The following is a 230,686-nucleotide window of genomic DNA, read 5'->3' as shown; positions in this document are numbered from 1 at the left end:
GGTGTGGACGCGTTCGTCGAAAAGCGCCGGCCCGACTTCTCCTCGGTCCGCAACGCCTGAGCGGGCCCCGTCGCTGCCGGACCCGAGGCCGGCAGCGACGGCCACAGTCGTGGATCCCGCGCGGTCCCCCGCTTCTTCAGTCGCGGCACGTATCAGGGCAGACGCCAGTCGACGGGCTGAGCACCGAGTTCCGCGAGTAGCGAGTTGGCCCGACTGAAAGGCCGCGACCCGAAGAAGCCGCGCGACGCCGACAACGGCGACGGGTGAGCCGATTCGATCGTCGGGACGTCCCCCAACATCGGCTTCAGCGTGCCGGCATCGCGTCCCCACAGGATCGCCACCATCGGTGTCTCCCGCGCGACGAGCGCGCGAATCGCCTGCTCCGTCACGGCTTCCCAACCCTTGCGCCGATGCGAGCCGGCCTCACCCGGCGCAACGGTGAGCACCCTGTTGAGCAGCAGCACACCGTTCTCGCTCCACGGCGAAAGATCACCGTTGGACGGCGTCGGGTATCCGAGGTCCTGGCTGTACTCGGTGAAGATGTTGTCGAGACTCCGCGGCACAGGGCGGACGTCGGGTGCCACCGAGAAGCTCAGTCCTACAGCGTGGCCGGGTGTCGGATAGGGGTCCTGTCCGACGATCAACACCCGGACATCCTCGAATGGACGTGTGAAGGCCCGCAGCACGTTCTTTCCGGCCGGTAGATAGCGGCGCCCGGCCGCGATCTCTTCGCGCAGGAAGTCACCCATCGCGGTGATCCCGGCCTCGACGGGCGCGAGCGCCTTGGCCCAACCGGGATCGATCAGGTCGCCGAGGGGTTTGGCCGTCATCAGGCGAGCCTGCGTAGCGAGTCGCGGTAGTACGCGGCGTTCGCCTGGTACAGCTTGACGTTGAGGTCGAGATGGCCTTCCGGAACCTCGAACCCCTCACGGACCTTCGCCGGCACACCCAGCGCCATGCTGCGTGAGGGTACCTCGAACTTGAACGGCACCACGGCTCCCGCACCGACAACCGATCCCTCACCGACGACGGACCCGTTGAGCACGACCGCTCCGGACGCGATGAGGCAGTTGTCGCCGATCGTGGCGCCCTCGATGTGGGCATTGTGGCCGACGACACATCCGGCACCAATGTTCGTGGCATCGGTCGCCGTGCAGTGGATGATGGTGCCGTCTTGGATATTGGTGCCCGCGCCGACGCTGATGGTGCCGTAGTCGCCGCGCAGCACCGCGTGCGGCCAGATCGAAACACCCGCCCCGAGGGTGACGGCGCCGATCACAACGGCGTCCGGGTGGACGTAGACGTCCGGTGCGATGTTTGGTTCGCGATCGCCAAGTGCGTAGATTGCCATCCCTGCAACCTATCCCGCGTCGAAGCTCTGCCAGCCCCCGGACGCCGTCCAGGGGCGTCCATCGACGAGTACTGCCGCACCTCCGTTGCCAGGAGCGACCTCCCCGATCGCCGTCCATCCCGCCGGGAGATCCGCGACGGAGGCGAAGGTGGCCGCGAGGGCGTGGTCCTCACCGCCTGTGAGGATCCATGCCCACGGGTCGCGTTCGAGCCGTTCGGCAGCAGCGGCGAGGGCGGGATCGAGTCCGACCGAATCGCGGTCGATCCGGATCTGCACACCGGAAGCGTCCGCGACGTGGCTCAGGTCCGCGACGAGACCATCGGAGATGTCGGTCATGGCTCGCACGCCCGATCGAGCCGCGTCGAGACCGGCGGCGTACGGTGGCGCCGGAACCCGGTGCGAGTCGATCAGCGCCGTGAGCGAAGTAGCCGTGGTCGAAGTATCGGGCGGCCCCTCGACTCCGATCCCGGCCGACAGCAACGCCAGTCCAGCGGCGGAGCGGCCGAGCCGACCGGCGACCGCGACGACGTCACCGGCACGCGCCCCCGATCGGAGCACCGGTGCCCGTCCCTCGAGGTCGCCGAGCACCGTCACCGACACCACGATGTGGTCCGACTGCACCAGGTCTCCCCCAACCACGCCCGCGCCGAGCGCCTCCGCGGCGAGTCCGATGCCCTCGGAGATGCCGGCCGCCACGGACACCGGGGTTTCGGGCGGACAACCCAGCGAGACCAGGAAGGCCGTCGGCCGGGCCCCCATCGCCGCAATGTCCGCACCATTCTGTGCCACGGCTTTTCGCCCGACCTGCTCGGGCGTCGACCAGTCGAGCCGAAAATGTCGGCCCTCGATGAGCATGTCCGCCGATACCGCGACCCGTCCGTCCGTGGCCTGCACCAGCGCCGCGTCGTCGCCCGGCCCGACAAGCGTCGTCGTCGGCTGCCTGCGTCGTGCCACGACCTGCTCGATCACGGCGAACTCGCCCACTTGCGCCACGGTACGCTCGCCGTGGCCCCGCTGCGGTCGAGAGGTGTCGATGGTCGTCCTCCAAGTGTCTCTGCGGCGAGTCGTTCACGCGTACCACCTGAGGCCTCTACCACTCGAGTCGGTGGTGCCGGGCAACAGGTGCCGTGCGACGACTGCGGTACCTTTTAATTTGCGGCCGGCCGCCTGGTGCGGAACGCCGGCAGGAGTCTCGGGGGTGTCCCGATGGTCCCTCGGGACTCTACCGAGATGACGGCGCATTACGTCGATGACGGCGCATTACGTCGGGAAGGGATGGACCGGTGGTTCAGGCTTTCGTACTGATCCAGACAGAGGTCGGCAGGGCGGCCACGGTCGCGGCGACACTTGCCCGAATCTCCGGCGTCGACTCCGCCGAGGATGTGCTAGGACCCTACGACGTGATCGCGCGGGTCGGCGCACCCGCCGAGTCGGGACTGTCCGACGTCGTCGACGACATGAAGAAGGTTCAGGGCATTACCCGCATCCTGACCTGCCAGATCGCGGCACCAGCCGCACCGACCGAGAACTGAGATGTCCGAACCCCAGAACCCCTCGTCCGAACAGGACCCGACGGCCGAAGAGAACGCCACGGCCGAACAGAACGAGCACTCGACAGAGAGGCGTCACCCCGCACTGATCGCGACCGCGGTCGCGCTGCCCGTGGCTCTAGTCATCGGTGTGATCGTGGCCGCCGCCATCGCCAACAGGACCCCGGTCCAGCAGCCGGTGGGACTCGGTCCCGTCGAGGCCCCGGCCGCCGAGTCCAGCGAGTGCACCACACTGATGGCAGATCTCCCGGAGAAGCTGGGCGACTTCACCCGCGCGGAACTTCGGGATCCGGCGCCCGTGGCGGCCGCAGCCTGGCAGCAGACCGAAGGCGAACCGATCGTGATGCGATGCGGCCTGCCTCGGCCGCCAGAGTTCAACGAGGCGTCGCCACTCAGCATCGTCGACGGCGTGCAATGGTTCGAAATCTCCGGCGCCGCACAGGGCATGGACGCGAGCACGTGGTACGCCGTCGACCGCGGCGTGTACATTGCGCTCACCGCGCCGGGCGGGTCGGGTCCTACGCCATTGCAGGATGCTTCCGCCGCGGTGGCGAAGGCGCTGCCGGCGCAGCCGCCCGACCCTGCGCCGATCCCCTTCCCCTGAGTCCCAGAATCCCCTGAGAACCAGAATCCCCTGAGTCCCGGGTACGGGATCCCCTACCGGAGTCCGGTCCCGCGCGCCAACGCTGTTTCGACGAGCGTCGAGACCAGATCCGCGTACTCGATTCCCGCAGCCTGCCACATTCGGGGGAACATCGATATCGACGTGAACCCCGGCATCGTGTTGATCTCGTTGATCACGGGACCGTCGGCGGTGATGAAGAAGTCGACCCGCGCCAAACCCTGGCAGTCGAGCGCGCGGAACGCGCGGACCGCCAGTTCACGGATCTGCTTGCTGACGGCGTCGTCGAGCTTTGCCGGGACGTCGAACTCGCAGACGTCGTCGAGGTACTTGGTGTCGAAGTCGTAGAACGCGGACTCGTCACCACCGGTGTCGGGCATGCGGATCTCTGCCGCCACGCTCGCCCGCACATCGCCGTCGGGGAACTCGAGGACGCCGCACTCGACCTCCCGTCCCACGATGGCGGACTCGACGATCACTTTCGGGTCGTGTTTGCGTGCGAGAGCGATCGCCTCGTCGACGTGCGCCCAGTCCGCAACACGCGTGATGCCGATCGAAGAGCCACCGCGCGCGGGCTTGACGAAGACCGGCAGACCGAGTCGATCCATCTGATCCAGGGTGAGCGTCGGGGTGCCCGGACGCAGCACCACCTGATAGCCGACCGGAAGTCCCTCAGCGGCGAGGAGTTTCTTGGTGAACTCCTTGTCCATACCTGCCGCACTCGCCAGGACACCGGGACCGACATACGGGACCCCCGCCAACTCGAGCAGGCCCTGGATCGTGCCGTCCTCTCCGTAGGCGCCGTGCAGAACCGGGAACACTACGTCGACCGCGCCGAGTCCCTGGCCCGCCTGCGCCCCGTCGAGCACCACCAGCGCACCTGCACGGGTGGGGTCCACAGTGATCGCCACCGCCGTCCCATTCGCGTCGACAGTCGGCATCGAGCGGTCACCCATTGACAAGGCCGCCGGATCGGTCGACCCCAACACCCAGGCGCCATCCGTTGTGATCCCGATCGGCACCACCTCGTAGCGGTCCGGGTCGAGGTTCCTCAGGACGCTGCCGGCGGACACGCAGGACACCGAATGCTCGTTGCTTCGGCCGCCGAAGAGGACTGCGACCCTGGTACGCGGATTGCTCACGCCCCAAACCGTACCGTCGTGGTCACCGCCGGACCGAACCGATCGAATACCCGGACAGTCGCGGCATCGTGATGTTCGGGGTCACTCCGGTTCGAGGGTCATTCCGGTTTGACACGTCGCCCGAGCAAGATGCCGACCGCGTCGCGGACCGCCAACCCCTCATGGCAAACCTGATGGACGGCATCGGTCAGCGGCATCTCGACCCCGTGAGCAGCCGCGAGTGCCCGCACCGAGGTACAGGACTTGACGCCCTCGGCGACTTGCCCGTTCGTCGCGGCCTGCGCGCTCTCGAGAGAATCGCCGAGTCCCAGCCGCTCACCGAACGACCTGTTGCGTGACAGCGGAGAGTTACACGTTGCGACCAAATCGCCGACGCCGGCGAGACCCGCCAGTGTCGGCGCCTTGCCGCCCAGCGCGACACCGAGCCGGATGGTCTCGGCAAGGCCACGTGTGATCAGGGTCGCGATCGTGTTCTCGCCCAGCCCGATTCCGGAAGCCATACCGCACGCCAACGCGATGACGTTCTTGCACGCACCTCCGATCTCGCAACCGATCACATCGGTGTTCGTGTAGGGGCGGAAATAGCCTGTTGCACAAGACTTCTGGATGGCCATCGCGCGTGCCTCATCGGTACAGGCCACGACGGTCGCGGTCGGCTGTTCCAGCGCGATCTCACGAGCGAGATTCGGCCCGGACAGTACCGCGACCCGGGACGGGTCGACCGCGGCCACTTGGGAGATGACCTCGCTCATCCGCAGCAGGGTGACACTCTCGATACCTTTCGCGAGGCTCAACAGTGTCGCGTCGGCGCCGATCGCCCCGGCCCACCGCTCGAGGTTGCCGCGCAACGACTGTGACGGCACCGCGAGCACGACGATGTCGGCCCCGTCGAGCGCCTTCTGGTGGTCGGCCGTGGCGGACAACGCCGCCGGGAGCGTGATCCCGGGCAGATAATCAGGGTTCTCGTGACGCGTGACGATCGCGTCGGCTACCTCGCTCCGCCGCGTCCACAGGGTGACGTCGGTCCCCGCGTCCGCGAGCACCTTCGCGAACGTGGTCCCCCACGAGCCCGCACCCAGCACCACTGCCTTGGTCACACCGCCCCTCCGATCCGCTCACCACTCGCACCATTCACTGCCCACATCGTTTCGCCGCCGACCGGCCCTCTTCGTGGACTACCTCGAGTTTGTCGACTACCTCGACAACACGATATCCCGCCGGGGCGCGAGGGGCGCCGGTCGCAGGTAACCGCTGCTGCTGGCAAGATTGCGCGCATGCAGGCGCGGTACCGCTCGGAACCAGCGATGCACGTCCATGTCCTGGTTGCGGTCAAGGAACTTCGGATGGCGAAGTCACGGCTCGCCGAGTCCCTGTCGGCTGCTGATCGCACCGACCTCGTCGCCGCGATGCTGCACGACACGCTGGGCACCCTCGTGGAAGCGGGACTCGCCGCCGATCCGTCCTCCGGTATCACCGTCGTCACCCCGGATCCGGCGGTGGCCGCAATCGCGGAAGAGCACGGGGTGCAGCACTGGCCGGATCCGGACCCGACGCGTACCGGTGAGTCCGGTCTCAATGCCGCGCTCGTCGCAGCCGAAGCGGGACTCACCTCGGACCCCGACTCGACCGATCTCGTGGCGCTGCAAGCGGATCTGCCCGCGCTGCGGGCCGGCGAACTGCTCGATGCCCTCGCGGCAGCTCGACGCGTCGGTCGCGCGATCGTCGTGGACCACGCGGGCACCGGAACCGCAGCACTGTTCGCGTGCGGAACCGGGTGCTCGCTCGACCCCCGTTTCGGGTCGGACTCGGCCGCCCTTCACGTCGCGTCCGGTGCCCAAGCACTCGAAGGCGACTGGCCGGGTCTGCGGCAGGACGTGGACACCGTCGCCGATCTCGAGGCCGCCGCCCGACTCGGGCTCGGGCCGGCGACCTCCGCGGTCCTCGAACGTATTGCGTGTACGCCCGATCTCGGGCGGCCATTCTCACCGTGAACTCCCTATGCTCACCGTGAACTGCTCACGATCGACTGTCGCGCCCGCAATTCTCGAGGGAGGATCGAGGGGTGAGCAACGAGAATGCGCTCGAGCAACGCACCACTACCAAGCGATCGCGCGGGGACGGCTCCGGCGCCGACCGTAAGATTTCGGTCGGCGGACTCGACGGCGGGCACACCCCCGGCCTTCCCACGGCACCTCCGGCCGCGACCCCGACCGGGATCGCCAATGGGGGGCTGCCGTCCAACCGCTACCTCAATCGCGAACTGAGTTGGCTCGACTTCAACGCTCGAGTCCTCGTGCTGGCCGAGGACACCTCGATCCCGCTTCTCGAGCGGGCGAAGTTCCTCGCGATCTTCGCCTCCAACCTCGACGAGTTCTACATGGTGCGTGTCGCGGGCCTCAAACGCCGTGACGAAACCGGACTGTCCGTCCGATCCGCCGACGGACTGTCCCCGCGTGAGCAATTGGCGTTGATCGGGGCCCGCACCCAGGAGACTTCCGACAAGCACGCCCGGGTGTTCCTCGATTCGGTCCGTCCGGCGCTCGCCGAAGAGGGCATTTCCATCATCAGTTGGTCCGACCTCGACGCGGACGAACGTCGCCGACTGTCGGACTACTTCCATGAGCAGGTTTTTCCCGTCCTGACGCCACTCGCCGTCGACCCTGCACACCCGTTCCCGTACATCAGTGGCCTGAGTTTGAACCTCGCGGTGACGGTCAAGGACGCGACCACTGGCGGTGAGCACTTCGCGCGAGTGAAGGTCCCGGACAACGTCGATCGTTTCGTTCGAGTCAAGCGCACGGGGGACGCCCCCGGCGCCATCGCCGCGTTCCTGCCAACCGAGGACCTCATCGCGGCGCATCTCGACGTGCTCTTCCCAGGAATGGAAGTCGTCGAGCACCACGCCTTCCGAGTTACCCGGAACGCCGACTTCGAGGTCGAGGAGGACCGGGACGAGGATCTCCTGCAGGCGCTCGAACGTGAACTGGCCCGACGCCGGTTCGGATCCCCGGTCCGGCTCGAGGTGGCCGATGACATGACCGAGCACATGCTCGACTTGCTGCTACGGGAACTCGACGTCGATCCGGGTGACGTGATCCAAGTTCCTGGCCTCCTCGATCTTTCGTCCCTGTGGCAGGTGTACGGCGTCGACCGACCCGGTCTCAAGGACGCACCCTTCGTTCCTGCGACCCACCCCGCGTTCGGTGAGCGCGAGACCCCGAAGAGCGTGTTCTCGACGTTGCGCGACGGTGACATTCTGGTACAGCACCCATACGACTCGTTCTCGACGAGCGTGCAACGATTCATCGAACAGGCCGCAGCAGACCCCCAGGTGCTCGCGATCAAGCAGACCCTCTACCGCACCTCGGGCGACTCGCCAATCGTCAACGCACTGGTCGATGCCGCAGAGGCCGGCAAGCAGGTAGTGGCACTCGTCGAGATCAAGGCCCGGTTCGACGAGCAGGCGAACATCAAGTGGGCACGCAAGCTCGAACAAGCTGGCGTCCACGTCGTCTACGGCCTCGTCGGACTCAAGACGCATTGCAAGACATGCCTCGTGGTACGCCGGGAAGGCTCCACGATCCGCCGTTACTGCCACATCGGAACCGGGAACTACAACCCCAAGACCGCCCGGTTGTACGAGGACGTCGGCCTGTTGACGGCAGCGCCGGAACTCGGCGCCGACCTGACCGATCTGTTCAACTCGCTGACCGGATACTCGCGGAAATCGCAGTACCGCAACCTACTCGTCGCGCCGTACGGTATTCGCACCGGAATCATCAGCCGGATCGAGGCCGAGATCGAGCACAAGAATGCCGGTCGTGAGGCCGGAATTCGGCTCAAGGCCAACGCGCTCGTCGACGAGCAGGTGATCGACGCGCTGTACCGCGCATCTCTCGCAGGTGTCCCGGTCCGGGTCGTCGTGCGAGGCATCTGCGCGCTCAAGCCGGGAGTTCCGGGGTTGAGCGAGAACATCGAGGTCCGGTCTATCCTCGGCAGGTTCCTCGAGCACTCACGGATCCTGCACTTCAGAGGCGCGAACGAATTCTGGATCGGAAGTGCAGACATGATGCACCGCAACCTCGATCGGCGGGTCGAAGTGATGGCACAGGTCAAGGACCCCCGCCTGACCCTCCAACTCGACGAGATCTTCGAATCTGCACTCGATCCGACCACTCGGTGCTGGGTGCTGCAGGCGGACGGCAGCTGGCAAGCGTCGCCTGCCCGCGGCGAGGAGGTCCGCGAGCACCAGGAGGCTATGATGCAACGCCGTAGGGCCAAGGCTTGACCGCCACCTGCCCGACGCGGGCTGCCGAGGACCACAACACCGTGGCCGATGGAAGGAACGAAATCCCTTGAAGCCCGAGAATCAACGCGCCGACAAATCGACGAGCGACAAACCAGTCAAAGCAAACATTTTCGCGGCGGGAGCAGTTCTGTGGCGAAAGTCCTCGTCGAATCCCTATGAGATCGAAGTCGCTCTGATTCACCGGCAGCGTTATGACGACTGGTCATTTCCCAAGGGCAAAATCGACCCCGGCGAAACCTCGATCGTCGCCGCCGTGCGCGAGATCCACGAGGAAACGGGAATCAACGCGCGACTCGGTCGGTACCTGTCGGGCGTGACCTATCCGATACCCGGGCACCGCAAGCTCAAGCGGGTCGAATACTGGGCGGCCGAGGCAGTCTCGGGCGAGTTCGAACCCAATGACGAAGTCGACGAGCTGCTCTGGCTCGAGCCCCACCAGGTCGCCGAGCACCTCTCGTATCCGATGGATCGCACAATTCTCCGGCGGTTCACCCAGGTGCCGCCGGATACGACCACCGTACTGCTCGTCCGGCACGGCAAGGCTGGGAACAGCAAGAAGTACACAGGAGACGACATCGTGCGCCCCCTCGATGCCAAGGGGAAGGTCCAGGCGGAAGCCCTTGTCGCACAGCTGGAGGCTTTCGGGGCGACCGAGATCTCGTCAGCAGACCGTACACGGTGCATTCAGACCGTCGAGCCGCTCGCCGAGAAGCTCTCGGTTCCGATTCGGATCGAGCCGCTGCTGTCCGAGGAGGGATATGCCGCCGACCCGGCGGGGGCACGGGCCCGCGTGCGCAAGATCGCGGCGATGGGAGGCGTCCAGGTGATCTGTAGCCAAGGCGGGGTAATCCCGGATCTCACGCGGTGGTGGGCCGATCGTGACGGGATCCCCTTGCCTCCCGCACGAAACCGGAAGGCGAGTACCTGGGTTCTGTCGCTCTCCGGCGGCCGACTCATGGCGGCCGACCATCTTGACAGCCCACTCCCCATCATTCGCAACGCGAACTGATCCGAACGATCTACCGTCACCGCAACTCGGCGGCCCCGGGACAAGTCCCGTGGCCGCCGAGTCGATTACGGAGTGTTCCGGTCCAGTGACACCGGAGCGCTGCAGTACTACCTGCGGGCGCCGCGCTTCGCCGGAGCCTTCTTGGCTGCGGTCTTCTTGGCGGTCCTGGCCGGAGCCTTGGCCGCAGTCTTCTTGGCCGCAGTCTTCTTCGCCACGGTCTTCTTCGCCGCAGTCTTCTTCGCCACGGTCTTCTTCGCCACGGTCTTCTTCGCCGCAGTCTTCTTCGCGACGGTCTTCTTCGCCGCCACCTTCTTCGCAGGAGCCTTGGCCGCAGTCTTCTTCGCGACGGTCTTCTTCGCGGCAGTCTTCTTCGCGACGGTCTTCTTCGCCGCCGCCTTCTTCGCGGGAGCCTTAGCTGCAGTCTTCTTTGCCGCCGCCTTCTTAGCAGCCGCCTTCTTAGCAGCCGCCTTCTTAGCAGCGGTCTTCTTGGCCGCAGCCTTCTTCACAGGCTCTGCCGCACCACGCTTGACGGCCGGTCCAGCGGCAGGGAGCTTTTGGCCGCCGGCAATAAGGGCCTTGAACTGAGCTCCGGGACGGAAGGCCGGGACCGACGTCGGCTTGACCTTGACGGTCTCGCCGGTGCGCGGGTTACGTGCGACTCGTGCGGCGCGGCGGCGCTGCTCGAAAACGCCGAAGCCCGTGATGGTCACGCTCTGACCGGCGTAGACGGCACGCACGATTGTGTCGACGACATGCTCGACCGCCTCGGTGGCGGTGCGTCGATCCGTGCCCAGTTTCTCGGTCAGAACATCGATGAGCTCTGCCTTGTTCATGGAATTCCTCCGCAGACTAATGGTCCACCGTCGGACCGACTAGGAACTACGGTAAACCCGAAAACGGCAAGAGTCTATGTGGCACGCCAATTCTCATCCAAAACGGCCCCCCAATCTGCGATAGATGGGAGGCCGTGTCGGTGGTCATTTTGTGTCAATTGTCGTTCACGACCGAACTCGGAAGCGTCACAGGTTTCCATGAAGGCCTTGACTTTTCGAACTCAGAAATCGCCTCTACCTGGCGTAACGTGAGGCCGATATCGTCGAGACCCTCCAACAGACGCCATCGTGTGTAGTCGTCAATCTCGAAGCGCACCACCACCGTTCCGGCGGTCACCGTCTTGTCCTCCAAATCGACGACGAGGTTGAGTCCTGGCTGCTCCTCGAGGAGCTTCCACAGCATCTCGACATCGCTCTGGTCGACCTGCGCGGCCAACAGGCCAGCCTTGCCGGCGTTGCCGCGGAAGATGTCTGCGAAACGGGACGCAATTACGACTCGGAAGCCGTAGTCGGACAACGCCCAGACGGCGTGCTCCCTGGACGAACCGGTGCCGAAGTCCGGACCGGCCACGAGAACCGTGCCCTTGTCGTATGGTTCTACGTTCAGGATGAATTCGGGGTCGTTACGCCACGCAGCGAAGAGTCCGTCCTCGAATCCGCTGCGAGTCACCCGCTTCAGGTACACAGCGGGAATGATCTGATCGGTGTCCACGTTCGAGTGACGCATCGGAACGCCGATTCCCTTATGAGTGGTAAAGGCTTTCATCGTTTTCTCCTAGTTCCCCCGGTCGTTCCCTCGGTCCCCTTGGGACCTATGCCAGGTCTGCGGGTGCCGCAAGCGTGCCCCGAACCGCGGTCGCCGCCGCGACCGCGGGGGAGACCAGGTGCGTACGACCACCCTTGCCTTGGCGGCCTTCGAAATTCCGGTTGGAGGTCGAAGCCGAACGCTCACCGGGCGCCAACTGGTCCGGATTCATGCCGAGACACATCGAACAACCAGCCTGCCGCCATTCGGCACCTGCGCTGGTGAAGATCTCACCCAGACCTTCGTCCTCCGCCTGTGCACGCACGCGCATCGAGCCGGGAACGATGAGCATTCGGACCCCCTCGGCCACGTGGCGGCCCTTCAGAACCTCTGCGACAGCGCGCAGATCCTCGATACGCCCGTTGGTGCACGATCCCACGAACACGGTGTCCACGGAGATCTCACGCAGCGGAGTACCCGCGTCCAATCCCATGTACGCGAGGGCCTTCTCGGCGGCGAGGCGCTCGCTCTCGTTGGTGATATCTGCCGGGTTCGGAACCGAATCCCCCAGCGGAGCACCCTGGCCGGGGTTGGTTCCCCACGTCACAAACGGCGTCAGTGACGTGGCATCGATGTGGACCTCGGCATCGAAGACCGCGTCATCGTCAGTCTTCAGCTGCTCCCAGGCCGCGACGGCCGCATCCCAGTCCGCGCCCTGCGGTGCGTGCGGGCGGCCCTTGATGAACTCGTAGGTGGTCTCGTCAGGCGCAATCATTCCTGCGCGAGCACCGGCCTCGATCGACATGTTGCAGATCGTCATCCGGGCTTCCATCGACAGCTTCCGGATCGCCTCACCGCGGTACTCGATCACATACCCTTGTCCGCCACCGGTCCCGATCTTCGCGATCACCGCGAGAATGAGGTCCTTGCTCGTGACACCGTGCGGCAGCTCACCGTCGACCGTGATCGCCATGGTCTTGAACGGCCGCAGCGACAGGGTCTGCGTGGCCATCACGTGCTCGACCTCGCTGGTACCGATTCCCATTGCTAGAGCACCGAAAGCGCCGTGCGTGGACGTATGGCTGTCCCCACAGACGACAGTCATGCCGGGCTGCGTCAGACCCAACTGTGGACCGACCACATGCACAATGCCCTGATCCAGATCGCCCATAGGGTGCAGACGGACTCCGAACTCCTTACAGTTCTTCCGCAAGGTTTCGACCTGGGTTCGTGAGACCGGATCCGCGATCGGCTTGTCGATGTCGACCGTCGGGACATTGTGGTCCTCGGTGGCGATCGTCAGATCCGGCCGGCGCAGCTTGCGCCCAGCCAGTCGGAGCCCATCGAAGGCCTGTGGGCTGGTGACCTCGTGAACAAGGTGCAGGTCTATGTGGATCAGGTCCGGCTGCCGTGCCGCACCCTCTCCCTCTCCACGCACGACTACGTGCTCGTCCCACACCTTCTCGGCCAGAGTGCGTCCTCTGTGAACCATCTATTCCACCTCTGCAATCAGAATTTCGCGCCGCCGAGTTCGGGGCCGACCCGTGTCGCCTGACGCTTCGAACCATCCGCTCCACTTTTCGGTTATGATCCCACCATACGAGAACGGAGTATCGACCTATGAGACAGCATAGCGGCATCGGAGTGCTCGACAAAGCAGTGGGCGTACTTCATGCGGTGGCCGAACAGCCATGCAGCCTCACCGAACTCTGCAACCGCACCGGGCTCCCCCGCGCCACCGCGCACCGCCTCGCGGTCGGCCTCGAGGTCCACCGACTTCTGACCCGCGACACGGAAGGACTGTGGCGGCCCGGCCCCGGCCTCAGCGAGCTTGCCGCCGGGGCCACCGACACCCTCGTCGACGCCGCAGCCCTAGTCCTCCCCCGGCTGCGTGAGATCACTGGTGAGAGCGTCCAGTTGTACCGCCGCGAGGGCGTCCAACGTGTGTGTGTCGCTTCCATGGAACCGCCGACCGGCCTACGGGACACCGTTCTCGTGGGTGCCCGACTGCCGATGACGGCCGGGTCTGGGGCCAAGGTCCTTCTCGCATGGGCCGACCCGCAGACGCAGCGTGCCATCCTTCCCGAGGCGTCTTTCGGCGAGCGAGTGCTCGTCGAGGTCCGGCGTCGCGGCTGGGCGCAGAGCGCCGCCGAACGAGAACCCGGCGTCGCCAGCGTCGCAGCACCGGTGCGCGACGCGGCCGGCAACGTCGTGGCCGCGATATCGGTCTCGGGCCCGATCGACCGCATGGGCCGGCGCCCGGGTGCTCGTTGGGCGGCAGATCTGTTGGCCGCGGCCGAGGCCCTGCACAAGCGCCTCTGACGCAGCAGCCGACCCCCTTTGGGCGTGGACAGCGTGATTCGTGGCACAGTCGTTCGAGAGAACGAATTCCAGCCGAGTGGAGGTATTGCTGTGGGAGTCAATCAGCGCGGACAGATCACGATGACGGTTGAAGAAATCACCGAGTTCATCGAGCGCAGCCGCGTCGGCACGATGGCCACGATCGGACCGAACGGCATGCCTCACCTCGTCGCCATGTGGTACGCGGTGATCGACGGCGAGCTGTGGTTCGAGACCAAGGCGAAGTCCCAGAAGGCCGTCAACCTGCGCCGCGACGATCGCCTGACCGTGATGATCGAGGACGGCGACACCTACGACACGCTTCGCGGCGTCGCGATCGAGGGCCGCGGCGAGATCATCGACGACCCGGAGGCGCTGTTCAAAGTGGGAATCAACATCTGGGAGCGCTACACCGGCCCGTACTCCGAGGACGTCAAGCCCGCTGTCGAGATGATGCTGCACAAGCGAGTTGCCATCCGGGTCGTTCCCGATCGTGTCCGTTCATGGGACCACCGCAAGCTCGGCCTGCCGGCGATGCCCGTCGGCGGCTCGACGGCCGCCTACCTCTAGTCCCGAAACACCGAACCACCAAAGGGAAACACCCTCCGATCACATGATCGGAGGGTGTTTCCGTGGTAGCCCCGACGGGATTTGAACCCGCGCTACCGCCTTGAGAGGGCGGCGTCCTAGGCCGCTAGACGACGGGGCCAGGACTGTGTTGCTCTGCAAATCCACTTCGCAAGAAAGCCTCCGCTGATCGGAGGACATTTCCGTGGTAGCCCCGACGGGATTTGAACCCGCGCTACCGCCTTGAGAGGGCGGCGTCCTAGGCCGCTAGACGACGGGGCCGAGAACTTGCATCCAACACTGTATGACTGCGCAGCTCTGACGAACGATCACAGTGTATGTACCGAAACACCTTGCAAACGAGGCGTTGCAGTTGGAAGGTCCGATAAGCCGCAACTCACCGGAATCCCAGAGGCTTTCGCCTCTCGAACTTCCGCTGGGGTACCAGGACTCGAACCTAGAATGGCTGAACCAGAATCAGCTGTGTTGCCAATTACACCATACCCCAATGGCCTGTTCCGAACGCCTTACCCTTACGGGCCGTAGCGTCCGCTCCGAGCCGAGAGAAAGGTTATCAAACCCCTACCCAGTTTCCACAAATTACCTGGTCGACGGGCAAAAATCGGGCGATACCGGAATACTCGCGCACGGCCGCCGAGGTCCAATCCTGCCCTGCTCGACGGCCCTGCGTTCGCTCGGCGGCCCCGCGTTGCGGTGTCAGGCGATCGCAGCGCGCGCGGAGCGCAGGCGTGCGAGCGTCGTCTCCCGTCCCAGCAGTTCCATCGACTCGTAGAGCGGCGGGCTCACGTGTGAGCCTGTGAGTGCGACGCGCACCGGCGCGAACGCCTTGCGCGGCTTCAACCCGAGCTTCTCGATCAGCGCCGTCTTGAGCGCCTCCTCGAGATCCGCAGTCGCCCACACGGGCAGGGCGTCGAGGGCGGTGATGGTTTCGTCGAGCACCGGAGCGGCGTCGGCGCCGAGGTTCTTCGCCGCGGCCGCAGGGTCGATGGAGAATTCCGACTCGTCCACGAGCAGGAACTTCAGCAAATTCCACGCATCGGAGAGCACGACGATACGCGTCTGCACCAAGTCGGCTGCGACATCGAACTGCTCGGCGGAGAGCGCGTCGACCGGGTGACCGTGCGTGGTCAGGTAAGCACGCAGGCGGGCGGAGAAGTCCGCCGGCTCGAGAAGCCGAATGTGCTCGGCGTTGATCGCGTCGGCCTTCTTCTGATCGAAGCGGGCCGGATTCGAGTTCACCTTGGAGATGTCGAACGCACTGACCATCTCGTTGAGCGAGAACACATCGCGGTCGTCGGCGAGACCCCACCCCAGCAGGGCCAGGTAGTTGAGCAGGCCTTCCGGGATGAATCCACGGTCACGGTGGATGAAGAGGTTCGACTCGGGATCGCGCTTGGACAGCTTCTTGTTGCCCTGGCCCATCACGAACGGGAGGTGGCCGAACTCCGGTGTGAATTCAGCGACACCGATGCGCTGCAACGCCTCGTACAGTGCGATCTGACGCGGAGTCGACGACAGCAAATCCTCACCCCGGAGGACGTGTGTGATCTTCATCAAGGCATCGTCGACCGGGTTTACCAGCGTGTAGAGCGGAATCCCGTTCCCACGAGTGAGCGCGAAGTCCGGCACAGTGCCGGCCTTGAATGTCATCTCACCGCGCACGAGGTCGTTCCAGGTCAGATCATGGTCGGGCATCCGCAAACGCACAACGGGCTTGCGACCCTCGTCGAGGTAGGCCTGCCGCTGCTGCGCCGCCAGGTCTCGGTCGAAGTTGTCGTAGCCGAGCTTGGGATCGCGTCCAGCCGCCTTGTGCCGCTCCTCGACCTCCTCCGGGGTGGAGAAGGACTCGTACGCCTCGCCCGACTCGAGTAGGCGACGAACGACGTCGAGATGCAGCTCGCGCCGCTGCGACTGCCGGTACGGCTCGTGGGGCCCGCCCACCTCCGGTCCCTCGTCCCAGTTCAGACCCAGCCAGCGCAACGTATCGAGCAGCGCCTCGTACGACTCCTCCGTGTCACGGGCGGCGTCGGTGTCCTCGATGCGGAACACGAACGTGCCGCCGTGGTGACGTGCGAACGCCCAGTTGAACAGCGCGGTCCGGACGAGCCCGACGTGCGGGGTCCCGGTGGGTGACGGACAGAAACGAACGCGTACTTCGCTGGTGGTCATGGCTCACTTCGATAGGGGCTACTGGGCGCGGCTGGACGCTGGAAAGGACCTCTACAGGCTAGCTGTGTGCCGGTTCCGTGCACACCTGGAGCAGACACCGATCAGCGCTTGGCGGCAACCGGATTGGTCAGGGTTCCGATGCCGGCGACGGTGACGCTCACGGTCTGGCCGTCGACGATCGGGCCGACCCCCTCGGGCGTACCGGTGAGAATGACGTCCCCCGGCAGCAACGTCATGACCGTCGACACCCACTCGATGATCTTCGGAACATCGTGCAGCAGAAGCGAAGTGCGGCTGCGTTGCTTGAGCTCGCCGTCGACCTCGGTCTTGATCTCGACATCCGAGATGTCGAGGTTCGTCTCGATCCACGGACCCAACGGACAGAACGTGTCGTACCCTTTGCCGCGCGTCCACTGACCGTCCCGACGCTGCTGGTCACGCGCCGTGACATCGTTCGCGACGGTGTATCCGAGGATTACCTCGCGTGCCTTCGCTGCGGGAACATCCTTGCAGGGCCGACCTATGACGACCGCCAATTCACCCTCGTAGTGCACCTCATTCGACGAGGGTGGCAGCACTATCCCGGCGCCCGGACCCACGATTGCGGTGTTGGGCTTGATGAAGATGACCGGATCCTCGGGTGCCTCGCCACCCATCTCGGCCGCGTGTGCCGCGTAGTTCTTGCCGACGCAGATCACCTTGCTGGCGAGAATCGGGGCCAGCAGGCGCACGTCGGCGAGGGGCCAGCTGCGACCGGTGAAAGTCGGTTGCCCAAAGGGATGTTCGGCGATCTCCTTAGCAGTCTGCGCGTCGCCCTCCCCCTCGATCGACACGAAAGCAACTCCGTCCGGACTGGCGATTCGACCTAGGCGCATGGAGCCGAGTCTATCGAGTCGGGGCGGCCGACTCCGGACTACCCGTCGCGCTCGAGACGCTCGAGGGTCTACACTTCGTACGGATCCATATTCTAGGACCGCTATTTCATATATTGGGATTCTTATGGATGAGACCAGGCACCAGGACGTGCGCGTCAGTGCGACACAACGCTGGTCGATGCTGGGGCTGGGCGTGCTCGCACAGACCGCGGGCGCACTGTTCTCCAATGCCCCCGCTTTCCTGCTTCCCACATTGGTCGACGACCATGGAATGGGGCTCTCGCGCGCCGGTCTCCTGGTGTCCGCACCAACAGTCGGGATCCTGGTCAGCCTGATCGCCTGGGGTGTCGTGGTCGATCGGATAGGGGAACGAAAGGTCCTGGTCGTAGGCATGGCGATCACTGGGCTCGCGAGCGCCGGCGCCGCGCTCAGCTCGTCGTTCGCGATGCTGGGCGGGTTCCTGCTCATCGGCGGGATGGCGGCGTCGAGTGCGAACGCAGCCAGCGGGCGGGTCGTGGTCGGATGGTTCCCGCCGGCGCGACGCGGCCTTGCAATGGGCATCCGGCAGATGGCCATACCACTGGGCGTGGCTGTCGCCGCGCTGACGGTGCCACGGATCGCCGAATCTCACGGTGTCGGTTGGGCATTGGTACTACCGGCCGTTGTGACGTCGATCGCGGCGGTGACCTGTCTCTTCGTCGTAGACCCGCCCCGGCCTGCCCGCTCCGCAGCACAAGACTCCGGTCTGCTCGACAACCCGTACCGCGCATCGAGTGTTCTGTGGCGAATCCACGGCGTATCGGTCATTCTCGTCGTCCCGCAGTACCTGGTCTGGACGTTCGCGCTGCTGTGGCTCATAGCGGATCGCGGCTGGTCCGCTGGATCGGCCGGGGTCCTGATCACCGTGACCCAATTACTCGCCGCCGCAGGCCGGATCGCCGCCGGAGCACTGTCCGATCGGGTCGGCAGCAGGATGCGTCCGCTGCGCTGGGTCGCGATGGTAGCCGCGGCCACGATGGGCGCACTGGCGCTGACGGACTGGCTGAACTCCCCACTGGCCGTAACGCTGCTGGTGCTGGCATCGGTGATCACCGTGGCGGACAACGGGCTGGCGTTCACAGCCGTCGCCGAGATCGCCGGACCGTACTGGAGCGGCCGGGCGCTCGGCGCGCAGAACACAAGCCAGTACCTCGCCGCGTCGCTGGTGCCGCCGGTGTTCGGAGCGGTGATCGGCACCGTCGGCTTCCCACTGACATTCGCGATGACCGCGCTCTTCCCCCTCGTGGCCCTACCCCTGGTGCCGAAGGATCGGCCCGGACGGCAGTAGACCCGGAACCGGACCAGGACCCAGACCGGGAACCGACGGGGCCGCCGCCCGGATTTCGGGCGGCGGCCCCGTCGCCGTAGAAAACGTCGAAGTAGAAAGCGTCGCCGTCGAAAACGTCGCCGTCGAAGTCGAGTTCGCCTAGACGGCCGCGGCGATGCGGTCGCCGACCTCGGTGGTGACTATCGGGGCGCCACCGCGCGACTTCAGATCCGCCTCGACGGCACGCTCGACACGTGCCGCATCCTCCTCACGACCCAGGTGGCGCAGCAGCATCGCGGCCGACAGTATTGCGGCGGTCGGGTCCGCGACGCCCTGGCCGGCGATGTCCGGCGCCGACCCGTGGACCGGCTCGAACATCGACGGGCTCTTGCCCGACGCATCGATGTTGCCGCTGGCCGCCAGGCCGATACCGCCGGTGACCGCGCCCGCGAGGTCGGTGATGATGTCGCCGAACAGGTTGTCCGTGACGATCACGTCGAACCGCTCCGGGTCGGTAACCATGTAGATGGTCGCCGCGTCGATGTGGCAGTACGCCGTGTCGACGTCCGGGTACTCGGCGCCGACGGTCTCCATCGCACGGGTCCAGATGCGGCCCGCGTTGGAGAGCACGTTCGTCTTGTGGATCAGCGTCAGGTGCTTACGGCGGGTCCGCGCCAGCTCGTACGCGTAGCGGACGACGCGCTCGGCACCGAACCAGGTGTTGACCGAGACCTCGGTGGCAACTTCCTGCGGAGTGCCGACGCGGATCGAGCCACCGTTACCGGTGTACGGCCCCTCGGTGCCCTCCCGGACCACGACGAAGTCGATGTCCGGGGCGGCGGCCAGCGGCGACTTCGAGCCCGGATAGGTCCGGGCCGGTCGCAGGTTCACGTGATGATCGAGCAGGAACCGCATGTTCAGCAGCAGGCCGCGCTCGAGGATGCCCGGGGCGACCAGCCGAGGGTCGCCGATGGCACCGAGCAAAATCGCGTCGTGTCGACGGATCTCGTCGAGTTCGGCCTCCGGCAGCAGTTCGCCGGTTTCGTTGTAGCGCTTGGCACCGAGGTCGTACTCGGTGGTCTCCACGTCGGGAACCAGCTTCCGTAGCACCTTCAGTGCTTCCGCAGTTACCTCGACACCGATGCCGTCACCGGGGATGACCGCGATCTTCATGGACACACTCTCTTCCTGAGTTTGCGACTGAGAATCCGACGGTGGCCGCGACCGTCGTCGACGATCGCGGCCACCGGGTAGGGATGAGGGGAATCAGGACAGGTCGACCTGGGCGACGCGAGCGTCGAGCCGCTCCACGATCTGCGCGACCTCCTCGTCACCGACGACACGGTCGACCCGCAGGATCACCGTGGCACCCTGGCCGTCGATGTCCTGGCTCAGCGCGGCGGCCTGAATGTCGATGCCGGCGTTGCCCAGCACGGTGCCCAGGATGCCGAGCACGCCCGGACGATCGGTGTAGTGCGCGACGATGTTGTGACCCTCGGCGCGCAGATCGAAGCTGCGGCCGTTGATGCTGACGATCTTCTCGATCTGCTGCAGACCGGTCAACGCACCCGCGACGGTGGTGACGGTGCCGTCCGCGGCGACCGCGCGGACCTCGACGGCACTGCGGTGGGTCTGAGCCTCGCTTTGCTTTTCGACCTCGACGCTCACACCGCGCTGCTCGGCGAGCTGCGGGGCATTGACGAACGTGACGGCCTCGTCGCTGCTTGCCGAGAACAACCCCCGTAGTGCGGCCAGGCCGAGGATTTGGACGTTCTCGGCCGACAGCTCACCGCTCGCGATGACCTGGACGTTCTGGACGGCCTCGGGCGAGAGCGTGCCGGCCATCAGGCCCAGCTTGCGGACCAGCTCGAGCCACGGCGCGACCTCTTCACCGACCGGGCCTCCGGAGACGTTGACGGCGTCCGGCACGAACTCGCCGGCGAGGGCCAACAGAACGCTCTTCGCGACGTCGGTGCCGGCACGGTCCTGGGCCTCGGCGGTAGAGGCACCCAGGTGCGGGGTGACGACGACGTTGTCGAGGTCGAACAGCTTGGAGTCGGTGCAGGGCTCGGTGTTGAACACATCGAGGCCGGCAGCGCGAACCTTGCCCGACACGAGCGCGTCGTACAGCGCGTCCTCGTCGATCAGGCCACCGCGTGCGGCGTTGACGATGATGACGCCGTCCTTGGCCTTGGCCAGGCGTTCGGCGTTGATCAACCCCGCGGTCTCCTTGGTCTTGGGCAGGTGCACCGAGATGAAGTCGGCGCGCTCGACGAGCTCGTCGATGTCGACCAATTCGATGCCCAATTGCGCGGCGCGCGCGGCCGGTAGGTAGGGGTCGTAGGCGATGACGGTGGTCTCGAATGCCGCGAGACGCTGCGCGAACAGCTGGCCGATGCGGCCCAGGCCGACGACACCGACCGTCTTGCCGAGGATCTCGGTGCCGTTGAAGCTCGAACGCTTCCAGGTCTTCTCCCGCAGGGTGCGGTCCGCTGCGGGGATCTGACGGGCGGTCGACAGGAGCAGTGAGACGGCGTGCTCGGCCGCCGAGTGGATGTTGGAGGTAGGCGCGTTGACGACCATGACGCCACGTTCGGTGGCGGCCGGGATGTCGACGTTGTCGAGACCCACACCGGCTCGGCCGACGATCTTCAGCTTGCCGGCAGCTGCGAGCACCTCGGCGTCGACTGTGGTGGCCGAACGAACGAGCAGGGCCTCGGCCTCGGGGACAGCCGCGAGCAGCGCGGGGCGATCCGGGCCGTCGACCCAGCGCACCTCGACACCGTCTCCGAGCGCATCGACGGTCGATTGTGCGAGCTTGTCGGCGATCAAGACAACGGGGCGGCCATTCTGGCTCACGAGTGAACTCCCTGTGTTAGATGTCGGGCTTGCAGTGTCTTGGGATCCGCGGCCGGACGCCTCGTTGGGGGCGGGCAGAGGTGGTCGCGGTCGGGATCAGTCTAGTTGTCCGGAGGCGCCGATTCCGGGGCGGCATCTAATAGCACATGACAGATGCCCGAGTGAGGAGAATCGAAGATTCACACCGCCCGAACATGACTTCGGCCCGAGGGCAACGCATCCGTACGCGCCGTCCTCGGGCCGAGATTGATCAGACCAGCTCAGGCCGTCTCGGTGATCGGACGATCGACCCAGCTCATCAGGTCGCGCAGCTTCTTGCCGGTGACCTCGATCGGGTGCTCGGCGTTCGCCTTGCGCAGAGCCTCGAGCTCCTTGTTGCCACCCTCGACGTTGGCAACGAGCCTCTTGACGAAGGTGCCGTCCTGGATGTCCTTCAGGATGCCCTTCATGCGCTCCTTGGTGCCGGCATCGATCACGCGGGGACCGCTCAGGTATCCACCGAACTCGGCGGTGTCGGAGACCGAGTAGTTCATGCGGGCGATGCCACCCTCGTACATGAGGTCGACGATCAGCTTGAGCTCGTGCAGAACCTCGAAGTAGGCCATCTCCGGCGCATAGCCCGCCTCGACCATGACCTCGAAGCCGGTCTTGACGAGCTCTTCCGTACCACCGCACAGGACGGCCTGCTCACCGAACAGGTCGGTCTCGGTCTCTTCCTTGAAGGTGGTCTTGATGACGCCGGCGCGGGTACCACCGATGCCCTTCGCGTAGGACAGAGCCAGGGCCTGGCCCTCGCCCTTCGGATCCTGGTGAACGGCGATCAGGGCGGGAACACCCTTGCCGTCGACGAACTGACGGCGCACCAGGTGGCCGGGCCCCTTCGGGGCGACCATGCCGACGGTGACGTTCTCCGGTGCCGTGATCAGGTTGAAGTGGATGTTGAGGCCGTGACCGAAGAACAGCGCGTTGCCGTCCTTCAGGTTCGGCAGGATGTCGTTGGTGAAGATCGACGCCTGAGCGGTGTCGGGTGCGAGCACCATGATGACGTCGGCCCACTCGGCGACCTCGGCGGGCGTACCGACGGTCAGACCCTGCTCCTCGGCCTTGGCGCGGGACTTCGAACCCTCCTTGAGGCCGATGCGCACCTCGACACCGGAATCGCGCAGGCTCAGCGAGTGCGCGTGGCCCTGGCTGCCGTATCCGATGACCGCGACCTTGCGGCCCTGGATGATCGACAGGTCTGCATCGTCGTCGTAGAACATCTCGACTGCCACAGTTCTTACCTCTCCTCTGGGTTCTATGAACCTGTTGTTGTCAGTAGACGGCTGGACGGCTCTAGCGGGTCGCCGTGATGGACTTCGGCCCACGGCCGACCGCCACCACACCAGACTGCACGATCTCGCGGATGCCGAACGGGTCGAGCATGCGCAGGAGCGCGTCGAGCTTGGAACGCGTACCAGTCGCCTCGATCGTGACCGACTCGGGCGAGACGTCGATCACCTTGGCGCGGAACAGATTTACGGTCTCTATCACCTGTGTGCGGACACTCGCATCGGCACGAACCTTGATCAGGACCAACTCGCGCGCGACCGACGCCTCGGTGTCCTGTTCAACGATCTTGATGACGTTGACCAGCTTGTTGAGCTGCTTGGTCACCTGCTCGAGCGGGAACTCGTCGACGGTCACGACGATCGTCATGCGCGAGATTTCCGGGAGCTCGGTACCCCCCACGGCGAGCGACTCGATATTGAATCCGCGGCGGGAGAAGAGTGCAGCGACACGGGCCAGCACGCCCGGCTTGTCCTCTACGAGAACACTGAGGGTGTGGCTGGTGCTCACTGACGTTCCTCTCCGGCCGCGGCCTCGGAAGCGGCCTGCTCGCGCGCGGTCGCTTCCCGCATAGCTTCGTGAATGGTGGCGGGTTCGTCCGCCGACTCGTCTTCGTCGAACAGCGGCCGGATACCCCGGGCCGCCATGATCTCGTCGTTGCTGGTGCCGGCGGCGACCATCGGCCACACCTGGGCGTCCTTGCCGACGATGAAGTCGATGACGACGGGCTTGTCGTTGATCGACTGCGCGGTGCGGATCGCGTCCTCGACGTCCTCCTCACGCTCGACACGGATGCCGACACAACCGAGGGCCTCGGCGAGCTTGACGAAGTCCGGGATCCGCACGGCGCCGTGCGTTCCCAGGTTCGTGTTGGAGTAACGCTCGTCGTAGAACAGGGTCTGCCACTGGCGGACCATGCCGAGATTGCCGTTGTTGATGAGCGCGACCTTGATCGGCACGCCCTCGACGGCGCAGGTGGCCAGTTCCTGGTTGGTCATCTGGAAGCAGCCGTCGCCGTCGATGGCCCAGACCTCACGGTCGGGGACACCCATCTTGGCGCCCATCGCCGCCGGCACGGCGTAGCCCATCGTGCCCAGACCACCCGAGTTCAGCCACGTGCGCGGCTTCTCGTAGTTGACGAACTGTGCAGCCCACATCTGGTGCTGGCCGACACCGGCGCAGTAGATCGCATCCGGTCCCGCGATCCGGCCGATGGCCTGGATCACGAACTCGGGCGACAGCGCGCCGTCCGCCGGACGGTCGTACGACAGCGGGTAGGTGCGACGGATGCCGTCGAGGTAGGCCCACCACTCGGTGAGATCGAGCGTCGTTCCGGTCGCCTGGTCGGCGCGGATCGCCTCGATCAGCTCGGTGATGACCTCCTTGCAGTCGCCCACGATCGGGACGTCCGCATGACGGTTCTTGCCGATCTCCGCCGGATCGATATCGGCGTGAATGACCTTGGCATCGGGCGCGAACGACTCGAGGCGGCCGGTGACACGGTCGTCGAATCGCGCGCCGAGGGTGATCAGCAGATCGCTCTTCTGCAGCGCGGCGACGGCCGCGACCGTGCCGTGCATACCCGGCATACCGCAGTTGAGCTGGTGGCTGTCGGGGAAGGCGCCGCGGGCCATGAGGGTCGTGACGACCGGGATGCCGGTCAGCTCGGCCAGCTCGAGGAGCTCGGCGGACGCCTCGGCCTTGATCACGCCTCCGCCGACGTACAGGACAGGAGACTTGGCCTCGGCGATGAGCCGCGCGGCCTCGCGGACCTGCTTGCCGTGCGGCTTGGTGACCGGGCGGTAGCCGGGCAGATGCATCTCCGGCGGCCACGAGAACGTGGTCTGGGCCTGCAGGATGTCCTTCGGGATGTCGACGAGGACCGGACCCGGGCGACCACTCGCCGCCAGGTAGAACGCTTCGGCCAGAACGCGCGGGATGTCGGCGCCGTCCGTGATCAGGAAGTTGTGCTTGGTGATCGGCATCGTGATGCCTGAAATATCGGCTTCCTGGAACGCGTCGGTGCCGATCAGGCCGCGTCCGACCTGACCGGTGATCGCGACCACGGGGACCGAGTCCATCTGCGCGTCAGCGAGCGGGGTCACCAGGTTGGTAGCACCGGGACCGGACGTCGCCATGCACACACCGACCTTGCCGGTGGCCTGCGCGTAGCCCGTCGCGGCATGGCCGGCGCCCTGCTCATGGCGCACCAGCACGTGCCGAACGCCCTTCGAGTCGAAGAGCGGGTCGTACACCGGCAAGATGGCGCCACCTGGGATACCGAAGACGGTCTCGACCTCGAGCTCCTCGAGTGCACGAACCACGGACTGCGCGCCGGTAACCCGTTCGGGCGCGAGCTGACGGCGGTTGGCGGTCGATGTAGCTGCAGCCGCGGTTGTCGGGCTCGCTGCTCCCGACTTGCGCGGCGATGGTTGAGGCCGTGCGGTTGGTGCGCTCACTGATAGTCCTCTTTGATCTGGCTGTGCGGTTCTGAACCAAGGCAACAAAAAACCCTCGTCAGCATCAGCTGTACGAGGGTGGCGCGTCGTTATCTGGCGAGTTACAGCAACCGGCTCAGGCGACGACGCGCCGGCCGATTACGAGCAACCCATTCTGCTTCACGCGCTCGACGGTAGGCGCGCTCGTGGTGGACAGTCAACTTTGGTGAGTATGCCGTCCCAGAATGTAAGATGCCTCGGCTGCAATGCGAAGATGGTGAGGTGTCATCCTCCCAGCAGCCCGTGCCACCGCAGTCATCATCCCACACGCCCGGCGACGATCGACAGGTCATCCGGATTTCCCCCCTCGCCCTGATGGCGTGCTTTCTGCTGCTCTTCTGCATCAGCTTCCCGGTCCTCGGCTGGCCCGAGGTGTTCGGCTGGATGCTGGCCATCCCTTTCCTGATCGGCGCCTGGGTCCTGCGCGTCCGCACGACCGTCACGCCCGAGGGGCTCGAACTGCGACGCCCGTTCTCCTCGGTGTCCATTTCGTGGGATCAGATCAAGGGCTTCCGCTTCCCCAAGCGCGGCTGGGCCCGGGCCGACCTCGTCGACGGCTCCCAGGTGGCGTTGCCGGTCGTGACCTTCGGACGTCTCCCCCAGTTGGCGTCCGCGAGTGGTGGCCGGGTCACCGACCCGTATGCCGCGGCTCGTGCGGCGGCGAGTGACAAGAACCGCGAAGAGCACGAAGAGCCCGCCGCCCAATCCGCGACGACGAACACGGAGTCGGATACCGACTGACCTGTTCGTAGGAGTAGCGTCTCGCCAGGACGTCCACTGCTCCCACCGGAGAGGACGAGACGGCCACACAGCCGAAATCGGGTCCTGCCGGCCAACATCTTCACGGGCCCGCCTGTTTCACGAACTACGCCGCACTCGGTAGGCGGAGAGCCAGCCCCGCCGAGAACCGTTGATCGACGAAGGAATCGCCCATGCCCCCGCTGAGGTCACGCACCACCACCGTCGGACGCAACGCTGCCGGAGCCCGCTCGCTGTGGCGCGCCACCGGCATGACGGACTCCGACTTCGGTAAGCCGATCGTCGCGATCGCGAATTCCTACACGCAGTTCGTCCCCGGCCACGTCCACCTCAAGGAGGTGGGCGAGATCGTCGCAGAGGCCGTCCGTGCAGCCGGCGGTGTGCCGAGGGAGTTCCACACGATCGCAGTCGACGACGGCATCGCGATGGGGCATGGCGGTATGTTGTACTCGCTCCCGAGCCGCGAGATCATCGCCGACTCGGTCGAGTACATGGTCAACGCTCACACCGCCGATGCGCTGGTGTGTATCTCGAACTGTGACAAGATCACCCCCGGCATGCTCAATGCCGCAATGCGCCTGAACATCCCGACGGTGTTCGTCTCGGGCGGTCCGATGGAGGCCGGCAAGGCCGTCGTCGTCGATGGTGTGGCACAGGCCCCGACCGACCTGATCACCGCGATCTCCGCGAGCGCCAACGACTCGGTATCCGACGAGGGGCTCGACGAGGTCGAGCGCAGTGCCTGCCCGACGTGCGGTTCGTGCTCGGGCATGTTCACCGCGAACTCGATGAATTGCCTCACCGAGGCACTGGGCCTGGCTCTGCCCGGCAACGGATCGACGCTGGCCACCCACGAGGCGCGGAGGACTCTGTTCAGCCGGGCCGGCACCACGGTTGTCGAGGCCGCGCTGCGCTACTACCGCGACGACGATGAGTCGGTCCTGCCACGGAACATCGCCTCCCCAAAGGCCTTCCGCAATGCGATGGCACTCGATGTCGCGATGGGCGGCTCCACCAACACCGTCCTGCACACGCTCGCTGCGGCGCAGGAAGGCGAGGTCGACTTCGATCTGTCCACGATCGACGAGATCAGCCGTCGAGTGCCGTGCCTGTCCAAGGTCTCCCCCAACTCGGACTACCACATGGAGGACGTCCACCGCGCCGGCGGCATCCCCGCGATCCTCGGTGAACTACGCCGCGGGGGCCTACTGGAAACTGACGTCCACACGGTGCATTCAGCGAACCTCGAATCGTGGCTCGACACATGGGACATCCGCTCGGGCAAGGCTTCCCACGAGGCGATCGAGTTGTTCCATGCGGCCCCGGGTGGTGTGCGGACCACCGAGCCGTTCTCGACGAACAATCGTTGGTCGTCACTCGACACGGACGCCGAGGGGGGGTGCATCCGGGATGTCGAGCACGCCTACACGATCGAGGGTGGCCTGTGCGTGCTGCGCGGCAACGTCGCCGTCGACGGCGCGATCCTCAAGACCGCCGGCATCGACGAGGATCTGTTCTCATTCGAGGGCCCGGCGGTCGTCGTCGAGTCACAGGAGGAGGCAGTCTCGGTGATCCTCGAGAAGAAGATCAAGCCGGGCGACGTCATCGTGGTCCGCTACGAGGGGCCGAAGGGAGGGCCGGGCATGCAGGAGATGCTGCACCCCACCGCCTTCCTCAAGGGATCGGGTCTCGGCAAGGCGTGCGCCCTGATCACTGACGGCCGCTTCTCGGGCGGCACGTCGGGCCTGTCGATCGGCCACATCTCCCCCGAGGCCGCATCCGGAGGCGTGATCGGTCTGGTCGAGAACGGCGACCAGATCCGGATCGACGTCGCGACCCGCGCGCTCGAGGTCCTCGTCGACGAGGAGGTCCTTGCCGAGCGCCGCGCCAAGATGGACACCTCCGAGCGTCCCTGGCAGCCGGTGAACCGTCAACGCCCGGTCACCACCGCGTTGCGCGCCTACGCCGCACTGGCCTCCTCCGCCGACAAGGGCGCTGTTCGCCAGGTGCCGTAGCAGCCCACGACTGCGCGGCATGCGTGATGTGTCATGGGGTGCCGCGTACCCCATCGGGTACGCGGCACAGTCGTGTTCGCCCCGGAGCGCCGTCAGATGACGGGGTTGGCGCCGTTGAGGGCGAACCACACGCCCACCCCGGCGGCGATACCGACGATCAGGATCGCTACGGAGCCTGCGTGGGGGCGGGTCGCCCACCGACGCCGGCCGTCCAGCGCGATCCGACCGGGCCCGATCAGGATTATTGCTGCCGCCGCCGCACCGATGAGGGTCTCGTACTCGATCCCCTCGGGCTCGAAGTAGGCGAGGCCGGGGACCGTCGACTGCTGGATGCACCATGCGTTGATCATCACCGCGAGCACTCCAGCGGCGGCAACGGGCGTGAACAGACCCAAGATCAGCAGTGCCCCACCGGCCACCTCCCCGAGCGCGCCCGCAACTGCAAGGGCGCCTGCGTGGTCGAAGCCCGCGTCGGCCAGTTCGTCCCGGTAGCCGGCGAGACCGGGCCCGTCCCACCACCCCACCAGCTTCTGCAAGCCGTCGGCCAGCAGCGTGCCGCCGACCGCCAGACGCAGAATCAGCAGGCCCGCGTCCATGGTGCCGCGGCGCGACCCCGCCTCGTCGGGAGTCGGCGGCGGGACAACGACGGGTCCCGCGCCCGATGCGGCGGACGAGATCGGCTCAGACACGATCGGGTCGGACAAGAACGGGTCGGACGAGAAGGGCTCCGGCACGACCGCCCCGACGCGCTCGATCACCGGGCTGGATTGTTCTGACACCTCGAATGGTGGGACCGAAGACGGTGGCGGGACCGAAGATGATGAAGACGGCTGGTCGAGCGGACTCCCCCCGAACACCCCGCCGATGGACTCGGTGTGATCTTTCGGCTTGTCAGTCACGAGAAGCAGCCTAAGTGCGCCCACCCGCGTTGACCGGGCACCGAACCCCGGCGCGCCGGTCGCGATGCACCGCGTGGCAACCGGCGGCGGACCTTCCGTAACGTCTCCACTATGACCAAGGGTGGACAGGGCCGGACGGCTCGGCGGCTGGCGGCGACCGCGGTGTTGTCGATCGCCGTGCTCATCGCCGGATGCGCTCGGTTCGACGACTCCGCGTCGTCACCGTTCACCCCGGAGCCGACCTTCGGGTCCGGGGGCGAGGTAAGCCCTCGCCAGCCACCGCCCCCGACGTCGCCGATACCCGAGACGTCGGTACCGAACGACCCATGCTTCGACAACGATCCCAACGTGATCGCGACCTGCCTCGATGCCACCGGGGGAATGGTGATGTTGCCCGGAGGCGAGTCGGCTCTGGTCACAGAGAGGCGAACGGGCCGCATCATGCGTGTGGCACCTCGCGAGGAGCCCACCGAGGTTGCCCGTATCCCGGTCGATTCCAGTGCCGGCGGCGGACTGCTCGACATCGCCCTGTCCCCGACTTTCGAAGAGGACAACCTGATCTACGCCTACATCACGACACCGAGCGACAACCGAGTCGTGAGGATCGCGCCCGGCGACAGACCGAAGAACCTGCTCACCGGGATCCCGCGGGGCGCTGGCGGAAACACCGGCGCGCTGACCTTCTCGAAGCCCGGTGAACTGATGGTCCTGTCAGGCGACGCCGGAAACCCCTCGGCTGCAGCCGATCCCGCGTCACTCGCGGGAAAGCTGTTGCGTGTCACAGCACTCTCACCGACCCCGACTCCACCGCGCCCCTTGGTGGCGCTCTCGGGAGTCGGCCTGGCCGGCGACGTGTGCAGGGATCCGAGCGGCGCGGTGTGGGTGACCGACCGCACCGCAGTCGAGGATCGGCTGCAGCGGGTGGCGGCCGACGGCACGGTCGGCGCGCCCGCATGGACGTGGCCTGACAAGCCGGGTGTCGCAGGATGTTCCGCCGTTTTGGGTGCGGTCGCGGTCGCGCTGACCGACGGAGAGGCGATGGCGGTGCTGGCGACCGAGCCCGACACCGGCGCGGTCACAACGGCTCCGGCCCTCCTCGCACAAAACCTCTACGGTCGGCTCGGCGGGACGGCGATCAGCGCTGATGGGCAGATCTGGGCCGCCACGGTCAACAAGTCCGGCGGAACACCGGTTCCGACCGATGATCGAGTCGTCAAGCTGCCGTTGCCATCCGGCGGCGGCGGTATCGATTGACGGTCACGCGGGGAGCTGGTCACGTGGCGGGCCCGGGGTCTTCGCCGCCAGCATGCTTGCCAGCGACGGCAGCACGAGGACGGTGATGGCGCCGGCCGTCACAAGGATCGATGCGCTCGCGTTCGACATTCGCCCTGCCGAGACCGCCACGTCTGTAACCGCGACGATGAGTGGTAGCCCGGTCGTCGCATACAACGCGACCTGCAGTGGCTCCCCGGCGTCAAGGTTCGCGCCCGCCGGTCCGCGGTCGTAGCGCGACGCGACGAACACCGGCAGGCCGCGCACCACGAGCAACAGGCCGAGAAACGCGAGCAGGATCCCCGGCGCACTGACTACCGCGGAAACGTCGATCGCCATGCCCGAGGTGATGAAGAAGATCGGGATGAGCAGCCCGAATCCGATGCCGTCGAGCTTGGTCTCGAGCTGTTTGTTGCCCCGTGGGACCGCTCGCCGCAGGATGAATCCGGCAGCGAAGGCGCCCAGGATGATGTCGAGATTGAACACGGCCGCCACCGCGATGAGGGTGATCAGTAGCAACATCACCAACCGCACGGTGGTCTGGCCGGTGGTCTCCGATCCACGCTGTACCAGCGTCAGCATCCATGATCCCTCGCGCAGCCGAGCGGGCAACAAAGCCACCACGACCGCCACGACCGCGAATGCCGCCAGCACGACCGAGGACAGTACGGCGCTGCGGGTACCTAGCAGCACCGCCATCGCAATGACCGGCCCGATCTCCCCGATCGCCCCGTGATTGAGTACCGCCCGGCCTACCGGTGTGTCGACCAAGCCACGATCCTTGAGTATCGGCAGCAGGGCGGACAGTGCCGTCGACGTGAGTGCGATCGCGACCGCGATCTCGGAGTTGATGAGCCCGGCAGCACCGAAAGCGACGACGACAGCGAACGCGAGCGCGAGGCTGACCAGCCAGGTCACCGCCGCGCGACGACCTGCACGGCCGGTCAACTCGTTCCTGTCGATCTCGTAACCGGCGATCAGAAACAGCATGCCGAGCCCCAGCTCACGCAGTAATTCGATCTCGCCGCCGACGCTCGCGAGGTCGAGGGCGTGCGGCCCGATCACGATCCCGAACGTGAGCAGCAGCACGATCTCGGGGATTGGCCAGCGCCGCACCGATCCCGCGATGAGTGGGGCCAAAGCCGCAGCAACCGCGATCCAGAACAGGGATGTGGCGACGGCGGCGCTCATGCGCCGCTACATTAGCTGCACGCGGCGAGAACGAGTTCCTTGACACGCGCCGGGTCGGCTTGGCCGCGAGTGGCCTTCATGACGTCACCGACGATCTTGCCCGCCGCCGCCACTTTGCCGCCGCGGATCTTCTCGACGATGTCAGGGTTCGCAGCGAGCGCCTCGTCCACCGCTGCCTGCAGCTTGGTGTCGTCGCGCTCGACGACCAGGCCGCGCGCGTCGACGATCTGCTCGGGCTCGCCTTCGCCGTCGAGCACGAAGTCGACGACCTGGCGGGCGACCTTGTTGTTGAGCTTGCCGCCCTCGACCAGTTCGACGACCTTGGCAACCTGCGCCGGGGTGATCGGCAGGTCGGCAAGCTCGACTCCGCGGGTGTTGGCCTGCTGGGCAAGGTACGAGACCCACCAGGATCGGGCAGCGTCGGCAGGCGCGCCGGCCTCGGTGGTCGCGATGACCAGATCCAAGGCACCGGCGTTGACGAGGTCTCGCATCACCTCGTCGGAGACGCCCCACTCCTGCTGGATACGGGCACGGCGGAGCCACGGCAGCTCGGGCAGCGTGGCCCGCAGCTGCTCGACCCACTCGGCGCTCGGGGCGACCGGCTCGAGGTCGGGTTCGGGGAAGTAGCGGTAGTCCTCGGCGGTCTCCTTGCGGCGGCCGGGGGACGTGGTGCCGTCGGCCTCCTGAAAGTGCCGGGTCTCTTGAACGACTTCGTGGCCTCTCGTCAACACAGCGGCCTGGCGGCGCATCTCGTAGCGGACGGCCGTCTCGACACTCTTGAGCGAGTTGACGTTCTTGGTCTCGGTGCGGGTGCCGAACTCCTTGGAACCGATCGGCATCAGCGAGACGTTGGCATCACAGCGCAGCGAACCCTGGTCCATGCGGACGTCGGAGACGTCGAGTGCCTTCAGGAGATCACGGAGCGCGGTGACGTAGGCGCGGGCCACCTCGGGGGCACGCGCACCGGCGCCGGTGATGGGCTTGGTGACGATCTCGATCAGCGGTACGCCCGCCCGGTTGTAGTCGAGCAGCGAGTGGCTGGCACCGTGGATCCGTCCGGTGGCACCGCCGACGTGCAGCGACTTGCCGGTGTCCTCCTCCATGTGGGCGCGCTCGATCTCCACGCGCCACGTGGTGCCGTCGTCGAGGACGACATCGAGATGGCCGTTCTGCGCGATCGGCTCGTCGTACTGCGAGATCTGGTAGTTCTTCGGCTGGTCCGGGTAGAAGTAGTTCTTCCGCGCGAACCGACCCCACGGGGTGATCGAGCAGTTCAGTGCGAGGCCGATGCGGACGGCGGACTCGACGGCCGCCTGGTTGACCACCGGCAGTGCACCGGGAAGCCCCAGGCAGACCGGACAGACCTGCGTGTTCGGCTCGGCACCGAACGTCGTGGGGCAGCCACAGAACATCTTCGTGGCGGTGTGCAGCTCGACGTGCACTTCCATGCCCAGTACGGGCTCGAACTTCGCGAGGACGGCGTCATAGTCGAGAAGGTCAGCGGACACGGCGGCAGTCATGCCCACGAGTTTATGCGCCTCGTCACCCGAAGAACGCGGCCGCCTCCCGGTACCGCTCGAGCGGTACGGTCTTGAGTTGCTTGGTCGCCTCCGACAGCGGCACGAGGTCGATCTCGGTGCCGTGCAGCGCCACCATCTGGCCGAACTGTCCATCGTGCGCGGCGTCCGTGGCATGCACCCCGAAGCGGGTAGCCAGGATCCGGTCGTACGGCGTGGGAGTGCCGCCACGCTGCACGTGCCCGAGCACCGTCGTGCGAACCTCCTTGCCGATCCGCCGCTCGATCTCGACGGCGAGCTGCTGCGCGACGCCGGTGAAGATCTTGTGCCCGAACTCGTCGATACCGCCCTCCTTCAACGTCATGGACGCCGGGTCGGGTGCCGCGCCCTCTGCGACGACGCAGATGAAGTGCGAGTCGCCACGCTGAAAGCGCTTCTTGACCATGTCGCATACCTCGTCGACGTCGAACGGCTGCTCGGGCACGAGAATCAGGTGCGCGCCCGAGGCCATCCCGGACTGCAGCGCGATCCAGCCGGCGTGCCGGCCCATCACCTCGACGAGCATGACGCGCTGGTGCGATTCCGCGGTGGTGTGGAGTCGGTCGATCGCGTCGGTCGCGATGGTGAGGGCGGTGTCGAAGCCGAATGTGACGTCGGTGCAGTCGATGTCGTTGTCGATCGTCTTGGGGACTCCGACGACGGGCACTCCGCTGTCGGCAAGCCAACTGCCGGCGGTCAGCGTTCCCTCTCCCCCGATGGGAATGAGGACGTCGATGCCGTTGTCTTCGAGGGTCTGCTTGATCCGGTCGAGGCCGTCGTACAGCTTCTGGGGGTTTACCCGCGCGGTGCCGAGAATCGTCCCGCCGCGCGCGAGGATCCGGTCGATCCGGTCCTCGTTCCGCATCTCCACCTTGCGGTCCTCGAGCAGCCCCCGCCAACCGTCCCGGAACCCGACGATGGTGCTTCCGTACCGCCCTTCGGCTGTTCGTACGACCGCGCGGATCACGGCGTTGAGACCGGGACAATCGCCGCCACCGGTCAGAATTCCGATGCGCATCACGGCCCCCTCGACGTTCGGGTAGCAGAGCGGTCCCTTCTCATCTTGCCGTTCCTGCGCGGATCGGGCACCCTCGGTCGATCAACCAGGCGTGACCAGTCCCGTTTCGTACGCGAGCACGACGGCCTGTGCGCGGTCACGCAATGAGAGCTTCGCCAGGACCTTGCCCACGTGGGTCTTGACGGTTTGTTCCGCGAGGAACAGGCGTTCGGCAATCTCGGTGTTCGACAACCCGGCCGCGATGAGTTCGAGGACCTCCCGCTCGCGCGGGGTCAACGTCTCGAGTTGGCGCTGTCGGACGCGCGGGGTAGGGCGGCGACGGGTGACGTCTGCAATCAGCCGCCGTGTGACGCTCGGAGCGAGCAGCGCCTCCCCGGCTGCAACGACGCGCACCGCACGGATCAACTCCTCGGCGGGCGCGTCCTTGAGCATGAAACCGCTCGCACCGAGCCCGAGGGCCTCGTACACGTACTCGTCGATGTCGAACGTCGTCAGCATCAACACCCGGATGGGTGGATCTGTTGCTGCCGAGAGGATTTCGCGGGCGGCGTCGAGCCCGTTGAGTTCCGGCATGCGCACGTCCATCAGAACGACGTCGGGGCGTAGCCGCGCGACCTCCGACACAGCGACGCGACCGTTCGGCGCGTCGCCGATCACGCTGATATCGGGCTGCGCACCCAGCAGGGCACCGAAGCCCTGCCGCACCATCGCCTGATCGTCCGCAATGAAGACCGTGATCGCCACCCGGCACAGCCTAGTCTCGCGTCGACGAACAGCGAACACACTCGGAACAACGAACACACTCGGTTGTCGTGGATGAACATAGTCAAATTCTCAATCACCGTCGGGCGATCGGCGCACCGCTGACAGGCCTCGACGCGGTGAGGCCTCCCTGGCGGTGCTGCGAATGTGTGTGGCTCTGAGTTCATCTGGCCGTGTCCGCCGCGACGACTGTGAGGAGCGAGACAATTTCGTCGAATAGCGACCTTCCTCACAACCATCACATAGGGTCACCGCGTGGCTGAGATCAATCGACGATCATTCTTGACATTTGCCGGGCTCGGAGCCATCGGAGCGGTGGGACTCGGAGCGCGCCCCTGGGGTCTGCAATACGCGGGCGCAGCGCCGCTCCCCACCGGCACCACCCTCGAGGCGGTGGCCATGCCGCTCGGTAGCTCCGGGTACCGCAAACTCGGCGCCGGGCCTGGGTGGCCGACAGTGGTCCGCACCGAGCTCGCCGAGGCAAAGACCGGCCGTGAGGACCGGCGGACTGCCCTCGCCTCATTCGTTCAGATCACCGACGTCCACATCATTGATGCTCAGTCTCCGATGCGCTTCGAGTTCGTCGACTCCTTCAACGGCTCCGCCCACCGTCCCCAGGAGACAATGGCCGCCCAGGGCCTCACCGCCCTGGTCAGGCAGATCAACGCGATCGCATCCGGGCCGCACACCCAGCGCCGCTTCGATGCGGTCGTCACCACCGGTGACAACACCGACAACAAGGAATTCGCCGAACTGGACTGGTTCCTCACAGCCATGAACGGCGGCACCATCACCCCCAACACGGGTGCGCCCGACCGCTACGAAGGCGTGCAGGACTCAGATGTGGATATGTACTGGAACCCCGGCTCGTCGGTCCAGGACAAGTACAAGCAGGCCGGGTTCCCCGAGATTCCGGGACTGCTCGACGCCGCTATCGCCCCCTTCACCAGTCCCGGCCTGAACACCCCGTGGTACTGCGTGTTCGGCAATCACGACGACACGCCGATAGGCACCCTCCCCAACGGAATCCCGCTGCTGGAAAGGATGTACACGGGTTCGTTGAAGTTCATGGAACCGGGCTCACCGGAGCAGGTGGCGTCCGTGAGCTCCGCCGCCGTCTCCGGCAACGCCGAACTCGTGCTTGCCGCTCTGTCCTCGTTCACCAAACCGCCACGGAAGGTCACACCCGATCTCGCCCGCAGCCCATTCACAAAACGCGAGTTCGTTGCCGAACACCTCAAACCGGAGAACACCGGTCCGGGACCGGTCGGCCACGGTTTCACACCGGATGCCGGCGAGACCGGGATCGCGTACTACTCCTTCGAGATCGCCCCAGGCGTCGTCGGAATAGGCATGGACTCCACGAACCCCGTCGGCCTCGCCGAAGGCTCGCTGGGCGAAGCACAGCTCCAGTGGATCGAGGAGACTCTGATCGCCGGGAGCAGCCGGTACTACGACACCGACGGCTCACCGGTATCGCGACAGGGGACCGACACCTGGTTCGTGCTGTTCAGTCACCATACGAGCAGCATGGACGCCCTACTCCCGGACCCGGCGAACCCGTCCGAACGCCGGGTACCCGGTTCCGAGGTGGTGGATCTGCTGCACAGATTCCCGAACGTGCTCGCCTGGGTCAACGGCCACACCCATAGGAACAAGGTCCGCCCCCGGGAAGGGGCCACCCCGGAGCAGTCGTTCTGGGAGATCAACACGGCGTCGCACATCGACTTCCCCCAACTCGGGCGGATCATCGAGGTGACCGACAACGTCGACGGCACCGTCTCCCTCTTCACCACCCTGTTCGAGGCCGACAGCCCCTATTCCGTCGACTACACCGATCTCTCGCCGGTCGGCCTTGCGTCGTTGTACCGGGAGTTCGCCTTCAACGACGCCTCTCCCAGTTCCACCAGGTCGGGTACGGCCGAGGACCAGAACGTCGAACTGGTGCTCGCGTCAGGTCGCTGAGCCCAGACTCATCGAGGCTAGGCGAGCGGCACCACAGGTACCGAGGCCCGGACCTCGAAGCCGCCGTCGTCGAGGGCACGGGTCTCGACCGTGCCGCCGACGGCGGCGGCGCGCTCGCGCATGCCCCCGATACCGCTACCACCCGATGCTTCCGGCAGGGTCGACGCATCCACTTCGATCCGGGCAGGACCGTTGACCACGACGAGCGACGCGACGGACGTCCCGTAGTCGAGCGCCACGGTCACGTGTGCGCCCGGGCAGTGCCGCGCCGCGTTCGCTAGTGACTCCTGCAGAATCCGGTACACCGTCAGCCCCGACAACTCGGACAGGAAGGCCGGATCTCCGGTCACGCTCCACGACAACGAGATACCGGTCCTCCGGGTACCGTCGAGCAGTTCCTGGATCTGCGAGACGCCCGGCTGCGGTGCCCGCTCGACCGTATCGGCGTCGCTGCGCAGCACGCCGAGGAGTCCGCGGATCTCGTTGAGTGCCTCGCGCGCTGTGGATCCGATGGACTCGAACTCGGCCTTGGCCTCGTCGGACAACGACGTGAGCCGGTACTCCGCGCTCTGCGCCTGCACGACGACCATCGACATGTGGTGTGCGACGACGTCGTGCAGGTCACGTGCGATGCGCGCCTTCTCCTCGAGGATCGCCCGTCGTGCGCGTTCCAGTTCACTGGTCTGCTCCTCCGCAGCCAGCTGCCGACGCGAGAGCACCAGCCACCGCACCAACAGTCCGAAGACCACCATCGCGGTGAGCCCGACGGCCCAGCCCCGACCGTCCTCCCTCGGTGTTTCGGCGAGAAACAGCAGCACGGTCGAGATCCACGCCACTACCACGGTGGGCGGACCGGCGGTGAGACTCACCGACAGCAGCAGCGCCATGATCACGATGATGTGCACGACCTGCCACGGGTACGTGTACTCGGAGGCCGGGACGAGATCGAAGACGAACGGGATGACCAGCGCCGATACCGCCGAAATCGCCCATCCCAGAGCAGGGTTGGCGCGGATCAGCACGAACGGCCAAGCCGCGAGCGCCGCGACGATGGGCTGCACCGGGTTTGGCACCTGATGGGTCAAGTGCAGCGTCGGCCATGCCACCGCGTACAGAATCGCGGTGACGAGACCGACGAGGACGGCCGCGCGGTGCCCACGCAATCGCCCAGTCGCTCGGCGGACCAGTTCGTTGCCACTCACAGGTTTCGACTCTAGGAACTCTCGTGCCTTCGGGCGTCATACCCGGGAGCGAGATCGATCTGGTACCTCGGTACGAGAGAAACGTCGGGGACACCTCCGTCGAGGTGTGCGGTTTCGGCACTTCGGAGTGATGCCGCAGCGTACAGCCCGTTTCTAGCGTCCGATGTCATGCGAACGAACAGCTGGGCCGCCGCCATTCTCACCGGCGCCGCGATCGCGACCGTCCTGCTAGCGGTCCCGCCGGCCGACGCGGACACCCCGTTGCGGGAAAGCTCCACCGCGGCGCGCGCGGTGCAGCACCTGACGTCGCCGGCCTCGGCATCGGATTCGACAGCCGTACCTGCGGATTTCACCGCTCTACTCGGCTACCAGCCGAAGGAGGTCGACGGCGTGATGGTGAACCCGCACGGCGCTTGTTCGTCACCCGTGCCGCTGCCCGCCGAGTTCGACACCGCCTGCAAGGCCCACGACCTCGGATACGACCTGCTCCGCTATGCGCATCTGACTGGAGGCGAACTCGGTCCGTGGGCCCGAAACGCGCTCGACGCCCAGCTCGATCGCCGTATGCATGCGGCATGCGACACCCGAGAACGGGATCGTGCGTCCTGTTTCGCGCTGGCGAACATCGCGACGACCGCTGTCTCAGTGAACTCGCGGCGGCAGGGATACGGCGTGCCGATCGACGAACCATGGATCCGCTACGGCCTTGCCGGCGCACTCGGCGTGCTGGGGCTACTGGCCACCGCGATCACGGTCCAGCGGATCCGGCGGCTGGTGACCGCATGAGCGCGATCTCGAACAGCCGAATCACGGCACATCGCCTCTCGATCACCGACGCACTGCCCCGCGTCCGCACGTCACTGGCTATCTCCGTCGGGACCGTCGTGTCGCTCGCACCGTCCCTGCTCCCCCGCTCACCTGTAGTCCAGGGCGTCCTGACCGGGCTGGCGGTCGCAGCGCTCTGGGGACTGTCCTCGCTGCTCGGTCGGCTACAGCAGGGCCCGAGCACCGGGGCCTTGCCGCGCCTGGTGTCTGCGGTCGTGTCGCTCGCGGCGGTCACCTGGTCGGTGGCGAGCGCCGACCATTGGCAGAACGGGCTACGCGCGGCGATGGCGCTACCACCCGTCGGGCCGATGCATTGGGCACAGGTCGGATTCTGGTCGACCACGGTGTGCCTGACGGCGTTCGGCGTCGCTCGCGTCGTCGCCGCCGTCGCCCGCCGCCTGGGGCCGCTGGGATGCACCGCCCTGCTGAGTGCCACTCTCCCTTTCGTCTGGTTCGTGGCGGTTCCCGCGGTGGCTTCGGCTGCGACACAACACTTCCGTTCGATCAATACAACCGTCGATGCCAGTCTTTCTGCAGCCGAACACGATTCGCTGATTCCGTGGAGGACTTTGGGTGTCGAGGGTCGCCGATTCGTGGCCGATGCCTCCGGGAGCATTCGCACCTACGTCGGACTCGACTCCGCGCCGGACCACGACTCGCGTGCTGCACTAGCGGTACGCGAACTCGACCGTGCGGGCGGCTTCACCCGCGGTCACGTCGTGGTGGCGATTCCGACCGGTTCGGGATGGATCGACGGCGAGGCTGCACGCGGGATCGAGCAAAGGTTCGATGGCGACGTCGCCATCGTCGGCCAGCAGTACTCGTACGCGCCGAGCTGGGTCACGTTCCTGTTCGGTCGCTCGGACGCGGAACGGTCCGCGCAGGCACTGTTCGCGGCGGTCTCGGCCCACGTCGCAGCGATGCCCGCCGACACACGGCCGGCCATTCACGTCTTCGGGCAGAGTATGGGATCGGTTGGCGGCAGCGCGATCTTCGCGGACGACAGCGCCGCCAGGACGGCTACGTGCAGCGCCTTGTGGGCCGGTCCACCAGCCGGTGCGGTCGACACCAGGGGCGCGACGGTGCTCGCCAACAGTTCCGACCCCGTGGTGTGGTGGTCGGGTGCACTGCTCACGCGCCCGCCCGACCTGAGTCGAACTCGTGTCGATGCGCCTGTACCGCAATGGGTTCCGTTTGTGAGCTTCGTGCAGACGACGGTCGACCTGGTGTTCTCCCTCGACGCCCCCTCCGGGCACGGGCATCGGTACGGCGCCGACCAGGGCCTGCTCATGTCAGACTGCTGAGCGATCCGCTGCGCATTCGCCGAGGTCCTCCTACCGTGGAGACATGAGCGCAAACACGGACACGGAAGCCGCACGCGCAATCCTGCGGGACAACTTCGAACGGATCCGGGAGTTGGTGGTCGAGGCCACCGACGGTCTGACTCCCGAGATGTCCGATTATAGGGCCGGACCGAAGGCCAACTCGATCGCTTGGCTGCTCTGGCATCTCACCCGGGTTCAGGACGACCACGTGAGCGACGCGGCCGACGCGGAGCAGGCGTGGACGTCGCGGGGCTGGCAGGAGCGGTTCGGATTCTCCTTTCCCGCCACCGATATCGGCTACGGACACAACAGCACCCAGGTCGGCGAGGTACATGCCGACGCGCAACTGCTCGCCGACTATCACGGCGACGTCCACCTCGCGACCCTCGAGTACATCGACGAGTTGACCAACGAGGAACTCGACCGGATCGTCGATCGCTCGTGGGATCCACCGGTTTCCGTTTCGGTGCGGCTGGTCAGCGTGATCGGTGACTGTCTGCAGCACCTGGGGCAAGCGGCGTATCTGCGGGGCCTGTTGGACGAGCGGTGATCCGGTAGTCACGCCTGCGCGGGCGCCTGGTCCGACGCCGGTAGGCGGTCACCGTGCCGGGCCAGTTGTTGGTGATCTTGCCCGATGCGTTGCGGTACCAATTACCGCACAGACTCCACACCGAGTTGGCGAGTTTGCGTTGGATGCGATCGTTGAACCGCTGCTCGATATCGGCGTCGACCTCGATGGCGCAGCCGGGGCGCTCCGCGAGCCACCTTACGAGCCCGGCGATGTGCCGGGCCTGCGACTCGAGCACGTGGATGATCGACCCGGAGCCGAGGTTCGTGTTGGGCCCGTACAGCATGAACAGGTTGGGGAACCCGGCCGTGGTGATGCCGAGGTACGCGTGGGCGCCGTCGGACCACGCGTCGTCCAGACGTGTCCCGCCCCGGCCCCGTACGGTCATGGGGGCGAGGAAATCCGTAGCCGCGAAACCGGTTCCGTAGATGATGACGTCGGCCGGGTGCAGGGTCCCGTCGACGGTACGGACCCCGTCCGACTCGATCCGCTCGATGGAGTCGATGACGAGATCGACGTTGCTGCGGGTGAGTGTCGGGTAGTACTCGTCGGACAGCAGCATTCGCTTGCAGCCGGGTTCGTAGTCAGGAGTGAGCGCAGCTCGCAGCGTCGGATCCGACACCTGCCGTTCGAGGTGTTTCCGGGCGAGAACCCCGGCCAAGGCGCCCCGCCACCTGGTGTCGACGAGAGCGACCGTGAGGATCTCGAAGATCGCCCAGACGAGGAACCGTTCGCCCCGCAGCGTCGCCGGCACCGATCGGAACACCCGGTGGTGCCAGTCGCTGTAGACGCGGTCGGGTTTGGGCAGGATCCACGGCGCGGACCGCTGGAAGAGCGTCAGACGGCCCGCCTCCGGGGCGATCTCCGGCACGAACTGGATCGCGCTGGCCCCGGTTCCGATCACCGCGACCCGCTCGCCCGAGAGGTCCACGTCGTGGTTCCATTCGGCGGAGTGGAAGGCCGATCCGGCGAAGGTCTCCCGCCCCGGAATACTCGGCAGCGACGGCCGGGACAGCTGCCCCACCGCGGTCACGAGGACGTCCGACTCGATCACTTCGTCGTGGGCCGTGCGCACCGTCCATCGGTTGGTGCGTTCGTCGAACTCCGCTGTGGTGACCGTGACCCCGAACCGGACGAGCCGTAGCAGATCATGCCTACCGGCGACGTCACGCAGGTACGCGAGGATGTCGGGCTGCTCCGAGAACCGGCGCGACCAGTCCGGATTGGGATTCGTCGAGATCGAATACAACGGGGAAGGCACGTCACACGCCGCACCGGGGTACGTGTTGTCCCGCCATACGCCGCCGACGTCGTCACCCTGCTCGAGAATCGTGATGTCGGTGAATCCGGCCCGACGCAACTCGAGCGCCATCGTGATCCCGCCGAACCCGGCGCCGATGATGGTGATCGACGGCTGCCTCACTACGGGCCTCCTCGCGCGCCACCTGGTCCGATGTCCTGGGACAACTGCCCCGGTTGTAGCTGCCCCCGTGAAACGAAGCCTAGTCCGATCGGACAGAGGACGGCCCGGATCCGCACATTGCGGATCCGGGCCGTCCGGCTGACTCGCTTGGTAGCTCGGCCCGTCAGCTCACCGGCGAGGCGATCGGGCCACGTGCCGCCTCGTAGGCGGCACCCACGCGGTACAGACGCTCATCTGCCAGGGCTGGGGCCATAATCTGCAGGCCGACCGGCAGACCGTCGTCGACGGAGACGCCCGACGGGACCGACATCGCGCAGTGACCGGCCAGGTTGGTCGGCAGCGTGCACAGGTCGGACAGGTACATCGCCAGCGGGTCGTCGACCTTCTCGCCCAGCTTCCACGGAGTGAACGGACTGGTCGGAGAGACCAGGACATCGGCCTTCTCGTAGGCCGCATCGAAGTCACGCGCGATCAGGGTCCGAACCTTGAGCGCGGAGCCGTAGTAGGCGTCGTAGTAGCCCGCCGACAGCGCGTAGGTGCCGATCATGATGCGTCGCTTGACTTCCTTGCCGAAGCCGGCGGCGCGGGTCGCAGCCATGACCTGCTCGGCACTCATGTCGCCGTCGTCGACTCGCAGGCCGTAGCGCATGGCGTCGAAACGTGCCAGGTTCGAGGACACCTCGCTCGGCAGGATCAGGTAGTAGGACGCGAGGGCGTACTCGAAGTTGGGGCAGGAAACCTCGACCACTTCAGCGCCGAGCGCCGTCAACTGTTCGACGGCAGCGTCGAACGACGCAATGACGCCTGGCTGGTAGCTGTCCGATCGCAACTCTTTGACAACACCGACGCGCACACCCTTCAGGTCACCCGAAGCACCCTGGCGGGCCGCCTCGACGACCGGCCGGACCGGCTCGTCCACCGACGTGGAGTCACGCGGGTCGTATCCGGCGATCACCTCGTGCAGCAGCGCGGTGTCCAGGACGGTGCGCCCACACGGGCCGCCCTGGTCGAGCGACGACGCGCACGCGACCAGACCGAAACGCGACACGGTCCCATAGGTCGGCTTGGTGCCGACGGTCGCGGTCACGGCGGCGGGCTGGCGGATCGAACCACCGGTGTCGGTGCCGATCGCCAGCGGCGCTTGGTACGACGCGAGGGCAGCCGCGGAGCCACCACCCGAGCCGCCCGGGATGCGCGTGGTGTCCCACGGGTTCCGGGTGGGGCCGTACGCGGAGTTCTCGGTGGACGAACCCATCGCGAACTCGTCCATGTTGGTCTTGCCGAGGATCGGGATGCCGGCCTCACGCAGCTTGGTCGTGAGCGTCGCGTCGTACGGCGACACCCAGTCCTCGAGGATCTTCGAGGCACAGGTCGTCGGCATGTCCGTGGTCGCGAATATGTCCTTGAGGGCGATCGGCACGCCGGCGAGCGCAGAGACGGGCTTGTCCCCGGCTGCAATCGCCGAGTCGGCCTCCTTTGCGGCGACCAGAGCCTGCTCGCCCGCGACGTGCAAGAACGCGTTCAGTTCGCCATCGACCTGTCCGATCCGGTCGATGTGCGCCTGCGTGGCCTCGACCGAGGAGACCTCGCGGGAGTGAATCTTCGACGCGAGCTCCGACGCGTCGAGGCGGGTCAGATCGGTGCTCATTCGCCCTCTCCCAAGATCTGCGGAACGGAGAACCGATCTTCTTCGACGGCCGGGGCACCCGACAGTGCCTGCTCCGGCGTGAGGCCCGGCACGATGACGTCCGGCCGGGTCACGTTCGAGACCGGGTTGGGGTTCGCGGTGGGCGGGACATCATCTGCCGCGACCTCCGAGACCGCCTTCACGTGGCTGAGAATCGAATCCAGCTGACCGGCGAACTCGTCGAGTTCTGCCTCCGTCAGAGTGAGCCGGGACAGCCGGGCGAGGTGGGCGACCTCGTCACGGGAGATGGCAGGCACCTTCGATGACCCCTTTCAGGTCGAAGTGAACGTTCCCGACCAGCCTAGAGCGTGCCGAGATCGATCGTGCAGCCCGTCACCCCAGCAGGCACTGATACGGAATGGAAGGATGGAAGACGGCAGGGACCCGAGCGGTGTCCCTTCTCAGGTATCGGAGCCCTCGGGTGTCAGGGCTCTCGGGTGCCAGAGCTCTCGAGTGCCAGAGCTCGACTTCGACAGAACGGAAAAGCCTCTCGTGTCCTACCTGCTCCGCGTCCAGCTTCCCGATCGGCCCGGTAGCCTCGGCGCGCTCGCCGTCGCTCTCGGTTCTGTCGGGGCCGACATCCTCTCGCTGGACGTCGTCGAGCGTGGCTCGGGGTACGCCGTCGACGATCTCGTCGTCGACGTCGAGTCCGGCTCGCTGCCGGACACGCTCATCACGGCGGCGGAGAAGCTGCCCGAGGTTCACGTCGACTCGATCCGCCCGTACTCGGGGATCCTGGACACGCACCGAGAGCTCGAACTCATCGACCACGTCGCAACCGCGCACTCGGATCGCCTCCAGGTCCTCGTCGACAACGCGCCGAGGGTTCTGCGGGTCGGGTGGTGCACGGTCATGGACATGGGCCCGCACGGCGCGTACCGCGTGGCCGGAAGCCCGGGAGCACCGGAGACCCACGCCGGCGATGCACCGTGGATGCCGTTGAAGCGGGCCGCCGTCCTCCACGGCGACGAGGACTGGGTGCCGAAGTCGTGGCGCGATATGGACACCGCCCTCGCGGCTGCACCGCTCGGCAACACCGGCCGGGCGCTGTTGTTGGGGCGCCCTGGCGGACCCGAGTTCCGCCCCTCGGAGGTCGCGCGGCTCGGCTACCTCACCGGCATCGTCGCGACCGTCCTCGGGTGACCGAGGTCAGACGAGTTCGCGAACCAGCGCGGTGAGTTCGATACCTGGCACCGGTTCCCAGTTTCTTTCCGGCGCGGGCACGAAACCGTTGCGGTCGTAGATGCGACGGGCGTCGACCATGTCCGGCATGGTCGAGATGATCACGGCGTGGTCGCCGCGGTCGTAGGCGACGTCGAGTACGTACTGCACGAGAGCGGAGCCGACGCCCTTCCCGCGGGCCGACTTCGCCACGGCGAGCATCCGGAACTCGAGCTCACCCTTTTCGGCGACATCGGCGAAAGGCGATTCGGGTGTGGCAATGGTCACCGACCCCACGATCTGACCGTTGTACTCGGCCACCACGACCTCCGCCTTTTCGGCGCGGGTCGCAGTGTCGCGCAGGAGGTCGGAATAGGTGTCGGTCCCCGATACGAAGCCTTCACCGATGTAGACCTCGGCAGTGAGCTTGCCGACGGTCTCGTAGTCGGCAGGTGTGACGGCTCGGATATCGATCATGGCGCCATGATGTCAGCTAGGCTGGTTTGCCCGAAACTCGATCGGGACCTTGCACTGAGACTCACGTCACAATTCGAGCTAGGCCGGCACCGGACCACCACGCCCGCAGGGTGGCGGCGGCCATGCAGAGCGGAACGCGCCAGTACCGATTCCGACCAGCATCGACGGGCCACCAACTCGGACGAGAAGCCATTCGCGGCAAGTACCCGATTCCGACCGACTGAACCGCACGCCCAACGACGCGATGTCGTAGACGTGGCGTTAATCACGTGGAAGGCGCTGCCTGGCTCGGTGAATGCTGCTGTCGCACTGTCGTTCTCCCCGGGAGGTCAGACACCGTCGGGGCCACTGTCGAGCAGCCGCCGGAAGCCCGCCTCGTCGAGGATCGGCACTCCGAGCTCCTCGGCCTTGGCCGCCTTAGACCCAGGCGCATCACCGATCACGACGAACGCCGTCTTCTTCGAAACCGAGCCGGCCGCTTTGCCGCCGCGGACCAGGATCGCCTCCTTCGCCTCGTCTCGTGTGAAGCCCTCGAGTGAACCAGTCACGACGATCGACAGCCCCTCGAGGTTCCGGACGATCGACTCGTCACGTTCGTCCTGCATCGTCACTCCCGCGGCCCGCCATTTCGCCACGATGTCGCGGTGCCAGTCGACCGTGAACCACTCGGTCACCGCCGCCGCGATAGTGCCCCCGACGCCGTCCACCGCCGCGAGTTCCTCGATGCCCGCGTTCTCGATGCGCTCGAGGCTGCCGAACTCGCTTGCCAGCGCGCGTGCCGCGGTCGGTCCGACGTGCCGTATCGAGAGGGCTACGAGTACCCGCCACAGCGGCTGCCTCTTTGCCGAACCCAAATTGTCGAGTAACCGGCGGCCGTTGGCCGACAGCGTGCCGGCCTTGGTCCGGAACAATTGCGCCTCGAGCAGATCGTTCTCGGTGAGCGAGAAGAGGTCACCCTCGTCACGGATCACCCCGGCCTGCAGCAACGCGGTGGCCGCCTCGTAGCCGAGTACCTCGATATCGAAGGCGCCTCGGCCCGCGACGTGGAAGACCCGCTCGCGCAACTGTGCCGGGCAAGACCGGGTGTTTGGACAGCGGATGTCCGCATCGCCCTCCTTCGCCGGCGCGAGTGTGGTACCGCACTCGGGACATTCGGTGGGCATCACGAACTCGCGTTCGGTGCCGTCGCGGACGTCGACGACCGGCCCCAGCACCTCCGGGATCACCTCGCCGGCCTTGCGGATCACGACCGTATCGCCGATCAGCACACCCTTGCGCTTGACCTCCGACGCGTTGTGCAGCGTGGCGAGCGACACCGTCGAACCGGCCACCAGGACCGGTTCCATGTACGCGAACGGCGTCACCCGTCCGGTGCGGCCGACGCTGACGCGGATGTCGATCAGCTTGGTGGTGGCCTCCTCCGGCGGGTACTTGTAGGCGACCGCCCAGCGTGGGGCGCGGGACGTCGCGCCGAGTCGCCGGTGCAACGCCATTTCGTCGACCTTGACTACCAGACCGTCGATCTCGTGCTCGACGTCATGGCGGTGCTCGTCCCAGTACTTCACCCGCTCGATCACCGCGTCGACACCGACGACCAGCGAGGTGTGCGTCGAAACCGGCAGTCCCCACGCCGCGAGTGCGGTGTAGGCGTCGTGCTGCGAGACCGGATCGAACCCCTCGGTACGGCCGATCCCATGGCAGATCATGCCGAGCCGACGCCGAGCCGTGACGGCCGGATTCTTCTGCCGCAGAGAACCCGCCGCCGAGTTACGTGGGTTCGCGAACGGCGCCTTGCCGTCCTCGACGAGCGACGCGTTGAGTGCGGCGAAGTCCTCCAGCCGGAAGAACACCTCGCCGCGCACCTCGAGTAGCGTTGGGATCGGGTGTCCGTCAGTGGGTGTGAGAGTTTCGGGTATGTCGGCGATGGTGCGCGCATTCAACGTCACGTCCTCGCCGGTACGGCCGTCTCCACGCGTCGCGGCACGGACCAGCCTGCCGTTCTCGTACACCAGATTGAGCGCGACGCCGTCTATCTTGACCTCGCACAAGTACTCCAGGCCAGCGTTTTTCACGTCAGCCGAACCCGAGGATCGGTCGCCGGCTTCGGCTTCCACGCGGCTCGCCCAGGCGCGGAGTTCGTCGAAGTCGAAGACGTTGTCGAGACTGAGCATTCGCTCGAGATGGTCCACCGCGGTGAACTCGGTCGAGAACCCGCCACCGACGGTTTGCGTCGGCGAGTCCGGCGTCCGCAGGTCCGGATGCCGCTCCTCGAGTGCGTTCAGTTGACCGAACAGTTCGTCGAACTCACCGTCGGAGATGGTCGGCGCGTCCAGCACGTAGTAGCGGAACTGATGGTTCCGGACGACCTCGGCCAACTCCTGCCAGCTTTCGCGATCCTCGGCGCTCGCCGGCTCCGCCGCCGCATCGGCTGGGCTGATCATCGTGGTATCGACTTCGCTGTGGTCCACTTCGGCAGGTTATCGCAGCCGAGCGACATGTTCCGCGGACGCGGACAGGCTCGCCGAACTCGAGCTCGCGGCCCCGCCACGACCCGCGAGAGTGCCTCGAGCTCCGTTCACGGCATCCCGGACGGGTCGGCCCCGTCGGCGAAAGCACGGGTCACCTCGCCGGCCGCACGCAAGGCCGAGCGAGCCCACTCGGGGCTCGCCCCGGCCAGCCCACAGCTCGGCGTCACGACCACCCGCGAGGACAGCAGCGTGCGCGCGAATCCCAGCCGATCCAGCAGTCGTGTCGCCGGCTCCGCCAGCTCCCGCCAACTCGGCGTGTGCCCCGGCGCGGTCGCGGGCACGAGACCCAAGGCCAGATCGACGCCCCCGTCGAGCAGTTCGCCGACACCGTCGAGATCCGCGGTTCGCAGCGTCGACACGTCGAACCCGACCATCGCCGCACCGCTGCGACGCAGCATGCCCCACGGGACGTCGGCCGCGCAGCAGTGCACGAGGACGGGGGCTCCGATGCGCTCGATCGTCGACTGCAACAGCGCGAGTGCCTCCGGCTCCGGCAGCGCACGCGGCGCCTGCAGGATCGACACCCCGGGAAGCGTGCCGGCGAGGACGGCGTCCAGGGCGGGTTCGTCGAGCTGGACGACGATCGGCGACCCGAGGCGGCGGGCGGCTTCGGCGGCGTGCTCGGCGACGCCCTCGGCGAGCGATTCCGTGAGGTCCCGCAGGGCGCCGCGGTCGGTGAGCACCCGGTGTCCCCCGGACAACTCGACCTGCGACGCCAGCGTCAACGGGCCGACGGTCTGCACCTTGATCGGCTGCTCGGTACCGCGTCTGCCTGCCAGCTCCCACGCTTCCTCGAGCGCGTCGACGTCGCGGGCCAACAAGTCGCGAGCCGTGCGGGTGACCGTGCCGATCCGCTGCGCTAGACGGTACCCGGTCGTGGAGGCGTCGAAAGGCATGTCGACCACCAGCGCCGCGGCCCGGCCGATTATGTCGGCGCCGATTCCACGGGCCGGCAGTTCCACCAGGTGCGGGAGCGCGGGCAGCTCGCCGATGGCGATCTCCGCGGCCTCGCGCGGATCTGTACCCGGCCAGGATCCGACGCCCGTCGCGACGCCGACGGGGATCCGCACGTCCGTCACGGCCGGTCCGACGGCGAGCCCGTGCCCGAGATGGTGCCGCTGCCGATGACGACGTCGCCGGCCTGGTCCGGGCGGTACAGCACGACGGCCTGCCCCCGTGCGACGCCGGTCAGCGGCTCCGACAGCTGGACGACGATGCCGCCGTCGTCACTCTTCGGGCCGCCCGGTGTGCCCCCCGCCACCTCCACTACGGCGCGCGCAGTTCCGCCGTGCGCGCGCACCTGCACGACGCACTCGACCGGGCCCTCAGGAGCATGCCCTGACGTCCAGACCGCACGATCAGCGGTGATGGTCCACACGTCGAGTCGGGCAGCCGACCCCACCCGCACCGTACCGGTCTCGGGTTCGATCGCAGTCACGTACCGCGGCTTGCCATCGGCCGCGGGACCCTGGACGCCGAGCCCCTTCCGCTGGCCGATCGTGAAGCCGTGCACACCGTCGTGCCTCGCGAGTTCCTCACCGGTGTCGGCGTCGACCACTGCGCCGGGCCGGATCCCGATCTTCGCGCCCAGGAACGCGCGTGTGTCACCGGAGGGGATGAAGCAGATGTCGTGGCTGTCTGGCTTGTTCGCCACCGCGAGACCACGCTCGGCAGCTTCCGCCCGGATCTGCTCCTTCGGGGTATCGCCCACCGGGAACAGTGCGCGAGAAAGCTGCTCGGCGGTCAACACCGCGAGAACGTACGACTGGTCCTTGTCGGCGTCGACTGCACGGCGCAGCACGCCGTCCTCGAGCCGGGCGTAGTGCCCCGTCGCGACGGCGTCGAAGCCTAGAGCCATCGCCCGATCGGCCAGAGCCGAGAACTTGATCTTCTCGTTGCACCGCAGGCACGGGTTCGGGGTGTCACCCGCGGCATACGACTCGACGAAGTCGTCGATCACGTCTTCCTTGAAGCGCTCTGCGAAATCCCATACATAGAATGGGATTCCGAGTACGTCGGCGGCTCGCTTCGCGTCACCGGCGTCCTCCTTGGAGCAGCATCCACGCGAGCCCGTACGCAGGGTTCCCGGAGCCGAAGAGAGCGCGAGATGCACGCCCACCACATCGTGGCCGGCGGCCACTGCCCGCGCCGCCGCAACCGCGGAATCCACTCCGCCGCTCATCGCTGCCAGAACTCGCATCTAACGATTCCCTCCGTTTGTTCCCGAGGCACCGGCACCTGCCAGTCCAGCGGCACGGGCACGTTCGATCACCTGCGGCAGCGCGGACAGCAGCGTCTCGACGTCGCGATCGGTCGACGTGTGCCCCAACGAGAAGCGCAGCGAACCACGCGCCACGACGGGATCGACGCCCATTGCGGTCAGCACGTGACTCGCGCTCGCCACACCCGCCGTACACGCCGAACCGGTCGAGCACTCGACCCCTGCGACGTCGAGCAGCATGAGCAACGAATCACCCTCGCACCCAGGAAAAGTGAAGTGTGCGTTACCCGGAAGACGTCCGGTTCCGGCCGGGCCGTTGAGAACCGCATCCGGAGCGATCCCTTGCACACCGTCGATCAGCTTGTCCCGCAACATGATCAGCTCGCCGCTACGCGTGTGTATCTCGGATGTCGTGATCCGCACGGCCGAGGCCAGGGCGACGATCGACGCGGTGTCCTGGGTTCCGGATCGCAGGTCTCGCTCGTGCCCACCGCCGTGCGACAGTGGTACGCACGAAACCTGGCGCCCGAGCAACAGCGCGCCGACCCCCTGTGGGCCGCCGAGCTTGTGTCCGGTGACACTCAGCGCGGACAGGCCGCTGGCCGCGAAGTCGATGGGTAGGTGAGCCGCGGCCTGGACTGCGTCACTGTGGATCGGAACGTCGTATGCGGACGCAATCGCAGCTATGTCTTCGATCCGGTTGATCGTCCCGGTCTCGTTGTTGGCCCACATGACGGTCACGAGCGCCGCCTCCTCCGAGTGCACCTCCAACGCGGCCCGCACCACTTCAGGGGGCACCGCGCCGCGCTCGTCCACCGGCAGCCACGTCACCTGGGCGCCCTCGTGTTCGACGAGCCACTCGACGGCGTCGAGGACGGCGTGGTGCTCGACGGCGCTCGCGAGGATCCGGGTGCGCCGGGGATCGGCATCACGCCGCGCCCAGAAGATGCCCTTGACCGCGAGGTTGTCACTTTCTGTGCCACCGGAGGTGAAGATCACCTCGGATGGACGGGCTCCGAGGCCCGCCGCGACAGATTCGCGCGACTCCTCGATCCGACGTCGGGCCGACCGGCCCGATCCGTGGAGCGACGAGGCGTTGCCCACAGTCGCGAAGACCTCGGCCATCGCCTCGATCGCGGCCGGGTACATGGGTGTGGTCGCGGCGTGGTCGAGGTAGACGGCAGAGCTGTGAGCAGACGAGGACATAGCTCGTCAAGGATAGCGGTTCACCCGGAAGCGGCGTGTCCGCAGCGATCCGCCTCACGCAGCCGACTGGTGACGTTGTCCCTCCAGCTGAGCGAGGATCCGTCGGGTGCCGTCATCGGTGCGGCGCCGGACGTGCCGGTCGCACCGCCGCGCGAGTTCGCGTCGGGAGGATCCCGCGACCTGGGGGGCGCCCAAGACGACCTCCACCCTCAGGCCACGGCTGCGCAGGACCCGCCGGATCGAGACTCCGATGCCCTCGTCGCCGACGAAGCTCGGACCCGTCGTCCGTTCGCCCGACGCGGTGACGTAGTCGATCGACACCGGCAGCACGAGGCAATCGGCGTCGATCGCCGCCTGAAACAGCGCCGGCCGGAATCGGCCGAACGCCTGCCCGCACCATGTGGTCCCCTCCGGAAAGGCGATCACGGTCTCACCCGCACCGAGATATTCCCGCACCTGTGCGACCGTTCCCGGCAGTTCCCGCAGACGCGCCCGCTCGATCGGGATGATGCCCGCCCGCCGAGCCACCCCTCCCAGTAGCGGCCACGTGACCAGGTCGGCGCGTGCTACGAAGCGGCCGGGCACCACCGCGGCGAGCACCAGGACGTCCGCCCACGAGACGTGCCCCGCCACCACCAGCACCCCTCCCGTGCCGCTGCTCGCTCGGCCTTCGACGTCGAGCCGAATACCGATGCCACGCAACGCTGTCCGCGCAAGAAGTCGATGACCCGCCGTCCGTGCCGTGGGGGGCAACATGCGCACCAGAGGCAACAGCGCCGCACACGATACTGTCAGCGCCAGCGCCACCCAGCGCGCGCACACAGTCAGAGCCGACACCCGATCCGGGCGCCGTGGCAGACACCCGTCACCACATGGGCTCGTCGGAAACCACGGGTGGCTCACGTCACTACCTCGACCGCCGCCGACGCACGCTGCAACCGCTCGAGATAGCGGGTGTCGGCGTCGGCCAGTCTCTGCACCGCCACGAAGTCCGCGACCCCGAAGTCAGGATCGTGCGCGGGTTCGCCGCAGATCCGCGCCCCCAACCGCAGGTAGCCGCGCAGCAGCGGAGGCACGGCGGGACGCGCGGTCGACGCGATGTCGTCGAGCGGCCGCCCGTCCACCCGCACCGGGCGCAGCGGCCGCACCCACCGTGACCGATCGGCGGCGTGGCGATCTAGCAGGAAGTCGCGTACCCCTCGCACGTTCGCGCCGGCGACGGCATCGGGCTTGTCCTGCATTGGCACGGAGACACAGCCCATGACGGTGTGGTGACCGGTCAGTTGGAGGTATTGGAGGATGCCCGCCCACATCAGAACGAGGACGGAACCCGAGCGGTGCGCGGGATCCACGCACGCGCGCCCCATCTCGACGATCCGGTGCGCGGCCGGGTCCAGCGTGGACAGGTCGAACTCGGTGGCGGTGTAGTAGCCGCCAGCCGCGCCCGCCCGGTCGGGCGTGAGCATGCGGTAGCAGCCGACGAACTCGCCCGAGGCGTTGTCACGGACCAACAGATGGTCGCAGAACTCGTCGAACCTGTCGGCGTCGCGCCCATCGGGAGATCGGGAGATCACGAAGCCGGGTTCGGTGGAGAACACGCGGTGACGCAGGCGCTGCGCCGCCTCGCGGTGCTCACGGTCGGAGGAGACCAGCAGGGAGTAACGCGACCCGCTCGTGACAAGGCCGGGTTCCCGCGCAGAACAGACGGTTTCGACCAACGAAGTTGTCATGGCGCAGGTCTATCGCCGCCGACCGGCGGTAGGGCGTCAACCGCGTGTCGCGTCGGTGCAGCTTTGGTGAACGGACCGCGCGCCTACCTCCGCTCTCCGCCCTTCGGCGCGGAAGCCGGTACGTGCGCGCATGGTCTCGTCGAACCGATGGCCTCCGGCTCCCATCCCTACCGATTCGTCGGCATGGGAGCCGAGGTGGAGCACCCCTTCAACAGGGCGTACTGCTCGCTCAGGAGCCGAGAGACTTCAGACGGTTCACGCCAGGAATCCGCGGGCGGGTCGAAGCCTCCGAGTCTCCTTGGTCCCGGGTGGAACCGTGGTCACCAGTACCTGCCGAACTCGTTTCCGTAGCCGTGGTGTCCTCCTCCATAGCCGTGGTGTCCTCCTCCATAGCCGTGCCCTCCGTAGCCATGCTTGACGTCGTTGATTGGCGCCGAGATCGATCCGAAGTGCCAACGGGCGTCGTTGATCGGTGCCGAGATCGATCCGAAGCTGCCGCGTCCGTAGCCATGGCGATCCACACTGTTGGCGGGTGCCGAGATCGATCCGAAGCTGCCGCGTCCGTAGCCATGGCGATCGACATTGTTGGCGGGTGCCGAGATCGATCCGAAGCTACCGCGTCCGTAGCCATGGCGATCGACATTGTTGATGGGTGCCGAGATCGATCCGAAGCCGTGCCCGTACCCATGACGTACGTCGTTGATCGGTGCCGACACCGGCGCGCTGGGCGCTGCCATGGCCGGCGCGACTCCGAGCCCGAGGGGAAGCGCAGCAAGCGCTCCGACAATGGCGATCTTGGCGAGAGTACGACGTGGGGGGATGGTCTTTGTGTTCATCAAATACTCCTTGGTCCACATGCGGGTCCGTCGCCTTGGCTGCCGGCGTCGGATCCGACGGGACTCGTCCTCTACCTGACGGACGGGCCAAGACCCACCGTACGCCTGTCGAAGTTGGGGTTCAGTGGGACGGAATCCCGTGCCGCGCAAGAGTAATAGCCAATCGCGATCCCTTCTGATCGTCGGTTCCGGCCGCACCGCCATGATCAGCACAAACGCTCGCTATGCAAACGAACTGTTTCCATAATGCGACCCTTCAGTGCCCTCCGAACGTCACCGAACCAGCTCACGACCGTGACGAACGTCACCAGGTCATGCTCGCGACCTATCCCGTTCACGCCGGTCCCGTGCTTCGGCCGCCTGGGCTGACGCGCGACACCCAGCACACACAGCAGGTCCCCACAGCGCTGCGACCACTACGTCAACTGCCACAAGACCCGCGACAGCCTCCAAACGAGTGGCATAGGAGCGCCCCGCTCGACAAGAAGGCCGCGCTCCAGCCACAGGCTGGAGACGCGGTCCGGGTGAGTGCAGATTTCTATCGTGGTGCCGCTCGGGAACCCGATCAGGGTAGGACCGGTCTCGTGAGGTTGTCGGCCACCAACCTCCCATGCCTACCGATTAGGCGGCATGGGAGCGAGGTGGGCTGGACACACCCGACAGCAGGGCTCGCTCAGGAATCGAGAGACCCGTGACGGTTCAGGACAGGGATCCGAGCTGCCCGGGAGGGCCGGAGCCGAACGGCCCCCCGAAGGGGCCTCTGCTGAGCTCCGGACCGTAGCCATGTCGATCGGCATTGTTGGCTGGTGCCGAGATCGATCCGAAGCCGCCACCGAATCCGTGCCCGAAGCCACCGCCACGGAATCCGTGCCCGAAGCCATGCCCGCCATAGCCATGACGGACATCGTTGACTGGTGCCGAGATCGACCCGAAGCCGTGCCCGAAGCCATGGCGGACATCGTTGATCGGCGCCGAGATCGACCCGAAGCCGTGCCCGAAGCCATGACGGACATCGTTGATCGGCGCCGAGATCGACCCGAAGCTGCCGTGTCCACGGACATCATTGATCGGCGCCGACACAGGCGTGCTGGGCGCAGCCACGGCCGGGGCGACTCCGAGCCCGAGGGGCAGCGCAGCGAGCGCTCCGACAACAGCGATCTTGGCGAGAGTACGACGTCGGGAGATGGTCTTTGTGTTCATCATCAATACTCCTTGGTCCACATGCGGATCCGTCGCCTTTGCTGCCGGCGTCGGAACCGACGGGACTCGTCCTCTACGTGACGGACGGGCCAAAACCCAAGGTACGCCTGTCGGCGTGGGGCTTCAGCGGAGCTGAATCCCGTACTGCGCAAGCGGAATAACCGGTCCCGGCCCCTTCGATCATCGATTCCGGCCGCACCACGATGATCAGCGCAAACTACCACTCACAGAACCGAACGGTCCCCCGGAAACGGTCCTCCAGTACCCTGCCGAGGCCACTGAGCCACGCTCGCCTTCCATACGATTCCACCCACCTCGGCGGCGGCGAGGTGGGTGGAATCACCCGATAGCAGGACCGACTGGCCGCTCAGGAATCGGCAGAAGCGAGACGGTTCAGGACCCGAAACCCGGTCCCCCGAAACCCGGTCCCCCGAAACCCGGTCCCCCGAAACCCGGTCCCCCGAAACCCGGTCCCGGGCGGAACCCCGGTCCATAACCCGGACCTGGGTGGAACCCCGGCCCGCCGAACCCTGGCCCCGGCCCCGGGCGGAACCCCGGTCCCCCGAACCCTGGCCCCCGATACTGGGCGTGGTGCGGTCCATAGGCGACGTCGTTGACTGGTGCCGAGATCGATCCGAAGCCACCGCGACCGAAGCCATGCCCGCCATATCCATGACGGACGTCGTTCACTGGTGCCGAGATCGATCCGAAGCCATGCCCATACCCATGACGGACGTCGTTGATCGGTGCCGAGACCGGCGCGCTGGGCGTTGCCACGGCCGGGGCGACTCCGAGTCCGAGGGGCAGCGCAGCGAGCGCTCCGACAACAGCGATCTTGGCGAGAGTACGACGTCGGGAGATGGTCTTTGTGTTCATCATCAATACTCCTTGGTCCACATACGGATCCGTCGCCTTGGCGGGCTTCGGAAACGACGGGACTCGTCCTCTACGTGACGGACGGGCCAAAACCCAACGTACGCCCGTCGGCTTCGTGCATCAGCCGGGCGGAATCCCATGCGGCGCAGCCGCAATAGCCAGCTCCGCCCTCTTCTGATCGCACGTTCCGCACGCACGACGATGAGCAGCACAAACGATCGCTCAGCGAACCGAACAGTCCCCCGGAAACGACCGCCGCCGCCCTGCGAGCCACTCGCTGCCGTGACACATCTCACGTCCACGCCATCGTTGCCCCCACCCCCGACACGGGAGTTCGGCCATCACAGGCCTCCGAACCGACTCGAACGACGCCCGCCACTGACCGGCATGACGACCCCGCCAGGCGGAAGACCGCTCTCTGCCCGGTCACCCAGTCCGGCCGATACCCTTGCGTCAGTTCGATATCGACCCCGACCTCCGTACCGTCACAGCCGATACCGGTCAGTTGACAGCATTTCGAGAAGCTGCTCGATCACCACGGTGTTCGGGCGCATCGACTGGTCGAAGTCGCCTTGGACACAGTCGTGTTCGACCTTCTTCAGTAGCCGAAGAGATGGGAGGCCGTAGCGCAGAGCTGCGAGAGCCCGTAGACGAAGGGTACGGTCACCGTCAACCAGGCGAGGGCGATGAGCCCGCGATTGACGGGGTGGCCGGACCCGTGCTCTGGCTTTGCAGCTGTGGCCGGTTTGGTGTTTGTCACGTTTCCTGCCCCGCCTCTCTGCGATGTGAAGTCCAGTCCCCGACGGAGTCCTCCACCCTGGCCGGAACGGCTTCCTGGTACTTGGGGTCGACGTGCCGAATCAGCTCGTTCCAGACGAACCCCACGATCAACAGCACGATCATGACCCCGAACTTCAGCATGTAGAGATCCGGACCGCTCTTGCCGGCCACGTTCTGAGAGTCCGCGACAGCGTTCACGATAAGTGGTCCGAGCACGCCGGCCGCGGACCACGCCGTAACCAACCTGCCGTGGATCGCACCGACCTCCCGGCTGCCGAACAAGTCGCGCAAGTATGCCGGGACAGTCGCGAACCCTGCGCCGTAGAAGGACACGATCAGCATCGTGCAGACGAGGAACAACGCCTTGTTGGCGTTGGTGGTCAGAGCGAGCGTCAGGTACAGAAGAGCACCGCCACCGAGATAGAGCCGGAACATGTTCTTGCGGCCGATGACGTCGGACAACGTCGACCAGCCGAATCGACCCGCGATGTTGGCCAGCGAGACGACCGCCACGAATCCCGCAGCCGCCACTGCCAGAGCCGTGGCGCGCTGGACGCGGTGGGGAAGAAGTCCTGGAAGATCGGAGCTGCCCTCTCGAGAATGCCGATTCCCGCGGTGACGTTGAAGCACAGGGCAATCCAGAGCAGCCAGAACTGGGGTGTCTTGATCGCGCTTGTCGCTGAGACGCTCACCGTGCTGACAAGCGATTCGGCCCTGTGTGGCGTGGACTCCCAGCCGACAGGCCTCCAGTCGGGCGCCGGAACGCGGATCAGCAGCCAGCCCAACGACATGAATACCGCGTAGGCACAACCGATCACGAGAAGGGTCGCCGAAACTCCGGCCGTGTCTCGACCGAGGCCGTCGAGCAGGCTGTTGGCCAACGCCGAAGCCACCAAGGCGCCACCACCGAAGCCCATGATGGCCATGCCCGCCGCCATCCCGGGACGGTCAGGGAACCACTTCATCAGCGTGGACACCGGGGAGATGTACCCGATACCCAGACCGATACCGCCGACGAACCCGTAGCCGAACACGACAAGCCAGTACTGTTCGATGAATACCCCGAGGGCGGCGATCAGATAGCCGCTACAGAAGCATGAGGTGGCCACGACCATGGCCCATCGCGGGCCCCTGCGATCTACGCGGGTTCCGAACAGCGCGGCCGAGGCTCCGAGCATCACGATGCTGACGGTGAACGGCAGCGCACTGGCCGTTCCCGAGATGCCCATCGACGACTCGAGTGGAGACTTGAAGACGCTCCAGGCATAGGTCGATCCGATGGCGAGATGTATCGAGAGTGCGGCTGGCGGAACGAGCCAGCGGCTCCATCAGGGTCTGGCGACGATCCTCGAACGTTCGAGGAAGCTGGCTGTCACGATCGAATGCCCCTTCTGAAATGCCCGAACTCCGGGCGAGAAATCAGATTCGAATCAACGACGGTGGACCAAGGGCTGAAGCCGGATCCGGGTCTCGGGAACCGAGGACTCGAGACGGTTCAAGTGAGGAGTGGTCGCAATGTTCATCGCCGATTACTCCTTGCTCCACGTGCGGACCCGTCGCCTCGGCTGGGGCTTCGGAACCCGGCTGGGACTCGTCCTCGGTGGACCGAAATCCGATCGTTGTGCTTACTTAACAAGTGCGCCCCGACCGTCCCGGAAACGACACGGTCGCCGCAACCTCTCGCACAGAGAATGTTGCGGCGACCGTGTGAGCCCGCCGGACGGTGGCGGGATTTCAGCGAAGCGTCCGGCCCGGATTCAGCCCCGGTGAGCCTTGATGGCCTCCGTCAGCTGCGGGGCGACGTTGAACAGGTCGCCCACGACGCCGTAGTCCGCAATCTCGAAGATCGGGGCCTCTTCGTCCTTGTTGACCGCGACGATGGTCTTCGAGGTCTGCATGCCGGCCCGGTGCTGGATGGCTCCCGAGATGCCGAGTGCGATGTACAGCTGCGGCGAGACCGTCTTGCCGGTCTGGCCGACCTGGAACTGGCCCGGGTAGTAGCCGGAGTCGACGGCGGCACGCGAGGCACCGACGGCGGCACCGAGCGAATCGGCGAGCTCCTCGACGACCGAGAACTTGTCGGCCGACCCGACGCCGCGACCGCCGGAGACGACGACCGACGCCTCGGTGAGCTCGGGGCGGTCGCCACCGACGATCGGCTCACGCGAGACGATCTTGACGGCGCTCTCGTCCTGAGCCGGAACCTCGACCGCGACCTGCTCGCCGGCCGCGGCCTGCGGCTGGGCCTCGACGGCACCCGGGCGGACCGAGATGACCGGAACCTCGCCGTTGGCCTTGGCGTCGACGGTGAACGCGCCACCGAAGATCGAGTGGACGGCGCTGCCGTCGGACTTGATCTCGACTACGTCGGACAGCAGGCCGGAGCCGAGACGAGCTGCGAGGCGACCGGCGACCTCCTTGCCCTCGATGCTGGCCGCGGTGACCACGGCAGCCGGGCTCGCGGACTCGACCAGACCCGCGAGGACATCGACCTTCGGGGTCACCAGGTAGCCCTCGACGTCGTCGGACTCGGCGACGTAGATCTTCGCGGCACCGGCGGCCGCCAGTGCGTCAGCCAACTTGCCGGCCGTACCGACCGGGCCGGCGACGACGGCGGACGGCTCACCGAGCGCACGAGCGGCGGTGATGAGCTCGGTGCTGATCTTCTTCAGTGCACCCTCGGCGTGCTCGACGAGCACGAGTACTTCTGCCATTGCTTACTTCTCCCTGTCTTGTCTGCTGGTCTCGAGGGGGCTGGATCAGATGATCTTCTGGCCCACGAGGTACGCGGCGATCTTGGTGCCGCCGTCGCCCTCGTCGGTGACGCGCTCGCCAGCGGTACGCGGGGGCTTGGGGGTGGAGGCGGTGACGGTGGTGCCGGCGTTGGCGACGCCCACGGTCTCAGGATCGACACCCAGATCGGCCAGGGTGAGGACCTGAACCTCCTTCTTCTTCGCGGCCATGATGCCCTTGAAGGACGGGAACCGCGGCTCGTTGATCTTCTCGCTGACCGAGACGATGGCCGGCAGGCTGGCCTCGAGACCGAAGACACCCTCGTCGGTCTCACGCTCGCCGGTGACCTTGCCGTCGGCGACGGTCAGCTTGCGCAGCTGGGTCAGCTGCGGCAGGCCGAGGTACTCGGCAATGATGGCCGGGACGGCGCCGATACGGCCGTCGGTGGCCTCGTTGCCGGCGATGACCAGGTCGGCAGCCTCACCGTTGTCGAAGCTGATCTGGCCGAGAGCGGCCGCCAAGGTCCAGCCGGTCTGGATCGCATCGGAGCCGTGCAGAGCCGGGTCGTTGACGTGAACAGCCTTGTCGGCACCCATGGACAGGGCCTTGCGGATGGCTTCTTTGGCGCGGTCGGGGCCGGCGCACAGCACGATCACCTCACCGCCGTCGCGCTCCTTGATGAGGAGTGCTTCCTCGACGGCGCGCTCGTTGATCTCGTCGAGCACTGCGTCGGCGGCCTCGCGGTCAAGCGTGAAGTCCCCGTCCGTGAGCTTGCGCTCGGACCACGTGTCGGGGACCTGCTTGATCAAAACGACGATGTTCGTCATGGGTCTTCGTCGACCTCCTGGTTGTAGCTGGCTGATGATCGCGAGCAACTCCGCGACATGCCGAGCTCTCGTAGACAAGTTCTTTGCACGTTGGCTGTGCGACAGATTACCCCACAGCAAGTTACCGGCCGGTAACTTGGGTGAAATCCGGTCTCACAATAACCATCAACCGGCACCTTCACGGCTGTGATGTGGACCACCCGTACAACTCTCGGGGCCAGTGCCACTAACCTCGCTGAGGTGAGCGAATCCACTGTTGGTTGCACGACCGAGCGCGCAGACGCTACGCCCGACCCTGCTAGCGAGGCGTCCACACTGCCGCTGACCGGCGAACGCACGGTCCCCGGAATCCCCGAGGAGAACTACTGGTTCCGGCGCCATGAGGTCGTCTACCGTGACCTGCTCCCGCGCTGCTCCGGTCGCGAAGTACTCGAGGCGGGATCTGGAGAAGGCTACGGCGCCAACATGATTGCCGACGTGGCGACAAAGGTGACGGGGCTCGACTACGACATCTCGGCGGTCGAACACGTGCGTGCCCGCTACCCCCGTGTGGAGATGGTGCACGGCAACCTCGCGGAGCTACCGCTATCGGACGAGTCCGTCGACACCGTCGTCAACTTTCAGGTAATCGAACATTTGTGGGATCAGGCGCAGTTCCTGCGAGAGTGCCATCGGGTGCTGCGCCCAGGCGGTGAGCTGCTCGTGAGCACGCCCAACCGCATCACGTTCTCCCCGGGTCGCGATACGCCGCTCAATCCGTTCCACACCCGTGAGCTCAACGCCGCCGAGTTGACCGAACTATTGGTCGAGGCAGGCTTCAAGGTCGCGCTGATGACCGGCGTCCACCACGGCCCGCGCCTGCGCGAACTCGATGCCGAACACGGTGGATCGTTCATCGACGCCCAGATCGAGCGGGCCCTCGCGGGCGAGCCGTGGCCGGAGCAACTCTGCAGCGACGTCGAAGGCGTCACCGCCGACGACTTCGTCCTGCTCGAGGCGGATATCGACGACAGCCTCGATCTCGTCGCCGTCGCGATCAAGGACCCCGTGGCGTGACGGGGACAGCAGAGATGGGGACACAAGAGGTGGGGGCCTCGCGTGAGCCGGGCATGTTCTGCCTGGTCCTGCACTCGCACTTGCCGTGGCTCGCCAACCACGGGCGCTGGCCGGTCGGCGAGGAGTGGCTGTATCAATCGTGGGCGGCGACGTATCTACCGGTGACGGCGGTGTTGCGGCGACTCGCCGCCGAGGGGCGCACCCGCCTGCTCACACTCGGCGTCACGCCGGTGCTCGCGGCGCAGCTCGACGACCCGCACAGCCTCAACGGCATGCACCACTGGCTCGGCAACTGGCAACTCCGCGCCCACGAGGCCGCCGGGATGTCGTCGGCCTCGCACCGCGACCTGGGCGCCCGCGAGCACCGCGCATCCGCGACGGCCCTCCATGATTTCGAAACCCGTTGGCGCCATGGTGGTTCCGCAGTACTGCGCGAGCTGATCGACGCCGAAACGATCGAGCTCCTCGGCGGCCCGCTCGCGCATCCGTTCCAGCCGCTGCTCGATCCGCGACTACGGTCATTCTCGCTCTCCGAGGGTCTCGCCGACGCCGAGTCGCGGTGGGGCCACACCCCCTCCGGGATCTGGGCACCCGAGTGCGGGTACACGCCGGGGATGGAGAGGGGCTACGCAGCGGCGGGTGTGTCGCACTTCATGGTCGACGGCCCTGCGCTGCGCGGTGACACCACGGCCGGTCGGCCGGTGTGGGACTCCGACGTCATCGCCTTCGGCCGCGACCTCGAGGTCAGCTACCGCGTGTGGTCGCCGAAGACCGGCTACCCCGGCCACGCGGCCTACCGCGACTTCCACACCTACGACCACGACACCGGACTCAAGCCCGCACGCGTGACCGGTCGCACGGTGCCCTCGGAGAAGAAGGCGCCCTACGACCCGGAGCTCGCGGCGGTCGCCGTCGACAAGCACGTCGCCGATTTCGTCGAAACCGTCCGTCGGCGCCTGCGTAGCGAATCCGAACGAATCGGCCGCCCCGCACTCGTCGTCGCCGCTTTCGACACCGAACTGTTCGGGCACTGGTGGCATGAGGGACCTCAGTGGCTCGAACAGGTGCTCCGGGCGCTTCCCGAGGCTGGCATCGAGGTCGGGACCCTCGCCGACGCCCGCGATCGCGGCTACGTCGGTGCCCCCGTCGAACTGCAGGACTCGTCCTGGGGTTCGGGCAAGGACTGGCGGGTGTGGGCCGGCGACCAAGTACAGGACCTGGTCCAGCTCAACGCCGAGGTCGTGCAGACCGCGCTCGATACGATCGACAAGAACCGCGACGCGAATCTCCACGGATTCGGGGGCGCCCCGGAACTTCGCAATCGGGTCCACGACCAGATGTTGCGTGAGACGCTGTTGACCGTCTCGAGCGACTGGGCCTTCATGGTCAGCAAGGACTCCGCGGCCGGGTACGCTCGCGACCGAGCCCACAAGCACGCACATGCGCTGCGGGAGATCGCCGACGCCGTCGCGTCCGGACGGGACGAGGTCGCGCACCGCCTTGCCGACGGATGGAACGCCGCCGACGGCCTGTTCCCCGCACTCGACGCGCGGCGCCTGCCCGTTCGCTCGGCCGAAACAGCTGCATTCGCTGGGAGCATGCAATGAAAGTTCTGATCGTGTCGTGGGAATACCCGCCCGTGGTGGTGGGTGGGCTGGGGCGGCACGTCCACCACCTGGCAACCGAACTGGTCTCAGCCGGCCACGAGGTGGTCGTGCTGTCGCGACGGCCGTCGGGCACCGACCCGTCCACGCATCCGACGACGACGGAGATCGCCGAGGGCGTGCTCGTGGTCGCGGTCGCCGAGGATCCGCCGCACTTCATCTTCGGTGAGGACATGCTGGCGTGGACGCTGGCGATGGGACACGCGATGGTTCGTGCGGGCGTGGCCCTGTCGAAGGGTGGCATCGGTGATGGCTGGCAGCCCGACGTCGTGCACGCCCATGACTGGCTTGTGGCGCACCCGGCGATCGCACTCGCCGAGTTCTACGACGTCCCGTTGGTCTCGACGCTGCATGCCTCGGAGGCAGGTCGGCACAGCGGGTGGATCTCCGGCCGCGTCAACCGTCAGGTGCACTCGGTGGAGTGGTGGCTCGCCAACGAATCCGACTCCATCATCGCCTGTTCGAAGTCGATGGAGGACGAGGTCACCCAGCTGTACGGCCCGGAACTGCCGCCGATCACCGTGATCCGCAACGGCATCGACGTCACGACGTGGAGCTACCGTTCACGCTCGCCCCGGTCCGGACCGGCGGCCCTGCTGTATGTCGGACGCCTCGAGTACGAGAAGGGTGTGCAGGACGCGATCGCAGCGCTGCCGCGAATCCGACGCAGCCACCCAGGCACGACGTTGGCCGTCGCCGGTGAAGGCACTCAGTTCGAGTGGCTGCGCCAGCAGGCCCGCACACACCGGGTCGCGCGCTCGGTGACGTTCCTCGGCAACCTCGATCACGAGGAGCTACTCGGTTGGTTGCACGGTGCCGACGCGATCGTGTTGCCGAGTCGCTACGAGCCGTTCGGGATCATTGCGCTCGAGGCGGCCGCAGCGGGCACCCCGCTGATCGCTTCGACCGCGGGTGGGCTCGGCGAGGCCGTCGTCGACGGTGTGACCGGGCTGTCGTTCGCCCCGGGCGACGTGGACGGACTCACCTCCGCGGTGCGAGAGACCCTCGACGATCCGGACGCCGCCCAGGTTCGGGCACAGGCGGCACGCGATCGTCTGACCGCCGACTTCGATTGGCGCAAGGTGGCCGAGGAGACCGTGCAGGTGTATGCCGCGGCCAAGCGTCGCGTCCGCCACCCGTTGGCGCGTCCGGAGGTTCCCGAGCGCCCGCTGCCCGGTCGGTAGCGGGCACTCGGACCGCTCTACTGCTGGGTACCGGCTCCGTTCCCGTTCCCGTTCACGAGAGCCCCCTCACCACCACCGGTCGCGGCCTTCTTTCGGGCGATGTCCTCGAGGGCGGCTATGTACTTCGCCCGCTCCTCGGCGCCGGCCTCCCAGTCGGCGCGGCGGTTCTTGACCGGTTTCGCCGGTGATCCGACGGCGATGCTGAAGTCGGGGATGTCCCCCTTGACCACGGCGTGAGCACCGAGCACGCAGCCACGGCCGACACGCGTGTTGCGCAGGACCGAGACCTTGGCGGCAATCCACGTGTCCGGGCCGATACGAACTGGACCCTTGGCGATGCCCTGATCCTTGATCGGGACCGTGATGTCCTCGGTCCGGTGATCGAAGTCGCAGATGTAGCACCAGTCAGCGACGAGAGTCGATGCACCGATCTCGATGTCGAGGTAGGTGTTGACGACGTTGTCCTTGCCGAAGACGACCTTGTCGCCGATGCGCAGCGAACCCTCGTGGCACCGTAGGGCGTTGCCGTCGCCGATGTGGACCCACTTGCCGATCTCCATCCGCGACAGTCCCGGCGTCGAGTGGATCTCGACGTTCTTGCCGAGGAACACCATGCCGCGCGTGATGATGTGCGGGTTGGCGAGTTTGAACTTCGCCAACCGGTAGTAACGGACCAGGTACCACGGTGTGTACGCCTTGTTCGCGATGACCCACTTCAGCGAACCAAGCGTCAGAAAGCGGGCCTGCTCACTATCGCGACGTCGTGATCCGCGCCACCTCGTGCGCAACGGTGCGCCCCACATGCTCGTCATGAGATATAAGCCTACGGACCACGGCTGTGCGTCTGACCACGCGCCCTCGGTGGCGGCTAGGCGGCAGGACGTCCGGCGACGTCGTCCTCGCTCCAGTCCTCCGCGCGCCAAGACTCGCTCGTCGACCTCGACCCAGGCGTGACCGGGATGTGACGCCGAGCGCGGCGGCGGGCGCGGCGGCGTTGCTTCTGGCGCGTCCAACCGTCGTCGTGTGCGACCAGATACGCGGCGACGGCCCCGAGAGTGCCAATGACGACCATCTCGATGAACGACACCATGACAATGCCCACCATCACCGCTGTGCCGGCGACTAGCGCGACGGTGACGATCCGGCCGGCGAGCGGGGACGCGAGGAGGTGGTCTTCCTCGTCGCCGTCTGCGGACGACGGATCCTCCTGGGTTCCGGGCGCGGACGACGCATCAGCATCAGCCGTCCCGTGCGCAACAGTCTCCCCCGTCTGCACTTCGGATCCTGTCCGCTTTCCCGACCGCATGAAACCATTAGACACAATTTCCGGCGGCGTGTCGGAGTGGAAATCATAAATGATCCACAACGATCACGAAACTCGGGAATTGCATCGATGACGTTCACGCCTATCAGTCGAATCAGCCACGCAGGGCGTGGTCCACCGTTACGTACGACAGACCGTGCGCGAGCGCGACCGGGGCATGCGTCACCCGCCCTGACCAGGTGTTAAGACCCATCGCGAGAGAAGGATCGTCGCGCATCGCGGCGCGCCAGCCCTTTCCCGCAACCGCGGATACGAACGGTAGCGTGACATTTACGAGGGCACGGGTCGACGTATGAGGAACAATACTCGGCATATTCGGTACTGCGTAAATAACAGAATTGTGAACCATATATGTGGGTTCGTCATGGCTGGTGGGCCGAGAGTCCTCGAAACATCCGCCCTGGTCGATCGCGATGTCGACCAGCACGCTCCCCGGCAACATGCGGGAGACCAAATCGGACGAGACCAGATGCGGCGCACGAGCACCGGGAACCAGAACCGCACCGATCACCAGATCCGCGTCGATGAGCGTGCGCTCGAGTTCGGTCCGGGTGGACACGGCCGTCGAGATGCGCGACCCGAACCGTGTGTGCAACCACCGCAGCTTCGCGACGTCACGATCGAGCACAGTCACCCGCGCACCCATACCCGCCGCGACCGTCGTCGCATGTGTTCCGGCGTTGCCGCCGCCGATGACGACCACACGGGCCGGACCGACGCCCGGCACGCCGCCGAGCAGGATGCCGCGCCCCCGGCGCTCGCCCGACGCGCTCGCCTGCAATGCGTGCGCCCCCACCTGAGTTGCAAGCCTGCCGGCGACCTCGCTCATCGGCGCGAGCAACGGCAGTGATCCATCAGCCAGCTCGACCGTCTCGTATGCAATGGCGGTGACACCACTCGACAGCAGCGCCTCGGTGCAGTCGAGCGACGCCGCGAGGTGGAGATAGGTGAAGAGGATCTGCCCGCGCCGCATCAGCGCGTACTCCGGTTCCAGCGGCTCCTTCACCTTCACGATCAGGTCCGCCTCGGCCCACACCTCGTCCGCCCGATCGAGGATCCGGGCGCCGGCCGCAACGAACTCCTCGTCCGGCAGCGACGACCCGTCGCCCGCCCCACGCTCGACGAGCAGCTCGTGCCCCTGGGCCCGTAGCTCGTTGACGGCGAGCGGAGTCAAGGCGACCCGCAGCTCGCCGTTCTTGATCTCCTTCGGCACCCCGATTCTCATGATGTCTCTCCTCCGCCGAAGCAAGCGGTTCAACGCCACGTCGACCATCGCCGATAGGTCTTCGTCGAGGGTCCCACGAAATTCGCCGGGGAGGTTCGACGACGCCGAATCCCGGCCGGGATAGTCTCTGGTCCGAGCAAATTCCGACTCGAGGAGATGTAATGCGGCGTGCCCTCAGGTCGTCGGCGGCGGCACTGGCGACGATCTCGGCCCTCCTACTGGCAGCATGCGGCGGGGATTCCGGCACCGAGAACGTCTTCGGGGCGGGTGGCTGGCCAGGGATGCACGCCGACGCCCGCAACAGCGACACGAGCGCCGTCACCGGGTCGCGTTCGCTGGATTTCGCGTGGTCGCGACCGATCGGTGGTCCGACGCCCACCCGAGCGACGGTCGCGGCGAACGGTCAGATCTTCCTTACGTCTCAGACCGAGCAGGGCTGCAATCTGTCGTCCTTCCAGATGGACTCCGGCCGTAAGCGTTTCTGCAACGGGATCGGCCCGGGCGCCGCCACAGGGGCGCCGGTCGTGGACGCGGCGGCCAACGTGTACGTCGGCGAGGAAGGCGCAATGAGCTCGTTCAACGAGTACGGCCAGTTGCGCTGGCGCACGCCGGTGACAGGCACCCCGCAGTCGGCCCAGTTCACCGGTGACGGCAATCTTCTCTTCGTAACGCAACTCGGCCAGATCAACGTGCTCGACCCCCAGACCGGCTTCAAGGTGCTCCCGTCGTACGACCTGATCCCGCCGGCGTCGTACACGCAGGGGGTCAACGTCGCGCCCATCCCGAACGGGCAGGGCCTCGACGCGTGCTTCGACGGTACGTCCGCGTGCCCGGTAGCGAACTCCCCCGCGATCGACCTGGACAACGGCCGGTTCGTGCTCACGTTCTGGCGACCCGGTGCGGAACAGGCCGACCTGGTCGCGATGTGGTACCGGGGTGGGAACGATGCCCGGATCGACACCGACTGGTCCACGACGATCCTCGAGGACGGGGCCGGGTCCGCGCCAGTCCTGTCGGCGGACGGGAGAACCGTGTACACAGGCGACAACGCCGGCCAGCTGTGGGCGGTCGATGCCGCCACCGGGGAGACCAAGTGGAGTTACGACCTGGGGTACAGGCCCCTCGGTAGCCCATCCGTGTCGGCCGACGGGCTGATCATCCCGGCGGGCGGAGAGGAGGGCTACCTCCTGGCGCTCCAGGATCGGGGGGACGGGGCCGAATCGGTCTGGGAGCGGGGCGATCTCGCTCAGGTGGGCGCCGCAGCCCAGACTGCCGGCTCGACCGGCTACACGACGGTGCGTGACGGCGATGACGGTGTCGCACTGCTCACGTTCGACACCGCGACCGGCGAGACCCTCGACCAGGACGCGCTGCCCGGCGCCACCGGGTTCACAGCCGGCACGTCGATCGGACCGGACGGCGAAGTGCTCACCCCGACCCTGATCGGCGAGTTGTTCGTCCTGCAGTGACGACGCATTCAGTTCCGCACGACCTCAGTTCCGCACGACCTCAGTTCCGCTCGACCTCAGTTCCGTGCCGCCTCAGGTCCGTGCGGCGCACACGAACGCGACGGGAGCATGTCCGATCCGGGTGAGCACCACCGACAGGGGCGTGCTGCCCCGCAGCTTCAGACGCGGGCGTAGCACCGCCGGATCGATGTCGAGCCCCCGGACCAGGATCTCGGCCGAACCGCAGTCGCGGGCGGCCAACTCCCGCCGAAGGGCCTTCTCCGTGTACCCGAGCCGGGTCAGCACCCGGAACCCGCGCACCCCCTCGGGCACGCTGTCCCCGGTGAGATAGGCAATCCGCGGATCCAGTTGCCAGAGCCCGTGCCGGGCCGCGTAGTGGCGCACCAGTCCCGCGCGTACGACAGCACCGTCCGGCTCGACGATCCACTCCCCTGGTTCGCGTTCGGGGATGTCGTCCGGTTCGGTGTCGGTGATCTCCCACGCCGTCCCGTCCGAGCGCAGCACGCTCGCGCGCCGCCGAACACCCGGATCGGACAGTCCCGGCGACCACAGACAGGCCTCACGGACCCCGCCGTCGAGCGAGACGATCTCCACCTCGCCATCCCAGCCGAGACGATCGAAATCGAGTCCCGGGGCGCACTTGACCGCCAGATCGCGGCCGGCGTACACGTCGAGGAGATCGGGCAATGGTGGCATCGACGCGGCCGGATCGAACCTACGTTTGCCGTCAGAACGACGCGCGGGATCCGCTACCACGACGGTGTCGCGCGTGCACGGGTGCAGCGCGTCCGCGCGCAAAAGGGTCACCCCCGGCACGTTGTGCGCGGCCATGGCCAGCCGAACCGGGTCCAGGTCGCTGCCGATCACGGCATCCGTCAGCTCGATCAGCGCCGCCAGTTCCGTACCGATCGAGCACGTGACGTCGTGGACGCGCCGTCCCGTCAACCGTGTCGCTCGGTGCCGGGCAACCACGCGCGGTGTCGCCTGCTGCAGGGCGTCGCCGGTGAACAGCCACGAGTCCGCGTCGACCAGCTTGGTCTGCGCCTTGCGCCGCAGCAGGACCGTCTCGATCAGCGGACCCGCCCGCTCACCGAAACGCGCACGTGCCCGGCCGATATCGGCCAGACGCGTGCGCGTGGACAATTCCGACTCTGCAGTCTCCGCCAGCGCCGCGACGCCCTCGTCGCTGCGCAGGTAGTCGACGTCGTCGATCGTGAAGCGGTAACCCAACGGGTCGGGCGAGTGATCAGGTGGTGGCGCCGGGCTTCACGCCGGTGACCATGACGTTGTAGAAGAATCCGCGCGGTACGACGTGGTGCAGCACCTTCTCGTCAATCCAGCTGAGCGACTTCCAGCTACCGAACGCGAACCTGGCCCAGCCCCAGCCGAGCTTCTCCGGCGGGACGGCCGCCTCGAACGTGCGCACCGGCCAGCCGAGGAGGGCCGCAGCGAACTCCTCGGTCTTCGCCTTCACCTCGACCGCACCGGCGGACTTGGCGATGTTCTCGAGATCAGTGGGATCGAACGTGTGCAGGTCGACGACCGCCTCGAGCGCGGCAGCGCGGGAGGACTCGTCCAACTCGGCCTGCGGTCGACGCCAGCCCGACAGGAACGGGAGCTTGGTGATGTTCGTCGTCGCGGCCCACGTGGCGCGCCCGAGCCAGCGGGCGTAGAAGTTGCCGACCGTCGTCGGCTCACCGGCGAACACGAAGCGGCCACCCGGCTTGAGGACTCGCAGCACCTCCCGCAGCGACTGCTCGACGTCCGGGATGTGATGCAGCACCGCATGGCCGACGACGAGATCGAAGGTGTCGTCCTCGTAGGGAATCGTCTCGGCATCGGCGACTCGACCGTCGACCGGAAGCCCCAAGTTCTCGGCGTTTCGCGTCGCAACCTTGACCATGCCCGGCGACAGGTCTGTCACCGACCCCGTCTTCGCGACGCCGCCCTGCATCAAGTTGAGCAGGAAGAAGCCCGTACCGCACCCCAGTTCCAGCGCCCGCTCGTAGGGCAGCGGCTGATCGCCGGCCACAGCGTCGAACCGGCCGCGCGCGTAATCGATGCAGCGCTCGTCGTACGAGATCGACCACTTCTCGTCGTAGGTCTCGGCCTCCCAGTCGTGGTAGAGGACCTGGGCGAGCTTGGTGTCCTGCATCGCAGCCTCGACCTCTTCGGCGGTGGCGTGCGGGTTGGGAGTGGGATCTGTCGGGCTTGCACTCATGCGGGAAATCCTAGCGAAAGGTAACGGATGAACAAGTTCTACTTTTGGCCTTCTGGGCGCGGCTACTTGCCAGTGAACTTCGCCTTGCCCGGACCGTTCTCGATGAACGACTCCATACCGATGGTGCGGTCGGCGGTCGCGAACAGTGACGCGAACAGGTGCTGTTCGATTTTCAGGCCCGTCGCGAGGTCCGCATCGAGGCCCTGATCGATCGCGGCCTTCGCCGCGGCCAGCGCGCGACTGGCGGCGCCCGTGAACTGAGATGCCCACTTGCGAGCGGCGTTGTAGACCTCGTCGGGCGCGACCATCTCGTCGATCAGACCGATCTGCAGGGCCTCCTCGGCGCCGACGAAGCGTCCGGTGAAGACCATGTCCTTCGCCTTCGCCGGACCGACCAGGCGGGCCAGGCGCTGCGTTCCGCCCCCGCCGGGAATGATGCCGAGGAGGATTTCCGGGACGCCGAGCTTGGCATTGTCGCCCGCGACGCGGTAATCCGCGCCGAGCGCAACCTCGAGTCCCCCGCCGAGTGCGTAGCCGGTGATCGCGGCGACCGTCGGCTTCGGGATGTCGGCGATCGACCCCAGGGCCGACTGCAGTTCGGCGATGATGTCACTCATCTGGCCGAAATCCAGTTCTGCCATCTCCTTGACATCGGCGCCCGCAGCGAACACCTTCTCCCCGCCGTACACGATGACAGCCTTGACTTCCGGGTCGACGGTCGCATGACGGGCCGCCGCCCGAATCTCCTCCTGCACCTGACGGTTCAGGGCATTCATCGGGGGGCGCGCGAGACGAATCGTGCCGATGCCTTCGGAAACCTCGAGGGTCACAAACTCAGCCATGCGGCCCAGGCTACTGGGCGTCACCCCCAGGGCAGCGTCCCGGTGCCGTAGTAGCCTGCGTCGCCGGGAAACGACACCCACGGCTTGCCGTCGACGAAGCGCAACTCCGGCAGGATGGGTGAGATCTCCGGCTCGGCAGCGAGAATCGCGTCGACGTCGTCGAACTGCTCCAGCATCGCGAGCTGACTCCAGGTGGGCGGCAACAGGACACTGCGGCGGTCGCGCCAGTCGTCCACCGCGGCGGCCGGCGTCCGCCATGCGACCTCGGCCGCCTCCGACGTCTCGCCGTCGGCATTCTGCCCCGACGGCACGACTGCGACGAAGAAGTGCGTGTCGTAGCGGTGCCCCTCCTGGACCGGGGTGATCCAGTTGGCCCACGGGCGCAGCAGATCGGTTCGCATGACGAGGTTCTCGCGGGCAAGGAAGTCCGCGAACGACAACTCCCGCGACTCGAGTTGACGACGCGCCTCCGAATACCCCGCGGTGCTCGCGACGACACTGTCCTCGGTCGGACCGGCGAGCAGCACTCCGCACTCCTCGAACGTCTCCCTCACGGCCGCGCACACGAGGGCCTTGGCGCGGGGCTCTTCCACGCCGAATCGCTCGGCCCACCACGACACCGGTGGTCCCGCCCAGCGCACGTCGGCGACACCGTCGGAGGGGTCGACGCCGCCGCCCGGGAACACCGTCATGCCGCCTGCGAACGCCATCCCCGTGGCCCGCCTCACCAAGAAGACTTCGACGCCCGACCGCCCGTCACGCACAAGTATGACCGTGGACGCGTCCTTCGGGGTGGGTGCAGTGGACGCGGTCTGCGTCTCATCGAACATTCCGGACTGCGTGGCGTTCGAAGAGGTGGCGCCCGCGTCTCGACTGGTTCCCATACCCGGAACCTACGCCCCGTGTGATCGAGGCCTCACCACCAGCCCCATCGGGGAGGTACTCCGGCGTGTCTCGGCGGCTCAGGCGGGCCTCACGCGCGGTGCAGACCCGGACGGCGGGTGCGGCGGGCGAAGAACCGACCGCCGACACGATCGAGGCTGATCGACTGGCTGAACGCCTCGCTGAGATTCTGGGCGGTGATGACGTCGTCGAGCAGACCCTGAGAGACGACGCGTCCCTCCGACAGCAGCAGCGCGTGCGTGAAGCTGGGCGGGATCTCCTCGACGTGATGCGTGATCAGCACGGTCGCCGGCGAATCGGGGTCTTCCGCGAGGTCACTCAGGCGTGAAACGAGCTCCTCCCGGCCGCCCAGGTCGAGACCCGCGGCGGGCTCGTCGAGTAGCAGCAGCTCCGGATCGGTCATGAGTGCGCGGGCAATGAGCACGCGCTTGCGCTCACCCTCCGACAGGGTCCCGTAGGTGCGGTCGGCGAGGTGCTCGGCGCCGAGACTCTCGAGCATGTCGATCGCGCGGTGGGTGTCCATCTCTTCGTAGCGTTCCTGCCAACGGCCCAGGACCGCGTACCCAGCGGAGACCACCAGATCCTTCACGACCTCGTCGGCTGGGACCCGATTCGCGAGCGCGGACGACGACAGGCCGATGCGCGGACGCAACTCGGTGACGTCGACGCCTCCGAGCCGCTCGCCCAGCAGGCGCGCGACCCCGGCTGTCGGGTGGACCTCGGCGGCGGCTACGCGCATCAGGGATGTCTTACCCGCACCGTTGGGGCCGAGTATGACCCACTTCTCGTCGAGTTCAACCTTCCAGGAAACCGGACCGACGAGGGTCACACCGCCCCGGCGAATCAGAACATCTTCGAAATCGATGAGGAAATCAGGGTCTGGTTCCGACACAGCCACCACCTTCGTGTTCGACACGGTGATCATCTTCGCGTACCGCCCCCGGAGGCCTCCGACTGGATCGGACCTGCATACCGCTCCCCCGCTCAGCGGAGGGACGCGATGACCGTCATCGAACCGGGTGCTATCTCGGTGAACCCGGCGTCCCTTACCGCGATCGCCCGGCCAAGGGCGACCTCGTCACGGAGCGAGGCCCACGTCGTCTCGTCCGCGTCGCGGACGGCGCAATAGTAGCGGTCGGCCGCCCAATCGAGCGCCCGCGCGGTGGACATCGCGCCGGCAAGGATCATCGCCGCGTGACCGACCTGCGCGGCGGCCTTGCCCACGGTCATCCCGAGCGTGGCGTTCACCCAAAGCGTCGGCACACCCTCCGGGACCGGCCCCGGGTCGTCATGCGCGAGGTCCGTACCGCCGATTTGCAGCTTCTTGATCCGCGTGTCCAGGTCCCCGACCCTCCCCGGAACGAAAGCACGGGCCTGCGCCCCGTCCAGGTCGACGGTCACGCCGTCGACTTCCTGCGCGGCGACCCACTGCGCGCCGCGGGCACGTCGGGCGACCTTGCGGATGCGTGCGCCAGTCCACTCCCGGAAGGCGCCCTGCCACGGTCCGGGTATCCCGTGAGCATCGGGTCCCACCCGCGCGTCGAGGCACAACGCGACGGTGGCCGCGGCCGCCGCGGCCAGGACAGCGCTCCGCGCCGGCGGGTCGGCCTTGGGGATGTGCAGCACGATCGGCATGGCCAGCACCTGTGCCGGATCCGACGGGTCCGGCCGGCTGCCGTACCCAGCCTTCAGCACGGCGTGACGTGCCGTGAAGCCGCCCCGAGTCAGCGTCATGGGATGGGCACGCGCCGCACGCCCCCGTCGACCGCGTCGGCGGCCTCGACCTCGTTGCGGGTGACACCGAGCACGAACAGCACCGCGTCGAGGAAGGGGTGCGACAGGGCGGTGTCGGCGACCTCGCGCACCGCCGGCTTCGCGTTGAACGCGACACCGAGGCCGGCGGCGGTGAGCATGTCGATGTCGTTGGCGCCGTCGCCGACCGCGACGGTCTGCTCCATCGGGACGCCGACCTCGGCAGCGAACTTGCGCAGCGCGGTGGCCTTGGCGGCCCGGTCGACGACGTCACCGGTGACACGGCCGGTGAGCTTGCCGTCGACGATCTCGAGCGTGTTGGCCTGGACGAAGTCGAGTTCGAGTTCGTGAGCGAGGCCCTCGATCACTTGCCGGAAGCCGCCCGACACGACGCCGCAGTGGTAGCCGAGACGACGCAGGGTACGGATCGTCGTGCGCGCGCCCGGCGTCAGCTGCAGGTCGGCGGCGACCTCGTCGATGACGGACGCATCGAGCCCGGCGAGGGTGGCGACGCGCTGGTTCAGAGACTCGGTGAAGTCGATCTCGCCGCGCATCGCGGCCTCGGTGACGGCACGGACCTCGTCCTCGACGCCGGCGCGGGCCGCGAGCATCTCGATGACCTCACCCTGGACCAAGGTGGAGTCCACGTCGAAGACGATGAGCCGCTTGGCGCGCCTCGCGAGTCCCCCGCGCTCGACCGCGACGTCGACGTTCTCGCCGACCGCGACCTCGGCAAGGCCGGCACGCAGCTGCGCGTCCGCCTCGGCACTGGCGCCCGCGGCCGTGACCATCAGCTCGAGCCCGGTCAGCGGGTAGTCGGCGACGCCACGGATCGAGTCGATGTTGGCGCCCTGGCGGGCCAGTTCCCGCGAGAGCGAGCGGAACGCGCGTGCACTCACCGGGCTACCGAGGACGACGACGGCGTGCGTGGACACCTGCTGGCGAGCGTCCGGATCGGCGCCGATCTCGACGTCGACGGTCATGCCGACGGTGTCCATCGCCTCCTCGAGTTCCTCCTGCAGGGCCTCGGGGTCGGCCGGGCACTTCACCAGGACACCGAGGGTGAGCCGCCCTCGGATCACCACCTGTTCGACATCGAGCAAGCTCACCTGGTGACGTGAGAGCGCCCCGAAGAGCACCGAGGTGACGCCGGGCTTGTCCGGACCCGTAACCGTCACCAGAACCGTGGCGTCTGACGCACCCACCAAGAAACTCCGTTCGTTCAACTCGAACAACCCTGAACAACCCCGAACAACTCGGATTGAAATCCGTCCCCATTCTGCCAAGTCGTGCCGGGGACAACGGAAAGGCCCCGCCCGTCGGGCGGGGCCTTCCGATAGTGCGAAGACCTATCGGTCTCTTATGACTTGCTGTCCTCGAGGACCTCGGTGACCTGCTTGCCTCCGTGGCCGGGGCCGACGTGGGCCTCGGCCCGCATGCGCTCGACCATGTGCGGGTAGTGCAGCTCGAACGCCGGGCGCTCCGAACGGATCCGGGGCAGCTCGGTGAAGTTGTGCCGCGGCGGCGGGCAGCTGGTGGCCCACTCGAGCGAATTGCCGTAACCCCACGGGTCGTCGACGGTCACGACCTGGCCGAAGCGGTAGCTCTTGAAGACGTTCCACAGGAACGGCAGCGTCGAGGCGCCGAGGATGAACGAACCGACCGTCGAGATCGTGTTCAGCGTGGTGAACCCGTCAGAAGGCAGGTAATCCGCGTAACGGCGCGGCATGCCCTCGGCCCCGACCCAGTGCTGCACGAGGAAGGTGGCGTGGAAACCGATGAACGTGGTCCAGAAGTGCCACTTGGCCAGGCGCTCGTCCATCAAGCGACCGGTCATCTTCGGGAACCAGAAGTAGATGCCCGCGTAGGTGGCGAACACGATGGTGCCGAACAGGACGTAGTGGAAGTGCGCGACCACGAAGTACGAGTCGGTGACCTGGAAGTCGATCGGCGGGCTCGCCAGCAGGACACCCGACAGGCCACCGAACAGGAACGTCACGAGGAAGCCGACCGAGAACAGCATCGGCGACTCGAAGGTCAGATGGCCCTTCCACATCGTGCCGATCCAGTTGAAGAACTTCACGCCGGTCGGAACCGCGATCAGGAACGTCATGAACGAGAAGAACGGCAACAGCACCGCGCCGGTGGCGTACATGTGGTGCGCCCACACCGCGATCGACAGCGCCGCGATGCCGATGGTGGCGTAGACCAGGCCGCTGTAGCCGAAGATCGGCTTGCGTGAGAAGACCGGGAAGATCTCCGAGACGATGCCGAAGAACGGCAGCGCGATGATGTACACCTCGGGGTGGCCGAAGAACCAGAACAGGTGCTGCCACAGCAGGACACCGCCAGAGGCCGGATCGAAGATGTGTGCACCGAGGTGACGATCGGCGAGCAGCCCGAAGAACGCGGCCGTCAGGATCGGGAACGCCAGCAGGACGAGGAGGCTGGTAACGAGGATGTTCCACGTGAAGATCGGCATCCGGAACATGGTCATGCCGGGGGCACGCAGGCACACGATGGTGGTGATGAAGTTGACGCCACCGAGGATGGTGCCGAGGCCGGCGACGGTCAGACCCATGATCCACAGGTCAGCGCCGAGGCCCGGCGAGTACACGGCACTCGTCAGCGGGGCGTAGGCGGTCCAGCCGAAGTCCGCCGCACCACCGGGGGTGATGAAGCCGGCTGTGGTGATGAGGGCGCCGAACAGGTACAGCCAGTAGCTGAGCGCATTCAGGCGCGGGAACGCGACGTCCGGCGCACCGATTTGCAGCGGAACGATGTAGTTCGCGAAGCCGAACACGACCGGGGTCGCGTACAGCAGCAGCATGATCGTGCCGTGCATCGTGAACAGCTGGTTGAACTGCTCGTTCGACAGGAACTGCAGGCCGGGAACCGCGAGCTCGGAGCGCATCAGCAGCGCCATCAGGCCGCCGATGAGGAAGAACGCGAACGAGGTGACCAGGTACATGATCCCGAGGACCTTGGGATCGGTGGTCGTGACCATCTTGTAGATGAACGAGCCCTTGGGTCCCTGCCGCGGCGGGTACGGCCGCGTGGCTACCTCTCTGACTGGCTGGGGCGCTACGGCAGTCAATGATCCTCCTGAATGTGCCCTTGGTCGCTCCGCAGGCCCGCTGCGAACCCCCGGCCTCATTGCTCGAGGCAGACGTTCTCCCGGCTTGCGCTCATCGAATCGTAGACGGTCCTTTCGGACCTTTTGGACCGGGTCCTACTCCCCGTCGTATTAGAGCCCTTCCGCCCTCCGGTCAGGAGGGTCACGAGCAGGACTTCGGTCCCGACCGCGACGGGCGTGGCGCAGCCCATCCCGTGCGCACGACCGCCTCGACGATCGCGTCCCACGACCGCTCTGCGCGTGCGCGACGCGACAAGGTCCGCGGTGACCTCGCGCCGCGGTTCGTGGGAATCCGCACAACAGCTAGCCTGGATCGGTCCCGCAACAGTCAGAGTTCGCCGAACAGGAAGTCGACGCCTTGCCTAGTTCCCAGCCCGTCCGCACCGTCCGCCGCGCCGCCGTCGCCGTGGTCGCGGCAACCGCGGTCCTGGCCGGGCTCACCGCGTGCGCTGACTCTACGGATGACGATGCGAGCACCATCGTGCGGACGACAACCAAAATCGCGGGTGCAGGTGTGGTGAACGTCGAACGCGACACCGACGCCGCGTGTGCGACACCGACAGCACCTGATCCGGGCGCGCCGGATCCGCAGCGCATCGTCGTACTCGACAGCGCTGCAATGGATTCCGTTTGCGCTCTCGGTTTATGGGAACGCGTCGTGGGTGCGGCCACGGCACCCGGCGACGATCCGCACCCGTCGTACCTCGGAACCGGAATCGCGTTGCTGCCCAGTGTCGGCCCGGAGTCGGCACCGGACGTCGCCCGGATCTCGGAGGCGGCCCCGGATCTGATCCTCGGATCCGCGCCCGCCGCACCCGCGCTCGACGACCGACTCGACGCCATCGCACCTACCGTGTTCGTCGGCGACGATCCGGTCGAGTGGAAGTCACGGTTCCTCGCGGCCGGCAGGGCTCTCGGGCGCTCAGGTGCCGCACAGGAGGCGCTCGATGCGTACACCGCCGATGCGGCGCGGATCGGCACCGAGATCAACGCACGTCAGACCCAGGCGTCGGTCATCCGATTCAGTTCGAACGCGACCTCGATCGAGGGACCGGGCAGCTTCTCCGGCCAGGTGCTCGCCGACGCGGACGTCCAGCGTCCGGCCTACCAGCGAATCGAAGTGGCATCGAAGGATATCGACGACCTGGCCGACGCCGAGGGTGATCTGATCTACGTCAGCTTCGATGGGTCCGAAGGGCTCGCGCATGGAACGTCAGTGATGGAGTCCGACGGCTGGGACGACCTCGGAGCAGTCACCGACAACCGCGTCTTCGCCGTCGACGACGAACTGTGGAACGCCGGCAACGGTGTTGTCGCGGCTCGCGCGGTCCTCAGCGATCTGCAGCAGAGCCTCAACGCCTACGCCGGCTAGGAAGACCCTGCCAGCTGGGAACACTGTCAGCCAGGAATGCCCTGTCTGTCAGGAAGACCCTGCCAGTGTCGGAATTCGTTTCGCCCCTGCCGGACCACGCCGCGGCCGGTCAGCCCTGCGCGGACTCCCAGAGCCCCATGACGTTGCCCTCGGGGTCCCGGAAGTAGGCCGCAAACCCAAACTCGCCAACCGCTTGCTTCGCCGAGACGGTTGCCCCACCGAGCGACTCGATCTTCGCGAGCGCCGCGTCGACGTCGTCCACGCCGACCGTGATCACCGGTCCCTTCGGCAACTGCTCGACGCGTTCGAACATCCCGCCGCCGATGTACCCGGGCTCGGCCGCCATCCCTGACTCGGCGACCGGCCCAGTGGACACACCGGTGTACTTCACCTCGGGCATCTCGGTGAGCTGCCAACCGAAGGCCTGCTGATAAAAGTTGCGTGCGCGGTCACCGTTGTCGAACGGGACCTCGAAGTGCACTACTCGACCACTCATTGCCGTCTCCTCGATCATCGTCGGGTATTTCGGCTCGGTCCTACAGTTCGACAGTAGGCGCGGGTCACCCTTCCTGACAACGGCTGGATCGAATCTCCCCCCGCGCGAACGCCTTTCAGGGGCCGGTTGGTCGATCCGGCCCCAGCAGGGCGGAACTAGAAGTCCCAGTCCTCGTCCTCGGTGTTGACGGCCTTGCCGATGACGTAACTCGAACCCGACCCCGAGAAGAAGTCGTGGTTCTCGTCCGCGTTGGGCGACAGGGCCGACAGGATCGTCGGGTTGACGTCCGTCTCGTCCTTGGGGAAAAGGGCCTCGTAACCGAGGTTCATCAGCGCCTTGTTGGCGTTGTAGCGCAGGAACTTCTTCACGTCCTCGGTGAGCCCGACCTCGTCGTAAAGATCCTGCGTGTACTCGACCTCGTTGTCGTAGAGCTCGAACAACAACTCGAAGGTGTAGTTCTTGAGCTCTTCGCGCTCGGCTGCACTGACCCGCTCGAGACCTCGCTGGTACTTGTAGCCGATGTAGTAGCCGTGCACCGCCTCATCGCGGATGATCAGGCGGATCATGTCGGCCGTGTTGGTGAGCTTGGCGCGTGACGACCAGTACATCGGCAGGTAGAAGCCCGAGTAGAACAGGAACGACTCGAGCAGAGTCGACGCGACCTTACGCTTGAGCGGATCGTCGCCCCGGTAGTAGTCGAGGACGATCTGTGCCTTGCGCTGCAGGTTCGGGTTCTCCTCGGACCAGCGGAACGCGTCGTCGATCTCGCGCGTGGTGCACAGCGTCGAGAAGATCTGCGAGTAGCTCTTCGCGTGCACCGACTCCATGAACGCGATGTTGGTGAGCACGGCCTCCTCGTGCGGGGTGACGGCGTCCGGGATGAGGCTCACGGCGCCGACGGTGCCCTGAATGGTGTCGAGCAGCGTCAGTCCGGTGAACACCCGCATCGTGAGCTGCCTCTCGTGCGGGGTGAGGGTGGCCCACGACTGGATGTCGTTGGACACCGGTACCTTCTCCGGCAGCCAGAAGTTGCCGGTGAGGCGGTCCCACACCTCGGAGTCCTTGTCGTCGGGCACGCGATTCCAGTTGATCGCCGACACCCGATCAATCAGCTTGATCTTCTCGCTCACGATTCCCTCACTCCGTTCGAGCCTGACCCCGAAGTCTGTTTCGCCCCAAACCTTTTCGACACATCCTGTTTTGCCGTCACAGCATGCACGAGACGCAACCCTCGACCTCTGTGCCCTCGAGTGCCATCTGACGCAGGCGGATGTAGTACAGCGTCTTGATTCCCTTGCGCCACGCGTAGATCTGCGCCTTGTTGACGTCACGCGTGGTGGCGGTGTCCTTGAAGAACAGTGTCAGCGACAGGCCCTGATCGACGTGCTGCGTTGCCGCAGCGTATGTGTCGACGATCTTCTCGTATCCGATCTCGTACGCGTCCTGGTAATAGTCCAGGTTGTCGTTCGTCATGTAAGGCGCCGGGTAGTAGACGCGTCCGATCTTGCCTTCCTTGCGGATCTCGATCTTCGACGCCACCGGATGGATCGAGCTGGTGGAGTGGTTGATGTACGAGATCGACCCGGTCGGCGGGACAGCCTGCAGGTTCTGGTTGTAGATGCCGTACTTCTGCACCGAGGCCTTCAGCTCGCTCCAGTCATCCTGCGTGGGGATGTGCACGCCGGCGTCGGCGAAGAGAGCCTTGACTCGTACCGTCGCAGGTTCCCACACCTGGTCGGTGTACTTGTCGAAGAACTCGCCAGACGCGTACTTCGACTGCGGGAAGCCCTTGAAGTAGCTGCCGCGTTCCTTCGCGATCAGGTTCGACGCCCGGATCGCGTGGTAGACGACGGTGTAGAAGTAGATGTTCGTGAAGTCGATCCCCTCTTCGGAGCCGTAGTAGATCCGCTCGCGAGCAAGGTAGCCGTGCAGGTTCATCTGCCCGAGGCCGATCGCGTGAGAGTCGTTGTTGCCCTGCTCGATCGACGGCACCGAGTAGATGTGTGTCTGATCCGAGACGGCGGTCAGGGCGCGGATCGCGGTCTCGATGGTCTGCGCGAAGTCCGGCGAGTCCATCGTCTTGGCGATGTTGAGCGAACCCAGGTTGCACGAGATGTCCTTGCCGACATGGCTGTAGGACAGATCGTCGTTGAAGTACGACGGCGTCGAGACCTGCAGGATCTCCGAGCACAGGTTGGAGTGGGTGATCTTGCCTTCGATCGGGTTCGCCCGGTTCACCGTGTCCTCGAACATGATGTACGGGTAGCCCGATTCGAACTGCAGCTCGGCCAGCGTCTGGAAGAACTCGCGGGCTTTGATCTTCGATTTGCGGATCCGCTTGTCGTCGACCATCTCGTGGTACTTCTCGGTGACGTTGATGTCCGCGAACGGCACGCCGTAGATGCGCTCGACGTCGTACGGAGAGAACAGATACATGTCCTCGTTCTTCTTCGCGAGCTCGAACGTGATGTCCGGGATCACCACGCCCAGCGACAGCGTCTTGATGCGGATCTTCTCGTCGGCGTTCTCACGCTTGGTGTCGAGGAACCGGTAGATGTCCGGGTGGTGCGCGTGTAGGTAGACGGCGCCTGCGCCCTGACGGGCACCGAGCTGATTCGCGTAGGAGAAGGAGTCCTCGAGCAACTTCATGATCGGGATCACGCCCGAGCTCTGGTTCTCGATCTTCTTGATCGGCGCGCCGTGCTCACGAACGTTGGTGAGCAGCAGGGCAACTCCGCCACCGCGCTTGGACAGCTGCAACGCCGAGTTGACGGATCGGCCGATGGACTCCATGTTGTCCTCGATGCGCAGCAGGAAGCACGACACGGGTTCTCCGCGCTGCTTCTTGCCGGAGTTGAGGAACGTCGGGGTGGCCGGCTGAAAGCGTCCGGAGATGATCTCGTCGACGAGGTGGGTGGCAAGGTCCTCGTCGCCGGCAGCGAGGGTCAACGCGACCATGCAGACGCGGTCCTCGAACCGCTCGAGATAGCGCTTACCGTCAAACGTCTTGAGCGTGTAGGAGGTGTAGTACTTGAAGGCGCCGAGGAACGTCGGGAAGCGGAACTTCTTCGCATATGCCCGGTCGATCAGCGACTTCACGAACTCGCGCGAGTACTGGGCGAGAACCTCGGCCTCGTAGTAGTTCTCCTCGACTAGGTAGTCGAGCTTCTCGTCCAGGTTGTGGAAGAAGACGGTGTTCTGGTTGACGTGCTGGAGGAAGTACTGCCGTGCCGCGGCGACATCCTTGTCGAACTGGATCTCGCCGTTCGGACCGTACAGGTTCAGCATCGCGTTGAGCGCGTGGTAGTCCAGCTCGCTCTCGGACGCGTCGAGTAGTGCCACGGCGCGCTCTACACCCCCAGCCGGGGCTGAATCTGTGATGGTCGGTGCCACTGTTCACTCTCCATGAATTGTTCGAGGCCCTCGCGCACGGCGACGACGTCCTCTGCTGTTCCCATGAGTTCGAAGCGGTACAGGTACGGGACCCGACACTTCTGCGAGATCACGTTCCCGGCGAAGCAGTAGGATTCGCCGAAGTTCGTGTTGCCGGCAGCAATCACTCCCCGAATGAGAGAACGATTGTGCTGGTTGTTGAGAAATCGGATGACCTGCTTCGGCACGTAACTGGTGTCGCGTCCCGTCGCCGTCGTGCCGCCCCCGTAGGTGGGGACGATCAGGACGTACGGTTCGTCGACCTCGAACGTGCCGTCGCGGTCATGAAGCGGAATGCGCGTAGCGGGGACACCGAGTCGTTGGACGAATCGGTGTGTGTTCTCCGACGCGCTGGAGAAGTACACCAGCGATGCCATCGGTGTTCACCATTTTCGATCGAGCGTGGATCAGACCCCGCGGCCGCACTCCCCGCCGCTTCAGGCGGCGCTTGCGGCAAGGGATTTGATGCGGTCCGGACGGAAGCCCGACCAGTGATCGTCACCGGCCACCACGACGGGGGCCTGGAGGTACCCCAGGGCCATCACGTAGTCGCGGGCCTCAGGGTTCTCGGAGATGTCGACGACCTCGTAGTCGAGACCGACCTTGTCGAGAGCACGGTAGGTGGCATTGCACTGAACGCAGGCGGGCTTGGTGTAGACGGTGATGCTCATGATGGTCCCTCTTTCCAATGGCCTAGCGAGCGTGACGAGCTTGGGTTTGTGCAGTCTCTACGCCGTGAGCAGGGCCCGTTTTCAAGCCCGGGATCCAACTCGTTCCCGTGGTGCCCTCCCGGCTGTCTAGACACTACACCTTGTGGCCGACAGAAGCGCATAACCCGAGATCTTGTGAGTAACACGCTTGAAATTCCCAGGTCGGCACCCCTCTGAGAGCCACTCGCCAGCGTGTCGCAGGTCACATTTTCTTCGTGATTTACGCCACATCTGCATCTGCGCGCCGGCGACCAGCGCACCCGTGCGTCGGCGCCAATGCGCACCCGTGCGTCGGCGCCAATGCGCACCCGTACGTCTGTGTCTACGCCACCCCTGCGCCGCGGTACCGAGAGCGTCGCGGTCACCCGGCGTGTGCCAGGGTTGGACGTGCCCTCGAATGCGAACCCCTACTACTTCGCACCGGTGTCGCGTGTAGCGCGCATCACGCCCAACATGCTGCGAATCACACTGTCCGGCGGCGACCTCACCCGGTTCGTCTCGAGCGGGGATGCGGACGAGCGTCTGCTCGTGGTGTTCCCAGCCGACGGCGAGAGCCGCCCTCCCGCGCCGCAATCGATCGGAGGCACCTGGGACTACCCCGTCGACGGGCACCGGCCGGAGATGCGCAGTTTCACCGTGCGGCACTGGAACTCGGAAACCCGCGAGATGGACATCGACTTCGTGGTCCACGGCAGTGGCGCGGCCGTGCGGTGGGCACTACAGGCCCGGCCAGGCCAGGTCCTCGGGGTCACGACGGCGTCAGGCTGGTACCGGCCGCCCGACGACGCAGCCTGGCAACTCTTGATTGCCGACATGACCGCGCTGCCCGCGGTCGGCCGCATCGTCGAGGAACTCGCATCCGGAGTCCGCGTGCACGTCATCGCAGAGGTCACCACCGCCGACGACGAACAGTGCCCGGAGACCGCGGCCGACGTCACGTACACGTGGCTGCACGGCTCAGGTAACGGCGTGGGGCCGAGCGCCCTGGCCGACGCCGCCCGGGAGTGGACCTGTCCCGACGGTCCGGGCTACGTCTGGTTCGCGGGCGAGGCCGGACTGTCGCGCGAGGTGCGCCGCTGGCTTCGGCACAGTCTGGGCTGGTCGTCCGACCGGTACGACGTCATGGGCTACTGGCGCGCAGACAAGGAGGCGTGGACCGCACGGTACGAGAAAGTGCGGGGGCAGATCGAGGCGGCGCAGACGGCAGCCCTCGCCGCGGGCGGGGACTTCGACTCGCTGCGCGACGCCGTCGACGCGGCGATGGAGGACGCCGGCCTCTGAGCCGGAACCCGGCAGCGCTCACATTCGCGGATATCCACTGATCCGTGCGACGTCGGTACTACCGTGTGTCTTCACTGCTTCACGTCCTGACTGCTCTATGCCCTGACTGCTGTATGTCCGTGTGTCTTCACTTCGAAGTAGACGAGCGGGTATCACATGGGAGTACTCGTACCGGCGAGCCAGCGTCGAACACCCGAGGAACTGGCGGACGGACTCGACCTGGCGGTAGGTGATGCGTCCGCCAAGCGTTCCGCGTTCTGGACCAAGCTGGTGCTCTCCGGAGTCATCGCAGTCGCGGGCGTCATCGGCGACTCGACGGCGACCGTCATCGGCGCCATGATCGTCGCACCCCTGTCGACGCCCATCCTCGGCATCGGTCTGGGCATCACGACCGGCGCCGCCGGGCTCATCGGACGCTCCGTCTTGACCGTGGTGGCCGGGGTGGCGGTCGTGACCGCACTGGGCTTCGTATTCGCCCAGTTCTTACCGAATCCACTGAACGTGCTGACCAATTCACAGGTGTTGGGACGGACGTCGCCCACACTGATGGACCTGCTCGCCGCACTCGCCACCGGACTGGTCGGTGCTATCGCCGTCACCCGGCGTGACGTCGGCGACGTGCTGCCGGGGGTGGCTATTGCCATATCCCTCGTTCCGCCACTCGCCGTCATCGGGGTGTGCCTCGGGTCGGGCGCCCCCGGCCTCGCGATGGGCGCCGGTGTGCTGTTCGCGTCGAACGTCCTCGCGATGATCATCACCTCCACGCTGGTGTTCGTTTCCGCCGGCTACGCCCGGGCCGCCGGCAAGTTCCGAACGCGTCGCGGCTACGCATACCTGGTCCTCGCGGTGGCTCTGGTCGTCGTGGCCGTACCGATGATCGTCAACTCGATGTCCTCGATATGGACAGAGCAGATTTCGACCGCGGCTCGACAGTGGATCGGCGACGTTCCCGGTGCGGTGGTCACCGACGTGACCCTCCACGGAAACACCGCCACCGTGAGCATTCTCAGCCCCGAATTGCTTCCGCCTCTCACGGAGTTGCAGGACACGGTGGACGGTCTGCTTCCGTGGTCGCCCGACGTGGTCGTGCTCCACACAGTAGGCGGGAGAATCACAGGGACCGGCTGAGGACGATGCCGTACCTCGCCCGACGGGATCAGGCGTTGACGAGCTGCCCGGACGCCGCGACAAGGGCGCGGACGAGTTTGCCGACTTCCCGCGCGACCCCGGCGTTCTCCCGCGGGTGCTGCTCGCCGAGCTTGTGGCTGGTGCTGCCGATCGACAGCTCGGCATCCACAACCGTGCCGCCAGCGATGCGGAGCGACTTGCGGGCATCGTCGTGCGCCCACTTGGCCCCGTTTCGGCTCGGGGAAGCGCTGATCACGGCGACCGGCTTGTTCGCAACTGCACCGGAACCGTATGGGCGCGAAAGCCAGTCGATGGCGTTCTTCAGGACTGCGGGAATGGTGCCGTTGTACTCGGGTGTAACCAGAAGCAGGGCGTCGGCCTCGGAGGCAGCGGCACGGAGCTCGTCGGCACCGGCGATCGCGGCACCGGGGACGTCGATGTCCTCGTTGTAGAAGGGCACGTCGCCGAGGCCCTCGAAAATCGTGAGCTCAGCGCCCTCGGGTGCGACCGCCGCTGCGGTCTCTGCGATCTGACGGTTGACGGAGCCGGAGCGAAGGCTGCCGACGAGAACGAGTACGCGGGTCTGGGACATGATTCGAGGCTTCCTTCGTGGTGCGGTCGGTGACTCGGGAACAGATATAGCAAGAAAACGGACCGCGGTCCACTTGTATTCCCCTTGGGCTACGATTCCTCACGTGAACAGCCCGCTGCCGCAACTTCCGCTGGTGGATGCCGAGATCCCCGAGCGATGTGACGCTGCCCGCAACCGGAAGCTGCTCCTCGACGCGGCGGCCGATCTGGTCTCCGAGCTGGGCGCCGACGCGGTGACGATGGAGGCCGTCGCCGCGAGAGCCGGCGTCGGCAAGGGCACCGTGTTCCGGCGGTTCGGCAATCGCGCCGGCCTCATGAATGCGCTGCTCGACCGCACCGAACGCGCACTACAGCAGGCGTTCATGTTCGGCCCGCCGCCTCTCGGCCCGGACGCGGACGCAATCGTCCGGCTCGTCGCGTTCGGCCGGGCCCGCCTCGACATGGTCACGGTGCAGGGCGAAGTGCTGCGCGCGGCCGAGGACTCCCGCGAGTCCAGGTTCTCGAGTCCGGCGCGCGCGGTGAGTCTGCGGCACCTCGAGAAACTGCTCACCGACGCCGGGGTCGACGGAGATATAGAACTGCTCGCTAGCGCGCTGCTCGCCTCACTCGAGGCCAGTCTGGTCCTGCACCAGATGCGTGTCCTCGGGATGTCGCTCGCACGCATTGCCGACGGGTGGGAAGACCTCGTACGACGGATCGCCCGCGGCGCGTCCGGCTACTAGGGTGTGGCCATGCGCACGCTGCTGGTCGTTCTCGTCCTGCTGTCCGCTGCGGCGCTGAATGCATGCGGTGGCGCCGCGGAGAGTCCCCCGGGCACTGGCGAGACCACACCCACCGGCACCATGGTGCCGGTGGCCCCCGTGTCTCCGGCCGATGGGCTGTGGGGACGGACGTTCGTGTCCACCTCGGTGACCGGCACGACGATCCCTGGCAGTGGCCCGCTCGAGGTCGCATTCCCGGAACGGGGCCAGATCGCGATGTCCGCGGGATGCAACCGCGGCGTGAGCAGCGTCAACCTGTCCGGCGGGGTCGTCAGGACCGGTCCGATCGCGACGACGCAGATGGCGTGCGACGGGGAACTCGCCGACGCAGACACATGGATGATCGACCTGTTCGCCTCGGAACCCGAGTGGACGCTCACCGAGGACGGCGTCCTCATCCTGTCCTCACCCGGAGTGACCATAACCCTCGAGAACAAGGTTGCCGCCGACCCGGATCGGCCGGTCGTAGGTACGACGTGGGTGGTCGACACATTGATCAGCCCCGACGCGATCACGATGTCCGCCGCGCTCGAGACCGCGGCTCCGAACCTGACGATCACCCCGGATGACCGGGTGACGGGTTCGACCGGTTGCGGACGCCTCAGCGGTTCGGCCCACGTCGGTGACGACACGATCACTTTCGGTCGGCTGTCGACCACCCAGACGGCCTGCTCCGCCGACGTAGCCGAAGTCGCGCAGTCCGTAGTTCACGTGCTGCGCGGCGAGGTGGCGTACTCGGTGAACGGAGGCGCGATGAGACTGACGGGCCCCGACGGATACGGGCTGGGGCTGCGCGGCGAGTAATCCGGACTAGTCCCGCTCGAGTTCCTGCTCGAGCCAGGCCCCGAGCGCGCGTGCGCTGGCATCTACCTGCTGCAGCCAGTCCATCGCGGAGTCGTCGGCATGGTCGCTGACGTACTTGACCAGCCGGCACCGGGCGCCGAACTGCGCACACGCGAAGGCGATCGGAAAACCCTCCATATCGACCAGGTCGGCACGCGCAGCCAGGGCGTCCCGGGCCTTCTCGTCGGTGATATACGTGTCGCCGGTCGCGAGGACAGTGCCATCACCGCCATCGAGGTCGATGTCGTCGACGACCTTGTGGTGCAGGGCGCTCAGCAGGATCTCACTGCTGATGTCGTGGTTGAGCACCTTGGAGGGGACGAACAGACCGCTGTGGTGCGGGTGCAGCGCACCAGCGGTGCCGATGTTGATGACGAGGGGCAGGTTCTCCGGCGGATACTGCGCGAGTGCGCGGGTCACGGCGACCGCGGCCGCCACCTTGCCCATCCTGGTGACCACGATGTCGAGGCCGTCGGGGACGTACGCGGCTTCCCCCTCGGTGGCGCTCACGACAAGGACTCCGGTGCTGCTCATGACGGTCTCCCCGAGTCTGGTCCGGCGCCGGTCGTGCGCCCGGGTCACATTCTGCCGCGCAATCCACGCCTGTGCACCCCCGACTTGTGCTCGCTACAGTTCTGCCATGGCGATTCCACGAGCACAGATCATCGAGGAACTTGGCGTCGTGTCGGAGATCGACCCGGCCACCGAGATCCGCAGGCGCGTGCAGTTCCTCAAGGACTACCTGCGTTCGACCCCGGCGAGGGGCTTCGTGCTCGGAATCAGCGGCGGACAGGACAGCACCCTGACGGGCCGACTGACGCAGCTGGCCGCCGAGGAATTGCGTGCAGAAGGAGACACGGCCGAGTTCATCGCGGTGCGCCTGCCGTACGGTAGCCAGTTCGACGAGGACGACGCCCAGGTGTCGTTGAAGTTCATCGCCCCGGACCGGTCGCTGACAGTGAACGTGAAGCCGGGGGCGGACGCGACGATCGCCGAGGCGTCGGAGGCGATGCACGATCTACTCGAGGACGGGGATCGATTGCGAGACTTCGTGCGCGGCAACATCAAAGCGCGCGAACGGATGATGATCCAGTATGCGATCGCGGGCGAACTCGGATATCTCGTCGTCGGTACCGACCACGCGGCCGAGGCGCTCACCGGGTTCTTCACCAAGTACGGCGACGGCGGCGTCGACGTCACCCCACTCACTGGCCTTACCAAACGACAGGGAGCCACGCTGCTGCGCGAACTCGGGGCTCCCGAGAGCACATGGCAGAAGGTGCCGACCGCGGACCTCGAGGACAACCGTCCTTCGCTACCCGACGAGGTCGCGCTCGGTGTGACCTACCGGCAGATCGACGACTACCTCGAGGGCAAGGCGGTCGACTCGGAGGTCGCCGACAAGCTCGAATCGATGTACCGCAACACCCGCCACAAGCGGGCCGTACCGGTGACCCCGCTCGACACGTGGTGGCAGGCAACGCTGTAGCGCCCGCTACCCTCCAGCGCTGTAGCGCCCGCTACCCTCCGGCGAAGGGTGGCAACACGTCCACCTGGGCGCCGACGGCGCAGGTGAGGTCACGGGTGAGTTCGGAGTCGACCAGGTACGCCGAGACTGTGAGAATCTTCTCCATCCGTCGGCCGTAGCGCTCGATCAGCGCCGTTCGCAACTGGCCGAGATCGGCGTTCGCGGGCAGCGTGAGCGTCTCCTCGGTGCGGTCCGCGGCCTCCGCCGCCGCCGCGAAATACCGGACCTCGACCGCGCGGACCGTGACTGCTTCAGCCACCGATTGCTCCCATACTGCGTTGCGGGGGAACGAATCCCGCTGCGTTGATGCCGTGCCCGGCCGACTTGTTCCACATCGCGGCCCGCCACAACCCGGCGAGTTCCTCGTCGTCGGCGCCGGATCGCAGCGCGTCCCGCAAGTCCACCTCGCGATCGCTGAACAGGCAGGACCGCACAGTGCCCTGGGCGGTGATCCGGGTGCGGTCGCAGTCCCCGCAGAACGAACGGGTCACCGACGCGATGATCCCGACCGTGGCCGGTCCGCCGTTCACCAACCACTCCTCGGCTGGTGCAGAGGAATCCTCGCGGCCGACCTCGCGCAGGTCGAATCGTTCACCGAGCACATCCAGCAGGGTTCGTGCGTCGACCATGTTCGCACGTGCCCACACATGGTCTGCGTCGAGCGGCATCTGCTCGATAAACCGTAGTGCGCAGCCCGATTCGAGGCACCATTGCAGCAGATCGGCTGCCCCGTAAAGGGTTTCGGGCATCAGCACCGCATTGATCTTCACGGGCGTCAGCCCGGCCTCCTGCGCGGCGCGGATCCCGGCGAGCACCGAGTCCAAGCGATCCCGTCGGGTGAGTTCGGCGAAGTAGTGCCGGTCGATGGTGTCCAGCGACACATTGATCCGGGACAGGCCCGCCCGCGTGAGGGCGTCGGCCCGGTGTTCGAGCCCGACGGCGTTGGTGGTCATCGACAGCGGCACCTCGGGCACCGCCTCGGCGCATCCGGCGACGATGGCCTCGAGGTCGCGGCGCATCAACGGCTCGCCACCTGTGAACCGGACCTCCCGGATCCCGAGGCGGTGAACCGCAATCGTGACCAGTCGGACCACTTCGTCGGCGCTGAGCAACTGCTGCCGCGGTATCTCCGGCAAACCCTCAACCGGCATGCAGTACGTGCAACGCAGCGAACACTTCTCGGTGAGCGACACCCTCAGATCACGGGCAATCCTTCCGAACTGGTCCACCAGTTCGGGCACCGCTGGACGCCCCGTCGCCGTCTCTGCCGACGGCGACAACGCACGGACCGACGGAAGCCCTAGGTCCACCGGAGGCGTCTGTTGTGTCGCTGCTGTCACTACCCCAGTATGCAGTCGCCCGCGGGAACCTGCCTGCTACCTACCTGCATGCGGAACTCCGCAGCCTGATCAAGGTGCCGACACCGCCTAGGATTGGCACTCATGGCCCACCAGCAGCGGCACCCAGGCACCGCGAGGTCCGTCGAGGACCACGCCGCCGATGTGTCCGACCTGCTCGGATCGCTTCTGACCAGGCCGTCCGAGACGATCCGGCTCGACGACGCGCTCGGCCGGGTCCTGTCCGACGACATCTCCTCCCCCATCGACCTGCCGCTGTTCCGGAACTCACAGATGGACGGGTTCGCGGTCGATTCGGCGTCGATCGCGACCGTCCCGGCAACGCTGCCGATCGTCGCTACGGTGCCGGCCGGGCCGGCAGAACCCGCCGCACACCTAGCGGCGACCGCGGTCCGCATCATGACCGGAGCGGTGATGCCGAGTGGCGCGGATGCCGTTGTGCCGGTGGAAGATACAGAAGTCTCCGACGACAAGGTCACGGTGTACCGTTCCCGGTCGGCGGGCGAGTTCGTTCGCGAGCGCGGCAGCGACGTCCGCACCGGGGCGCTCCTGCTGACATCGGGCACCCTGCTCGCGCCACGACACATCAGCGTGCTCGCGGCGGTCGGTCTGCCTTCGGTGGCGGTGCGGACCCGGCCCAAAGTGGCGATAATCACGACGGGCGCCGAACTGGTGGACGCCGGAACGACGCCGGGGCCCGGCCAGATCTTCGATTCCAACGGCGCCGCGCTGGCGGCGAGTGCGCGAGCGAACGGCGCCGAGGTCGCGATCGTCGACCGCAGCGGCGACGAACCGGACGCCTTCCGGTCGGTGTTGCGGCGTGCGGTGGCCCACGCCGAGCTGGTCATCACGTCGGGTGGGGTGTCCATGGGGGACTACGAGGTGGTCAAGGACGTCCTCACCGAACTGGGTGCCCGATTCGGCCGGATCGCGATGCAACCGGGCGGACCGCAGGGTCTGGCCGTCGTGGACGGGGTCCCGGTCCTGACCTTTCCAGGTAACCCGGTGAGCACGCTGGTCTCCTTCGAAGTGTTCGTGCGCCCGCTGCTACGCCGCGCGGCGGGGCTGCCACCGATCTCTCCCGCGGAGGCGACTCTCGACCACGACGTGACGTCGGTGCCCGGTAAGCGACAGTTCCTGCGTGGTCGCCGTACCGCATCGGGTGTGGAGGTGGTGTCCGGGCCGGGCTCACACCTGGTGGCTGCCCTGGCGTGGGCCGACGTGCTGTTGGATATTCCCGCCGACGCGACCTCCCTGGCGGCGGGTGATCGAGTGAAGGTGTGGCCGCTCTAGTGACCGAGGAACGCATGACCGACCAGAACACGAACGAACTGAGCCACCTCGACGGCGAGGGCCGCGCCCGGATGGTGGACGTGAGCGCGAAGGCGGAAACGACGCGCGTCGCCGTCGCCGCCGGTGAGCTGATGACCACCCCACAGGTGGTGTCGCTGGTGCGGGCCGACGAGATGCCCAAGGCCGACGTCCTGGCGACCGCCCGGATCGCCGGTATCTCGGGCGCGAAGAAGACGTCCGAGCTGATCCCTCTCTGCCACCAGCTGGCGCTGTCGTCGGTGAAGGTCGAGTTCGGTTTCACCGAGTCGTCGATCACGATCGAGGCGACCGCAAAGACCAAGGGGCCCACCGGTGTCGAGATGGAGGCGCTGACGGCGGTCGCAGTGGCCGGGCTCACCCTGCACGACATGGTGAAGGCGGTCGATCCGGCCGCGACGCTCGACGGTGTCCGGCTGCTGTCCAAGGAGGGTGGCAAGCGCGGGGTGTGGCTGCGCCATGAGCCTGGACAGACAGAGACTGGACGGACAGGGGCCGGGCAGACAGCCGAGGCGGAACCCACCGTGCGACCCGGTTCGGCGACGGTGCTAGTCGCCTCTACAGGTGGGGCACGGGGCACCCGACCGGACACGACCGGACCAGTGATCGCGGACTGGTTGGCCGGTCGTGGATTCACCGTCCGCGGGCCGCTGGTGTACGCCGACGCCGATGTCGCAGCTGGACTGGCCGACGCTCTTTCGAACTCTCCCGCTCTGGTGATCACCACGGGTGGCACGGGCGCCTCCCCCACCGACGCCACCCCGGAGGCGACTCGTGCGGTGCTGGACCGGGAGCTGCCCGGGATCGCCGAGGAGATGCGGCGACGCGGGACCGAGGTGACGCCCCGCGCGACGCTCAGTCGCGGCATCGTCGGCTTGGCCGACCGGACATTGATCGTCAACCTGCCGGGGTCGCCGGGTGGAGTGAGGGACGGGCTCTCGGTCCTGGATCCGCTACTCGACCATCTGCTCGCGCAGATCGCCGGCGGAGGTGCACACGATGCGTGAACTGCTGGCGGCCATCTCCGCCGAACCCCTCGACCCCGCGGCGGTCGACGCGGCCGTGGCCGGACCCGAGCACGGGGCCGTGGTGGTCTTCACCGGCGTCGTCCGCGACCACGACGACGGTCGGTCGGTATCCGCGCTCGAGTACCAGGCCCACCCCGACGCGGAGCGGTTCCTCCGACAGTGCCTCGAGCAAGTGTCCGAGCGCACCGGTTTGCCGGCCGCCGCCGTGCACCGCGTGGGAAAGCTCACGATCGGGGATCTGGCGTTGGTCGCGGCGGTCGCCGCGCCGCATCGCGCGGAGGCGTTCGCGGCATGTGCCGAACTGGTCGAACAGATCAAAGCCGAGGTGCCGATCTGGAAACGTCAGCGCTTCGCGACCGGTGTCTCTGAGTGGGTGGGCCTGTAGCCGACCGGGATACCCCGACCCGGTAGCACCGCGAGACCCGGTAGGGTGGCGGCGCCGGACGGTCCGCGAGGGGCGTCCAATGTCGTAGAACGCTTCACTCCGCGCCGGATCCGAGCAACCGCTCGCACGCCCGATAGGGTGCCGCCCGCGCGCCTGCTCGAGCATTTCCTGCGGCAATCGATCTTGCCGACCGGCAATGTCGCCACCTTGTGCGGGCCGTGCATCGGGATACTTCCGACCGCCGGCGCCTGCATCATGAATGCTCGAAAGGCACCGAGAATCTTGTCCAACAGTGTCACCCCAACCTCCGGCGTCATCCCAACGTCCGGTGAGTCGACCTCGTTCGCGTCCTTGGGTGTGCCCACCCCGATCGTTGCGGCCCTCACCGACGGAGGGATCACCGCGCCGTTCCCGATCCAGATCGACACTCTCCCCGACACGCTGGCGGGCCGGGACGTCCTGGGCCGCGGGAAGACCGGCAGCGGAAAGACGCTCGCGTTCGCGATCCCGCTCGCGGCCCGGCTCGCCGGCGGGCGGCGTCGTCCGCGCAGGCCCCGAGGACTTGTCCTCGCGCCGACCCGCGAACTGGCAACGCAGATCACTGCGACGGTCGAGCCGCTGGCGACCGCGCTCGGGCTGCGGGTGACCACGATCTTCGGCGGCGTCTCGCAGAATCGGCAGGTGCGCGCCCTCGAGGGCGGCGTCGACATCGTCGTCGCCTGCCCGGGCCGGCTCGAGGACCTGATGAAGCAAGGCTTCGTCACGCTCGACGACATCGAGATCACGATCCTCGACGAGGCCGACCACATGGCCGACCTCGGGTTCCTGCCCGGCGTCACCCGGATCCTCACGGCGACCCCGAAGGGCGGCCAGCGTCTGCTGTTCTCGGCGACGCTCGACAACGGCGTCGACCGGCTCGTCAAGCGGTTCCTGCAGAACGAGGTAATGCACTCCGTGGACGAGGCGAACTCGCCCGTTACCGCGATGACCCACCACGTGTTCGAGGTCAACGGCACCGAAGCGAAGAAGGCTCTGGTCCACAAGCTGGCATCGGGTCGTGGTCGGCGAATCCTGTTCATGCGCACCAAACACCAGGCCCGCAAGCTCGCGCGCAAGCTCACCGACGAGGGCATCCCATCGGTCGATCTGCACGGCAACCTGTCCCAGAATGCGCGCGACCGGAACCTGGCCGCCTTCGCGGACGGCAGCGCTCGTGTCCTGGTCGCCACCGATGTGGCGGCGCGCGGCGTCCACGTCGACGAGGTCGAACTCGTCGTTCACGTGGATCCGCCCGCCGAACACAAGGCGTACCTGCACCGCTCGGGCCGCACCGCGCGGGCCGGCAGCGCAGGCGACGTCGTCACGATCGTGCTGCCAGACCAGCGCAAGGATCTGTCCGCGCTGATGCGCAAGGCCGCGGTCAAAGCCACCCCGGTTCAGGTGACCGCCGAGTCCGAGCACGTGATCCGACTGGTCGGCGAACCGGCTCCGCACGTCGCGCCGACGCCGAGGCCCGACAAGCCGGCAAGTGGGGGCCATCCGCGGCAGAGCCACCAGGGACGCAGCCGGGGTCCACGCTCCCGGGGCGCCGGCCGCCGCAGGACCGGGGGCAGCCAGGCCGTCAGCTCACGCCGCCAAGGAAGCTGACCTGTTCAGAAGCGTTCCCAGTGGATCGCGTCTTCTAGTTCCCGACGACTGCGCCACCCGAAGCGCTCGAGGTCGGGTACCTCCTGGAACTTGTCCACCTCGCCGATGCACAGCCACGCGATCGGCCGCACCGGCGAGGGGATGCCGAGCAATTCGGTGAGGTAGTCCTCCTCGTAGAACGACACCCAGCCGACGCCGAGGTTCTCCGCTGCCGCAGCCAGCCACAGATTCTGGATCGAGAGCACCACCGAGAACAGTCCGGTGTCGTCGATCGTGTGCCGGCCGAGAATGTTCTCACCACCGCGGGACGGGTCGTAGGTGACGACGATTCCCGTGCCGCTCTCCCGGATCCCCTCGATCTTGATGGGATCGAACGTCTTGCGGCGATCCTCCGGCAAGGAGTCCGCGAAAGCCTTACGGCGCCCGGCCACGTGCCGGGCGAACGAGTCGAGGGTGTCCGGGTTCCTGATCACGATGAAATCCCATGGCTGAGTGTTCCCGACACTCGGCGCGGCGTGCGCAGCGCCGAGGACCCGCTGCAACGTTTCATCCGGGATGAGGTCACCGTTGAATTCGGCCCGGACGTCGCGACGGCGACGGATGACGTCGTACACGGAAACTGAAGGTTCGGTCACCGCTCCACGCTAGCCGTCCAGCCCGGCTCCTCCCGAACGGGCGCGGCGAACCCCTTGATATGAGTGCGTATGTGCGCACGTATTGGCGTATGGTGAGTCAGGTAGCCCGCCTTGTGAGGAGGTTTTCGGGTGCTCGAGGTCCTGAGGAATCGCCCCTTCCGCCGCTTGTTCGCCGCGCAGGTCGTCGCACTCGTCGGCACAGGCTTGCTGACGGTTGCGCTCGGCCTTCTCGCTTACGACTTGGCCGGAGCGCGGGCCGGTGCGGTGCTGGGTACGGCCTTGGCGATCAAGATGGTCGCCTACGTGCTTGTGGCGCCGGTGATCTCGGCGTTGACCGATCGGGTGCCGCGGCGGGTACTACTGGTGGGCGCGGATGTGGTGCGGGCGTCGATCGCGTTGCTGTTGCCGTTCGTGGATCAGCCGTGCCAGATCTACGTACTGATCTTCGGGTTGCAGTCGGCGTCGGCGACGTTCACCCCGGCGTTCCAGTCGACGATCCCCTCGGTCCTGGTCGACGAGAAGCAGTACACGCGCGGACTGTCCCTGTCCCGACTGGCCTACGACCTCGAATCACTCCTGAGCCCGGTCCTGGCCGCGGCGTTGCTGACGGTGATGACTTACAACTACCTGTTCCTCGGCACCGTCGCCGGGTTCGTGATCTCGGCGCTGCTGGTGGTGACCACAGCGCTGCCGGTGATCGCGCCGGCGGATCGTTCGGTTCCCCTGGCGCACAGGATCACGCTAGGCGCCCGCATGATGTTCGCCCGGCCGACGCTTCGGGGGCTGTTGGCATTGAATCTTGCGGTCGCATCCGCTTCCGGACTGGTACTGGTCAACACTGTCGTCTACGTCCACGAACTCCTCGAGGGTTCGAACACGGATGTCGCGGTTGCACTCGGCATCTACGGCGGAGGCTCGATGCTCGTCGCGCTGACGCTGCCGCACCTGCTCGACCGGATCCCCCTCCGCAGGGCGATGCTCACAGGAGCCATCGTCTTGCCGATCGGTCTCGCGGCAATCGTGGCGCTGTTGGTGGCCGATCCCGGGCGCGGTGCAGGCTGGGTCGTGTTCGCGGTGATCTGGCTGGCGTTGGGTGCGGGCACATCGCTGATCATCACCCCGTCGGCGCGGCTGCTGCGCAACGGATCCGTCCCCGAGAATCGGAGCGCGGTGTTCACGGCGCAGTTCTCCCTCTCCCATGCCGGCTTCTTCGTCACCTACACGATCGCGGGCTGGGTGGGGGCCACGGCAGGACAGCCGATCGCCGCGATCACCCTCGCTGTTCTCGCTACAATCGCGGGACTAGTCGCTGCCTGGGCCTGGCCGGCGCGGACAGAGCCGATCGCCGGGCCGATGCCGGCGGAGAGGGTGTGAGCGGTGAAGCCGGTGTCCGGAGCGAGACGACAGTCCGCGAGCCTGACCCACCCCGTCGCGCCGGATCAGCAGCGGCTCGACGTCGCGACGTCCACGTTCCGCATGCTCGCCGACCCGACCCGCCTGCACATCCTCTGGCTGCTCACCCGGGGCGAGGCCGATGTCACCGCCCTGACCGAGGCGTGCGCTGCGTCCCGTACCGCCGTCAGCCAGCATCTGGCCAAGCTGCGTTTCACCGGGCTGGTCGACACCCGCAAGGAAGGCCGACGTGTCATCTACCGCATCCATGACGGCCACCTGGCCCGCCTGGTGCGTGAGGGAATGAATCACGCCGATCATGTCGTCACGGGTGAACCCCCACACGAATAGCTTCGAAGTTCAGGGGTGCACAGCCGCCGACTCGACGAGTGTGTAGCGGTGCACACCCAGCATCGCGTCGGCGCTGACGACCTCGCCTTCCGACTCCGTGCACCCGCCGAGGAGCCCGTCGATCAACTCCGGGTCCAGATCGGTGCCGATCGCAACGAGTTCGGTGCGAGGTACCTCACCCGCCCGCGAGCGCTGGGGGTGGAAGGCAATGTGGTCACCGACCACCTGCAGCAGGTACTTCTGCGGGCGGGGTTGCCCCCCGAAGTACACGTAGCCCTTGATGCGGTAGATGCCGGCGGGCTGCTTCTCGAGGAAAGAGACGAGCCGACGCGGGTGTATCAGCGACTCCGACGTGAAGGTGACGCTCTGGTACATCGCGTGCACATGGGGGCTGTCGGCGTCGCACGTGTCGTCAGCTTCGGCGAGCAGTTCCTCGAACGTCAGCTGATCGCCGGGCCGCGGTTCGGGGCGCAGCGCCCGGTCGAACAGTAGACCGGGATCCACCCTTCCCCGGACAGTGGAGGTCACCGCCGCCCGTGGATTGATCCGACGCACGTCGCTGAGCAAAGCGTCGTGCTCGTCTTCACGGATACGGTCGGTCTTGTTGAGCACTATCAGGTCCGCGATGGCGATGTGTTGGTCGAGTTCTGGATGACGCTCTCGACAGTTCTGGAACTCGGCTCCGTCGACCATCACCACCAGCCCGCCGTATGCGATGTAAGGGTTCTCGCTGCCGAGGACGAGCCGAACCATATTGCGCGGCTCCGCGAGCCCGCTGGCTTCGACGACGATGACGTCGATCCCTGCCGTGCGGTGCGCGAGCCGGTTCAGCATCTCGTCCATGTCGCTCACGTCCACCGCGCAGCACATGCAGCCGTTGCTGAGCGCCATCACCGAGTCGACCTGACCCGCAACCATCATCGAGTCGATGTTCACCGACCCGAAGTCGTTGACGATCACTCCGACACGTGTGCCACCGTTGTTGCGCAGCAAGTGGTTGAGCAATGTAGTTTTCCCTGCCCCGAGGAACCCGGCGACCACCACGACGGGTATCGACCGCGGCCTACGCTTCTTCCCCACCCTGACCTCCGCGACGCCGACAGTATCGACCGGTCATCGTACTGCGTTCGCAGAGCGAACATTTGAAGGCCTGACGATGGTCACCGTCAGGACCAGGGGAGGCCACGAGATGCAATCAAACGACCAACAGGACGTGCCATGAGCCGCGAGTTGCATTAGAGTTCAGGAAGTTGCCCGTCCCCCCTTAGGGCAGCAGCGGGCTCACCCGGAGTTCCCCCCCTGCCCGGGTGAGCGGCCGAGCAGTGGCGCGTGAGATATCTCCGCGCCACCGCTCGGTACCGTAGCCCGAGTTTGCGAACTCTCGGGTCACCCCCCGTCCCGGGTTCACCGCCCAAACGCTTCCCCCTCGGCGTGGATGCTTCCGGCGACATCTCGAGTTCGACGGCGACGATGGATCAACGGACGGGTGCCGTCCGAGTCGCAACGGATACCGGAACTCCCCTTGTTACTCCCCTTGTTCCAGTGGGAATTTCAGGAACGCGGCCGGAACGCTCACTCCCGCCGTGGCGCCGCAGGGTCGTGATCGAGATCCTCGAGCCCCTGGAACTGACCCCTTTCCAGAACACAAGCGTGGCGGGCGTACGAACAGCCACGGATACCGCGATGCTCGCGATCGGAAGCCGGACGGAGCGTGCGCAAGCGAATTTGAACTTCGGAAGAAGTTCGAAGTCCGCGATCGGGACGCTCGTCGAGCGGCCGACTCGCTACGTGATGCTCGTCCACCTTCCGAACGGCCATGGAGCCGTCGCGATGCGCGACGGTCTCACCGCGACGATCGGAAGGTTGCCGGCGCACCTGCGCAGGTCACTGACCTGGGATCAGGGCGGCGAGATGGGCGAGCATCGGGCTTTCGCGACGGCCACCGACATGCCGGTCTACTTCTGCGATCCCGCCTCCCCGTGGCAGCGAGGGTCGAACGAGAACACCAACGGGCTACTGCGCCAGTACTTCCCGAAAGGCACGGACCAGTCGATCCACGGCCCCGTCGAGCTCGAGCGCGTCGCCCACGAGCTCAACACCAGGCCCCGCAAGACTCTCGATTGTGGCACCCCGGCCGAGCGCCTCGACGAGCTTGTCGACAGCGCCGCCTAGCCTCTCGCCCGCAGCACGTCGGTCAGCTGTTCGATGCTCGGTAGGCCGGCTAACCCGGCCTCGGTCGCGTAGATGCGGCACGCGAGCTCGGCCACCGACTCCGCATCGTCGAACGCGTCGACACCGTCGACGAGGATCGTGGGTGAGCCTGCGAATGGTGACGCTGCCGCCTCCGCGTCCGACGAGATCCGCTGATACCCGATCTCGATATCCGGACGCCCGATCGCAGTCGCCGCTGCCCGGACACGGTCGGCTGCCTCCCGCCAGTTCGGGCACCCGTCGAAATACAGAATCTCCACCTTCATGTCGAACGATTCTGCCCCTCGAGCCACACGACGCGCTGCCGCGACCACGATCGGTCACGACAGGTCGTTACAGTGCGTCGACCATTCACCGTGTTGCCGCCTCAAGGTGGGGCGTTCTCGTGTCAGGGCCCTTGGTCTCGACCTCGGCACTGCCGAGCATCTACCTGTTGCAAGTTGGGCGAAAAAGAATAACGGCAGGACCTTTGGCCTGCCGTTACTTGGGGTGGAGCTAAGGGGACTCGAACCCCTGACCCCCACACTGCCAGTGTGGTGCGCTACCAGCTGCGCCATAGCCCCATATCGAGTTGTTCTCCGCGTGCCAGGAGTGACTCCCTTGCGCTGAAAGAAAGCTACACCATCGCCGACATGGCCAACAAATCTGCTGGTCAGAGGCGATCGGGCTGCCGGTGGCCGACCCGGTCGGGTCGGCCACCGGACGCTTCTACTGTGTCACCTGCGATAACCATTCCGGGTCACCGAAGGCGTCGATCACCTGACCGTTGTGCAGGATGGTGGGGGTACCGACCCTCCCAGCGGCCGCGGCGAGGGCGGTGCTGCCGGCCTCGGCGTCCATGCCGGCCTGCTGCGTCCTCTCACCGTTGGTGATGCAGTCGACGACGGTGTCGGTGGCCCCGGCGTCCCTCGCTAGGTTCGCGAGGTCCTCGTTCGACAAGTCCGACCCGCCCCTCTCGGCTGGCTGGTTGTCAGGCGAGAACAGCTCACCATGGAAGTTGGAGTAGGCAGTGCCTACGCCACCTTCGGCGACGCACTGGAACGCCGCACCCGCGCGGGTCGAGTAGTCTCCGCTGGCCGAGCGATCGTTCAGAAAGTTGAGCATGTGGTATCGAACCACCAACTTGCCCTCGTCGATCGCTTGCGCGACCTCCTGGCCGTAGGTCTCCTCGAATTGAGCGCAGGCCGGGCACATGGGGTCCTCGAATACGTCGATGGTGTTCGCCACATCGGGGAGACCAAGTCGGGCGACACCGTCATTCTCCAACGTCACCTGGACGGCTGAGTTCTGGACCGCGCCGTAACCCTGGTTCCGCGGCTCGTTCCTACTGGACGTCGCCAAGACGCCCCCGATCACCAGAGCGGCGATCACCACGATCGCAAGCCCGCCGAGGATGTACGTCGTCTTGCTCGACGTGGGCTGCGGATTGTATTTGACCGACTTCGGCTTCTTCGAACTCACTTCGCATCCTTACGTCATGGCGTGCGATCCGTTCGGAACTGTCCGGAACACGCGCCCACGTGGCCCGCGTGCAGGCTCCAACCAGTGTCTACTCTGCCATCGCTGGCTGAACAGGTACTGAGGAGGTCGGGCGGGACCGAGGCCCGAGGGAGAACGGACTGCGGGGGAAGACCGCGAGCCACACCGCGAGGGCCAGGAAGCCGATATCGCGCGCGATTTCCTTTGAGTAGTCCCACCCGTTCACGTCGGCGGCTCCCCCACCCCCGAAACAGCCGCAGTCGATGGACAACCCGCGCGCCCACACGGAAATGATCACGCCGATGAGGACCATCAGTGCCAGGCCCGAAACGACCGCGGTTACCCGCACGCCGAGGCCGATCACCAGGAACAAGCCGAGCGCGATCTCGAGCATCGGCAGCGTGTACGCGACTGGTCGTACGAGGTCCTCGGGTAGCAATTGGTAGGCGCGGACCGCGACGACGGTTTGTGCGGGGTCGATGAACTTGATCCACCCGGAGATCAGCCACACCGCGGCCAGGCCGAAGCGCGCGAGGAAACTCACCGTCGTTATCCACTTGCTGGTCGGCACGTCGACCACGCTACCGAACAGGCATGCCTGTTCCCCCTGGAGCATCCACGTTCTTCGACGTAGGTTCGGCTTCGTGAACGCTGCATCACCCCGCGCGGGAGCCAGGCCGCACGAGTTCGATCACACACACTCGGACGTGTCCGGGGGGTGGCTTCGCGCCGCCGTGTTCGGTGCGATGGACGGCCTGGTCACCAACACCTCGCTGATCGCCGGGGTCGGCGGCGCAGGGGTCGAGGCGCACACCGTGGTTCTCAGCGGCGTCGCGGGCCTGGTCGCGGGTGCTTTCTCCATGGCGCTCGGTGAGTACACGTCCGTGAGGACGTCGAACGAACAGATCGACGCCGAGGTGCGGGTCGAGCATCTCTCGCTGCACAAACATCCCGAGGCCGAGGAGTCCGAACTAGTCGAGACCTTCACGGCGATGGGCATGAGCGAGCCAACGGCGACGGCTGCCGCAGCCGAGGTCCACGCCGACACCGAGCGCGCCGTCGACATCCACATCACTCACGAACTCGGCGTGAACCCGAACGAGAAGCCCTCGCCGGTGGTCGCGGCTGGTTCGTCGTTCCTGATGTTCTCGATCGGCGCAGTCCTACCGCTGATCCCCTACCTACTCGGCTTCGAGTCGCTGGTCGCAGGTCTCGCGGTCGGAGGCGCCGGCCTACTGCTCGCGGGCACCCTCGCGGCGCACTTCACCGCCCAGTCCCGGATCCGCAGCGCCGGGCGGCAGCTTCTGTTCGGCATGATCGCGGTCGGTGCCACCTATCTGGTGGGCGTGCTCATCGGTATCGGGGTGGCCGGCTGAGTCGTCCGAGTCGCGGTCCGCGTCGTTCACGACACGGCCACTGGGGGCAAAGAACCACAACACCATCGGCAGCAGCACGATCACACCCGTGGTCACCCACGCTGCACCAAATGACCATCTCTCGGCGACCACCCCAGCGAGGAGGGGGCCGGCGAACATACCGACATCGCTCATCATCTGGAAGGCGGCCACGGACGGGCCTCCGCGCCGCTGGGCTCCGACGACGTCGGCCACCGCGGCTTGTTGCGCCGGAACCATGATCCCCGAGCCGACGCCGGCAATTACCGTCGAGATGTAGAACACGGCGACGCTGTCGGTCAGCCCCATCGTGATCGTGGCGGTCCCGCAGATCACGAGGCCCGTCAGTACGAATGGCTTGCGACCGAACCGATCTGACAGTTGGCCCGCTCGTGTCAGCACCGCAGCATTGCCCAGCGCGAAGACGGTCAGCGCGATCGCCGCCATCGTCGCATCGCCGCCCAGGACCTCCACAACGAACAGCGGCACCAACGAAACCCGGACCCCGAAGACCACCCAGCCAGTCACCAGGTTCGAACCGAGCGACGCCCGGTACATCGACGACCGCATGCTCTCGCGCAGCGTCAAATCGCCCAGTTCGCTCTCGCCCACCGGCTCGGCGAGATGCGATTTGCGGAGCGCGAAGTACACCACCGCCGCGGCCGCCAGCAGCGCGACCGCGTAGATGACGAACGGGACCCGCAACCCGAAGCCGGCGAGCGCGCCGCCGAACAGCGGTCCGGTGACGGTGCCGACGAGGAACGCGGACGCGTACACCCCGGACACCCGACCGCGGCCGCCCGGCGGCGACATCCGGATCAACAGGCCCAGCGCGGAGACCGTGAACATGGTCGAGCCGATACCACCGACTGCCCGGAACAGCAGCAACTGCCAGTACTCGGTTGCGACCGCGCACGCGCCCGTCGAGCCCGCGGTGATGAGCAGACCGGTCAGGTACGTGGGCCGCTCACCGAGCTTCTGCACCAGTGCACCGCTCATTGGCGCGAACAGCAGGCGCATCAAAGCAAAGGCGCTGATCACCGCGCTGGCGGCGGTGACTCCGACGTCGAAACTACGCGCGAACTGCGGCAACGCGGGCGCGACGATACCGAACCCGATGGCGACGATGAACGCCGACGCGACCAGCACCCAGATTTCCCTGGGCAGCTTCGCGTCGGCGTCCGTCGAGGTGGCAGGGTCTGTCGAGTTGGCAGCCGATCTTCTCATTGCCGACAAATGTATCGGCGCGGTAAGACACCCACTCAGCCGAGTCCCAAGACCCGCGACACCAGATCCCGCGCGGCCGTCTGCACCTGCGCGAGATGCTCAGGACCGAGGAAGGACTCGGCGTAGATCTTGTAGACGTCCTCGGTGCCGGAAGGCCGTGCGGCGAACCATGCGTTCTCGGTGGTGACCTTGAGCCCGCCGATCGGGGCGCCGTTGCCCGGTGCCGACGTGAGCGTTGCGGTGATCGGCTCGCCTGCCAGTTCGGTGGCAGTCACCTGCTCGGGCGACAGCTTCGCCAGAATCGCCTTCTGCGGACGGGTCGCGGGCGCGTCGATCCGGGCGTAGGCGGGGTCGCCGTGCCGACTGGCGAGCTCCCGGTACCGCTGCGAAGGGGTCTGGCCGGTGACCGCGGTGATCTCGGCGGCGAGCAGCGCGAGCAGGATGCCGTCCTTGTCGGTGGTCCACACCGACCCGACGCGGCGCAGGAACGACGCCCCGGCGCTCTCCTCTCCCCCGAACCCGAGGGAGCCGTCGAGCAAACCAGGCACGAACCACTTGAAGCCGACCGGCACCTCCACGACGGACCGGCCCAGGGCTTCGCCGACGCGGTCGATCATCGACGAACTGACGAGCGTCTTGCCGATCTTCGTCGTCGGCGCCCATCCCGTCCGGTGGGTGTAGAGGTAGTCGATCGCGACGGCGAGGTAATGGTTGGGGTTCATCAGCCCACCGTCCGGTGTGACGATGCCGTGCCGGTCGGCGTCGGCGTCGTTGCCGGTCGCGAGGTCGAATCGGTCGCGGGCGGCGATGAGCGACGCCATCGCGTGCGGTGACGAGCAGTCCATCCGGATTCGGCCGTCACCGTCGAGGGTCATGAATCGCCACGTGGCGTCGACGGCCGGGTTGACGACGGTGAGGTCGAGCCGGTGCCGCTCGGCGATCGCCGCCCAGTAGGCCACGGACGCGCCACCGAGCGAGTCGGCGCCGATCCGCAGCCCGGATGCGCGGATCGCGTCGAGGTCGAGCACGTTCGGCAGATCGTCGACGTAGGCGCCGAGGAAGTCATAGCGTCCGGCCGCCTCGAGTGCACGCATGAGCGGCACCCGCGCCACGGACGAAAGACCGGACCGCAAAAACTCATTGGCGCGGTCCGCGATCTTGGTGGTGGCCTCGCTCTCCGCCGGTCCACCGTGGGGCGGGTTGTACTTGAAGCCGCCGTCGCGCGGCGGGTTGTGGGACGGAGTGACCACGACGCCGTCGGCGCGGGCCGCGGGGCCGGAAGCGTTGTGCCGCAAGATCGCGTGGCTCACTGCGGGCGTCGGCGTGTATCCGTCACGCGAATCGATAACGACCGCAACATCGTTGGCAACGAGTACCTCGAGCGCCGTGGCCCACGCCGGCTCGGACAGCGCATGGGTGTCACGGGCCAGGAAGAGTGGTCCGGTGATGCCTTGTGCTGCACGGTATTCGACGATGGCCTGCGTGGTCGCGAGGATGTGGGCCTCGTTGAACGCGGTGTCGAGGCTCGATCCGCGATGCCCGGAGGTGCCGAACACCACCTGCTGCAGCGGGTCGGCCGGATCGGGTGTGTGCGTGTAGTACGTGGACACCAGGTGCGCCAGGTCCTCGAGGTCCTCCGGCTGCGCCACCTGCCCCGCTCGTTCGTGAACCATCAGATCCTCCGACTCCTCGAGACGCTTCCGCTTCATCGTGCTGGTGCCGACGCTACGCCCGGCTCACGACGTGATCACATACCCCGCCCATGCACAGCCGATACCGACGACGAGACTGGCCGTGACATACAGCGCAGACGTCACTGCTCGGCGTACGCGGACCAAACCAACGGCTTCTGCCGCGAAGGTCGAATAGGTAGTGAGCCCACCGCAGAACCCGGTGCCGAGCAACGCGAACACCGCAACCGGCAACGTCGCACCCGCGAGTAGGCCGAGGATCAGACTGCCGACGACGTTGACCACGAATGTGGGGACGGGGAAGCTCCCGTACGAGTGCAGGTGCCGTCCGGCGAGGTACCGGACGCCTGCTCCCATGCCGCCGCCGAGGGCGACCCACAACACAGTCACGCCGGTTCCCTCCGACGTCTGCCGTGTAGGTATTCGCCGACGGCCATGCCGATGCGTGCCGCAACAAGGGCCGGCAACAGCGTGGCGGTCACGTACAGCACCGCCGATGCCGGATTCTGCATGGCGTCGACGGCGAACGTCGAGTAGGTGGTGAACCCGCCCAGGACGCCGACCCCGAGGAACAGCCGGGACAACCGATCCGGGCCGAGCGTCGCGACGAGGACACCGAGCAGCAGTGAGCCCACGATGTTGATCACCGCGACGGTCCAGATGTTGGGGAACTGCTCGGACAGCAGGTACCGCACACTCGCACCGAGCGCACCGCCCGCGACCACCACGGCGAGCGCCCGTACCTCCACCATCGCACCCTCCTTGCCTCACCGGGACCGCTCCCGCAGGCGTGGAGACCATTGTGGAACGCCGGTGAGACGCGGACCGACCCGGGCGGCCATGCCCCAGCTCAGCGGCGTGGCGGTCGCGGCAGGAAGTAGCTGGTGCTCTCCTGGTAGTCGGGGTAGCCGGGGCGCTCCGCCATGTGCCGCTCTAGCCGCCTCGCCCCGGTCGCATAGACGAGGAAGTACGTCATCGCGACCGGCGAGAGGACGGTGAGCACTCCGGGCCACGTCTGAGCGGAGATCAGGAAGATCCCCCACCAAATGCACGCGTCGCCGAAGTAGTTCGGGTGCCGGGTCCACCCCCACAGCCCGCGGTTCATGATCGTGCCGCGGTTGGCCGGGTCCGCTTTGAACGCGGACATTTGGGCGTCGCCGACGGACTCGAACGTGAACCCGGTAACCCACAGCAGGATGCCGACGACGGTAAGCACTCCGAGAGGGCCTTGCGTGACGGCCGAGACCTGCACGGGCAGCGACACGAACCACAGCGCGATGCCCTGCGTGAAGTAGATCTTGCGGATCGCGGCACGCGTGCGGTTCCCGCCGGCGTCGTCGAGCATTTTCTCGTACCGGGGATCCTCACCGCGCCCGCGGCCGCGTCTGGCCATGTGCCACGCCAACCGCAGACCCCACACCGCGATGAGCGCAGCCAGCAGCCAGCGGCGCCACAGGTCGCCGTCTCCGAATACTGCCGATACCAACGCGATCACCACGAAGCCGATGCCCCACGAGACGTCGACCACGTTGTGCCGACCGAGCCGGAACCCGAACACGGCCGTAACCACAATGAGGAGCGCGATCGCGATCAAGCTGGTAACGGTGACGAACGTGAAACCGCCCCAGTCGAATCCGGAGCCAGCGTCCTGGGCCAGAACCTGACTGGCAACACTGTCGACAACGTTCATCATTCCTCCCGCCGGTCGAGAACGATCTGCTGGACATCGAGGTAGCCGGAGCGGAAACCTGCTTCCGAGTAGCACAGGTAGAAGTGCCACATTCGACGGAAGACGTCGTCGAATCCGAGCCCGGCGACGTCGTCGGTGTGGGCCGCGAAGCGGTCGTCCCACAACCGAAGCGTCCGCGCGTAGTGGTCGCCCATCGACAGCCGCTCCCGCACCCGCAGGCTTGTTTCGCGTTCGGTGATCTCCTCGATCGCCCGCACGGACGGCAGGAAGCCGCCCGGGAAGATGTACTTGTTCACCCAGGTGTAGGTGCTACGGGTAGCAAGCATCCGGTCGTGCGGCATGGTGATCGCCTGGATCGCGACGCGACCACCGGGCGCGAGCAGCCGGTCGAGTGTGCGGAAGTAGGTGCCCCAGAATTGGTGTCCCACAGCCTCGATCATCTCGACCGACACCACCGCGTCGTACTCCCCGTCGACCTGGCGGTAGTCCAGCAGTTCCACGTCCACCCGATCGGCGAAGCCGGCCTCGGCGATCCTCTTGCGTGCCAACTGCTGCTGTTCGGTCGACAGCGTCACCGATCGCACCGTCGCTCCGCGGGCGGCGGCCCGGATCGCGAGTTCGCCCCAGCCGGTACCGATCTCGAGGACCCGGCTACCCGGGAGGACGCCGGCCAGGTCGAGCAAGCGGTCGATCTTGCGGCGTTGCGCTTCGGCCAGATCGTGCCAACCGGGGGCCACGTCGGCCCGGTCGAACAGGGCGCTCGAGTAGGTGAGGGTGGTGTCGAGGAACAGTTCGAACAGTTCGTTCGACAGGTCGTAGTGCCGCGGAATGTTCGCCCGGGTGTTGTGGGGCGTGCCCTGCTCGCTGGGGGGTGGCTTCGGGATCACCAGTCCCCGGAGCCGCTGCAGTGGCTGGGGAATCAGCGTTGCGGCGCGGGCGGCGAATACCTCGAGCACGGCGGTGAGGTCGGGTGCGGACCAGTCCCCGGCCATGTAGGACTCTCCGAAGCCGATCAGTCCGCTCTCCCCCACCCGAGCGGTGAAGTCCCGCGGCCGGTGCACCAGCATCGTGGGCGCGTCCGGCGAGGTACGGTCGCCCAGCTCCGTGCCGTCCGGGAAGTCGCCCAGCTCCGTGCCGTCCGGGAACACGACCCGGATCGGCAGTCGCGACACGGCGTTGCGGAACAGTGCATCGACAACCCGCCGTCCGACACGGGCGCGCAGACCCGACGGTGGGACATGCAGGTCACCCCACTCGCATCGACTGGGCTTCAGCTCGATGAATGCCACACGCGCGGTCGTCATCACACCGCCTCCTGTCGCCGGTGCTCCGGTCGCGGCCGGACGGGCAAACCCCTCGCCCACAATCGGATTCCCTGCCACCGAATCTGTGCCGACACCCGCAGCGGCGCCAGGGGCACCGCCAGGGCGGCAGCCAGCACCTCCCACGTCGTCGCGTCCCTGCGCTCACCCGCGACGGTCGCAACGAACGGCGGCTGCCCGGGCCGCTCGAGAGTGATCGCCACCCGCAACCCCGAACCAGGCGGCGGCACCACCATCCGGTACTCGCCGTCCACGTCGTTGAACGGCGATACGTAGAACTCCTTGTCGACCCGCGCGTTCCCACTGGCGTCGGGCCGCAGCAGATAACAGTGCCGCTGACCGTAGGTGTTGTGCACCTCGGCGATCACGCACACCAGACGTCCGTCCGCGTCGTGGCACCAGAAGACGCTGAGCGGATTGAAGACGTACCCGAACACGCGGGCGTTGGTGAGCAGCAGAACCTTTCCACCGCGTAGATCGACTCCGTGGGCGGACAGGAACGCGTCGACGTTCTCACGCAGGCTCCGTGATGGCTCACCGAGATGGTCACCGGGCGCGAACCGGGCGAGCGGGCCCAACGGACGCGGAAGCCGCGGCTGGTCGTCGATATCGACGAACCAGCTGTAGCTGCGATAGCGGAAAACGTTGCGCAGCGGCGCGGTTCGCACATGGGTGATCGTCGTCCGGTAGATCGCCGGGGCCGCGGGAAGGTCCGGTGCGGTCATGACCAGCGTCCTCCGACGCTCTCGGCGGCACGCACACCCGACAGCGCACCGTCCTCGTGGAATCCCCATCCGTGGTAGGCACCCGCGAACGCCACCGTGTAATCGCTCAATTCCGGCAACCGTCGCTGGGCCGCGAGCGAGGACGGCGTGTACTGCGGATGCTCGTACACCATCGTGTCGAGAACGTGGTCCGGGTCCACGATGTCGTCGCCGCCCAGTGTCACCAGGTACCGCTCGCCGGTGTCGGGCAGCCGCTGCAGTCGCGTCATGTCGTAGCTGACGAGAACCTGCTCAGGACGGCTCGTGCAGGACGGCATCCGGTAGTTCCACGACGCCCGTGCCCGCGGCACCCAGGGCAGCACGCTCTCGTCCGTGTGCAGTTGCGCATGGTTCACCGAGTACGGCATCGCACCAAGCACCTCATGATGCAGTGCGGTGGGGGCGGCCAGCAGCTTGAGCGCCTGCTGTGGGTGGGTGGCAATCACGACGGCGTCGAATTCCCGCAGGTCGTCGCCGTCGTCGCGGATCTCGACGCGATCGGCGTGCCGGTGCACGGCCCGCACCGGCGCCGACAGCCGCACCTCGCCGACCCTTGCGGCCACCCGGCGCACGTACTCGACGCTGCCGCCGCGCACGGTCCTCCAGGTCGGCGAGCCGCCGACACTGAGCATGCCGTGGTGGTCGAGGAAGGCGAGCAGCGAGCCTGCCGGGTACTGCAGTGCCGTCGATGAGTTGCACGACCACACCGCCGAGACGAGCGGGGTCATGAAGTGGGCCGTGAAGTACGCAGAGAAGCCACCGTCGGTCAGGAACTGCTCGAGCGTGCGATCGTCGTCGCCGCCATCGGCCCGCATCGCAGACGCCATCCGATGAAAACGCCTGACTTCGAGCAGCATTCGCAGGTACCTGGCGCGCCCCAGCGTGGACGGGGTCGGCAGCAGACCCCGCAGCCCTTGGCCACCCGAATACACGAGACCGCAGCCGTCACACCGGATCGACATGCTCATGTCCGAGTCCTGACTCGTCACGCCGAGTTCGGCGAACAGCCGCAGCAGCGTCGGATAGGTGCGATCGTTGTGCACGATGAATCCGGTATCCACCGGAATGACATCACCCGACAGGGTCGAGACGCGGTGGGTGTCGGCGTGGCCACCGAGACGTTCCGCGGCCTCGTACAGGCTCACGTCGGCACTCTTCGACAGTATCCACGACGCCGTCAACCCGGAGACACCGGCGCCGACCACCGCAACACGACGACGTCGGCGATGTCTGTGCTCCTCGAGCATCCTCGTACCGTTCCCTCCGCCTTGTAACCGGTTGTCACGAGACATTCGGAGACGAGGCCCGGTGTGATTGGTCGCGCACGAAATCAACTGCGATCCGACGCCAGCGCCAGGGGCTTCGCAGCATTGCGTGACCTGCTCCGGCGACGCCGATCCAGTGCGCGGGCACGCCCCGGGCCGCGGCCAACTCGGTCTGCATGCGCGAGGCGAGCGGATCTGTCACCCGGTCGGCGGTGCCGTGGACGACGACCATTCGCGTTGCTGTAGGAATCCGGGCGCCCTCGCCGTCGGACCACCACGGCGCGAGCGCAAGCAGGGCCACCACCTGCGGATCATCGGCGACGACGGCAGCGACCCGGCCGCCCATCGAGTGCCCGATCAGCACCACGGGGACGCCGGAGGGCTGCAGCTCGTCGAGAATTCTTCGGACGTCGTGAACCGGGCTGCGCTCGTCTCCGTTCCATCCGCGTAAGCGATAGCGAACCTGGCGCACGTCGATGCCGCGACCGAGGCGCCGGAGCGTCCACGTGAAGGCCCACATGCGCAGATCGGCCACCTGCCACGGCCTCGTTCGGCGTCGATCGGTGACCTTGCCGCCGGGCAGCACCAGCACGGTCAGCGATGGGTCGGTGGCCCTACAACCAGCTTGTTCTCGTAGCCCCATGAGCGATATTCGGAGCCGACCGGAGGGTGGATGGGTGCTCGCGATGCGGCGAGCTGAGGCCGAAACACAGTATGCGGCTAGATAAGGCTGAGATACAGATCGTGGGGACGGGTGTGGTCGGGGAGGTATCCGAAGTCGAGTCGGTGCGGGCCGGGTCGCTGGTCGTTCGCCTCCGCCCAGCGATACATCGCGGCGAAACTGTCGGTGATCGACGCCTCGTCCCCCAGGTGCCGGTGGTGCAGATATCGGCCGGCGGGCGCCTTGCCGAGACGCCAGCCCTCGGGCAGAGACAATGGCGGCACCGCGACGACGGCGCCGAGCAACTCGCGGTAGTCACCGTCGCCCAGATCGGTGCTGAACTCTACGAAGACGTCGTCGGGGCCGCTCAGCAGGTCACTGCGCCGTGCGAACACTCGGGCCCACGCCTGCGGCACCACCACGGATAGATCCGGGAACGGAGCCACAACCTCGATTCCGACGATCGTCTCCGGCGCCCGCTCCACGATCTTCACGAAGCCCCTCCCCTCCCGTCCACTCGCCTTTCCTCGAAAACTAGCAGGCTGCTGCCGCGTCATCCGTGATTCCCGGTGGCGAGAAATCGTGCCGGATGTCCGCCTTGCCCCCACTGATCCGGTATGTCCCGTACAGCCCCACCCATGTTGGGAACACTAGTTGGTTTCTGACTCGCCTTGCGCGTCCCGAACCCGCGGAGATGCCGGCATCCACCGGCCTCCCTTCCTTGGCCAAGGGAGTCCGATCACGCTGCCACACAATATTGTTGACCCGTTCCGCCGGAGGGGTGCCCCCGGCATAATCCGGGTCAGCAACAATCCGAACGCGGTGGTGATCACCCGCGCCTACGTCGTCCGTCTCTTCCCCGGCTTCGACGGCCACTCGACCGGCTCGCTCACACGGCGCACCCTGTAACGCTTTGCCCGATTCCGCCGGTATGTTCGGTATGGAACCGAATCGGGGGGACTATTCGGTTTCCATTCTCGTCTTTCCGCGTCCCCGAGACCGCAGCGATGCCCGGCACCCACCGGCGTCCTGTCCTGGATCGAAGGAGTCCAATCACGATGCACCACATCAGTGTTGACCCGTCCGGCGGCCGGGGTACCCCCGGCTCGGGGCCCGGCAGCCGGCGGCGGTACGCGGCGGGAGTCACCGCCGCCCTCGCGGCCGGGCTCATGCTCACCGCCGCCCCGACCGCGCACGCCGACACCATCACCGACACCATCGAAGTCGGAAACTACCCGGACGAGGTCACGATCACCCCCGACGGCAACCGCGCCTACGTCACCGGCAACCTCGACGGCACCGTCTCGGTGATCGACACCACCACGAACACGGTCACCACCACCATCGATGTCGGAAACTACCCGGGCAAGGTGGCGTTCACCCCCGACGGCACCCGCGCCTACATCCCTGTCAGCGACAACGACTCGGTGTCGGTGATCGACACCACAACCAACGCTGTCATCGATACCATCAACGTCGGCTACGAGCCCAAAGGCGTGGCAATCACGCCCGACGGCACCCGTGCCTACGTCACCCAGGTCCACACCAATCCCTCGGTCGTGTCTGTGATCGACACCATTACCAACATGGTCACCACCACTGTCCCGATTGACGATTGGTCGTACAACCTGGCGATCACCCCCGACGGCAACCGCGCCTACGTCACCAACTGGAGGGGCAACAGTGTGTCGGTAGTCGACACCAACACCAACACGGTCACCACCACCATCGACGTCGGCGGGTTGGCCAGCCAGGTGGCCATCACCCCCGACGGCACCCGCGCATACGTCACTAGCGGCGACAAGGTGTCGGTGATCGACACCACAACCAACACCGTCGTCGATGCCGTCGCAGTCGGCGCCAGCCTGAGGAGCCTGGCGATAACCCCCGACGGCACCCGCGCATACGTCACGAGCGGCAGCGAGGTGTCGGTGATCGACACCACCACCAACAGGGTCATCACCACCACCAAGGTCGGCCGCTTCCAGTGGGACGCTTCGTCGGCACCACGAGCGGAAGGGGTGGCGATCACCCCCGACGGCACCCGCGCGTACGTCGCCGTCAATGGTTTCGAATTTGGTTGGAGGTGGTTGCCGTCGGCGGTGTCGGTGATCGCGATCGACGACGCACAGTCGCCACTCGGCAGCCTCGGCTCGCTGGGCTGGCCGCCGTCCTGACCGACAGGCACCACCGCATCGTATGGCCGTCCACCCGCCCGGGTGGGCGGCCATCCGCTTCTTCCCCGAGCTTCGACGCCCGCCCGACCGGCTCGCTCGCGCGGCGCACTCTGTAACGCTTTGCCCGATTGCACCGGTATCTCCGGTATGGAACCGCACCGGGGGACTACTCGGTTCCATTCATGTCTCTAGCGCCCCCGAGACCGCAGCGATGCCGGTCCCGACCGGCACGCTGTCTTGGATCGAAGGAGTCCAATCACGATGCCACACAACATTGTTGACCCGTGTCGACGCCGGGGCACCCCCGGCTCGGGGCCCCGCATCCGGCGCCGGTACGCGGCGGGAGTCACCGCCGCCCTGGCGGCCGGGCTCATGCTCACCACCGCCCCGACCGCGCACGCCGACGCCATCACCCACACTTTCCCGGGCGGCATCGCCGACTTCGAGATCACCCCCGACGGCACCCAGGTGTACCTCACCCACCCCGGGACCGACCCCGGAGAAGACACGGTGTCGGTGATCGATACCGCGACCAACACCATCACCGACACCATCGACGTCGGCAACGAGCCGAGGCACCTGGCGATCACCCCCGACAGCACCCGGGTGTACGTCGCCAACGAGTACGGCGGCTCGATTTCGGTGATCGACACCGCCACCAACACCGTCACCGACACCATCGACGTCGGGAGGGTCCCGTACGGCCTGGCGATCACCCCCGACGGCACCCAGGTGTACGTCCCCAACTCGTACGACGACACGGTGTCGGTGATCGACACCACCACCAACACCGTCACCACCACCATCGACGTCGGCGGAAGTCTGCAGTATCCGCGTGCGCGGATCACCCCCGACGGCGCCCTCGTCCGCGTCTCCAGCTACGACAACAAGACGGTGGTGGTGATCGACACCACCACCAACACGCTCACCGACGCCGTCCCGGTCTTCCCCCCGTACAACGGTGAGATCACCCCCGACGGCACCCGCGCCTACTTCTCCGGCCCTGATTCGGTAGTGGTGAAAGACCCCACCACCGGCACCGTCATCGAGCGCATCGAATTGAGCTGTGAATCACAGGCGTGGGCCCCCTGGAGCGACTATGACTTCTGGCCGAACAAGATAAGGATCACGCCCGACGGCACCCAGGCATACATCCTCTACAAATCCTCCGTGGAGGTGATCGCGATCGGCCAGGACTCGATCGGCAAGGAAGAGCCGTTGGCCTCGTTACTCGGCAGCTCCGCCTCACTAGGGGCATATGGGTCAATGTGTTCACGGTGATCGCGTGTTCACGGTGATCGCGATCGGCACACATCCCTCATTCGAGAGCCTCGACCCACTGGGCCGGCCGTCGTCCTGACCGACAAGCGCCACCGCACGGATGGCCGTCCACCCCGCCTGGGTGGGCGGCCATCCGTCCCGATTACCCCGGGGTTGCCGGTGCCATTCAGTAGCCGGTGCCACTCAACTGACTGATGCGCACGTGACGGTCGTTCCTTCGAACCGGTACACGAGGTGATCGACCATCTCCGAGTCCGGCCGGCTGTCGACGAGGTGGAGACCGGCGTCACGCCATGACTCTCCGCGGTCGGCGAGCAACCGAGCCCACTGTTTCCTCGCTCTTCGCTCGACACTCCGGAACGAGTCCAGTTGGTGCGCAGACACCGGGACGATGACCTTCTCGATACCGTTCAGCACGGGCCACAACATAGTCCTCCGAGCCGAACCGGGCACACGGACAGCAAAAAGGGCCTGGTCAACGAGTGGACTCACTCTCTGACCAGGCCCTTTGGTGGAGCTGCCGGGAATCGAACCCGGGTCCTCCGCCGCTTTGCCAGGGCTTCTCCGTGTGCAGTTCGCTATGCCTCTACTCGGATCTCCCGGTCCCGCGAACAGGCCGTGATGACGATCCCAGTCGCTGTTGGTTGTCCCGCCCCACTCCGCGACCGAGTGGAACGGTGAAGCCCTCTAGCTGATGCCAGGATCCGGGGCGAGGGCTCACCCGGTCTGACAGACACGCAGTCGCTGATCAGGCAGCGAGTGCGTAGTCGCGCTGATTGGAATCGGCGCTTGTTTGTTTGCAGCGACGCTTACGGTGGTCTCTTGCCTGCACCGACACGCTTCCCCTAACTCAACGTACGCAGTCGAAACCGTTCAGCCCCGTACGTCCCCGCGACTTTCGCGGAGCTACTTACTGTAACCCACATGCACACGAGAATCATCCCGATTCTCGACGGCGGGTCGAAACCAGGCCCCCATACAAGTCCGGATGTCTCGGTCCAACGCATTTCACCTTCCGGTTCACGCGATTCCGTTAAGGTCGTGCCTCAGGCGTACCATCCAGTGGATTTCAATCTCTGCTTGGGGGGCAATTTCATGGAGTCGTTGGCACGTCGATCGACAGCTTTCATAGCACTCGTACTCGCCGCACTGGCCGCAGCAACCGTCTCGGCACCACCGATTTCCGCCGCCCCCGCGTACCCCACCCCTCTTCCGGACCCGTTCTTCGCCGCGCCCGCCGACATCGACTCGAAGGCCCCCGGCGACGTCCTCGCGAGCCGTCGTCAGGACACGTGGCTGTTGCCGGGGCATGAGGTGTGGCAGATCAAGTACCGGTCCACCAACTCGGCCGGCAAGCCGATCCCGGCAGTCACCACGGTTATCAAGCCCGTGAACGCGCCCTCGGACATGCCGGTCCTCTCCTACCAGGTGATCGTGAATTCACTCGGCCTGCGCTGCGCCCCATCCACGGGACTGATGACCGGTGAGATCTCAGACGTCATCGGGCTGCCGGCCGCACTGGCGAGGGGGTGGGCGGTTGCGATCCCCGACCACTTGGGTCCCACCAGCGCGTACGGCGCCGCCAGGCTCGGCGGGATGATCACGCTCGACGGCGTCCGCGCCGTCAAGCAGCTGCCGGAGCTGCGCCTGTCCGAGAGTCCAGTGGCGCTGGCCGGATACTCCGGTGGCGGCTTGTCCACCGCGTGGGCGGCCGCGATGAATTCCACGTACGCGCCGGACGTCGAACTCGTCGGCGTCGCGCAGGGTGGCGTCCCGGCGGACATCGAGGAGATGGCCCTGGGACTCGGCCAGATGGACCGACATCCCGGATTCGGCCTCGGATTCGCCGCCGCTCTCGGACTCGAGCGCGAGTACCCGGATCGCCTGCCGATCAGTGACCAACTGAACCAGGTAGGGATCGCTCTGCGTGACGAACTCAAGGACGAGTGCGTCGCGATGATCTTTGCGAAGGGTCAGGCGTACGGCGCCACTGAGGTCACGAACTCGACGAGCCTGCTCCAGGACGAGACCGCGCGCGGCGTGATGCGCGAGAACAGCCTGGTCAACTACTCGAGAGTGCCGACCGCGCCGGTGTTCATGTGGCAGGGCGTCGGCGACCAGTTGACGCCGTACGGTGCCGTCGCCGCGACGGCCGACCGGTACTGCAAGGCTGGCGCGTCGCTGATGTTCCGCGGCTACCCCATTGCCGAACACATGACGACTGCGCTCGTGGGCCTACCCGAAGCCCTCCAATACCTGGAGGATCGGTTCGCGGGACTACCTGCGCCTAACAACTGCTGATTCCACCGCCGACCGCTACCCCACGAACGTGGCGGCCACGGCGATCATCGCGACGGACGCGAGCGCCAGCAGCATGCCCGTAACCTGGATGCGGCTCACCCGCTCGCCGAGCATCACCATCGCGAGCAGTACCGTCGCGGCCGGATAGAGCGAGCCGATCACGCTCACCAAAGACAGCAGTCCCCCTTGCAGCGCGAACATGAACGCGGCATTGGCCGTCACGTCGAGAACCGCGACAAAGACGGATAGGCGGAGGATCTCGCCTCGCGGGGGCCGGAATTGCCACGTACACAACGCCACCAGCCAAACCACGGCGGTCGCCGCCCCGCGGGCGGCGGCGAGCGGCCACAGTCCTGTTCCCGCGGGGATCTGACCCAGTGCAATGAAGGAAAACGCGAAGGTAACCCCCGAGCCGAAGGTCAGCCAAGCGACCGTTCGACTGAACCGCATCTGCCGACCGCCGATAACCGGACCGGCCCCTCCGTCGGTCGATTCCCGGGACACCAGCACGACCGCGGCTAGCGCAGCCACGATCCCGAAATAGGCGACGGCACCGGGCCGCTCGCCGAGCATGATGCCAACGGTCACCGGCAGTCCGGCGACCAGAACGGCGGTCAGCGGCGAGATGACGGCCATCGGTCCGGACGCGAGCGCCAGGTAGAACCACCACACCGCCAGACCGGCCCCGACACCGGACGCGGCACCCCACAGCAATGACTCACCGCTGATCTCACCGCCGACGAACGGGGCGAAGGCGAGCACCAACAGAACAGAGAGCGGGTAGGAGACGATCACCACCCGCAGCGCGGTGACGCGCCGAGACGCGACCCCGCCGACGAAGTCGCTGACTCCAAAGCCGATCGCGGACGCGAGAGCGAGGAAGACAGTGGTCAGCGCATGCCCTTCACCCGGCGTCCGAGTTCGCGGGTCACCTCACGCTCCGCCGTGCGTCGGGCGAGGTCCTGGCGCTTGTCGTAGTCCTGTTTGCCCTTCGCGAGAGCGAGTTCGACCTTGACCTTGCCGTCGGAGAAGTACATCGACAGCGGCACCAGCGTCTGGTTGCCCTCGCGGGTCTTGCCGACCAAGTGCTCGATCTCGCGACGGTGGAGCAGCAGCTTGCGGGTGCGGCGCGGCGAATGGTTGGTCCACGTGCCCTGCGTGTACTCGGGGATGTGAAGGCCACGCAGCCACACCTCACCGTCGTCGACGGTGGCGAACGCGTCCACCAGCGACGCTTTGCCCTCCCGCAGGCTCTTCACCTCGGTGCCGACCAACGCGACACCCGCCTCGTAGGTGTCGATGATGGTGTAGTTGTGCCGTGCCTTGCGGTTGGTCGCGATGACCTTGCGGCCCTTCTCTTTCACTTTCGGGCCCTCACTCCACTGTCGGTTTCACACCACGAACGTTGGTACGACTACCAGCATAGAGGCGCCCGCAAACGGAATATCCAGTCGAGCCGTCGTCACTTCCGCACGTACAGCCGCAGCGCGGCGTAGGCGGTGATCGCGGCCAGACCGGCACCGACGATCACGACGAACGGCGACACCAGCAGCACGTCGCTGTTGGAGATCCGCGCCACGATGTTCGCGTCGTAGATTTCGGCGAGGACGTTGTCGATGAACAGGTTCTTCACCGCGAACAGCCCCCCGATCGCCAGCACGGAACCGATCAGCGCCGCGGCGACAGCCTCGAGCAGGAACGGCAACTGGGTGTACCAGCGGGTGGCACCGACCAGCCGCATAATGCCCACCTCGGTGCGCCGGGTGAGCGCAGCCACCTGAACCATGTTGGCGATCAGGAAGATCGCGGCGATCGCCTGCACGATCGCGATCGCGAACGCCGCGTTCCTGACGCCGTTGAGCACGCTGAACAGACGATCGACCAGCTCACGCTGGTTGAGGATGCTGTCGACGCCGGGACGCTGCGCGAAATCGGCGTCGATCGCGCTGAACTGCTCGGGATCGCTGAGTTTGACCTTGAACGACGCGGGGAAGCTCTGCGGATCGACGAGCGACGCCAGTTCGGGGTTGTCCTTGAACACCCGGTCGGTGGCGTCGGCGACGGCGTCGTCGCGGTTGAGGTAGTGCACCGAGACCACCGAGTCGGTGTTCTCGAGGTCGTTGCGGATGTTCCGGCAGATGTCCTGCTCGCAGCTCGGATCGGACGCGGAGATGTCCTCGGTGAGGAACAGCTGCACCTCGACGCGGTCCAGGAAGATCTCCTTGGTCTTGTCCGCCATCTGGACGACCAACAGGCCGCCGCCGAACAGGCCCAGCGAGATCGCGGTCGTGAGGATCATCGCGACGGTCATCGTGATGTTGCGGCGCAGGCCGGTCAGGACCTCGCTGAAGATGAAGCTGGCACGCATCGGGGTATGCAGTCCTTGGGTCGTCTGTTCGAGGGGCGGCGGACAGGTGCCGTCGCCGGCCTAGCGGCCGACGGCGTAGACGCCTCGCGCTTCGTCGCGCACCACCCGGCCGAGTTCGAGTTCGACGACGCGGCGCCGCATCGAGTCGACTATGTGGTGGTCGTGCGTGGCCATGAGCACGGTAGTGCCGGTGCGGTTGATCCGTTCGAGCAGCAACATGATGTCGGTGCTCGTGTCCGGGTCGAGGTTGCCCGTGGGCTCGTCGGCGAGCAGGACCAGCGGCCGGTTCACGAACGCGCGGGCGATCGCGACGCGTTGCTGCTCACCGCCCGACAACTCGTGGGGCATGCGGTCGGCCTTGCCGGACAGGCCCACCAGTTCGAGCACCTCGGGGACGGTGCGCTCGATGATCGACCGGGACTTGCCGATCACCTCGAGCGCGAACGCGACATTCTCCGACACCGTCTTGTTCGGCAGCAGGCGAAAGTCCTGGAAGACGTAGCCGACGCTCTGGCGCAACTTGGGGACGCGCCGGCTCGACAGCTTGTTGACGTGGAAATCCGCGACGTGGATGTCTCCGGAGGTGGGAGTCTCCTCCCTGAGCAGGAGCTGCATGAACGTGCTCTTGCCCGACCCGGACGGCCCGATCAGGAAGACGAACTCGCCCTTGTCCACCTCGATGCTCACCCTGTCCAGGGCCGGCCTGGTGGAGGCCTTGTAGAACTTCGAGACATCCTTGACGCTGATCACGAGAACATAGTCTAGCCGTTATCGAAAAGTGATCTTGTGATGAAGCTCACGGGCTGTGGCGTCAGCCCTCAGGGCTGGGAACGGTCGTCGCACCCGCCTCGGGCGTCGTCGCGTTGGGTTCGCCCGTTTGCCTTTCCGTCTCGGTCGTGGTTGCTGTCTCCGTCGTAGTTGCCGGCTGTTGGTCCGTCGTCCCTTCCGTCGTTTCGCCGTCCGGGGCCGTCGTCTCGGACTCCTCCGCACCAGAGGTCGTCTCCCCCGGCGAGGAACTGGTCTCCGGCGGCGGCTCCGAGTTCGACGGCTCCGAGCCGGACACCGAGGTGCTCAGTTGGTCGACAGACGCCGGGCCGCCGGAGCGGTCCTGCTCGGATACCGCCCTGGACGGCCTGGGTGTGTCGGTGGAATCAGGCGGCGGATTCACGGACGTGTTGAGCATCGCCAGACTCACCCACAGCACGCACATCACGAGCGTGGTGGTGCGCATCCGGCCACCGAACAGCCTGCGCGGGATCCTCCGCCACACCCGCGACATCGCCTCCTGCAGGTTCACCCTGCGTCACCGCCGACAGCGTCGGGCTCGAGTTCGGCAGACACCGTGATACCAGCGCGGTGCAGCGCCGTCACCACCCGCACGCGCAGCGCGCGGCGAACCTGGAATTGCTTGCCCGGCAATGTTCGCGCGACCATTCGGACGCTCACCTGATCGACCTCTAGGCTCTCGACGCCCATCACCGACGGGGTGTCGAGCAGCAGCGGACGCAGTTCGTCGTCGGCGTAGGCGTCGACGCCGACGCGGTGCAGGACGTCGTTGACGCGGTTGATGTCGGCGGTGGCGGGGATCGGCACGTCGATGACGGCCCGCGCCCAGTCCTTGGACAGGTTGATCGCCTTGACGATCTGGCCGTTGGGGACGGTGATGACCTCACCGTCGGCGTTGCGCATCCGGGTCACCCGCAAGGTGACGTCCTCGATCACCCCCTCGGCGTCCTGCGACGATCCGAGGACGGCGATCTGCACGGTGTCGCCGTAGCCGTACTGACGCTCGGTGATGATGAAAAAACCGGCCAGAATGTCCTGCACCATCCGCTGCGCACCGAAACCGAGTGCCGCGCCGAGGACGGTTGCCGGCGCGATGAGACTGCCGATCGGCAAGCCCAATTGGTTGACGATCTTCATCCCGGCGATCACGTAGATGATCGCAATGACCACCCAGGTGATGACCTGGGCAACCGAGTGCCGATGCTTGGTCGCCTCCGACCGGACCAGAGCGTCACCGTACTGGTAGTTGTCGTCGATCCGCTTGGTGATCCGACCGCCTGCCCAGTTCACGAAACGAGCCAGAATCAGTGCACCGAGAACGGTCAGTGCGATGGGCAGTCCGGTGTACTCCAGCCAGGACTGGAGACGTTCGTAGGGTTCGAAGCTGAAGGCGAGCGTCGTCTGCATTCGGCCTAGGCTTGGGCTTCACTCATCCGCCAGCGGATGCCGGCCTCGATGAATCCGTCGATCTCGCCGTCGAGCACGACGGCCGGGTTGTTCACCTCGTACTCGGTGCGCAGATCCTTGACCATCTGGTACGGGTGCAACACGTACGAGCGCATCTGGTTGCCCCACGAGCTGCCGCCGTCGCCCTTGAGGGCGTCAATTTCGGCGCGTTCTTCCTGACGCTTGCGCTCGAGCAGCTTGGCCTGCAGAACCCGCATCGCCGACACCTTGTTCTGCAGCTGCGACTTCTCGTTCTGACAGGTGACGACGATCCCGGTCGGGACGTGCGTCAGCCGCACCGCCGAGTCGGTGGTGTTGACCGACTGGCCACCCGGCCCGGACGAGCGGTAGACGTCGACGCGGACGTCGTTCTCGTCGATGTCGATGTGGTCGGTGGTCTCCACCACCGGGAGTACCTCGACCTCCGCGAACGACGTCTGACGGCGACCCTGGTTGTCGAACGGGCTGATCCGCACCAGGCGGTGTGTGCCCATCTCGACCGACAGCGTGCCGTAGCTGTAGGGCGCCTTGACCGCGAAGGTCGCGCTCTTGATGCCGGCCTCTTCGGCGTAGGAGGTGTCGTAGACCTCGACTCCGTAGCCGCGCTTCTCGGCCCAGCGGATGTACATGCGCATGAGCATCTCGGCCCAGTCCGCGGCATCGACGCCACCGGCGCCGGCACGGATGTTGACAAGCGCGTCACGCTGGTCGTAGTCACCCGAGAGCATCGTCTTGACTTCCATCGCCTCGACGTCGGTGCGCAACTGTTCCCGCTCAGCATGCGCGTCGGCGATGGCCTCCGGCCCCTCCTCCTCGGCGAGCTCGTAGAGGACAGTCATGTCCTCGAGCCGCGAGCGCAGTTCCTCCACACGGCGCAGCTCCGCCTGCGCGTGCGAAAGCTGGCTGGTGACTTTCTGGGCGTGCTCCTGGTCGTTCCACAGTTCGGGATCGGACGCCTGGTGTTCGAGCTCGTCGATGCGGCGACGCAGCTCCTCGACATCGAGGACCTTCTCGACAGTGGTCAAAGTGGTGTCGAGCTCGGCTAGGTCAGCGGAAACATCAGGATGCACAGTTATCAAGGCTACCGGGTGCATCACACGGTCCGGCGTCGCACCAACCACACGACTTCCCTTCTCACCAACTCTTCTCACCAAACACAGAAGGCCCAGAGCGGCATCGTCGACGGCCGAGGACGGCGACGGCACGGCCGGTGCATTAGCGTCGAACGGGTGACCGATCTCGAACTCGCCCTGCGTCTCGCCGACGAAGCGGACTCCATCACCCGCGCCCGCTTCGGAGCGCTCGATCTGAAGGTCGATTCCAAGCCCGACCTGACGCCGGTCTCCGACGCCGACCTCGCCGTGGAACGCGCGCTGCGGGCCGTGCTGACCGCGGAGCGTCCGGCCGACGCGGTGCTCGGCGAGGAGTTCGGTGGAGACGCGACGTTCGAGGGGCGGCAGTGGGTTATCGACCCGATCGACGGCACCAAGAACTTCGTCCGTGGCGTTCCGGTGTGGGCCAGTCTGATCGCGCTCCTCGAGAACGGGGTGCCCGTGGTCGGCGCGGTGAGCGCACCGGCGCTGAACCGCCGCTGGTGGGCGTCGGCCGGCGAGGGCGCGTGGGCGTCGTACGACGGTGGCGACGCACGCGTTCTGTCGGTGTCCGGGGTCGCCGACCTGGCGTCGGCGAGCCTGAGCTTCTCCTCGCTGTCCGGCTGGAAGGACCGCGGCATCCGCGAACAATTCGTCGACCTCACCGACGCCGTGTGGCGCGTGCGTGGCTACGGCGACTTCCTCTCCTACTGTCTGCTGGCCGAGGGGACGCTCGAGATCGCGGCCGAACCCGAGGTGTCGCTGTGGGACCTCGCGCCGTTGGATCTGCTGGTCCGCGAGGCAGGCGGCCGCTTCACGAACCTCGAGGGTGTCGACGGCCCGCACGGCGGCAGCGCCGTCGCCTCGAACGGCCTGCTGCACGAGGAAGTCCTCGCGCGCCTGTCCTGAACAGGAGGGCACTGAACTGGAGGGCACTGAACGGGAGTGACGCTGAACGGGAGTGACACCGATGGACGCTGACGACGTCGACTTCGCCCACACCGATCAGGCGAGCCGCAGGCGCCGAGAGAAGGCGCTGGCACTGGCCCGGTTCGCGTGGGACCGCGGCATCACGGGCGCCGAGTTGCTCGAACTGCCCGACGACCGCCTCCGCAAGCTGGCACGAGCCGCCGGCACCAACCCGCCCAGCACCCACGAGACGTGGACCGTTGCCGCAGAGTTGATCGACGAGAAGGACCGCTGGGCGGCCGCGCACCATGGCGATCCACGGGCCGTTCGCCCCCACACCGACGAGAAGATCATGTGGGTCAAGCCGCCCATCGCCCCCTGGAGCTGACGGCGCTGGAGCTGAAGGAGCTGGGGTCTAAGGAGCTGGAGTTGACCCGCACGCCCGTCTGACCCCGGGTTGAACACCTTGGTTTGCACTCTGCGTTCGCAGGGCGATCCCGTCTCGAATGTGTGATTCGTCACTTCTCCCGTTGTCTCGACTTCATTTCTTACTCCGGAGTAAGGTGGTGGTGTCCGAGTCCACACCCGGAGAAATGGTCACCATGAGCAAGCAAGACGTTGTGAAGACGAACGGCGCCAAGCGTGAACCCCGCGACACCTCGGCGGTCGGCTTGAACCCGGTCCGGCGCGACGCAATGGGCGCCGCGATGCGCGTGCTGACCCGGATCACCGGGTCCGACCTGGCCGAGAGGTACAACCTGCGGCAGGTCATCGACCGTGTCACCTACGAGGGCACCAAGACCGGCTTCAGGACGCTCGGTGCCGCCACCCGCGTGTTCAACCGTGTTTCCGGCGGCGGCGCGCCCCAGCGCTTGCCCGACGGTGCCGCCAAGAACGCCCACTACTTCGACCTCACCCCCACCGACGAGCAGAAGATGATCGTCGAGACCGTGCGCGAGTTCTCAGCCGAGATCCTGCGCCCGGCCGCATACGACGCCGACGAGGCCACCGCCGCGCCCGCCGATCTGCTCGAGCGCGCCGCCGAACTCGGCATCACGATGATCAACATCCCCGAGGAACTCGACGGTGCCGCGTCCGAGCGGGGCGCGGTCACCAATTCGCTCGTCGCCGAGGCCCTTGCGCACGGCGACATGGGTTTAGCGCTGCCGATCCTCGCTCCGAGCGGCGTGGCAGTCGCCCTCACCCAGTGGGGCACCGATGCGCAGCAGAAGACCTACCTGCCCGCGTTCGCCAGTGAGAACGTGCCCGCTGCGGCGGTAGTGGTGAGCGAGCCGCGGGCGCTGTTCGATCCGTTCGCGCTGCAGACCAAGGCCGTCCGCTCCCCCAGCGGCTACCGGCTCAACGGCGTCAAGAGCCTCGTTCCGGCGGCGGGATCGGCGGAACTGTTCGTCGTCGCGGCCGAACTCGACGGCCGCCCGGCGTTCTTCATCGTCGAGTCCGACACCAAGGGCCTTACCGTCGAGGCGGATCCGAGCATGGGTCTGCGTGCGGCCGGCCTCGGTCGGCTCATCCTCACCGACGTCGCGGTGCCGGAGTCGGCGATCCTCGGTGACGGCGACGCCGACCAGCGAGCACGTGAGTACGCCGACGCGATCCGTCTGGCGCGCCTCGGATGGGCATCGCTCGCTGTGGGCACCAGCCAGGCAGTGCTCGACTACGTGATTCCCTACGTCAACGAACGTGAGGCGTTCGGCGAGCCGATCAGCCACCGTCAGGCGGTGGCGTTCATGGTCTCGAACATTGCGATCGAACTCGACAGCATGCGGTTGGTGACGCTGCGTGGTGCGTCCCGCGCCGAGCAAGGGCTGTCGTTCGCTCGCGAGGCGGCGCTGGCCCGAAAGCTTGCGACGGACAAGGGTATGCAGATCGGCCTGGACGGCGTCCAGCTACTCGGAGGCCACGGCTTCACCAAGGAGCACCCGGTGGAGCGTTGGTACCGCGACCTGCGAGCCATCGGCGTTGCCGAAGGCATCGTCCTCATCTGACGCCGACCCGATCCGCCGGATCCCTCGGATCCTCCGACAGGAGACCTTTCGATGATCAATCTCGAACTTCCCAAGAAACTGAAAGCCTCTGCGAACCAGGCGCATCAGGTCGCAGCTCAGATCTTCCGGCCCATCTCCCGCAAGTACGATCTGGCCGAGCACGCGTACCCCAAGGAACTCGACACCATGGCTGCCATGGTCGAGGGCCTGGGCGACTCGGGGCAGGCCGCGGCCGGTGCCACCCTGGGCCGGACCGCCGACGAGAACGGCGGCGAACCGAAGGTCATCGGCAACACCAACGGCGGCAACATGTCGTCGCTGATGAACGTAATCGAGACCTGCTGGGGTGACGTGGGTCTGACCCTGTCGATCCCCTACCAGGGGCTCGGCAACTCGGCGATCGCCGCCGTCGCCACCGACGAGCAGCTCGAGCGGTTCGGCAAGGCGTGGGCCTCGATGGCGATCACCGAGCCCAGCTTCGGCTCCGACTCGGCGGCCGTGACCACCACCGCCGTGCTCGACGGCGACGAGTGGGTCCTCAATGGCGAGAAGATCTTCGTCACCGCCGGCGAACGCTCCACGCACATCGTCGTGTGGGCGACGGTCGACAAGACCAAGGGTCGCGCGGCGATCAAGTCGTTCGTCGTGCCGCGCGACGCACCCGGCCTGAGCGTGGCCCGCCTCGAGCACAAGCTCGGCATCAAAGCGTCCGACACCGCGGTACTGCTGCTGCAGGACTGCCGCATCCCCAAGGACAACCTGCTCGGCGACCCGGCAGTGCACGTGGAGAAGGGCTTCGCCGGCGTCATGCAGACGTTCGACAACACACGCCCCATCGTCGCAGGCATGGCCATCGGCCTGGGCCGGGCCGCACTCGAGGAGCTTCGCGGCGTCCTCGAGGAGGCCGGCGTCGAGATCTCGTACGACATCCCCGCGAACAACCAGCACGCCGCGGCCGCCGAGTTCCTCGCTCTCGAAGCGGACTGGGAGGCGTCGTACCTGCTCGCGCTGCGCGCGGCTTGGATGGCCGACAATAAGAAGCCCAACTCGCTCGAGGCGTCGATGTCGAAGGCGAAGGCCGGTCGCACCGGAACCGCGGTGTCGCTCAAGGCCGTCGAACTCGCCGGCACATTGGGTTACTCGCAGCGCCCGCTGCTCGAAAAGTGGGCCCGGGACAGCAAGATCCTCGACATCTTCGAGGGCACTCAGCAGATCCAGCAGCTCATCATCGCTCGTCGACTGCTGGGCAAGACGTCCGCCGAACTGAGGTAGTCCGCACGGAGGCTGAGGCCGTCCCCGTCTGCCACTCCCCCGTCATCGGGCTCCACGGAGGATGGCGGGGACGTCTTCGTTAGCGGCTTCCGCCACTTCCGCATCACTCGCGCGTATCAACTCGAGGTAGCGGTGCAGATCAGGCGCGTTCGCTGCGTTCGCCGTGTAGACCGTCGAGGACCCACGTCGGTGAAAAAAGTAGTTCCATGGGTGGGCTCGAGGCTCAGCTGAATTCACCGGATTCGCGTTCGTAAACATAGAGTGATAATCGATTCGCTCGGTGAACCATTCGAACACTCTCCTGAGGAACATTCCATGTCCGGATGTTTAACCGTCTCGAAGAAGTGCACGGAGAGAAGGAGCCCGCAGGCTCCTTGTAGACCCGCGCCGCGTCGGTTCCGCACTCGGCGCCTCTAGCGAGTCGCCCCGACAACTGAATAAGCGCTCCTCGCCAACCGCATCAAAGAAAAGACTATTGGGGCGCTCAGAAATACCTGACCGGTAACTCGGTAAAATGCGAAACCGAGGATCGCCGAAACTGATTTCAGCCTCGGCGATCCCCGGTTTTACAGTATGGACGGTTGCCGTTCTGGCAGCGCGGCTCCAATAGCGACGTCGGGAACTCGGCCCGAACGGACTACTAGGGCATCAGGGCGCTTCCGAGTTCGACGAGAGCGACCCAACCTGCCAACCAGTCGACGATCGAATTGAGAAACGTCTGCAGCACGAGATTACCTTTCTCAGAGGGGTGAGACGGATAGGGCGTTCAGGTACTTCGCAAACGACCCCACCAGATCGACGGATCCGAACGTCACGAGGTCGGACGCGTAGTCCAGAGACAGTGCGAGCATGTTGTTCTCCACTCCTGATTACGGGTTTCCGACAGAACCGAGCACGTCGTTGATGCTTCCGGCCGCCGCCGACGAAGCGGTAGGCCACAGGTTGATGACGTCACCGATGAACCCGAAGACCGCGTCGATCGCCCCGTTCAGAAGCTGTAGCAGGCCGCCGTTCTCCGGATCCGACAGCGACCCCAAGTCGACGCTCGAAACGAGGTCGAGAAGACTTCCGGTATCCACTATCGTTCACTCTCCCTTGCGATTTTTGCAGTTCACGGCTAGAGCCAACTGGAGTCCACTGATGCTGCAAATGGATAAATCAGCATCTCCGCGAGCGCCTGCTTAATGAGACCTCCGGCTGGCCCCCCGAGCATGTCACCGATCGACCCGAAACCCATCATTCACTCCTGTCGTCATTTGAAGTTCCTGGCGGAACCCATACGGATGTCAGCTGATTGCGGTGGCTTCAACCAACGAACCCGTAAAGAAGTCGACACCAGGTATCAACGACCCGCTGTACACGTTGTTCAACAGATCCGTCAGCAACGTCGCCGTCGCATTCAGGAAATCCACGCTCATCGGAACTTCCACCCTCTCGATTGGTGTTGAAACCACTCATCAAACACGGCACGTCCCCTCACTGCATCCCATAAGAGAGGCAGCTGCGCGCAGCACAGAACGCTTCGGCGTCAGGAGCGACCGTGATGGAAACGAAACTAACTCATCAACGTCCGCTTTGCGAGGTTTTCGTAAACAATTTTTTACCTTGGGCCGCAGACGCTTCATCGCCCCAGGTCAGAATGGTTCCGAGCAACAAGGTCGGCATTGCTGGCGATGAGCCGAAGGGTGATCAGCAAATGAACGATCGTTCACTGCTTGTCAAACGACCGTCCAGTTCTGATGGCGGCACGTGTCTCTGGCGGAGGGTGCCTGCGCACAAGCGACAGGCACCCTCCAGGCCCGAACTCAGCGTTCGTTCGGTGGTCGTAACAGGTCGTCGCTCACTTGCTCACGCCAGCCGATGCTCCTCTGCGTTGCCACACACCGAGGACCATGTCGACGGCGACGAATCCGAGCAGGGAAAGTCCCAGCAGTGGCACGAACCATCCGACCGATACGGACCCGATCACAATCGCAACGACTACAACCGGACGCAGGCCGCGTAGGGCTCCACGAGCCGGCGAACGACCCCACCGTCGCGTACCGCGCGTCGGGCGGCGCCGCCACCACATCGCGTACCCGAGCACGATCACCACCAGCAGCGCCACTGCCAGTGCCAACAGCGCGATCTGGTTGACGAGGCCGAACAGGATGCCCATGTGCAGGCCGATACCCCAACTGGTGAGCTTCGCCGCGAGCGGCCAGTCCGCGAACCGCGAAGAATCGATGACGTGCCCGGTTGCGCCGTCGATTGCCACCGAGTCCGGCGTGAACTGGAACGGCTGGCGAAGCTGGGTCACGGTGAACGCGGTGTCGGCCATAGACGGGATCGACGCCTCGACCGGACCGGTCACGCCTACGGTCGCCGCGGTCGCGAGGACCTCGTCGACCCGTCCGATATTGGTGTCGAGCAACTGAGTTCCGCCGGTGGCGGAGGCCGCACCGCCACCGGTGAGCTTCTTCGACATTGACGGCGTGGTCCACCCGAGCGACGCCCGCAGATCGGCGACGTTCTCTCCGGCGTACTTCGACCACGTCAGACCCGTCGCCGACAGAAACACCAGCCCCAGTACCAACCACAGTCCGATTGCGCCGTGCCACCCGAGCGCACGATTGCGTCCACGGGTCCCACGTCCCGGCGCCCACAGCCGCGGTGCGGCAAGTGCCCACAGCCGCGGTGCGGCAGATGTCGCCAGCCGCGGTGCGGCAAATGCCGACAGCCGCGGTGAGGCGGGCGCACTCCGGACGCGGGCCGTCCGGAATCGGCTGACCCACAGGTAGACGCCACCGAGTGCGATCACCCACAGCCACGACGCCGCGAGTTCACTGTAGAGACGACCCGTTTCGCCCAGGTGGAGATTTCGGTGCAGCTGGGAGATCCACGTGCGCATCGGCAGCGCGCCGCTGCTGCCGTAGACGACAAGTTCGCCGACGGGCTTCGCGACCACCGGGTCGACGAACACCGCCAGACGCTCCCCTTCGCCGAGCGTCGGATCACTGAACAGCACCCGCGTGGTCTGCCCCTGCTCGGCCGACGGACGTACCGCCGACACCGTCAGATCGGGACGCTCGGCCCGCGCGGCCGCGACCTGCTCGCCTACCGGCGCAGCAGGTCCCGTCGATTCGACGTGCAGGTAGTCGCGGTAGACGAACTGCTCGAGGGTCGGGGCGATCGCGTACAGACCACCGCTGACCGTCGCGATCACGAGGAACGGCGCGACGAAGATGCCGGCGTAGAAGTGCAGTCGCAGAACCAGCCTGCGGAACGCACCAGGCGGCGACGAATCCCGAGGCCGACTCTCGGTCTCGGGGCGATCTTTCGGGTCGTTCGGAAGGTGCGCAGGGGCGATCCCCACGCCTTCGGAAGCGTGCATGAAACAGCTCTTTCCTGAGGTTTCGGATCGGCACGCGAGACAGTCGCGCGCCGTGAGAGGGCACGCCGACGCGCAGCGGCACACAGTGGTGCACGCGTCGGCGGTGAAGACGGCCGCAGACGCCCGACATCCGCTTGGGTTGCCGGGCGTCTACCAGGAAAGGGCCGGAGGGCCGCGAGTGCCGCCCGCAGCGCGAGCGACGCGAGACGTCGTCGGCTCGAGACTGCGGACGACCGTCGGCGTCCAACGTCGGATGTCGGGCACCGGCGGGGTGGACAGTACCGCTACGACGGTGCGCACCACCGAGCCGATCACGCTCAACAACGAACGCTCGGCGCCGCGAACCAGCACCGTGCCGACCGCTGTGGCCGCCGCGTGTGCCGCGAGCATCTGCGGGGTGAGGTCCAGGCCGTGAGCGTGAGCGGAGGCCAGGGTCAGTGTGAGGTGGCCGATCCCCTGGCCGATCGCGAGGAATGCGGCGAGAACCGGCAACTTGTTGCTCACTCCGCGAACAGAGGCGACGACGACGCCCACGACCGCGGTGGCGGCAAGGAGCACGACGATCGCTTCGTCGCTCGGCACGGTCCCGCCGCCGAGTCCGTGTGCGGCGATACTGATCGCACCGGAGAGGGAGCCGATGAACACGCCGCGCATGCGAGCGACGGCATCGGCTCCGGAACTCACCCGGCAAGACTAGCGCCCACTGCAACCCCGCCTACTACAACCCCTAGTACGTCCGACGGCCCACCGAAAACGCCCAATTCGCAGTCTGTGACCCAAGTCACTACTAGTCTGAGACTCCGGCGTCATCGAGGGGAGTCGTCATGCAGTACGTTCTGAGGAACATCACGGACACGCTCAGCGCTGTGCGCGTCATGCAACGCTCGGGCCTGATCCCCCTTCCCCGCGTCGACGAGGGCATTCGCCTGCTCGTCGCGGTCGAGAAGTACGGACCGTTCGCCGGGTCCGTACATGCTCACGCGGGCCGGAGCCACCCGCGACCCGGGTTGATCGACGAACGCGGGCAACTGAGCTACCGGGACCTCGACGAGCAGTCCAACGCACTGGTCCGGGCGTGGCAGGCGGAAGGCATCGGCGTCGGATCCTGTGTAGGCGCGATGTGCCGCAACCACCGCGGCCTGGTCCTCACGATGCTCGCGGCCGCCAAGGGTGGGGTGCGACTGGTGCTGATGAACACCGGGTTCGCCCGGCCTCAGCTGGCGGACGTGGCACAGCGGGAAGGTGTGCGCCACTTCGTGTTCGACAGCGAATTCGCCGACATCGCCGACGCCCTGCCCTCCGATGTCACGCCGTTCCTGGCGTGGGTGGACGAACCCGTCCCCACTCCCCCGGCAGAGCGGCCGATCCGCACCCTCGACGACCTCATCGCTGCGTACCCCAGCGATGCGGTTCCCGCGCCCGAGCAGGCCGGCGTCTTCATCCTGCTCACCAGCGGAACCACCGGAACCCCGAAGGGCGCTCCGCGCGGGCGCACGTCACCTTTCGTCACCGCGCAATTCCTCGATCGAATCCCGTTGCGCCCCAAACAGACCATGTTGATGGTCGCACCCGCATTCCATGGCACCGGAATCTCCCAACTCGGCCTCGGTCTCGCGCTGGAGAACACCATCGTGATGCAGCGGCGCTTCGATCCCGAAACGACCGTCCGACGGATCGCCGACACCCGGGCCGACACCGTGGTCCTGGTCCCGACGATGCTGCAGCGGATCATCGACCTCGGGCCGGAGGTGCTCTCCCGATACGACACCTCCAACCTGAAGGTAATCTTCGCCGCCGGATCTGCCCTGTCCCCCGACCTGTGCATCCGCACCCAGCAGGCGTTCGGGAAGGTCTTGCACAACTTCTACGGCTCCACCGAGGTCGCCGCCGTCACGGTCGCCACCCCGGACGATCTCGAACGCGCCCCCGGTACCGCGGGAAGGGCACCGGCCACCTGCCACGTCGCGCTGTTCGACGACGCCGGCAACCGGATCACCGAACCCGACGTCATCGGACGCATCTTCGCCAAGAGCGGTCTCAGCTTCGACGGCTACACCGACGGCCGCGACAAGGAACGTATCGACGGCATGCTCTCCACGGGCGACGTCGGACACTTCGACAAGGAAGGCCTGTTGTTCGTCGACGGGCGGGACGACGACATGATCATCTCCGGCGGGGAGAACGTCTACCCGCTCGAGGTCGAGAATCTCATCGCCGAACGCCCCGACGTCCGCGAAGTCGCAGTGATCGGCGTCGCGGACGACGAGTTCGGTCACCGGCTGTGCGCGTTCGTCGTCCCCGCCCCTACGTCGACACCGGATGCGAACGAGATCCGCGACCACGTCAAGGCGAACCTTGCCCGGTACAAGGTGCCGCGTGACGTGGTCTTCATGGACGAGTTGCCGCGCAATGCGACCGGCAAGTTGTTGCGGCGGGCGCTCGTCGAGATGCAGGCCGGACCGGAGTGAATCCGGTTGCGGGACAGCGCCCCGCAACCGACGCCACGACGAACGAACCCGCATAGCACGAAGGCCCGGAGATCCAGCTGGATCTCCGGGCCTTCTCTAGTAGCGGGGACAGGATTTGAACCTGCGACCTCTGGGTTATGAGCCCAGCGAGCTACCGAACTGCTCCACCCCGCGATGCATGAAACAAGTTACACGAGCGGTCGAACGGAAGGCAAATCGCCTGCGGGAGGCCTTGATCGACTCCGTTCGGACGTGCACGCGACACTCCCGTCGAGGTGATGCAGCTCATTGATCGGTAACTCCAACTGAAGGGATCCTCCGTGCTCTCGCACCCGGAGGATCCCTTCAGCTTTCGTGGCGAACCGGCTCAGCCGCCGGAATTCTGGTACGCCTGGACCGCTTCCTGTAGCTGGTCGAGCGCATCACCGTACGCCTTGAAATCGCCCCGCTGCTGCGCGGTCTGCAGATTCGACAGTGCCGAGTCCAGCTGGGCGACCGCCGCGGCCCGGTCTGTAGCCTGTGGCGCCGGTCGCGGAGTCGGCTGCGCCTCACCGTTCTGCGGCGTCTGAGCCGGCGTGGGCTCGCCACCCTGTTCGACCGCGGCGTCGCCTGTACCCGAGCCGAACACCTGGTCCAGTGCCTCCGCCAATGTCGGCGCATAACCGACCCGGATGCCGTTCGTGTCGGTGAAACTCACCAAGACCCTTGCCAGCTGCGGGAACGCGTTCGGCGAATTCCGCTGCGTGTAGAGCGGTTCGACGTACAGGATTCCGCCGTCGGCGATCGGCAGGGTCAGCAGATTGCCGAAGATGACCCTGTTCGACTGCCTGAGCAGCGACAACTCACTCGCCACACGCGGGTCCGAGGTCATCGCCGACTGCGCCTGCTGTGGCCCCTGAGTCTGCGTGGTCGTCGGCAACTGCAGCACCGAGAACTTGCCGTAGTTTTCCGGATCCGACTGCACCGAGATGTACGCCGAGAGCAGCTCACGCTGGAAGCCCACCATCGGACTGGTCAGCACGAACTGCGGTTGCGCGGTGTCGGGGTTACCGGACAGAACGTAGTACGGCGGCTGGTTCTTGTCGGTATCGACCGTCGGGTCACTCGGCACCGACCAGAACGCGTTGTTGCTGAAGAACTCACCCGGATCGTCCACGTGGTACTTCGCGAGCATCTCGCGCTGGACCTTGAACAGATCCTCCGGGTACCGGAAGTGGGCCTGCAGGTCGGCCGGAACCTCAGCCTTCGGCTTGACGGTGTTCGGGAACACACCCATCCATGCGTCGAGCACAGGGTCCTGGTCGTCCACCTGGTACAGGGTGACGGTGCCGTCGTATGCGTCGACGGTCGCCTTCACCGAATTGCGGATGTACGACACTTCCTTCTGCGGCACCATCCGTCCCGTCGCCTGGTTGGTGCTGTCTTGTACCAGGCCCTCGAGCGACGAGCGCTGCGCGTACGGGTAGTTGTCGAGCGTGGTGTACGCGTCGACGATCCACTGCAGCCGACCGTCCACGACGGCCGGGTAGACCATGCTGTCGGTGGTCAGCCACGGAGCGACCTTGTTGATGCGCTCCGCCGGATCACGGTTGTAGATGATCTTCGAGTCCGCACCGATCGCGCCCGAGAACAGGATGTTGCGCTCGGTGTACTTTGCCGCGAACGCCAACCGATTGAACCAGTTGCCGATACCGACGCCGCCGCTTCCGGTGTAGGTGTACTTACGTGCGTCGGTGTCGTACTCGCGCGGCGCACTGCCCGGCTCGCCACCCACGATCGCGTAGTCGGCGTCCGACGCCGCGATCACCGGACCGAAGTAGATGCGGGGATTCTCGATCGCGAGCGCCTCATCCCGGGGCTGCGTCTCGAGGTCACTGACGCTGTAGATCGGGTAGCCACCGGTGTTGTTCTGCGTGTCACCGGTGACCGCGGTCACCTGGTTGGCGTACGCCGCGACGAAACCGTTGCCGTGCGTGTACACCGTGTGCCTGTTGATCCAGTCCGTCTGGTTGCCCTGCAAGCTCGACGGCGACAGCTCACGCGCCGCGACGACGAGGTCACGCAGTTCGCCGTCCATCTCGTACCGGTCGATGTTGAGCGACTTCGGGAACGCATAGAAGTTCTTGAGCTGCTGCTGCGCCGTGAACGTCGGCGAGAGAACGTTCGGGTCGAGCAGGCGGGCGTTCGCCATGGTGGTGACGTCCGCGGGTACGTCCTTGGGCTCCATCTGTGTTCGGCCCGAGTAGTCGTTGTACTCGACGGTCTCGTCGGTGATGCCATAAGCCTGCCGAGTGGCACCGATGTTGCGCTCGATGTAGGCGCGCTCCTTGTCGGCCGCGTTCGGCTTGACCGAGAACTGCTCGACGATCAGCGGCCACACAGCACCGACCAGGACCGAGGAGAACACCAGCAGAACCACCGCCATCGCGGGGATTCGCAGGTCGCGGAGGAAGATCGCCGCGAAGAACGCGATGGCACAGATGATCGCGATGGCCAGCAGGATCAGCTTGGCCGGCAGAACCGCGTTGATATCGGTGTAGCCGGCTCCGGTGAACGTGGGTTCCTTTCGACCGCTGGAGAGCAGCGCGTACCGATCGAACCAGTACGACACGGCCTTGAGCAGGACGAACGTTCCCGCGAGGATTGCGAGCTGCACCCGCGCCGCTCGGGTCAGAGCGCCCTGGCGGCCGCTGAGACGCAAGCCGCCGAAAATGTAGTGCGTGATCAGGCTCGCGAAGAACGCGATCACGACCGCGACGAACAGCCAGTTCAGAACGAACTGATAGAACGGCAGCTGGAAGGCGTAGAAGCCGATGTCCTTGCCGAACTGAGGGTCGGTGATCCCGAACGTGCCGCGGTTGAAGAACAACTGCACCGTCGACCAACTGGCCTGGCCGATGAGTCCCGCGAAGAGACCGAACAAGACGGGGATACCGATGCCGAAAAGCTTCTGGCGCGTCATCACGGCCGTGCGGTACCGCGCGACCGGATCGTTGGCGCCCGGCGACGGGAGGAACATCGGTCGCGAACGATAGGCCAGCATGAGCGCCAGCCAAATGATCAGGCCGACGACCAGTCCGACGATCACGAACAAGGCCAGTCGGGTGACCAGGACCTTGCTGAAGACGCTACGGAAGCCGACCTCGCCGAACCACAACCAGTCGGTGTAGACGTCGACGAATCGAGGTCCGACCAGCAACAGCGCCGCGGCGATCAATGCGAGAACCAGCAGCGCACGCGTACGTTTCGACAACGAAGGTAAACCGGCGGGGGGCCGCATGCCCACTTGCCACTCTCCCAACAATCCGGCGACGCCCTCGCGCCGCAGCCTATGCCCTGTTCAGCGTCGCCCGGGGGCGACCGTTTCGTCCCACTCTACGTAACGGTGGCGCCGGAAGCGGCGCCGACCGACGAGCACCGGCGCGACCCCCTGGGTGCAAGGATAGAGCCGTGATCGACAGTGATGGCGAGTTCTACGCGGATGAGCCCGTAGACGGCCCCCCGAATGCATCCCTGTCCGACGAGTCCCTGCGCAGGTGCGTGCACGAAATCATCGATTTCGTCGACACCGGCGGATGGGGTCAATCGCCTGCGCTGTTTGCGATCGTTCCGACTGCACTCGTGGCCGCGGCGGAGCCGTCGCTCCTCGATCAGCTCGACGATGGCGCGGAACTGACACCTATCGAACAGGGGCCGCTCCCGGATGACATCGAGGGCGGCTCGCCCGCACTCGACGAGTTCCTGGCAACCACCAGTTGGCCGCCGGAGGTCGTCGGCTGCGCCCTGGTTCAGGAGATCGTCGTCCTGCCACCGAGCGCCGAATCCGATCTGGATGACGCCCTCGCCCCACTGCTTTCGGACCGCCACGCGGCGGACGAGGCGGCCCGAGCTGCCGCCCAGTCCCATCCCGGGCGCCGAGACGCCCGTCTCATCGCGGCCGTGTTGCGGGACGGGCCCTCGATCGCGCTGCTACAGCTGCGCCCCACCGACAACGACGACCCGTTCGCGGGTGTGGAACTGCGCACGTACGACAACCTCGCTCCGGGCGTCGTCGGTGCGCTGTACGCGACCCTCGACGCCCCTGAAGACTGATCTGGCGCAGGACTGACCAGAACAGGACTGACCAGAATTCGACTAGCAGCTCGGTGCGGGTGCATCCGCATTGATCGCGTCGAGAGCGTCGATAGCGCCGTTCAGTGTCTCGACCCTCACCAATTCGAGGCCGTCGGGCTGGTTGGCGCGCGCCTCGTCGCAGTTCTCCGCGGGGACCAGGAACGTGCTCGCGCCCGCCTCCTCCGCGGCGATCATCTTGTAGGGGATCCCGCCGATCGGTCCTACGTTGCCGTCGGGGTCGATCGTGCCGGTGCCCGCGACGAAACGGCCTCCATTGAGCTCGCCGGGGCTCAACTTGTCGATCACGGCAAGACTGAACATCAATCCGGCCGAGGGTCCGCCGATATCTGCCAGGTTGAAGGCGATCGTGAAAGGCACGTCGGGCGTTTCCTTGGCGGTGACTCCCAGGTAGCCCTTACCGGCATCCTGTCCACCGTCGACGTCGGACCGGGAACCGAGGGTGACCGGTGCGGTCGACTCGACGCCGTCGCGCCGGTAGGTGACCGGCACGGTCGTGCCCGGGGCCACCGCACCCACGACCTCGCGTAGATCGTAGAGGGTGTCGACGGGCGTGCCGTCCACCCGTAACAGCAGGTCCCCATCCTGCAGCACCGATGCCGCGGGTCCATCCGCGCCCACAGCCGTCAGTTCCAGCGCCACCGGCAGACCGAGGTACCGCAGCGCGGCCAGTTCCGCGCTGTTCTCGGAACTCTCGAATTGCGCCGAGTTCTCCTCCTGGACCTCGTCCTTCGACTTCTGCGGCGGATAAACCTCCTCGCGAGGTACCAGACCCTGGCGCCCACTCGACCACAACCCGAGAGCGTCGAACAACGTCAATTGGTCGCGCACGGCGACGGTCGTCATGTTGAGGTTGCCGCTCGTCGGGTCGACCTGGGTGCCCTCGATGTCGACAACCGGCTTGCCGTCGACGTCGCCGAGCGTGTTGAAGGTCGGACCCGGACCGAGCGCGACGAACGGCACCTTCACCGTTGTACCCAGCACTCCCAGGGCCACGACCGGAGCCAGCGCTGCCAGCAGGGTCACCATTCGTCGGTTCACCAGGCCAAGGATAGAGCGCCGCGGACGGCACCCCGTCGGACGCTCGCTCACTGCGGGCGGTGTTCGCCGCCAGCGTGATCTCCGAACGGGCCATCACACGCTGGGCCTTGTACCGTTGAACTATGAGTGATCTGCCCTTCGGTTTCTCCAACGCCGACGACGACCCCGACCGTAAGAAGAAGGACGCGGGCCGGGAAGAGGGCGGACCATCCGGCCAGCCATTCGGCTTCGATCCCAGCGCATTCGGTCTCGGTGGTGGCGGCGGCGCGGGCGGCGCGGGCTTCGACCCGGCGGCCCTCGGCCAGATGCTCTCCCAGTTCGGTCAGATGCTCAGCGGAATGGGCAGCGCGATGGGTCAGGGCGGCCAGTCCGGCCCCGTCAACTACGACGTCGCGAAGAACCTCGCCCGGCAGCAGATCGGCTCGGTGACCCCGATCACCGAGGGCACCGCGTCGGCCGTCGCCGATGCCGCCCGGTTGGCGGAACTGTGGCTCGACGGCGCAACGACGCTCCCGGCCGGCGCGACACGCACCCTCGCCTGGACTCCGAACGACTGGCTCGACGGCACCCTCGAGACCTGGAAGCGCCTGTGCGATCCGGTCGCCCAGCACGTGTCCGGCATGTGGGTGGAGGGGCTTCCCGAAGAAGCCCGCAACATGCTCGGCCCGATGACGGGGATGCTCACTCAGATGGGTGGCCTCACTTTCGGCTCCCAACTCGGCCAGGCGCTGGGCCAGCTGTCGAAGGAGGTACTCACCTCCACCGACATCGGCTTACCGCTCGGTCCCGCCGGCACAGCCGCGTTGCTGCCGGCCGCAATCGAAGCCTTCACCGAGGGCCTCGAGCAGTCACACCGCGAGGTGCTCGTGTTCATCGCGGCCCGCGAGGCCGCCTACCAGCGTCTGTACAGCCACGTTCCGTGGCTGCGGCAGCGCCTGCTCTCGACCGTCGAGGACTACGCCCGCGGGATCCGCATGGACTTCTCCGCGATCGAGGAAGCCGCGCAGGGCCTCGACCCGTCCGCGCTGACCGACCCGTCACGGATCGAGAAGATCCTGCAGCAGGGTGCGTTCGAACCGCAGACCACGCCAGAGCAGAAGCAGGCACTCGAACGGCTCGAGACACTGCTCGCACTCGTCGAGGGCTGGGTGGAGACCGTCGTTTCCGAGGCGCTCGGTGACCGCCTGCCTGGTGTAGCGGCCTTGTCCGAGACGCTGCGCCGTCGGCGGGCGACCGGCGGTCCGGCTGAGCAGACCTTCGCGACCCTCGTCGGCCTCGAACTGCGCCCCCGCAAGGTGCGCGAGGCCGCGCAGCTGTGGCGGCGACTGACGACCGACACCGGCATCGATGCCCGTGACGGTGTGTGGTCGCACCCCGACCTACTGCCCGACTCTTCGGACCTCGACAACCCGGCCGCGTTCATCGACCGGGTCGTCGGCGGCGACGCCAGCACGTTCCACGACCCGATCGCACAACTCGAGCAGATCGAGGCGCGTGAGCGTGAGGAGAAGAACCGCGAGAGCGACGACCCCGACGCTGGGCCGGCAACCGAGGGTTGACCGGTGAGGGTTGCTACTCGTGGGGGTTGCTAACCGGTAGAGGTTCCCGGGTCGTCGGTGTCCGAGCAGTCGCGGGCCGTCATGTCGGCCAAACCCGGTTGCCGCGTCACGACGGAGTACGCCTCGAGGTAACCCATCGCCCGCTCGGTCTTCGGATAGCTACGCACCTCCCGCCAGAACCGTTCGTTATGGCCGCCGGCAACGTACAAGTGCACGAGCTCGTGGACCAGCACGTAGTCCAAGACGTATGCCGGCACCGTCTGCAACACCTCGCTGACGCGGATGGTGCCGTCGGTCGGCGTGCACGACGCCCACCGCGTTCGCATCGACGGCACCCACCGCACCGACGTCGGTGCAGCGGCGTCACCCAACCACCGCGCCGACAGGCGCGCGGCGCGCTCGGCCAGTTCGACGTCGCTGCGTTCGGCGCGGGCTGCGGCGCGCCGGTCGGCTCGCTCGAGCTTCCCGATCATCTCGGCAACCAATTCGGCTTCCGCCTGCGTCGACAGGCCGGTCGGCATCAGCACCACCACCTTGTCCCCTTCGCGGCGCGCGCTGACGGTGCGCTTCCGCCGTGCGCTGCGGCGAATCTCCACCTCGGGTCGGCCACTGTCAGAGGTGCGGGTGCCAGTCACGGGGACCCACGCTAACGGGACCCTGCGACACCCGCACGACGAGTGGTGAACCAACCTCCGCGGAAGGACGAAACCGCAGTTCACAGCGCCTGCATTCCTGTGGACAAGCGGCGCAACCGGGCGGCTCGGGCGGCCACGGGGTGCGATCGTCGAGGCATGGCCCCGGAATCTCCGACACTGGAATCTCCAACACTGGATGCTCCAACACTCGAAACCCCGACACTCGAAACCCCGAGACGGGTCCACCATCCGACGTTGGATCCGCGTCGTCCCGTTCTGATCCGGCCCAGCGGGCGGGTGCAGATCGGCTGGGACCCGGACACCGCCCTGATCCTCACACCGCCCGCCGGTGTGGACACGGCGTCTCTGGTGGCTGCGCTGCAACTGCTCGACGGCCGGACTTCCCGCCCGACCGCGGTCTGGCGAGCCATCGCACACGGGATAAGCCCCACCGACATGTCCACGCTGCTCAGCGAACTCGACGAGGCCGGGCTACTACAGCCGACCCCGACGCCGGCGGATCCCGCCCGCACCATCCGGATTCACGGTCGTGGACCGCTCGCCGACGCGATCGCAGACGGGCTCGCCGGAGCACCGGTACGGGTCACACGGTCGACCCACTTCACCACCGACACCGACGTCACTCGGTGGAACAGCATGTGCGTGGTCCTGACGGACGATCTCGTCGCGGACCCGCAGCTGGTCGACGCCCTGTGCAGCGCCGGGATACCGCACCTGCAGGTTCGCCTGCGCGATGGCCGCGGTGTAGTGGGACCACTGGTGCTGCCCGGCCACACCAGTTGCCTGCGATGTGCCGACCTCACACGGTGCGCGGTAGACGACGAGTGGCCGCATGTCGCCGCGCAGTTGCTGGGCAGGGTGGGCCACGCCGGCCCCGCCGCCGTCATGGCCACCGCGGCAGTCGCGCTCGGGCAGCTCGAAAAGGTGCTGTCCGGGGTGGCCCGGCCCGCGCCCGCGAGCCTCGACGCCACACTGGAACTCGACCTGGACACGCACCGCCTGGCGGTCCGGCCGTGGCCGCGCAACCCTCGGTGCGCCTGCTCACGATCGACAATGTTCTTGGACGAACCCACAAATCTTCCGTCATGATGGACTCGTGTCCGACATCCCTCGCAGAAGCACTGCCCGCACCGCCAAGCTAGCGAGCATTCCGCTGGGCATCGCGGGACGGGCCGCGATGGGCTTCGGGAAGAAGCTGGCCGGCGCGGACGGTGACGCCATCGACGCCCAGCTGACCACGAAGGCCGCCGAACAGCTGTTTTCCGTGCTCGGAGAACTCAAGGGCGGCGCGATGAAGCTCGGACAGGCCCTCAGCGTGATGGAGGCCGCGGTTCCCGAGGAGTTCGCCGAGCCGTACCGGGAGGCGTTGACCAAACTGCAGGCCGAGGCACCGCCACTGCCCGCCAAGCAGGTGTATCGCGTGCTCGACCAGCAGTTGGGCACCCGCTGGCGCGAACGATTCGCCGACTTCGACGACACCCCGACCGCGTCGGCCAGCATCGGTCAGGTGCACCGGGCGGTGTGGTCGGACGGCCGGGAGGTGGCCGTCAAGGTCCAGTACCCCGGCGCCGACGAGGCCCTGCGCGCGGACCTCAAGACACTGTCCCGGTTCGCGGGAGTGTTCGCATCCACGCTGGCGGGCACCGACGTCAAGCCGATACTCGACGAACTGAGCGCCCGCACCGAGGAGGAACTGGACTACCGGATCGAAGCCGACAACCAGCGCGCCTTCGCGAAGACTTTCGCCGGTGACCCGAAGTTCGTCGTGCCCCGAGTGGTGGCCAGCGCCCCCAAGGTGGTTGTCACCGAGTGGATGACGGCGACGCCGCTGTCCGAAATCATCACCAGAGGCACCATCGAACAACGCAACACCGCGGGCGCGTTGCTCGCGGAGTTTCACTTCGTCTCCCCCGCCCGCGCCGGGCTGCTGCACTGCGATCCCCACCCTGGCAACTTCATGCTGGACGACGACGGCCGCCTCGGCATCATCGATTTCGGCGCAACCGCGCCCATGCCGAATGGACTGCCACCGGTACTGGGCCGCATGGTGCGGTTGAACCTCGAGGAACGCTACGACGAACTCACGGAGCTGTTGCGGGACAACGGTTTCGTCCTACCGGGCCGAACTGTCACCGATCAGGAGATCGCCGACTATCTGCGCCCGTTCACGGATCCGATCCGCACCGAGTCGTTCCACTTCACCCGCGCGTGGCTGCAGAAGGCCGCGGGCACCGCAACCGACTTCTCGAGCGCACGCTTCCGGACGGCCCGTGCCCTCAACCTGCCCCCCGAGTACCTGATGATCTTCCGCGTGCTGCTCGGGTCGGTCGGCATATGCGCCCAACTCGACGCCTACGCGCCGTACATGAGGATCCTCACCCAGTGGCTCCCGGGATTCACCGAGGACGACACCGGTCTCGAAAGCCTCGACGGCGCGTAGGGCCTGATCGTCGAGTTGCGTGCTAGGCGCACACCCAGGTCTTTTGCTTCCCTGGGCTCACAGCGGTCGCCGGGCTCTTTCGCGGCCGGCCGCGTGGCCGCTTGCGGGCGATCACGACACCCTGGTCGAAGATCTCTCCACCCCACACTCCCCAGGGCTCTGCCCTATCGAGCGCCGCGTTCAGGCATCGACTGCGGATCGGGCATCCCGCGCACAGTTCCTTGGCGCGTTCGAGATCCGCGGGGGTGTCAGCAAACCACAGGTCGGGGTTGTCTCCGGTCCGGCAGGGCAGTTCCCGGCGTGCCGAGCGGACGACTCCCAGTCCGTCGGTGACGGCATGGTTCATGTTGCGTACTCGGCATGTCACGGTAGACACGTCTTCTCCTTGTCGTTTCGAGCGGTTGGCTCATGGTTCGTGCCGGGTTCGAGGTTCGGGGCGAACCGCGGTCGAGTGCCTGGAGCGGTGGGGCTCGAAACACGAAGGCCACGGTTCGCTGCTGCGATCCGTGGCCTCGAGGAACGGGCGGAGTGTCTACCGAACGGTGGTTCGGTGTCTACGCCAGGCCACGGATGCTGCTGCCGTCTGCGCTGCTGTGCGCAGACGGTTTACGTGCGGTGTTTTCGCCGCAATTGACGCGGCGACCGTTTCGGTCGCCGGGAGGTATGCGCATGCGGGCACCGATACACGTGCAGCTGTTGTGTTCCAGCCGTTCATCGTTGCCACCTCCCTTTCGCGTCGACGCGAAGCGCCGGCGCCGACTAGCGCGTCACCGGGTATCCGCGTATTGGACAGGTCACCGCACACGAGCTTCCCCGTGGCGTGCGGTCTAGAGTATGGGACCCAAACAGACCGCACAAGTTATTTTTGACCTGCGGTTTTGTCGACGGTCGCCGGTCAGGTCAGATCCAGAGTCTGCGCCGCGCGTTCGCCGCGCACCACCGCCAGGACATCGGCGCCGTACTGTTCGAGCTTCTTCGCGCCGATGCCGGGGATCGCGACGAGTGCCCGTTCGTCCTGCGGTTGCTGCTCGGCGATGGCCGTCAGCGTGTTGTCGCTGAACACTACGTACGCGGGCACCTTCATCTCGCGGGACCGCTCCCGGCGCCACTGTTTGAGCGCTTCGAACAACTCGACGTCGAGATTCGACGGGCACTGCTCGCAGCGACCGAGCATGGTCGCCGTCGCCCCCATCAGTTGCTTCCCACACACCCGGCATCGCGGAGGCTGCCGCTTGGAGCGGGCGGGCTTGGCGATCCGTGACGCCGGCGAGTCGTCCGGGATCAGGCCGTTCAAGAATCGGGACCGGCGCCGCGTCTTGCGCCCGCCCTCGGTACGGGCGAGCGCCCACGACAAGGCCAGGTGCTCGCGGGCACGCGTCACCCCGACATAGAACAGGCGGCGTTCCTCCTCGATCCCGGCTTCGTCACCGGACGAGTTGGAGTCGCCGAGGACGTGCGCGATCGGCAGCGTGCCCTCGGTGACTCCGACGAGGAACACCGCGTCCCACTCGAGGCCCTTCGCGGCATGCAGCGACGCGAGCGTGACACCCTGCACGACCGGTGGATGCCGCGCCTCGGATCGTGCGGCTAGTTCACCCAACAGTCCGTTCAGCGTCAGGAGTGGGTCGTGAGAGAGCAGCTCCTCGGTGAGCGCGACCAGCGCGGTGAGCGAATTCCACCGTTCGCGGGCCTGCACACCGGCGGGCTCGGTCTCCGTCAACCCCAACGGGACCAGCGCCGCACGCACCAATGTCACCAAGGCCTCGCCAGAGTCGGCACCGTCGGGCAGATCGTCGCGGCCTGCGACCTGCCGAAGCGCCGTGACGGCCTGGCGCACCTCCTGACGGGTGAAGAAGCCCTCGCCGCCGCGCACCTGGTATGGGATGCCGGCCTGGGTGAGTGTCTGCTCGTGTACCTCTGACTGGGCGTTGATCCGGTACAACACCGCGATCTCGGACGGCTCGACGCCCTGGCCGATGAGCTTGCTGATCTGCTTGGCCACGGCTGTGGCCTCGGCGGGCTCGTCGTCGTATTCGGCGAACGTCGGCTCGGGTCCGGACGGTCGCTGTCCGACCAGCTGCAGCCGCGTCCCGGCGATGCGCCCGCGGGCAGCGCCGATCACCCGGTTGGCCAGCGACACGACTTCAGGAGAGGACCGGTAGTCCCGCTCGAGCCGGACGACGGTCGCGTCCGGGAACCGGCGTGAGAAGTCCAGTAGATACCTCGGCGTGGCCCCGGTGAACGAGTAGATGGTCTGGTTGGCGTCACCGACGACGGTCAGATCGTCGCGATCGCCGAGCCACGCGTCCAGCACGCGTTGCTGCAGAGGGGTGACGTCCTGGTACTCGTCCACGACAAAGCAGCGGTACCGGTCACGGAACTCCTCGGCGACCGCCGCATTTTCTTCGAGCGCGATCGCGGTGTGCAGCAGCAGGTCGTCGAAGTCCAGCAGGATGCCGTCGGGATCGTTGGTCTTGAGTGCCTGGTAGACGTCGTAGACGGCGGTGACCTTCTCGGCGTCGGCCGGGACATCCCGGCGAGCACGCGCCGCGGCGGCCGCGTAGTCCTCGGGCGCAATGAGCGAGCTCTTGGCCCACTCGATCTCGCCGGCGAGGTCGCGGATGCTCTCGGTGGTCGTCGGCAAACCCACCCGGCTCGCAGCCTGCCCGACGAGCGCGAATTTGCGGTCGAGTAGACGCCATTGCGCGTCCCCGACCACCTGCGGCCAGAAGTACTTCAGCTGCCGCAATGCCGCGGCGTGAAACGTGCGGGCCTGCACCTGCGGGCCACCACCGCCGATGCCGAGGGCACGAAGCCGGCCGCGCATCTCCCCGGCGGCACGCGCCGTGAACGTGACCGCGAGAACCTGGCCGGCCGAGACGTGACCATTCGCGACGAGGTGCGCGATACGGCGCGTGATGGTCCGGGTCTTGCCGGTGCCGGCTCCGGCGAGCACACAAACCGGGCCGCGCGGAGCGAGCACCGCCGCCTGCTGTTGCGGATCCAATCCCCCGTCGAGCCGGGTCGCTGGGTTCTCCGGGGTGACGTCCGCTGGCATGCTGCCCATCCTCTCAGAACGCGCCGACATTCCCGTGCCGACCGCCGCACCCCGGCCGATGTGATGTGCGCCCAAGAGGGCGCAGGTGGGAACACTCGAGACCGGTCGTGGTGTTATTGCCGCCGTGACTATCGAAGCTCCTGCCCTGACCATGTACTCGACCACCTGGTGCGGCTACTGCCGTCGCCTCAAGAAGCAACTCGACGAGAATGGCATCTCGTACGTCGAGGTCGACATCGAGCAGGATCCGACATCCGCCGAGTTCGTCGGAAGCGTCAACGGCGGCAACCACGTCGTCCCGACGGTCAAGTACGCGGACGGCAGCACCGCCACCAACCCGACGCTCCTTCAGGTCCGAACGGCGCTGGGGCTCTAGTCGCTCGGCCTTACGTAGCCTGTCTTGACCCAGGACTCCACCATCACCCGCGCGATCGAGATCGAACCGGGCAGCCGTAGTTCGGCGTCCGACGACGCCCAGTCGCCGGCGTCGAGCGCTGCACGAACCTGATCGCGGGTGAACCAGTTGGCCTCTGCGATCTCGCCGTCCGCGAACGTCAACGCGGCGGCGGGGTCGCCCACGGCCGCAAACCCGAGCATCACTGATCGCGGAAACGGCCACGGCTGGCTGCCCAGGTACCGGACGTCCAACACGTCGAGTCCGACCTCTTCCTTGATCTCCCGAACAACGCACGTCTCGAGGGACTCCCCCGCCTCGACGAACCCGGCCAGCACCGAGAACATGTGCGGCGGCCACGCCGGCTGACGCGCCAGCAGGACCTGGTCGGCACCGTCGTGCACGAGACAGATCACCGCCGGGTCGGTACGCGGGAATTCCTCGTGTCCGGTGCTGGTACTGATCCGCGACCACCCGGACATCGTCGGCTGGGTGGGAGCGCCGTCGATCGCGCTGAACCCGGCGCGGTCGTGCCAGTTCAACAGCGCCACCGCGGTCGTCAGCAGGCCTACGCCGGACTCGTCGATCCGGTGGCCGATCATGCGCAGGTCACCCAGTTCACCCGTGAGCGCCGGAACCCGCACCGCCCACACGTGCCGTCCGCCGAGTAGCCCCAGGAACACCGCGTCCTGCGCGGGTTCTGCACCCAGTGACACGGCTGCTTCGAACAGCAGGCCACCGTCGGCGATTCGTACCTGGCCGCGGTGGTTGACCCGCAGCAGCAACGCGTCCGCCCACCCGGCGCGCAGGGCATCGGTGTCCGACCGCAGTTGCTCAGCACGGTCGATGGCGGCACGGGACAGCAGCGGCGTCTCGGCGAGGGTGAAACCGGGTGCGGTGAAGTCGGACACGCGAACGACCCTACTGCGGGCGTGCCGACGCGAGCGGCCCTGCGGGGGGCGCGCCGACGCGAGCCTGCCTACCCCCTACTGCCTACTGCCGGCTACAGCCGTCGGTCAGACGACGACGCGTCGGATGTACAGCAGAAGGTCGTCGGCCTCGATGGCGTCGACCTCGGGCGATCCCACGCGCAGCAGGCGGCCGTCGCGCACCACCCCGAGGACGATGTCCGACAGATGGCGCGGCGAGCCGCCGACCTCCTCCGGTTCGACCCCACGCTCGGCGATGGCGAAACCGGCCTCAGGAGTGAGCAGGTCCTCGACCATCTCCACGACGCTCGGCGTGGTCCGCGCGATTCCGAGCAATCGACCCGCGGTCTCCGACGAGACGACGACGGAGTCGGCACCGGACTGACGCAACAGGTGCGCGTTGTCGGTCTCGCGGATGGCAGCGACGATCTTGGCGTTGGGCGCGAGTTCGCGGGCGGTGAGCGTCACCAGGACGGCGGTGTCGTCACGGTTCGCCGCAACGATGATCGACGCAGCGTTCTGCACACCGGCCAGACGCAACACATCCGACTTGGTGGCGGAGCCGTGCACAGTGACGAGGCCAAGACTCGCGGCGGCGTCGAGTACCGCCTGATCGGTGTCCACAACGACGATGTCCGAGGGCAGGATGCCGTCACCGAGCATGGCGTCGATGGCGGTGCGGCCCTTCGTGCCGAATCCGACGACGACGGTGTGGTTACGCACGCGATGCCTCCAGCGCTGAATCTTGAATGCCTGGCGTGAGCTCTCGGTCAGCGCCGAGAGGGTCGTTCCGACCAGGACGATGAGGAAGAAGATCCGAAGCGGTGTGATGACCAGCACGTTGATCAGTCGCGCTTCGGGGGTGACCGGGATGATGTCGCCGTAGCCGGTGGTCGACAGCGAAACGGTCGCGTAGTAGATGCAGTCCAGCAGCGTCAGCTCGGGATCCTGCGCATCCCTGTAGCCGTCGCGGTCGATGTAGACGACCAGCACGGCAAGCGCCAGCGCCGCCAGCGCGTACGAAACTCGACGAACGATCGCCCAGGCCGGGCTCGTCTGCAACTCCGGAACCCGAAGGATGCTGACGAGAGCGAAGTCCGGCCGATCCGTCAGCATCTCCGCGCCTCGGAACCGCGCTCTCAAGCTACCGGCCATTCACTCGTCCTTATCTCCTTCTGGCGTCGCGCATCTTGATCATTACGCCCCGGATCGTCGCACACCGGAACGTCGCACACCGGATCGCAGCCTAGCCCCGTGTCCGGTGTTCGCGGAACGCCATCGTCGAATACGGCCCGACGAGACCGGATTCCGCTGGTGGCCGGACACATCACATTCGGGCACGATGGAGTGATGCTGTCACCGTCGAATCGCTCGAGCCAGGCCCCGGCACTGCGATTGGTCGCACTGCTGACCGGTGCCGGGATCATGCACTTTGTCCGTCCGCAATTCTTCGATGCCATTGTGCCCCGTACGCTGCCGGGGAGTGCACGCACCTACACGTACGCGTCAGGCGCCGCCGAACTGGCCACGGCGACCGCCCTCGCAGTCCCCCGGACCCGCCGGGTCGGCGCCGGACTCGCCGCGGCGCTGTTCGTCGCGGTCTTCCCGGCGAACATCCAGATGACGGTCGACTGGCTCCGCTCGGGCCGCGTGTCGGCGACCGCGAAGGCACTCATCGTGGCCCGCCTCCCGCTCCAGATCCCGCTGGTGACGCAGGCCTTGAAGGCGCGGCGCAACGCGCCCTGACCACTCAGTCCTGTGAACCGGTGCCCGTGCCGGCATCGCGGATCAGCTGGGCCAACTGCTCGGCGTCGGGCAGATCGACCGGAGCGATGGTCCGTCCCGTGCGCACGTAGTGGAACGCCGCGCGCACCCGGTTCAGCTGCAGTTCGACGGGGCCACCGGTGACCCGTGCCTGCCTCGACGCCATCAGCTCGGCCCACGCCAGCCGGTAGGCCGCGAGCTGCAGGACCACAGCCCGCTCGTTCGCGGCCGACGGCTCGGCGCCGGTCTTCCAGTCGATGACGGTCCAGCCGCCGTCCGGGTCGGCGAACACCGCGTCGATCCGGCCGCGGAGCACCGTGCCGCCTACGGAGGCCTCGAACGGCACCTCCACCTCGACTGGGTTGCGGTCTGCCCACGGTGACCTCAGGAATGCGTCCTGAAGCAACGCGAGCTCAGTCTCCGTGCCCACGCCGGTGTCGGCGGCGCCGGGCAGCTCGTCGAAATCGAGCAGCCGCGTCGCCCCGAATCGCTGTTCCACCCACGCGTGGAACGCGGTTCCGCGCCGCGCCAGCGGGTTTGGCGGGAACGGCAGTGGCCTCCGCAACCGTGCGGCCAACGCGTCCGGGTCCGCGGCGAGATCGACCAACTGGCTCACCGACATCTGCGCCGGCACCTCGACCTCTCTGGTGGCCGCTCCCCTCGCGCTCCGTTCGGCCAGCAGCGCGTCCACGTCGGCGGCCCAATCGTCCGGATCGTCCTCCGGCTCTCCGGGTTCGTCGGGCCGACCCAGTGCTTTCAGCGCGTCGCGCACGAGTTGCGCGCCACGCTCGACATCAGGTCGGCGGCGCCCGAGCGGGTCGCCTGGCCACAGCGCCTCCCGCGGCGTCGCGGTCAACGGGTTCTCGCTGCCATCCGCCGGCGCGGGTGCCCACGCGTCGATCACCCCCAGCGGTTCCCCCGCCCACGTACAGATCAGCTCGTGCAGTTCGAGCAGGAATGGTGACGGGCCCTTGGGTTCGGGCCCCGACTCGCTCCAGTGGTGGCCGGAGACGAACAGGGCCCGTTCGGTCCGCGTCAGCGCGACGTAGAACAGCCGCCGATCCTCGTCCAGCCGACGCTTTGCCAGCGCCTTCTTGTGTGCCCCGATCTCGTTCTCGAGATCCTTTCGGTCGTAGACGTTCTCGAGGTCGAGAACCGGCACCCCGTCCGCGGATTCGCCCTCGAGAGCCCGGTCCCCGCGCAGCGCCGGTGGCAGTTCGGCCACCGAACCGAGCCATGTCGCGGACGTCTGTGTGGACGGGAACACTCCCTTGGTGAGATACGGCACCGCCACGACCTCCCACTCGAGGCCCTTCGCCGAGTGCACCGTCAACACCTGGACCCGGTCTCGAGCGACCTCGACCTCGCCCGGGGTCAGGCCGTTCTCGATGTGCTCGGCGGCCGCGAGGAACGACAGCAGGCCCGTCAGCGTGGCCGAGGAACGGTTCGCGTATCCGGAGACGACGTCGGCGAACGCGTCGAGGTGCTCGCGCCCGGCTCCGCCCACCTCGGACTGACGTTTGCGAGCCTGCGCCTCGATGCCGATACCGATCACACGCTCGACCTCGGCCACCAGTTCGGTCAGCGGTTGTCCGAGACGCTCACGCAGAGATGCCAGTTCAGCGGCGAGAGCACGGATCCGCGTGTACCCCGACTCCGAATAGCGTTGGGCCGGGCCGGGGTCGGCGAGCGCGTCGGCCAGACCCGCCTGCTCGGAGTGCTCCCCCGGTAAGGCGCCGTCGAGTGCGTCGCCGAGCGCGGCCGAGTCGGTCACCGCACCCGATGTGCCGTAGCCGGAGCGGATACCGAGCTCGCCCGCGCGTCCGGACAGCGCGCGCAGATCAGCGGCCCCGATCTGCCAGCGAGCCCCGGTCAGCACCCGCACCGCAGCGCTGCCGGCCATAGGATCGGCGATCAGGCGCAGCATCGCGACGACGTCGGCGACCTCGGGCGTGTGCAGGAGGCCGCCGAGACCGACGACCTCAACTGCCAGTCCGCGCGCCCGCAACTCCTCCGCCATGGGTGCGGAATCGGCGTTGCGTCGCACGAGAACCGCTGCGGTGGGTGGCTTTCGGCCGTCCGACCGTGCCGCCTCGTACTGTTCGGCGATACGGTCGGCCACCCACGAACGCTCACCCGGGGCCGTGTCGAGCAGCGCCACGCGCACGTCTCCCGGTACCGCACCCGGCCGCGCCCGCAGCGTGCTGACCTCGACGCCGCGGTCCCGTAGTGGATCCGAGACCAGGTTCGCCAACTCGAGAGCCTCCGGCGGGTTGCGCCAGCTGGTGAGCAGCTCGAGTTTCGGGGCCGGGGTGCCGTCGGCGAGCGGGAAGTCGGTGGCGAACCGCGGCAGGTTGGCCGCCGACGCGCCACGCCAGCCGTAGATCGACTGCATCGGGTCGCCGACGGCGGTCAGTGCGAGCCCGGCGTCCTCACCACCACCGAACAGCGATGACAGCAGCACGCGTTGCGCGTGCCCGGTGTCCTGGTACTCGTCGAGCAGGACGACCCGAAACCGCTGGCGTTCGCTGCGGGCGACCTCCGGGTGCTCGGATGCGACCCTCGCCGCGAGCGACATCTGGCCACCGAAGTCGAGCGCTCCCTCGCGACGCAGTGTGTCCGCGAGCCGTTGCACCAGCGGCAGCAGGTCGAGCCTGTGCTGCTGCGCCTCGAGAATTCCGAGCAGCGCCTTCGACGGACCGCCGCGCTGCCTCGGGCCTGCCGGCAACGCGTGGATCAGCTTCTCGAGTTCCGTGTGCGCCTCGCGCAGATCGCTGGGCTCGACGAGGTGCTCGGCGAGCTGCGCCGACAGTGCAAGCACCGATTCGGTGATCGACGCGGGGCTGCGGTCGGTGTCGAGGTCGCCGTCCCACGCGCTCACCACGCGGTACGCGAGCTGCCACAGTTCGGTCTCCGACAGCAGCGTCGCGGACGGCTCGATCGGCAACAGCAGGCCGTGTTCGGAGAGCAGCCGTCCGGCATAGGAGTGGTAGGTGCTGACCTCGGGTTCGCTGCCGAGGATCCGGGACCGTAGCCCGCCGCCGGGGTCGAGGTCCTTCACCAGCGACGAGCCGGCCAGCGTGGTGAGCCGCTGCCGGATCCGCCGCGTGAGCTGCTGGGCGGCCTTGCGCGTGAACGTCAGGCCGAGGACCTGTTCGGGATCCACCAGACCGTTTGCGACCAGCCACACCACGCGGGCGGCCATCGTCTCGGTCTTGCCCGCGCCCGCACCGGCGACGACGAGCGTCGGGCCGAGCGGAGCCTCGATGACCGCGGCCTGCTCGGCCGTCGGCGGGAACTGCCCCAGCGCCTCGGCGAGTTCCGCGGCACCGACCCGGCGTGGAGTCCGAGGGCCAACGGGCGTGCTCACTCCGACGTCACCTGCCGTCCTTCGTCGTGTGCCGGGCAGCTCGAGAGCACCGGGCAGTGTCTGCATCCGTCGTTGATCCGGGCCGCGAAGGTCGGCCCCCGCGTCGCCGCCGCCGCCTCGTGGATCGCATTTTCCCACGATGCGAGCCCCTCGCCGTCGAACGCGAGCTGGACACGCTGTGTCGCGCCCTCCTTGTTGTGCGGCTTCGCCACGAACACCAAGCGCGCACCGCCCGGGTCCGACGCAGGCTCGCCCTCGATCAGCCCCCGCGCCGCCGCCACCTGGTAGGCGGCCAGCTGTGGGTGCTGTTGCGCCTGATCCTTCGTCAAGGCGTTCTTTGCGGTCTTGACGTCGATGATCACCGGACGGCCCTCGGCGTCGCGCTCGAGGCGGTCGATGCGGCCGCGGATACGTACCTTCGGGTCACCCTCCGCGCGCGGTTCGAGAACGCCGTCCACCGAGACCTCGACCCCGACCTCGGTCAGTTCGGACCGAGTGCCGCGCAACCAATTCGTGAACGTTGCGAGCATGCCGCGGGTGCGCTCGAGTTCACGCCGCGAGTACCACCCCGAGCCGAGGTCCACAGACTCCCAGGCCGCCTCGAGCGCATGATCGACGCGATCCGGCGGGATGTGTCCGGCGAGGGCCTGCACGAGAGTGTGGACGAGCGTTCCGGCGATCGCGTGGGTGTTGTCGCCGTCGCTGCCGCCGTGCCGCTCGAGCATCCAGCGCAGCGGGCAGTTGTTGATGAGCTCGATCGTCGACGGCGACAGCGGAACCGGCCCGTCGTCTGGATCCCACAGCGCCGAATCCGAACTCGGCGGGGCGGTTCCGTACCACTGGTCCGGGTGGGCGCCTCGGACCCCGGCGTCAGCCAGCCGCGCCAACTGGTGTGCGGCCCGACGCTTACGTTCCGGGTCGGTAGTGGCGATGTCGGGGTCGCACACGACGCTGCGCAGTTCGGCGACCAACGCGGGCAGCGCCAGCACCCGCGGGTTCTCCTCAGACGCCGGGGCGGCGGGGATATCGCCTTCGGTGTCCTGCTCGCCGCCCAGCAGGTCGTCGACGAACCGAGAGCGCACCAACTCGTCGTCGCTGCTCGACGAATCGACCGCCGTCACCAGCAGCTGCGATCGAGCCCGGCTGCAGGCGACGAGAAACAGCCGACGTTCCTCCGCGAGCCGGGGTGCCGTCCGCGACAGAGTCTCGTCACCGCTCCCCACGCCCCCCTTCCAGACACCACTGGTGAGATCGATCAGCGCCTCGGTGGCGAGTAGTGTCCCCCGCGAGCCGAGCCTCGGCCACAGCCCTTCCTGCACAGCGGCAACCGCGACCACCTGCCATTGCCGGCCCGCCGCGGAGTGGGCACTCAGCATCGTCACCGTCTCCTGGAGCGCGACCGCACGGGCGCGGGCCGTGCCAGGTATCTGCTGTCCCACCAGGTAGTCCACGAACCCCGCCAGCTGGGCGCGCGGCAACCGGTCGACATAGTTGGCGGCTTCATCGAAGAGCGCGACGACGGCGTCGAGATCGCGATCGGCCTGAGCTCCGATCGGCCCGCCGAACGCCGACGCCGCGGCCCAGCGACGTTCGAGCCCGGTCGCCTGCCAGGCCGCCCACAGCACATCCTCGATGCCCCGGCCCCGATCCAGTGGCACCCGCGCACGCCGAAGCACCTTCAACACCCTTCGCAGAGAAAGTGATTCGACATCGGTGAGACCGGGCAGCAGGTGTGCCACCCCTTTGGCATCGGGACCGTCGACGACGATGGCCCGCAACAGTTCCGCCGAGTCCCGGTCGCCACCCGACGCGAGTTCGACCCGCCGAAGGCCACGCCGCAGCCGTCGCAGGCTCACCGGTTCAGCGCCGCCGATCGGCCCGGAGAGCAGCGCGAGCGCGTCCTCGCCGGTGAACTCGCTGCCCGACAGCGCCTGCAGCACCGCCAACAGGCCAGCGACGCCGTGCTGTTTCGCCAGGGGCAGTTCGCTGGTCGCGGTCGTGACCGGCACCCCGGCTGCGAGGAGCGCTCGTCGCAGCGGCGGCAGCGCGCGCGGCACCGAGCGCACGATGATCGCCATCTGCGACCACGGGACACCGTCGATCAGGTGTGCACGCCGCAGGGTGTCGGCAATGAGGGCGGCTTCCTTGGCGGGCGTTGTCAGAACCTGGACGGCAACGCGACCGGCTGATTCGCCTCTCTCGGGAACACTCATCCCGCGGTGCGGCGGGTTACCGGGCAGCCCTCTCGCGGCCACCCGAGTCGCGACAGCCGCCACGTCGGGGGTTGACCGGAAGTTCGTGTCGAGGACCACCTGCGCCGGGTCGTCTCGTCCGGCCAAATCGGTGAGAAACCGTGGATCGGCGCCCCGGAAGGCGAAGATCGACTGGTCCGGATCGCCGGCGATGGCGGTCATTTCGGTGCCGGTGCCGATCAGCCGCACCAGCTGGGCGGCCTGCGGGTCCAAGTGCTGCGCGTCGTCGACGAGCAGGTGCCGGACGCGCAGCCGTTCGCGTTGCAACAGGTCCGGGTCGGTAGCGAAGGCGGTGAGCGCGGCGCTGATCAGTTCGGCGGCGTCGAGAGCCGGCGCGGTGGCTTCCGGCGCCTCCACCCCGACGGACCCCCGCAGCAGCATGACCTCTTCGTAGGCCGTTGCGAATCGCCCCGCTGCGACCCATTCGGGCCGCTCGTGCGCGTGTCCGAGGTCGATCAGGTCCTCCGGCCCCAGCCCGCGCTCGTTCGCCCGCAGCATGAGGTTGCGCAGTTCGGCTGCGAACCCGGTCATCCCCAGGGCGGGCCGCAGCCGCTCGGGCCAGGCCAGGGCACCGTCCTCGATGTCGCCGCGGAGCAGTTCCCGCAGCACCGCGTCCTGTTCGGACCCCGTGATCAGACGAGGTGGCGGATTGCCGTGGGCGGCGGCCTGCAGACGCAGCACCGCGAACGCGTACGAGTGCACCGTGCGCACGAGCGGTTCCCGCGTCGCGCGGGGACGGGTGTCTGCGCCGGACTCGGCCTCCCCCGCCAGCAGGCCCGCGGTGATCTCCTCGCGGATTGCAGTGGCAGCACGCCGCGATTGCGTCAGCACCAGCACCGACTCCGGGTCGACGCCGGCCGCGATCCGGGCCACCGCGGCGTCGACGATCAGCGACGTCTTGCCGGTGCCGGCTTCACCGAGGATCTGCCACGGATGCCAGCCGCGCCCGGGTGGGGCGCTCGTCAGCACGCGTGCCGGCACGGGCGCCCACGTCCGCGCCGCCGACTCCGTGACGGTTCGGCCCACAAGCCGCGCGGAGGGAGCCGCCGGCCTGGTGGATGCGCCCGATTCGGTCATGCGGAGGATCTCACCAGATGAGTCCGACAGAAGACCATCCGGCATCATGAAGCCCATGCGCGGTCTCCACACCTACTTGTTCGGCACGCCCGGAGCACCCGAGGTGCTCGCACTCCACGGGCTCACGGGCCACGGCCGCCGATGGGAGGCCCTCGGCAACGACCAGTTGAGCGACGCCCGCCTGATCGCCCCCGATCTACGTGGTCACGGCCGCTCGCCGTGGAGCCCGCCCTGGGGCCTCGAAACCCACGTGAACGACCTGATCCGGGTGCTCGACGAGCATGCGACCCGTCCCGTGGTCGTGGTCGCCCACTCGTACGGCGGCGCGATCGCGTTGCACCTCGCGCGCGCCGTGCCCGACCGGATCCGCGGCATCGTCCTGCTCGACCCGGCGCTCGGACTCGACCCGGAGACCATGGGCAAGATCGCCGAACTGACCGTGACGCACCCCGACTACACCGACGTCGCGGAGGCCCGCTCGGAGAAGGTGCACAACGCGTGGGCCGACGTTCCGGCGGAGGCGCTCGAGACCGAGCTCGCCGAGCACCTCATCGAACTCGAGGGTGGCCGCGTCGGCTGGCGCATGTCGATTCCCGCGGTCGTCGCCTCGTTCGGTGAGCTGGCCCGCGACTTCGTCCTCCCACCCACGGGTATCCCGACGGTGCTCATGCAGGGGCTTCGGGTGCAGCCGCCATACGTTACGCCTGAGTTCCGGGCTGCGCTGGCCGAGCACCTGGGGGACAATCTGACGATCGCCGACCTGGACTGCGGCCACATGGTCGCGCACGCCCGGCCCGACGACGTCGCGTCCCTCGTCCGCACGCTGCTCTAGGGGACGCCATGGCCGCCACCAGCGACCAGCAGATCGAATGCGTCCGGGACTTGGTCGCGTCGATCCCGCCCGGTCGCGTGGCCACCTACGGCGACATCGCCTCGGCGGCTGGGCTTTCGAGCCCTCGAACGGTGGGCTGGATCATGCGCACCGACACCGCCGACCTGCCCTGGCACCGTGTGCTGGGCGCGTCCGGCCGCCCGGCGCCTCACCTCGCCGACCGACAGTTGGCGAAGCTCGAACTCGAGGGTGTGCCGATCCGCGACGGACGCGTCGATCTGGCACGAGCACGTCACCATTTCTGATCGGCCCCGCGCACGCGGCCGCCGGATACGGCAGCATTGGGTCATGGGCACTGTCGGCACCCGCATCGACGCGATCATTCTCGCCGGGGGACGCGCGACCCGGATGGGCGGCGTCGACAAGCCGGCGATCGTGGTCGGTGGGCACCGGATGCTCGACACCGCTCTCGCCGCGGTCGACGGCTGTGGCCGTGTCGTGGTGGTCGGACCGCACCGGGACGAACTACCGGATCGGATCGAGCAGACCCAGGAGACCCCGGCAGGTTCTGGGCCCGTGGCCGCACTCGCTGCCGGCCTCGCCACCATCGGCGGTTCCGGCGGCGATTCAGGCGGCGATTCCAGGGAGGGTTTCGTCGTCGTCCTCGCCGCCGATGTGCCGGTCCTCGACCGGACCATCGTGTCGGACCTGGTAGCCCGGCTCGGCGACCACCCGGAAGCCGCGGCCTCGTTCGCGGTGGACGACACCGGAAGGATGCAGTTCCTGCTGAGCGTCTGGCGGCGGCGGGCCCTGGCCGACCAGCTCAGCGCCCTGGACGGCCGAGAGAACCAGCCGATGAAGGCACTGGTGCCACAGCGCTACACGACGCTCGCGGTGTCGGGAGTCGCCGACTGCGACACCGTCGAGGATCTCGAACGCGCTCGGGCGATCCACGTGCCGGGACCGATGGATGTGGCCGAGGCTCGAACTCAGATTCGGACATCGCTGTTGCCCTTGGCCGTTCGTCTCCTGCCGTTGTCCGAGGCGCTCGGAGCAGCCCTAGCGGCCCCGCTTGTCGCAGCCGAGGCGTTGCCCCGCTTCGACGTCTCTGCCATGGACGGGTACGCGGTGGCCGGCCCCGGGCCGTGGCGACTGCGGACCGAGGTCCATTACGCAGGTTCGTCGACCGATGTGCGCCTCGCCAGCAGTGAGGCCGTACGGATCGCAACGGGCGCACAGGTTCCCAGCGGTGCAACCGCCGTGATCCGCGACGAGCACGTAAACGTCTCGGTCGACTCCGAAGGGACCGTGATCCGACGACGCAGCGATGTTCCCGACCGGGACGACATGCGACGACGCGGCGAGGACTGGCAGCCCGGGCACCATCTCGCACCGTCCGGAGTGCCGGTGACGCCGGCGGTGGTATCGGCCGCAGCCAGTGCGGAGATCACGGAGGCTTCCTTGCGGGGACCGGTGCGCGCCCATGTCGTGGTGACAGGTGACGAGATCCGTCGAGACGGACCGTTGCGGGACGGCCAGACGCGCGACTCCCTGGGGCCGATACTGCCGGATGTACTGCATCACTGCGGTGTTCGGACCATCGCTCTTGCCCATCTACGGGACACCGCCGACAGCTTCGATGCACTTCTGCGCGATATTCGGGACACGGACGTCATCGTGGTGGTCGGCGCAACCGGCGCCGGTGCGGCCGATCAACTCCGAGACGCGCTCGCGCGCGCCGGGGCCAGGGTCGTCGTCGGACGGGTACGGTGCCGGCCCGGCGGCTCTCAGGTGACCGCACTTCTGGCGGACGGGCGAGTAGTGCTCGGGCTGCCCGGGAATCCACTCGCCGCGGTGGCGACACTACTAACGATGATGCCCGCGATCGTCGACGGGTTGACGGCGCGGACGCCGGCGACGCCCGAGACCGGTGTCGTGGTCAATGCGGCGGAGGCGGGGGCACCCATCACGCGGATCGTTCCCGTTGCCCGCCGGTCGGACGGCACGTGGCGGGCCGACACCGTCGTACGCACAGCTCATCTAGCGGGACTGATCGACCGGGAGGCGCTTGCACTCCTTCCACCCGACCCGGTTGACGGCCAGGTGGTCGAATTGCTTTCTCTACCCTACTGATTCACCGTCAGCGTCCGGGTTCTTCTGGCGCTGTTCCCGGGCGATTCGCCTCTGCTCCTCCGCCCGCTCTCGACAGCGCCGCAGGAACTCTTCGTCCTCACCGGAGCGCTGCGCCACGTGTCGACCCGGCCGGTCGTACTCTGGGAAGGCCGACGGCGGCGCGACAGGTCGACGCGGAGCAAAGCCGTGATCGGGGCGTCCAACGACGATCCACAGCGCCGGACCGAGCAACGGCACCAGCAGGACGACAAAGATCCAGCCGACCTTCGGAAGATTCCGCACCGCGTGCTCGTCGGCGACGATGACATCCACCAAACAGACGATCCACAGGATCATCACAATCAAACCCAAATACGGCATGAACGCCGACCCCCCCGTCTCCGTCCCGCTCACGGGACCTACAACTACTGACTCCCCGAGCACATAGATCCCGACGATGAAACCAACTCGAACCCATGTGTCGCAACTTGGACTAGCGCACAGATGTGAGCGTTCACGGCCGAGACGTCCACCACCAGCGGAATACCATCGGCGCCGGACAGAGCGTGGATCTCCGAACCCGTCCTGCGGAGCTCCCTGCGTTCCACGCTCGAATGTCAAAAAGCCGCGCGGTCGGATTGTTGACCATCTCTGATTTCGTTGTTGACATTCACTCGGGTTACATTGTGGCGCTGCATCTTTCACCGCACACGACGTCTACTTCTCCCACCGCCGACGGGTATCGAGATGTCTTCCACGACCCTGCCCCGAGCCGATCCGACTGCACGACTGCGTCACCGGTTCGACGACGGTGGTCCAGCTCACTTGCGAGGTGTTTAATGAGTGCCATGGCTGGAGACAGCACCGAGCAATTTGCCGAACGAATCATGGGCGTGATCGACGGTGCCAGCACCGCGATCCTGGTCAGCATCGGCCACCAGACCGGACTGTTCGACACACTGGCCGGTCTCGAACCGGCTCCCAGCGCGGAAATCGCCCGCGCCGCCGGTCTGAACGAACGCTATGTTCGAGAGTGGCTGGGCGGCATGGTCACCGCGCGCGTCGTCGACTACGACAGCACCACCGAGCACTACCACCTGCCACCCGACTACGCGGCGGTGCTGACCCGAGCCGCGGGGCCGGACAACCTCGCGCGAGTCGCCCAATTCATCCCGATCTACGGTGAAAAGGAGCAGAAAATCATCGACTGCTTCCGCGACGGTGGCGGCCTGCCCTACAGCGAATATCCGCGCTTCCACACACTAATGGCTGAGATGAGCGGCGAGGTGTTCGACGCCGCGCTGATCGATGTGATTCTGCCGTTGGCTGCGGGCCTGCCCGAGAAGCTGCGCGCCGGCGCCGACGTGGCGGACTTCGGTTGCGGCAGCGGACATGCGATAAACGTGATGGCCCAGAGCTATCCGGATAGCCGGTTCGTCGGAATTGACATCTCCGAGGAGGGAATCTCGACCGGCGCAGCCGAAGCGACTCGGCTGGGCCTGGTGAACGCGACGTTCCAGCAAGCTGACGTGGCCGCACTAGACGCCACCGAGGCCTACGACGTCATCACCGCGTTCGACAGCATCCACGACCAGGTACAACCGGACCAGGTGCTGGCCAACATCTACCGCGCGCTGCGACCCGGTGGTGTGTTCCTTATGGTCGACATCAAGGCCTCGAGCCGACTCGAAGAAAATGTAGGTGTCCCGCTCAGGACCTACTTCTACACGGCGTCGGTGATGCATTGCATGAGCGTTTCGCTGGCCCTCGGCGGCGCGGGGCTCGGGACTGCATGGGGTCGGCAACTGGCCGAATCGATGCTCAAGGAGGCGGGATTCGACGAAGTCGAGGTCGCGGAGATCGAATCCGACCCGGTGAACAGTTACTACATCGCCAGAAAGTGAGCCGGGAACCCTCGACACTGCTGGTGGCTCTGTCGAACCGAAGAGTGACAGGCTGTGTGCTACTTCACCGGTCGACTCTCTCCTGAGAGTGGGATCGAAGCCTCGATGTGAGACGCTGACGCACGTCCGGCCAGTCCTCCGCACTGACCGAGAACATCACCGTGTCGCGGACGGTGCCGTCGGATCGCCGAAAGTGACGCCGGAGAGTTCCTTCATACTGGGCTCCGAGTCGGGCAATGGCCTGCTGCGAGCGGTGATTTCTGGTGTCCGTCTTCATTTGGACGCGGCCGGCGTGAAGGGTGTCGAACGCATACCCCAGGAGCAGCAGCTTGGTCTCCGGATTCACCGCGCTGGACCACACTGCAGGCGTGTAAAGCGTGTAGCCGATCTCCAGGCGGGCATCGTGCGCGCTCACGTCGAGATACGAGCTCGTGCCGACGATCGCACCCGCGGGCAGGCCCGCAATCGCGCGCCGCGTGCGAACAACCCATGTGTTCCAGTCGGGTCGTGTGTGACGGGAGCTGAGGATCTCCGCAAAATCCTGAGGATCACGGGGACGTCCAGGCACGTGAGCCCACACGCCATCGTGATCGAGTGCGCGAAACAACTCAGCTGCATCAGCTGTCGGATCGATCGAATTCAGCTGCACCACTTCACCGGTCAGCTCAGTATCAACAGAGATCGGCCAGGCCAACTGCGGCCAGGGCTCGTCGACGGGGCGCGGATCCCGCACCGGGTCGAATCGGTCCAACTCTGGGATCTGATGCATGACAGAACTATAAAGGTCGATGAATCGTGCCGTCGCAGCCTGGCGGTGCGAGAGCGCACCGCCAGGCTGCGATGTGGAGATCAAGCTCGAACGGAAGCCGAAGACATGATCAGAGGGTGGCAACGTAGTCGTCGAACGATGTCGTGGTCCTGAGGAAGTTGCCCTGTGGGATGAGACCGCCCGTAGCCATCGCTTTTCCAACCTTCCCGGGCATCGTGACCGGTACCACCAGTCGACGCAGGTGACGGGCGGCGACGATCCGGCGCGCCATGTCGACCACCTGCTCCTGCCGGGGACCCGCGATCGAGCGGGTTCCCCATACGGGATCGTGCTGAGAAGTCCGCACCAGGAACTCGGCGACGTCGTCGGCGGCCACCGGCTGACACAGAATCCGTGGAATGGCGACGAACCGCGACTTCGACGCGAGAAGCGGCTCGGGATACTCGAAGAAATGTGTGGCACGGACGATAGTCCACGGAACCGCACTGGAACGCACACGATCCTCCTGTGCGCGTTTACCGAGGTAGTAGCCGAAGTCGATTCCGTCTATCCCGACGATCGACAACGTGACTAGATGACCGACGGCCGCACGCTGTGCGGCCGCAGCCAGATTCGCTGCCGCTTGCTCGAAGTACCGGACAGCTGGACCTGCTCGCATCACTGTCTTGTTCGAAACGTCCACAACAGCGTCACATCCTGAAAGCGCGGCATCGAGCCCGTCACCGGTCATCAGATCGACCCCCGTGGAGCGGGCGACGACGACCGTGTCGATTCCTGCCTGCCGCGCACGCGCGACGACCTTCGACCCCACCAGCCCGGTTCCACCAACAACCGCAAGCCTCATGTTCCCCAACTCCTTTCACGCCCCGGCACGACAATGCATGGGCAACCGTCGATCACTTCATGGACAAGGACGGGGCAGCGCACAGAAAGGTGACACACCGTGTCGTACGTCACCGGAGGGCCCCTGTCGGGGGACACCAACCCGCGTAGTCCAGTCGGGCTATCGAAGGTCGAGATGCGTGCCGCTGCAGCCTGACGGTGCACCGCAGGCCGCCAGCGGGAAGTTGGCGCGAGTGTCAATCGATCCCGCAGGTGGAGATCGAGCTCACGCGGAAGCCGAATCGGCGGCGATCTCTGCAATCGCCGCCTCGTCCTCCTTGCCGAACGTGTCCTCGAGAGTCTCGGGCGAGTAGTCGAGATCGATCTCCTCGACAGGTCGGCCTCGGGCGGACTCGATCGCGCCGAGACGTCGCTGCGCGCGGTCGGAGGCGTAGTCGAGGAAGTCTTGTGGCGCAATGCCGAACGGGGGCTCCTCGAACTGCTCGTTCACCCACTGAATCATGCTCAGCGCGTGTGGAAGGAGCTCACCCATTCGCTCCTGGACGAGGTCCCAGTTGCTGTCGTCGGCGGCGACGTGCCTGCGGCAGGTGAACGTGCCCCACGCCATGTGCCGTCGCTCGTCGTCACCGATCCGACGGACGAGTTCCTGCATGCCGGGCATGATTCCGCGTTCGGTGCACACGCGTTGCCAGGCGTAGTACCCAGTCAGGGCGAGGCTGCCCTCGATGACGTGGTTGTAGGTGACGGAGGCCCGTATCTGGTTGGCCGGACTCGGGTCGGTCTCGAGCAATCGAAGCGACCTGGGCAGCTCCTCGTAGAAGAGGGTGCGGTAGTGGGGGTTCTCGGCGACGAACGGATGCAGGTCGCCATCGAGACCCACCGTGTCCATCCAGCGGCGGAACACCTGGACGTGCTTCGCCTCCTCGAAGCAGAACTGCGTCAGATACATCTCGTCGCCGAACCGGCCTTCCGCTGCCATCGCCTTCATGAACGGCTGAATGTCCTCGGTCACCGCTTCCTCGCCGGCGAGGAACTGCGTGCACAGGTAAGTCGCACTACGCCTTTCCTCGCTGTTCAGTGCCTGCCAGTCCTCGGCGTCCTGCGTGAAGTCCAGGTCCACGGGATTCCAGAACTTCGCGTTGCCCTTGACGAACAACCTCAACGGGAAGGCATCCCAGTTGAGTCCGCCCTTGCGCAAACTGCTGAAGCTCTGTCGGTCGACTGGTGTCATGGTCATCTCGGAACCTTCCTCCCGGCCTGCGTCGACGGCTGTCTCGCACGCCTCGAGTGCTGGACCAGAATGCGACGGTCGTCCCGGCGTGCCCGATCTGTTCTCACCGTAGACCGGCACTGTGCGGATCGGGCGCACTTCCCGCGCAACGGCACGCGCGAACTTTCCCCGGAGGGCGATGTCAGCCACCGACGGCAATGTCGTATGTTGCGATAAGTAGCGGTGACCACATGGTGGCCGAGAACGTGCTCAGGAAGTAGGTGCGGATGAACGAATCGGTCGGGTTCCTCACTCGCGACGGCGAGGGCTTCACCCCGCTCCCGCTGGGTATCAGCCGCTGGTCGTCGGACATGATCATCGGGCCGGCGTTGTGCGGCATCCTCGCCCGTGCCATCGAGGACGAGCACGGTGCGGAAGGGTTCGTTCCCGCGCGGCTGACCGTTGATCTGTTCGCACCTGCACGCGCTCAACGACTCGATGTCGTCACGCGGGCGGTGCGCGACGGCAACCGTATCCGTGTCGCCGACGCCGAGGCTGTCCAGAACGACCAGGTCGTCGCCCGCGCTTCGGTGGTGTTCCTGCGGCGTTCGACGCAACCACCGGGTGAGCTGTGGACCCGCCCGGAGAGCCCTCAGCCCCCACCGCTCGACGTCCTCCAACCATTGCAGGCACCGTCAGTTCCGTGGCTTGGCAGCGACGACCATCCGGGAGGCTGGTCGTCGTCATTCATCGACCACCAAGGCGCGAGCCGAAAGCGCATGTGGCAGTATCAGATTCCTGTCGTCGCAGGCGAAGAGCCGTCTCCGTTCGTGCGGGCCGCGATGGTGGGGGAGGCGACGAGCCTGATGACGAACTGGGGCACCGAGGGTGTCGGGTTCATCAATGCCGATCTGACGCTGGCGCTCTCCCGGCTCCCGGAGGGCCCGGAGATCGGCCTCGAAGCCGACAACCACCTCAGCATCGACGGAATCTCGGTCGGCTCCACCACGATTTTCGATCGGCTCGGCCCGATCGGCACGTGCGTTGTCAGCGCGCTGTCGAACGCGGCGCGTCAGATCGAATTCTCGAACTGATCCACACGCGGGGCCGCCAGCAGGTACCGAGAGGCGACGATATCGACGATCGCGGGGTGCGTTCCGAGCGGTGCCGTGACGCCGTCGGCCCCGGACTGCGCGAGTCGGGCGTGGAAGAGTCCCGGTGCCAGCAGATACGACGCGACGAACACGCGGCGCTCCCCCGCCGACCGCAACTGCCGCACCACATCCGGCACCGTCGGCGTGCCGGTCGCGATGTAGGCCACCGGCACCTCGCGCTGCACCCGCGCCGACAGCATCGCCGCGGCGCGTCGGACGTCGTGACGGGCTCGCGGGTCCGAGGAACCAGCCGCCGCGAGGACCACGGAATCTCCTTGCCGCCAACCTGATTCGCGGAGGCGTTCCTCGAGAACCCGCGCCAGTGACGGGTGCGGCCCGAGTGCGCGCGTGATGGATACGCGGGGGTGAGCACTCTCGATCACGCCGCGCGGCACGTCCGTGTGGACGTGATAGCCCGACGCCAGGAACGCCGGGACCAGCACCGCGGGACCATCGACATCACGCAGCACCTCGGCCGGTGACGGACCCAGCACGTCGACGAACGCTGTGCGCACGGGCCCGACCCGGTCGGCGACCGCGTCGGCCAGCGCCGCCACGGTTTCGACACCGGCCTGGCTGCGGGTGCCGTGTGCGACGAGAACCAACTCCGCACGACTCATGCCCGACTCCCCTCCAGCACTCGCTCGTACTCCGCCGGTTCCAGCGCCAGCCGGTAGCCGCGCTTCACGACAGTCTGCACGGCCTTCGGAACACCGAGGTGGCTGCGAAGGCGGGCGATGGCCGTCTCGACCGCGTGCGGGTCCTCGCTGCCGCCCGGAAGCGCGGCGAGCAGGTCCGTGCGGGAGACGACCAGGCCCGGCCGCTCCGCCAATCGCCGGACCAGTGCCATTCCTGCCGGCGAGAGCGGCTTGACCTCACCGTCGACGACGACGCAGTTCCCCCGCACACTCAGGTCGTGGCCACCCGCCCGTACCCGGGCGGCCCGACGTGGCAACTCATCGGCGATCTGCCGAGCCAGCGAACCGAGCCGTGCCCGTCCAGGAGTGATCGGGCGAACCCCGACGGCCTCGAGCGGCGCGGCCGTGACCGGCCCGACACAGGCGGCCATCACCTGGCCGTCGAGTGCCTGCAACAGCGGCTCGAGAACACCGGTCTCCTCGGCCCGCTCCAGGATCGACGCCACTGCCGGTGCGCTCGTGAAGCTGAGCGCGTCCAGGGCACCGGAGGCGACGGATTCGATCAGGCGATCCACCGCGTTGTAGTCCTCCGGGGGCATCCAGCGGTACACCGGCACAGCGATCACTTCGGCGCCCGCCGCGCGCAGCACGGCGCAGAAGTCGGGAACTGTTTCCCATTGCGTCGACGTACCGTGCAGCTGTACCGCGATCCGTCGCCCCTCGACGCCTTCCGCCAGCAGATGATCGAGCAGCTCCGCCGACGACTCCGAGTCGGGGGACCACTCCTCCCGCAGGTCGGCCGCACGGACGGCTCCCTTGGCCTTCGGTCCACGCACCAGGATGCGGCTCGTGCGCAGCGCGGTCAGTAGCTTGTCGGCCCGCCCCCAGCCTTCCGCTACACCCATCCAGCCCCGGAAGCCGATACCCGTCGTCGCGATCGTGACATCGGGCGGGTCCGCGATCACTTCCTCGGTGGCCCGAGCCAACTCGGTGTCGTCGGCGAGCGGGATGATCCGGATGGCCGGCGCGTGCACTACATCGGCGCCCCGGCGCGTGAGCAGCGTTGCGAACTCCTCCGCTCGCCGCGCTGCCGTGATCCCGACAGTGAACCCTCTCAGCTCGTCGCCGCTCGGCGGCCCCCAGCCGCTCATCACGCCTCGACCGGGGTCGTGCCAACCTGCACGACGTCGTCGGCGTCCTCCGCGACGACCCGCACCGGATAGACCGGTAGGTGCACCGACTCGTCGTCGAGGCAGCGTCCGTCGACGAGCGAGAACACCTGCTTGAGCAGCGGCGACGCGACGGTCGGCTCGCCGTGGCGATCACCGACGAGCCCCCGCGACATCACCGCGGCCCTTCCGAACGGGTCGATGTTGCCGACGGCCCGCAAGCTCCCATCGGCCAGCAGGAATAGGGCCGCCTGGCTGCCGTCCGGGAGCAGCACGGCCGCGCCGCGTCCCGGAATGAGGTGGCTCCGGCTACAAGCCGTCGTCCAGTACCGATCCTCGGCCGCCGCGTGCGCCTTGTGGGCACCGACATCGCTGGACACCTGACTTTCAATCACTGTCATCGCAGACCTCCCTGTGCTGTGTCCATTGAAAAGTCGAGGTGTTTCGGCGGCGTTAATCCTCGATTACCTTTCCTGCCGGCGGCCCGGCACGTCCGGAACGCCCATCATGACCGGCACTTTTCGCGGGCCGGAGTCATCGAAGCCGACTGTGGGATCGGGCACATCGGGCGCGTTGACGAACGATACGAACCGCGACAGCTTCTCCGGGTCCTCGAGCACGCCCGCCCACTCGTCGCTATATCCGGCGACGTGCTGGGCCATGGCCGCTTCGAGATCCTCGGCGATACCAAGGCTGTCGTCACACACGACGGCCTTCAAGTGATCGAGACCACCCTCGAGCGATTCCATCCACGGCGCGGTGCGCTGCAGCCGGTCCGCGGTGCGCACGTAGAACATGAGGTAACGGTCGATGTAACGGACGAGGGTCTCGTCGTCGAGATCGCCGGCCAGCAACTGTGCGTGACGCGGGCTCTGGCCGCCGTTGCCGCCGACGTACAAGTTCCACCCGTTCTCGGTGGCGATGACACCGACGTCCTTGCTGCGGGCCTCCGCGCACTCGCGCGCACACCCCGACACCGCGAGCTTGATCTTGTGCGGTGCTCGCAGACCCCGGTATCGGTTCTCGAGCCGCACCGCCATACCTACCGAGTCCTGGACGCCGTAGCGGCACCAAGTGGACCCGACGCAGCTCTTGACGGTGCGCAACGACTTGCCGTACGCATGCCCCGACTCCATCCCGACGTCGACCAGTCGCTGCCAGATCTGCGGCAGCTGCTCCACTCGCGCGCCGAACAGGTCGATCCGCTGTCCGCCGGTGACCTTTAGGTAGAGCCCGAAGTCCCGGGCGATCTCCCCGATCGTGATGAGTTGCTCGGGAGTGCATTCACCGCCGGGCATCCGCGGTACCACCGAGTACGTGCCGTTGCGTTGCATGTTCGCGAGGAAGTGGTCGTTGGTGTCCTGCAGCGCCGCCTGCTCGCCGTCGAGGACGTGGGCGGACGACCCGCCGTCGACGACATTGTCCGCCGACGTGGACGCGAGGATCGACGCCACGACTGGCTTGCAGATGTCGCAGCCGGTTCCGGTTCCATACCGCGCGATCAGCGCCGAGAAGGTCCGGGTACCGGTGGCGCGGACGATCTCGAACAGTTCGGCCCGGGACTGGGTGAAGTGTTCGCACAGCGCCTTCGACAGTTCCACCCCCGACGCCGCGAGCAGCGACTTCACGGTGGGCAGGCAACCGCCGCAGGTGGTGCCCGCGTTGGTGCACGACTTGACTGCGGCGAGGTCGTTGGCGCCGTCTGCGATGGCGGCGCAGATCTCTCCCTTGGTGACCGCATTGCACGAGCACACCTGCGCGTCGTCGGGAAGACTGCCCGCACCGGGCTTCTCGCCCGCCGGCGAGATCAGCGCCGCGGGGTCTCCCGGAAGTTCGCTTCCGACCAGCGGGCGCAGCGACCCGTACGCGGTCGCGTCGCCGACGAGGACGCCGCCCAGCAGTGTGCGGGCGTCGTCGGAGACGACGAGCTTGGCGTAGGTCCCCTTCGCCGCGTCGCTGAGAACGACCTCGAGGGCGCCGGGCGTGGTGGCGTGCACGTCGCCGAAGCTCGCCACGTCGACCCCGAGCAGCTTGAGTTTGGTGGACAGGTCGGCACCCGGGAACACGGCCTCGCCGCCGAGTAGTCGATCCGCGACGACCTCCGCGGTCGCGTATCCAGGCGCGACGAGTCCGTAACACCGGCCCTCGACCGCGGCGCACTCGCCGACCGCGAAGACAGCGGGATCGGATGTGACACAACCAATGTCGGTGAGGACTCCACCCCGCTCGGCGATGTCGAGGCCGGCGTCGCGGGCCAGCTGGTCGCGCGGGCGAACACCCGCCGAGAACACCACCATCCCGGCGTCGATCACCTCACCGTCGGACAACTCCACCCGCACCCCGGCCGGTCCGGGCGTGATCGACGCGACCCCGGTCCCGGTGTGGACCGTCAGGCCGAGGTCGGTGACCAGCCGGGCAAGCAGCGTGCCGCCGCCCTCGTCGACCTGCAACGGCATCAGCCGGCTGTTGTGCTCGACGACATGCGGCGCCATCCCGAGCTGCCGAAGCGCGTTTGCGGCTTCGAGTCCGAGCAGCCCACCACCGATCACGACACCGACGGCCCCGGGACCGGCCGCCTCGGCTCGGGCCCGGATGTCGTCGAGGTCATTGAGGGTGCGGTAGACGAAGCACAGATCGTGCTCGCGTCCGGGCACCGGGGGCACGAACGGGTACGACCCGGTCGCGAGGACGAGCGCGTCGTAGCCGAGGACATCGCCCTCCGATGTCGTGACGGTGCGAGCCGCGCGGTCGATCGACTCGGCGCGCACCCCTACCCGCAGGTCGACGGACGCATCGTCGGCGAAACCGTTGCCCGCCAGGGCGAGTTCCTTCGCGTCCCACGAGCCGACGTACGACGACAGCGCCACCCGGTCGTACGCGGGCATCTCTTCCTCGCACAGCACGGTCACCGACCACGTGTCGGCGTCGTCGCGCGCCCGCAGCGCCTCTACGAACCGGTGCCCCACCATGCCGTGTCCGATTACGATCGCGGTCCGTCCGCTCATGCCGCACCTTCCTTCTGTGCCGGTCGGGTGTTGTCTGTGTTGTCGGCGTAGCCGGCGTCGCCGTCGTTCGAGGGATCGGCTGTTCGCAGCCACTCGCAGATGCCCTCGACCGCCGAACTGCAGCCTCCGCAGCCCGTCGTGGCGCGGGTGGCGTTTGCCAGCGCCGGCACCGAACGTGCCCCCGCTCGCCACGCGGTCGTCAGATTCGCCTTGGTGACGGAGTTGCAGCGGCAGATCACCGCACTGCCGGGCATGCCGGCCGGGCTGGCGGACTCCGCCGACGCGGATCCGCGGCCCGTCAGCAGCGCCATTCGGTCCTGCGGCACCGGTAGCTCTGCGTCGAACAGCTGGGTGATCGTGCCGACGACGTCGGGCGTGCCCAGCAGCACGGCGCCGACGATCCGCTCGCCCGAGACGACGAGCTTGGCGTAGCGGCCGCGGGCCGGGTCGGCGACGACGAGCACTTCGCGGTCGTCGTGCGGGTCCGCGCTGTACAGGTCGGCGGTCACGTCGCCCATCGAGGCGAGGTCGATGTCGTGCGCCTTGAGCCGGGTGACCGGTGGAGTACCGACGTATTCGGCATCCGGGTCGGCACCGACGATCCGGTCTGCGACCACGGCGGCCTGATCCCAGCCGGGCTGCACCAGGCCGTACACCTCGCCGCGGTGCTGTGCGCACTCCCCGATCGCCCACACATTCGGGGCGCTGGTGCGGAGCGCGTCGTCGACGACGATGCCGTGGTCCACGACGACTCCCGCCTTCCGGGCGAGGTCGGTCTCGGGCCGGACACCGGCGGTCAGCACAACGAGTTCGGCGGGCAGCACGCTACCGTCGTCGAGGACGAGCTCTCTACCGGCGTCGCCGTCACGCAGCGCAACTGCTCGCCGCTGGAGCAGGAGCTGCACCCCCAGACCGGACAGGACGCCGCTGAGGACCCTGCCGCCGCCCTCGTCCATCTGACGCTCCATCGGCACCTCGTTGGGATGCACGACGGTGACGTCCGCCCCGCGCAGCAGCAGGCCGCGGGCGGCCTCGAGGCCGAGCAGGCCGCCACCGAGCACCACCGCCCGGCACCCGGGCCCTGCCGTGTCCGCGATACGGGCGCAATCCTCGACCGTCCGGAACGTGACGACGCGCTCGTCGTCGGCAGCCATTCCGTCGATCGGCGGCACGAACGGCACACTGCCGGTCGCGAGGACGATCTCGTCGTAGCCGAGCGCAGTGCCGTCGTCGCACCGCACGATCCGGGCGTCCACGTCGATCTCCGTTGCCCGCACTCCGACGCGGACATCCACGTCGTTTCGGGCCCACCAATCGTCCGGGCGCAGCCGGATGTCGCGGGCCGTGATGCTGCCCGCCAGCACGTTGGAGAGCAGAATTCGGTTGTAGGCGGCCCGGGGCTCCTCCCCGAGCACGACGATCTCGAGTCGGTCCGAATCCCGCTCGCGTCGGCGCAACTCCTCGGCCAGCCGGGCACCGGCCATCCCGTTGCCGACGATCACAACACGTGTACTCATGACGCCACCCCCACACGCGGTTCGAGTCGGACCGCACTCACCTTGAACTCCGGCATCCGACTCGTCGGGTCGAGCGCCGGATTGGTCAGCAGATTCGCGCGACCGTCCCCGGCGAAGTGGAACGGCAGGAACACCGTGTCGAGCCGCATCGACTCGTCGCACCGCACCGTGACCTCGACCCGCCCGCGACGGCCGAGCACCACCGCTTCGTCGCCGTCAGCCACCCCGGCCCGCGCTGCCGTATCGGGATGCACCTGCACGAACATCGGTCCGGCGGCTTCCGTCAATTCGGACACCCGACGGGTCTGCGCGCCCGACTGGTAATGCGCCAGAACGCGTCCCGTGGTCGCCACCAACGGGAAGTCGGCATCGGGTTCCTCACTGGGACCTCGATGGTCGACCGGCGTGAACCGCGCACGCCCGTCCTCCGTTTCGAAGCGGTCCAGGAACAGCCGCGGCGTCCCGGGATGGTCGACGGCGGGGCACGGCCAGTGCAACGACTCTCCTTCGTCCAGACGGTCGTAGGTGATGCCGGAATAGTCGGCGACGCCTCCGGCGGACGCGCGTCGCAGTTCGTCGAAGACCTCGCGTGGCGCGGTCGGGAAGCGCGACGCCGGTTGCCCGAGACGAACCGCCAAGTCCTGCAGAACCTCGAGCTCGCTACGCGCCTCGCCGGGGGGCTCGACGCCGCGACGGCGTCGCAGCACCCGACCTTCGAGGCTCGTCATGGTGCCCTCCTCTTCCGCCCACTGCAGCACCGGCAGCACCACGTCGGCCATCGCCGCGGTCTCCGACAGCAGGAAGTCGCACACCACGAGCATGTCCAGTGACTGCAGTCGGTCGACGACGTGGCCGGCGCGCGGCGCCGACACCGCCAGGTTCGCCCCGTGCACCATCAGCGCGCGGGGCCCATCGGGCTGGCCCAGCGCGTCGAGCAGTTCGTACGCGCTGCGCCCCGGCCCCGGAAGCTCGTCCGGGTCGATGCCCCACACCCGTGCAACGTGTTCGCGCGCAGCAGGATCCGTGATCTTGCGATAGCCGGGCAGCTGGTCGGCCTTCTGCCCGTGCTCGCGTCCACCCTGACCGTTGCCCTGTCCGGTGACGGCGCCGTAGCCACTGCCCCGCCGTCCGGGAAGCCCCAACGCGAGCGCCAGTCCGATCCACGCGGAGACGGTGTCGGTGCCGGTCGCGTGTTGCTCGGTGCCGCGCGCGGTGAGCACGTAGCTGCCGGTGTCGGATTGGCGGGAGCGGGACAGGATCTCCACGGCCCGACGCATCGCCGCCACCGGTACGCCGGTGACGCGCTCGGTGCGTTCGGGCCACCACTGCGCCGCCGCGAGCCATGCGTCGTCGAAGCCGGTGGTCCGAGCGTCGACGTACTCGCGGTCGAGGTGTCCCTCGGTGACCGCCAGGTGCAGCATCCCCAGTGCCAGCGGCAGATCCGTGCCGGGTGCGAGCTGGAGGTGCAACCCGCCGCCGGCAAGCGCACGCTCGACGGTGGGAGTCCGACGAGGATCGGCGACGATCAGCCCGCCGGCCTCCGCCGCGGCGGTGAGATGACCCACGAACGGCGGCATCGTCTCGGCGACGTTGCCGCCGACCAGCAGGATCGCCTTGGCCGACGTGAGATCCGAGACCGGGAACGGCAGCCCCCGGTCCAGGCCGAAGGCACGGATCCCGGCGCCGGCGGCCGACGACATACAGAACCGGCCGTTGTAGTCGATGTTCGACGTACCCAGGGCCACGCGGGCGAACTTGCCGAGCTGGTACGCCTTCTCGTTCGTCAGGCCACCGCCGCCGAAGATCCCGACCGCGTCCGGGCCGCCGACCGCCTGTGCGGCCCGGAACCCGTCGACCACCCGGTCGAGCGCTTCGTCCCACGACGCGGGCCGCAGTTGTCCGGCTTCCCGGATCAGCGGGGTCTCGAGCCGGTCGGGGTGGCGGAGCAGTTCCGCGCTCGTCCACCCCTTCTGGCACAGCCCGCCGCGGTTGGTCGGGAACTGGCGGCCGCGCACGCTCACCCCGGATCGTCCGCCAGGCGTGAGCGCCATGGCGCACTGCAGCCCGCAGTAGGGGCAGTGGGTCTTCGTCGGAGCGGCCGCCGCCTCGGTGGCCAGGGGTGCTGCGGACGTCACGACTTCACCGCGATCGGTTGTCCGGCGCCCTCCTTGGCGGCAGTGCGGCGCACGAACACGAACCACGTCACCACCGCGCACAGGACGTAGAAGCCGAGGAACACCCAGAACGCCGTGGTCGCCGACTTGGCGGGGCTGAGGTACGAGGCCCGCAGCACCAGGTTGATCCCGACTCCACCGAGACCGCCGACCGCGCCCGCGAACCCCATCAGTGCGCCCGACATGTTGCGCGACCAGGCCTTACGACCCTCATCGTCGAGACCGTCCAGCGTCTTCGAGCGAGCCTCGAAGATCGAAGGGATCATCTTGTAGACCGAGCCGTTGCCGATGCCCGAGAGCACGAACAGTGCAACGAAGCCGACCACCAGTGCCGTCATGGCGGTGCCAGACGCGGCACCGGGAGTAGCGTCGTCGATCGACCCCGCCACGACCAGGATCGCTGCGGACAGGACCATCGCCCCGAACGTGTAGAGGGTGATGCGGCCACCGCCGATTCGGTCGGCGAGTCGACCGCCGAACGGACGCGAGATGGAGCCGAGCAGCGGTCCGAGGAACGCGATCTGTGCGGCGTGCAGCGCCGCCTGCGCCGGGGTGTCCCCGCCGGCGAGGAAGTTGATCTGCAGGACCTGACCGAACGCGAAGCTGAACCCGATGAACGAGCCGAAGGTGCCGATGTAGAGGAAGCTCAGGATCCACGAGTCGCGGAACCGCAGCGTTTCGAGCATCGAACGCAGATCGGCCTTCTGATTGCCGAGGTTGTCCATGAACAGCGCCGCACCAACGGCCGCGACCGCGATGAGCACGAGGTAGATGGCACACACCAGGTACGGCTCAGTGTTGCCGACGGTCGCGATGACCATCAGGCCGACCAGCTGGATGACCGGCACGCCGATGTTGCCGCCGCCGGCGTTCAGCCCGAGCGCCCAGCCCTTCAGCCGTTGCGGGTAGAACGCGTTGATGTTGGTCATCGACGATGCGAAGTTGCCACCGCCGACGCCCGCCGTAGCTGCTGCCAGCATGAACATGGTGTATGACGCGCCCGGGTTCAACACGAGCCACAACGTGAGCAGCGTCGGGACCAGCAGCAAGAGCGCGCTGAACACCGTCCAGTTACGGCCACCGAAGCGGGCCGTCGCTACGGTGTACGGGATCCGGAGCAGCGCACCGACGAGTGCCGGCACGGCGACGAGGAAGAACTTGCCGGCCGCGTCGATGCCGTACACGTCGAACGGCATGAACAACACCATCACGGACCAGATCGACCAGACCGAGAAGCCGACGTGTTCGGCGATCACCGACCACACGAGATTTCGGCGGGCGATGTCCTTTCCGCCCGCTTCCCAGGCATCGACGTCCTCGGCGTCCCAATGCTCGATGTAGTGCCCGCGAACTACCGGTGCCGCGGAGCGCGCGTCCTGATCTTGTTTGGGCTGATCGGAGAGAGTGGTCACCTGGGCCTCCTACCTGTATCGGAGACCCCAAGGTAAGAGGCGGGTGTTGCGTCAGTGCTGCCCCTGATGACCCGTCCGTCAACAGTCCCTCACGCGCGCGAATCAGACCTGTGAGATCGACGAACTCGCTGGTCAGGCCGCTCTAGCGCCCCATGTGTCCTCGAGCATACGAGGCTTACATGCCGCCCATGCCGAGATCAGAACGACGGCGACCGCGAGCCCGAGCAGGGCAAACGGCACTTCCCACCCACCCGTGGACTCGTGCAACACACCGAACATCAGCGGCCCGATGCACGCGATTGTGTAACCGACGCCCTGCGTGAAACCCGACAGTGCAGTCGAACCCGCTTGGGTGCGGGTCCGCAGGTTGATCAAAGTCAGCGACATCGGGAACGTGCTCGGCCCGAGGCCGATCGCGACCACCCACAAGATCGGCGCCGACATCGGAACGATCAGCAGCCCGGCGAATCCGACCAGGTAGCAGATCGCACAGCCGACGACGATCGGGAACGGATTGGGCATCCGCTCGCACAGTCCCGGAGCGACGAACGCGGCAATCAAACCCATGAACGCGAAAAGCGCCACCATGATCCCGGCGAACGACGCGCTCGCACCGGCTGCGGTGAGGATCTCCGGGATCCACGTGAACATCGAGTACGTGATCAGGGCCGTCGTGCCGAACATGAAAGCCATGCCCCAGCCGACCGGAGAACGCCAAACTCGCCCGGGCCCCCGCGACTCGGCGGGCAGCTTCCTCGGTGCGGTGTCGGCGCCCGCCCCGGGTTTGCGGGCGAGCACCATCAGCCACGGCGCGGCGGCCGCGAAACCGAGCAGGGACCACACCCCGATCGAGACCCGCCAGTCGAACGAGTTCGCGAGCGGCACCGCGACTATGGCCGGGACGATGGTGCCTGTCTGCAGACCCGCGATATAAATCGAGCTCATCAGCGCCACCCGATCGCTGAAGTATCGCTTGACCAGTGGCGGGATGACGACGTTGCCGATGCCCATGCCACCGAGCGCGAGCGCGGACAGAGCCAGCAGCGACCACGTATCCGACACCATCGCGCGGGTGAGCATGCCGGCGCCGGCCATCGACATTCCGAGCAATGCGGTCCATTCGTGCCCGATACGGCGCGCAAGCGCCGGTGTGAGGAGACCGAACACCGCGAACATCGCCGTCGGCACCATGCCGAACACACCGACGACCGTGGACGAGAAGCCGAGTTCGTCGCTGATCTGCGACGCGAGGGGAGTGAACGAGGTGACCGCGAGTCGCAGTGAGAGCGCCGACATGGTGATCGCGGCGAACACCAGAATGCGCCCCTTCAACAGGGGCTGTGGTCCTCGTGTGATCGGTGCACACGCCGCCGCGGTCATCCAGCGCAATCATAGGATGACCGGATGATGGTCGCAAAGCAGTACGGCGCACCAACCGATCGCCTAGTATCAGTAGCACAGTGCAACCCGTGCGCCGCAGAAGCCTGATCACGCAGGTCACCAACCAGCTCCGGGAAGAAATCCGTTCCGGACGATGGCCGGTGGGCTCGCGGATCCCGACCGAGTCCGAGCTGGCCGAAATCGCCGGGACCGGGCGCAACACGATCCGGGAGGCGGTGCAGGCTCTCGTCCATGCAGGTTTGCTCGAGCGGCGGCAGGGGTCGGGCACTTTCGTTCTAGCCAGCTCCGAGGTGGGCGGCACGCTCGGCAAGTTCTTCGCCAGTGCTGAGGAACGCGACGTCATGGAACTGCGGCAGAGCCTCGACGTCACCGCCGCCCGTTTGGCTGCGCAGCGTCGCACCGACGATGACATCCGGGACTTACGTACGCTGCTCGAGACACGCACTGTCACGTGGGACACGCAGGATCTACGTGATGCGGTCGCTGCCGACGTCGCGCTGCACCGCGGCATCGTCGTCGCCAGCCACAACCACATCTATCTAGAGTTTTACGATTCGCTCCTCCCCGCTATCGAGGCGATCGTCTACAAACATTCCTTGGCTACCGGGGCCACATTCCATGCCGAACACGCCGAGTTGGTCGAAGCCATCATCGTCGGCGACACTCGCCGCGCAGTCCGGGCCGCGCAGTACTTCTTCGACGAACTTCGCTCCGAATTCTCTGACGAGGAATCGGAACCTACCGCCGAACAGCAACCTGCGTCGAGAGTCCAGCCGAGCTAGAGGATCAATCGAACCAGCTCAGCGGTACGGACGAGTCCGGGCAATGCCTCAGGGGTGGATCGCGGGTGCAGGGCGTGCACCGCGAGCCGGAACAGCAAAGCGCGGAGCAACATCTGTGGCCACTCGGGCAGGTCCTCCCACCGCCCGATCAGCCCTTCGTCGGCGCCGCCCCATGACAATGCATCCACGACGGTGACACCAGCGGCCCACACCGCCGGTCGCCAGTACGGGGTGAGATCCGTGACGGCCGGCGTGGTGCTTCCCGAGAACAGGACGGTGCCGAACAGGTCTCCGTGGACGAGTTGGTCGGGTGCTCGCACCGGCTTGCGCAGCGACGCGAGCTGACCGATCAGTTCGATGCTGCGCTTGCCGTCCCCGGACAGACCCTCGAGCGCACCGACTGCACGGGCACTGCGCAGCGGGACCGTCTCCCACGCGGCACGGTCGGCTGCGACGAAGACGTCGACGTCGGCCCACGGCGCGACCGCCGGCTGCATCAGGAATCGGGGACGCGCGAGCTGCGCCGTTGCGGCATGCAGGCGCAGCGACAGCGACACAACCTCGTCGTATCGAGGTTCCGGGGCGCCTTCGATGTATGTGTTGGCACACCAGCCGGACACCACGTAGCGGCCATCGCTGGCACGCACTGGTCGAGCCAGGCGCACTGCGTCTACGGCCAGAGTCTCGCGAACCCTCGCGGACCATGCGGCGCGTGCGTGATCGGCCACCGGGGAGAGGACGACGTCGCCGAGGCGCCAGCCGCCGTCCCAGCCTGCTCCCGATGCAACCACCAGCTCGACCTCGCCCAAACCGAAGATCGAGCAGATGTGCTGTGGAGGTTGTCCAGAGCTCACGGCGGTCACGCTACCGCCGCAGACCATCCAATTCGGTGAGGCGCGCTGCGTCCGGAACACCCTCAGTGAAACGCCCTCAGTGGAACGCCGTCAGTAGACAGGTAGCGACGGATCGACCTGATGTGCCCACGCGACAACTCCGCCCTGCAGGTGCACGGCGTCGGCGAAACCGGCCCTGCGCACCGCCACCAGCGCCTCGGCTGAGCGAATACCGGTCTTGCAGTGGAGCACCAGGCGCTTGTCCTGCGGAAGGTCCGCGAGGGCCTCACCGGACAGGATCCGATCCTTGGGAATCAGCGTCGCACCTGGCAGATGCACGATGTCCCACTCCACCGGTTCCCGGACGTCCACGATCGCGATGTCGGCGCCGCTGTCGATCAAATCCCGCAGCTCGAGCGGGGTGATCGCCCAGCCCTGCCCGGTGTCGGCGACAGGTTCGACTCCGCAGAAAGCGTCGTAGTCGACGAGCTCGGTGACCGGCACCCGATCCGGGTCTCGGCTGAGCGTCACCGTGCGGTAGCTCATCGCCAGCGCGTCGTGGATCATCAGGCGGCCCAGCAGCGACTCCCCGACGCCGGTGATCAGCTTGATCGCCTCGGTCGCCATGATCGAACCGACGGACGCACACAGCACACCGAGGACACCGCCTTCCGCGCACGATGGGACCGTTCCCGGCGGCGGCGCTTCCGGGTACAGGTCACGCAGAGTGGTGCCGGTTACGCCGTAGCCCTCCGGGGGGTCGTCCCAGAACACCGACACCTGTCCCTGGAACCGGTAGATCGAGCCCCACACGTACGGACGGTGGGCCAGCACCGCCGCATCGTTCACCAGGTAGCGGGTGGCGAAGTTGTCGGCGCCGTCGAGGATCAGGTCGTACTGCTCGAAGACCTCGACCGCGTTCGACGCATCGAGTCGAAAGTCGTGCAGCCGGACGTCGACGTGCGGGTTGATCTCGCGGATGGACTCGCGAGCGCTCAGAGCCTTCGACCGCCCCACGTCGGCGGTGCCATGGATGACCTGCCGCTGCAGGTTCGACTCGTCGACCACGTCGAAGTCGACGATGCCGATCGTCCCGACCCCGGCCGCTGCGAGGTACATCAACGTGGGCGAACCCAGCCCGCCGGCACCGATCACCAACACGCGGGCGTTCTTCAGCCGCTTCTGCCCCGTCGTACCGATGTCGGGAATGATCAGGTGGCGGCTGTAGCGCGCCACCTCCTCACGGCTCAGCTCCGCCGCCGGCTCCACCAACGGCGGAAGTGAACTCCTTGCAGGCACCACACGCTCCTGACATCGACCGGTCAACCCTCTTATCCAGCCTATGCTGCCGCGAACCGCACCTCGAGATCGCTCAGGTCCGGCACCACGACGTCGGCTCCGGCCTCGCGGAGTGCATCGGCGTGATGGGTGCGATCGACACCGACGACCACCGCGAACCCGCCACGCCGGCCGGCCTCCACGCCCGCCAGCGCGTCCTCGAGCACCACGCACGTCCCGGCATCGAGGCCCAGCCGCCGAGCCGCCTCGAGGTATGTCTCCGGCTCGGGCTTGCCGGCAAGTGACAGCCGGTCGACGTCGAGGCCGTCGACGCGGGCGTCGAAAAGGTCGGTCAGCCCCGCGGCGTCGAGCACACGCACCGCGTTGCGGCTCGCGGTCACGAGGGCAACCGCCACGTGCGCCGCACGCAGTCTCCGGATCAATGCCACCGTGCCGGGGAATGCCTCGACCCCGTGCTCGTCGAGTTCATGAAGAAACATCTCATCTTTGCGTGCCGCGAGCCCGCACACCGTATGCGCGGTCGGTGGATCCGACGGCGTTCCGTGCGGGATCTCGATCGAGCGCGACGCAAGGAACGACGTCACGCCGTCGACACGGGGGCGGCCGTCGACATATTCAAGATAGTCGTCGGCGGAGAATGGCGCCTCTCCCCGGCCGCGCTCCTCGAGGAAGCCGTCGAACAGCCGGGTCCAGGCTCGCTCGTGCACACGCGCGGTGGCGGTGACGACGCCGTCCATGTCGAACAGGAAACCGGAGCACGCGACGTCACCGATATGGGCGACGGCGCTCCGGGCGGTCACAGTGAGGCCCTGCCGCTCAGCCGCGCGGGTACGGCCACGGGTTGAAGCGGCACACCTTGCCGTCCATGGGCACCACTCCCTCGGGGTCGAGCTTGGCGATGTCGTCGTTCGCGGTGCCGAACGTCTGTTGCATCATCACCGGCGCCAGTCCTCCCTCGCTCTCGCACGGCTGGTGTGCCTGGTAGCCGATGGCATGCCCGACCTCGTGGTTGATCTGGTACTGCCGGTAGGAACCGATGTCGCCTTGGAACGCGATCGCCCCCCGCACCCAGCGGGGCTCGTTCAACACCACCCGCCCGATGCCCGGGTTGTAGCAGGACACCTCGAGTTGGATGTCGTAGCCGCAGGCCTCGCGGATGGTCATCTGGGAGGTCAGCGAGATCCGGAAGTCCGGGCCGTCTCCCCCGGGCGCCAACGCTGGGTCGCTCTGATCGATCCGACGGAACGCCCACCGGGGATCGTTGGTCCAGCTCTTGGGATTGCCGAGCGTCTGATCCACCATCCGGCCGAACGACTCGTCACCACCGAAGCCGGCCGTGTCGACGCCGTCCTCGATCTCGACGGTGTATGTGAACACCCGCTCGGTCCCTTCACCGACCTGACCGGTGGTTCCCGGGACGACGTGCCACGTCCGCGCACCGACCACCGCGAACGGTCCACCGTCCGGCAGCGCTCCCGAGGGAATGGTCTCTGCGAAGTTGCCGTCGGCAAGTGGCGGAACACCGATGATGCCCGTGGCCTCGGAATGGCTGAGCTCGCCCAATCCCGGAGCGTCCGGCGCGGCGGATTCGGATTCGCCACCCCCGCGGATCGCGTCGACGACGACCAACACCGTCACGATCACCAGTATCGGAATCGCGTACGCGCGCCAGCCGTATGTGGCGACGAACCTGCCGAGCCGACTCTGCTTCTTCACACCCCGATCGGGACGCGGAGCGCGCGGACGACTGCTGGTACGGCGAGTGGGATCCCACTGAGCACGCAGCGGCTCGTGCGGGTCCGGCAGTAGCCCCGGATCGGAACCACGAAGTCCGGCATCGTCCGGTGTCCGGTGGCCGGACATCTCGGGAACGGCGGCCCTCAGGCGCGGTCCTCCTCGGTCACTCACCCCGCCAGAATCTCACAGTCCGCGTCCCCTTTCACCCGGCGCGCCGGATTGTGAGAGGTGGCCTCGCACACGCGCGCGCTGAGTGAGATGCTGGAATACTTACTGAAGGTAAGGCCCGTCACGACAAGCGATTGGCGAGAGATCGACATGTACGGACGAGTCAGGTTCGACGAATACCGTCGAGAAGCGTCCGGGCATCGTACAAATGATTTATCTTTCACTGAGGCGTTCCTGAGAGGTCGAACACCGAACGAAGTAGCTTTGTGCAGATTGGGAGCAACATGACTGAACTCGCAGATCGGACCAAGGCCGATCGCGCCGCAACGAAAGCGGACGGTCAGGGTGCCCGTCGCAGCACCCGGCTACCCAGGGATGCACGGCGCCTCCAGTTGCTCGCGGCAGCCAGCGAGGTCTTCGTCAGCCGCGGCTATCACGCCGCCGGCATGGACGAGATCGCCGAGTGCGCCGGCGTGAGCAAGCCCGTCCTGTATCAGCACTTCCCCGGCAAGCTGGAACTGTACGTCGCCGTACTCCAGAGCTATGTCGACAGCCTCATCTCGGGTGTGCGTCAGGCGCTGCGCTCCACGACGGACAACAAGCAGCGCGTCCGGGCAGCCGTGCAGGCATTCTTCGACTTCGTCGACAATGACACCCAGGGCTTCCGTCTGGTGTTCGAATCCGACCTGATGGGCGAACCGCAGGTGCAGCGTCGGGTCGAGCAAGCCACTGAAGCATGCGTCGATGCCGTCTTCGATCTGGTTGCGCACGACTCGGGCCTCGACCCCTACCGTGCCCGGATCCTGGCGGTCGGATTGGTCGGCGCCAGTCAATTCACCGCCAGGTACTGGCTCGAAGCCGCACGCCCCATTCCCAAGGAAGAGGCCGTCGACACAACCGTCGCGCTCGCGTGGGGTGGCCTGTCACACGTGCCGTTGCACGTCGGCAGCAAGTAGGTCGGCAGCAGGTAGTAGAGCAGCAGGGCCCCGGATAGGCGAAGGGGCGCGTAGCCGCGGATTACCGCTGCTACGCACCCCTTCGGCGTCTCGGTCTAGCTCGCGGGAGCGAATCCGACCTTGCGGCTGTCCGACGGGCCGATCTCGACGTAGGTGATCCGGCTCGCCTGGACGAGGAACTTGCGTCCCTTGTCGTCGACAAGTGAGAGGACACCCTCCGCCTTACCGCCGAGCGCGTTCGTCACGAGGGATTCCACCTCGTCGGACGTCTGCGCGCTGTTGACGACGAGCTCACGCGGGCTGTCAGTTACACCGATCTTGACCTCCACGGTCAACCTCCGAACTCTACGAGCGCTTTAGGGCTGTCCCGGCCAGGTTAGTGCAGTGTCCGTCTCGTCTGCCCGCTCCACCGCTGTGCTGAGAGCGAACACGCAACCTTCACCTCGGACCGAAGTCAGACCAGACCCAGCACGGCCATCCGTTCGGCATGCTTGGCCTGCATGTTGTCGAACAACGCGGCGACGCCGTTGAGGCTGCCGGTCGCATTCATCACCAGATCGGTCAGATCCTCCCGCTGCGCCAGCACGAACTGCGCCTGAGTGATCGCCTCACCGAGTAGCCGGCGACCCCACAGCATCAGCCTGTCCTTCTCCGTCTTGCTGACAGCCACCGCAGCTCGCACCTCTTGGACGACGAACTCGGAGTGACCGACCTCGGCAAGCACCTCACGGACGATTTCGCCGACCGCGGGGTCGAGGGAGTGGGCGATCTCTCGGTAGAAGTCGGCGGCTATACCGTCGCCGACGTACGCCTTGACGAGAGACTCCAGCCACGTCGACGGGTCTGTGGACGCATGGTAGGCGTCGAAGGCACGCACGAACGGGGCCATCGCCGCGTAGGTCTCGACTCCGCGATCGGTCAACGCCTTCTGCAGGATCTCGAAATGCGACATCTCCGCCGCCGCCATGCTGGCGAGAGCGACCTTCCCTTGCAGCGTGGGGGCCATCCGAGCGTCGTCCGCCAACCGGTAGAACGCCGAGATCTCACCGTAAGCGAGCACCGCGAACAGTTCTGCCACACCGGGGTGATCGGCGGCGATGGTCGGTACGGACGACGTTGGCGAATCGGCTCCCATGAGGTCACAGCCTAGTCCGTACGGTGCCGGTCACAGGGTCGACGGGACCCGCCGAGAATCGTGACATAGGCCATGAACCTGCGAGGGTGTCGGCCTCGAACCGCTACAATTGTCGCGGGAGACCGTAGCTTCAGACAGTTTCACAGGTTCCAGACCCGGTTCCGGAGCTGACGTCCGAACTGGAATGCAGAGACGATCCGGGCGGACGATGTGGTCGATCACGATGATCCGATCGATCCGAACGTGAAGCCAGAGACGCGTGAGACAGAGGCACGTGAGACAGAGGCACGTGAAACAGCAACACGTGAAACAGCGACGAACTCCCGGACAATGTGCGCGCACCTGATCGACGGCGCCCACCCGTTGCTCGCCGAGACCGACACCGGTCCTCACGCTGACGCAGTGGCCGACACGATGGCCGGGTGGCACCGACGCAAGAGGGCACCGACATCGGCCGACTTACGGCCTGGCCCCCGACCTCGTGCGTGCGTGCCGATACGAGGAAGGCCAGTTCCCTGAGCAAGATCACGATCGACCACGAAGACAGCAACCATGCGGCCACCGCGACCACGCTCTCGGCGCAGTTGGACGAGACGCACTCCGCCCCGACCTTCGCCGAACTCGGTGTCCGTGACGAGATCGTCAAGGCTCTCGGTGAGATCGGAGTCGAACGCACCTTCGCCATCCAGGAGCTGACGCTGCCGCTGGCACTCGCGGGCGACGACCTCATCGGTCAGGCGCGCACAGGCATGGGCAAGACCTTCGGCTTCGGCATCCCACTGCTCCACCGCATCTCCACCGCCGATTCGGGCACCGCACCGCTCGACGGCACGCCCCGCGCGCTCGTCATCGTCCCAACGCGTGAACTCTGCCTCCAGGTCACGCAGGACCTGGAGAATGCGTCCAAGTACCTGAAGTCCGACAAGAAGCCGCTGAGCGTCCTGTCCATCTACGGCGGTCGGCCTTACGAGCAGCAAATCAGCGCGCTCCGCAGGGGGGTCGACGTCGTCGTCGGCACCCCCGGACGCCTGCTCGACCTCGCCAACCAGGAGCATCTGATCCTCGGCAAGATCGGCGTCCTGGTTCTCGACGAGGCGGACGAGATGCTCGACCTCGGCTTCCTGCCCGACATCGAGCGCATCCTCGGCATGGTCCCCGACAGCCGCCAGACCATGCTGTTCTCCGCAACCATGCCGGGGCCGATCATCACCCTGGCCCGCACGTTCCTGAGCCAACCCACGCACATCCGCGCCGAGGAGCCCGAGTCCTCCGCGGTGCATGAGCGCACGAGCCAGCACGTCTACCGGGCACACGCCCTCGACAAGGCCGAGATGATCGCGCGCATCCTGCAGGCCGAGGGCCGCGGGGCGACGATGATCTTCACGCGGACCAAGCGCACCGCGCAGAAGGTCGCCGACGAACTGAACGAGCGCGGCTTCAAGGTAGGTGCCGTGCACGGCGACCTCAACCAGGTCGCTCGCGAGAAGGCGCTCGGGGGATTCCGCAGCGGCAAGGTGGACGTGCTCGTCGCAACCGACGTTGCTGCCCGCGGCATCGACATCGACGACGTTACGCACGTCATCAACTTCCAGTGCCCCGAGGACGAGAAGACCTACGTGCACCGGATCGGCCGCACCGGCCGCGCGGGGCGCACCGGCACTGCCGTCACGCTGGTGGACTGGGACGACGTCCCGCGCTGGCAGATGATCGACAAGGCGCTCGAATTGGGGCTCGCGGACCCGGTCGAGACCTACTCGAGTTCACCGCACCTGTACGAGGACCTGGACATTCCGGCAGACGCGAAGGGTTCGGTACGCAAACCGCGCGCCGAACGTGCCGCGAAGGATGGCGCCGCATCGTCCGAGGACGCCGAGAAGTCCGCACCCAAGCGCAATCGGGTCCGTCGACGCACGCGCGGCGGCAAGCCGGTCGACACGCGCGCAGGCGCGCCAGTCGAAGCCGCGGAGAGCGCTATCGGCTCGTCGGACGCCCCCCGCCGTCGTCGCCGGCGGCGTCGTTCCGGCGCGGCGACCGGCCCGACCGACAGTGACTCGGTGAGCGTTTCGGCCGCCGCGGAGTAGATCCGGGTAATCTTCCACCTGTGCTGGCACCCGAGCGTCGTACGCGCCTGGACGTTGCGGTCGCCGCGATCATCGCAATCGTCGCCGCAGTCGCCGTAGCAGTGGTCTGGATCAACAGCGACGCTCGCGGTACCACCTCGATCACCGCGAACACGCCTGCCACGGAAGCCATTCCGCCGCTGTCGCCGCCCGAGACCCTGAAGGAGATCTGGCGCGCACCCAGTTCGGCAACGACTGCCCCCATCGTCGCAGGCGGGGCGGTCACGACGGCCGACGGCGGTACAGTGACTGGCCGCGACCGGCTCACCGGCGCCGAGTTGTGGCGCTACCAGCGGAACATGCCGCTGTGCGGGGCTATTGGCGCCTGGAACACCGTTGTTGCCGTCTACCGAGATCAGCGCGGCTGTAGCCAGGTGACCCAGCTCGACGGGTCGACGGGCGAACGGAAAGCCCAACGGTCCAGTGATGCTGACGACGCGGTGCGGCTGTCTCACGACGGCACCTACGTCGTCGCGCGTGGCTCGGAACGAATGGAAGTGTGGCGCTCCGACCTGGTGCGCACGCTCGAGTTCGGGCGAGTCGACGCACCGATCAATCCCGACAAGCAGCCGCGGACCGGGTGCGAACTGTTGTCGGCAGCGGCCGGCGGCACCAGGTTGTCTGTCCTGATGCACTGCCCGGGCGAAGTGGGCGACCGGCTCAGCGTGCTCGAGGCCGCCCCGAAGGACAACCAGGAGCCGCAGGAGATCGGTTCCGATGTCATCACGAGCTCACCGGGAGCCCGACTGATCGCCGCGTCGGGCGACCGTACCGCGGTGTACGTGCCCCCCGGACCGACCTCGGCTGGGCGGATCGCGGTCTACGACGGCACCGCCACCGAGGTGGCCACTTATCCGGTCGCCGGACCGGTCAGCGCCGTTGCGACTGCCGCCCGCAATGGCGGGGTGTTCACCTGGTGGACGGGCGCGGAGTTGATAGCGCTGTCCGCGAACGAGCTCACGCCGAGCTGGACAGCGGCAACCGGAGCGTTGGGCCCCGGCGCCGTCATGGCGGGGTCACTACTGGTGCCGATGCCCGACGGAATCGCGGTCCTCGATCCGACGAACGGCGTCGAACAAAGCCGCATCCCCGTCACCCGGAACAATGACACGGCACCGATCGCGACATCGGTCGTCGGAGACGTCGTACTCGAGCAGCGCGGTGACGAGATCGTCGCGCTCCGCTGAGAAGTGCGCGAAGAACCCACGCACCAAGAGTGCAACGTGTTCTAATTCCGATCATGGCCAATATCGTCGTCACCGGCGCCGCGTCCGGAATCGGAGCAGCCACCGTCGAACTGCTGCGCAGAACTGGGAACAACGTCGTCGGCGTCGACCTGGCGGGAGCCGAGATCGTCGCGGACCTATCGACATCGACCGGTCGCACCCAAGCTGCAGCCGCGGCCGTGGAGGCCGTCGACGGCATGCTCCACGCGGCCGTCTGCTGCGCAGGACTGGGACCACTGTCCTCACACTCCGGAGGAAAGTTGGTGTCGGTCAACTATTTCGGCACGGTCGACTTCCTCGAGGAACTGCGTCCTTGGCTGGCCCGCGCCGAGCAGTCCTTCGCGGTCGCGATTTCATCGAGCAGTACCAGCACCCAACCGGCGATCCCGGAGAACCTCGTCGCGGCCTGCCTGGACGACAGGGAGTCGGAGGCGGTCACGCTCGGCGACAAGGTCGGTGCGATCCCCGCGTACCCGGCCTCGAAACTCGCACTCGCTCGCTGGGTGCGGCGGCAAGCGGTGACACCGGACTGGATCGGCGCGGGTATCCGCCTCAATGCCGTGGCGCCAGGCGTCATCGACACCCCGATGACGTCCGGTTCCGATCTGGATCCGAACCTCGCCAAGGCGATCGACTTCTACCCCGTCCCGATGGGCCGGCGCGGGCGGCCCGAGGAGATAGCGGCTCTCCTCCAGTTCCTCACCAGTGACGCCGCATCCCTGCTGTCCGGCAGTGTGGTCTTCGCCGATGGCGGCACCGATGCGCTTCTGCGCCAGGACGACTGGCCGAAAGTGTGGGAGCCGACGCCCGAAGAACTCACGCGTCACTTCACGAACTGACGCGGGCCCGCCGGCGCCTTCGACGGCGCCGGCGCTGAGCCCGCCGATCAGTCAGGCCGTACCCTTGAACGGTGAGAACGTGACGAGGTCGGAGCCGCCAACCCAGTGATCCGAAAGCTGCTGTGCCAGTTCGAGGTACGCCGCAGCCCCCTTGTTCTTTCGACCCACGAGCACCGTCGCGCCCGATGCCGACGCCTCGGCGAAGCGGACGGTCCTCGGAATCGGTGGCGCGAGGACGGGAAGGTCGTAGCGGTCCGAGACGTCGGAGAGGACGTCTCTGCTGTGGGTCGTCCGCGCGTCGTACAGTGTCGGCAGGGCCCCGAGCAGGACTAGGTCGGGATTGGTGATCTGCTGGACTTCCTTGACCGTGCGCAGCAACTGCCCGACTCCGCGATGCGCCAACGTCTCGCATTGCAGCGGTACGAGCACCTGCTGGGCCGCCGTCAACCCGTTGAGCGTCAACACCCCCAGGGACGGCGGACAGTCGATCACGACCACGTCGAACAGATCCAGCAGCGGCGCGAGCGCACGTTTGAGTGCGAACTCCCGTCCTGGCCGCATCAGCAACAGCGCCTCCGCACCAGCAAGATCGATCGTCGCAGGCAGCAGTGTCACGCCGTCGTCGGTCGCGAGCAGTACGTCCTTCGCCGCCGTGTCCCCCGTCAGTACATCGTGGACGGACTTGTCCAACCGATCGGGGTTGTGGCCCAACGAGAACGTCAGGCACCCCTGCGGATCGAGGTCCACGACCAGCACCCGCTGACCCAGGTCCACGAGCGCCGCCCCCAGTGAAGCGACCGTCGTGGTCTTGGCTACTCCACCCTTTTGATTCGCTACCGCCAGTACCGTCGTCACGGCTTCGATCCTTGCGTACTCGAGGCCCGAGCGTGAGCATTCCGCCACACCCGGCATGATGAATCCATGACCGGAACCGACCGACGACTCGTCCTGCTCCGACACGGAGAGACGGAGTGGGCCCGCCTCGGTCGGCACACCAGCACCACCGACGTTCCACTCACGGAGCGCGGCGCCGAGCAGGCCCGTGCGGCCGGTGCGCTCGTGTCCTCGCTCGAACTCCGCGACCCGCTCGTCGTGAGCAGCCCGCGCCAACGGGCGCACGTCACCGCGACGCTCGCAGGACTGGTCGGGGTTCAACAGTGGGACGCACTGGCTGAATGGGACTACGGCGAACTCGAAGGACTCACCACGCCCGAGATCCGCCGGCAGATCCCGCACTGGACGGTATGGACTCACCCGTGCCCAGGCGGCGAGACCCAAGACATGGTCAGTTCCCGCGCCGACATGGTCCTCGGCACGTGCGAGGCCACACTCGCCGACCGTGACGTGCTCCTGGTGGGGCACGGCCACTTCTCCCGCGCTCTGATCGCTCGCTGGATCGAGCTACCGGTTTCGGAAGGACGGCGGGTCACGCTCGCTCCGGCCGGGCTCACAGTACTGAGCTACGAGCACGGGTTCCGCACGATCGTCACCCACAACGTGACCCCGGAAGTAGGTACCGAGTGAGTTCCCCTACGAATTCAGGATTTTCGGAAACCGCTGCGTCCATCCGCCGCGCCGAGCCCGCCGACGTCCCGGCGATCACCGACCTGATCTACGGACTAGCCGAGTACGAGAAGGCGCGACACGAGTGCACGGTGGCGCCAGCGCAGATCGAGGCTGCCCTGTTCAGTCCGGAACCGGCGGTGTTCGCACACGTCGTGGAAGTCGCGGCTGCGGACGGGCCGCAGGTCGTGGGAACGGCGATCTGGTTCCGTAACTTCTCGACGTGGGACGGCGTCCACGGCATCTACCTCGAGGACCTCTTCGTCGCGCCCGAACACCGCGGCCGGGGGTACGGTACGGCCCTGCTGGCAGCGCTCGCCGAGGAGTGCGCCACAAAGGGTTACACGAGGCTGACGTGGTCGGTGCTCGACTGGAACGCGCCGTCGATCAGCTTCTACGAGTCCCTGGGCGCGGTCGCACAGGACGAGTGGACCGCCTACCGGCTCAGCGGCAATGCGCTGGCGGAACTGGCAGCCCAGGCTCGGTGACCCCGCAGTCTCGGTAACCTGCAGGTCGGCGACCTGCAAACTCAGCGACCTAGGAGGCCGACTCGTCGTCGGATGGTGCGTCCGGCGCACCGTAGCCCACGGCCATCCACCGTGAGGTACCGGGCGCGAACAACATCACGAGCGCCGAAATCACCACCAGCCCCAGCAGGACGCCCCAAAACACTTGGTGTGAGGAGAGCACGTACCACGCGACGGGCAGCAGGAGTAATTGGGCGACGAGCGCGATCGTGCGCCCCCAGCGCTGCCCGCGGAGAAGTCCGATTCCCGCAGCGAGTACCGCGCCGCCGAGGATCGCGAACCATGCCGCGGTGCCGTATCCGCTGACCACGCTCTGGTCGTGTCCGAGCAGTCCGCGCACCGTCAGGACGATCGCGGCGCCCACAGCGATCGCGCCCTCGAGGGTCACGAGTACACCGGCCCCGAGGACCGTACTGGGAGTCGGGACGGGCGCAGGCTGGTTCGACACGCAGCCAGCCTATACAGCGGTGTGATCCGGCTAGGCTGATCCCCCGTGCATGCGCTCCTGATCGTCAATCCCAACGCCACCTCGACCACGCCGGCGGGACGCGACCTGCTCGCGCACGCGCTGTCGAGTCGCGTGAAACTGACGGTGGCGCACACGACGCACCGCGGTCACGCTGCCGATCTGGCAGCGCAGGCACGCACAGACGGCATCGGGCTGATCATCGTCCACGGTGGCGACGGCACGGTCAACGAGGTCGTCAACGGCTTACTCGGTGATCCGCACCCCAGGTCCATGCGGTCGGTACCGGTCGGCGCCGTCCCACTCCTCGCGGTGGTTCCCGGCGGTTCCGCGAACGTGTTTGCCCGCTCCCTCGGAATCGCCGCAGATCCGGTCGATGCCACAAATCAGTTGATCGACTTGCTTGCCCTGCGCCGCCGTCGAACCGTCGGACTCGGCCACTGCGACAACCGCTGGTTCACCTTCAACGCAGGCATGGGTATCGACGCTCAGGTGTGCGAGGCCGTCGATCACGGGCGGAGCAACGGCAAACCCGTCACCCCCGGCCGGTACGTACGGCATGCTGTCCGGGCTTTCTTCCGGGCCAAGCGTGAGGCTCCGACATTGAGGATCGAGCTTCCCGACCGTGAACCCATCGAGGGCGCCCACTATGCATTCGTGTCGAACACCACGCCATGGACGTACTTGAACAAACGCGAGGTTCATACGAATCCTGGGACGAGCTTCGACACGGGGCTCGGGCTCTTCGCGATGCGGACGATGCGGGTCTTTCCCAGCTTGCGCGTCGTTCGTCAACTACTTTCGGCCGGATTATCGCCCAGATCACGTTCATTGATTCGTTTCGACGATCTCTCACAAATCCGTATCCAGTCGAGTACACCGATCGGACTTCAAATGGACGGCGACTATATCGGTCTCCGCTCCGACGTGACATTCACCGCAGTTGCCGACGTACTCACGGTCGTCGCGCCACCAGCGAACTGAGGGGTGCCCGGGCAGGCCCGGTGACCCGGTGAATCGACGCCCCGATTGCCCGGATCCAGGCGGGTGACAAGTGGCTCACATTACCCAATTCGCCCTGTTGGGGGTGCATATATGACCAGGTGGGTGTAGAAAGGACGAGGGCCACATAGGGGAACCTAACCGAGTGAGCTTGCCCACGGTGCAGCCGGAATCTATTGACTTCCCCCCGGTTCGTGAAAGCATTCACAAGTAACCGTGCTGAAACCTCCAAGTAAGCACCATGAACTTGTAAATACATGGCGGTGCACACTGCACCCACGTTAAGGAGTAGAAGGATGGACTGGCGCCACAACGCTATCTGTCGTGACGAGGACCCCGAACTGTTCTTCCCGGTGGGAAACAGCGGCCCGGCTCTCGCGCAGATTGCAGATGCCAAGGTGGTGTGTAATCGGTGCCCGGTGACCGCGGAGTGCCTGTCATGGGCCCTCGAGTCCGGCCAGGACGCCGGCGTCTGGGGCGGCATGAGCGAGGATGAGCGCCGCGCCCTCAAGCGCCGCAACGCCCGCACCAGGGCGCGGAGCGCCGTCTGATTCCACAGACCGCAACTGTGAGGCCCGACACCGGATGGTGTCGGGCCTCAGTCGTGTCAGGGCCGGTCAGTTCAGGGCTGGGCAGTTCAGGGCTGGGCAGTTCAGGAGCGTAACGGCCGCCTACCGAGAGGGACGCGCAGAACTGCGTCGGTGCCACCGCCCGGGGACGGGCGCAACCCGAGTGATCCGCCGAGTTCTGCCCCGACCAGGGTGCGCACGATCTGCAGTCCGAGTCGATCGGACTTCTCGAGGCTGAACCCGTCGGGCAGGCCACGTCCGTCATCGTGAATGACCACGTCTAGCCAGCGCGCCGAGCGATCGGCTCGCAAATACACGGTGCCCGGCTGATCCGGATCGAAGGCGTGCTCGATCGCGTTCTGCACCAATTCGGTCAGCACCATCACCAGCGGCGTGGCGCGCTCGGCCGAGAACACACCGAGGCTGCCCACGCGCTCGATCTCGATAGGGATGTTGACCGACGCCACGTCGGAGATGATCGGGACGAGTCGATCGACCACCTCGTCGAGGTCCACTTCCTCGTCCACGGACATCGACAGCGTCTCGTGAACCAGCGCAATGGACGTGACGCGTCGGACCGACTCGCTGAGCGCCTGCCGGGCCTCCTCGTTACCGGTGCGGCGAGCCTGCAGGCGCAACAGCGCTGCCACCGTCTGAAGATTGTTCTTCACCCGGTGGTGGATTTCGCGAATCGTCGCGTCCTTGCTGAGCAGGGCACGATCACGACGCTTGACCTCCGTGACGTCACGGATCACGACGGCGGCACCGACAACCTGACCGTGCTGCTCGAGCACGAGTGCCCGCAGCAACACAATCGCGCCACGAGCCTCTATTTCCTTGCGGAGCCCCAGTCGGCCGGCCACGGTACCGCTGATGTAGTCGGCCACCTCCTGCGACTCGAACGGATCCGTCATGAGCGAACGGGTCGTGCTGGCGAGGTCCTGGCCTATCAGGTCGGAATTGAGACCCATCCGGTGATACGCGGACAACGCGTTCGGGCTTGCGTAGACGACGCGGCCCTCGGGGTCGAGGCGGATGAACCCGTCCCCGGCGCGCGGACTGGAATTGGTGTCCGAGCGGATCTCAGGGTTGGGAAACGTTCCCTCACTGATCATCTGACACAGGATGGCCGCGCAATCGAGGTAAGCGACCTCGAGCGGGCTCTGCGCCCGCTGCTGAGCCAGGTTGGTGTCCCGACTGAGCACAGCGATCACCTCGCCGTCGCAGCGCACCGGTACGGCTTCCCGTCGCAGCGGGGTCCCGCCAGGCAACGAATTGTCGACCTCGGTGACGATCTCGCCCCCGAGGAGCGCCTCGAGGACCTGCGGATGTTCCGACTCGGATACCTCGGACCCGACGGCGTCGTCCGGGAACGCAGTGGATGCCGTCGTCGGGCGGCACTGCGCGACGCACACGACGGTGAGCGGCTCGGAGTCGACCGTCTGCGCCCGGTCGTCCTGCCGCTCGGTCGCCACCCACAGCAGAATGTCGGCGAAGGAGAGGTCCGCGAGCAGTTGCCATTCGCCCACCACCTGCTGCAGATGATCGACCGCGTTTCCGGGAAGGTCGGTGTGCTCGGCGAGCAGGTCGCTCAGGGTCGACATCTGCCAGGCTCCGGGGCGCTTCCCGCGATCAGCCGATGGTGGCGATCAGGTCACCCTGCTGGATGACGTCGCCGACCTTCACGTCCACAGATGTAACCGTCCCGGCGACCTCTGCGAGCACTGGGATCTCCATCTTCATCGACTCGAGAATCACTAGGGTGTCGCCCTCGTTCACGTCTTCACCCTCGCTCACAACGACCTGGTAGACGGTCGAGACCATCTCGGCGCGCACATCTTCTGCCACCTGGCACCTCACTCTTCGTGGACTGTCGGAGACCAGCCAATGCAACCACAGCCAACCACACGTGAAACACTGGCACGAGCCCGAGTTCGACATGGAAGGGAGCTACTCATGGGTAAGCGTGGCCGTAAGAAGCGCAGCCGTAAGGGCAACGCCGCCAACCACGGCAAGCGTCCCAACGCCTGAGACGCATACAAGCCAACTCCGGGGCCGGTGAGCACGAATTGCTCACCGGCCCCGGAGTTCGTCTGGGCCACCTCCTCGGCGGGCAGGCCACACGTCAACCGCGGGAGTCAGTCCTCGCTCTCACCGTCGGCGACCAGGTCCGACTCGGTGAGGATCACCGTGCGCCGGATCTCGATCGACAACCGTTCGCGCAGTCCCTCAGGGGCACGCTCACCACCGCACTTGCGGCTGATGAGGCTCTTGACCTTCTCCTCGATGCCGTACACCTCGAAACACGCACGGCACGTGTCGAGGTGGTGCTGGAGTCGCGCTCGGGCGCGTTCGTCGCATTCGTGATCGAGGAGCAACCACACATCCGCGATCACTGCCGAACAATCCAGTTGCTCGAATTCGTTCTGCCCGGTCACCGCGAAACCTCCTGCTCCGCTGCACCGCGGTTGAATCCGCGTTCCCGGGCGACGTCGGCAAGAAGCCCGCGGAGCTGTTTACGCCCACGATGCAGCCGCGACATCACGGTACCGATCGGTGTGCCCATGATCTCGGCGATCTCCTTGTAGTGGAACCCTTCGACGTCGGCGTAGTAGACCGCCATCCGGAACTCTTCGGGAAGCTCCTGCAACGCTGCCTTGATGTCGTCATCCGGCAGTGCATCGAGAGCCTCGACCTCGGCTGACCGCAGACCGGTCGACGTGTGCTCCGCGGTCGCGGCGAGCTGCCAGTCGGTGATCTCGTCGGTGGGGTACTGCGCCGGCTGACGCTGCTTCTTGCGGTAGGAGTTGATGTAGGTGTTCGTAAGGATGCGGTAGAGCCAGGCCTTGAGGTTCGTTCCCTCCTGGAACGAACTGAATGCCGAGTAGGCCTTCACGTACGTCTCCTGGACCAAGTCCTCGGCGTCGGCCGGGTTGCGGGTCATGCGCAGCGCCGCGCCGTACAGCTGATCGAGGAGCGGGAGCGCGTCGCGCTCGAACCGTTCGATCAGCCGATCCTGGGACTCCGGCTCATCTCGCTTGGATCTGTCCCCGGGTTCATGGTCGTCCAGCACGCTGGTCCCTTCGCTTGCCGTAGGGGTCAAGGCTACCGCCATTGCAGGCTCGACCCCTGGGTGCGTCTTGATCACCGACGCCAGCTCGATCCCCGGACGAACAGATTCAGCGCAGGACACCGGCACGACCCACTCCCTTCATTGATCCAGCATTCGCGACTTTTCAACAGTCCGAGGGGGTCGTGTGTTCCCGAACGTGTCATGAAGTGTCGGCGTGTCGTGTGAGGCAGTGCTCGGGCGTCATCCGGGGTCATCGGCGAACACGAGGAGCCGCTCCCGGCGCGGACTCTCATCGAGAACCATTCGGACTGGTCCTGTTGCGGACGAAGGACAGCGCCCAATAACGTCGAGTACATGCGTGATGCAAGTCACTCCAGCCCGTTGTGCGGCCAGCCCCGGTCACCAGAGGTAGCGGGGGTTGCCGAGCAGCCGTAACAGGGAGTATTGCCAGTGCAAAAGTTCAAAGAGTTCGGACTCTTCGGCGAACTGGCCGCAGAGTTTCTCGCCACCATGGTCCTGATCATGATCGGCTGCGGTGCAGTTGCACAGGTCGTTGCCGGCGGCAACAGTGTCGGCGACTACAACACCATCGCCTGGGCTTGGGGTTTAGGGGTGGCACTGGCCATCTACATCGCCTCCCGGACGAGCGGTGCCCACATCAATCCCGCGGTGACCGTGGCCTTCGCGACCTTCGGCGACTTCCCTTGGCGCAAGGTACCGCTGTACGTCGTGGCGCAGACGTTCGGGGCATTCGTCGGGGCACTCGTGGTGCGGGTGGGCTACGCCGACCTGCTCGCCGCGGCCGACCCCGAGCACACGAGCGCGACGCAGACCGTCTTCTCCACCCTGCCCGGCAACGGCACCCTCCCGGTGAGTGTCATGGGCGCTTTCACCGACCAGATCATCGGGACCGCGATCCTGGTGCTGCTGGTCTTCGCGATCATCGACCGGCGAAACACCTCCCCGGCTGCCAACCTCGCACCGTTCATGATCGGACTGGTCGTCGTAGCGATCGGTATGGCCTGGGGCGCCAACGCCGGTTACGCGATCAACCCCGCCCGCGACTTCGGGCCCCGACTCGCGTCGTACCTGACGGGCTACGCGACCGCGTTCACCGACCCATCCGGCTACCCATACTTCTGGATTCCGATAGTCGCACCCATCATCGGCGGCCTCGTCGGCTCCGGGATCTACATGCTTGTGATCGCGCGGTTCCTGCCACCACCGCCGCATCCCGACCTCGACGCGATCACGCCACACGGAAAGCAGCTCCAGGAATAGCCGCCGGGTGTGCTCCCTGAACAGGACTGAGCACCTGCAGACTCAGCACCAGAAATCGGCGCCGGGTGGCTAGCGTTGTCGTCATGGCCGGAACCTCGACGCCCGCAACGAAGCTGCTCGCCAAGGAGAAGGTGTCGCACCGGATCCACAACTACGACCATGATTCGCGGGTGGGGTCGTACGGCGACGAGGCCGTCGATTCGCTAGCCGACCGTCTCGGAGTCGCGTCGGCGCAGATCTTCAAGACACTCGTGATCAAGACTGACTCGGGCAAGCTCGCTGTCGCGGTGCTGCCGGTGCCCTCGAAGCTGTCACTCAAAGCGGCCGCCGCCGCGTTGGGTGCAAGCAAGGCGGTGATGGCCGAACAGTCCGACGCCGAACGGTCGACTGGGTACGTGCTCGGCGGGATCTCACCGTTGGGCCAGCGCAAGCGGTTGCCGACGGTCATCGACGCGTCCGCCCTGACGTGGGACCGGGTGCTGTGCAGCGCCGGACGCCGAGGCCTCGAGATCGAGTTGGCGCCGCAGGATCTGGTGCAGCTGGCGGGTGCGGTCGTCGCGGACGTCAGCACCGGTTGAACCGCGCGTCACGTCCGCCGGCCAGGTGCAAAGTAGGTGCTCGCGGAATTAGCCAAACGGGGATGCCGTTGACCCACGGAGAACAAGCTTCGACGAACGAAAGAGAGTGTCCCGCGTGCCTTCGCTGTCCCTTCCCATCTCGATCCTCGACCTCGCCTACATCGGGAGGGGCGAGACCGCGAGTTCCAGCCTCGCGGCCAGCGTGCAGATGGCGCGGAACGCAGAACGGTGGGGCTACCACCGCATCTGGTACGCGGAGCACCACAACATGCCCGTGATCGCGTCATCGGCGACGAGCGTGCTGATCGCGCACATCGCCGCGCACACCGAGAGAATCCGGCTGGGTGCGGGTGGCATCATGCTGCCCAACCACGCGCCGCTGACGATCGCCGAGCAGTTCGGCACGCTGGCCGAACTGCACCCCGGTCGGATCGACTTGGGGCTGGGCCGCGCGCCGGGCACCGATCAGCAGACCATGCGGGCACTGCGCAGCGACCCGAGTTCGGCGGATTCGTTTCCCCAGGACGTCCTCGAGCTGCAGGGCTACCTGACGGGCCCGTCCCGCCTGCCGGGCGTCGAGGCGACCCCCGGTAAGGGCACGAACGTTCCGCTCTACATCCTCGGATCCTCACTGTTCGGCGCCCAACTGGCCGCTGCGCTGGGCCTGCCGTACGCGTTCGCCTCGCACTTCGCTCCGGCCGCGCTGCACGACGCGATCGCGCTCTACCGCCGCGAGTTCCGGCCGTCGGCGCAACTCGCCGAGCCGTACGTGATCGCAGCGGTCAACGTGATCGCCGCCGACACCGAGGAGGAGGCGCAGCATCACTTCCTCGAAACGAAGCGTCGGCGGGTGGATGTGTTCGTCGGCGGCGGCCGGCAGTTCTCCCCGGAGGAGGCGGACCTGATCCTCGATTCGCCCGCCGGTCGACAGATCCTCGCGATGGTGCACTACACGGCGGTCGGCACCCCGACAGCCGTCCGCGACTACCTGGCCGACTTCGCCTCGCAGACCGGCGCCGACGAGTTGATGGTCGCGTCCTCGGCCACAGATCGCTCGGCCTGGATGCGCTCTCTCGAGCTGGTTGCGGACGTTGCGGGCCTCGCGTCCCGGTCGGCGGTCACAACAGGCTGATCTGCTCCCCCGCCTGTTCACCGGTGTCCGGCGCGAGCAGGTCGGGTCCGTTGTTGCGGACGCTGTTCACCTTGCGCGACACGCGCCGAACCTCGACCTCGGCGGCGGATTCGAGGCTCGGGCGGATCAGGTCGGGGTGGCCGACGCTGTCCGGGTCGAGCCAGGCGTCCCAGCGATCCGGCGGCAGGATCAGCGGCATCCGGTCGTGAACGTTCGCTAGCTGGTCCACGGCGTCGGTGGTGAGGATCGTGGTGCTCAGCAGCGGCGGAGACGTCGGAGCCTCGGGATCGTGCCACACCGACCACAGGCCGGCCATGAACATCCGCTGCCCGTCACCCCGGGACATGTAATAGGGCACCTTGACGGCCTTGGCAGCCTTACTGCCGGCCGTGGGCTCGGTCTGCCACTCGTACCAGCCGTCCATCGGGACCAGGCAACGCTTGAACCGCAGCGACGTCTTGAACGCCGCCTTGGTGGCGACGGTCTCGGACCGGGCGTTGAACAGCGGTGCGCCCTTGCCCGGCTCGGTCGCGTACGACGGAACGAGCCCCCACCGCATACGTCGTATCCGGCGGCGTACAGGGCTGGCGGGATCGCCGTGGTCGTGGCGCGCGACCACGGTGAGCACCGGCGTCGTGGGTGCGACGTTGTAGTCGGCCGAATCGGGCCCGCCCGACTCCCCGGTCTCGTTAACCGCGTCCAATTCCACAGCGAGCGTCGCGGGATCCGCGGTCGTCGCATACCTGCCGCACATCTCTGCCGCACTCCCTTCCGCGGTCCACTCACAGCCCCGACCTACTGGTCGCGCCCTCCCCACACCCTCCATGCTGGCACGATTGCCACGCACCGCCCATCCATAGGCGAAGATGGACGGGTGAGCCGTGAGAATCTGTGGAGAGCGCCCCGTGCCGTAGCCCCTGTGAACGCGTCCGTGACGCTGCCCGGATCGAAGTCGATCACCAACCGGGCTCTCATCCTCGCGGCACTCGCCTCGGGCCCGTCCACAATCACCGGCGCGCTGCGCAGCCGAGACACCGACCTGATGATCCAGGGCTTGCGCGCACTGGGCATCTCGATCACCGCGGCACCGGACGCGGCGACCGGTACCACGCTGCACGTCGTACCGGGCCCGATGACCGGAGGGTCGATCGACTGTGGCCTCGCCGGCACCGTGATGCGCTTCCTACCTCCAGTGGCCGCGCTCGCCGACGGCACCGTCGCGGTCGACGGGGACGAGCAGGCGCGCACCCGTCCGCTGGGCACGATCCTCGAAGCCCTGCGTGGGCTCGGCGCGGACATCGACGGCGACGCACTCCCGTTCACCGTCCACGGTCACGCCGGGCTGCGCGGCGGGACCGTCACGATCGACGCGTCCGGCTCGTCGCAATTCGTCTCCGGCCTCCTGCTGTCCGCGGCCCGGTTCGACAAGGGCGTCACCGTCCACCACGACGGAGCGTCGCTGCCGTCCATGCCGCACATCGACATGACCGTCGACATGCTGCGAACGGCAGGGGTGTCCGTCCTGACACCCGACGAGAGCGGAATCGCTGACACGTGGAAGGTGTTGCCGGGCAAGGTCGACCCGGTGGACTGGGTGGTCGAGCCCGATTTGTCGAATGCGACGCCGTTCCTCGCCGCGGCGGCGGTGACCGGCGGCACCATCCAAGTGCCGCTCTGGCCGGCCCGCACGACGCAGGCCGGTGACGCGATCCGCGGCATCCTCTCCGAGATGGGCGCACAGGTCCGCCGCGAAGGCGATGCTCTGGTGGTGAGCGGGCCGGCAGCGTTGCGCGGCATCGACGTCGACCTGCACGACATCGGCGAGCTGACCCCGACCGTTGCGGCGCTGGCGGCTCTCGCCGAGGGCCCGTCGGTGCTGCGCGGCATCGCGCACCTGCGCGGCCACGAGACCGATCGGCTGGCGGCGCTGGCGACGGAGATCAACAAGCTCGGCGGTTCCGTCACCGAGACCGATGACGGCCTGCACGTCGAACCGCGTCCGCTGCACGGCGGCCGGTGGCACTCGTACGCCGACCACCGCATGGCCACGGCCGGCGCGATACTGGGACTGGCCGTCGGCGACGTCGACGTCGAGGACGTAGGCACCACCGCGAAGACGCTGCCGGGGTTCGAGAAGCTTTGGGCCGCAATGCTGGACGAGTCAGGGTCCGTCGAATCCGCGTCCACCGAGCCGGGGGCACTGTCCTGAGGCGGCGGCAGTACGACGAGTCCGACGTCCGGATCCGTCCGGGTAAGGGGTCGCGGCCGCGAACCAAGAATCGACCCGACCACGCCGACGCCGAGGAGGCGATGGTGGTCTCGGTGGACCGCGGCCGGTGGGGCTGCGTGCTGGGCGGGGACCCGGCCCGACTTGTCGTCGCGATGCGGGCGCGGGAGCTCGGGCGCACACCCATCGTGGTGGGTGACAAGGTCGACGTCGTCGGCGATCTGTCGGGCAGGCCGGACACCCTGGCGCGAATCGTGCGTGTGACCGACCGTGCCACCGTCCTGCGCCGCACCGCCGACGACACCGATCCGTACGAGCGGGTCGTTGTCGCGAACGCGCAGCAGTTGCTGATCGTCGTGGCGCTGGCCGACCCGCCGCCGCGCACCGGCTTCGTCGAGCGCGCGCTCGTCGCCGCCTACGTCGGTGGGCTGGATCCGATCCTGTGCCTGACAAAGAGTGACCTGGCAACGCCCGACGAGTTCGCCGCGACGTTTGCCGACCTCGACATTCCCGTCGTGGTCGCCGGTCGCGACGACCCGATCGAACCGGTGACCGAGATGCTCGCCGGACGGGTGACCGCTCTCATCGGCCACTCCGGTGTCGGCAAGTCGACGATGGTCAATCGGCTTGTTCCCGAGGCGGATCGGGCCACAGGCGTCGTGTCCGGTGTCGGCAAGGGACGGCACACGTCGACACAGTCGGTCGCGTTGGCACTGCCCGGTGGCGGTTGGGTGGTCGACACCCCGGGTATCCGGTCGTTCGGACTTGCGCACATCTCCCCCGAGGACGTCGTCGACGCGTTCATCGACTTGGCCGAAGCCGCCGAGGACTGTCCCCGCGGATGCACGCACCTGGGTCCACCCGCCGATCCCGAATGCGCCTTGGACAAACTCACCGGCGAGTCCGCCGGCCGTGTCGAGGCGGTACGTCGACTGCTCGTCGCACTGATGTCGAACGAGCCCTGGACGTAGGCCGACTATCTGGTAGGGCAACGAGCGTCAGGGTGCGGCGAACCCCCTCCAGTTGCCGAACGGCACCGAACTACATCGAGGGCGGTGCCACAGCCCGTCGACGGATCTCCTGAGCGACAAGCATGAAGGCATCGAGCTTCTCAGGTGGAAGATCCTTCAATAGCCACTCGGCCACCGCCGCGCGATGGGACTCCAATTGGTCTGCAAGTGCGCCACCCGTCTCGGTCAAGGTGACCAGATGCGCGCGCCGATCGTTCGGATCGGGTCGTCTCTCGATCAGTCCCCTATCGCTCAGGACGTCCAGAACTGCGGCAACCTGCTGCGTGCTGCAGCCCAGGACATCGCTGATCTGCCGTTGCCGCATCGGCCCTAGTTGCAGGATGGCGTGGAGCATCCTTGCTCTGAGCGAGGTGAGCCCCAATGCCTTCACTCCCCTCTCCATCAACTCGCTGAGCTGGGTGCTCATCAGGAATGCCTCATCCATCGCCATCCGTGGAGACGAGGCCGATCGTTCATCCATAGATTTGATTGTAAGAACTATTGACTTTTATGTGGAGGTCCGGCCAGCGCGCCGATGTCAGTATTGCTCTTTTTGATTGATAATCAATGATATTGACATTTGTGATGTCGAGAGCTTAGTGTCCAAGAACGCGGGGAGCCTGCCGGGCGGTTTCTGCTAGGTCGCGACGGGGGGTGTGGAGCTACCGAACCTGTCAGCGCCCTCTTCTACGAAGAGGATGTCGCTCTGGCCCACTCGAGTCCTCCGCAGCAGTCGGGCACTCCGAGCTGTTTCCGTCCCCTCTGCACTGAAATTCTCTGAAACAGACCAGGAGTAGACAATGACCTTCGACGTAACCATCGTCGGCGCCGGCCCTGCCGGGTTGAGCTGCGCACTGACTTTGGGCCGAACCGGCCGTGCGGTGGCCTTGCTCGACACCTCGGCCGGCCGCAATCGCTACGCCGAGCACTCGCAAGGTTTTCTGACCAGGGACGGTGCATCCCCCGAAGCGCTACGAACGGCGGCCCATACCGAACTTGCGCAATATCCATCAGTCACACGTTTCGATCGACGGGCAGTGTCGGCATCGGGTGCGTCAGGGGCGTTTGTGATCGAGACCGTTGGTGCTTCAGCGCACATCGAGTCACGTCGAGTGGTCATCGCTCAGGGCGTCGCGGATGTCCTTCTCGGTATCCCCGGGTTCGCCGAAAACTGGGGACGAGGGGTTTTCGCCTGCCCGTACTGCCACGGTTGGGAGGTGCGGGACAGCCAACTGGTGATGCTGGGACTGTCACCGCTCGATTATTTCCACGCCGAACTGCTCACCCAATGGTCACCGGCCGTCACCCTGATCGCGACGGCCGCCGCGGGTGACCATGGCCCGCACATGGAACTCCTCGGCAAGGCCGGCGTGGAGGTCGTTCACGGTGAGCCTGCAAAGATCATTGCGTCCGGGGGTGCATGCACTGCAGTCGAGCTGGTGGACGGCCGATCAATACCCGCCGATGCCGTCGTGGTGCACCCGCCGGTCGAGTACGCAAGCGACATCGCCGATGAGCTCTGCTGCGTCCGACTCGACGACGATGCCATCGAGGTCACCGAACTCGGACAGACCTCTGTCCCCGGCGTGTATGCGGCCGGAGACATAGCCCGCCGCAGCACATCTCAATCGGGGATGCACTTCATCGCGCGAGCGGTCGCGGACGGACTCAACGTCGGCGCGGTGATCAACCAGGAGTTGACATTCGACGACCTGCGAATGAAGCCAGCCTGAAGCCGCAAGATCTGCTGATCAACCCGACGAGTCCCAGCTTCGTCAACGTGCCGATCGCAGGGAAGGCAGGTTGACGACGCGCAGGATCACGTGGGTGCGATCGGTAGTTCCTTCGACCGGTCCGCGGTGAACGGGGTCGACTGCGCGGACCCGACTGCGCCGTGCCGGCTGTCCGGATCGAGAACACAGTGGGTGCGTCCAAACACCGTGGTCATGCACTTGTTGTTGTGGTTGCAGCGGCTGGAGACGGTGTGGTCGGCCTCGATCCGGTTCACCAGATCCGGCTCGCGCAGCAGCGCGCGGCCCATTGCGACGAACCCGAAGCGCTCCCGCATACCAGCCATGATGTGGTCGTAGTTGTTGATGCCGCCCAACAGGATCAGCTGCGTGTTGGCGACGACCGGAACGAACTGGCGGGCGGATTCGAGCATGTACAGGTCCTCGTACGGGTAACAACCCAGCGCCCGCTTGCCGAACAACCGGACCCCAGTCTTGAGCGGCTCCTTCAGTAACGCCGCGAACTCGTCGACGGGTACGTCACCACGGAAGAGGTACATCGGCTTGAAGAACGACGACCCCTGGGTCAGTTCGATGGCGTCGAGGTTGCGGTCCCGGTCGAGCAACTGCACGGTCCGCAGGGACTCGGAGAGCCAGATGCTCCCCCGGATCCCGTCGTCCATGCTGATCTTGGCGGTGACCGCGATCCGTCCACCGACGACCTCTCGGACCCGCTGCGCGATCTCCCGCACCAGGCGAGACCGGTTGTCGATGGTGCCGCCGTATTCGTCCTTGCGGCGGTTGAGAAGTGGACTCAGGAACGAGCTCGGCAGGTAGAGGTGACCGAAGTGCAGTTCCACCGCGTCGAAACCCGCCTCGACTGCGATCTGCGCGGCCTCACCGAACTGGTCGATCACGCGGCGGATCTCAGTTGGGCTGATTTCCCGGCAGTATTCGAGCGACGACGGGTTGATCACACGGCTCGGCGACATCGCAGTCACGCCGGTGGTCTTCTTCGACGCCACCACACCGGCGTGGCCGAGCTGGGCTGCGACGGCACCGCCCGCGTCATGGACCGCGTCGGTCAGCCGGCGCAGACCCGGTAGCGCCTTGCGGCTCATCAGTATCTGCCCTGGTGCGCTCGCTCCTTCCGGGGCGACACAGCAGTACGCGACCGTGGTCATCCCCACGCCGCCACGCACGAAGCCGAGATGGAAGTCGATGAGGTCGTCCGTGACGAGCCCCTCCGGGGACCGCCCCTCCGACGTGGCGGCCTTGATGATGCGGTTGCGGAGTCGAACCGGTCCCAGAGTTGCCGGGGCGAACGGGTCCGGGGTCACGGTCACGGTGTCGGTGGGTCGTCCTGCCATGGTCGTGCGTCACCCTTCTGTCGATCCAGTGCGTCCGGCACCACGATGTCGACCAGCCGCTGCCGGTATCACTGTCGCACTCGCGGCGGCGGACCGTGAGGGAATCGGGTACGGCTGTGAATTGCAACGCCTCTCGCCGTGAACGCGACGAGCCCCCGGCCGGTAGTCCGACCAGGGGCTCTCTCGACACCCAACCGGGTGGCAACCCGTAGAGGGGACGGCTAACGCGACGACAGCAGCGCCCGCAAGCCGCGGCGCTTCTTCGACCTCTTGAGCGCCGACAGCAAGCCCTGGCGCCGACCTGTAGCGGGGTCGACCGTCGCGGTTGTGTCGCCGTCGAACTTGCGCTCGGACGCCGTCTCCGGTGCGTCGTCCGTGGTGTCGATGAGGTACTTGTTCGGCAACGACAGCTTCGCGATGGTGCGCCACGCCTTGAGGTACTGCAGGTACAGCGGGCCGGTCGTGTACGGCAAGTCGTACTTCTCACACAACGCCCGCACCTTGACCGCGATCTCGGCGTACCGATTCGACGGGAGATCCGGGTAGATGTGGTGCTCGATCTGATGGCTCAGGTTGCCGGTCATGAAGTGCGTGAGCGGGCCGCCGCTGATGTTGGCACTGCCGAGCATCTGGCGCAGGTACCACTCGGCGTGCGATTCCTTGTCGACGTCCGCCTTCGTGAACTTCTCGGCACCGTCCGGGAAGTGGCCACAGAAGATGACCGCGTTGGTCCACAAGTTGCGGATGACGTTGGCGGTCAGGTTCGCGGTCAACGTGGACTTCCACGCCTTGCCGGTCAGCGCCGGGTACACCACGTAGTCCTTGGCGATCTGCTTGCCGATCTTCTGCCCGACCTGACGCAACCTGACCTTGGTCTCGGCGCGATCGTCCCGACCCACGGCGACCTTGCCCAACTCCAGGTGCTGGATGGCGACGCCGTACTGGAACATCGACGCCAGCAGTGCGTTGTAGACGAGATTGCCGTAGTTGAACGGCCTCCACTTCTGGTCGCGGGTGACCCGGATCAGACCGTATCCCACGTCGTCATCCATGCCCAGGATGTTCGTGTATTTGTGGTGCAGGTAGTTGTGCGTCTGCTTCCAGTGCTCCGAGGGATCTGCGTTGTCCCACTCCCAATGAGCCGAGTGGATCTCAGGATCGTTCATCCAGTCCCACTGCCCGTGCATCACGTTGTGCCCGAGTTCCATGTTCTCGATGATCTTCGCGACGCCGAGCATGCCGGCGCCGAGGATCCACAGCGGACGCTTGCGGCTACCGAACAGCACGGCCCGCCCACCGACCTCGAGGCTGCGCTGCAGCCGGATCGTGTTGCGGATATAGCGCGCGTCGCGCTCACCGCGCGAATCCTCCACCTCCCGACGAATGGCGTCGAGTTCGCGTCCGAGCGCCTCGACGTCGGCATCCGTCAGGTGCGCATACTCCTTGATGTCCGTTATCGCCACGCGCCTAAACTTACCGTAAGTTACGTCACCGTAGGTTAGGTGTTGGCAACTGTGAGGTAGGTCACCTTAGTCTGCCGACGGCGTTTCGGCCGGCGCCTGGCGACCTGAACCTCGGCGTGGGCCCGCAATGCCGACAGCAGGCCCCGGCGGCGCCCGGTCTCGGCGTCGATCCGAAGTGCCTCCGCGATCCGCGATCCCGTCGACCGGAACTTGTGCTCCGATGACGTCTCAGGAGCATCGTCCGAGGTCCGCTTCAGGAGCCAGTCCGGGAGGGCCAGCTTGTGAATCGTGCGGAGCGCGAGCAGGTATTGGCGGCCGAGCGGACCGGTCGTGTAGGGCAGGTCGTACCTCTCGCACAGCGCCCGCACCTTGGCCGCGATCTCGGCATACCGATTCGATGGCAGGTCCGGGAACAGGTGGTGCTCGATCTGGTAGCTGAGGTTGCCGGTCATGAATGCCATCACCGGGCCCGCGTCTATGTTGGCGCTGCCGAGCATCTGACGCAGATACCACTGGGCCCGGGTTTCGTTCTCGAACTGCTCGATCGTGAACTTCTCCGCACCATCTGGGAAGTGGCCGCAGAAGATCACCGCGTATGTCCACAGGTTGCGCACGAGGTTCGCCGTCGCGTTTGCGGCGAGCGTGTGCTTCCACGCCGGCCCCGTCAACGCCGGGAACAGGACGAAGTCCTTGCCGAGCTGTCGCGCGATCTTGATCGCGAACTGCCGGTTCGGCCCGGTGTTCAGCTGGTAGCGATCGACGCCCTCGAGGAGCTTTTGTGCCTTGAGGTCGTGCAGGGCGATACCCCACTCGAAGCCCGCGGCGAGCACGACGTTCGCGATCGGTTGCAGCAGGTTGATCGGACGCCACTTCTCGTCGCGCGTCATCCTCAGGATTCCGAATCCCACGTCGTCGTCCATTCCGACGATGTTGGTGTAGGTGTGGTGCGAGTAGTTGTGGGCGCGCTTCCAGTGCTCGGACAATCCGGTCATGTCCCACTCCCATGTCGTGGAGTGGATCTCCGGATCGTTCATCCAGTCCCATTGGCCGTGGCTGACGTTGTGGCCGAGTTCCATGTTCTCGATGATCTTCGCGACGCCGAGCATGCCGGCGCCGAGGATCCACAGCGGGCGCTTGCGGCTGCCGATCAGGATGGTCCGGGCGCCCAGCTCGAGCGAGCGCTGCAGCCGGATGACACGACGGATGTAGCGCGCGTCGCGGACGCCACGGGACTCCTCGACTTCGCGTCGAATGGTGTCCAGTTCGTGTCCGAGGGCCTCGATGTCGACGTCGGTAAGGTGGGCGAACTCTTTGATGTCGGTGATGGCCACCGAGGCGTCCTCCGTTGGGTAGATCAGCTCAACCGCGTCAGTCAGCGACGCAAGGCGGTGCGCGCAACGATACGGCAACATGAGCACTCGGCAGCCGGACGGATACCGAGATCACACCCGACGATCAGCCGGATTCGGATCGCACTGCACTCACAGCGGCAGCGCCCGGGAAGCCCACGGCTTCAGGGGCACCGCTAGACCTCGAGGGTGCAGTCGCCCGCAGCAGCAGAGATACAGGTCTGGATGCGTTCGCCCTCGCTGTGTTCCTTGCCATTGCGCAGGTCGACGGCATGACCGGAGGCCAGCGGCACCACACAGGTCTGACAGATGCCCATGCGGCACCCGAACGGCATCTGGACACCGACCTTCTCCCCCACCTCGAGGAGCGTCGTCGCACCGTCGGCTTCCGCTTGCTTGCCGGACTTCGCGAACGTCACCGTGCCACCCTCCCCGGACAGATCGGCCCGCGAGACGGCGAAGCGTTCGAGGTGTAGCCGTGAAGCGATGCCCTCGCGGTCCCAGGTCTTCTCGATCTCGTCGAGCATCGCCAGCGGACCGCAGGCCCACGTCTGCCGCTCGCGCCAGTCCGGACAGACCTCGTCGAGGGACGACAGTGCGAACTGGCCCTGCGAACGGGTGTGCTGGGCATGACGCTGGAATGACGTCTGCGACTCACTAAGGGCAGCGAGCTCCTCGGCGAACATCACCGCCTCCTCCGTGGGCGCCGAATGGACGTGAACGACGTCGGGCAGCTCGCCGCGCCGGTTCATCGTCCGCAGCATCGACATCACCGGGGTGATGCCGCTTCCCGCGGTGAGGAAGAGAATCTTCTCGGGCGGCGGCTCGGGGAGCGCAAAGTTGCCGGTCGGAGCCGCCAACCGCACGATGGTGCCCGACGGCACACCCGTCACCAGGTGGCTCGACAGGAAGCCCTCGGGCATCGCCTTGACTGTGATCGAGATCAACTTGTGGTCGACGTTCGGAGCCGACGTGAGCGAGTACGAGCGCCAGTGCCACCGCCCGTTGACGTGGATACCGATGCCGACGTACTGACCGGGCTGGTAATCGAAGTCGAAGCCCCACCCCGGCTTGATCACCAAAGTCGCCGAGTCGGCGGTCTCAGGGCGGACTTCCACGATTCGTCCGCGCAACTCGCGAGCGGACCAGAGCGGATTCACCAGCTGCAAGTAGTCGTCGGGGAGCAGCGGCGTCGTCAACCGGGTGACAGCGCCACGCACCAGGTTCGCCACGGTGGACCGGTTCGAGCCCGCGCCCTTCACCGCCGGCGTCTCGATCCAGCTCTTGAGTCCCATCCGACCTCCATCTCGCTTCGAGCTATGGCCAGCGTAGGGCATCTAGCTACGGTTGCGTAAGTTACGTTCAGGTAGTGAGCCTCGGTGAGGATTCGCCGAGGCCGAGCTTGGCGAGGATTCTCCGTGAGGATTCGCCTCCGCCGAATTTGGTGAGGAATCGCCTCCGCGAATCAAAGCAACTCGAGCAGGAACGGCAGCTCCTGCGTGGCGTACCAGGCGAGTTCATGGTCCTCCGCGTCACCGAGCACGAATTCCGCGTCCTCGTCGCCCAGATCGGCTGCGTCGACCACTCCGACGGCATTCTCGACGTCGGCTTCTGCCTCGGCCAGATCGACGTGCACCGACGCGACCTGGGAGAGCGTGACGACATCACCGAGTCGGACCACCGCGTCGTCGAGGTCCGGCCGAGGGTTCGCGCTCTCGACGTCCGCGGCGATCACAGCACGTCGATACAGCGGCTTGGTGCCGTCACCCGCGTCCCCGAGAGCACCCGCGCCGATCAGTCGCAGCGAGGCACGCGCGGCCTCGGCCATCGCGACCTCGGAGAGTTCATCGTCGTCTCCGGAGTTGTACGCCTCCCGCAGCGCCGGGGTCACCGCGAAGGCGGTCCGGCTCACCGGGGACAACTCGCGATCGGCCACCAGTTGCCGGAGCATCGCGATGGTCGCGGGAATGTAGACCCTCACGCCCGACCTCCGGCCACGACCGTCCCGCACCGGGACAACGACCGCTCACCCACTGACATCCACCAACTCCTCGAGAGACTCCTGCAACGACGCGGCGACCACGTCCACGTCGGGCATGGCTTCGCGATCGGCATTCAAACCGTAGTGGACGTACCCGTCGTAGGACGTCAAACCGATGCTGAGCGTCTGATTCTTCAGGAGCGGGGACAGCGGATACATCTCGACCATCCGCATCCCCGCCAGATACAGCGGGATCTGCGGGCCGGGTGCATTGGTGACCATCAGGTTGAACATGCGCTGCGACAGGCTGCTCGCGACCCGGGCGCCGCGCGCGTGCAACGATGCCGGCGCGAACCCCGACAGCCGGATCATCGTCCGTGCCGTCACTTGCTGACTCTGTCGCTCGAACGCCTCCGTCGCGTGGGCGACGTGCGATAGTCGCACCACCGGATTCGGTTCGCCCACAGGAAGGTCTACCAGGAACGACGACGTCCGTCCGTGGGGTCGACCGGCCTCGCCGACCCCGCAGACGTCGACCACGCTCGTGCCCTTCGTGCCGGGACGGGCCTCACAGATCGACACGGGCACCATTGCTCGTAGTGTCGTCGCTTCCGATACCGGTTCGCCGCGTGAGAGGAGCCACGTCCGCAGCGCACCCGTCACCACGGTGAGGACAACGTCGTTGATCGAGCACTCGTAGCGGGCCCGGACCTTGCGGTAGCGCTCGAGTTCCGATCGAGCGACCGCGAACCGCCGACTCCGCGAGATGGGCGTGTTCAGTGGGCTCGAGGGCGCCGACTGCGTGGCCGTGCGCATCACAGCGACCAACTTGCCGAGCGCCTCTGTCGTCCCATCGACCACCGATGTCATGTCGCGCAAAGTCATTCGCAACGTTTCGACCCCCTCCCGGGGCTGGGACACCACATGCGCGAGCGCCGCCGCGACGAGGGCCGACTCCCCCGGCGCCGGCTCGGGTATCCACAGGTCGTCCGTCAGAGGCGGCGGGACTTCGTCCTCGTCGAGGATCACCTGGCTGATCTCGAGCGCCTGCTCGCCATCCACCAGCGCCGAGTGCGACTTGGTGTAAAGCGCGCACCGGTTCCCAGCCAGCCCTTCGATGACGTACATCTCCCACAGCGGTCGAGTGGTGTCCAGCGGCCGAGAAGTCAACCACGCCACCAGATCATGCAACTGGTCGTCGCTACCCGGCGACGGCACCGCCGACCGTCGCACGTGGTATGTGATGTCGAAGTCAGGGTCGTCGACCCAAACCGGCCGGGAGAAACCGAACGCGACCTCGCGTACCTTTTGCCGGTAGCGGGGTACCAGGTGCAACCGGCTTTCGATGAGGCGCAACACGGCTTCGAAGTCGAGTCCGGACTTCGGCAACTGCAGGATCGCGAGCGAACCCAGGTGCATCGGGGTGTTGCTCTCATCGAGAAAGTAGAACGACGCGTCCTGCGCCGTCAGCCTGGTCGCCCTCGCCATCAATGCCCCCTGCCCTTTGCGCCGCCGTCATCCGAATCGGAACGTATGCCCGAATCAAGAAGAATCGTAATCTCTTCCACGGCAGTCGACGGATCGATGTGGTGTACACCCACCATGCCCGCGGCCGCGGCTGCACGCACGTTGACCACCAGATCATCCACGAACACACAATCGCCCGGGTCGAGTCGGAGCCGCGCGGCCGCCAATGCGTAGATCCGTGGATCCGGCTTCGCCATCCCGACATCGCCGGACAACACGACGTCGTCGACGAACGCCCCCGCGAGATCTCGCAGTGCCTGCGCGCCCGGTCCGCCAGGATCGTTGCTCAGGATCGCGGTCCGTACACCGCGCCGGCGCGCATCGGCGACAACGCCTGCCATGAGCCCGGTATCCGCACCCGGTCCATCGAGGACCCCACCGAAGTCCAGCACCAATCCGCGCACGTCATCACCCTAGGACTCACCGCCCGTAATGACGAGACTTGTCGCCCCGGACCGGGTGCGCACTCTCGCTTTCGACGAACGAACGTGTCATGCTGAGCGCCAGATTCCGTCCTCTCCGCGGACTCGACCCGCAGGTACCGTCGGGCAACCGCCGGTACACGTCAACGATGCGTGCCGCCCGCCGTCATACCGGTGACCGCGGCACCGGAGAGGCACAGAATGAACGCAGGGCACCGATTCCTTTCCCGAGCACCACAATTCGAGCCACCAGCGAACGCCATCCCTGCTGCCGTACCGCGCCACGTACCTTCGACTCCGATCTCGTCGACGTCGCGGCGATCCCCGCACAGCGGCCGGTCGCCACAGCGATCCGCGGTGCACGACGACTCCGCACTGCACGACGAAAAGGTCACGCCCGAGGCGCGACGCTTCGCCGAGCTGGCCCTGCGCCTGACGCTCGAGGTGATGGACCGGCGACGGGTACCGGCCCAACTTCGCGCGGTCGCCGCGCCGGCCGTGGTCGACGTCGTCCAGTCCATTGCCCGGTCCGGGCACGCCGGGAATCGTCTGGGGACAGCGACCCTGGAGCGTGTCCGAGTCCGGCCGGTCCGGTCCGATGCGGCCGAGGTGTTCGGGACCTACACACGTGGACATCGGGTGTTCGCCATTGCCGCGCGTATAGAACGCGGCAATGGCGCACGTTTACCCGGATGGGCGCTCACGTCGCTGCGGATCGCCTGACCGACGTCCGGACGAGGCGCTCGGGCCGGGTTGTTGGTCCGGGCCGTCGATGGGCTGGGCCTCAGCGCTAGCGCTTGGGCCTCAGTGCTTACGCTTGGACTTCGGCGGGCGCTTGGACTTGGCCTCCGCCCGGGCAGCCTCCCGGCGCTCGCGGCGAGTGCCCGCCGGGACATCTGCGTCACCGGCAACTCGGTCACCGGCAACTCTGCTGACCTGAGCGCTGCCATCCTCCGCCGGACCCGACAGCGTCAACCCACGCGGCCTCTGTTCGTCGAGACCTTTGGCCCGGAGTGCGACCGGAGCCCGCGGTGGCTGCGGCTGGGGCTGGGCCTGCGGCTGGGGCTGGGCCTGCGGCTGGGGCTGGGCCTGCGGCTGGGGCTGGGCCTGCGGCTGGGGCTGCGGGCGAGCGGGCTCCGCCGGCCGCTGACCGCCGAGCGCCGGCCCGCCGGCCGCCGTGGCTGCAGCCGACGCCGCGTTCACGCTCACCTGAGCGCCGCTGGCCTGCGGGGTGCCAGCCTGCGGGGTGCCGGCCTCGACCTGCAGGTTGAACAGGAAACCGACAGATTCCTCCTTGAGGCCGTCGAGCATCCCGGTGAACATGTCGTAGCCCTCGCGCTGGTACTCGACCAACGGATCACGCTGCGCCATCGCGCGTAGTCCGATGCCCTCCTTGAGGTAGTCCATCTCGTAAAGGTGCTCGCGCCACTTGCGGTCCAGTACCGACAGCAGCACACGACGCTCGAGTTCACGCATGGCCCCCTCGCCGGCGACCTCGTTGATCTGCTGTTCCCGCCTGGCGTACGCGTCGCGCGCATCCTGCAGCAGCGCCTCGAGAAGTCCTTCGCGGTCGAGGTCGGACTCACCGGCCTCGGCGGAACCGACGAGTTCCTTGTGGTCGATACCGACCGGGTAGAGCGTCTGGAGCGCCGTCCACAACTGCTCGAGGTCCCAATCCTCGACATAGCCCTCGGCAGTCGCGCCATCCACGTAGGCGGTGATCACGTCGGTGATCATCGACTCCACCTGGCCTTCGAGGTCCTCGCCCTCGAGGATGCGGTGGCGTTCGGCGTAGATGACCGTGCGCTGCTGGTTCATCACCTCGTCGTACTTGAGGACGTTCTTTCGGATCTCGAAGTTCTGCTGCTCCACCTGGGTCTGCGCGCTCTTGATCGCCTTCGAGACCATCTTGGCCTCGATCGGGACGTCGTCGGGCAGGTTCAGGCGCGTCATGATCGACTCGAGTGCGGCACCGTTGAAGCGCCGCATCAACTCGTCACCGAGCGACAGGTAGAACCTGGACTCGCCCGGATCACCCTGACGACCGGAACGACCACGCAGCTGGTTGTCGATGCGGCGGGACTCGTGGCGCTCGGTGCCGAGCACGTACAGACCGCCCGCCTCGCGGACCCTCTCGGCATCCTCCTTGACTTCCAGGTTGACCTTCTCGAGGACGTCCTCCCAGGCCGCCTCGTAGTCCTCCGGGTTGTGCACAGGATCGAGACCCTGTTTACGCAGCGCAATGTCCGCGATGATGTCCGGGTTGCCGCCCAGCACGATGTCAGTGCCACGGCCAGCCATGTTGGTCGCAACGGTAACGGCACCGGAGCGGCCGGCCTCGGCGATGATGGTCGCCTCCTGCTCGTGGAACTTCGCGTTGAGCACGTTGTGCGCGACGCCGCGCTTGGTGAACTGCTTCGACAGGTACTCCGAGCGTTCCACGCTCGTGGTGCCGATCAGAACTGGCTGACCCTTCCCGTGCCTCTCGACGACATCGTCGACGACCGCGTTGAACTTGGCCTCTTCTGTCTTGTAGATCAAGTCGCCGTTGTCGGCGCGGATCAGCGGACGGTTCGTCGGGATCGGGATCACGCCCAGTCCGTATGTCTGGTGCAGCTCGGCGGCCTCGGTCTCGGCCGTACCGGTCATGCCCGACAACTTGTCGTACAGACGGAAGTAGTTCTGCAGCGTAATCGTCGCCAGGGTCTGGTTCTCGGCCTTGATCTCGACCTTTTCCTTGGCCTCGATCGCCTGGTGCATGCCCTCGTTGTAGCGGCGGCCGGCAAGGATGCGTCCGGTGAACTCGTCGACGATGATGACCTCACCGTCGCGGACGATGTAGTCCTTGTCGCGCTGGTAGAGCTCCTTCGCCTTGATGGCGTTGTTCAGATAGCTCACCAGCGGCGAGTTCGCGGCCTCGTACAGATTGTCGATCCCGAGCTGGTCTTCGACCAGCTCGACACCGGCCTCGTGCACGCCGATCGTGCGCTTCTTGATGTCCACCTCGTAGTGGACGTCCCGCTTCAGCAACGGCGCGATGCGTGCGAACTCGCCGTACCACTTGCTGGACGCATCGGCCGGACCCGAGATGATCAACGGGGTACGGGCCTCGTCGATGAGAATCGAGTCGACCTCGTCGACGACGGCGAAATTGTGGCCACGTTGCACCACATCGTCGAGGGTGTGGGTCATGTTGTCGCGGAGGTAATCGAAGCCGAACTCGTTGTTCGTGCCGTAGGTGATGTCGGCCGCGTACGCCTTGGCCCGTTGCGCGGGCGTCATACCGGACAAGATCACGTCGACCTCGAGCCCGAGGAAGCGGTGGACACGACCCATCCACTCCGCGTCACGTCGGGCGAGGTAATCGTTGACGGTGACCACGTGCACCCCGGCACCGGAAATCGCGTTGAGGTACGCCGGGAGGACGCAGGTCAGCGTCTTGCCCTCACCGGTCTTCATCTCGGCGACGTTGCCGAAGTGCAGCGCCGCACCACCCATCACCTGTACGTCGAAGTGGCGCTGGGTCAGGACGCGACTGGATGCTTCGCGGGCCACCGCGAATGCTTCAGGCAGCATCTCGTCCAGCGACTCGCCGTCGGCGAAGCGCTTCTTGAACTCGTCGGTCTTTGCCCGCAACTGCTCGTCGGACAGTTTCTCGACCTCGGGAGAGAGGGAGGAGACATGGTCGGCGATGTTCTTCAGCCGCTTCACCATGCGACCTTCACCAACACGGAGCAGCTTCGATAGCGACAGTGACGGCACAGTCCTCTTTGTCCTCAATCCGATGTCAGGATCCGCTGTCGGGTACTTGACAGCAGAATCCGGCCGAGGTCGGATGACCCCTGCCGGATCCCATGTTATGCGCAATCGCGGTCAAGCGAGTAGACCGACGGTCCGCGATGTCACGCCAGGCGAATCAACCCGTAGTCGAACGCGTGGCGGCGGTACACGACCGAAGGCCGGTCGGTCTCCTTGTCGTGGAAGAGATAGAAGTCGTGTCCAACCAGTTCCATCTCGTAGAGCGCGTCGTCGACGGTCATCGGCTCGGACGGGTGAACCTTCGTCCGAACGATCTGCCCCGGACCGGGCGGGGCCTCGCCGTCCAGGGAGTGTTCCCGATCGAGCGCCAGCGAATCGTCTTGTGCGAGAGTAGCTGTCGCCTGCGCCACGGAGACGGGAGTCTTCTCGCCGTAGTGGACGCGGCGCCGATCCTTCGTACGACGCAATCGGCTTTCCAGCTTGGCAGTCACGGATTCGAATGCCGCGTAGAAGCTGTCCGCGCTCGCTTCGGCTCGGACGACCGGCCCCTTGCCGCGAGCCGTGATTTCGACTCGCTGACAGCTCTTGGCCTGTCGGCGATTGCGTTCGTGCTGGAGCTCCACGTCGAAATGGAAGATGGTGGGATCGAAACGCTCGAGTCGTGCGAGCTTCTCGGAAACGTAGACCCGGAAATGGTCCGGAACTTCCACGTTCCGTCCTTTGACGACGATTTCGGCGTTACTGACGCCCGACGGAACTGAAGCCTCTGTAGTGTCCTCATCCACGAAGACCGAGGCCTTTGCAGGGGTCGTCACTCGTACCTCCCGATTAATGGCCGGCTCAGTTCGTGAGACCGGCGAGTTCGATCTCGACCGGGCGGGGGACCACCCGGCATCAGAATGTGGAATATCACCTCCCACCTGTGACTTCGGGTGTGAACGACGCTAGTACGTAACTGCTCCGTATGCCACTGTTCAGCCCTACTTCACCGGTGTGTCGTGCGAAACATTTGTCGCAATTGCCCTACTTCGCAGGGCAGAAGGTCCCGCCGGATCCTGCCGCGAATGTCCGATCACGCTGCGGCCACGACGAGCACACCTGTGACGCACAATCCGGAGGAGGCGAGGGTACGAACGGATTCCGCCGCTGTCGCTCCGGTCGTGACGACATCGTCGACGAGGACGACCTCGAGACGCGACACATCACCGTTGCGGGGCTGCGCCGGCGCTGAGGCCCTGATCCGGCCCGCCAGATTCTCTTGCCGCTGCGTCGCGGACAGCCCGACAGAGTCCCGTACACCCCGGCGCATGGACAAGATCGGCGCAACGCGACTGCCGTCACCGAGAGCATGAGCCGCGACACGGGCCGACCGCAGAACCGGGTCGCCGCCGCGGCTCCGCGCGGCACGGGGGCGCGTAGGCGCCGGCACGAGGAACAGCGACCCAGACCGGGGCGAAGCGAGTTCGCCCCACCGACGCAGGGCCTCGATCGCGTGAGCCAGAGCGAGGCCCAACGGGTCCGCGAGATCCCGCCGGCCGCGTTCCTTCGCCGCGATCACCGCACCACGACGTGGCCCCGAATACGGCCCGAGCGCCCATACGGGAACACCGGGGTCCACCCGGGGACATACCTCGACGGGGACGTCGGCCAGGGCGCGGCGACAACTGTCGCACCAACCGCTACCTGGCCTACCGCAGCCCCCGCATTCGATGGGCAGGACGAGGTCGAGGAGAGCGCGCACGCGGTCAGTGTGCCCGCAGCCCCCGACAGCCGTGGCCCAGATAGTCGTGGCTCACGACAAACAAGGCCCAGACAACCGCGGCGACCGGATCAACCTGGCAGCACCGGAATCGCGTTGGAACCGGCCAGTCCAGGCACCTCACGCCAGTACTGGTCACCCGCCGGGGCATTCTTCTTGAGCTCGAAGACCGCACGCGAGTCGGCGACGTACTCGGTGGTCGACGTGGCGTCGACCGCAACAACCGGCGACGTGAGATTCCGGCTAGGCAACGGATCCACCCGAGACCCGTCGACGGCCAACTGCACGACCGGAACTTCCGAACCCTCGCGGACCACGACTACCGTGTCCGCCGTGCTCCAATCGAGCGATACGGCGGGACTGCCCAGTCCGTGCGCGATGGCTTGGGGGTTGGTCAGCGAGTACCCGCCGTCCGCCGGGCGTGTCACCGTTGCGACGTACACATCGCCGTCCACGATCAGTGCGGCCCGCACGCCATCTCGGGACAGCCGGAGCTCAGTGATCGGCCCGCCCAACTCCGAGATTGCGCCACTCTCGACGTTGATCGTCGTGAGCTTGCCGGTGCCGGTCTCACGGACAACTCGCACAACCGTCGAGTCGTTCACCACAGCCCACACAGTGGAGCCGTCGAGCGCCCATGTGGGTCGAGTGATCGTTTGCGCTTCGAGTGCCGTCGCGACGTTTCCGTCGTACGTCCCCACGACGAAGGCCGTCTGCGGCTCCGACTCAGGCAGCCGTGTCTCGGCGACCGCGGCAGCCAGCGTCCCGTCCGGCGAAATCGTGGCCGAACGGAGGTTGTCCGACGCCCCGAAGTATCCGGGTACCGGCGTGACGCCGGCGTCACCGACGCTGATGAGTCCGCCCCCGTGCAGTGCGTGCAACCCGACGGTCGCACTCGCCGTCGCCAGCGGATTGAGCGAGGCGACGTCCGCCGTGGTCCATCCACTCGCGTAGCGCTCGTCGAGTGGTTGACTGTCGGCGAGCAGTACGTAAGGCCCCGCGATATCCGCGTTCGCCAGGGTCCAGATCACCTGCGCGGCAAGCAGTTCCCGAGACTCCACGCTCATCTGACCCAGACCCTGGAAGTCCACGCGAATTCCACCCAGCCCCACACCGACCCGAGACTGCTGGCCATCGGCCTTCGTGATCGGGCCGAGCACCGACACCTCGGAACCGAGTTCGTTGCGCACTGCCCCGGACAGCGACGACTTGGGCCCGTCGATGAGCAGGCCGATCAATTGGGTCGCCCGTTGGTCCTGACTCGAGGCAACCCAGCGTGGGTCCGGAACGACGGTCTGCGACGTCGGCTCGAGGAAGTAGAGCGAATTACGTTGGTAGGAACTCAGGAAGTCGGGGCGGTCCATGATCACGCCGTCAGGCAGGTCGTCGATACGCCACTCACCGTCGACCTTGACCCAACTGAACTTGGCCTCGTACCTTCCCTGCACCGCGCGGTACACGCCGCCCGGTTCGAGTTCGCCAACCCGGTTGGCCCGGACCGTGTAGACCGCATGATCGTCCGATCGCGAGTCGGTGATCAGGTCGATCTTGTCGACGATCGTCGCGCTCGCGGCATCGTCCCATCTGGCCGACATTTCCTTGGTGAGGTACTGGCGGGCCGCGAGGTGGCGGTTTGCCGGGTCCGCGGAGGCCTGTATGAAGTCCTGCAGCAACAGGTCCGGCTCTCGCCCTGGAGCTGGGGCGGCGACGCTCGTGTTGTGTGGCGACCTTTGAATTGTGCCGATTGCCTGGGGCGCCGACGAATCAGGGAGATTCGCACAGCCAGAGGCAAGGACGGCGAGCGTGAGCGCCACACCCGCGACGCGCAGGTATGCCCAGCGTGAAAGGCGCCCCCTCACGACTTCCGCTCCCGCACCCTCGGGACCGTCGGGGACTCGTCCGGATCCGGGTCGGGTTGCACAGCCACTGTCGATACCTCGGGAAGTCTGGATTGCACATCCGGTACAGGAGGCTCGGCAACGGCAGGCGTGGTCGCACCGCCGGGGGTTGCCTGCTCGGGACGCGCCTCCTCGGGAGAGGCATTCTCTGCCTCTGCCCGCTCTGCCCGGATCTCTGCTCCTACTCGCGTTCCGGGCAGCTGTTGGCCCTGCGCAGGTTTCCCGTTGCCCGGCTTGAGTGGCAGCGGACTGTGGGTGACCTTGCGCCCGCGCACACGCGGAAGAGTCAGCCGGAAGCACGCGCCGTGGCCGGGCTCGCCCCAGGCCTCCAGGGTGCCGTTGTGCAGGTTCGCGTCCTCGACGCTGATCGCCAGCCCCAGCCCCGTGCCGCCCGAACGACGCACGCGGGAAGGATCCGACCGCCAGAAACGGTTGAAGACCAACTTCTCCTCCCCCGGACGCAAGCCGATGCCCTGGTCACGCACGGTGAAGGCGACGGCATCATCGTCGGCCCGCAGCCTCAGCAATACAGGCTTACCCTCCCCATGGTCGATCGCGTTCGCCAGCAGGTTGCGCAGGATGCGTTCCACGCGGCGCGGATCCACCTCCGCGATCACCGGATCGTCGGGGAAATCGACGATGAGTTCGGTCGACGTCTCCCTGGCCAAGTGCCGAACCGTCGAGATCGCCGCCTCTGCACACATCCGCACGTCCAACTGCTCGGCCGCGAGTTCCGCGACGCCGGCGTCGTGCCGCGAGATTTCGAGCAGGTCTCCCAACAGGCTCTCGAACCGGTCCAGCTCCGTGACCAGCAACTCGGACGAACGCTTGAGGAGCGGGTCGAGGTCATCGCTGCTGTCGTGGATGAGATCCGCAGCCATGCGGACGGTCGTCAGTGGTGTCCTCAGCTCGTGACTCACGTCGGAGGTGAACCTCTTCTGCAGATTGCCGAATTCCTCGAGCTGCATGATCTGCTTCGACAGACTCTCGGCCATCTCGTTGAACGACATCGCCAGCCGCGCCATGTCGTCCTCGCCGCGAACCGGCATGCGTTCCTTGAGCCGGCCGTCGGCGAATCGCACCGCGATGCGCGACGCCGACCGGATCGGGAGCACCACTTGCCGCGCCACGAGCATAGAGATCGCGGCCAGCAGCACAGCGAGGACCGCACCACCGATCAACATCGTTCCACGCACGAGCGAGAGACTGCGGTCCTCACTGGCCAGCGGGAACACCAGGTACAGCTCGAGCGTGGATATGTCCGACGACGTAGGGCTGCCGATGACCAGCGCGGGACCCGAGTAGCCGTTCGGGTCGGACACCGTCGCGAACTGATAACTGATCTGGTTCGCGCGGACGAAGTCGCGGAGGCTCGTCGGGACCTCGTCCCACGGCCCGCTGTAGGTGGGTTCACGGGGTCCGTCGCCCGGCACGATGAGCACCGGGTCGAAGGTACCTGCGGAGCCTGAGCTCGGACCACCCTCGGGCTCGCGATTCGTCAGTGCCAGACGAGCGGAATCGAGCCGCAACTGCAGCGATCCACTGTCGTCAGCACCCGCGAGCTGCGCCTCGACGGTGCTGCGCGCCCGATCCATCTCCTCCGTCGCGGCTGTGACCTTCGCCTCGAGCAGCCGATCGGTGATCTGACTCGTGAGCACGACACCGAGGATCGTGATCACGATCAATGACAACGACAAGGTCGAGACGACGACCCTGAGCTGGAGTGACCGCCGCCAGAGGTGAGTAAGCCAGTTTCCCCATGCTCGACACCAGTGGATCAGCGACGCGAATGCCCGGTTGACACGCCGCCGGTTCCGACCGGCACCGATCACGGCGGTCCGGCCTTGTAGCCGACCCCCCTGACCGTCAGCACCACTTCGGGATTCTCGGGATCCTTCTCGACCTTCGCGCGCAGCCGCTGCACGTGGACGTTCACCAGACGGGTATCGGCGGCATGCCGGTATCCCCAGACCTGTTCGAGGAGGACCTCACGAGTGAACACCTGCCGCGGCTTGCGTGCGAGCGCGACGAGCAGGTCGAACTCGAGCGGGGTCAACGAGATGAGCGCGTTGTCGCGCGTCACCTTGTGGGCCGGGACATCGATCATGATGTCGCCGATGCTCAGGACCTCGGCCGGCTCCTCCTCGGTACGGCGCAGACGCGCGCGTACCCGAGCCACGAGCTCCTTCGGCTTGAACGGCTTCATGATGTAGTCGTCCGCACCGGATTCGAGACCGAGAACCACATCCACGGTGTCCGTCTTCGCGGTGAGCATGACGATCGGGACGCCCGACTCGGCCCGAAGCACACGGCATACGTCGATGCCGTTCATACCCGGAAGCATGAGATCCAGGAGCACTAGATCAGGCCGGGTCTCCCGGACAGCCGCCAAAGCCTGGCTGCCGTCCCCCACCACGTAAGGCTCAAACCCCTCACCGCGGAGCACGATGGTGAGCATCTCGGCGAGCGCTGTGTCATCGTCGACAACCAGAATTCTTGGCTTCATATCCCTATCGTTACATCTTCGAGGCTGCGAAACACGAATAAGGAGCATTCACTCCTGCGGAGTGCCGCCTAATGTTGCTGCGGCGTGTCGTCCCGTTGCTGTAAGTGTGCCAGTTTAGCCGCCAAAGCGCCCGGATCAGTATCGGGAGCGATCGTCCACCATGGCGAGCACCAGCCCGCAGCGGCCAACTCGCGGTAGACAGCATCCGTGCGAGCCTGCAGTCCGCTGTCCTTCTCGTAGGCGTCGAGTGCGCGCACGCTGTCCCCGGCCTCGCGCTGCCGTGCGCGCTCCCCCGCGAGCGCAACCGGCACGTCGAGGTGCATCTGCAGGTCCGGGCGCGGAAGCCCGAGACGTCCGAACTCGAGATCCTCGATCCAGGCAACGAACTCACCGTCGCCGTGCTGGTGCAGCCGGGCGGCGCCGTAGGCCGCGTTCGAGGCGACGTAACGGTCGAGGATCACGAGGTCGTGTGCCGCGAGGAGCTCCTTCAACTGCCCGGCCGCACCGGCCCGATCGAGCGCGAACATCACGGCCATCGCATAGACCGACTCGCTGAGATCACCATGGGCCCCCTTGAGCGCCTCCGAAGCGAGATCGGCATGGATTGAAGCACCGTAGCGGGGGAAGTCGAGCGTCGCCACCCGCAGACCCTTCTGCTCGAGCCGGGCGACGACCTTCGCGACAAGAGTGCGTTTGCCTGCGCCGTCGAGCCCTTCCAGGGCGATCAGAGTTCCCACGAGCGCCGAGCCTATCGGTGCTGACCACGGCCCCGCTACGACCGCGGCCGGGGATGGCAGGAAGCCATTCCCGGCCGCGCGTCGCGGCGGTCGGTGTGAGCTGACCGCTGGAAATCAGTTCCGGCTAGAAATCAGTACCGGTAGTGATCGGGCTTGTACGGCCCTTCGACGTCGACGCCGATGTACTCGGCCTGGTCCTTGGTCAGTTTCGTGAGGGAGCCGCCCAGTGCCTGGACGTGGATGCGGGCAACCTTCTCGTCGAGGAGCTTGGGGAGACGGTAGACCTCGTTGTCGTATTCGTCGCTCTTGGTGAACAACTCGATCTGCGCAATCGTCTGGTTCGCGAACGAATTCGACATGACGAACGATGGGTGCCCGGTCGCGTTGCCCAAGTTCAGTAGGCGCCCCTCCGACAGCACGATGATCGAGCGGCCGTCGGCGAAGCGGAACTCGTCGACCTGTGGCTTGATGTTGATCCGTGTGACCTCGGGCGAGCGTTCGAGCGCCGCCATCTCGATCTCGTCGTCGAAGTGGCCGATGTTGCCCAGGATCGCCTGATGCTTCATCTGCTTCATGTGGTCGAAGGAGATGATGTCCTTGTTACCGGTCGCGGTCACGACGATGTCGGCCTGGCCGATGAACTCCTCGACCGTCTTGACATCGAAGCCGTCCATCATGGCCTGCAGCGCGTTGATGGGGTCGATCTCGGTGACGGTGACGCGAGCGCCCTGACCGCGCAGTGCCTCGGCACAACCCTTGCCGACGTCGCCGTAGCCGCACAGAAGCACCGCCTTGCCACCGATCAGCACGTCCGTACCGCGGTTGATGCCGTCGAGCAGCGAGTGGCGGGTGCCGTACTTGTTGTCGAACTTGCTCTTGGTGACCGAGTCGTTGACATTGATCGCCGGGAAGGCGAGCTCACCGGCGGCCGCGAACTGGTACAGCCGCAGGACGCCGGTCGTGGTCTCCTCGGTGACCCCCCTCACGGACTCGGCGATCGCGGTCCACTTGCCTGCGTCCGCCTCGAGCGACTTACGGAGCAGACCGAGAAACACCTTGTACTCGTCCGAGTCGTGCTCGTCGTCGGTGGGCGGGACCACGCCGGACTTCTCGTACTGCCTACCGCGGAGCACCAACATCGTGGCGTCACCACCGTCGTCGAGGATCATGTTCGCGAGTTGTGGTGTTCCGTCGGCACCGGCAGGCCACGTGAGCATCTGCTCGGCAGCCCACCAGTACTCCTCGAGAGTCTCGCCCTTCCACGCGAAGACGGGGACACCCTTCGGCTCCTCCGGCGTGCCGTGGGGCCCGACGACGACGGCCGCTGCCGCGTGGTCCTGCGTCGAGAAGATGTTGCACGAGGCCCAGCGGACCTGCGCGCCGAGCGCGACGAGGGTCTCGATCAAGACTGCCGTCTGGACGGTCATGTGGAGAGAACCGGAGATGCGAGCACCCTCGAGCGGCCGAACGTCCGCGTACTCGCGACGCAACTCCATCAGACCGGGCATCTCGTGCTCGGCGAGGCGGATTTCCTTGCGCCCGAACTCCGCGAGCGACAAGTCCGCCACCTTGAAGTCGATACCGTTGCGGTGCTGTGCCACCGAGCCCGATGGAACTGAGGTCGTCATGCTGCTTCTCCTGATAGCCATATGGATGAGACCAGGCTATCGGGTTCGGTCGAGGCCGGAGACCAGCAGTACCTCACCAGCCCCGGCCGCCGAACTCAGCCGTCGCCGCGGGCCGCCGCACGCTCGCGCGCGCCGAGTAGCGAATGCCTGCGGCTGTACAGGAAGTAGATGGCGACGCCGATCGCCATCCACAGCAAGAAGCGGAACCACGTCTCGACGGAGAGATTGATCATCAGCCACACGCAGGCCAGGACGGAGAGGATCGGCAGTAACGGCACGAGGGGCACCCGGAATCCACGCGGGAGGTCGGGCCGCGTACGACGCAGCACGATGACGCCGATCGACACCAGCACGAACGCGAACAGCGTGCCGATGTTGACCATCTCCTCGAGTGTTCCGATGGGGAAGACCGCCGCGAGGACAGCGACGACGGCACCGACCAGCATGGTGATCCGCACCGGTGTTCCGTGCTTGCCGGTGGGCGCGAGGCCCCGCGGCATCAGCCCGTCGCGCGACATCGCGAACAGCACACGGGTCTGACCCAGCATGAGCACCATGACGACGGTGGTAAGGCCGGCGAGGGCACCTACGGAGATGATGTTCTTCGCCCAGTCCATTCCGTTGAGAGCGAACGCCGTCGCGAGGGTCGAGTCGTCGCCGGCCAGTTCGGTGTAGTTCACCATCCCGGTCAGCACGAGGGTGACCGCCACGTACAGCACGGTCACGATCGCCAGTGAACCGAGAATGCCGCGGGGCAGCGCCCTCTGCGGGTCCTTGGTCTCCTCCGCGGTCGTGGCGACGACGTCGAAACCGATGAAGGCGAAGAACACGAGGCTGGCCGCGGCGAGCAGTCCGTACCAGCCGAAGGTGCTCCCGCCCGCTCCGGTGATGAATGAGAACAGCGACTGCTCGAAGCCCTCCCCTGTCGTGCCGGTCTCTGCCGGGGGAATGTAGGGCGAGTAGTTGGCGGTCTTGATGAAGAAGGCACCGAGCACCACGACGAACAGGACCACCGCAACCTTGATCGCGGTGATCACCGCCGACACCCGCGACGACAACTTGGTTCCGGTTGCCAGGATGACCGTGATGGCCGAGATGATCAGGACGGCACCCCAGTCCACCTCGATCGGCCCGATGTTGACCACCGGACTCGAACTACCCAGCACCTCACCGAGATACAGCGACCACCCCTTCGCAACAACCGACGATGCGAGCGCGAACTCGAGAATCAGATCCCAGCCGATGATCCAGGCGATGAACTCGCCGAACGTCGCATAGGAGAAGGTGTACGCGCTTCCGGCAACCGGGACAGTGGAAGCGAACTCCGCGTAGCACAGGGCCGCCAACGCGCAGGCGGCCGCCGCGAACACGAAGGCCAGCGACACCGACGGACCGGCGACGTTGCCCGCGGTCCGTGCAGTGAGTGTGAAGATACCGGCTCCGATCACGACCGCCACACCGAAGACCGTCAGGTCCCACGCTGTGAGGTCTTTGCGGAGCTTCGTCTCGGGTTCGTCGGTTTCGATGATCGACTGCTCGACCGACTTGGTTCGGAACAACCCCGAGCGGCTGCTCGCCGGTTTCGGGTCGGGTAACACCATCGCAGCCTCCTCGGGGTCGGATCCGACAACAGCCTAAGCCCGCAGATGGGACCCGGGACAGTTTCGCCAACGGCCGATCGAAAGGCAATCACACCGGCACGGTCGGCGCCACCTGATCACATCGGCACGGCGGCGCCAGCCGCCTACATCGACACGGCGGCGCCAGCCGCTCGCATCGGCAGTCGGTGCTAGCCGACGGTCAGCGGGAACAGGTCGGGTTCGATGTAGATCAACTTGGCCGCGGGGACCAAGTCCCGGACCCGTGCCTCGGCCTCGACGATCGCCGTCGCCGACGCCGCCCAACGCCAGGACCAGGCCGACGAGCGCACCGGCGTCCTCGAGCAAGACGACCGGCAGCTCGGGCGTGCGCGACGTCCGGATGAAGTGCCACCGACTGGCGTTGCCCTCGAGTGGACGCGATTCCCGAACTGCGGTCGCGAAGCTGTAGGTCTCGAGCGCTATCGCGACCAGGAGAATGACGACGGCCACGATCGGTGAGGACAGATCCTCTGGGTGTTGAATCTTGTGGACACCCTCGTAGATCGCGAACAGCGAACCGAGCGTGAACAGCACCAGTGCGACGACAACGGCGTAGAAGTAGCGGTTGCGCCCGTAGCCGAACTGATGGAGCTTGTCGGCCGCTGCTCAGCCCGGTTCTGGCCGACCAGCAGCAATCCCTGATCGGACGTGTCGGCCACCGAGTGGACCGACTCTGCCAACATCGACGACGAACCGGTGATGATGAAGCCCGCGAACTTGGCGGCCGCGATTCCTGCGTTCGCCGTCAGCGCCGCGAAGATCGCCTTCCTGCCCCCGCCAGCCGACACCGGACTCTACCTCTCGTCGAAGCCGGGCGGCTCACACGCTACGCATCGATCGGGCAGGGAACGGCCCTCGGGCGTCGAGAGCTCCCACACCGGCCAGGAACAACTGGGCGTGTTCGGCACAGGCCTGGATGTGAACCTCGTTGTCCGAGGCCGAGATCCAGGCTGCAGTCCCACGCTCGAACATCAACGACTGCGAACCGCACCCGACCTTGGCCGCACCCGACGTGCACAGCAGGATCTGTGGTCCGTCCGGCCGCAAGGTCGTTGCGCCGGTCTCGGTTCCCGCGGCGTCGAGATCGATGCGGGAGAGCCGGAACTCCGGTGTCGGAGTCTGGTATCGGACCTCCCTGACGATCTCGGTCGAGACGGGAGTCAGGACCGGGACGTCGACCGAATCGAAGTCGAGGACCCGCAGCAACTCCGGGACATCGACGTGCTTGGGGGTCAGCCCGCCACGCAAGACATTGTCCGAGTTCGCCATGATCTCCACCGCCGTGCCGCGGAGGTACGCGTGCAGGTTGCCTGCATCGAGGAACAGACCCTGTCCTGGTTCGAGCGTCACCCGGTTCAGGAGCAGTGACGCGAGGATTCCGGCATCGCCCGGGTACCACTCGCTGAGTTCGAGCGCGGTCCGAGCCGCCTGGGCGAATTCGAGGTCACCGGTCTCGGATTTCGACAGGTAGGCGACACAGCCGTCGAGGACGGGCGGGACCAGCGCGGCAAGCGGCTGCGGAGGCAACGTGATCCATGTGGTGAACAGTGCACGGAGACCGCCCGAATCGGGTTGGCCGGCGAGCAGACCTAGGTACGGCTCGAGTTCCGGGACGTTCAGGGCACCGAGCAACCGCACCGACCTATGCGGATCCCGGAAACCAGCAAGTGCCTCGAATCGAGTGAGCGCAACCACCAGCTCGGGCTTGTGACTCGCATCGCGATAGTTACGCTCCGCCGAGTCGACCGGAATACCGGCGGCCTCCTCACGTGCAAAGCCCTCCCGAGCCTGTTCGGCGCTCGGATGTGCCTGCAGCGAGAGAGGCTCCTCTGCCGCGAGCACCTTGAGCAGGAAAGGCAATCGCGCGCCGAACGCAGCCACGCACCGGTCGCCGAGTTCCCGGATGGGGGCATCGTCGATGACCTCCTGCAGAGACCGCGAGGCGCCGTTGTCGATCACCCGTGCCGGGTCCGCGGGGTGGGCGCCGAGCCACAGTTCGGCTTCCGGGTGGGCGCTGGGGCTCGGGCGGCCGCACAGCTCCGCGAGCGCGGTTCGTGACCCCCATGCATAGGACCTGAGCGCACCTTCGAGTTGGCGCACTAGCTACCGCCGATCAAATGTAGGTATGCCGCACTCATCTCGAGCCGGCTGACGAGAACTGCAATCTGTTCTATCTCCGCTCGTGCGACAGCTGTTGTCTCCGTGGGAGATCCCGGCGGACCCAGCGGACCGGCCTGATCCGACGCCGCGACGACGACGTCGGCATCGCGCAAAGCAGCGACTCGGCGTTCGATCGCCGGTCGGTTCGCCTCCGAGGCGAAGACGAATACACGCAGAGGCATTCCGGGCATCGGACCATCGATCTGCTCGTCGTGGAAGAGCGAGTCTTCGCCGGCCGGCATCGAACCCGTCGCGTCGAACAGGGGCCCGGCGGCGAGAACCTCCGACAGGTCTGCCGCAGCGGCGACAGCGCCGCCGGTACGCAATAGCACCTCGGCACCGTGTCGAGCGAGGTGAGTGGTGGCGCGAGTGTCGCCGCTGAGAACGACCCGACGCCGTCGGATACGCGCTGCGAGCGACTTGGCCGGATTGTGGAAGACCTCGTTGCGGGGGTGGTCGCGCAGCGCCTCGTCGTCGACCGCGTCCGCGAGGCGGCCCAGGTCGGGGCACACCGCGGCCACCCGTTCGGACTCGATCGCGATCAGGACGGCGAGAAAGACCGCGACGTACCGCAGCAGCCCGTGATGATCGGGTACCGCGACCCGGGGTGGCAATGTGGTCGCACGGCCCGCGCCCGCCGCGCGCAGCGGCCCCTCTTCCGGAGCGGCGATTACGACCTCGGCGCCACGTCCCAACGCGTGGTCCACGGATTCGACGAGCCTCGGATCGCCTGCATCGTCACCGGCGACCACGACCACATCGAGGGGCCCGACCCACTTGGGGGTTCCGACACTCTCGACCAAGGGAATGCCGATCCGGCTACCGACGGCGGCCGTCAACAATTCGGCCGCACGTGACGCGCATCCGTCGCCGGTGACCAGAACCACGCTGCGTGGTTGCAGACCATGCAGCCGCGCGAGTCCGTCTTCCTCCACCGTGGCCTGGGTAGCGCGGATCTGCGCACCCCCGAGTGCCGCGAATCGAAGTGAACCATCGACGTCCGCGGCGAGCAGAGCATCAACGTCATCGAGATCTAGCAGAGACGACGGAGCTGTCATCACCGACACACCTCCCTTTCTTCTCTCCCTGTACCTCGACGAGTTCAGGTGACTCGAGTATCCCAGCAACGCGCGGACTAGGCGCGCACTGTTCCCAGGATCTCGGCGACAAGTGCATCAACCGCCTCTGGGGTCCGGGCTTCGACGTTCAATCGCAGCAACGGCTCCGTGTTGGATGCGCGCAGGTTGAACCATGACCCGTCCGCGAGATCGACGGTGACGCCGTCGAGCCGATCAACGGCGACCGCGCGGTCCGCGAACAGGTCGAGCACAGCGGCCGTGCGCTCGGCGGCGTCGGCCACCGTCGAGTTGATCTCACCGGACGCCGCGTAGCCCTCGTAGGACTGCATCAGTTCCGACAAGGTCCGCCCCTGCTCTCCGAGCGCTGCCAGCACGTGCAACGCCGCCAGCATGCCGGAGTCGGCGCCCCAGAAGTTGCGGAAGTAGTAGTGCGCCGAATGCTCGCCACCGAAGACGGCACCGGTCTCGGCCATCTGCTGCTTGATGAACGAGTGCCCGACCCGGGTACGAACAGCCGTTCCACCGAACTTTTCGACCAGTTCAGGAACGAACCGAGACGTGATCAGGTTGTGGATGATGGTGCCGCCCGGCTCCTTCGCGAGCTCACGCTCTGCGACAAGAGCGGTCACCGCCGACGGCGAGACCGGATTACCCTTCTCGTCTACGACGAAGCAGCGGTCCGCGTCGCCATCGAATGCAAGTCCGATGTCCGCACCGGTCTTGCGCACGAAAGTCTGCAGATCCACCAGATTCGCCGGATCGAGAGGATTGGCTTCGTGGTTCGGGAACGAACCGTCGAGGTCGAAGTACAGCGGCAAGACCGTCACTGGCAGGGGACCGAACACCGCCGGTACTGTGTGCCCGCCCATCCCGTTGCCGGCGTCGACCGCAACCTTCAGCGGGCGCAGTCCGGCCAGGTCCACCAGCCCACGAACGAAGGCGGCGTACTGCTCGAGCAAGTCGTCCTCGGCGATGGTCCCCACGGGACCGGCGTAGGCGGGCACACCCTCCGCAACCTCTCGTGCGATCAGGTTCAGGCCCGTGTCCTGACCGACGGGCTTGGCACCCGCACGGCACAGTTTGATGCCGTTGTACTCGGCGGGATTGTGGCTGGCAGTGAACATCGCACCCGGGCAGTCCAAGATCCCCGACGCGAAATACAACTGGTCGGTCGATGCCAGACCGATGTGCACGACGTCGAGGCCCTGGGCCACGACGCCGTCGGCGAACGCGCGCGAGAGCGCGGGAGACGATTCACGCATGTCGTGGCCGATCGCAATCCGAGTCACGCGCTCGCCGGAGGCCTGCTCGTCACGCATCAGGCGTGCGAACGACGCCCCCACATCGCGCACGAAGTCCGGATCGATCTGCTCACCCACGACGCCGCGCACATCGTAGGCCTTGATCACGGCATTCACGGATTCGGCGGATCGAGTCACTGCTGCTTATCTCCTGCTGTTCGTTGGTGCGACGGTTCACAGATGCGACGCGGTCGCACCGGTCCGCTCGGTTCGATGAGACGAGCGAGTCGAATCGTCGCACCGAGCCTAATGGTGGGCGCCCCGATTACGCCTCCCCGGGCGTTATGTCGGCTTTTCAGCGATCGGGGCCGGCGCGGGAAGTGCGCTACGAAGCGAAGCGGTCCGGTGACGTGCGCCCGGTAGGACACCGTCCGGGAGGTGAGGTGCTCAATTGGCGGGGTCGGGTAGGACCCGGAGATGGCCGCGACGACCGGTGCGTGCAGTGGGGGTCGTCGATGGTGACGCGGCACCCGGCCGCGGCTCGGTCGACCCGGACTCGGTACCTGGGCGCTCACGCAGACCCGCTTCGCGGACGGCCTCGGCAAGCGCGGTGAGATCGTCCTCGTCCGGTGTGCTCGAGGAGAATCCGCCCTCGTACCGCACCAACTCCCACCCCCTGGGTGCGGTGATCCGCGAAGCGTGGGTTTCGCACAGGTCCCAGGAGTGAGGCTCCGCGACCGTGGCCAGCGGCCCGACGACGGCGGTGGAATCGGAATATACGTACGTCAGGGTCGCGACAGCGGGGTTCTTGCACCCGGGCCGACAGCAACGACGCAGTGATCTCACAAGTGAAGAGACTAGCCCCCGGCGCCGGGTTGACCTACCGGGACACACCGAGGGACGGAGCCCGAGCCGTCGTCACCTCGCCGCGGCAACAACGACCCGGGATAGACGCCAGCCAGAGATGGCGGCGGCTCGGGTACGCCGCTGTAATCTCGCCTGCATGGCAAGAGCGCGTCGTTCACGCCCGCTGACATCACGTTCGGCCGCGCGGCGAGGTCGTGGGATCCGCGGGCCACTGTTCCCACAGGACCTGCCGGCCGCGCGGACCCGTGCGGAGAAATTCGATCGCACGGTGCTGGGCGCGTTCGAACCGATCGACGCGCGGTGGCACGAACGGCTCACCAAGCTCGACATCGCGGTGGACGACGTGCCGCGGATCCGGGCCATCGACCCGGACTCGGTGAATTGGCCACCGGAGGTGGTGGCAGACGGGCCGGTCCCGTTGTCGCGACTGATCCCGGCCGGCATCGATCGGCACGGGACCGCGACGCGCGCGCGGATCGTGCTGTTCCGGCGACCGATCGAGTTGCGTGCCAAGGATCCTCAGGACCTCGAAGATCTCGTTCACGACGTACTCGTCGAGCAAGTCGCTACGTACCTCGGTGTCGGTCCGGAAGTCGTCGACCCCGAAGTACCCGGGGCCGACGACTGAGGACCGACGACCGAATTCCGGCCGTCAGACGATTCCGCGCTTCAGGCGCCGGCGCTCACGCTCCGAGAGCCCACCCCAGATTCCGAATCGCTCGTCGTTTGCCAGCGCGTACTCGAGGCATTCGTCCCGAACCTCGCAGCCCATGCAGATGCGCTTGGCCTCGCGAGTGGACCCACCCTTCTCCGGGAAGAAAGCCTCGGGGTCGGTCTGTGCGCACAGTGCGCGGTCTTGCCACTGCTCCTCTTCGTCGTCGAACATGGCGGCGAAGCCGGGGATCAGGCTCAGCCGGGGAGCAGTTTCTTTCAACTCGAGACCGTCCGAGCCGACGCTCGCTGCAGCGTCCGCTTCGGAATCGGTCCGCGGTATACCGCCGATCACGCTCAGGGGAGTGTCGAACTCGTATTGCTGGTATTGCATCGCTCCGCCTCCTCACCTGTCCACAGCGCACAATTGGATCGCTCTCGAATCCTGTACTGCCGTCCCACCCCGACAACCGTCCGGACAAATGCCCGAACGATGTTCGAGCCGAGGGCCGTTCCAAGTGCAGCTCGCCCCTCGAACTTGGAATGACGTACATGTGATTAGACATGCCGTGGCGTGTCGGGTCAAGCGGAATCGGAAAAGTTCGTTTATGATCCCGGCCCCACGCACGCGTGGTACAACCCGGCCGATGAGACGGCGCCGAGTGGCGCGCACACCACCGATAGGCTTCTGGTTGTGAACGTGACTGTATTGGTTGGCGGCGTCGGAGGGGCTCGTTTCCTCCAAGGGGTTCGAAGTCTGCTCGGCAGCGCGACCGAAGGTGACGCATCGAAG

At 66.7% G+C, this 230,686-nt stretch carries 212 protein-coding genes, 5 tRNA genes, 1 other RNA gene and 3 pseudogenes (2 of these 221 only partly in view); 73 read left to right on the top strand and 148 right to left on the bottom strand.

The features are described 5' to 3' along the window. Window positions 1–60, top strand: partial view of an enoyl-CoA hydratase/isomerase family protein gene (locus tag EF834_RS06855; protein ID WP_127946451.1) — the final stretch only. Its footprint begins 735 nt before the window's first position; only the last 60 of its 795 coding nucleotides appear in the window; the start codon falls outside the window, past its left edge; it ends in the stop codon at window positions 58–60. A 92-nt stretch (window positions 61–152) separates the two neighbouring features. On the opposite strand, the gene EF834_RS06850 is transcribed toward EF834_RS06855, so the two are convergent. The 3 genes from EF834_RS06850 to EF834_RS06840 are packed head-to-tail and all read right to left on the bottom strand — an operon-like array spanning window position 153 to window position 2,344. Next, a complete protein-coding gene (locus EF834_RS06850) occupies window positions 153–830 on the bottom strand; it encodes a uracil-DNA glycosylase (protein ID WP_127946450.1) in 678 nt (225 codons plus the stop codon). Next, complete coding sequence (locus EF834_RS06845) at window positions 830–1,351, bottom strand: gamma carbonic anhydrase family protein (protein WP_127946449.1); 522 nt, start codon at window positions 1,349–1,351, stop codon at window positions 830–832. The genes EF834_RS06850 and EF834_RS06845 overlap by 1 nt, the downstream gene beginning before the upstream one ends. Before the next feature lie 9 nt (window positions 1,352–1,360). Further along, complete coding sequence (locus EF834_RS06840) at window positions 1,361–2,344, bottom strand: thiamine-phosphate kinase (RefSeq protein ID WP_127946448.1); 984 nt, start codon at window positions 2,342–2,344, stop codon at window positions 1,361–1,363. Between the two features lie 290 nt (window positions 2,345–2,634). On the opposite strand from EF834_RS06840, the gene EF834_RS06835 reads away from it, so the two are divergent. Together EF834_RS06835 and EF834_RS06830 are read left to right on the top strand one after the other, a co-directional pair. After that, a complete protein-coding gene (locus EF834_RS06835) occupies window positions 2,635–2,883 on the top strand; it encodes an Lrp/AsnC ligand binding domain-containing protein (protein ID WP_127946447.1) in 249 nt (82 codons plus the stop codon). A gap of 1 nt (window position 2,884) precedes the next feature. Next, on the top strand, window positions 2,885–3,505 hold the full coding sequence (locus tag EF834_RS06830; protein ID WP_127946446.1) for a DUF3515 domain-containing protein: 621 nt from the start codon (window positions 2,885–2,887) through the stop codon (window positions 3,503–3,505). A gap of 53 nt (window positions 3,506–3,558) precedes the next feature. Here EF834_RS06830 and EF834_RS06825 read toward each other — a convergent pair whose 3' ends face one another. Together EF834_RS06825 and EF834_RS06820 are read right to left on the bottom strand one after the other, a co-directional pair. Next, window positions 3,559–4,665 (bottom strand): D-alanine--D-alanine ligase family protein, encoded by a 1,107-nt coding sequence (locus EF834_RS06825; protein ID WP_127946445.1) that lies wholly within the window; start codon window positions 4,663–4,665, stop codon window positions 3,559–3,561. Window positions 4,666–4,763: 98 nt separating this feature from the next. Continuing rightward, window positions 4,764–5,762 carry an NAD(P)H-dependent glycerol-3-phosphate dehydrogenase gene (locus EF834_RS06820; RefSeq protein WP_127946444.1) on the bottom strand — a complete coding sequence of 333 codons (999 nt, stop codon included), beginning with the start codon at window positions 5,760–5,762 and terminating at the stop codon, window positions 4,764–4,766. A gap of 177 nt (window positions 5,763–5,939) precedes the next feature. Between EF834_RS06820 and cofC the strand changes: the two genes are divergently transcribed. The 3 genes from cofC to EF834_RS06805 all read left to right on the top strand — a co-directional run bounded on the left by cofC (window position 5,940) and on the right by EF834_RS06805 (window position 9,983). Further along, on the top strand, window positions 5,940–6,656 hold the full coding sequence (gene cofC / locus EF834_RS06815; protein WP_127946443.1) for a 2-phospho-L-lactate guanylyltransferase: 717 nt from the start codon (window positions 5,940–5,942) through the stop codon (window positions 6,654–6,656). Between the two features lie 149 nt (window positions 6,657–6,805). Further along, window positions 6,806–8,953, top strand: coding sequence for an RNA degradosome polyphosphate kinase (locus EF834_RS06810; RefSeq protein WP_268960968.1), 2,148 nt, complete (start codon window positions 6,806–6,808; stop codon window positions 8,951–8,953). Between the two features lie 67 nt (window positions 8,954–9,020). Then, window positions 9,021–9,983: an NUDIX hydrolase gene (locus tag EF834_RS06805; protein WP_127946441.1), complete on the top strand. Its 963-nt coding sequence runs from the start codon at window positions 9,021–9,023 to the stop codon at window positions 9,981–9,983. Window positions 9,984–10,090: 107 nt separating this feature from the next. Here EF834_RS06805 and EF834_RS06800 read toward each other — a convergent pair whose 3' ends face one another. The 3 genes from EF834_RS06800 to leuC form a co-directional block, all read right to left on the bottom strand. Beyond that, window positions 10,091–10,816: an HU family DNA-binding protein gene (locus tag EF834_RS06800; protein WP_127946440.1), complete on the bottom strand. Its 726-nt coding sequence runs from the start codon at window positions 10,814–10,816 to the stop codon at window positions 10,091–10,093. A gap of 154 nt (window positions 10,817–10,970) precedes the next feature. Beyond that, window positions 10,971–11,582, bottom strand: a complete 612-nt coding sequence (gene leuD, locus EF834_RS06795; protein WP_127946439.1) for a 3-isopropylmalate dehydratase small subunit — start codon at window positions 11,580–11,582, stop codon at window positions 10,971–10,973. Window positions 11,583–11,628: 46 nt separating this feature from the next. Continuing rightward, complete coding sequence (gene leuC, locus EF834_RS06790; protein WP_127946438.1) at window positions 11,629–13,053, bottom strand: 3-isopropylmalate dehydratase large subunit; 1,425 nt, start codon at window positions 13,051–13,053, stop codon at window positions 11,629–11,631. Between the two features lie 128 nt (window positions 13,054–13,181). Here leuC and EF834_RS06785 point away from each other — a divergent pair, with 128 nt between their 5' ends. Then, a complete protein-coding gene (locus EF834_RS06785) occupies window positions 13,182–13,883 on the top strand; it encodes an IclR family transcriptional regulator (protein ID WP_127946437.1) in 702 nt (233 codons plus the stop codon). Window positions 13,884–13,973: 90 nt separating this feature from the next. Beyond that, window positions 13,974–14,471, top strand: coding sequence for a pyridoxamine 5'-phosphate oxidase family protein (locus tag EF834_RS06780; protein WP_127946436.1), 498 nt, complete (start codon window positions 13,974–13,976; stop codon window positions 14,469–14,471). A gap of 63 nt (window positions 14,472–14,534) precedes the next feature. On the opposite strand, the gene EF834_RS06775 is transcribed toward EF834_RS06780, so the two are convergent. The 5 genes from EF834_RS06775 to EF834_RS06755 all read right to left on the bottom strand — a co-directional run bounded on the left by EF834_RS06775 (window position 14,535) and on the right by EF834_RS06755 (window position 17,533). Then, window positions 14,535–14,610, bottom strand: a tRNA-Glu gene (locus tag EF834_RS06775). 64 nt (window positions 14,611–14,674) lie between these two features. Then, window positions 14,675–14,750 (bottom strand) — tRNA-Glu (locus EF834_RS06770). A 154-nt stretch (window positions 14,751–14,904) separates the two neighbouring features. Beyond that, a tRNA-Gln gene (locus tag EF834_RS06765) sits at window positions 14,905–14,976 on the bottom strand. 209 nt (window positions 14,977–15,185) lie between these two features. Further along, window positions 15,186–16,658, bottom strand: coding sequence for a glutamate--tRNA ligase (gltX, locus tag EF834_RS06760; protein ID WP_127946435.1), 1,473 nt, complete (start codon window positions 16,656–16,658; stop codon window positions 15,186–15,188). A gap of 101 nt (window positions 16,659–16,759) precedes the next feature. Beyond that, window positions 16,760–17,533, bottom strand: coding sequence for a fumarylacetoacetate hydrolase family protein (locus EF834_RS06755; protein WP_127946434.1), 774 nt, complete (start codon window positions 17,531–17,533; stop codon window positions 16,760–16,762). A 124-nt stretch (window positions 17,534–17,657) separates the two neighbouring features. Between EF834_RS06755 and EF834_RS06750 the strand changes: the two genes are divergently transcribed. Then, window positions 17,658–18,860 carry an MFS transporter gene (locus EF834_RS06750; RefSeq protein WP_206615193.1) on the top strand — a complete coding sequence of 401 codons (1,203 nt, stop codon included), beginning with the start codon at window positions 17,658–17,660 and terminating at the stop codon, window positions 18,858–18,860. Window positions 18,861–18,998: 138 nt separating this feature from the next. Here EF834_RS06750 and EF834_RS06745 read toward each other — a convergent pair whose 3' ends face one another. The 5 genes from EF834_RS06745 to EF834_RS06725 form a co-directional block, all read right to left on the bottom strand. Further along, window positions 18,999–20,012 (bottom strand): 3-isopropylmalate dehydrogenase, encoded by a 1,014-nt coding sequence (locus EF834_RS06745; protein ID WP_127946730.1) that lies wholly within the window; start codon window positions 20,010–20,012, stop codon window positions 18,999–19,001. Window positions 20,013–20,105: 93 nt separating this feature from the next. Next, window positions 20,106–21,698: a phosphoglycerate dehydrogenase gene (serA, locus tag EF834_RS06740; protein WP_127946433.1), complete on the bottom strand. Its 1,593-nt coding sequence runs from the start codon at window positions 21,696–21,698 to the stop codon at window positions 20,106–20,108. A 260-nt stretch (window positions 21,699–21,958) separates the two neighbouring features. Further along, window positions 21,959–22,960 carry a ketol-acid reductoisomerase gene (ilvC, locus tag EF834_RS06735; protein WP_206615218.1) on the bottom strand — a complete coding sequence of 334 codons (1,002 nt, stop codon included), beginning with the start codon at window positions 22,958–22,960 and terminating at the stop codon, window positions 21,959–21,961. A 73-nt stretch (window positions 22,961–23,033) separates the two neighbouring features. Beyond that, window positions 23,034–23,537, bottom strand: coding sequence for an acetolactate synthase small subunit (gene ilvN / locus EF834_RS06730; RefSeq protein WP_127946431.1), 504 nt, complete (start codon window positions 23,535–23,537; stop codon window positions 23,034–23,036). Continuing rightward, on the bottom strand, window positions 23,534–25,486 hold the full coding sequence (locus EF834_RS06725) for an acetolactate synthase large subunit (protein WP_127946430.1): 1,953 nt from the start codon (window positions 25,484–25,486) through the stop codon (window positions 23,534–23,536). The genes ilvN and EF834_RS06725 overlap by 4 nt, the downstream gene beginning before the upstream one ends. Before the next feature lie 282 nt (window positions 25,487–25,768). Between EF834_RS06725 and EF834_RS06720 the strand changes: the two genes are divergently transcribed. Next, a complete protein-coding gene (locus tag EF834_RS06720; RefSeq protein ID WP_127946729.1) occupies window positions 25,769–26,266 on the top strand; it encodes a PH domain-containing protein in 498 nt (165 codons plus the stop codon). 191 nt (window positions 26,267–26,457) lie between these two features. Then, the gene (ilvD, locus tag EF834_RS06715; protein ID WP_127946429.1) at window positions 26,458–28,299 is read left to right on the top strand and encodes a dihydroxy-acid dehydratase; all 1,842 of its coding nucleotides are present in this window, start codon (window positions 26,458–26,460) and stop codon (window positions 28,297–28,299) included. A gap of 92 nt (window positions 28,300–28,391) precedes the next feature. Here the strand turns inward: ilvD and EF834_RS18730 are convergent, their stop codons facing one another. Further along, window positions 28,392–29,198, bottom strand: a complete 807-nt coding sequence (locus EF834_RS18730) for a DoxX family protein (protein WP_408014475.1) — start codon at window positions 29,196–29,198, stop codon at window positions 28,392–28,394. A 111-nt stretch (window positions 29,199–29,309) separates the two neighbouring features. Here EF834_RS18730 and EF834_RS06705 point away from each other — a divergent pair, with 111 nt between their 5' ends. Continuing rightward, the gene (locus tag EF834_RS06705; protein ID WP_127946428.1) at window positions 29,310–30,452 is read left to right on the top strand and encodes a PQQ-dependent sugar dehydrogenase; all 1,143 of its coding nucleotides are present in this window, start codon (window positions 29,310–29,312) and stop codon (window positions 30,450–30,452) included. A 3-nt stretch (window positions 30,453–30,455) separates the two neighbouring features. Here the strand turns inward: EF834_RS06705 and EF834_RS06700 are convergent, their stop codons facing one another. The 4 genes from EF834_RS06700 to EF834_RS06685 all read right to left on the bottom strand — a co-directional run bounded on the left by EF834_RS06700 (window position 30,456) and on the right by EF834_RS06685 (window position 34,979). Then, entirely contained in the window at window positions 30,456–31,661 is a 1,206-nt protein-coding gene (locus tag EF834_RS06700) for a cation:proton antiporter (RefSeq protein ID WP_127946427.1), read from the bottom strand. 11 nt (window positions 31,662–31,672) lie between these two features. Further along, window positions 31,673–33,181: an Asp-tRNA(Asn)/Glu-tRNA(Gln) amidotransferase subunit GatB gene (gene gatB / locus EF834_RS06695; protein ID WP_127946426.1), complete on the bottom strand. Its 1,509-nt coding sequence runs from the start codon at window positions 33,179–33,181 to the stop codon at window positions 31,673–31,675. Window positions 33,182–33,203: 22 nt separating this feature from the next. Next, window positions 33,204–34,235 (bottom strand): ATP-dependent 6-phosphofructokinase, encoded by a 1,032-nt coding sequence (locus EF834_RS06690; RefSeq protein WP_127946425.1) that lies wholly within the window; start codon window positions 34,233–34,235, stop codon window positions 33,204–33,206. A gap of 81 nt (window positions 34,236–34,316) precedes the next feature. Further along, window positions 34,317–34,979 carry a response regulator gene (locus EF834_RS06685; protein ID WP_127946424.1) on the bottom strand — a complete coding sequence of 221 codons (663 nt, stop codon included), beginning with the start codon at window positions 34,977–34,979 and terminating at the stop codon, window positions 34,317–34,319. Window positions 34,980–35,252: 273 nt separating this feature from the next. Here EF834_RS06685 and EF834_RS06680 point away from each other — a divergent pair, with 273 nt between their 5' ends. Continuing rightward, the gene (locus EF834_RS06680; RefSeq protein WP_127946423.1) at window positions 35,253–36,962 is read left to right on the top strand and encodes a TIGR03767 family metallophosphoesterase; all 1,710 of its coding nucleotides are present in this window, start codon (window positions 35,253–35,255) and stop codon (window positions 36,960–36,962) included. Between the two features lie 17 nt (window positions 36,963–36,979). Here the strand turns inward: EF834_RS06680 and EF834_RS06675 are convergent, their stop codons facing one another. Further along, entirely contained in the window at window positions 36,980–38,164 is a 1,185-nt protein-coding gene (locus EF834_RS06675; protein WP_235871028.1) for a sensor histidine kinase, read from the bottom strand. Between the two features lie 168 nt (window positions 38,165–38,332). Here EF834_RS06675 and EF834_RS06670 point away from each other — a divergent pair, with 168 nt between their 5' ends. The 3 genes from EF834_RS06670 to EF834_RS06660 are packed head-to-tail and all read left to right on the top strand — an operon-like array spanning window position 38,333 to window position 40,864. Then, complete coding sequence (locus EF834_RS06670; protein ID WP_127946422.1) at window positions 38,333–38,950, top strand: hypothetical protein; 618 nt, start codon at window positions 38,333–38,335, stop codon at window positions 38,948–38,950. Beyond that, on the top strand, window positions 38,947–40,293 hold the full coding sequence (locus EF834_RS06665; protein WP_127946421.1) for an alpha/beta-hydrolase family protein: 1,347 nt from the start codon (window positions 38,947–38,949) through the stop codon (window positions 40,291–40,293). Before EF834_RS06670 ends, EF834_RS06665 begins: the two co-directional genes overlap by 4 nt. A 43-nt stretch (window positions 40,294–40,336) precedes the next feature. Further along, on the top strand, window positions 40,337–40,864 hold the full coding sequence (locus tag EF834_RS06660; RefSeq protein ID WP_127946420.1) for a mycothiol transferase: 528 nt from the start codon (window positions 40,337–40,339) through the stop codon (window positions 40,862–40,864). Here the strand turns inward: EF834_RS06660 and EF834_RS06655 are convergent. The 3 genes from EF834_RS06655 to gatC all read right to left on the bottom strand — a co-directional run bounded on the left by EF834_RS06655 (window position 40,791) and on the right by gatC (window position 44,249). Further along, entirely contained in the window at window positions 40,791–42,305 is a 1,515-nt protein-coding gene (locus EF834_RS06655) for a flavin-containing monooxygenase (RefSeq protein WP_127946419.1), read from the bottom strand. The two genes, EF834_RS06660 and EF834_RS06655, sit on opposite strands and share 74 nt — an antisense overlap. Before the next feature lie 163 nt (window positions 42,306–42,468). Next, window positions 42,469–43,953, bottom strand: a complete 1,485-nt coding sequence (gene gatA / locus EF834_RS06650) for an Asp-tRNA(Asn)/Glu-tRNA(Gln) amidotransferase subunit GatA (protein ID WP_127946418.1) — start codon at window positions 43,951–43,953, stop codon at window positions 42,469–42,471. Continuing rightward, window positions 43,950–44,249, bottom strand: a complete 300-nt coding sequence (gene gatC / locus EF834_RS06645) for an Asp-tRNA(Asn)/Glu-tRNA(Gln) amidotransferase subunit GatC (RefSeq protein ID WP_127946417.1) — start codon at window positions 44,247–44,249, stop codon at window positions 43,950–43,952. Before gatC ends, gatA begins: the two co-directional genes overlap by 4 nt. A gap of 235 nt (window positions 44,250–44,484) precedes the next feature. On the opposite strand from gatC, the gene EF834_RS06640 reads away from it, so the two are divergent. Next, window positions 44,485–45,135, top strand: a complete 651-nt coding sequence (locus tag EF834_RS06640) for an ACT domain-containing protein (RefSeq protein WP_127946416.1) — start codon at window positions 44,485–44,487, stop codon at window positions 45,133–45,135. A 6-nt stretch (window positions 45,136–45,141) separates the two neighbouring features. On the opposite strand, the gene EF834_RS06635 is transcribed toward EF834_RS06640, so the two are convergent. The 14 genes from EF834_RS06635 to EF834_RS06575 all read right to left on the bottom strand — a co-directional run bounded on the left by EF834_RS06635 (window position 45,142) and on the right by EF834_RS06575 (window position 60,567). Continuing rightward, complete coding sequence (locus tag EF834_RS06635; RefSeq protein WP_127946415.1) at window positions 45,142–45,630, bottom strand: GNAT family N-acetyltransferase; 489 nt, start codon at window positions 45,628–45,630, stop codon at window positions 45,142–45,144. Window positions 45,631–45,959: 329 nt separating this feature from the next. Continuing rightward, window positions 45,960–48,071, bottom strand: coding sequence for an NAD-dependent DNA ligase LigA (gene ligA, locus EF834_RS06630; protein WP_127946414.1), 2,112 nt, complete (start codon window positions 48,069–48,071; stop codon window positions 45,960–45,962). 134 nt (window positions 48,072–48,205) lie between these two features. Then, a complete protein-coding gene (locus EF834_RS06625) occupies window positions 48,206–49,237 on the bottom strand; it encodes a methionine synthase (RefSeq protein WP_127946413.1) in 1,032 nt (343 codons plus the stop codon). After that, a complete protein-coding gene (gene mnmA, locus EF834_RS06620; RefSeq protein ID WP_127946412.1) occupies window positions 49,234–50,358 on the bottom strand; it encodes a tRNA 2-thiouridine(34) synthase MnmA in 1,125 nt (374 codons plus the stop codon). Before mnmA ends, EF834_RS06625 begins: the two co-directional genes overlap by 4 nt. Beyond that, window positions 50,359–51,585, bottom strand: coding sequence for a cysteine desulfurase family protein (locus EF834_RS06615; protein WP_127946411.1), 1,227 nt, complete (start codon window positions 51,583–51,585; stop codon window positions 50,359–50,361). Window positions 51,586–51,639: 54 nt separating this feature from the next. Next, window positions 51,640–52,422 carry a lysophospholipid acyltransferase family protein gene (locus EF834_RS06610; protein WP_206615192.1) on the bottom strand — a complete coding sequence of 261 codons (783 nt, stop codon included), beginning with the start codon at window positions 52,420–52,422 and terminating at the stop codon, window positions 51,640–51,642. 62 nt (window positions 52,423–52,484) lie between these two features. Continuing rightward, on the bottom strand, window positions 52,485–53,315 hold the full coding sequence (locus tag EF834_RS06605; protein ID WP_127946409.1) for a GNAT family N-acetyltransferase: 831 nt from the start codon (window positions 53,313–53,315) through the stop codon (window positions 52,485–52,487). A 320-nt stretch (window positions 53,316–53,635) separates the two neighbouring features. After that, complete coding sequence (locus EF834_RS06600) at window positions 53,636–54,151, bottom strand: hypothetical protein (protein ID WP_127946408.1); 516 nt, start codon at window positions 54,149–54,151, stop codon at window positions 53,636–53,638. A gap of 699 nt (window positions 54,152–54,850) precedes the next feature. Next, window positions 54,851–55,354, bottom strand: coding sequence for a hypothetical protein (locus EF834_RS06595; protein ID WP_164874069.1), 504 nt, complete (start codon window positions 55,352–55,354; stop codon window positions 54,851–54,853). Between the two features lie 1,471 nt (window positions 55,355–56,825). Then, on the bottom strand, window positions 56,826–56,987 hold the full coding sequence (locus EF834_RS18770; RefSeq protein ID WP_456238937.1) for an MFS transporter small subunit: 162 nt from the start codon (window positions 56,985–56,987) through the stop codon (window positions 56,826–56,828). Further along, entirely contained in the window at window positions 56,984–57,505 is a 522-nt protein-coding gene (locus tag EF834_RS18625) for an MFS transporter (RefSeq protein WP_328590548.1), read from the bottom strand. The genes EF834_RS18770 and EF834_RS18625 overlap by 4 nt, the downstream gene beginning before the upstream one ends. Further along, a complete protein-coding gene (locus tag EF834_RS06585) occupies window positions 57,400–58,236 on the bottom strand; it encodes an MFS transporter (protein ID WP_268960939.1) in 837 nt (278 codons plus the stop codon). The genes EF834_RS18625 and EF834_RS06585 overlap by 106 nt, the downstream gene beginning before the upstream one ends. Before the next feature lie 528 nt (window positions 58,237–58,764). Continuing rightward, complete coding sequence (locus EF834_RS06580; protein ID WP_127946406.1) at window positions 58,765–59,721, bottom strand: electron transfer flavoprotein subunit alpha/FixB family protein; 957 nt, start codon at window positions 59,719–59,721, stop codon at window positions 58,765–58,767. Window positions 59,722–59,766: 45 nt separating this feature from the next. Beyond that, entirely contained in the window at window positions 59,767–60,567 is an 801-nt protein-coding gene (locus tag EF834_RS06575) for an electron transfer flavoprotein subunit beta/FixA family protein (protein WP_127946405.1), read from the bottom strand. A 240-nt stretch (window positions 60,568–60,807) separates the two neighbouring features. On the opposite strand from EF834_RS06575, the gene EF834_RS06570 reads away from it, so the two are divergent. Genes EF834_RS06570 through EF834_RS06560 form a run of 3 tightly spaced genes read left to right on the top strand, consistent with a single transcriptional unit; the run spans window position 60,808 to window position 64,471 of the window. After that, on the top strand, window positions 60,808–61,623 hold the full coding sequence (locus EF834_RS06570; protein ID WP_235871027.1) for a class I SAM-dependent methyltransferase: 816 nt from the start codon (window positions 60,808–60,810) through the stop codon (window positions 61,621–61,623). Between the two features lie 14 nt (window positions 61,624–61,637). Beyond that, window positions 61,638–63,230, top strand: a complete 1,593-nt coding sequence (locus tag EF834_RS06565) for a 1,4-alpha-glucan branching protein domain-containing protein (RefSeq protein WP_206615217.1) — start codon at window positions 61,638–61,640, stop codon at window positions 63,228–63,230. Continuing rightward, window positions 63,227–64,471: a glycosyltransferase family 4 protein gene (locus EF834_RS06560; protein WP_127946403.1), complete on the top strand. Its 1,245-nt coding sequence runs from the start codon at window positions 63,227–63,229 to the stop codon at window positions 64,469–64,471. Before EF834_RS06565 ends, EF834_RS06560 begins: the two co-directional genes overlap by 4 nt. Window positions 64,472–64,488: 17 nt before the next feature. Here EF834_RS06560 and EF834_RS06555 read toward each other — a convergent pair whose 3' ends face one another. The 3 genes from EF834_RS06555 to ald form a co-directional block, all read right to left on the bottom strand. Further along, a complete protein-coding gene (locus tag EF834_RS06555) occupies window positions 64,489–65,283 on the bottom strand; it encodes an acyltransferase (protein WP_127946402.1) in 795 nt (264 codons plus the stop codon). 56 nt (window positions 65,284–65,339) lie between these two features. Further along, a complete protein-coding gene (locus EF834_RS06550; RefSeq protein ID WP_127946401.1) occupies window positions 65,340–65,747 on the bottom strand; it encodes a hypothetical protein in 408 nt (135 codons plus the stop codon). A gap of 142 nt (window positions 65,748–65,889) precedes the next feature. Further along, on the bottom strand, window positions 65,890–67,020 hold the full coding sequence (gene ald, locus EF834_RS06545; protein WP_127946400.1) for an alanine dehydrogenase: 1,131 nt from the start codon (window positions 67,018–67,020) through the stop codon (window positions 65,890–65,892). A gap of 161 nt (window positions 67,021–67,181) precedes the next feature. On the opposite strand from ald, the gene EF834_RS06540 reads away from it, so the two are divergent. Beyond that, entirely contained in the window at window positions 67,182–68,489 is a 1,308-nt protein-coding gene (locus EF834_RS06540; RefSeq protein WP_127946399.1) for an outer membrane protein assembly factor BamB family protein, read from the top strand. Between the two features lie 72 nt (window positions 68,490–68,561). Here EF834_RS06540 and EF834_RS06535 read toward each other — a convergent pair whose 3' ends face one another. The 8 genes from EF834_RS06535 to ctaD form a co-directional block, all read right to left on the bottom strand. After that, window positions 68,562–69,719 (bottom strand): class I SAM-dependent methyltransferase, encoded by a 1,158-nt coding sequence (locus EF834_RS06535; RefSeq protein ID WP_127946398.1) that lies wholly within the window; start codon window positions 69,717–69,719, stop codon window positions 68,562–68,564. Window positions 69,720–69,735: 16 nt separating this feature from the next. After that, complete coding sequence (locus EF834_RS06530) at window positions 69,736–70,710, bottom strand: class I SAM-dependent methyltransferase (RefSeq protein ID WP_127946397.1); 975 nt, start codon at window positions 70,708–70,710, stop codon at window positions 69,736–69,738. A 62-nt stretch (window positions 70,711–70,772) separates the two neighbouring features. Then, entirely contained in the window at window positions 70,773–71,552 is a 780-nt protein-coding gene (locus EF834_RS06525) for an enoyl-CoA hydratase/isomerase family protein (RefSeq protein ID WP_127946396.1), read from the bottom strand. 20 nt (window positions 71,553–71,572) lie between these two features. Next, window positions 71,573–72,382 (bottom strand): NUDIX hydrolase, encoded by an 810-nt coding sequence (locus tag EF834_RS06520; RefSeq protein ID WP_235871055.1) that lies wholly within the window; start codon window positions 72,380–72,382, stop codon window positions 71,573–71,575. A 143-nt stretch (window positions 72,383–72,525) separates the two neighbouring features. Beyond that, window positions 72,526–73,347 carry an ABC transporter ATP-binding protein gene (locus EF834_RS06515; protein ID WP_235871026.1) on the bottom strand — a complete coding sequence of 274 codons (822 nt, stop codon included), beginning with the start codon at window positions 73,345–73,347 and terminating at the stop codon, window positions 72,526–72,528. Between the two features lie 92 nt (window positions 73,348–73,439). Further along, window positions 73,440–74,189 carry an aminoacyl-tRNA hydrolase gene (locus tag EF834_RS06510; protein WP_127946393.1) on the bottom strand — a complete coding sequence of 250 codons (750 nt, stop codon included), beginning with the start codon at window positions 74,187–74,189 and terminating at the stop codon, window positions 73,440–73,442. Further along, on the bottom strand, window positions 74,186–75,412 hold the full coding sequence (serB, locus tag EF834_RS06505) for a phosphoserine phosphatase SerB (protein WP_127946392.1): 1,227 nt from the start codon (window positions 75,410–75,412) through the stop codon (window positions 74,186–74,188). The genes EF834_RS06510 and serB overlap by 4 nt, the downstream gene beginning before the upstream one ends. 155 nt (window positions 75,413–75,567) lie before the next feature. Continuing rightward, window positions 75,568–77,304, bottom strand: coding sequence for an aa3-type cytochrome oxidase subunit I (ctaD, locus tag EF834_RS06500; protein ID WP_127946391.1), 1,737 nt, complete (start codon window positions 77,302–77,304; stop codon window positions 75,568–75,570). Between the two features lie 397 nt (window positions 77,305–77,701). Between ctaD and EF834_RS06495 the strand changes: the two genes are divergently transcribed. Next, window positions 77,702–78,715, top strand: coding sequence for an ABC transporter substrate-binding protein (locus EF834_RS06495; RefSeq protein ID WP_127946390.1), 1,014 nt, complete (start codon window positions 77,702–77,704; stop codon window positions 78,713–78,715). 109 nt (window positions 78,716–78,824) lie between these two features. Here EF834_RS06495 and EF834_RS06490 read toward each other — a convergent pair whose 3' ends face one another. The 5 genes from EF834_RS06490 to EF834_RS06470 all read right to left on the bottom strand — a co-directional run bounded on the left by EF834_RS06490 (window position 78,825) and on the right by EF834_RS06470 (window position 83,314). Next, window positions 78,825–79,211, bottom strand: a complete 387-nt coding sequence (locus EF834_RS06490) for a VOC family protein (RefSeq protein WP_127946389.1) — start codon at window positions 79,209–79,211, stop codon at window positions 78,825–78,827. Window positions 79,212–79,366: 155 nt separating this feature from the next. Beyond that, complete coding sequence (gene nrdF / locus EF834_RS06485; RefSeq protein WP_127946388.1) at window positions 79,367–80,341, bottom strand: class 1b ribonucleoside-diphosphate reductase subunit beta; 975 nt, start codon at window positions 80,339–80,341, stop codon at window positions 79,367–79,369. A gap of 76 nt (window positions 80,342–80,417) precedes the next feature. Continuing rightward, complete coding sequence (nrdE, locus tag EF834_RS06480) at window positions 80,418–82,604, bottom strand: class 1b ribonucleoside-diphosphate reductase subunit alpha (RefSeq protein ID WP_408014474.1); 2,187 nt, start codon at window positions 82,602–82,604, stop codon at window positions 80,418–80,420. Beyond that, a complete protein-coding gene (gene nrdI / locus EF834_RS06475) occupies window positions 82,562–83,020 on the bottom strand; it encodes a class Ib ribonucleoside-diphosphate reductase assembly flavoprotein NrdI (RefSeq protein ID WP_127946386.1) in 459 nt (152 codons plus the stop codon). The genes nrdE and nrdI overlap by 43 nt, the downstream gene beginning before the upstream one ends. A 60-nt stretch (window positions 83,021–83,080) precedes the next feature. After that, entirely contained in the window at window positions 83,081–83,314 is a 234-nt protein-coding gene (locus tag EF834_RS06470) for a redoxin NrdH (RefSeq protein WP_127946385.1), read from the bottom strand. 426 nt (window positions 83,315–83,740) lie between these two features. On the opposite strand from EF834_RS06470, the gene EF834_RS06465 reads away from it, so the two are divergent. Continuing rightward, on the top strand, window positions 83,741–84,634 hold the full coding sequence (locus EF834_RS06465; protein ID WP_127946725.1) for a siderophore-interacting protein: 894 nt from the start codon (window positions 83,741–83,743) through the stop codon (window positions 84,632–84,634). Window positions 84,635–84,790: 156 nt separating this feature from the next. Further along, window positions 84,791–85,762 (top strand): TIGR00341 family protein, encoded by a 972-nt coding sequence (locus EF834_RS06460; protein WP_127946384.1) that lies wholly within the window; start codon window positions 84,791–84,793, stop codon window positions 85,760–85,762. 28 nt (window positions 85,763–85,790) lie between these two features. On the opposite strand, the gene EF834_RS06455 is transcribed toward EF834_RS06460, so the two are convergent. Next, window positions 85,791–86,354, bottom strand: a complete 564-nt coding sequence (locus EF834_RS06455) for an NADPH-dependent FMN reductase (RefSeq protein ID WP_127946383.1) — start codon at window positions 86,352–86,354, stop codon at window positions 85,791–85,793. A 103-nt stretch (window positions 86,355–86,457) separates the two neighbouring features. Between EF834_RS06455 and EF834_RS06450 the strand changes: the two genes are divergently transcribed. Both EF834_RS06450 and EF834_RS06445 read left to right on the top strand, forming a co-directional pair. Then, window positions 86,458–87,075, top strand: coding sequence for a TetR/AcrR family transcriptional regulator (locus EF834_RS06450; RefSeq protein ID WP_235871024.1), 618 nt, complete (start codon window positions 86,458–86,460; stop codon window positions 87,073–87,075). Window positions 87,076–87,084: 9 nt separating this feature from the next. Then, window positions 87,085–87,918, top strand: a complete 834-nt coding sequence (locus EF834_RS06445; RefSeq protein WP_127946381.1) for an META domain-containing protein — start codon at window positions 87,085–87,087, stop codon at window positions 87,916–87,918. Between the two features lie 6 nt (window positions 87,919–87,924). Here EF834_RS06445 and EF834_RS06440 read toward each other — a convergent pair whose 3' ends face one another. After that, entirely contained in the window at window positions 87,925–88,491 is a 567-nt protein-coding gene (locus tag EF834_RS06440; protein ID WP_127946380.1) for a nucleosidase, read from the bottom strand. Window positions 88,492–88,597: 106 nt separating this feature from the next. Between EF834_RS06440 and nadE the strand changes: the two genes are divergently transcribed. Further along, window positions 88,598–89,446 carry an ammonia-dependent NAD(+) synthetase gene (nadE, locus tag EF834_RS06435; protein WP_127946379.1) on the top strand — a complete coding sequence of 283 codons (849 nt, stop codon included), beginning with the start codon at window positions 88,598–88,600 and terminating at the stop codon, window positions 89,444–89,446. Between the two features lie 31 nt (window positions 89,447–89,477). Here the strand turns inward: nadE and EF834_RS06430 are convergent, their stop codons facing one another. Further along, window positions 89,478–89,744, bottom strand: coding sequence for a MoaD/ThiS family protein (locus EF834_RS06430; protein WP_127946378.1), 267 nt, complete (start codon window positions 89,742–89,744; stop codon window positions 89,478–89,480). After that, complete coding sequence (moaA, locus tag EF834_RS06425) at window positions 89,737–90,795, bottom strand: GTP 3',8-cyclase MoaA (protein WP_127946724.1); 1,059 nt, start codon at window positions 90,793–90,795, stop codon at window positions 89,737–89,739. The genes EF834_RS06430 and moaA overlap by 8 nt, the downstream gene beginning before the upstream one ends. Before the next feature lie 132 nt (window positions 90,796–90,927). Here moaA and EF834_RS06420 point away from each other — a divergent pair, with 132 nt between their 5' ends. The 4 genes from EF834_RS06420 (at window position 90,928) to EF834_RS06405 (ending at window position 95,232) form a co-directional block, all read left to right on the top strand. Beyond that, on the top strand, window positions 90,928–92,136 hold the full coding sequence (locus EF834_RS06420) for a molybdopterin molybdotransferase MoeA (RefSeq protein ID WP_127946377.1): 1,209 nt from the start codon (window positions 90,928–90,930) through the stop codon (window positions 92,134–92,136). A 14-nt stretch (window positions 92,137–92,150) separates the two neighbouring features. After that, window positions 92,151–93,179, top strand: coding sequence for a bifunctional molybdenum cofactor biosynthesis protein MoaC/MoaB (gene moaCB / locus EF834_RS06415; RefSeq protein WP_127946376.1), 1,029 nt, complete (start codon window positions 92,151–92,153; stop codon window positions 93,177–93,179). After that, window positions 93,172–93,585, top strand: coding sequence for a molybdenum cofactor biosynthesis protein MoaE (locus tag EF834_RS06410; RefSeq protein ID WP_127946375.1), 414 nt, complete (start codon window positions 93,172–93,174; stop codon window positions 93,583–93,585). Before moaCB ends, EF834_RS06410 begins: the two co-directional genes overlap by 8 nt. A gap of 252 nt (window positions 93,586–93,837) precedes the next feature. Then, window positions 93,838–95,232, top strand: a complete 1,395-nt coding sequence (locus EF834_RS06405) for a DEAD/DEAH box helicase (protein ID WP_235871053.1) — start codon at window positions 93,838–93,840, stop codon at window positions 95,230–95,232. A 5-nt stretch (window positions 95,233–95,237) separates the two neighbouring features. Here EF834_RS06405 and bluB read toward each other — a convergent pair whose 3' ends face one another. Further along, window positions 95,238–95,867 (bottom strand): 5,6-dimethylbenzimidazole synthase, encoded by a 630-nt coding sequence (gene bluB, locus EF834_RS06400; RefSeq protein WP_127946374.1) that lies wholly within the window; start codon window positions 95,865–95,867, stop codon window positions 95,238–95,240. A 129-nt stretch (window positions 95,868–95,996) separates the two neighbouring features. Between bluB and EF834_RS06395 the strand changes: the two genes are divergently transcribed. Then, window positions 95,997–97,241: an MFS transporter gene (locus EF834_RS06395; RefSeq protein ID WP_127946373.1), complete on the top strand. Its 1,245-nt coding sequence runs from the start codon at window positions 95,997–95,999 to the stop codon at window positions 97,239–97,241. Window positions 97,242–97,244: 3 nt separating this feature from the next. Continuing rightward, window positions 97,245–97,610 carry an ArsR/SmtB family transcription factor gene (locus EF834_RS06390; RefSeq protein ID WP_206615190.1) on the top strand — a complete coding sequence of 122 codons (366 nt, stop codon included), beginning with the start codon at window positions 97,245–97,247 and terminating at the stop codon, window positions 97,608–97,610. A gap of 9 nt (window positions 97,611–97,619) precedes the next feature. On the opposite strand, the gene EF834_RS06385 is transcribed toward EF834_RS06390, so the two are convergent. Beyond that, on the bottom strand, window positions 97,620–98,690 hold the full coding sequence (locus EF834_RS06385) for a CobW family GTP-binding protein (protein ID WP_127946372.1): 1,071 nt from the start codon (window positions 98,688–98,690) through the stop codon (window positions 97,620–97,622). Between the two features lie 660 nt (window positions 98,691–99,350). Here EF834_RS06385 and EF834_RS06380 point away from each other — a divergent pair. Next, window positions 99,351–99,782: pseudogene (locus EF834_RS06380) on the top strand (IS30 family transposase); the annotation flags it as partial. On the opposite strand, the gene EF834_RS06375 reads toward EF834_RS06380, so the two are convergent. The 4 genes from EF834_RS06375 to EF834_RS06360 all read right to left on the bottom strand — a co-directional run bounded on the left by EF834_RS06375 (window position 99,779) and on the right by EF834_RS06360 (window position 101,871). Beyond that, entirely contained in the window at window positions 99,779–100,087 is a 309-nt protein-coding gene (locus tag EF834_RS06375) for an alkylmercury lyase (RefSeq protein ID WP_127946371.1), read from the bottom strand. The pseudogene EF834_RS06380 and the gene EF834_RS06375 overlap by 4 nt on opposite strands. A 224-nt stretch (window positions 100,088–100,311) precedes the next feature. Continuing rightward, window positions 100,312–100,384: transfer RNA gene (locus tag EF834_RS06370), tRNA-Ala, on the bottom strand. Window positions 100,385–100,529: 145 nt separating this feature from the next. Beyond that, window positions 100,530–101,282 (bottom strand): DsbA family protein, encoded by a 753-nt coding sequence (locus EF834_RS06365; protein ID WP_127946370.1) that lies wholly within the window; start codon window positions 101,280–101,282, stop codon window positions 100,530–100,532. A gap of 88 nt (window positions 101,283–101,370) precedes the next feature. Next, entirely contained in the window at window positions 101,371–101,871 is a 501-nt protein-coding gene (locus EF834_RS06360) for a DoxX family protein (protein ID WP_235871023.1), read from the bottom strand. Window positions 101,872–101,944: 73 nt separating this feature from the next. On the opposite strand from EF834_RS06360, the gene EF834_RS18465 reads away from it, so the two are divergent. Beyond that, window positions 101,945–102,676 carry a VIT1/CCC1 transporter family protein gene (locus EF834_RS18465; RefSeq protein ID WP_164874080.1) on the top strand — a complete coding sequence of 244 codons (732 nt, stop codon included), beginning with the start codon at window positions 101,945–101,947 and terminating at the stop codon, window positions 102,674–102,676. Window positions 102,677–102,715: 39 nt separating this feature from the next. On the opposite strand, the pseudogene EF834_RS06350 reads toward EF834_RS18465, so the two are convergent. The 10 genes and pseudogenes from EF834_RS06350 to EF834_RS06305 form a co-directional block, all read right to left on the bottom strand. Next, window positions 102,716–103,921, bottom strand: a pseudogene (locus tag EF834_RS06350) (MFS transporter); the annotation flags it as partial. 35 nt (window positions 103,922–103,956) lie between these two features. Further along, window positions 103,957–105,594, bottom strand: coding sequence for a phosphoglucomutase (alpha-D-glucose-1,6-bisphosphate-dependent) (gene pgm, locus EF834_RS06345; RefSeq protein WP_127946721.1), 1,638 nt, complete (start codon window positions 105,592–105,594; stop codon window positions 103,957–103,959). 63 nt (window positions 105,595–105,657) lie between these two features. Further along, window positions 105,658–106,002 (bottom strand): fluoride efflux transporter CrcB, encoded by a 345-nt coding sequence (crcB, locus tag EF834_RS06340; protein WP_127946366.1) that lies wholly within the window; start codon window positions 106,000–106,002, stop codon window positions 105,658–105,660. After that, window positions 105,999–106,364 carry a fluoride efflux transporter FluC gene (locus EF834_RS06335; RefSeq protein ID WP_127946365.1) on the bottom strand — a complete coding sequence of 122 codons (366 nt, stop codon included), beginning with the start codon at window positions 106,362–106,364 and terminating at the stop codon, window positions 105,999–106,001. The genes crcB and EF834_RS06335 overlap by 4 nt, the downstream gene beginning before the upstream one ends. 98 nt (window positions 106,365–106,462) lie before the next feature. Further along, the gene (locus EF834_RS06330) at window positions 106,463–107,302 is read right to left on the bottom strand and encodes a DUF1295 domain-containing protein (protein WP_127946364.1); all 840 of its coding nucleotides are present in this window, start codon (window positions 107,300–107,302) and stop codon (window positions 106,463–106,465) included. Continuing rightward, window positions 107,302–108,606 (bottom strand): SAM-dependent methyltransferase, encoded by a 1,305-nt coding sequence (locus EF834_RS06325; RefSeq protein WP_127946363.1) that lies wholly within the window; start codon window positions 108,604–108,606, stop codon window positions 107,302–107,304. The genes EF834_RS06330 and EF834_RS06325 overlap by 1 nt, the downstream gene beginning before the upstream one ends. Then, window positions 108,606–109,349: a DUF1365 domain-containing protein gene (locus EF834_RS06320; RefSeq protein WP_127946362.1), complete on the bottom strand. Its 744-nt coding sequence runs from the start codon at window positions 109,347–109,349 to the stop codon at window positions 108,606–108,608. Before EF834_RS06320 ends, EF834_RS06325 begins: the two co-directional genes overlap by 1 nt. Next, a complete protein-coding gene (locus tag EF834_RS06315) occupies window positions 109,346–110,635 on the bottom strand; it encodes an NAD(P)/FAD-dependent oxidoreductase (protein WP_127946361.1) in 1,290 nt (429 codons plus the stop codon). Before EF834_RS06315 ends, EF834_RS06320 begins: the two co-directional genes overlap by 4 nt. A gap of 34 nt (window positions 110,636–110,669) precedes the next feature. Beyond that, complete coding sequence (locus EF834_RS06310) at window positions 110,670–111,296, bottom strand: alpha/beta hydrolase (protein ID WP_127946360.1); 627 nt, start codon at window positions 111,294–111,296, stop codon at window positions 110,670–110,672. A gap of 77 nt (window positions 111,297–111,373) precedes the next feature. Next, window positions 111,374–111,808 (bottom strand): GyrI-like domain-containing protein, encoded by a 435-nt coding sequence (locus tag EF834_RS06305; protein WP_164874079.1) that lies wholly within the window; start codon window positions 111,806–111,808, stop codon window positions 111,374–111,376. A 564-nt stretch (window positions 111,809–112,372) separates the two neighbouring features. On the opposite strand from EF834_RS06305, the gene EF834_RS06300 reads away from it, so the two are divergent. Beyond that, a complete protein-coding gene (locus EF834_RS06300) occupies window positions 112,373–113,491 on the top strand; it encodes a beta-propeller fold lactonase family protein (protein WP_127946358.1) in 1,119 nt (372 codons plus the stop codon). Between the two features lie 261 nt (window positions 113,492–113,752). After that, window positions 113,753–114,772 (top strand): YncE family protein, encoded by a 1,020-nt coding sequence (locus tag EF834_RS06295; protein ID WP_127946357.1) that lies wholly within the window; start codon window positions 113,753–113,755, stop codon window positions 114,770–114,772. Between the two features lie 509 nt (window positions 114,773–115,281). On the opposite strand, the gene ssrA is transcribed toward EF834_RS06295, so the two are convergent. Next, window positions 115,282–115,653: a transfer-messenger RNA gene (gene ssrA, locus EF834_RS06290) on the bottom strand. A 214-nt stretch (window positions 115,654–115,867) separates the two neighbouring features. Between ssrA and EF834_RS06285 the strand changes: the two genes are divergently transcribed. Beyond that, window positions 115,868–117,073 carry a lipase family protein gene (locus EF834_RS06285; protein WP_127946356.1) on the top strand — a complete coding sequence of 402 codons (1,206 nt, stop codon included), beginning with the start codon at window positions 115,868–115,870 and terminating at the stop codon, window positions 117,071–117,073. Between the two features lie 15 nt (window positions 117,074–117,088). On the opposite strand, the gene EF834_RS06280 is transcribed toward EF834_RS06285, so the two are convergent. The 7 genes from EF834_RS06280 to prfB form a co-directional block, all read right to left on the bottom strand. Then, window positions 117,089–117,967 carry a DMT family transporter gene (locus EF834_RS06280; RefSeq protein ID WP_127946355.1) on the bottom strand — a complete coding sequence of 293 codons (879 nt, stop codon included), beginning with the start codon at window positions 117,965–117,967 and terminating at the stop codon, window positions 117,089–117,091. Beyond that, window positions 117,964–118,437 carry an SsrA-binding protein SmpB gene (gene smpB, locus EF834_RS06275; protein WP_127946354.1) on the bottom strand — a complete coding sequence of 158 codons (474 nt, stop codon included), beginning with the start codon at window positions 118,435–118,437 and terminating at the stop codon, window positions 117,964–117,966. Before smpB ends, EF834_RS06280 begins: the two co-directional genes overlap by 4 nt. A 98-nt stretch (window positions 118,438–118,535) precedes the next feature. Further along, window positions 118,536–119,441 carry a permease-like cell division protein FtsX gene (gene ftsX, locus EF834_RS06270; protein ID WP_127946353.1) on the bottom strand — a complete coding sequence of 302 codons (906 nt, stop codon included), beginning with the start codon at window positions 119,439–119,441 and terminating at the stop codon, window positions 118,536–118,538. A 60-nt stretch (window positions 119,442–119,501) separates the two neighbouring features. Next, a complete protein-coding gene (ftsE, locus tag EF834_RS06265) occupies window positions 119,502–120,191 on the bottom strand; it encodes a cell division ATP-binding protein FtsE (RefSeq protein ID WP_127946352.1) in 690 nt (229 codons plus the stop codon). Window positions 120,192–120,252: 61 nt separating this feature from the next. After that, window positions 120,253–120,738 carry a hypothetical protein gene (locus tag EF834_RS06260; RefSeq protein ID WP_127946351.1) on the bottom strand — a complete coding sequence of 162 codons (486 nt, stop codon included), beginning with the start codon at window positions 120,736–120,738 and terminating at the stop codon, window positions 120,253–120,255. After that, window positions 120,735–121,634: a mechanosensitive ion channel family protein gene (locus tag EF834_RS06255; protein WP_127946350.1), complete on the bottom strand. Its 900-nt coding sequence runs from the start codon at window positions 121,632–121,634 to the stop codon at window positions 120,735–120,737. The genes EF834_RS06260 and EF834_RS06255 overlap by 4 nt, the downstream gene beginning before the upstream one ends. Window positions 121,635–121,639: 5 nt before the next feature. Further along, window positions 121,640–122,743: a peptide chain release factor 2 gene (prfB, locus tag EF834_RS06250; protein ID WP_127946349.1), complete on the bottom strand. Its 1,104-nt coding sequence runs from the start codon at window positions 122,741–122,743 to the stop codon at window positions 121,640–121,642. A 159-nt stretch (window positions 122,744–122,902) separates the two neighbouring features. On the opposite strand from prfB, the gene hisN reads away from it, so the two are divergent. The 4 genes from hisN (at window position 122,903) to EF834_RS06230 (ending at window position 126,951) form a co-directional block, all read left to right on the top strand. Next, window positions 122,903–123,673, top strand: coding sequence for a histidinol-phosphatase (gene hisN / locus EF834_RS06245; RefSeq protein WP_235871022.1), 771 nt, complete (start codon window positions 122,903–122,905; stop codon window positions 123,671–123,673). A gap of 61 nt (window positions 123,674–123,734) precedes the next feature. Further along, window positions 123,735–124,061: a hypothetical protein gene (locus tag EF834_RS06240; protein WP_127946347.1), complete on the top strand. Its 327-nt coding sequence runs from the start codon at window positions 123,735–123,737 to the stop codon at window positions 124,059–124,061. A gap of 205 nt (window positions 124,062–124,266) precedes the next feature. Next, complete coding sequence (locus EF834_RS06235; RefSeq protein WP_127946720.1) at window positions 124,267–125,679, top strand: acyl-CoA dehydrogenase family protein; 1,413 nt, start codon at window positions 124,267–124,269, stop codon at window positions 125,677–125,679. 51 nt (window positions 125,680–125,730) lie between these two features. Continuing rightward, the gene (locus EF834_RS06230; protein ID WP_127946346.1) at window positions 125,731–126,951 is read left to right on the top strand and encodes an acyl-CoA dehydrogenase family protein; all 1,221 of its coding nucleotides are present in this window, start codon (window positions 125,731–125,733) and stop codon (window positions 126,949–126,951) included. Window positions 126,952–127,820: 869 nt separating this feature from the next. Here EF834_RS06230 and EF834_RS06225 read toward each other — a convergent pair. The 4 genes from EF834_RS06225 to EF834_RS06215 all read right to left on the bottom strand — a co-directional run bounded on the left by EF834_RS06225 (window position 127,821) and on the right by EF834_RS06215 (window position 131,008). Next, complete coding sequence (locus EF834_RS06225) at window positions 127,821–128,030, bottom strand: hypothetical protein (RefSeq protein WP_127946345.1); 210 nt, start codon at window positions 128,028–128,030, stop codon at window positions 127,821–127,823. A 207-nt stretch (window positions 128,031–128,237) separates the two neighbouring features. Then, window positions 128,238–128,369: a hypothetical protein gene (locus EF834_RS18620; RefSeq protein ID WP_268960938.1), complete on the bottom strand. Its 132-nt coding sequence runs from the start codon at window positions 128,367–128,369 to the stop codon at window positions 128,238–128,240. 422 nt (window positions 128,370–128,791) lie between these two features. After that, a complete protein-coding gene (locus EF834_RS06220) occupies window positions 128,792–130,324 on the bottom strand; it encodes a PepSY-associated TM helix domain-containing protein (RefSeq protein WP_127946344.1) in 1,533 nt (510 codons plus the stop codon). Between the two features lie 150 nt (window positions 130,325–130,474). Then, the gene (locus EF834_RS06215) at window positions 130,475–131,008 is read right to left on the bottom strand and encodes a hypothetical protein (RefSeq protein ID WP_127946343.1); all 534 of its coding nucleotides are present in this window, start codon (window positions 131,006–131,008) and stop codon (window positions 130,475–130,477) included. Window positions 131,009–131,148: 140 nt separating this feature from the next. Here EF834_RS06215 and EF834_RS06210 point away from each other — a divergent pair, with 140 nt between their 5' ends. Next, a complete protein-coding gene (locus EF834_RS06210; protein WP_127946342.1) occupies window positions 131,149–132,792 on the top strand; it encodes an acyl-CoA synthetase in 1,644 nt (547 codons plus the stop codon). 100 nt (window positions 132,793–132,892) lie between these two features. Here the strand turns inward: EF834_RS06210 and EF834_RS06205 are convergent. Together EF834_RS06205 and EF834_RS06200 are read right to left on the bottom strand one after the other, a co-directional pair. Then, window positions 132,893–132,966, bottom strand: a tRNA-Met gene (locus EF834_RS06205). Between the two features lie 193 nt (window positions 132,967–133,159). Then, window positions 133,160–136,072, bottom strand: coding sequence for a UPF0182 family protein (locus EF834_RS06200; protein ID WP_127946719.1), 2,913 nt, complete (start codon window positions 136,070–136,072; stop codon window positions 133,160–133,162). Window positions 136,073–136,305: 233 nt separating this feature from the next. Here EF834_RS06200 and EF834_RS06195 point away from each other — a divergent pair, with 233 nt between their 5' ends. Continuing rightward, a complete protein-coding gene (locus EF834_RS06195) occupies window positions 136,306–136,884 on the top strand; it encodes a PPA1309 family protein (RefSeq protein ID WP_235871052.1) in 579 nt (192 codons plus the stop codon). 42 nt (window positions 136,885–136,926) lie between these two features. Here EF834_RS06195 and EF834_RS06190 read toward each other — a convergent pair whose 3' ends face one another. Further along, window positions 136,927–137,964: a YlbL family protein gene (locus tag EF834_RS06190; RefSeq protein ID WP_206615189.1), complete on the bottom strand. Its 1,038-nt coding sequence runs from the start codon at window positions 137,962–137,964 to the stop codon at window positions 136,927–136,929. 122 nt (window positions 137,965–138,086) lie between these two features. Between EF834_RS06190 and EF834_RS06185 the strand changes: the two genes are divergently transcribed. Beyond that, window positions 138,087–139,523, top strand: coding sequence for a zinc-dependent metalloprotease (locus EF834_RS06185; protein ID WP_127946341.1), 1,437 nt, complete (start codon window positions 138,087–138,089; stop codon window positions 139,521–139,523). 29 nt (window positions 139,524–139,552) lie between these two features. On the opposite strand, the gene EF834_RS06180 is transcribed toward EF834_RS06185, so the two are convergent. Then, window positions 139,553–140,158: a M48 metallopeptidase family protein gene (locus EF834_RS06180; RefSeq protein WP_235871021.1), complete on the bottom strand. Its 606-nt coding sequence runs from the start codon at window positions 140,156–140,158 to the stop codon at window positions 139,553–139,555. A 255-nt stretch (window positions 140,159–140,413) separates the two neighbouring features. On the opposite strand from EF834_RS06180, the gene EF834_RS06175 reads away from it, so the two are divergent. Further along, complete coding sequence (locus EF834_RS06175; protein WP_127946340.1) at window positions 140,414–141,268, top strand: hypothetical protein; 855 nt, start codon at window positions 140,414–140,416, stop codon at window positions 141,266–141,268. A gap of 7 nt (window positions 141,269–141,275) precedes the next feature. Continuing rightward, window positions 141,276–142,619, top strand: coding sequence for an ABC1 kinase family protein (locus EF834_RS06170; RefSeq protein WP_127946339.1), 1,344 nt, complete (start codon window positions 141,276–141,278; stop codon window positions 142,617–142,619). Between the two features lie 22 nt (window positions 142,620–142,641). Here the strand turns inward: EF834_RS06170 and EF834_RS06165 are convergent, their stop codons facing one another. Beyond that, entirely contained in the window at window positions 142,642–142,965 is a 324-nt protein-coding gene (locus EF834_RS06165; RefSeq protein WP_127946715.1) for a WhiB family transcriptional regulator, read from the bottom strand. Window positions 142,966–143,514: 549 nt separating this feature from the next. Continuing rightward, window positions 143,515–145,686: an ATP-dependent DNA helicase UvrD2 gene (locus tag EF834_RS06160; protein WP_328590544.1), complete on the bottom strand. Its 2,172-nt coding sequence runs from the start codon at window positions 145,684–145,686 to the stop codon at window positions 143,515–143,517. A gap of 142 nt (window positions 145,687–145,828) precedes the next feature. Between EF834_RS06160 and EF834_RS06155 the strand changes: the two genes are divergently transcribed. Beyond that, window positions 145,829–146,053, top strand: coding sequence for a mycoredoxin (locus tag EF834_RS06155; RefSeq protein WP_164874089.1), 225 nt, complete (start codon window positions 145,829–145,831; stop codon window positions 146,051–146,053). On the opposite strand, the gene nudC is transcribed toward EF834_RS06155, so the two are convergent. Together nudC and EF834_RS06145 are read right to left on the bottom strand one after the other, a co-directional pair. Continuing rightward, a complete protein-coding gene (nudC, locus tag EF834_RS06150) occupies window positions 146,050–146,982 on the bottom strand; it encodes an NAD(+) diphosphatase (RefSeq protein WP_127946336.1) in 933 nt (310 codons plus the stop codon). The genes EF834_RS06155 and nudC overlap by 4 nt on opposite strands. Window positions 146,983–147,087: 105 nt before the next feature. Then, the gene (locus EF834_RS06145; protein ID WP_127946335.1) at window positions 147,088–148,155 is read right to left on the bottom strand and encodes a potassium channel family protein; all 1,068 of its coding nucleotides are present in this window, start codon (window positions 148,153–148,155) and stop codon (window positions 147,088–147,090) included. Window positions 148,156–148,350: 195 nt separating this feature from the next. Here EF834_RS06145 and EF834_RS06140 point away from each other — a divergent pair, with 195 nt between their 5' ends. Beyond that, window positions 148,351–148,746, top strand: coding sequence for a DoxX family protein (locus EF834_RS06140; protein WP_127946334.1), 396 nt, complete (start codon window positions 148,351–148,353; stop codon window positions 148,744–148,746). A 4-nt stretch (window positions 148,747–148,750) separates the two neighbouring features. On the opposite strand, the gene EF834_RS06135 is transcribed toward EF834_RS06140, so the two are convergent. Both EF834_RS06135 and EF834_RS06130 read right to left on the bottom strand, forming a co-directional pair. Then, complete coding sequence (locus EF834_RS06135) at window positions 148,751–152,200, bottom strand: ATP-dependent helicase (RefSeq protein ID WP_127946714.1); 3,450 nt, start codon at window positions 152,198–152,200, stop codon at window positions 148,751–148,753. After that, entirely contained in the window at window positions 152,131–155,463 is a 3,333-nt protein-coding gene (locus tag EF834_RS06130) for an ATP-dependent helicase (RefSeq protein ID WP_127946333.1), read from the bottom strand. Before EF834_RS06130 ends, EF834_RS06135 begins: the two co-directional genes overlap by 70 nt. A gap of 55 nt (window positions 155,464–155,518) precedes the next feature. Between EF834_RS06130 and EF834_RS06125 the strand changes: the two genes are divergently transcribed. The 3 genes from EF834_RS06125 to EF834_RS06115 are packed head-to-tail and all read left to right on the top strand — an operon-like array spanning window position 155,519 to window position 158,428. After that, window positions 155,519–156,295 (top strand): alpha/beta fold hydrolase, encoded by a 777-nt coding sequence (locus EF834_RS06125; protein ID WP_206615214.1) that lies wholly within the window; start codon window positions 155,519–155,521, stop codon window positions 156,293–156,295. Between the two features lie 8 nt (window positions 156,296–156,303). Beyond that, window positions 156,304–156,600, top strand: coding sequence for an MGMT family protein (locus EF834_RS06120; protein WP_127946331.1), 297 nt, complete (start codon window positions 156,304–156,306; stop codon window positions 156,598–156,600). A gap of 43 nt (window positions 156,601–156,643) precedes the next feature. Then, entirely contained in the window at window positions 156,644–158,428 is a 1,785-nt protein-coding gene (locus tag EF834_RS06115) for an NTP transferase domain-containing protein (protein WP_127946330.1), read from the top strand. Here EF834_RS06115 and EF834_RS06110 read toward each other — a convergent pair. Beyond that, the gene (locus EF834_RS06110) at window positions 158,417–158,788 is read right to left on the bottom strand and encodes a PLD nuclease N-terminal domain-containing protein (protein WP_127946713.1); all 372 of its coding nucleotides are present in this window, start codon (window positions 158,786–158,788) and stop codon (window positions 158,417–158,419) included. The genes EF834_RS06115 and EF834_RS06110 overlap by 12 nt on opposite strands. Window positions 158,789–159,246: 458 nt before the next feature. On the opposite strand from EF834_RS06110, the gene EF834_RS06105 reads away from it, so the two are divergent. Continuing rightward, window positions 159,247–160,311, top strand: a complete 1,065-nt coding sequence (locus EF834_RS06105) for a class I SAM-dependent methyltransferase (RefSeq protein WP_127946329.1) — start codon at window positions 159,247–159,249, stop codon at window positions 160,309–160,311. Between the two features lie 64 nt (window positions 160,312–160,375). Here the strand turns inward: EF834_RS06105 and EF834_RS06100 are convergent, their stop codons facing one another. The 3 genes from EF834_RS06100 to EF834_RS06090 all read right to left on the bottom strand — a co-directional run bounded on the left by EF834_RS06100 (window position 160,376) and on the right by EF834_RS06090 (window position 163,160). Then, the gene (locus tag EF834_RS06100) at window positions 160,376–161,080 is read right to left on the bottom strand and encodes a GNAT family N-acetyltransferase (RefSeq protein WP_127946328.1); all 705 of its coding nucleotides are present in this window, start codon (window positions 161,078–161,080) and stop codon (window positions 160,376–160,378) included. Between the two features lie 109 nt (window positions 161,081–161,189). Next, a complete protein-coding gene (locus tag EF834_RS06095; protein ID WP_127946327.1) occupies window positions 161,190–161,924 on the bottom strand; it encodes an SDR family oxidoreductase in 735 nt (244 codons plus the stop codon). Between the two features lie 264 nt (window positions 161,925–162,188). After that, window positions 162,189–163,160: a R2-like ligand-binding oxidase gene (locus EF834_RS06090; protein WP_127946326.1), complete on the bottom strand. Its 972-nt coding sequence runs from the start codon at window positions 163,158–163,160 to the stop codon at window positions 162,189–162,191. Between the two features lie 260 nt (window positions 163,161–163,420). Here EF834_RS06090 and EF834_RS06085 point away from each other — a divergent pair, with 260 nt between their 5' ends. After that, window positions 163,421–164,227: an acyl-CoA thioesterase domain-containing protein gene (locus EF834_RS06085; RefSeq protein WP_127946325.1), complete on the top strand. Its 807-nt coding sequence runs from the start codon at window positions 163,421–163,423 to the stop codon at window positions 164,225–164,227. Here the strand turns inward: EF834_RS06085 and EF834_RS06080 are convergent. The 8 genes from EF834_RS06080 to EF834_RS06045 form a co-directional block, all read right to left on the bottom strand. Then, window positions 164,206–164,907 carry a sirohydrochlorin chelatase gene (locus EF834_RS06080; RefSeq protein WP_127946324.1) on the bottom strand — a complete coding sequence of 234 codons (702 nt, stop codon included), beginning with the start codon at window positions 164,905–164,907 and terminating at the stop codon, window positions 164,206–164,208. The genes EF834_RS06085 and EF834_RS06080 overlap by 22 nt on opposite strands. After that, on the bottom strand, window positions 164,904–166,076 hold the full coding sequence (locus EF834_RS06075; protein WP_127946323.1) for a uroporphyrinogen-III synthase: 1,173 nt from the start codon (window positions 166,074–166,076) through the stop codon (window positions 164,904–164,906). The genes EF834_RS06080 and EF834_RS06075 overlap by 4 nt, the downstream gene beginning before the upstream one ends. Beyond that, window positions 166,076–166,495, bottom strand: coding sequence for a nitrite reductase small subunit NirD (gene nirD, locus EF834_RS06070; protein ID WP_127946322.1), 420 nt, complete (start codon window positions 166,493–166,495; stop codon window positions 166,076–166,078). Before nirD ends, EF834_RS06075 begins: the two co-directional genes overlap by 1 nt. Before the next feature lie 63 nt (window positions 166,496–166,558). After that, a complete protein-coding gene (gene nirB / locus EF834_RS06065; protein WP_127946321.1) occupies window positions 166,559–169,099 on the bottom strand; it encodes a nitrite reductase large subunit NirB in 2,541 nt (846 codons plus the stop codon). Next, window positions 169,096–170,616, bottom strand: coding sequence for an FAD-dependent oxidoreductase (locus EF834_RS06060; protein ID WP_127946320.1), 1,521 nt, complete (start codon window positions 170,614–170,616; stop codon window positions 169,096–169,098). Before EF834_RS06060 ends, nirB begins: the two co-directional genes overlap by 4 nt. Further along, window positions 170,613–172,751: a molybdopterin oxidoreductase family protein gene (locus EF834_RS06055; protein ID WP_268960935.1), complete on the bottom strand. Its 2,139-nt coding sequence runs from the start codon at window positions 172,749–172,751 to the stop codon at window positions 170,613–170,615. Before EF834_RS06055 ends, EF834_RS06060 begins: the two co-directional genes overlap by 4 nt. Further along, the gene (locus tag EF834_RS06050; RefSeq protein ID WP_235871051.1) at window positions 172,748–174,127 is read right to left on the bottom strand and encodes an MFS transporter; all 1,380 of its coding nucleotides are present in this window, start codon (window positions 174,125–174,127) and stop codon (window positions 172,748–172,750) included. Before EF834_RS06050 ends, EF834_RS06055 begins: the two co-directional genes overlap by 4 nt. Before the next feature lie 207 nt (window positions 174,128–174,334). After that, window positions 174,335–175,582: an MFS transporter gene (locus EF834_RS06045; protein WP_127946318.1), complete on the bottom strand. Its 1,248-nt coding sequence runs from the start codon at window positions 175,580–175,582 to the stop codon at window positions 174,335–174,337. Window positions 175,583–175,662: 80 nt separating this feature from the next. Here EF834_RS06045 and EF834_RS06040 point away from each other — a divergent pair, with 80 nt between their 5' ends. Further along, window positions 175,663–176,385 (top strand): FadR/GntR family transcriptional regulator, encoded by a 723-nt coding sequence (locus EF834_RS06040; RefSeq protein ID WP_127946317.1) that lies wholly within the window; start codon window positions 175,663–175,665, stop codon window positions 176,383–176,385. Here EF834_RS06040 and EF834_RS06035 read toward each other — a convergent pair. The 4 genes from EF834_RS06035 to EF834_RS06020 all read right to left on the bottom strand — a co-directional run bounded on the left by EF834_RS06035 (window position 176,382) and on the right by EF834_RS06020 (window position 180,425). Beyond that, window positions 176,382–177,239 carry a TIGR02569 family protein gene (locus tag EF834_RS06035; protein ID WP_127946316.1) on the bottom strand — a complete coding sequence of 286 codons (858 nt, stop codon included), beginning with the start codon at window positions 177,237–177,239 and terminating at the stop codon, window positions 176,382–176,384. The genes EF834_RS06040 and EF834_RS06035 overlap by 4 nt on opposite strands. A gap of 90 nt (window positions 177,240–177,329) precedes the next feature. After that, a complete protein-coding gene (gene moeZ, locus EF834_RS06030) occupies window positions 177,330–178,517 on the bottom strand; it encodes an adenylyltransferase/sulfurtransferase MoeZ (protein WP_127946315.1) in 1,188 nt (395 codons plus the stop codon). Between the two features lie 41 nt (window positions 178,518–178,558). Beyond that, a complete protein-coding gene (locus EF834_RS06025; RefSeq protein ID WP_127946314.1) occupies window positions 178,559–179,317 on the bottom strand; it encodes an HAD family hydrolase in 759 nt (252 codons plus the stop codon). A gap of 16 nt (window positions 179,318–179,333) precedes the next feature. Continuing rightward, window positions 179,334–180,425: a DUF3152 domain-containing protein gene (locus tag EF834_RS06020; protein ID WP_206615188.1), complete on the bottom strand. Its 1,092-nt coding sequence runs from the start codon at window positions 180,423–180,425 to the stop codon at window positions 179,334–179,336. A gap of 281 nt (window positions 180,426–180,706) precedes the next feature. Between EF834_RS06020 and EF834_RS06015 the strand changes: the two genes are divergently transcribed. Continuing rightward, entirely contained in the window at window positions 180,707–181,378 is a 672-nt protein-coding gene (locus EF834_RS06015) for a TetR/AcrR family transcriptional regulator (RefSeq protein ID WP_127946313.1), read from the top strand. A gap of 95 nt (window positions 181,379–181,473) precedes the next feature. Here the strand turns inward: EF834_RS06015 and EF834_RS06010 are convergent, their stop codons facing one another. After that, on the bottom strand, window positions 181,474–181,707 hold the full coding sequence (locus EF834_RS06010; protein ID WP_127946312.1) for a DUF3107 domain-containing protein: 234 nt from the start codon (window positions 181,705–181,707) through the stop codon (window positions 181,474–181,476). A gap of 125 nt (window positions 181,708–181,832) precedes the next feature. Next, window positions 181,833–182,513, bottom strand: a complete 681-nt coding sequence (locus tag EF834_RS06005) for a ferritin-like fold-containing protein (RefSeq protein WP_127946311.1) — start codon at window positions 182,511–182,513, stop codon at window positions 181,833–181,835. A 485-nt stretch (window positions 182,514–182,998) separates the two neighbouring features. On the opposite strand from EF834_RS06005, the gene EF834_RS06000 reads away from it, so the two are divergent. The 3 genes from EF834_RS06000 to EF834_RS05990 are packed head-to-tail and all read left to right on the top strand — an operon-like array spanning window position 182,999 to window position 186,698. Next, on the top strand, window positions 182,999–184,594 hold the full coding sequence (locus EF834_RS06000; protein WP_127946710.1) for a DEAD/DEAH box helicase: 1,596 nt from the start codon (window positions 182,999–183,001) through the stop codon (window positions 184,592–184,594). A gap of 20 nt (window positions 184,595–184,614) precedes the next feature. Continuing rightward, complete coding sequence (locus EF834_RS05995) at window positions 184,615–185,820, top strand: Rv3212 family protein (RefSeq protein WP_127946310.1); 1,206 nt, start codon at window positions 184,615–184,617, stop codon at window positions 185,818–185,820. A gap of 53 nt (window positions 185,821–185,873) precedes the next feature. Then, window positions 185,874–186,698, top strand: a complete 825-nt coding sequence (locus EF834_RS05990) for an SDR family oxidoreductase (RefSeq protein ID WP_127946309.1) — start codon at window positions 185,874–185,876, stop codon at window positions 186,696–186,698. 51 nt (window positions 186,699–186,749) lie between these two features. On the opposite strand, the gene EF834_RS05985 is transcribed toward EF834_RS05990, so the two are convergent. Next, entirely contained in the window at window positions 186,750–187,553 is an 804-nt protein-coding gene (locus EF834_RS05985) for a ParA family protein (protein WP_127946308.1), read from the bottom strand. A 66-nt stretch (window positions 187,554–187,619) separates the two neighbouring features. Between EF834_RS05985 and EF834_RS05980 the strand changes: the two genes are divergently transcribed. Both EF834_RS05980 and EF834_RS05975 read left to right on the top strand, forming a co-directional pair. Then, window positions 187,620–188,222, top strand: a complete 603-nt coding sequence (locus tag EF834_RS05980) for an acid phosphatase (protein ID WP_127946307.1) — start codon at window positions 187,620–187,622, stop codon at window positions 188,220–188,222. Next, entirely contained in the window at window positions 188,219–188,749 is a 531-nt protein-coding gene (locus tag EF834_RS05975) for a GNAT family N-acetyltransferase (RefSeq protein ID WP_235871019.1), read from the top strand. The genes EF834_RS05980 and EF834_RS05975 overlap by 4 nt, the downstream gene beginning before the upstream one ends. Before the next feature lie 49 nt (window positions 188,750–188,798). Here the strand turns inward: EF834_RS05975 and EF834_RS05970 are convergent, their stop codons facing one another. Next, on the bottom strand, window positions 188,799–189,236 hold the full coding sequence (locus EF834_RS05970) for a hypothetical protein (protein ID WP_127946306.1): 438 nt from the start codon (window positions 189,234–189,236) through the stop codon (window positions 188,799–188,801). 45 nt (window positions 189,237–189,281) lie between these two features. Here EF834_RS05970 and EF834_RS05965 point away from each other — a divergent pair, with 45 nt between their 5' ends. Next, window positions 189,282–190,238, top strand: a complete 957-nt coding sequence (locus EF834_RS05965) for a diacylglycerol/lipid kinase family protein (RefSeq protein WP_127946305.1) — start codon at window positions 189,282–189,284, stop codon at window positions 190,236–190,238. 314 nt (window positions 190,239–190,552) lie between these two features. After that, a complete protein-coding gene (locus tag EF834_RS05960; RefSeq protein WP_127946304.1) occupies window positions 190,553–190,807 on the top strand; it encodes a WhiB family transcriptional regulator in 255 nt (84 codons plus the stop codon). Window positions 190,808–190,908: 101 nt separating this feature from the next. Here the strand turns inward: EF834_RS05960 and EF834_RS05955 are convergent, their stop codons facing one another. Together EF834_RS05955 and EF834_RS05950 are read right to left on the bottom strand one after the other, a co-directional pair. Beyond that, on the bottom strand, window positions 190,909–192,429 hold the full coding sequence (locus tag EF834_RS05955) for a sensor histidine kinase (RefSeq protein ID WP_127946303.1): 1,521 nt from the start codon (window positions 192,427–192,429) through the stop codon (window positions 190,909–190,911). 28 nt (window positions 192,430–192,457) lie between these two features. After that, window positions 192,458–192,673, bottom strand: coding sequence for a biotin/lipoyl-binding carrier protein (locus tag EF834_RS05950; RefSeq protein WP_127946302.1), 216 nt, complete (start codon window positions 192,671–192,673; stop codon window positions 192,458–192,460). A gap of 108 nt (window positions 192,674–192,781) precedes the next feature. Here EF834_RS05950 and EF834_RS18725 point away from each other — a divergent pair, with 108 nt between their 5' ends. Next, window positions 192,782–192,856 (top strand): 50S ribosomal protein bL37, encoded by a 75-nt coding sequence (locus EF834_RS18725; protein ID WP_022597109.1) that lies wholly within the window; start codon window positions 192,782–192,784, stop codon window positions 192,854–192,856. Window positions 192,857–192,963: 107 nt separating this feature from the next. On the opposite strand, the gene rsrA is transcribed toward EF834_RS18725, so the two are convergent. Continuing rightward, window positions 192,964–193,263, bottom strand: coding sequence for a mycothiol system anti-sigma-R factor (gene rsrA, locus EF834_RS05940; RefSeq protein WP_127946301.1), 300 nt, complete (start codon window positions 193,261–193,263; stop codon window positions 192,964–192,966). Next, complete coding sequence (locus EF834_RS05935; RefSeq protein WP_235871050.1) at window positions 193,260–193,940, bottom strand: sigma-70 family RNA polymerase sigma factor; 681 nt, start codon at window positions 193,938–193,940, stop codon at window positions 193,260–193,262. The genes rsrA and EF834_RS05935 overlap by 4 nt, the downstream gene beginning before the upstream one ends. Window positions 193,941–194,348: 408 nt before the next feature. On the opposite strand from EF834_RS05935, the gene EF834_RS05930 reads away from it, so the two are divergent. From EF834_RS05930 to EF834_RS05920, 3 genes are all read left to right on the top strand, one after another. Next, window positions 194,349–195,179, top strand: coding sequence for an MIP/aquaporin family protein (locus EF834_RS05930; protein WP_206615186.1), 831 nt, complete (start codon window positions 194,349–194,351; stop codon window positions 195,177–195,179). An 83-nt stretch (window positions 195,180–195,262) separates the two neighbouring features. After that, complete coding sequence (gene ybaK, locus EF834_RS05925; protein WP_127946706.1) at window positions 195,263–195,757, top strand: Cys-tRNA(Pro) deacylase; 495 nt, start codon at window positions 195,263–195,265, stop codon at window positions 195,755–195,757. A gap of 124 nt (window positions 195,758–195,881) precedes the next feature. After that, window positions 195,882–196,889 (top strand): LLM class flavin-dependent oxidoreductase, encoded by a 1,008-nt coding sequence (locus EF834_RS05920; protein ID WP_127946705.1) that lies wholly within the window; start codon window positions 195,882–195,884, stop codon window positions 196,887–196,889. On the opposite strand, the gene EF834_RS05915 is transcribed toward EF834_RS05920, so the two are convergent. Continuing rightward, the gene (locus EF834_RS05915) at window positions 196,876–197,643 is read right to left on the bottom strand and encodes an SOS response-associated peptidase (protein ID WP_127946300.1); all 768 of its coding nucleotides are present in this window, start codon (window positions 197,641–197,643) and stop codon (window positions 196,876–196,878) included. The two genes, EF834_RS05920 and EF834_RS05915, sit on opposite strands and share 14 nt — an antisense overlap. Before the next feature lie 120 nt (window positions 197,644–197,763). Here EF834_RS05915 and aroA point away from each other — a divergent pair, with 120 nt between their 5' ends. Beyond that, complete coding sequence (gene aroA / locus EF834_RS05910; RefSeq protein WP_127946299.1) at window positions 197,764–199,098, top strand: 3-phosphoshikimate 1-carboxyvinyltransferase; 1,335 nt, start codon at window positions 197,764–197,766, stop codon at window positions 199,096–199,098. Next, window positions 199,029–200,087 carry a ribosome small subunit-dependent GTPase A gene (gene rsgA, locus EF834_RS05905; protein ID WP_408014473.1) on the top strand — a complete coding sequence of 353 codons (1,059 nt, stop codon included), beginning with the start codon at window positions 199,029–199,031 and terminating at the stop codon, window positions 200,085–200,087. The genes aroA and rsgA overlap by 70 nt, the downstream gene beginning before the upstream one ends. Window positions 200,088–200,157: 70 nt before the next feature. Here the strand turns inward: rsgA and EF834_RS05900 are convergent, their stop codons facing one another. Next, window positions 200,158–200,607 (bottom strand): MarR family winged helix-turn-helix transcriptional regulator, encoded by a 450-nt coding sequence (locus EF834_RS05900; protein ID WP_127946298.1) that lies wholly within the window; start codon window positions 200,605–200,607, stop codon window positions 200,158–200,160. A gap of 319 nt (window positions 200,608–200,926) precedes the next feature. Here EF834_RS05900 and EF834_RS05895 point away from each other — a divergent pair, with 319 nt between their 5' ends. Further along, window positions 200,927–201,859 carry an NAD(P)/FAD-dependent oxidoreductase gene (locus tag EF834_RS05895; protein WP_127946297.1) on the top strand — a complete coding sequence of 311 codons (933 nt, stop codon included), beginning with the start codon at window positions 200,927–200,929 and terminating at the stop codon, window positions 201,857–201,859. Between the two features lie 86 nt (window positions 201,860–201,945). Here EF834_RS05895 and EF834_RS05890 read toward each other — a convergent pair whose 3' ends face one another. The 7 genes from EF834_RS05890 to EF834_RS05860 form a co-directional block, all read right to left on the bottom strand. Next, the gene (locus tag EF834_RS05890) at window positions 201,946–203,226 is read right to left on the bottom strand and encodes an NADH:flavin oxidoreductase (protein ID WP_127946296.1); all 1,281 of its coding nucleotides are present in this window, start codon (window positions 203,224–203,226) and stop codon (window positions 201,946–201,948) included. 221 nt (window positions 203,227–203,447) lie between these two features. Then, window positions 203,448–204,689, bottom strand: coding sequence for a fatty acid desaturase family protein (locus tag EF834_RS05885; RefSeq protein WP_127946295.1), 1,242 nt, complete (start codon window positions 204,687–204,689; stop codon window positions 203,448–203,450). 35 nt (window positions 204,690–204,724) lie between these two features. Continuing rightward, on the bottom strand, window positions 204,725–206,020 hold the full coding sequence (locus EF834_RS05880; protein WP_127946294.1) for a fatty acid desaturase family protein: 1,296 nt from the start codon (window positions 206,018–206,020) through the stop codon (window positions 204,725–204,727). A gap of 194 nt (window positions 206,021–206,214) precedes the next feature. Next, complete coding sequence (locus tag EF834_RS05875) at window positions 206,215–207,333, bottom strand: ferredoxin reductase (RefSeq protein ID WP_127946293.1); 1,119 nt, start codon at window positions 207,331–207,333, stop codon at window positions 206,215–206,217. A 170-nt stretch (window positions 207,334–207,503) separates the two neighbouring features. Continuing rightward, on the bottom strand, window positions 207,504–208,019 hold the full coding sequence (locus tag EF834_RS05870) for a DUF6912 family protein (protein ID WP_127946292.1): 516 nt from the start codon (window positions 208,017–208,019) through the stop codon (window positions 207,504–207,506). 45 nt (window positions 208,020–208,064) lie between these two features. Then, the gene (locus tag EF834_RS05865) at window positions 208,065–209,507 is read right to left on the bottom strand and encodes a WS/DGAT/MGAT family O-acyltransferase (RefSeq protein WP_127946291.1); all 1,443 of its coding nucleotides are present in this window, start codon (window positions 209,505–209,507) and stop codon (window positions 208,065–208,067) included. Then, window positions 209,507–209,950: an HAD-IA family hydrolase gene (locus EF834_RS05860; protein WP_127946290.1), complete on the bottom strand. Its 444-nt coding sequence runs from the start codon at window positions 209,948–209,950 to the stop codon at window positions 209,507–209,509. The genes EF834_RS05865 and EF834_RS05860 overlap by 1 nt, the downstream gene beginning before the upstream one ends. A gap of 375 nt (window positions 209,951–210,325) precedes the next feature. On the opposite strand from EF834_RS05860, the gene EF834_RS05855 reads away from it, so the two are divergent. Then, a complete protein-coding gene (locus EF834_RS05855; RefSeq protein WP_235871017.1) occupies window positions 210,326–210,691 on the top strand; it encodes an Rv3235 family protein in 366 nt (121 codons plus the stop codon). Window positions 210,692–210,772: 81 nt separating this feature from the next. On the opposite strand, the gene secA is transcribed toward EF834_RS05855, so the two are convergent. The 15 genes and pseudogenes from secA to EF834_RS05785 form a co-directional block, all read right to left on the bottom strand. Further along, window positions 210,773–213,682: a preprotein translocase subunit SecA gene (gene secA, locus EF834_RS05850; RefSeq protein WP_235871016.1), complete on the bottom strand. Its 2,910-nt coding sequence runs from the start codon at window positions 213,680–213,682 to the stop codon at window positions 210,773–210,775. 188 nt (window positions 213,683–213,870) lie between these two features. Then, on the bottom strand, window positions 213,871–214,542 hold the full coding sequence (gene hpf, locus EF834_RS05845; RefSeq protein WP_127946287.1) for a ribosome hibernation-promoting factor, HPF/YfiA family: 672 nt from the start codon (window positions 214,540–214,542) through the stop codon (window positions 213,871–213,873). Between the two features lie 257 nt (window positions 214,543–214,799). Then, on the bottom strand, window positions 214,800–215,468 hold the full coding sequence (locus EF834_RS05840; RefSeq protein ID WP_127946286.1) for a ComF family protein: 669 nt from the start codon (window positions 215,466–215,468) through the stop codon (window positions 214,800–214,802). Window positions 215,469–215,557: 89 nt separating this feature from the next. Further along, on the bottom strand, window positions 215,558–217,315 hold the full coding sequence (gene lpqB, locus EF834_RS05835) for an MtrAB system accessory lipoprotein LpqB (RefSeq protein WP_127946703.1): 1,758 nt from the start codon (window positions 217,313–217,315) through the stop codon (window positions 215,558–215,560). A 26-nt stretch (window positions 217,316–217,341) separates the two neighbouring features. Continuing rightward, window positions 217,342–219,216, bottom strand: coding sequence for an MtrAB system histidine kinase MtrB (gene mtrB / locus EF834_RS05830; RefSeq protein ID WP_127946285.1), 1,875 nt, complete (start codon window positions 219,214–219,216; stop codon window positions 217,342–217,344). Then, the gene (mtrA, locus tag EF834_RS05825; protein ID WP_127946284.1) at window positions 219,213–219,890 is read right to left on the bottom strand and encodes an MtrAB system response regulator MtrA; all 678 of its coding nucleotides are present in this window, start codon (window positions 219,888–219,890) and stop codon (window positions 219,213–219,215) included. The genes mtrB and mtrA overlap by 4 nt, the downstream gene beginning before the upstream one ends. Before the next feature lie 68 nt (window positions 219,891–219,958). Continuing rightward, the gene (locus tag EF834_RS05820; protein ID WP_127946283.1) at window positions 219,959–220,627 is read right to left on the bottom strand and encodes a dTMP kinase; all 669 of its coding nucleotides are present in this window, start codon (window positions 220,625–220,627) and stop codon (window positions 219,959–219,961) included. Between the two features lie 131 nt (window positions 220,628–220,758). Then, entirely contained in the window at window positions 220,759–222,255 is a 1,497-nt protein-coding gene (ahcY, locus tag EF834_RS05815; protein ID WP_127946282.1) for an adenosylhomocysteinase, read from the bottom strand. Between the two features lie 95 nt (window positions 222,256–222,350). Further along, window positions 222,351–223,856 (bottom strand): amino acid permease, encoded by a 1,506-nt coding sequence (locus EF834_RS05810; protein ID WP_127946281.1) that lies wholly within the window; start codon window positions 223,854–223,856, stop codon window positions 222,351–222,353. 188 nt (window positions 223,857–224,044) lie between these two features. After that, window positions 224,045–224,185, bottom strand: coding sequence for a hypothetical protein (locus EF834_RS18460; RefSeq protein ID WP_235871069.1), 141 nt, complete (start codon window positions 224,183–224,185; stop codon window positions 224,045–224,047). After that, window positions 224,145–224,683 (bottom strand): annotated as a pseudogene (locus EF834_RS05805) (cation diffusion facilitator family transporter); the annotation flags it as partial. The pseudogene EF834_RS05805 and the gene EF834_RS18460, both read right to left, overlap by 41 nt. 31 nt (window positions 224,684–224,714) lie before the next feature. Further along, a complete protein-coding gene (gene manA, locus EF834_RS05800; RefSeq protein WP_127946280.1) occupies window positions 224,715–225,995 on the bottom strand; it encodes a mannose-6-phosphate isomerase, class I in 1,281 nt (426 codons plus the stop codon). Continuing rightward, window positions 225,995–227,113 (bottom strand): tobH protein, encoded by a 1,119-nt coding sequence (locus tag EF834_RS05795; RefSeq protein WP_127946279.1) that lies wholly within the window; start codon window positions 227,111–227,113, stop codon window positions 225,995–225,997. The genes manA and EF834_RS05795 overlap by 1 nt, the downstream gene beginning before the upstream one ends. Window positions 227,114–227,190: 77 nt before the next feature. Beyond that, window positions 227,191–228,573: a phosphomannomutase/phosphoglucomutase gene (locus tag EF834_RS05790; protein WP_127946278.1), complete on the bottom strand. Its 1,383-nt coding sequence runs from the start codon at window positions 228,571–228,573 to the stop codon at window positions 227,191–227,193. Window positions 228,574–228,822: 249 nt separating this feature from the next. Further along, a complete protein-coding gene (locus tag EF834_RS05785) occupies window positions 228,823–229,221 on the bottom strand; it encodes a DUF3499 domain-containing protein (protein ID WP_127946277.1) in 399 nt (132 codons plus the stop codon). A gap of 157 nt (window positions 229,222–229,378) precedes the next feature. Between EF834_RS05785 and EF834_RS05780 the strand changes: the two genes are divergently transcribed. Continuing rightward, window positions 229,379–229,870, top strand: coding sequence for a metallopeptidase family protein (locus EF834_RS05780; protein ID WP_127946276.1), 492 nt, complete (start codon window positions 229,379–229,381; stop codon window positions 229,868–229,870). Between the two features lie 24 nt (window positions 229,871–229,894). Here the strand turns inward: EF834_RS05780 and EF834_RS18290 are convergent, their stop codons facing one another. Beyond that, window positions 229,895–230,128, bottom strand: coding sequence for a WhiB family transcriptional regulator (locus EF834_RS18290; RefSeq protein WP_206615211.1), 234 nt, complete (start codon window positions 230,126–230,128; stop codon window positions 229,895–229,897). 459 nt (window positions 230,129–230,587) lie between these two features. Between EF834_RS18290 and cofD the strand changes: the two genes are divergently transcribed. Then, window positions 230,588–230,686 carry the 5' portion of a 2-phospho-L-lactate transferase gene (gene cofD / locus EF834_RS05770; RefSeq protein WP_127946274.1) on the top strand. Its footprint extends 918 nt past the window's final position, so only the first 99 of its 1,017 coding nucleotides appear in the window; its start codon is at window positions 230,588–230,590; its stop codon lies beyond the right edge, outside the window.

Source organism: Rhodococcus spongiicola, assembly GCF_004011835.1.
GTDB lineage: Bacteria > Actinomycetota > Actinomycetes > Mycobacteriales > Mycobacteriaceae > Prescottella > Prescottella spongiicola.
The sequence above is the reverse complement of the archived record's forward strand: the minus strand, read 5'-3'. Positions and strand labels throughout refer to the sequence as shown.

Bases quoted from the DNA above. Each gene is read 5' to 3' on its own strand.
- EF834_RS06850 (WP_127946450.1), bottom strand. From the start codon at position 830: ATGACGGCCAAACCCCTCGGCGACCTGATCGATCCCGGTTGGGCCAAG.
- EF834_RS06845 (WP_127946449.1), bottom strand. From the start codon at position 1,351: ATGGCAATCTACGCACTTGGCGATCGCGAACCAAACATCGCACCGGAC.
- EF834_RS06830 (WP_127946446.1), top strand. From the start codon at position 2,885: ATGTCCGAACCCCAGAACCCCTCGTCCGAACAGGACCCGACGGCCGAA.
- cofC (WP_127946443.1), top strand. From the start codon at position 5,940: ATGCAGGCGCGGTACCGCTCGGAACCAGCGATGCACGTCCATGTCCTG.
- EF834_RS06800 (WP_127946440.1), bottom strand. From the start codon at position 10,816: ATGAACAAGGCAGAGCTCATCGATGTTCTGACCGAGAAACTGGGCACG.
- leuD (WP_127946439.1), bottom strand. From the start codon at position 11,582: ATGAAAGCCTTTACCACTCATAAGGGAATCGGCGTTCCGATGCGTCAC.
- leuC (WP_127946438.1), bottom strand. From the start codon at position 13,053: ATGGTTCACAGAGGACGCACTCTGGCCGAGAAGGTGTGGGACGAGCAC.
- EF834_RS06785 (WP_127946437.1), top strand. From the start codon at position 13,182: ATGAGACAGCATAGCGGCATCGGAGTGCTCGACAAAGCAGTGGGCGTA.
- gltX (WP_127946435.1), bottom strand. From the start codon at position 16,658: ATGACCACCAGCGAAGTACGCGTTCGTTTCTGTCCGTCACCCACCGGG.
- EF834_RS06755 (WP_127946434.1), bottom strand. From the start codon at position 17,533: ATGCGCCTAGGTCGAATCGCCAGTCCGGACGGAGTTGCTTTCGTGTCG.
- EF834_RS06750 (WP_206615193.1), top strand. From the start codon at position 17,658: ATGGATGAGACCAGGCACCAGGACGTGCGCGTCAGTGCGACACAACGC.
- EF834_RS06745 (WP_127946730.1), bottom strand. From the start codon at position 20,012: ATGAAGATCGCGGTCATCCCCGGTGACGGCATCGGTGTCGAGGTAACT.
- ilvC (WP_206615218.1), bottom strand. From the start codon at position 22,960: ATGTTCTACGACGACGATGCAGACCTGTCGATCATCCAGGGCCGCAAG.
- ilvD (WP_127946429.1), top strand. From the start codon at position 26,458: ATGCCCCCGCTGAGGTCACGCACCACCACCGTCGGACGCAACGCTGCC.
- EF834_RS06705 (WP_127946428.1), top strand. From the start codon at position 29,310: ATGACCAAGGGTGGACAGGGCCGGACGGCTCGGCGGCTGGCGGCGACC.
- EF834_RS06700 (WP_127946427.1), bottom strand. From the start codon at position 31,661: ATGAGCGCCGCCGTCGCCACATCCCTGTTCTGGATCGCGGTTGCTGCG.
- gatB (WP_127946426.1), bottom strand. From the start codon at position 33,181: ATGACTGCCGCCGTGTCCGCTGACCTTCTCGACTATGACGCCGTCCTC.
- EF834_RS06690 (WP_127946425.1), bottom strand. From the start codon at position 34,235: ATGCGCATCGGAATTCTGACCGGTGGCGGCGATTGTCCCGGTCTCAAC.
- EF834_RS06670 (WP_127946422.1), top strand. From the start codon at position 38,333: ATGCGAACGAACAGCTGGGCCGCCGCCATTCTCACCGGCGCCGCGATC.
- EF834_RS06665 (WP_127946421.1), top strand. From the start codon at position 38,947: ATGAGCGCGATCTCGAACAGCCGAATCACGGCACATCGCCTCTCGATC.
- EF834_RS06660 (WP_127946420.1), top strand. From the start codon at position 40,337: ATGAGCGCAAACACGGACACGGAAGCCGCACGCGCAATCCTGCGGGAC.
- gatA (WP_127946418.1), bottom strand. From the start codon at position 43,953: ATGAGCACCGATCTGACCCGCCTCGACGCGTCGGAGCTCGCGTCGAAG.
- EF834_RS06635 (WP_127946415.1), bottom strand. From the start codon at position 45,630: ATGATCGATATCCGAGCCGTCACACCTGCCGACTACGAGACCGTCGGC.
- ligA (WP_127946414.1), bottom strand. From the start codon at position 48,071: ATGATCAGCCCAGCCGATGCGGCGGCGGAGCCGGCGAGCGCCGAGGAT.
- mnmA (WP_127946412.1), bottom strand. From the start codon at position 50,358: ATGCGAGTTCTGGCAGCGATGAGCGGCGGAGTGGATTCCGCGGTTGCG.
- EF834_RS06615 (WP_127946411.1), bottom strand. From the start codon at position 51,585: ATGTCCTCGTCTGCTCACAGCTCTGCCGTCTACCTCGACCACGCCGCG.
- EF834_RS06605 (WP_127946409.1), bottom strand. From the start codon at position 53,315: ATGACAACTTCGTTGGTCGAAACCGTCTGTTCTGCGCGGGAACCCGGC.
- EF834_RS06600 (WP_127946408.1), bottom strand. From the start codon at position 54,151: ATGAACACAAAGACCATCCCCCCACGTCGTACTCTCGCCAAGATCGCC.
- EF834_RS06595 (WP_164874069.1), bottom strand. From the start codon at position 55,354: ATGATGAACACAAAGACCATCTCCCGACGTCGTACTCTCGCCAAGATC.
- EF834_RS06585 (WP_268960939.1), bottom strand. From the start codon at position 58,236: ATGGGCATCTCGGGAACGGCCAGTGCGCTGCCGTTCACCGTCAGCATC.
- EF834_RS06580 (WP_127946406.1), bottom strand. From the start codon at position 59,721: ATGGCAGAAGTACTCGTGCTCGTCGAGCACGCCGAGGGTGCACTGAAG.
- EF834_RS06575 (WP_127946405.1), bottom strand. From the start codon at position 60,567: ATGACGAACATCGTCGTTTTGATCAAGCAGGTCCCCGACACGTGGTCC.
- EF834_RS06565 (WP_206615217.1), top strand. From the start codon at position 61,638: ATGGGGACACAAGAGGTGGGGGCCTCGCGTGAGCCGGGCATGTTCTGC.
- EF834_RS06560 (WP_127946403.1), top strand. From the start codon at position 63,227: ATGAAAGTTCTGATCGTGTCGTGGGAATACCCGCCCGTGGTGGTGGGT.
- EF834_RS06555 (WP_127946402.1), bottom strand. From the start codon at position 65,283: ATGACGAGCATGTGGGGCGCACCGTTGCGCACGAGGTGGCGCGGATCA.
- ald (WP_127946400.1), bottom strand. From the start codon at position 67,020: ATGAGAATCGGGGTGCCGAAGGAGATCAAGAACGGCGAGCTGCGGGTC.
- EF834_RS06540 (WP_127946399.1), top strand. From the start codon at position 67,182: ATGCGGCGTGCCCTCAGGTCGTCGGCGGCGGCACTGGCGACGATCTCG.
- EF834_RS06530 (WP_127946397.1), bottom strand. From the start codon at position 70,710: ATGAGTGCAAGCCCGACAGATCCCACTCCCAACCCGCACGCCACCGCC.
- EF834_RS06525 (WP_127946396.1), bottom strand. From the start codon at position 71,552: ATGGCTGAGTTTGTGACCCTCGAGGTTTCCGAAGGCATCGGCACGATT.
- EF834_RS06520 (WP_235871055.1), bottom strand. From the start codon at position 72,382: ATGTTCGATGAGACGCAGACCGCGTCCACTGCACCCACCCCGAAGGAC.
- EF834_RS06510 (WP_127946393.1), bottom strand. From the start codon at position 74,189: ATGACGCTGACTCGGGGCGGCTTCACGGCACGTCACGCCGTGCTGAAG.
- EF834_RS06490 (WP_127946389.1), bottom strand. From the start codon at position 79,211: ATGAGTGGTCGAGTAGTGCACTTCGAGGTCCCGTTCGACAACGGTGAC.
- nrdI (WP_127946386.1), bottom strand. From the start codon at position 83,020: ATGGCATCGCTGGTGTACTTCTCCAGCGCGTCGGAGAACACACACCGA.
- EF834_RS06470 (WP_127946385.1), bottom strand. From the start codon at position 83,314: ATGAGCATCACCGTCTACACCAAGCCCGCCTGCGTTCAGTGCAATGCC.
- EF834_RS06460 (WP_127946384.1), top strand. From the start codon at position 84,791: ATGGGAGTACTCGTACCGGCGAGCCAGCGTCGAACACCCGAGGAACTG.
- EF834_RS06455 (WP_127946383.1), bottom strand. From the start codon at position 86,354: ATGTCCCAGACCCGCGTACTCGTTCTCGTCGGCAGCCTTCGCTCCGGC.
- EF834_RS06445 (WP_127946381.1), top strand. From the start codon at position 87,085: ATGCGCACGCTGCTGGTCGTTCTCGTCCTGCTGTCCGCTGCGGCGCTG.
- EF834_RS06440 (WP_127946380.1), bottom strand. From the start codon at position 88,491: ATGAGCAGCACCGGAGTCCTTGTCGTGAGCGCCACCGAGGGGGAAGCC.
- nadE (WP_127946379.1), top strand. From the start codon at position 88,598: ATGGCGATTCCACGAGCACAGATCATCGAGGAACTTGGCGTCGTGTCG.
- EF834_RS06420 (WP_127946377.1), top strand. From the start codon at position 90,928: ATGGCCCACCAGCAGCGGCACCCAGGCACCGCGAGGTCCGTCGAGGAC.
- moaCB (WP_127946376.1), top strand. From the start codon at position 92,151: ATGACCGACCAGAACACGAACGAACTGAGCCACCTCGACGGCGAGGGC.
- EF834_RS06410 (WP_127946375.1), top strand. From the start codon at position 93,172: ATGCGTGAACTGCTGGCGGCCATCTCCGCCGAACCCCTCGACCCCGCG.
- EF834_RS06375 (WP_127946371.1), bottom strand. From the start codon at position 100,087: ATGAAGGTGGAGATTCTGTATTTCGACGGGTGCCCGAACTGGCGGGAG.
- pgm (WP_127946721.1), bottom strand. From the start codon at position 105,594: ATGGTTCACGAACGAGCGGGGCAGGTGGCGCAGCCGGAGGACCTCGAG.
- EF834_RS06335 (WP_127946365.1), bottom strand. From the start codon at position 106,364: ATGGTGGAGGTACGGGCGCTCGCCGTGGTGGTCGCGGGCGGTGCGCTC.
- EF834_RS06330 (WP_127946364.1), bottom strand. From the start codon at position 107,302: ATGAACGTTGTCGACAGTGTTGCCAGTCAGGTTCTGGCCCAGGACGCT.
- EF834_RS06325 (WP_127946363.1), bottom strand. From the start codon at position 108,606: ATGACGACCGCGCGTGTGGCATTCATCGAGCTGAAGCCCAGTCGATGC.
- EF834_RS06320 (WP_127946362.1), bottom strand. From the start codon at position 109,349: ATGACCGCACCGGACCTTCCCGCGGCCCCGGCGATCTACCGGACGACG.
- EF834_RS06315 (WP_127946361.1), bottom strand. From the start codon at position 110,635: ATGCTCGAGGAGCACAGACATCGCCGACGTCGTCGTGTTGCGGTGGTC.
- EF834_RS06310 (WP_127946360.1), bottom strand. From the start codon at position 111,296: ATGGGGCTACGAGAACAAGCTGGTTGTAGGGCCACCGACCCATCGCTG.
- EF834_RS06300 (WP_127946358.1), top strand. From the start codon at position 112,373: ATGCACCACATCAGTGTTGACCCGTCCGGCGGCCGGGGTACCCCCGGC.
- EF834_RS06295 (WP_127946357.1), top strand. From the start codon at position 113,753: ATGCCACACAACATTGTTGACCCGTGTCGACGCCGGGGCACCCCCGGC.
- EF834_RS06285 (WP_127946356.1), top strand. From the start codon at position 115,868: ATGGAGTCGTTGGCACGTCGATCGACAGCTTTCATAGCACTCGTACTC.
- ftsX (WP_127946353.1), bottom strand. From the start codon at position 119,441: ATGCGTGCCAGCTTCATCTTCAGCGAGGTCCTGACCGGCCTGCGCCGC.
- EF834_RS06255 (WP_127946350.1), bottom strand. From the start codon at position 121,634: ATGCAGACGACGCTCGCCTTCAGCTTCGAACCCTACGAACGTCTCCAG.
- EF834_RS06240 (WP_127946347.1), top strand. From the start codon at position 123,735: ATGGACGCTGACGACGTCGACTTCGCCCACACCGATCAGGCGAGCCGC.
- EF834_RS06235 (WP_127946720.1), top strand. From the start codon at position 124,267: ATGGTCACCATGAGCAAGCAAGACGTTGTGAAGACGAACGGCGCCAAG.
- EF834_RS06230 (WP_127946346.1), top strand. From the start codon at position 125,731: ATGATCAATCTCGAACTTCCCAAGAAACTGAAAGCCTCTGCGAACCAG.
- EF834_RS18620 (WP_268960938.1), bottom strand. From the start codon at position 128,369: ATGAGCGTGGATTTCCTGAATGCGACGGCGACGTTGCTGACGGATCTG.
- EF834_RS06220 (WP_127946344.1), bottom strand. From the start codon at position 130,324: ATGCACGCTTCCGAAGGCGTGGGGATCGCCCCTGCGCACCTTCCGAAC.
- EF834_RS06210 (WP_127946342.1), top strand. From the start codon at position 131,149: ATGCAGTACGTTCTGAGGAACATCACGGACACGCTCAGCGCTGTGCGC.
- EF834_RS06200 (WP_127946719.1), bottom strand. From the start codon at position 136,072: ATGCGGCCCCCCGCCGGTTTACCTTCGTTGTCGAAACGTACGCGTGCG.
- EF834_RS06185 (WP_127946341.1), top strand. From the start codon at position 138,087: ATGAGTGATCTGCCCTTCGGTTTCTCCAACGCCGACGACGACCCCGAC.
- EF834_RS06165 (WP_127946715.1), bottom strand. From the start codon at position 142,965: ATGAACCATGCCGTCACCGACGGACTGGGAGTCGTCCGCTCGGCACGC.
- EF834_RS06160 (WP_328590544.1), bottom strand. From the start codon at position 145,686: ATGGGCAGCATGCCAGCGGACGTCACCCCGGAGAACCCAGCGACCCGG.
- EF834_RS06155 (WP_164874089.1), top strand. From the start codon at position 145,829: ATGTACTCGACCACCTGGTGCGGCTACTGCCGTCGCCTCAAGAAGCAA.
- EF834_RS06145 (WP_127946335.1), bottom strand. From the start codon at position 148,155: ATGGCCGGTAGCTTGAGAGCGCGGTTCCGAGGCGCGGAGATGCTGACG.
- EF834_RS06140 (WP_127946334.1), top strand. From the start codon at position 148,351: ATGCTGTCACCGTCGAATCGCTCGAGCCAGGCCCCGGCACTGCGATTG.
- EF834_RS06135 (WP_127946714.1), bottom strand. From the start codon at position 152,200: ATGCAGACACTGCCCGGTGCTCTCGAGCTGCCCGGCACACGACGAAGG.
- EF834_RS06130 (WP_127946333.1), bottom strand. From the start codon at position 155,463: ATGACCGAATCGGGCGCATCCACCAGGCCGGCGGCTCCCTCCGCGCGG.
- EF834_RS06125 (WP_206615214.1), top strand. From the start codon at position 155,519: ATGCGCGGTCTCCACACCTACTTGTTCGGCACGCCCGGAGCACCCGAG.
- EF834_RS06120 (WP_127946331.1), top strand. From the start codon at position 156,304: ATGGCCGCCACCAGCGACCAGCAGATCGAATGCGTCCGGGACTTGGTC.
- EF834_RS06115 (WP_127946330.1), top strand. From the start codon at position 156,644: ATGGGCACTGTCGGCACCCGCATCGACGCGATCATTCTCGCCGGGGGA.
- EF834_RS06110 (WP_127946713.1), bottom strand. From the start codon at position 158,788: ATGCCGTATTTGGGTTTGATTGTGATGATCCTGTGGATCGTCTGTTTG.
- EF834_RS06105 (WP_127946329.1), top strand. From the start codon at position 159,247: ATGAGTGCCATGGCTGGAGACAGCACCGAGCAATTTGCCGAACGAATC.
- EF834_RS06100 (WP_127946328.1), bottom strand. From the start codon at position 161,080: ATGCATCAGATCCCAGAGTTGGACCGATTCGACCCGGTGCGGGATCCG.
- EF834_RS06095 (WP_127946327.1), bottom strand. From the start codon at position 161,924: ATGAGGCTTGCGGTTGTTGGTGGAACCGGGCTGGTGGGGTCGAAGGTC.
- EF834_RS06090 (WP_127946326.1), bottom strand. From the start codon at position 163,160: ATGACCATGACACCAGTCGACCGACAGAGCTTCAGCAGTTTGCGCAAG.
- EF834_RS06085 (WP_127946325.1), top strand. From the start codon at position 163,421: ATGAACGAATCGGTCGGGTTCCTCACTCGCGACGGCGAGGGCTTCACC.
- EF834_RS06080 (WP_127946324.1), bottom strand. From the start codon at position 164,907: ATGAGTCGTGCGGAGTTGGTTCTCGTCGCACACGGCACCCGCAGCCAG.
- EF834_RS06075 (WP_127946323.1), bottom strand. From the start codon at position 166,076: ATGAGCGGCTGGGGGCCGCCGAGCGGCGACGAGCTGAGAGGGTTCACT.
- nirD (WP_127946322.1), bottom strand. From the start codon at position 166,495: ATGACAGTGATTGAAAGTCAGGTGTCCAGCGATGTCGGTGCCCACAAG.
- nirB (WP_127946321.1), bottom strand. From the start codon at position 169,099: ATGAGCGGACGGACCGCGATCGTAATCGGACACGGCATGGTGGGGCAC.
- EF834_RS06060 (WP_127946320.1), bottom strand. From the start codon at position 170,616: ATGAGTACACGTGTTGTGATCGTCGGCAACGGGATGGCCGGTGCCCGG.
- EF834_RS06045 (WP_127946318.1), bottom strand. From the start codon at position 175,582: ATGACCGCGGCGGCGTGTGCACCGATCACACGAGGACCACAGCCCCTG.
- EF834_RS06015 (WP_127946313.1), top strand. From the start codon at position 180,707: ATGACTGAACTCGCAGATCGGACCAAGGCCGATCGCGCCGCAACGAAA.
- EF834_RS06005 (WP_127946311.1), bottom strand. From the start codon at position 182,513: ATGGGAGCCGATTCGCCAACGTCGTCCGTACCGACCATCGCCGCCGAT.
- EF834_RS05990 (WP_127946309.1), top strand. From the start codon at position 185,874: ATGGCCAATATCGTCGTCACCGGCGCCGCGTCCGGAATCGGAGCAGCC.
- EF834_RS05980 (WP_127946307.1), top strand. From the start codon at position 187,620: ATGACCGGAACCGACCGACGACTCGTCCTGCTCCGACACGGAGAGACG.
- EF834_RS05960 (WP_127946304.1), top strand. From the start codon at position 190,553: ATGGACTGGCGCCACAACGCTATCTGTCGTGACGAGGACCCCGAACTG.
- EF834_RS05955 (WP_127946303.1), bottom strand. From the start codon at position 192,429: ATGTCGACCCTGAGCGACCTGCTCGCCGAGCACACCGACCTTCCCGGA.
- EF834_RS05935 (WP_235871050.1), bottom strand. From the start codon at position 193,940: ATGGCGGTAGCCTTGACCCCTACGGCAAGCGAAGGGACCAGCGTGCTG.
- ybaK (WP_127946706.1), top strand. From the start codon at position 195,263: ATGGCCGGAACCTCGACGCCCGCAACGAAGCTGCTCGCCAAGGAGAAG.
- EF834_RS05915 (WP_127946300.1), bottom strand. From the start codon at position 197,643: ATGTGCGGCAGGTATGCGACGACCGCGGATCCCGCGACGCTCGCTGTG.
- EF834_RS05900 (WP_127946298.1), bottom strand. From the start codon at position 200,607: ATGGATGAACGATCGGCCTCGTCTCCACGGATGGCGATGGATGAGGCA.
- EF834_RS05895 (WP_127946297.1), top strand. From the start codon at position 200,927: ATGACCTTCGACGTAACCATCGTCGGCGCCGGCCCTGCCGGGTTGAGC.
- EF834_RS05890 (WP_127946296.1), bottom strand. From the start codon at position 203,226: ATGGCAGGACGACCCACCGACACCGTGACCGTGACCCCGGACCCGTTC.
- EF834_RS05875 (WP_127946293.1), bottom strand. From the start codon at position 207,333: ATGGGACTCAAGAGCTGGATCGAGACGCCGGCGGTGAAGGGCGCGGGC.
- EF834_RS05865 (WP_127946291.1), bottom strand. From the start codon at position 209,507: ATGGCGAGGGCGACCAGGCTGACGGCGCAGGACGCGTCGTTCTACTTT.
- secA (WP_235871016.1), bottom strand. From the start codon at position 213,682: ATGGTGAAGCGGCTGAAGAACATCGCCGACCATGTCTCCTCCCTCTCT.
- mtrA (WP_127946284.1), bottom strand. From the start codon at position 219,890: ATGAAGCCAAGAATTCTGGTTGTCGACGATGACACAGCGCTCGCCGAG.
- ahcY (WP_127946282.1), bottom strand. From the start codon at position 222,255: ATGACGACCTCAGTTCCATCGGGCTCGGTGGCACAGCACCGCAACGGT.
- EF834_RS05810 (WP_127946281.1), bottom strand. From the start codon at position 223,856: ATGGTGTTACCCGACCCGAAACCGGCGAGCAGCCGCTCGGGGTTGTTC.
- EF834_RS05795 (WP_127946279.1), bottom strand. From the start codon at position 227,113: ATGACAGCTCCGTCGTCTCTGCTAGATCTCGATGACGTTGATGCTCTG.
- EF834_RS05780 (WP_127946276.1), top strand. From the start codon at position 229,379: ATGGCAAGAGCGCGTCGTTCACGCCCGCTGACATCACGTTCGGCCGCG.
- EF834_RS18290 (WP_206615211.1), bottom strand. From the start codon at position 230,128: ATGTTCGACGACGAAGAGGAGCAGTGGCAAGACCGCGCACTGTGCGCA.